Below are 230,686 nucleotides of genomic sequence, written 5' to 3'. Positions count from 1 at the left end.
CGGGCACTTCATCGTAAAGCCGCGCCACATCGCCTTTGGCAGGGAAACCGTCTCGGTCATTGTCGTCATCCTTGACCTGCTCTGACGATCCATACAATATGCCTCATAGAGCATACAATCAAAGACAAAGCGCTGGATTGCATGGATTGGATCCCTACAGTTTCGGAATGGCACGGCCCGATGTTCCTGCGCATCGTCGATGCGCTCGCCGCCGACATCGCAAGCGGCCGGCTGGTCCGTGGCCAGCGGCTGCCGACCCATCGTGCGCTGGCGTCGGCGCTCGATATCGATCTCACCACGGTGACGCGCGCCTATGGTGAGGCGCGGCGGCGCGGGCTGCTCGACGCCCGGGTCGGACAAGGCACCTTCGTCTCGGAGACCACCGCGCGCGCGGCGTCCGAGCTATCAGCCCCCGTCAACATCGACCTCTCGATGAACCTGCCGCCGCAGCCGGTGGAGGCCACTCTCGATCTGCGCATCGCGCAAGGGTTGGCGACCATTCGCTCCGAGGCCGGATTTTCAGCCTATCTCGGTTATACGCGTCCCGGCGGCACCGCCGACGAACGCGAAGCCGGCGCCGCGTGGCTGCAGCCGCGCGCGCCACAGGCATCGGCCGACCGGATCGTGATCTATCCGGGGTCGCAGGCGATCATCTTCAACGCGCTGCTGGCGCTGACCTCGCCCGGCGATGTCGTGGTGACGGAGGCGTTGACGTTTCCCGGCATCAAGGCGGCTGCGGCGCGGCTCGACGTCCGCCTCGTCGGCGTTGCGATGGACGCTGAGGGCGCCCGTCCCGACGCGCTCGACGAGGCCTGCCGCAAGCACAAGCCGAAGGCGGTGTATCTGGTGCCAACGCAACAGAACCCGACCACGGCGACGATGGGCGCGTCGCGGCGCAAGGCGATCGCCGACATCATCAGCAAGCGCGGCTGCGTCCTGATCGAGGACGATGTCTACGGCCCGCTCGAACCCCAGGTGGCGCCGATCGCAACCCTGATTCCTGAGCGCACCTACCTCGCCGCGAGCATTGCGAAATGCATCGCACCGGCCTTGCGCGTTGCCTATCTGCTGGCGCCCGATGCGAACGCCGAGCAACGGATGCGCGCCGGCATGCAGGCCACCATGCAGATGCCGCCCTCGCTGATGGTCGCGCTGGTCACGCAATGGCTGCGCTCCGGCGTCGCCGCCGACGTCATCCGCGCCATCCGCAACGAGGCGGCCGCGCGCCAGCAGCTCGCGGCCCGCTTCCTCAAAGGCGTCGCCTATGCGGCGCGGCCGGCGAGCCACCATCTCTGGATGCCGTTGCCGAAGCATTTCGACGGCACCGACCTGCTGTCGCATCTGATGCGCAACGGTCTCGCGGTGGTCGGCGAAGACGCCTTTGCGGCAGGCGATGCCGCGCCGCGCGGCCTCCGCGTCTCGCTCGGTGCCGCCCGCAACCGTGCCGAGCTGAGCCAGGCGCTGCAGGTGCTGTCGAATGCCGTGCGCACGCCGGTCGGCGCCACGCAAATTGTATAAATTTCGACCATCGTTAGGGAATAAACTCGCCCGAAAATGATTATGGTGCGGGGGCGCCTGCGCTAAAACTGCGGCGTTCATGGCATCAGGCAGGGGCGGGCTTTTCAATGTCGTGCAGATATGACCGGACAGCGCGGCGTGCCGTGCGGACGCTTCGCGGGGCTGCAACCGCGATCGGGTGTCTTGCACTTGTCACATCTAGCGCGGCCCACGCCACCGACGCCCCTGCCCCATCGCCGGAGAAGCTCGAACGCATCACCGCGTTCTTCGACAACGAGGTCGCGACAGGAAAAATTCCAGGCGCCGCCATCCTGATCCAGCAGCACGGCAAGCCGGTCTATCTGAAGACCTTCGGCTATCGCGACGTCACGACCAAGTCGCCGATGCGGCCGGACACGATGTTCGCGCTGCATTCGATGACCAAACCGATCACCAACACCGCCGCAATGATGCTGGTCGACGAAGGGAAGCTATCGCCGCAGGACCCGCTGTCGAAATACATTCCGGCCTTCGCCGACGTGAAGGTCGGTATCGAGCCGGATGGCGGCAACGATCTCGGCAAGCTCGAGCTGGTGCCGCCGATCCGCCCGGTCATGATCGAGGACCTGATGCGGCACACCTCGGGCATCACCTACGAATATATCGGCGCCGACTGGATCCAGAAGCTCTACCGCAACGGACATCTGTTCGACGGCAAGTTCGACAACAAGGAATTCGTGGCGCGGCTAGCCAAGCTGCCGCTGTCGCGGCAGCCCGGCACGATGTGGCGCTACGGTCATTCCACCGACGTGCTCGGCCGGGTGGTCGAGATCGTCGTGGGCAAGTCGCTCTATCAGTTCGAGAAGGAGCGCATCTTCGATCCCCTGAAGATGAACGACACCAGATATGTGCTCGATGCGGAAACCGAACGGACGCGGCTGGCCGAACCATTGCCCTCGGACACGATCCTGATCGCGGGGGAGAACGACCGGCGCGCGCATCCGGAGTGGGAATCCGGCGGCGGCGGCCTAGTGTCGACCATCCTCGATTATGCGCGCTTCGCGCAAATGCTGCTCAATGGCGGCGAGCTCGACGGCAAGCGCTATCTCAGCCCTGCCGCCTTCAAGACCATGACAACGGATCATATCGGACCGGGCTCCGGGGTCGGCCGCGACTATTGGTACTTCCCTGGCGACGGTTTCGGTTACGGTTACGGCATCGCTGTGCGCACTGATCCCGGCATTGCCAAGCCACCGCCGCCCGGCTCGATCGGCGAATTGAAATGGGACAGCGGCAGCGGCACCTATTTCGGCGTCGATCCGAAGCTCGACATGATCTACATTATGCTCGAGCAGACCCAGAACGAACGCCAGCGCATCACGCCGGCGTTCCGGAAACTGGTCTACGACGCGTTTAGCCCGGACTAGGTTCCGCAGCAACTTCGTCATTGCGAGGAGTGAAGCGACGAAGCAATCCATCTATCCGCGAGCAAACGGATGGACGGATTGCTTCGCTTCGCTCGCAATGACGCGATTGAGAGCCCCCGCCCTACGACTTCCGCCGAACCGGTTCCTGTCTGCGCCGTGCTGCTGCCGCGATCAGGCTCGTGGTGCATTCGTTGCAGACGAACGCACATTCATCCGTAAACAAGCCGATCCGTGGTTCGAATCCGATCGCACCATCGTCGGCGAGCCCGTCGATGACACCGCCGCAGCACACGCATTGGTGGCACGCCGCCAACTCCCGTTCCATGCCGAGCCCTCCGGTCATCGCTGCTTCCCTCACGCTATATACTATCGTATATATCGAGACGACAAGGCAGGCGGGTGAACAATCCGGTCGGGAACCCTGCAGACAACAACCATCGACCGGAGACGATCGCCTCACAATTCCTGCCTGGTCCAACCAGGTTCATCGAGGAAACGCGATCATGATAAAAATGAATGGCGACGCGGGACATCCGCGCGCAACGGGAGAACTGCTCAAGATCCGCCGCGCATCGCTAGCGGCCATTATCCTTGCGCTCGGCACGGCCGGCATAGCGCGCGCCGAAACCACTCCGGTCGGAGTTCCCGACAAGAGTTTCCCGGAGAGCGTGACCTCGACCTCCGACGGGACGCTTTACGTCGGCAGCTTCAACCTCGGCGGCGTAACGAAGATTTCCGGCGGCAAGGCCGAGCAACTCGTCAAGCCGGGTGCCGGCGACAGCCGCTCGACGCTCGGCGTACTCGCCGACGAGAAGAGCGGCACGCTCTATGTCTGCTCCAACGACATCTCTGGCTTCGGCGTCGCCGGGCCGAGCGACGTCAAGGGCGCCTGGCTGAAGACCTTCGATCTCAAGAGCGGCGCGCCGAAGGGCAGCTTTGCCCTGAGCGATCCGAAATCGCTTTGCAACGACATCGTGGTCGGCGCAGACGGCACCGCCTATGTCAGCGATTCCTTCACGCCGATCGTCTACAGCCTGAAGCCGGGCGGCACCGCGCTGGCGACGTTCGCTACCGACCCGCAGCTCGCGCCGGCCAAGGACGGCGTCGGGCTCGACGGCATCGCGATCGGCGCCGACGGCAACCTCTATGTCACGACCTTCGTTCCGGCAAAGCTGTTCAAGATCGAGATCAAGGACGGCAAGGCCGGCGCGGTGACGGAGCTGAAGCCGTCGCGGCCGCTCGATCATGCCGACGCGTTGCGCGCCCATGGCGGCGGTCTCCTGCTGATCGAGGGCAATGGCAAGCTCGACAAGGTCACGGTGAATGGCAGCGAGGCCACCATCGACACCATCAAGGATGGTCTCGCCGAGCCGGTCTCGGTGACGCAGATCGGAGATGTCGGCTGGGTCGCCGAGGGCAAGCTGTCCTACGTGATCGGCGACAACAAGGGCAAGGACCCCGGCCCGTTCAAGCTGACGCCGGTGGCATTGCCGAAGTAGGAAGCCAGGTTCGGCGATCGGCGCGCGGGATGGGCGAACAGCCTGCCCCGCGCGCTATTCGTCCTTTGCGAGCGCCTGCAGGAGCTTGACGAGGCCGCCCGCATCATCGGCAACCGCACGAAAGAAGGCGGCATCGGTTTGCTCGACGACCACCACCGCCCTCTGCGCCAGTGCGCGCCCGGCGCTGGTGACGACGATCATCTTCGCACGCGGATCGTCGGGGTGCGTCCGTCGCGTCAGATATTTCAGGGATTCGAGCGAGCGCACAATTTGCGATGTCGTCATCGGATCGACACCGGTGAGTTCGCCGATCCGCGTCTGCGTCAAGGTTTCCTTCTCGCCGAACCAGGTGGCGCAGGCCAGGATGACGAATTGGGAATGTGTCAGGCCGAGTGGCTGCAGCGCCGCACGTTGGCGGCGCTGCCAGGCGTTCGAGACGCGCCACAGCAGGAAGCCCGGGCTCTCGGCCGGACCGGAAAAGCGCGTCGGCAACGGCGGGTCGGTGGGTTTTCGGGTATTCATGCCGCCGCGGTACCTCTCACGTCCATGGCGCGCGCAATGGTGGCAAAATCACCTGCTGTCAGCAACAGATGTCCCCGACGCAGGGCCATGCCCCAGTTTGGGGAAGCACAGAGCGCGAGGCGGTCCTTGAGATCGTCCAGCATCACCTCGCGTGCGGCCTCGTAGCGCACGCGGCGGCGAAACGGCACGAAGCCGCCGCCCATATCGTATTTGTAAACCTCGTCATCGGCGATCCGGCCGATCGCCGTGAATGCGCGCAGCGCTTCTCCGCCCATTTCGATCGTCGGCGAATAATAGATCAACCAGTCGCCCGCGCGCATGCGCCGCAGCGCCTGCGCCTTGCCGTGGCACAATTGTGCAAAGCCGCCCGCAAGGCCGCGTTGCACGTGGCTGCGCGACACCACACCGAGCCAGCCGGTCATGACCGCTTGCCCTCCGCGGCGGCCACGAGCGCAGCCAGAACGGCGGGGAAGTCGGCCGAAATCATCGGGCCGATCTCGGCTGCGCCCTCGCCTTGTGCGTCGACCGCGTAGGTGATGCGCGTGCGCGACGAATCCAGCCGCTCGATCCGATGCGCGACCGCAATCACGAGATCGCCGACGCGGGTCTCGTCGACGAAGCACTCGTTCTCGCGCACCTCCGTGAGCACCGACCGAAGCGCCGCCTCGCCGGGCGGCTTCATGACAAAGCTGGTGCCGGCGGTAAATGGCCCCTCGAGCGCGATCGACTCGATCCCGGCGTTCCAGCGTGTCCACCCGGGAACATCCTGGAACAGCGCCCAGATCTCCTCCGGGCTCGCGGCCGTCTCGATGTCGAGTTGGGTCCGCCAGACAGGTCGTGCGTTCATGCGCTCTCTCCCTCTTTAATATGTACGCTTATTATAAGCACACTTAGTATTGAAATGCAAGTGCTTCCCGTCACCCCGGCTGGCCGACCAAATCTGCCGTTATCAGATCACATAAAACCCGTGCGTGCCGTCACGGCGCAGCTGGTCGACGAGGCCGTACTCCCAATCGAGATAGGCCTGCATCGCCTGCTCCGCGACGCCGGTGCCTTCATAGGGACGACGATAGCGGTGCGCGGGATCGGGCCTCGGCACGACATGCGGCGGACCGATTTCGAGCCGGCCCTCATAGCCGCCCTCGAGCACGTAGACCTCCCAGCCCATCTGCGCGAGCCAGGACGCCGTCATGTCGGCGCGGACGCTCTTGTCGTCGGTCAGCGCAATGCGCGCGCCGCGCACCGGCGCGGCCATATCGATTTCCTGCACCAGCTGGCCGCCCGCATAGTGGCCGAAGCCGGTCAGATGACCGGCGGCATATTCCTCGGCGTCGCGCACGTCGAAGCGATACAGCGTGCGGCGCGCATCATTTTCCAGCGCGGCGAGTTCAGCCGCGCCGATGTGGCGGACGCCGGCGCGATAGGCCACGTCGCGCGCATTGTCGGCGGCGCCCTCGAACGGCCCGACGTCGCCGCGCTTGCCGGCGCCGTGTTCGAGCTCGTGTTTCGCCAACGTCCAGCCGATCGTGCCGTTGCGCAGCGCCCGCACCTTGTTCGACAGTCCGGCATTGATCAGCGACTGCGTGCCGATGATCGAGCGGGTGCGGCCGGCGCAGTTGACGATGATGGTGGTGTCGGGATCGGGCGCCGCGCGGCCTGCGCGCAGCACCAGCTCCGCGCCGGGCACGCTGACCGAGCCCGGGATGTTCATGGTGGCATATTCGTCGAACCGACGCACATCGAGGATCGCGATGTTGGCCTTGTCCGATATCAGCGCGGCGACCTCGTCGGCGCTGAGTGAAGGCGTGTGCCTGCGCGACTCGACCAGTTCGCCGAACGCCTTGGCGTAGGAATTGACGTCCTCGAACACCTCGTAGCCGGCCGCCTTCCAGCCCTGCAGGCCGCCCCCGAGCGCCGCAACGTTTTCATAGCCCAGCGCCTGCAACTCGCCGGCCGCGGCAGCGACCAGTCCCTCGCCATTGTCATAGAGAACGATCGGCACGTCCTTGCGCGGCAGTCGCAGCTCGGCTTCGAGCACGATCCGGCCGGCCGCCATGTTGGCGGCAAACAGCGGATGGCCGGTGGCGAATTCCGCCTCATGCCTGACATCGAGCAGCGCTATCTCTTGGCGCAGCAACAGCGTTGCACGGATGTTCTGGGGTGTGACGGACAAAACTGTCATGAGATGCAGGCCTTGGGCGGGAAAATTCGCAGGCCTGCTCTAGGCCGAAATCGCGCGCCGTCAATAGCCTTAACCGGTCCGCAACCCCGATCTTCGCGAGCCACGGTTCGGGAACGAAAATCCGCCATCCCGCTTTGCCCAACCGGGGCGCGCTTGCTACGTTCCAAGCGGCCCCGTTGCGCCCGATCAGGCCTTCCGGACAAGAGAAGGTAGCGGGGCCAGCCTGAAGTCCTGGGAGGATGACCATGAGACCAGTCGGAAATGAACCATTGTCGCGTCACGCCCTCGCTTTCGTGCTGGCCGGCGGACGCGGCAGCAGACTTCAGGAGCTCACCGACAAGCGCGCCAAGCCAGCGGTGTATTTCGGCGGCAAATCCCGCATCATCGATTTCGCGCTCTCCAATGCAGTGAACTCCGGCATCCGCCGCATCGCGGTGGCGACCCAGTACAAGGCGCACAGCCTGATCCGGCATCTCCAAGGCGGCTGGAACTTCTTTCGCCCGGAGCGGAACGAGAGTTTCGACATCCTGCCTGCGAGCCAGCGCGTCTCCGAGACGATGTGGTATGTCGGCACGGCGGATGCGGTCTATCAGAACATCGACATCATCGAGGCACACGGCACCAAGTACATTTTGGTGCTGGCCGGTGATCACGTCTACAAGATGGACTACGAGATCATGCTGAAGCAGCATGTCGAAAGCGGCGCCGACGTCACGGTCGGCTGCCTCGAAATGCCGCGCACGGAGTCCTCTGGCTTCGGCGTCATGCATATCGACGAGAACGGCCTGATCCAGTCGTTCCTGGAGAAGCCGGCCGATCCGCCGCCGATGCCCGGCAAGCCCGACAAGTCGCTGGCCAGCATGGGTATCTATGTCTTCAATTCGGAATTCCTGTTCGACGAATTGCGCCGCGATGCGGCCGACCCGAACTCAGCCCACGACTTCGGCAAGGACATCATCCCCTATATCGTGAAGCACGGCCGGGCGATCGCGCATCAGTTCAACGATTCCTGCGTCCGTTCCGGCGACGATCCCCGCTCCTACTGGCGCGATGCCGGCACCGTCGACGCCTATTGGGGCGCCAACATCGATCTCACCGACGTGGTGCCCGAGCTCGACCTCTACGATCGGTCATGGCCAATCTGGACCTATGCCGAGATCACGCCGCCCGCCAAGTTCGTCCACGACGAGGACGGACGGCGCGGCCAGGCGGTGACCTCGCTGGTCTCGGGCGCCTGCATCATCTCGGGCGCGGCGCTGCGTCGGTCGCTGCTGTTCACCGGTGTCCACGTCAATTCCTACGCCAGTGTCGAGAACGCGGTGATCATGCCCTATGTGAATGTCGGCCGCGGCGCGCGGCTCCGAAACGTCGTGATCGATCGCGGCGTGCGGATTCCGGAAGGGCTCGTGGTCGGCGAGGATCCCGAATTCGACGGCAAGCGCTTCCGCACCACCGAGAACGGGATCACGCTGATCACGCAATCGATGATCGACAGGATCCCGACATGACGCCGATCCGCGTCCTCGCGGTCGCCTCCGAAATCTACCCGATCGTCAAGACCGGCGGCCTCGCCGACGTGGTCGGCGCGCTGCCGGCGGCGCTGAAGCAGCACGGCGTCGCCACGCGGACGCTGGTGCCCGGCTATCCCGATGTGCTGAAGGCGCTGGCCTCGGCGGAAACGCTGCTGCACTGGGGCGAATTCTACGGCGGGCCGATCCGCGTGCTCGGCGGCTCGCATGGCGGCCTCGACCTTCTCGCCCTCGACGCGCCGCATCTCTATGCGCGCCCCGGCAATCCCTATGTCGGCCCCGACGGACGCGACTGGCCCGACAACGGCATCCGCTTCGCGGCGCTGTCGCGGATGGCGGCCGAAATCGGCCGGGGTGCAATCGAGAGCTTCGTCCCCGACATCGTGCATGCGCATGACTGGCAGGCCGGGCTCGCGCCGGCCTATCTGCATTACGGTGGGCAGCCGCGGCCGGGCACGGTGATGACCGTGCACAACCTCGCCTATCAAGGGCAATTCTCGCCGGACATGCTGGCTGCATTCGGCCTGCCGGGCGAGGCCTATTCGCTTCACGGCGTCGAATATTACGGCACCATCAGCCTGTTGAAGGCCGGCCTGCAATTTGCCGACCGCATCACCACGGTGTCGCCGACCTATGCGCAGGAGATCCAGAGCGACGAAGGCGGCATGGGGCTCGGCGGCCTGCTCCGCGAACGCGCCGACGTGCTGAGCGGCATCCTCAACGGCATCGACATCGATGTGTGGAATCCGGCGACCGATCCCGCGATCGCGGCACGCTTCAGCGCCGCGCAAATCGCGGAGCGCGCAGCCAACAAGGCGGCGCTGCAGCGCCGCTTCGGGCTCGATCCGGCGCCGGATGCGATGCTGCTCGGCGTCATCAGCCGACTGTCATGGCAGAAGGGCCTCGACCTGCTGCTGGAGAACATTCCGACGTTGCTCGGCGAAGGCATTCAGCTCGCGCTGCTCGGAAGCGGCGATCGCGATCTGCAGGATCGCTACACCGTGCTGGCGCGCGACAATCCGGGGCGGATCGCGGTCGTGATCGGCTATGACGAGGCGCTGGCTCATCTGATCCAGGCAGGCTCCGATGCGCTCGCGGTGCCGTCGCGGTTCGAGCCGTGCGGCCTCACCCAGCTCTGCGCGCTGCGCTACGGCGCGGTCCCGGTCGTTGCCAATGTCGGCGGCCTTGCCGACACCGTGCTGGGCTTCGACGAAGCCGCGATCACCGGCAGTGCCGCAACCGGCGTCAAGTTCGCACCCGTGACCTCGGAGGCGCTCGCCCACGGCTTGCGCACGGCGAACCTGCTGTTCAACGACAAGGTGACCTGGCGCCGGCTGCAACAGGCCGGCATGGCCACCGATGTCTCCTGGCACAATCGCGCCGGCCGCTACGCCGCGCTCTATCGCGAGCTCGCCGCCGCGCGAGGATGACGCGCGATCAGTTCAACAGATCGCAGGACGCGATGCGGTTGATGTCGGCGAGGCGGCGGTCGGGATTGCCCTTGAGATCAAGGCTCGCGACGAGATCGAGCAGGCGGCCATAGGCGCGGTCGGCGATCGCGACCGGCAGCGGCTCCTCGTCGAAGATTTCGACGTAATTGCCGACGAGGCCGCTCAGAAGCCGGCAAACGCCGCGTTGCTCCGGGTCGTCCTTGCCTAGGGTCTCGATTTTTTGCTGGAAGGTCCTGAAGGTTCGCAAACCGTGCGGCTGTTGCGAAAGCCAAGTATGCAGATCAGGAGCGTGCAAATCAGAATTTTGTAAATCAGTCATATCAGCCTCTTCAAGTAGGAGAAGAAGCTACCGGTTTATATAGCCGATCACGGTTCTGCGCCACGACGATTTTTGCATGCATCCCCTGCCCGGCCGCGCAGGCCGTGTCATCCGATTGGCACGCCGCACCGCTAATGTATCTGGGTTTTGATGAGATCCGCGAGTGCCGGCAGGATCCTGTAGCGCGCGATCTCGTGCGGATAGTCGCCGCGATTGGCGAGCAGCACGATGCCGAACCTATGCGCCGGGACCAGGCCGATATAGGCCGAGGCATTGTTGAGGCCGCCAGGCTTGTCGATGACGGTGACACCGTCCAGCCGTACATGCTCCCACGCCATCGCCTGCCCGAACTTCGCATCGACACGAAAACTCTCGTGCATGGTCATCTGCAATGCGGCGCGCAGTTCGGGATCGATCACGGCGCCGTCGAGACAGGCGCGCAGTAAAATGCCGAGATCGCGCGCCGACGAGAACATCTGGCCGGTGCCGGGAAAATCGTAATAGCTCTGCTGATTGCCGGGCGGGCCGATCACCGCGCCGTCGTGGGAGTACCCCTGGACCATGCGCTGCATGATCTGCTGCGCCAGTGCCGCGCGATTGTCCTCGCCACGATCCGGAACGAAGGTCGAAGTCATCCCGAGCGGCTTGAGGATACGGCGCTCGATCAACGTCGCGATCGGCATGCGATAGCGCTGCTCCAACACCAGCTGCAGCAGGACATAGCCGGCATGGCTGTAGATGCGCTGCTTGCCCGGCTGCTCTCCTGCCGGGGGCGTCCAGGCATTGAGCATCGCGATGAACTGATCGCGGCTGTAGGTCTCGTTCGGCCATGGCGGATGATCGGTCGGCAGCAGCAGCCCCGATGTATGGTTGACGAGCTCGCCGATCGTGATGCGGCTGATATAGTTGCCTTGCAACTCGGGCAGATATTGGCCGACGGAATCGTCCAGCCGCAATTCACCGCGCTCGGTGCCGAGCGCGACCAGCGTCGCCTCGAACAGCTTGCGCAGCGAGGCGAGGTTGAACAGCGTGTCCGAGGTGACCGGCCGCTTGGCCGTAGTGTCGGCGAGACCGTAGTTGAAGAAGGCGAGCCGGCCCCCGGCATAGACCGCCGCGGCAAGGCCGCCCGGATCGGCCGCGGTCGCGGTTGGCCCCAGCTCCGTCGTGACGATGTCCCTGATCTGCGCATCCATGTCGGAATCAGCCCGCGCCGCCGTCAGCATGCTGGCGGCAAGGGCGAGCAGGACCGCCGCGATCCGGGCGAACAGCCGTTGTCTCAAGAGCCATTGTCTCATGCAGAACGAATTCTGGACGATGTTGCGATGTGACCCGCAGGACCTGTTCAGCCATCGCGAGATGGCGACATCGCGATCCTAGCGATGGAACCCACACGTCCGAATTCACGATCGCGCGTTTTGCACCGTTGCCGGTTCCGCTGGGGAACGGGCGGCCCGATCGCTGTTCCGGCGGTCACACCCGGAAATCACGATCGCGACCGCCCTCCCACTCCAGCCACGGCGCGGGAACTGCAATGGAACTAAAAAATGCTGCGCGTTTGAAAATACGGGGAGCGTGCTTCGACAGAGAGGAAATGCCGACGCTTGCCGGGCTCGCCGCCGATATGTCTGGCTTCGTCACAATCCGCTCCCAACCGGGGATGGTTTCTTTCTAGCAACAATTCGTCAATCAAGGGTTGCGTAGGCCCATGAGATTCGATTGACAAGATACTGCTGCCTGCGACGGATTGTCCTGTTCCCGATGCAGGACGCACGCGATGCCGTGGTTAAGCATGCCTTAACTATCGAACGCGCGGCGCGCGCGCCTATCTGGTCTTCGACCTGACGATCGACCCCGGCAACGACGCCAGCAGCAGCACCAGGCAGACGCAGAGCAGCACGATGTCCTTGAACAGGAACTCGCCGGCCAGGTTCCAGGCCATCGGGTCGGTCGACAGGCTCCATTTCACCACACCGGGTGTCGTGAAAAAGAACGACCAGGTCACCGCGAAGGTGATCACGCCCATCAATGCCCCGATTGCAGACAGGATCGGGCTGAACGCGCCGGCGGCGAGCAGCACGGCGATGCCGAACTCCGTGACGCCGAGCACATAGGCCTCGCCGCGAAGGCCGAACACCGACAGCCACGACACGAACGGGCTGTTGCTGATGAATTGCGCGATGCCTTGCGCCGATTGCAGCGTGAACTTCTGCATGCCGAACGACACGAAGATCACCACCATGACCCAGCGCAGGATCGCGAGCAGACGATAAGACCCCTCGCCCTGTTCGGCGATGTTGAACGATAGATTCATGCGGATGTTTCTTCCCTTGCTGCGATGCCGTCAGCCGCGGTTACGGCGTTCGTGGCAGGATTACGCAGCGCGCCCCGCGCGCGTTACGCGCGGGAGGGTGTCACGTCCTTCACAAGGATGTGCAGAAGAGGTGATCGGCAGGGACGGCGGACGGCCGTAGCCTCAAGCCGCGGTGAGCAACCCGCCGACCTTCTCGTAGGCCTCGCCCTTGAACCGCATCAGCTGAAACTGCTTGATCGGCACATAGTCGCTCGGCGTGGTGTTGAGGGTGATCCCAGGAATCAGCAGCGGGGCGGCGAACTTCTTCAGGTTGGTCGCCTGGTGCAGGATGTTGGCCCGCGTCAGCTGGTCGCCACATTGCCCGATGACGTGGGCGGCGGTTGCCCCGGCGGTGTAGCCGATGGCGTAGAGGTCGTCGGCGCGATCGGCGTTCGGGACGTAGCGGTCGAGGAACGCCATGTATTGCTTCATGTCCGACGTGTCGGCCCAGAGCGGATTGCCGGGGTCCATCCGTGTCGCAAACGCGAGAATGCCTTGCGCGGTCTCGAAACCCGCGGGCTGCAACGTCGCGCGCACCGAGGCGTTGCCGGCACCGAGGAAGATCCGCGGCCGCCACGCGAGCGCAGCCATCTTACGCAGCGCCTGGCTCGCCATCTTGGGGATCGTGATGAGGAACACCACGTCGGCGCCGGACAATTTCATCTGGACGATCTGGGAATCGATAGTCGGGTCGCCGACCGAGTAATTCAGCTCGGAGGTGATCTGCGCGGTCCTGGCGCCCAGACCGGACTTCAGCCCTGCCAGCGTTGCCTTGCCGGCATCGTCGTTCTGATACAGCAGGCCGATCTTCGCATCGGGCATGGTAGCGGCGATGTAGCGGCCGACGACGCCTCCCTCGATCTCGTAGGTCGATCCGCCGACCATGGTCCACGGATCGGCCGCCGGGTCCGACAGCTTGCTGGCGGCCGCTGCAAGGAACAGCTGCGGGACCTTGCGCGCATTCATGTATTTCTGCACGGCGATGTTGCCCGGCATTCCCATCGCGCCTGCGATGAACAGCACCTCGTCGCCTTCGACCAGGCGCCGCGCCGCCTCGACCGATTTCGGCGGGCTGTAGGCGTCGTCATAGTTGATGAACTTGATCTTGCGGCCGTTGATGCCGCCGGTCTCGTTCAGCATGCGGAAATAGGCATCCATGGCGTTGGCGAGGACGCCGAACGACGACACCGGGCCGCTGAGCGGTCCGAACTGCCCGATGCGGATCTCCTGATCGCTGGCGCCGGGATCATAGGAGGCGCCGGCAAATGCCTTGCCGCCAATGGATGCCGCGAGGCCAGAAGCTGCCGTCCCGAGCAGCGTTCGACGGCTGATCGTCTTCATCGGTTTCCTCCACTGGATTGGACGCCTTATGCGGCGCCTCGTTCGAATGCCACGCGATATTGCGCGGCGACCTCGTCGATGATGTCGGCGGCCCCCGTCACCGCCTGCACGCCCGAGACCGAATGACCCGCGCTCCAGACGTCCGCCCAGCGCCGCGGTCCTGCCGCGTCGTTCTTTCCGCCGAACTTTTCGCGCGCGCGCGCTTCCGACACCTGCTCGTCGAGATTTGCGGGATCGAGGCCCGCGGCGACGATCGACGGCCGCAGCATGCTGGTATCGAGGCCGGTGAAGGCCTTCGTCAGCATGATATCGTCGAGTGTGCTGTCGACCAGCATCCGCCGATAGGCCTCGCTGGCCATGCTCTCGCGCGCCGCAATGAAGCGCGTTCCCATATAAGTGAGATCGCAGCCGAGCAGCCGCGCCGCGGCGAGCGCGGTACCGTCCGTCACGCCGCCCGCGAGCACGACCGGGCCGTCGAACATGGCGCGCACCGCGCGCACGAAGGCGAACGGATTGGCCCAGCCGGTCTGCCCGCCGGCACCCGCCGTGAGCAGGATCAAACCATCGGCGCCCGCCTCGATCGCCTTCTCGGCATGACGGAGCGAGGCGATGTCTGCGAACACAAGACAGCCGACGTCATGCAGCGGCTGAACCGCCGCCGCCGGCGAACCGACGCTGGTGATGACCATCTCGACCTTGTGCCGGATGAGACAGGCGAGATCGTCCTTGAAGCGTGGCTGGCGGATGATGAGGTTCGGGCAATGCGGCGCGACCGGCCGGCCGAGATCGGCGACATTGCACTCGATCCGGGTAAGCCAGGCGTCGAGCTCCTCGACCGAGCGGGCGTTCGCGGTCGGAAATGCGCCGATCGCGCCTGAGCGGCAGACCGCCGTCACGAGATCAACGCCGGAGACGCGCAGCATGGGAGCTGCGATCAGCGGCAGACGAAGCCGATCTGCGATCGTAGCGGGAAGTGCGCTCCGGCGGGCAGCGGCCAGCATGATCAGCGTCCCTTCCAGACCGGCTTGCGCTTCTCGGCGAACGCCTTCAGTCCTTCGTTGCGATCCTCGGATTTGAGCGCGCGTTCGGCGATCGGCCCCTGCGCGGTCCACCCCTCTTCGTCGGTCCAATTCGCGGCCTGGAAGATAATCTCCTTTGATGCGGCGAGCGCCGTCGGGCCGTTGACGAGGAGCTCGTTGCCGAAGACAACCGCCGCCTCCAGCGCCTGTCCGGGTTCGACGAGCCGGTTCACGAGGCCGAGGCGTTCAAAGTACTCCGCGCCCTTGAACTGCCCGGTCAGCGCCAGCTCCATCGCGACGTGATAGGGGATCCGCTTCGGCAGCCGGAACAGGCCGCCGCCGATGGCAACGACATTGTGCCGCACTTCCGGCAGGCCCATCTTGGCGTCCCGCGCGGCGACGATGAGATCGCAGGACAGGCAGAGCTCGAGCCCGCCGCCAACGGCATAGCCCTCGACGGCCGCGATCAGCGGCTTGCGCGGCGGCCGGCGAAACAAGCCGAAGCCGCCGCGTTCGGTCACGCCGCGCTCGCCGCGCGCCACCGCCTTGAGATCGGCGCCGGCCGAGAAGTTGCCGCCCGCACCGGTGATGACACCAGCGAACAGCGCATCCTCGGCGTCGAGCAGATCCATCGCATCGGAGATGCCGCGCGCCAGCGCAGCGTTGCAGGCGTTGCGTGCCTCGGGACGATTCAGCGTGACGACCAGGATGTGGCCGCGCCGTTCGGTCAGAACGACCTGTTCATTCTCAGTGGTCATCGATGCGCCTCACAATGCGAAGGTAAAGCCGCCGTTGACCGGATAGGTCTGGCCGGTGATCCACGCGCTCGCATCGGAGGCGAGGAACAGCACCATGTTGGCGACGTCGGACGGCAGGCCCGGGCGGCGGATGACGTACTTCTCCATCATCTTCTTCTGCCGCTCCGGATCGGCCTTCAGCCGCGCCTCGATCGCCGGCGTCAAGGTGGCGGCAATCGCCACGCAGTTGGCCGTGATGTTGTGGCGGCCGAGCGAGCGCGCGACCGCGCGCGTGAAGCCCGCCGCGCCCGCCTTTGCGCCCGAATAGACCTCGAGGCCGGCCTCGCCGGCGCGGCCGGCATCGGAGATGATGGTGACGATGCGGCCGCCCTTGCGCTCGATCATCTGCGGGATGCAGGCCGAGGCGCAGTTGATGACGCCGTAGAGATTGACGCCGATGAAGCTGTTCCAGACCTCCGGACCGGTTTCCCAGAACGGCTTGCGCGCATCGGGATCGGGGGTCGCGCCGGCGTTGCCGGCATTGTTGACGAGCACGTCGATCGGGCCGAAGGCCTGCTCGGCCTTGCCGACCATCGCCTTCACCGAGGCGAGATCGGTGACGTCGGCCTGCACCGCGACCGCCTTGCCGCCGCCGGCGTTGATTTCGCGCGCGACCTGCTCGGCGCGATCGAGGAAGTAGTCGTTGACGACGATGCCGGCCGCGTTGTGCGCGGCGAAATGCAGCGCGATCTGGCGCCCGACGCCCTGGCCCGCACCGGTGATCAGCGTCACCTTGCCGTTCAGATCAAGAATATCACTCATACGTTTCTCTCCCGTCCCTTCCAGTAGGGCTCGCGCAATTCGCGCTTGAGCAGCTTGCCCATGGTGTTGCGTGGCAGTTCATCGACGATCGACAGCGTCTTCGGCCGCTTGTAGGAAGCAAGATGCTCGCGGCAGAAGGCGAGGATCGCGGCCTCGTCGGTGATGTGGCCCGGCTTCAGCTCGCAGAACGCCTTGACCTGCTCGCCGAACTCGTCGTCGGGGATGCCGATGACAGCGACGTCCTGCACGTCCGGATGCCTGAGGATCGCGGCCTCGATCTCGGCCGGATAGATGTTGACGCCGCCGGCGATGATCATGTCCTTGGCGCGATCGGTAATGAACAGATAGCCGTCGTCGTCCAGCATCCCGACATCGCCGACGCGGAAATATCCAGCGTCGTCGCGCGTGTCGGTTCCGAGCGGCTTGCCGTTCAGATAGGCGCGGATCGTCACCGGCGTCCTGATCCAGATCTCGCCGGACTGGTTGCGCGGCAACTCGCGCCCCTCGGCATCGCGAATCGAGATGTCGACGTGCTTGTGCGGGCGACCGCTGGAGCCGGGCTTGCGCTCCTGCATCTCGGGCGGCAGGAAGCTGATCATGCCGACCTCGGTCGCGCCGTAGCCTTCGCCGAGCACGCCGGAGCCGAAATAGCGGATGATCCAGCGCTTGAGCTCGTAGGGCACTGGCGCTGCGCCGACCGACAGCGCACGGATCGACGACACGTCGTAGGCGTCGAGTACATCCTTCGGCAGCGCCGCGAGGCGCTTGTACATGGTGGGCACGCCGGTCCAGTTGGTGACGCGATGCCTTGCGATCAGGCGAAGCGCGCCTTCCGGATCGAAGCGGCGCATCAGGATCACCGGATTGCCGAGATGGATCGCACCCCAGACCTGCGACGGGCCGGCGCCATGATGTAGCGGCAGCGTCAGCAGCGAGACGCCGCCCGGCTGACCGCGCCGGGTCTGCGCCACGTCGCTGAGATATTCGCTGGTGCGTTGATCCATCTGCACACCCGGCTGCACCGCCGAGACCACGCCCTTGGGCAGGCCCGTGGTGCCTGAGGTGTAGAGGATTAGCGGCGGCCGACCGGTGGAATGCAGCGGCGGCTCGGCAGGCGTGTCGAGCAGTTCGGAGAATGCGACGAAGCCGGGCGACACCGTCCCAATCGAGACCGCCAGCTTGATCGGCAAGCCCTCGAATGCGGGCTTCAGCGCCGTCGGATCATCATCGTCGCAGACCATGACCTGGGCGCCGCTGTTGGACAGCACGTACTGCGTCTCCGACGGCGTCAGCCGCCAGTTCAGGCCGAGCAGCGAGCAGCGCAGCTTGCCGATCGCCTCGCTCAGGATCGGCCACTCGATCCGGATCTGGGTCCGCAGCACCACGATGTCGCCGGCGACGACGCCGCGGGCCGCGAGGCCATGCGCAACGCGGTTCGCCGCATCGTTGAGCTGCGACCATGTCATCTGGTGATCGCCCTCGATGAAGGCGACATCGTCGGGGCGATTGGCGGCCCAGTATTCGACGCTGTTCGGCAGGATGCTCATTTCGTCAGCCTCCGTTCCAGCGTCGCGATGAAGTGCGCGCTGATGACCTCGAGATCCAGTCCCTCCGGATCGACCAGCCACTGCGCCACCGATCCGCGCAGCGTGGCGTGGATGAGCGCGCTTTCGATCTCCGGATCGATATCCGCGCGCAACCGACCCTCGGCCATTCCCGCCCGCAGCGCCGCGGCGATCTCGCCTCGCGTTTCGCGATTGAGTTTCGCCACGGTAGCCGTGATCGGCGGCACGGTGAGCGCGCCGGCCAGCACGGCGTGAAAGGCGCGCGCCATGGCAGGATTCCGCGCCGGCATCACGAAGTAGTATCGGCACGACGCAAGCAGGCTGTCGTAGCCGGTCAGTCCCGGTGCGGACGCGCGGCGCTCGGTGATGAAGGATTCGATGATGTAGGTGCCGAGCGCCGACAGCAGATCGGCCTTGGTCTTGAAATAGTGCGACGGCAGACCGCGGCTGTAGCCGGCGCGCTCGCCGGCCTCCGCCAACGTGATCGCCTCGAGCCCGTTTTCGGCCACGATCAGCGCGGCCGCTTCGAGGATCCGCCGCTCCGCTTCATCGCGCCGCTCGACCTGGGTCCGCCGCGACACCGACACGGGCGCGTCGTCTCGCTGCTCCTGCGCGCGTCGAACTGCTCGTGCCATTCAGCTTCGCTCCCTTTGCCGTGCGGCGACTTCTTGCTTGCATTCAAGTTAGAATAATGTTTGTTGGTCGGTCAACAAGTTTCTTGGAGGAAACGCATGCAGCCGAACAAACTATTGAAACCAAGCCTGTATTCCGCGGCGCCCGGCCACCAGAAGGAGGTGACGGCCCGCCTCAAGGGCGGCCGCTGCCGCTGCGGATACGTCTTCTTCCCGATGCAGACGTATGGCTGCGAGCGCTGCGGCAGCCATGGCGACGCGCTGACGCCTTGCGAGCTCTCGGCCGATGGAACGCTACTCGCCGAAGCAACCGTTCACCTGCACGCCGACAAGAACCGCCTGCCCCCCTTCACCATCGTCAAGGTCGCGCTCGACGACGGGCCTGTGATCCGCACCCTGCTGGCCGAGGACAGCGCGCCCGTCGCGCCGGGCCGGCGCGTGACCGGCAGGCTCATCGCAGTCGGACAGAGCGAGAGCGGCGAGACCGTGCTCGATCTCCGCTTCAGCATCGCATCCTGATTGGTCCGGAGGTCTGACATGACACGATCACTCAACGAGCTGCGCCCGGTCTATGTCGTCGGCATCGGCTGGCATCGCTATCAGAACCCGAGCGAGACGCCCTATGTGGAGCTCGGCCTCACCGCGATCCGCGCCGCGCTTGCAGATGCGCGCATCGAATGGCCTGTGGTGGAATCGACCTATGTCGCGACCGCGCTGCTCGGCATGGCGTCGGGACGGCCGATGCTGCGCCATCTCGGCGCGACCGGCGCGCCGCTGATGCATGTCGAAAATGCGTCGGCCTCCGGATCGACTGCGTTCCGCCACGCCTGCATCGAGGTCGCAAGCGGCATCTCCGACGTCGCGCTGGCAATTGGCGTCGACAAGCGCAATCCGGTGCGGCGTCCGGACACCGGCCTCGGTCACCTCGCCGAGGACGCCATCGTCCCCTTCACGCATTTCGCGCTGCTGACCAATGAATACGCGGTCCGCCACAACGCCTCGACCGAGGACATCGCACGGGTCGCGGTGAAGAACCACCGCAACGGCGCCAAGAATCCCAATGCGCAGCGGCAGCAGGAGCGCACGCTCGACGAGGTGCTCGGCGGCAAGCGGGTATCGGGCTCGCTGACGTCGTTGCAATGCACGCCGATTGGCGAAGGCGCCGCGGCCGTCATCGTCGCATCCGAGGACGGCATTCGCCGACTGGGCATCGACGCCGGCCGCGCCATTCGCGCCACGGCCTCGGTCGGCCGCAGCGAACGGGTCTATCCGCCCGGCGCCGGCTTCGACGCGGCGCTCACCAAGGAGACCGCCGACCTCGCATTGGCGCAAGCCAAGCTAACCCCGAAGGATCTCGACATCATCGAGCTGCACGACGCCTTCACGGTCGAGGAGCTGCATTACATCGAAAGCATCGGCCTCTGCCCCGAAGGACACGGCGTTCGCATGCTGAAGGACGGCGCGCTCGATATCGGCGGGCAATGCGCGATCAATCCCTCCGGCGGCCTGATCGCGATGGGGCACCCGATCGGTCCCACCGGCATCGGCCAGATCGGCGAGATCGTGATGCAGCTCCGCGGCGAGGCCGGCCCGCGCCAGCATCGCGGCGCGCGGATCGGGCTGGCGCATATGGTCGGCGTCGGCGCGGTCTGCTACGTGCACATCCTGCAACGGTGACGCCGCCGCTCGAGAACGCGCCAGCTCACGCGCGCTGGCGCAGCGGCCGCGCGGCGTCCTTTGCCGGCACCGGCATGGTGAAACCGTACAGGAACAGGTCCACCACCATGTCGGCGAACTCGCCGGGGTCGACGCCGCCCTTCGGGTCGTACCAGGTGTGGCTGAAGTTCAGGATGCCGAACAGCATCATGCTGTAGATCTTCTTGGTCCGCTTGACGATCTTGCCTTCCTTGTCGAGCGTGACCAAAAGATCGGCGATAGTATCGACCAACTGGCGCTCCAGCGCCTTGATCGCATCCTGTTCGGTCTCGCCGAGGAACGAGAGGTCGTTGAGGATCACGCGCTGCTCGTCGCTCGAGCGCGCATTGAGCGCGACGATGGCCTGGATCGCGGCGCGGAACTGCTCCAGCGTCGCCGCCTTGCCGGCCATCGCGGTCTCGACATCGGCGATCATCTCGCGGATATGCGCATCGAGGATCGCGAACAGGATCGCTTCCTTCGAGTCGAAATAGTGGTACAGCGCGCCGCGCGACAGCTTGCAGGCGTCCGCAAGGTCGGCGATCGAGGCACGCATGTAGCCCTGCCGCGCGAACAGGCCGCAGGCGGTGGTGAGAATGCCCCGCTGGATCTCGTCGTAATTTTCTGAGCGCGTCCGCGCCATTACATTCTCTCTCGTGCACCATCGGCGCCGCCGGAATCGGACGGCACCCGTCTCTCTATACTACTGCCGCTCCGCGCCCTCCTCCCCTTTACGGGCACCATCCACCAGAACTCTTCCATCGCTCACCATGACGCGCGACCTGCGTCAAAAAATAATTTGAACGACCGGTCGGATTATATTAAAGTGCCTGCCATCAAGCAAGCGGATTGCGCACGTCGGGACCAACCCGGCGGCATTGAGGGAGGCTGCGCGTGGATTCTCAGAAGGTCGATGCTGTCGTGATCGGAGCCGGCGCCGGCGGGCTGTGCGCCGCAGCGCGGCTTGCCCATGGCGGGCTGCATACGCTCGTCGTCGACGACAAGGACCGGCTCGGCGGGCGCGCCTCGACCGAGGAGATCGACGGCTTCAAGGTCAATATCGGCGCGATCGCGATCGAGTTCGGCGGCGTGTTCGAGGAGACCTTCCACACCGTCGGCGCGCCGCTCGATATCCGCGCGCCGGAGCCTGCGAGCTCGTTCTTCATCGACGGCAAGGTGATCGATGTCGGCCGCGGCGGCTGGTCGCTGTTGCTCGGGCAGCTCACGAAACAGGCCTCGCGCATCCTGGAGAAATTCGCCGACGCCCGTTCCGGCAACCTGCCCGACGGGCGGCAATCGACCGAGGATTGGCTGAAGGGTTACACCAGCAACGCCACGGTGCACGCGCTGTTCCGCAATCTCTGCGCGGCAATCTTCGCCTGCAACGCCGCCGAGCTGCCGGCCCGCGCCTTCCTCACCTATTTCACCAGCAAGGGCGCCTTCAAGAAGTTCGGCTTCTGCCCGCAGGGCACGATCGGCGTCTGGAACAGCCTCGGCAGCGCGATCAAGCGCAATGGCGACATCTGGCTCGAAACGCCGGCGACCACGATCCACACATCAAATGGCCGCGTCGAAGGCGTCACCGTGCTCCGGAACGGTGAGAAGGTGCGGATCGAGACCGATCTTGTCATCAGCAACGCCGGACCGAAGGCAACCGTCGCGCTCGCCGGCAGCGAGGCTTTCCCGGCGGATTATCTCGCCAAGGTGAAGAACGACCTGCGCCCATCCGCCAATATTGTCATCAATGTCGCAAGCCGCGAGCCGCTGATCAACCACCCCGGCATCATCACCTTCGGCAAGACGCGCCGGCTCTGCAACATGGCGAACCTTTCCGCCACGTGCCCCGAACTGGCCCCGCCCGGCTGGCATCTCTACGTCGCCTATGCCGTGCCGGTGCCCGCGCTCGGCGATTTCGACTCGGATACCGAGGTCGCGCTCGCACTCGAGGACCTTCGCGAGCAGTTCGCGAATTTCGACCAGGCAAAAATCCTCTCGATCCGGGTGATGCGCGACGACTGGCCGGCGCAACGCAGCTGCGCCGGTTACGACCTGCCGCGCGAGACCGGCATCGAAGGCCTGTGGTGCGTCGGCGACGCGGTGAAGCAGTATGGCAATGGCGGCACCCAGGCTTGCGCCGAGACCGCCAAGATCGTGACCGATGCGATCTTCGCCGCGCGCCCGCGCCGATCGGTCGGCCGGGTCTGAGCGCGATGCCGACGACGATCCCGCATCCGACGTCGCAAGCAAATCCCCAGGCCGCGCCGGCGCGGGAGTGCCTGCTCGAATTTCGCAACATCCGGATCGTCTACGACAACGCGATCGAGGCGATCCGCGATGTCTCGATCACGGTGCCCGAGGGCAACATCGTCGCCCTGCTCGGCTCCAACGGCGCCGGCAAGTCGACGCTGCTGAAGGCGATGTCTGGCATCCTCTACACCGAGGAAGGCGTGATCGAAAACGGTAGCATCCGCTTCCGCAATGACGAGGTGCATCGCCTCGCGCCGGACGAGCTGGTGCGCCGCGGCATCGTGCAGGTGCCGGAGGGCCGCCGCGTGTTCGCGGCGCTCACCATCGACGAGAATTTGCAGATGGGCGGCTACACCAGGACCGGCGCCGAGGCGCGCGAGCGCCGCGACAAGGTGTTTGCGCTGTTTCCGCGGCTCCATGAGCGGCGCGACCAGATCGCCGGCTACATGTCCGGCGGAGAGCAGCAAATGCTCGCGATCGGCCGCGCGCTGATGACCGATCCGGTGCTGCTGGCGCTCGACGAGCCGTCGCTCGGCCTCGCGCCCTTGATCATCGACCGCATCTATGAGGTGATTGTCCGGCTGCGCGATGAGCTGAAAATGACCGTGCTACTGGTCGAACAGAACGCGCAGCGCGCGCTCGACATCGCCGACTATGGCTACATCCTGGAGACCGGTCGCGTCGTGCTCGACGGCACAGCTGCGCGGCTCACCGCCAATGAAGACGTCCAGGAGTTCTACCTCGGCGTCTCTTCCACCGGCCGCAAGAGCCTGCGCGACGTCAAGCATTACAAGCGCCGCAAGCGGTGGCTGTCGTGACCGCGCTGCTCATGGTCGAGAACCTGTCAAAACGCTTCGGCGGCCTGCAGGCGGTCGCCGATGTCAGCCTTCAGGTAAGCCCCGGCGAGATCTGCAGCGTGATCGGCCCGAACGGCGCCGGCAAGACCACGCTGTTCAACATGATCTCGGGCGTGCTGCGGCCGAGCGGCGGCCGGATCGTCTTCGACGGCATCGACCTTGCGACCATTTCGCCATGGAAATTCGCCGCCGTCGGCATCGGCCGCACCTTTCAGAACCTCGCGCTGTTCAAGCACGGCACCGTGGTCGAGAACATCCTGACCGGCCGCCACACCCATCTGCGCTCGACCGTGCTGGACGCCGTGGTGTTCTTCGGCCGCACCCGCAAGGAGGAGATCGCGGCCCGGCAGCGCGTCGAGCACATCATCGAGTTCCTCGAGATCGAGCATATCAGGGACGCCGTGGTCGGCACGCTGTCTTACGGCCAGCAGAAGCGCGTCGAGCTCGCCCGCGCGCTCGCCTGCGAGCCGAAATTGCTGCTGCTCGACGAGATGGTCTCCGGTATGAACCAGGAGGAGACCGAGGATATCGCGCGCTTCGTGCTCGACATCCGCGACGAGCTCGGCATCACCGTCGTGATGATCGAGCACGAGATGCGCATCGTGATGGACATTTCCGACCGCATCCATGTGCTGAATTTCGGGCGCAAGATCGCAGAAGGCGCGCCCGACGAGATCAGGCGAGATCCTGCCGTCGCGGAGGCCTATCTCGGTGGCCAGCGCGCCGAAGCGATGAAGGCGGGCGCGTGATGTCGACGATGGACAGCCTGCGCAACGCTCATCCGCCGCTGCGGGCCAACGCCGCGCGCAGCGCACCCGCGGCAGGCGCCGACGCGCTGCAGGCGGCGCTTGCGGATGCCGCCATCACCATCCCGCAATTGCTGCGGCAACGCGCCGCCATACATGGCGATGCATTGGCGCTGCGGGAGAAGGATTACGGCATCTGGAATCCCTATTCGTGGCAGCATTACTACGGGACCGCGCGCGCGGTCGCGCTCGGCCTGCTGTCGCTCGGCATCAAGCCCGGCGACCGGGTCGCTATCGCCGGCGAGAATACGCCGGAATGGTTTTACGCAGATCTCGGTGCCCAGATGATCGGCGCGGTCGCGGTCGGCATCTATCCGACCAATCCCTGGGTCGAGCTGCAATATATCGTCAAGCATTCCGGAGCCCGAATCGTCGTCACCGGCGATCAGGAGCAGACCGACAAGGTGCTCGACGCGATGGCCAACAATGGCGGCCTGCCGGATCTGGAAGCCATCGTCTGCATCGACATGAAGGGCCTGCGGCATTATCGGCAGCCGGAGCTGACGTCGTTCGCCGCCTTGTGCGAACGCGGCAAGGGCTACGCCGAGGCGAACCCGGAGGCTGATGCTACCCTCGATCGCCTGATCGGCCAGGGCGCGCCCGACGATGTCTGCATCCTCGTCTACACCTCGGGCACGACGGGCCCGCCCAAAGGCGCGATGCTGACCCATCGCAATCTCGTCTACGCCGCCTATGCTTACGCCAAAACCGTCGGCATCGCTGACAAGCCGTTCGAAGCGGTGAGCTATCTGCCGCTGTGCCACGTCGCCGAGCGCTGCTACGGCACGGTAACGCATCTCGTGCTCGGCGGCACGGTCTCCTTTGCCGAATCGATCGACACCGTCGCGATCAACATCCGCGAGATCGCGCCGACGTTCTTTGTCGGCGTGCCCCGCATCTACGAAAAACTGCAACAGGGCTTTCTGTTCAGGCTCGGCGAGAGCGGCCGTCTGCGGCAGGGCTTCACCAATGCCTGCCTCGCCTGGGGCCGCACGCTGTCGGATCGCCGGCAGGCCGGCAAGGAGGGCTGGCTCGATCGTGCCACCTACGGGCTGCTCTATCTCCTGATGTTCCGCAATCTGCAGCGCCACCTCGGCTTCGCCTATAGCCGGCACAGGCTCTGCGCCGGCGCCTCGATCTCGCCGGAGACGCTGCGCTTCTTCGACATCATCGGCCGGCCGGTGTCGCAGGGCTATGGCCTCACCGAAAGCGGCGGCGTCGCCTTCATCCAGACGGAAAGCCACCACCGGATCGGCGGCTGCGGCGTACCGCTGCCGCAGACCGAATGGAAGTGCGACGGCGATGGCGAGATCCTGCTGCGTAACCCCGGCGTCTTCAAAGGCTACTTCCTCGACGAGAAGGCCTCCACCGCTTCGCTGGAGCAAGGCGGCTGGCTGCGCACCGGCGACATCATCGACATCCTCGACAACGGCGAGATCGCCGTGGTCGACCGCAAGAAGGCGATCATCATTACCGCCGGCGGCAAGAACATCGCCCCGTCGGAAATCGAGAACGCGCTGAAGGATTCCGAATTCATCAAGGAAGCGATCGTGGTCGGCGAGGCCAAAAAGTACCTCGGCGCCATCCTCCAGGTCGACTACGACAATGTCGGCCGCTGGGCGCGCGACCGGGCGCTGGCCTATACCAATTACAAGTCGTTGTCGCAGCTGCCTGAAGTGCACGAGCTGGTCGAGCGGATCGTGAGCGACACCAACAAGCGCTTCGCCCGGGTCGAGAATATCCGCCGCTTCGCCATCCTCGAGAAGGAGCTCGACCATGACGATGGCGAGCTCACCGCCACGCAGAAGGTGCGCCGCGCCATGATCGAGAAGAAGTTCGCGCGCGAGCTCGCCATCATCTACCAGGCGGAGGGCTGAATGCAGTATCTCATTCAGCTTTTGATCTCCGGGCTTGCGATCGGTGCGATCTACGGCCTGATCGCGATGGGCTTTGCGGTGATCTACAAGTCCACCGGCCTGGTCAATTTCGCGCAGGGCGAGATGACCATGATCACGGCCTACATCGCCTGGACCATCTCGACCACGGTCAGCGGCAATGTGTTCGTCGTAGCGCTGGGCGCGATCCTCGCCGCGGTCCTGCTCGGCCTCGTCATCGAGCGCCTGGTGATGCGGCCGATGCTGGGCGAGCCGGTGTTCGCGACCGTGATGGTCACGATCGGGCTTGCCGTGATCCTGCGCTCGGCGATCAACTTCATCTGGGACGCCTATCCGCACGGGCTCGATATCGGCATGGGGCGCGGTATCGTGCATCTCGGCGGCATCGGCGTGCGCACCGGGCAAATCGCCGTGATCGTCACGCTGCTGGCGTTGCTTGCCGCGATCTGGGCGTTCTTCCGCTACAGCAAGGTCGGCGTCGCGATGCGCGCGGTCGCAGCCGACGACCGCACCGCGCTGTTGATGGGCATCAGCGCCACCAGGGTCCACGCGCTGGCCTGGGCCGCATCCTCGGTGATCGCCGGCATCGGCGGCGTGTTCTTTGCACTGTCCTACGACTTGTCGCCGGCGATGTTCCAGCTCGGGCTGAAGGCGTTTCCGGCCACGATCCTGGGCGGTCTCGATGCGGTGCTGGGCTCCGGGCTCGGCGGCCTCCTGATCGGCATCACCGAAAACCTCGCCGGCGGCTATCTCGGCTCCGGCATGAAGGAAGTCGCGGGCTTTGCCATGATCATCGTGGTGCTGATGGTCCGCCCGTTCGGCATCTTCGGCGAACGCGATATCGAGAGGGTCTGATGCGCACCGGCGACTACAAGCAGAGCTACGGCGAACTGGTCGCGCTGGTCGATTCCCCGCCGGTGTGGCTATGGTCGGCCGTGCTGCTGCTGGCACTGATCGCGGCGCCTCATCTGCTGAACTCCTACGCGTTGTCGTTCCTGATGATCATCCTGATCACGGCGACCGGCGCGCTCGGGCTCAACATCCTGACCGGCTACACCGGTCTCATTTCGCTCGGCCATGTCGGCTTCCTCGTCACCGGCGCCTATGCCTATGCGGTGCTGGTCTCGAAGTACCACATGCCGCCGCTGGTCGGCTTCCTCGGCGCCGGCGTGGTGCCGGCGCTTGCCAGCCTGATCGTCGGCGCACCATCGCTGCGGCTCAAGGGGCTCTATCTCGCCATCACCACGCTCGCCTTCTCCTTCATCATCAACACGGTGATCCTGGAGATGCGCTGGCTGACCAACGGCGCCCGCGGCATCCAGGTGCAACGGCCGGAGATCCTCGGCATCAGCTTCGACAGCGATGCCGCCTTCACCTATCTCTGCCTCGCTTTCGCAGCCCTGACGCTGTTCGCCACCCTCAACATCCGCCGCAGCCGGGTCGGACGCGCCTTCGTCGCGATCCGCGACAACGACACCGCGGCACGCGTGATGGGGATCAACCTGCACGCCTACAAGCTGTTCGCCTTCGTCACCTCGGCCTTCATCACCGGAATCGCCGGCGCGCTTTACGGCATCTATCTCTCCTTTGTCAGCGTCGAAGGCTTTCCGTTCCTGCTCTCGATCGAGGCGCTGGCGATCCTGATCGTCGGTGGCCTCGGCTCGGCGCTCGGCGCGGTGCTCGGCACCGTCCTGATCGTGCTGCTGCCGGAAGTGACCAGGCTCGTCTTCAGCCTGTTCAGCGCTCAGATGGACGCGACCTTCACGACCGGCGCGCAGGAGCTGAAGAGCATGCTCTACGGCCTCGTCATCATCCTGTTCCTGCGCTTCCAGCCGAGGGGGCTGGTCGGCGCCTGGCACGACATCAAGCGGACCTGGGTGCACTGGCCGCTGCGGTACTAACAAGAAAAGACACGACACCATGAGGAGGAAACATTGATCAGACATTTGGCGGCAGCCTCGCTGCTGCTCACCACGGCCTGCCTTGCCATCGGTCCCGCTACCGCCGCCGACCCTGGTATCACCGACACCGAGATCCTGATCGGCGACGTCGAGCCCCTGACCGGCCCGCCGGCACTCCTCGGCGTCGCGGCCTCGATCGGCCACAAGATCGCGATCGCGGAGGCCAACGCCGCCGGCGGCATCAACGGCCGCAAGATCAAATACGTGCTGGAGGACGACGGCTACGTCACCGCGCGCACCATCCAGGGCGTCAAGAAGGTGATCGACGTCGACAAGGTATTCGCAATGATCGGCATCTCCGGCTCGGGCCAGTCGATCGCTGTCATGCCGGTGCTGGAGAAATCCGGCATCCCGACCGTGATCGACGTCGCGCCGGTGAAATTCCTGTGGGAGCCGCCGCGCAAGAACGTGTTCGTGGTCGGCCAGTCCTACGAGGAAGGCATCATCCACCTCGTCAACTTCCTGGCCGACAAGAATCCCGGCAAGAAATGGGGACTGATCACCCAGGACGACGATTACGGCATCACGGTGCGCGACGGCTTCGATACCGTCGTCAAGGCCAAGAAGCTGAACGTGGTCTACAGCGGCAACTACAAGAAAGGTCAGCAGGACTTCTCGTCCGACATGCTGCAGCTGAAGGACTCCGGCGCCGAGGTGTTCCTGGCCGGCGGCATCATCGGTGAGAACATCGCGATGATGAAGGAGCTGGAGAAGCTCGGCATCAAGCCGGTGACCGGCATCTTCTGGCCCGGTCGCATCGAACCGGTGCTGAAGCTGATGGGCCCGGCCGGTGACGGCATCTATGCGGTCGACTATGTCGAACCGTTCGCGGGGCCGGCCGGCAAGGCGTTCCTCGAGAAGGCCAAGCCGCTGGTGTCGGAAGCCGAGTTCAAGGGCATCAACCGCTACACCATGACCGGCTATGCCGCCGCGAAAGTCCTGATCGCGGCGATCGAGCGCTGCGGCAAGCAACCGACCTGGGCCTGCACCATCTCGGAACTGGAGAAGACCAGGAATGTCGAGACCGGCGTGATGGCGCCGATCAGCTTCGGCCCCGGCGTCCGCTTCTCCAACCAGAAGCTGCAGATCATGCAGGCTGATACGGCGACGCTCAGCTTCAAACCGGTGAACTAGAACGATGAAAGTCCTGATCGTCTTTGCCCATCAGGAGACGCAGTCGTTCAACGCTGCGCTGCTGGCGCGGTCGGTGGCGGAGCTGACCGCGCTCGGGCATACGGTCAGGATCTCCGATCTTTACGCCATGAGCTTCAACCCGGTGGCGACCGCCGAAGACTTTGGCGAGCGGCGGTTCCCCGACCGGCTGCAATATGATCGCGAGCAGAAATTCAATCTGCAACAGCAGTCGCTCAGCGGCGACATCGCCGCCGAGATCGAGAAGCTGCTGTGGTGCGACCTCCTGATCCTGCAGTTTCCGCTGTGGTGGTTTTCCGTTCCCGCCATCATGAAGGGCTGGATCGACCGGGTGTTCGTCAACGGCGCGGTCTATGGCAGCGGCCGCCGCTACGACACCGGCGGCCTCGCCGGCCGCCGCGCCATGGTCGTGACCTCGACCGCAGCCTATCCCGGAATGTGCGCGCCCGACGGGCTGGTCGGCGCGCTCGACGTGGTGCTGTGGCCGATCCAGAACGGCATGCTGGCCTATGCCGGCTGCAAGGTGCTGCCGCCCTTCGTGTCGTATTCGGTGAATTTCGTCGACGAGGCGACGCGGCATCGCTATCTCGACGACTACGCCGAACGGCTGCGGCAGCTCGAAACCGCCGAGCCGTTGTTCTTCCATCCGCTCGCGGATTTCGGCGAGGACTGGCGGCTGAAGCCGGGGATCACGGCGCAGACGGTTGGGCAGGGCGCGCGTGCCCACAAATGACATGACCCGGACGTAGGTCTGCTCCCTCGCCCCGTTCTTACGGGGAGAGGATTGGGGTGAGGGGCTGCTCCCGCACATATGGTGATAGAAGCACTCGCGGAGACTCCCCCTCACCCGGATCGCATCAGCGATGCGATCCGACCTCTCCCCGCGAGCGGAGCGAGGCAAGAAAGAATCACATCCGCTTCGCCACCTCTTCCAGCATCACCTCGGTGGCACCGCCGCCGATCGTCAGCACGCGGGCGTCGCGCACCATACGTTCGATCGGGGTGCCGCGCATGAAGCCTGAGCCGCCGTGCAATTGCAGGCAGCCATGCACGACCTCGTGCAGCACCTCCGGCGACAGCGCCTTCACCATCGACACTTCGCGCAAGCACTCCTGCCCGGCCGCGGCGAGCTCAGCGGCCTGATAGGCCAGCGCGCGCGCCGCTGCCGCCTTCGCGGCGAGCTGGGCGAGCTTCAACCGTACGCCCTGCTGGTTCCACAGCGGCCCGCCGAATGCCTGCCGCGTCTTCACATTGTTCGTCGTCAGCTCGATCGCCTTGGCGGACTCGCCGGCGCAGATGCCGCCGATGCAGATGCGCTCGTTCTGGAAGGTCTCCATGATGCCATAGAAACCCTTGTTCTCCTCGCCGAGCAGATTTTCCGCCGGCACGCGCACGTCCTGGAACGAAATCTCGGCGGTGTCCGAGCAGAGCCAGCCGTGCTTGTCGAGCTTGGTTGCCGTGATGCCCGGCGTGTTGCGCTCGACGATGAACAGCGAGATGCCGCGGCTGCCCTTGGCGTGCGGGTCGGTGCGCGCGGCGACGATCAGGAGATCGCCGTAGACTGCATTGGTGATGAACATCTTTGCCCCGTTGATCACCCAATGATCGCCGTCGCGCCGCGCGCGCGTCTTGAGGCCTGCGACATCGGATCCGGCATCGGGCTCGGTCACCGCGATCGAACAGACCGTCTCGCCGCGGATGATCGCAGGCAGATATTTCTGCTTCTGCTCCGGCGTACCGCGCAGGCTGATGTGCACCGCCGACATGTCGGTATGAACCAGGATCGACGAGGTGAAGCCGCCGAAGCTCGAGCGGCCGAGCTCCTCGGCAAACACCATCGAGGCCAGTGGCCCCATGTCGGTGCCGCCATATTCGGCGGCGTGGCGCATGCCGAGGAAGCCGAGCGCACCCATGCGGCGATAGATCTCGCGCGGGATCTTGCCGTCGCGCTCCCACGCCTCGGCATGTGGCACTACTTCCTTCTCGACGAAGCGACGCACCTGCTCGCGCAGCATGCGCAGTTCCTCAGGCAGATTGGGCGGCTCCGGAAAATGGAATGCGGTCTCAGAGAGCTGGCGCGGATCCGAGGTCATGACATTCATTGTGGCGCCCTCTCATGGCCGATGTGAAGATGGTTGCGCAGAAAAACTGCGAGCGATGCGATCGCCTCTCGCGCCTGCGGAATCTCGGGGAACATCTGGAAGACGTGGATCATGCCGTCCCAGACCTGGAGCTCGACTTCGGCGCCGGCCACTTTCGCCCTTGCGACCAGCTCCGTCGAGTCATCGCGCACGGTTTCGCGGTCGCCAACCTGAACCAGAAGCGGCGGCAGGCCGGTGAGATCGGCATAAAGCGGCGAGGCCAGCGGATCACGGGAATCACCGTCCTTGCCGAGATAGTTCTTGGCGAGCGCCAGGATCATCGCGCGCTGGTGGATCGGGTCCGCCTCGGCCCGGCTCTCATAGCTTGCGCCGCTCGCAGTGAGATCGGTCCAGGGCGACATCAGCGCGCCGGCCGCCGGAAGAGGCAAGCCGCGTTCCCTCGCTGCGAGCATCGCAGCGAGCACGAGATTGCCGCCGGCCGAGTCCCCGGCGAAGGCAATATCGGCCGGACGCAGTCCCAGATCGCGCAGATGCTGATAGGCCGTCAACGCATCATCGAGCGCCGCGGGAAACCGGTGCTCCGGCGCGAGCCGGTAATTGATCGAAAGCACGCGACAGCCGGATGCATCTGCGATCCGCGCGGCAAGGTCGCGATGCGAGACGACCGAGCCGATGCGAAAGCCGCCGCCGTGAAAATAGAGCACCGCTTTGTCGCGCGATGAGCCGGATGGCACGAGCCATTCGCCGTCGACACCACCGGCTGAGACCGGCTCAATCATTACTGGCACCGAGCAGCCGGCAAAGGCTGCATCCCAATCGCTGCGCATCTGCGCCACCGATGTGTCGCGGCTCCAGCCGCGATAGATCGCACGCAGGCGCTCGATGGCGCGATCGACCGGCGTGATAGCGATATCGTCGCCTGTGCTGGCCATCTCAGCCGCCGATGCCCATGCCGCCGGACACGCCGAGCGTCTCGCCGGTGATGTAGGCGGCCTGGTCGGAGGCCAGGAACAGCGCGGCGGCCGCAACCTCCTCCGGCTCGCCGAGCCGGCCGAGCAGCGTCGCGCCGGTCATCGCCTGCAGGATCTTGTCGCCGCCCTTTGCCACCGCCTGCTCCAGCATCGGCGTGCGGATCGGTCCCGGCGCGATCGCATTCGCAGTGATGCGAAAGCGTGCATTTTCGCGCGCGATGCTCCTGGTGAAGGAGATCACGCCGCCCTTGGCCGCGGAATAGACCGCGCCTCCCTTGGAGCCAAGCCGTGCGGCCTCCGACGTGACATTGATGATGCGGCCGAACCGCGCCGCCTGCATCGCCGGCAACGCGGCGTGCGTACAGGCGAGCACCGAGATGAGATTGACCGCGATCAGCCGGGCCCAATCCTCCGCATTGGTGTCGGTGAAGAAGGCGTGCTGATCGACGCCGGCATTGTTGACGACGACGTCGAACGGGCCGTCCTGCGCGATCACCGCCTGTACGGCGGTTGCATCGCAGACATCGAGCCCGGCGACGCCGGCACCGGTCTCCCGCGCAAGTTCGGAAGCTGCCGCCACGTCGAGATCGGCGATCACGACCCTTGCGCCCGCCCCAGCGAAGCCGCGCACGATCGCAGCCCCGATGCCGCGCGCGCCGCCGGAAACGAAGGCACGTCGGCCATCGAGACGTCCGAATGGCAAGGTCGCCACGTCAGCGCCCCGTGAAGACAGGCTTGCGCCGCTCGATCACGGCGGCGAGCCCTTCGCGCGCGTCGGCCATGCCGGAAAGTTCGGCAACGGTGCGCGCCTCCTCCGACAGGCACTGCTCGATGCTGGTGCCGGTGCCGGCCCAGACCAGCCGCTTGGTCGCCGCCAGCGCCTTCGGCGCACCAGCCGCGAGCTCCCGCGCCAGCGCGAGCGATGCATCGACGAGCTCGGCATCGGGCACGACCTTGGTGACGATGCCCATCTGCAAGGCTTCGGTTGCCGGGATCACCGGGTTGGTCAGCAGGATCGACATCGCCCGCCGCAGACCGACGAGCCGCGACAGCGTGACCGAGACGCCGGCATCCGGCGCCATCGCCACCCGCGTCGCACCGGCGAGGAATTTGGCCGATTCCGCCGCGATCACGATATCGGAGGCGCAGACCAGGCCAAAACCGCCGCCACCCGCCGCGAAGCCCTGCACCGAGGCGATGACCGGCGCCTCCAGCCGCAGCAATCCGGTCACCGCATTCTGCAGATACGCGGTGGCCTGGCGGATATAGTCGGGCAGCTTCTCGCCCTTGGAGGCAAAGGCGCGGACATCGCCGCCGGCGCAAAAGTTCGTGCCCTCGCCGCTCAGCAGCACGACGCGCAGATCCGGATGGCCGTGGCAGACCATGATGGCGTCGCATAGCGCGCTCAGGAGCTCGGCGCTCATGCCGTTAGCAGCATCGGGGCGGTTGAGCCGCAGCCGCGCGATGCCGTCGGTGATGTCGAGCAGAACGGGGCCCTTGTCGATCATGGCGAAACCTTCCCTAAACCAGGAATGACAGCGTGTAGATCGCCTTGTCGTTGTTGACGAGGATGACCTTCTTGCTGGCCATCCGCAATTCGCCATCGGCATGGCGCAGCCGGTATTCATTGCGCGCCGCCCACAGCGTGTCGTCGCGCAGGCTCGACTCGAAAATCAGGCTGTTGCTGGCGACCGCGATGTCGCCGTCGTCTGGCTGCTCGTCCATCAACTCGATGTTGGAGATCAGCCGGCGCAGGTTCGACTGCGGCGTCTGGGTAAAGTGCTTGCCGGTCATCAGCTGCCGGACCCGCAGCGCGATGCGCGAGCGGTTGTCGTAGATGATCGACATCTGCCGCTCCGGATCGATGTCGGCGCCGTTGGCCGGCACCCAATAGACGCCGTCATCGGTCCACAGCTTTTCCCAGGCCTCGTATTGATGCTCGTCCTGAAGCCGCGCCTCGCGATAGAGGAAGGCGGTGATGGCGCTCATCAACGTGGCGCTGCTCTCGCGCGACAGCATCAGGCCGGCTCCATCAGCTTGCGATAATGGGTCCAGATGCCGCGCGACGGCACCTCGTCGGTGACGTGGCCGACCGTAAAGCCGAGCTCATCCTGCCGCTGGCGCTTCTCGCCGCGGCCGAGGAAGATCCATTCCGGATTGCGCGCCAGCACGCCGCGGTGGCAGCGCTCATACATCTCGGAATCATCCGCGAGCAGGAAGCCGGCCGGGCCGACCGAACCCATGGTCTGCTGGCGCAGCCTTCGGTTCAGATCGGGCGCGCCCTTGAACTGCAGCGCGGTGACGTGCTGCACGCTGTCGTCGACGCCGAGCGGCTGGATCACGAACATCTGGATCTCGGCAATGAACAGGTTCGGAAAGATCATCACATGCGGCGTTCCGTCGATCATGATCTCGCGCGCCGCGGTGTCGCCATAGGCGGCCTTCATGCGCGCGGTGTAGTCGGGCAACCGTTCCTCGCTGGTGCCGAACCAGCTCATCGGCGCATCGCGCTCGCGGAACTCGGGCCGCAAATCGATCTCGGTGTGGCCGTTGCCATAGTCGCGCGTCAGCGCGGTCGAGGCGCCGCCATAGAGCTTGCCGATCATGCTGTCGGCGACGCCGAAGATCGAGGTGTGCACGAAAGCCGGGTGATAGCCATCGCACTCGTTCTCCAGGATGAACTTCCAGTTCGCCTTGACGCGGTGCTTGAGGAAGCCCGCCGTGATCTCGACCTCGCCCTCGGGCGAAGCGCGCACCAGCCGATCGATGGTCTCCGCGGCACCGCCGAGATGTTCCTTCAAGGTCGGGCCGTCGGCCGCGAACGAGCCGAACACGAAGCCGCGGTAGGACTCGACGCGCGTCACCCGCCCGAGCGCGAGCTGCGCCTTGTCCTGCCCCTCGTAACCGTCGGGGAAGGCGTAGCCGACCAGCCGGCCGTCATTGGCGAAGGTCCAGGAGTGGAACGGACAGGTGAACGAGCGCGCATTGCCGCGCTCAAAGGAGCAGACCTGGTTGCCTCGATGCGAGCAGCGGTTGAGCAGCAGATTGACCTTGCCCTGCTCGTCGCGCGTCATGATCACGGATTGCGGGCCGATCGACTTGACGACGTAGTCGTTGGCGTTCGGAACCTCGCTCTCGTGCCCGACATAGATCCAGGTCCGGTACCAGATGTTCTTGAGCTCGGCCTCGAAGATCTCAGGATCGGTATAGAGCGATCCGTGCACCCGGTCGGGCCGAATCAGCCGCTCCCATGGCGAGACGCCGGTCATCATGTTCATCGCTCCGTCTCCCTCGCCGGCCGCTTGCCGCGGATGCTTTCACCGGTGGCCAATAATAATCCGAACGACCGTTCGGTCAATGAATAGCACGTGCGCCGCGGGCGAGCAAGCTTCTTTACGAACCTTAGCGCCGATCGGCGGAACAGCGCGCAATGATGCAATCCCCGGTGGTTGGCGACGCAACCACATCAGCCCTGCGCCGCGCCGCCATCGCCGCCTGCGATCTGCTGCAGCATCGACTTCGGCGTCGTCGCGAGCTCGATCTTGAGCTGGTCGCAGATCGCCCGTCGCAGCAGCTGCTCGATCCCGATCGCGAGATCGCGATTGGCTGCGCGCGCGTCCGCACCGCTCGCCCAGAGCAGAAGCTGCCCCAGCCGCCGGTCGCCATCGTCGCGCAACGCCTCGATCGCGGCAGCGTCGGACAAGTCGCTCGGGAGGCGCGGCATCGCTGGAATCTCCGGATGCGTTATTCCATCGGCCAACCGTTTGACCGCCGCAAAAGTATCGTCCTGCAGGCGCACCTGCTCGAGCAGCGGCCCGACCTTCCAGTCGGCCGCGAGCTTCAGCCCGTTCAGTGCGTAGATCGCGGAGAACACCTGCCCGCGAACGAAATCGTCGTTGCTCTTGGGCACGACATGGCTTTGCAGGGCATCGATGATGCCGTCGACCAGCCGCTCGAAGGATGCACTCATGCCGCGGCCTCCAATGCGCGATCGAAGGCCCGCACGATCGAGGGCATCTGGCTTGCCATCACCGCAAGCCGCATGTCGCTGAAGCGATCGACCTCGAAGGCGCGCACCGCGCACATCTGGATCGCCGCCGCCTGATACAGCGCATAGGCCTCGTAGAAGGCGAGGCTCTTGTCCGAGACCGCAATGCCGGAGGCACGCTGATAGAGATCGATCACCTCGGCGCGTTCGAGCACGCCATAGAGCTTCCGGCTCCTCGCATTGAAGGTCGGCATCATCGCCCAGGCCAGATCCTCATGGGGATCGCCCAAATGAGTGAGCTCCCAATCGAGGATGGCGGTGATCCGCCCGTTGTGCTCGATGAAGTTCCCGATCCGGTAGTCGCCATGCACGATGGTGCGGCACGGCGGTTGCGGGCAGTTGTCCTCAAGCCAGCGTCCGCCCCAATCGAGCAGCGGATAATAACGCGCGGTCGGACGCGCCAGCGACGCGCGCCAGCCGGCGATCGCGCAGACTTCGGCGCGTTCTCCCCCCTGCTGCAGCGATGCGAATGCAGTTGCGCCTGGATCGGTCCGATGCAGCGACGCCAGGATCTCGACGAACTGCCGGGCGATCGCACGCTTGTGGTCCGGATCGATCTCGCTCGCCGCCCAGGGTGCGGGAACATCGCCCTCGACGTGCTCGCAGATGAAGAAAGGAAAGCCGATCTCGGCACCATGCTGTTCTGATGACACCAGCGCCGGAACCGGCACACCGCTACCGGCCAGCGACTGCAACGCATAGACCTGCGGCAGCACCGAGTAAGGCGCAAACAGCCCGTTCGGCGGACCGACGCGCAGGATCAGCCTGCGATCCCCTTCGGCCGCAGAGCGCGCCACGAAAGCATAGGTGATCCAGGAGAAACCCGACGATTTGCGGCCGAAGCTCTCGATCTCCGTCCGGTCCCCGGATATTCGCGACAAATGCTGCGCGAGCGCCGTCCGCACCGCGTCGTCATTGACCGCGACTGGACGAACAGGCTCCGGCGCGGCCGGCACATCATCGGGTCGTTTGGCAACGTCCTGCATCAATTGACCGACCTCGTATAGCCCTGCCATTTCTCCTCGCGTAGCGCCGACTTCATGATCTTGCCGGAGCCGGTCAGCGGCAGCGGCTCGAGGCGGATGTCGACCGAGCGCGGGCATTTGTAGCCGGCGATCAGGGTGCGGCAATGCGCGATCACCATGTCGGAATCGAGCCGCGCACCGTCCTTCGGCACGACGATCGCATGCACCGCCTCGCCCCATTGTGGATCGGGCACCGCAATGACGGCGCATTCCCTGACTTGCTCGTGCTGGAAGATGGCGTTCTCCACCTCGCCGGAATAGACGTTCTCGCCGCCGGAGACGATCATGTCCTTGAGTCGGTCGACGATATAGACGAAGCCGTCCTCGTCCATCCAAGCGCCGTCGCCGGTGTGCAGCCAGCCGTTGCGCAGCACGCGCGCACTCTCCTCCGGCTTGCGCCAATAGCCGAGCATGACGCCGGCGCCACGGATCGCAATCTCACCGACTGTGCCGCGCGGCACTTCGTTGCCCGCGGCATCGATGATGCGGATTTCGACGCCCGGCGCCGCCCGCCCTGCCGATTTGCGCTTGCCCGCCAGCGGTCCTTCCAGCGCGTGGTACTCCCACGGCAAGATCGTCGCCAGCGCCGCGCTCTCGGTCATGCCGTAGCCCTGGTGGAAGCGCCAGCTCGGCAGCACCCGCATCAGCTTGACCAGCAGCGCATCCGGCATCGGAGAGGCGCCATACTCGCAATCCCTGACGCTGCTCAGATCATACGTCCCGAAGGACGGATGATTGAGCATCATGTTGAGCATGGTCGGCACGAACAGGCAGTAATCGACCTTGTGCTCGGCGATGGTCCGCATCGCGAGCTCGGGCTCGAATTTCGGGATGGTGACGTGAGTGCCGCCCACCAGCGTCAGCGCGATCATCGGTGAGGTGCCGGCGAGATGGAACATGCCGGCCGAGTGCAGATACCTCGTGTCTTCGCGGAACCGGAGCGCATAGATCCAGACCAGCGATTCATAGATGATGTTGGCATGCGACAGCATCACGCCCTTGGGGAAGCCGGTGGTGCCGCCGGTGTAGAAGATGCCTGCGAGATCGTTGTAGGCGCCGGATGCATCCTCGATCGGCGCATGCGCGATGAGCGCGTCATAGCCCTGCATGCCGTCGGGAACCTGTCCCTCGTCCAGGTAGACCATCGCGGTCAGTGATTTCGCGCCGCGCAGGCCTGACGCGATCTCGGCAAAGGCCTCGTCGACCAGCAGCAGTTTTGGCGTGGAATCGTCGATCGCATAGGCGTTCTCGGCGACCGCCCAGCGGGTGTTGAGCGGCACCGCGACCGCACCGGCCCAGGCGATGGCATAGAGCGCTTCAATGTAAAGGTCGCTGTTGTGCGCAAGAATCGCAACGCGATCGCCGGCCTCGATGCCGAGCCGCCGCAGCCCGCCCGCGGCACAGGCGACGCGATGGCCGATCTCCTTCCAGCTTCGCGACCGTCCCGCATGGATGGTGCCGGGCGCATCCTTGCGCAACTGCACCGCCGAGATGAGTGCCTGCGTCAGCTTCATGTTTCCTCCTCGCCGCCATGCGGCCGCGCGCGCCTGCGGATGTTTCCGTCATGCGTGAAGCCGATACGCCGCCCGGATATTTTAGTTGATAATCCGGACAGACGGTCTATTATTGCACAGCCAACGCGACGGGTAAAGCCCTTGAAGGCACCGCCGCAGGGATCAACGAGCCTCGCAAAAGAGGACGTCATGGGAGGGGAAGATGCGGAAGCCAATCACAACGCTTGCCGCGTGGGCGCTCGCGCTCACCGGCGCGCTCGGAACAGCGAACGCGCAGAAGGCCTATGGTCCCGGGGTCAGCGACACCGAGATCCTGCTCGGCGCCAATGCGCCCTACAGCGGACCGGCGTCGATCTATGCGAGCTTCCCGAAGACCATGCTCGCCTACTTCACAATGCTGAACGAAAAAGGCGGCATCAACGGCCGCCACATCAATTTCGTAACCCGCGATGATGCCTATAGCCCGCCAAAGACCGTCGAGGTGACGCGCGCGCTGGTCGAGAACGACAAGGTGCTCGCGATCATGGCGCCGTTCGGCACGCCGACCAACGCCGCGATCCAGAAATACCTCAACAGCAATGCCGTCCCGCAACTTCTCGTGCAGAGCGGCGGCACCCGCTGGAACGATCCCAAGCAGTTTCCCTGGACGACGCCCTACTCGCCAACCTACGTCAACGAGTCCCGGATCATCGCCCGCTACGTGCTGCGCGAGAAGCCGGATGCCAAAATCGGCGTGCTCTTGCAGGCCGACGACATCGGTAAGGATTTTGTCCTTGGCCTGAAGGAAGGGCTCGGCGCCAAGGCCGACACAATGATCGTCAAGGAGGCGATGTATCAATCGACCGAGCCCACGATCGACTCGCAGATCGTGAATTTGAAGGCGTCCGGCGCCGACACCATCCTGATCGCCGCGCAGAACAAATTCGCCTCGATGGCGATCCGCAAGATTCATGAGCTCGGCTGGAAGCCGCTGATCTTCCTCGGCTCGACCGCGAATTCGATCGCCGGCGTGCTGGTGCCGGCGGGGATCGAGGCTTCGACCGGCATCCTGACCACGACCTCCTACAAGACGCCGAACGATCCAGCCTGGGCCAATGACAAGGGCATGACCGACTATCTCGCCTTCGCCGCGAAATACATGCCGGGGATGGACCCGAACGACGTGATCGCGGTGACCGGCTACACCACGGCCCAGCTCGGCGCGATCATCTTGCAGCGTTGCGGCGACAACCTCACGCGGGAGAACGTGCTCAAGCAGGCCACCAACCTCAGCGGCATCGAGCTGCCGATGCTGCTCCCGGGCATCACCATCCAGACCACGCCGCAGGACTACGCGGCCATCACCGAACGCCGCTTCGCCCGCTTCGACGGCAAGACGTGGGTGCTGTTCGGCGACATCGTGGGCGCGGGCCCGGCCAAGGACTGATCCCGCACCACCCATCCGACCGACCGAACCGGCTCAAACATAAGGACAAGAACAATGCTGACAGCCCAGGACGATCTCATCGGCCACCAGACGCCGCAGCCGTTCGCCAATGCCGCCGGCGGCGATGCAAGGTTCACCGAGCGCTACTGGTACACCGCGCATCCGATCGATGGCAGCGAACTGCTGATCGACATCGGGCTCGGCTATTACCCGAACCGCAAAGTGATGGACGGATTCGCCGGCATCACGATCGGCCGCCGCCAGCACAATTTCCGTGCCTCGCGCCGGCTCGGGACTCGTCCGCTCGAGACGGAGGTCGGCGGACTCAGGATCGAGATCGTCGAGGGCAACAGCCTGCACAGGGTCTCGCTCGCCGACAATCCGTCCGGCATCAGCTTTCAACTTGAATTCAAGGCAAGCTTTCCGGCGGCGCAGGAGAAGCAGAATTTTCGCGAGCGCAACGGCGTCGTCGAGGAGGACCTCGCGCGCGTCTCGCAATTCGGCCGTTGGCGCGGCTGGATCGTCGCCGACGGCAAGCGCTACGACATCGCGCCCGAACTATGGTGGGGACAGCGCGACCGCTCCTGGGGCCTGCGATCGGAGATGCGTACCGACGAGACCAGACCGCCGGTTGCAACCCATCGCAATTTCTTCTGGACCTGGTCGATGTTCCAGTTCGAGACGTCGGCGCTGTCGGTCTTCATCAAGGAGCGCACGCCCGGCAAGCCGCATTACCTCTCGGGCACCGAGTTCCGCCGCGAAGCCGACGGATCGGTTTCGCATCGCGAGGTGACCTCGGTCGAACACAATATCGAATGGGCCGACGATCCGCTCGGCCAGACCATCGCGGTGGCCGACTTCACCTTCAGCTTCGAGCGCGGCGAACCGCGCCATGTCAGAATGCGTGGGTTGCCGATCCGGTTTTATCTGAAGGCCGGCATGTATGGCGGCCTGCAAGGCTGGACCCATGGCGACGACCGCGGCGAGAACCACGCCGCGCACGACATCTGGAACCTCGACGACGCGGCGACGCGCGCCGTCGCGCGCACGCTGTCGGACCATGTCGTCCGACTCGAAAGCGGCAACGAGACCGGATTCGGCATCAGCGAATACGGCGTCGCCGCCGGCTATCCGCTCTATCCGGGACCGCAGAAATTCCCGGCGATGTGATGGACGGGCAAGGCAAGCGCGTCGCGGAAGGGTACGACGCCGCGTGCGATCCGTGGGACGACAAGGCGGCCGAGGCGCTGGTCTCGCTCGAGACCATCGCACCGCTGCGCTATCGCAGCCGCTTCGGTGACGGCAATCTCAACGGACGCTCTTACGGCGGCCAGATCCTCGGCCAGGCCATGATGGCCGCAACACTCAGCGCGCCGGAAGATCGCCCGGCGGCGATGCTGCAGCTGTTGTTCCTGCGCGGCGCCGATCCCAGCCGACGCATCACCTTTGATGCGGAGCTTCTGCAGGACGGCAAGCGGTTCTCCTCCCGCCATATCGTCGGCAGCCAGGGCGACGGACGCACAGTGCTGAGTGCGCAGGCCACGTTCTGCGCAGCCCAGCCGGGCCCGCGACACGCAGCGCCGTTCGCGCGATCGGAGGATCCCGAAAGCCTGCCCGATCTGACCATGATCGCCGACGGGCTGATGGCGCAGTTGCGGCCGCTTGGTCCCTATTCGCCGCACATCAAGCCCAGCATGGATTTCCGCATCCCCGAGATCGAACGTCAGCTCTCGGCCGCGACGGCGGGGCCGCGCCTGCGCTTCTGGATCAGATGCCGGCGGCCACTCGCCGCCGGTTCCCGCGCCCAAGCCGCGGTGTTCGCCTATCTCTCGGATTGGTGGCTCAACTTCTCCAGCGTCGGCGGCCATCTCCGCGACTTGCAGGCGCGCACGCCGCTCTATCTGTCGAGCCTCAACCATTGCATCTGGTTTCATCGTGCATTTTCGCCCGACGCCTGGATGCATGTCGAAACCGAGAGCCCCTGCGCCGATGGCGGCCGCGGGCTGTCGATCGCCCGCGTCCATGACCGCGATGGGTCGATGCTTGCGACCTCGATCCAGGAAACCCTGATGGTACATCCGGATGGCGATGCGTAGGTCACGCTGCAACAGTTGAGACGGCGCCGTGATCGCGGCTGAGTTGCAGCCGCTGTTGATCACCGGTTCCATGACCTGTTGAATCCCGGCAACACCGCCAGACAAAATGCGCAATCGTGCAGATTGCGCATTTTGAACCACGACTGTGCCGCATCTCGGTCCAATCCTGCCTGCGGATGGCGCAACAAAAACACGATTGGGGAAAACCACCATGCAGCAGGCACCGTCGGGCGCACGGAGCGCGGAACCGTCCGGATATGTTCTCTACTTCCAGCTTGCCAGCAATGGCGCGAGACGCGCGTGCAGTCTGACGATCCAGGCGGAAAGCGCCAACGAGGCGGCCCGAATCTTCCGCGAGAACTGGAACGCGATCGAAACGATGGCACGCGACGGCGTGAGCACGGGGATGGTCGGCACGGCGCCCGTCAGCCTGGCGATGTCGTGAGGCGCATCGCGCCCTACACGAGCGATCCTACGCTTGAGGCGTGACAGGATAACGACCGCTCACTTCAGACCAGGATCGCGCGACCATTTGACGCGCTAACGGCACATCAAGTCATGAGATGAGGGGCTCGCGCACACACGCGAGCCTCGTTGCGTCTTAGAACGATTCAAATCCAACCCGGTTAGAGGGATTCAAGTCTGCTCCGGTTCTTTTCGCGCGCGCCGACTGCTAGAGGCGCGGCGTGAATGAGTTCGCGTGAATCGGAAATGCAAGAGTGCCTGTGAATGCTGATGGCCGGATTGTCGGCGACCGTCGAAATGCTGCCGACAAGGGCCGCACCCATCTGCTGATCGGCGCAGCATTCCTCTTCGCCGACGTCTCCTCCGCGGTGAAGCCGGCAAGCGCCCAATCGAGCGTCCCCTTGCCGCCGGTCACGGTCGAGCGACCGACGCAGAAGCGCAAGCCCGCCGCTGCGGCGAAGCCGGCGCAGCGAACGCAATCGGCCGCCGCGGCACGGCTGCGCAGCCGGAATGCGCAACCGGAGCAACCGACACCATCGGAGCGCGCGGCCGCTGCCGCCGCCGTGTTGAACGAGGCCAAGCTGCACTATCGCGCGATGCCGAGCTCGACCACCCTGCGCAGCGGCGCCTCGCCGCTCGACACCGCGCAAACGGTCAACGTCGTGCCGGAGCAGGTGCTGAAGGACCAGTTGCCGCGCAATCTCGACGACGCGCTCGCCAACGTCAGCGGCGTCACCCAGGCCAACACGCTGGCCGGCACCCAGGATGCGGTGATGCGCCGCGGCTTCGGCGACAACCGCGACGGCTCGATCATGCGCAACGGCATGCCGCTGGTGCAGGGCCGTAGCCTCAACGCTGCGGTCGAGAGCGTCGAAGTGCTGAAAGGCCCGGCGTCGCTGCTCTACGGCATCATGGATCCCGGTGGCATCGTCAACACGATCAGCAAGCGCCCCGAGCTTTATCAACATGGCTCGGTGACCCTGCTCGGCTCGACCTACGCCAACAACAAGAGCGGCGCCGACGGCACCATCGACATCACCGGCCCGATCGGCAATGGCGGCCTCGCCTATCGCTTCATCGGTTACGGCGTGAGCGAGGACTATTGGCGCAATTTCGGGCGTCATCGCGAAATGCTGGTCGCGCCGTCGCTGGCCTGGTACGGCGACAACACCACCGTCCAGCTCAATTACGAGCACCGCGAGTTCATCACGCCGTTCGACCGCGGCACCGCGTTCGATTCCGTGACCAAGGCACCTCTGGCGATCCCCGCGACGCGCAGGCTCGACGAGCCCTTCAACAACATGTGGGGCAATTCGGACCTGATGCAGGCCTCGGTCGAGCATCGGCTGAACCAGGACTGGAAGCTGTTCGCGGCCTACAGCTACAACACCGAGACATTCAGCGCCAACCAGCTCCGCATCACCGGCATCAACACCAAGACCGGCGCAGAGACCCGTAGCAATGACGGCACGCAGGGTTCACTCAGCAATTCGAGCTACGGCACCTCCTATCTGCAGGGCAACGTCTGGCTCGGCGGTTTCCGCAACGAGGTGCTGTTCGGCGGTGACGGCCAGTACCGCACAATCTACCGCGACAATCTGATCCGGCAGGCGACCCCGACCTTCAACTTCTACAATCCAGTCTACGGGTTGATCACGCCGGGCACCACGGTGTCCGCCGCCGACAGCGCCCAGACCGACAAGCTCGGCCAGTGGTCGCTGTTCTTCCAGGACACGCTGCACCTGACCGAGCGCTTCGCGCTGGTCGGCGGCGTGCGCTACATGGAATACGACCAGATCGCGGGCAAGGGACGGCCCTTCATCACCAACACCAACGTCTCGGGCGACAAGGCACTGCCGCTGGGCGGCGCCATCCTCAAGCTCACCGACGAGGTCTCGCTCTATGCGAGCTACACCCAGTCGCTGAAGCCGACCTCGACCATTGCACCGCTCACCGGCGGCGTCGTGATCGGCTCCAACATCGCCCCGGAAGAGGGCACCCAGTGGGAGACCGGCGTCAAGTTCGACTTCAACAAGCGGATCTCCGGCACGCTTGCGCTTTACGACATCGACAAGAAGAACGTGCTGGTCTCGCAGCTCAACCCTGCGACAAGCATCGTCGAGTATCGCACCGCCGGCAAGGTGCGCTCGCGCGGCGTCGAACTCGACGTCACCGGCCGGCTGACCGACAATTGGAGCATGATCGGCAGCTATGGCTATACCGATGCGCGCGTCACCGAAGATCCGACGCTCGCCGGCAAGGCGCTGCAGAACGTCGCGCTCAACACCGCCTCGCTCTATTTGGTCTATGATTTCGGGACCACCCTGCCCGGCCGGCTCCGTCTCGGCGGCGGCGCGCGCTATGTCGGCGACCGGCCCGGCGACGCCGCGAACAGCTTCGTGCTCCCGGCCTACACCGTCGCTGATGTCTTTGCGACCTACGAGACCAAGGTCCACACGTTCCCGGTGATCTACCAGTTCAACGTCAAGAACCTGTTCGACACCGTTTATTATCCCTCGGCCGTCAGCAATCTGGCCGTGGCGATGGGCGACGCGCGGCGCTTCTCGCTCTCGGCGACGGTGAACTTCTAGCATGGCTACGGCACGGACAGCGATCGGACTGCTGGCCGTCCTGGCCGCGTGCGCCTGCACGCCGGTCCGCGCCGACGAGCTCACGCTCTACTCGACCCGTGAAGCCAATCTGGTCGAACCTGTCGTCGCGGCCTTCGCGGCGGCGACCGGCACCAAGGTCAACACCGTCTTCGTCGAGGACAGCCTGGTCAAGCGCCTGACATCCGAGGGCGACAATTCGCCCGCGGATGTCCTGCTCACCATCGGCCTCGACAAGACGACCCAGCTTGCCGCGCGCGGGCTGACGCAGGCGATTGCATCTCCTGCGCTTGACCAGGCGGTTCCGGCGAACCTGCGCGGCGGTGACGGCCAGTGGATCGCGCTCGCCATCCGTCCGCGTGTGGTGTTCGCACGCAAGGACGATCCTCTCGCCGCGATCACCTATGAAGAGCTCGCCGATCCCAGATGGCGCGGCAAATTGTGCATGCGACCAGCCGCGCACCAGAACAATGTCGCGCTGATCGCTGCCTATCTTGCGCATCACGGAACAGATGTGACGCAGTCCTGGCTCGTCGGGCTGAAGGCCAACCTCGCCCGCAAGCCGGCCGGCAAGGACAATGACGTGGTCCGCGAGATCGCGGAGGGGCGCTGCGGCATCGGGATCGGCAACACGGTCGCGCTCGCGCAACTCCGTGACGGCCGCGAGGGCAATGACTTTCGCATATGGGCAGACGCCGTGAAGGCGGTGCCGACTGCGTTCGCGGACGGCGGCAGTCACGTCAATCTGACGGGCGCGGCGATCGCCCGGCACGCACCGCACCCGGCCGCGGCACGCGCGTTCCTCGAATTCCTCGTCACACCCGAGGCCCAGACGATCTTCTCCACCGCCGAGCTGGAACACCCCGTGCTGGCGACCGCAAAGCGGGCGCCGATCGTGGAAGAAATCGGATCGTTCGCCGCCGATGCCCTCCCGATCGACGAGATCGCCGCACATCAAGCGGCCGCAATCGCACTGATCCGAAAGGCCGGATTCGATGAATGATATCCGCCGCCCGATCAAAGCCGCGCTGCTGCAGGTCCATTCCCTCGCCGGCCTGGCGCTGGCGCTGCTGTGGGCCGTGGTCGGCATCACCGGCGCGACGATGGCGTTCGAGGACGAGATAGAGGCGACCCTGAACAGCCGCATCATGCGCGTCGACGCCAGTGCGACGCGGCGGCTGACACCGGATGAATTGGTCACACGGCTGCAGTCGGCCGGTGACTTCGGCAGAGCCTCCGCCGTGACGATGGCAAGCGACCCGTCAGCGGCCGCTCGGATCCGCTTCGCCCGCAGTGAAGTCGGCACGCGGCCGTCCTCGGTCTATGTCGATCCCTATAACGGACATGTGCTCGGCTCGCCGCGCGGCGAGGACTTCTTCGCCACTGTTCGCAAGCTGCATCGCTGGCTGCTGTTGCCCGGCGACGGCAACGGCATGGGCCGCAAGATCACCGGGTCAGCCGCGATCTGCCTGATCGTGATGCTGATATCAGGCCTCGTGCTGCGCTGGCCGCATCGCGCGCGCAGCGTGAAGATGTGGCTGAAGCCAAATCTCGGCCTGCGCGGGCGCGGCCTGCACCGCTCGCTGCACGCCGTGATCGGCACCTGGGTGCTGCCGGTCTATCTGGTGATGACGCTGACCGGCCTGTGGTACTCGTTCGAGTGGTACAAGGCCGGCGCCAACTGGCTGCTGGCGCGGCCGCAAGCCACGGCGACCGCGATGCAGCCCAAGCCGCCGCGCGGCGCGGCTGCCGCAGCGGACAAGGGCGAAGCCGGGATCGAAGCGAAGAGCGGCGAGATAAAGCCGCTCGCCTTCGATCGGGTCTGGACCACGTTCCTGCAGCAAGAGAATAACGATTACGGACGGGTCCTGCTGACCCTACCCGCCGGCGCGGGCACGGTGGTGCGCGTGCGGTCATGGTCGCGGGATTCCTCGCTCGAGAGCGTGCGCGACGAATTCCGTATCGACGCCGTCACTGGACGCGTCATCTCGTCGGATCGCTACGCGGACAAGACGTTCGGCGAGCGCGTCCTTGCCGGCGTGCTCGACATCCATCGCGGCGCCATCCTGGGGTGGCCCGGCAAGCTTGCCTTCATGCTGGCCGCCGCCCTGATGCCGCTGTTCGCTGTGACCGGACTGCTGCTCTATCTGTCCCGCCGCAGGCACCGGCGCCTTGCGCGCCCACCGATGGGTCACCTCGTTCCGGGCGAATGAACCTCGCGATCAGCCGAGGCCGCACGCCGCGAGCCGGGCGCGCAACTCGGCGTCCGTTTCAGCCGCGAGCTCGAGCAGCCCGAGATAGGGATCGCCCGGTATCCCGAGCGCGGCGGCGAACGCCGGCTCGGTCTTGAGACCATCTGCCCGCAATTCGCTGACGGCTCGCCGCAGCCGTCCGTCATCAAGCGCGAGCAGCCGCCGCTCCACCTCGAAATGGATCCAGCCCCGCTGCTGGCGCACGGGAAGCTGATCGCCGAACAGTTCGAACGGCCAGCCATCCCACACAAAGCGGGCAATCGCCGGCCGCGTCCCCGAGGTCCATCGGTAGAGCACGAAATCATCGGCCGATTGATAGTGGGACCAAACGATGTCCGCGAACGCGTTCGGATCCAGCGCATGACAGACGATATCGACGTCGCTGCCCGACACGGCAAGGCCTAGCGGCAGCGTTCCGACGATATGGGGATCGAACGGCCTGAGCAGCTCCATCACGGCGGAGCTGGTGACGGCGGATGCATAGTGCCCGATAGTCATCGCGTGGCGTGCCCTCGAGATCGCGGCGAAGCAATACCACGCTCGCGCGGAATGAGGGAACCTCGACAAGCCGGGCGAAGCCTGACGGGAGCGGTCTTGTAAACGCTGCGGGGCGATTTCGACCGCGTCACCGCGGTCGAAATCGCCCCGCTAAACAAGCAGACAGGCGGGACTGCCTCGCAATCCCGCCTGTCCAGCCGATAGTCGCTTTGATCGTTCGATCGACTAGCCGAACTGGTTCATCGTGTTGTGGGCGCCGCCCGCCTTGAGGGCAGCTTCACCGGCGAAGTACTCCTTGTGATCGTCGCCGATGTCGGAGCCCGCCATGTTCTGATGCTTCGCACAGGCGATACCCTGACGGATCTCCGCGCGCTGCACGTTCTTGACGTAGCCAAGCATGCCTTGCTCGCCGAAATACTCCTTCGCGAGATTGTCGGTCGACAGCGCAGCCGTGTGATAGGTCGGCAGCGTGATCAGATGGTGGAAGATGCCGGCGCGCTTGGCCGAATCCGCCTGGAAGGTGCGGATACGCTCGTCGGCTTCGATCGCCAGCGGCGTGCCGTCGTATTCCACCTTCATGAGTTCGGCGCGGTTGTACTTGCTGACATCCTTGCCGGCTTCCTTCATCGCGTCGTAGACCTGCCAACGGAAGTTGAGCGTCCAGTTGAACGACGGCGAGTTGTTGTAGGCCAGCTTCGCGTTCGGAATGACCTTGCGGATACGATCGACCATCGAGGCGATCTGCTCGATATGCGGCTTCTCGGTCTCGATCCACAGCAGGTCAGCGCCGTTCTGCAGCGAGGTGATGCAGTCGAGCACGCAGCGATCCGCACCGGTGCCGGAACGGAACTGGTAGAGGTTGCTGGGCAGCCGCTTCGGACGCATCATCTTGCCGTTCTGGTTGATGATGACGTCGCCGTTGCGCGCATTGGCAGCCGTCACTTCCTCGCAGTCGAGGAAGCTGTTGTACTGATCGCCGAGGTCGCCGGGCTTGTGGCTCACGGCGATCTGCTGCGTCAGGCCGGCGCCGAGCGAGTCGGTACGGGTCACGATGATGCCGTCTTCGACGCCGAGCTCGAGGAACGCATGGCGGCAGGCGCGGATCTTCGCGATGAACACCTCGTGCGGCACGGTGACCTTGCCGTCCTGGTGGCCGCACTGCTTCTCGTCGGAGACCTGGTTCTCGATCTGCAGGGCGCAGGCGCCCGCCTCGATCATCTTCTTGGCGAGCAGGTAGGTCGCCTCGGCGTTGCCGAAGCCGGCGTCGATGTCGGCGATAACAGGCACGACGTGGGTCTGGAAGTTGTCGATCTTCTCGATCAGCGCCTTCTCCTTGGCCTTGTCGCCTTCCTTGCGCGCCGCATCGAGTGCGCGGAAGGTATCATTGAGCTCGCGGGAATCCGCCTGGCGCAGGAAGGTGTAGAGCTCTTCGATCAGCGCCGGCACCGAGGTCTTCTCGTGCATCGACTGGTCGGGCAGCGGACCGAACTCTGAACGCAGCGCCGCAATCATCCAGCCGGACAGATAGAGGTAGCGGCGATCGGTATTGCCGAAGTGCTTCTTGACCGAGATCAGCTTCTGCTGCGCGATGAAGCCGTGCCAGCAACCGAGCGACTGGGTGTACTTGGTGCTGTCGGCGTCATAGGCGGCCATGTCGGCGCGCATCAGCGCAGCCGTGTAGCGGGCGACATCCAGACCGGTCTTGAAGCGGTTCTGCAGGCGCATACGCGCCACGGCCTCGGCGGTGACGCCGTTCCAGGTGTCCTTGGTCTTGAGCAGCGCTTCGGCCGCCTCAAGCTCGCTCTGATACGAAGCCGGCCCCTGGATGCTGATCCCGCGCGGTTGGAAGTTCATGTCCGTGATCCCTTCGGTGACGAAATAACTGGTCTCTTTGTAAGCCCAGCCTCACCGGGAGCTAGACCTAGCGCGGAAAACTTGTCATAACTTACAAGAAACCGATGTATTATTGTAAGAATCTTACAAACCTTGGATGAGGCGATGGTAACCTCAAGCGCCCGTTCCGTTTTCATGGGTCCGCGGCTGCGGCGGCTGCGGCGCGATCTCGGGCTGACCCAGGCCGACATGGCGGCCGATCTCGAAATCTCCGCCCCCTATGTCGCGCTGCTGGAACGCAATCAGCGGCCGGTGACGGCGGACATGCTGCTTCGCCTGGCCCGCACCTACAAGATCAATCTGGCCGATCTCGCCGGCGACGGCGGCGCCGATCACACCGCGCGCATGCAGTCGGTCTTGAAGGAACCGATGTTCGCCGACATCGACATCCCCGCGCTCGAGGTCAGCGATCTCGCGGTCAGCTATCCCGGAATGACCGAAGCGTTCCTGCGCCTTTACACCGCCTATCGCGAGGAACAGCTGGCACTCGCGGAGCGGCGGGCGCCGGACCTGGTGGGTGGCGGGTCGCACTCGGGGCAGGAGAATTTTGACGCCAACGATCCCGTCGCGGAAGTCAGGCGATTTCTCGCCGCGCGCCGCAACAATTTCGCCAACCTCGACGATGCCGCCGAGCGTCTCGTCCATGAACCTGCGGGCCCAGCCGGATTTATCGAGCGGCTTCGCGAGCGTCACAAGCTCCAGGTCCGCTATCTGCCGCCGACCGTCATGCTCGGTTCGGTCCGGCGACTGGATCTGCATCGCAGGCAATTGCTGCTCGAGGATTCGCTCGATACCGCAGGTCTCAATTTCCAGCTGGCCAAGCAACTCGCCTATCTGGAGCTGGAAGGCGAGATCAGCGCGGCGGTGGAAGACGGCAAGTTCACCAGCAAGAGCGCCGAGTTGCTGGCCCGCCGCGCGCTCGCAGCCTATGCCGCGGCCGCGCTCATCATGCCTTACTCCGTGTTTGCGAAGGCGGTCGAGACGCGGCGTTACGATCTGGAGGCGCTGGCGCGCCAATTCGGCACCAGCTTCGAGCAGATCGCGCACCGCGTGACGACGTTGCAGCGGCCAGGCCTCGAGAAGGTGCCATTCTTCCTGATCCGCGTCGATCCGGCCGGTAACATTTCCAAGCTGCTCGATGGCGCCGGCTTCCCGTTTGCAAAGCACGGCGGCGCGTGTCCGCTATGGTCGGTGCACGATATCTTCAAGACGCCGCGCCAGATCGTCACGCAATGGCTGGAATTGCCCGACGGCCAGCGGTTCTTCTCGATCGCCCGCACCGTGACCGCCGGCGGCGGCGCGTTCGGCGCCATCCGCGTCGAGCGGGCGATTGCGATCGGCTGTGCCGCCGAGCATGCGGGCCAGCTGATCTACACCCGTGACGGACAGGGACCGAACGCGGATGAGCCGACCCCGATCGGCGTCGCCTGCCGGGTCTGCCATCGCCCGAGATGCGCGGCCCGGTCGGCACCGCCGATCGGACGCGAGATTCTTCCCGACGATTTCAGAACCTCGAGCGTCCCGTTCGGCTTCTCGGCCGATTGACGCGGCCGATCAACCCTGCGGCCGGTTCGCGTCATACAGCACCCGCACGCGGATCGTGCCGTCAATGTCTTTCAAATCGGCCAGCAGTCCCTCGCCCTCGCCGCCGACAACGTCGGTCTCGAGCACGACATAGCCGACTTCCGGATCGGTCTGCAGATATTGCGCCAGGATGTTGATCCCGTGCCGGGAAACCGCGTCGTTGACCTGACGCATGACGCCCGGAACATTGCGGTGAACATGGATGAAACGGGTGCCGGTCGGTCGCGCCGGCAATTGCACCTGCGGAAAATTCACCGCGCCGAAGGTCGACCCGACATCGGAATAATCGATCAGCTTGCGCGCAACTTCGCCGCCGATGCGATCCTGCGCCTCTTCCGTCGAACCGCCGACATGCGGCGTGAGGATGACGTTGGGGAGGCCCTGCAGCGGCGAGACAAAGCGCGCCTCGTTCGACACCGGTTCGACCGGGAACACGTCGACTGCGGCACCCGCCAGCCGCTCCTCACGCAGCGCGCCCGCCAGCGCGTCGAGATCGACCACGGTGCCGCGCGAATTGTTGATCAGATAGGCCTCGGGCTTCATCAGCTGGAGCTGGGCTGCGCCGATCATGTTGGCGGTGGTCGGCGTCTCCGGCACATGCAGCGAGACGACGTCGCTCGCTACGAGCAACGCGTCAAGCGATTCGGCGGGCTCGGTATTGCCGTGGCGGAGCTTGTCGGTCTGATCGAAATAGATCACGCGCATACCCATGGCTTCCGCGAGGTTCGACAGCTGCGAGCCGATGTTGCCGTAGCCGACGATGCCGAGCGTCTTGCCGCGCACTTCGCGGCTGCCTTCGGCGGACTTGTCCCAGCCGCCGGCATGTGCGGAGACCGAACGCGGAAAGATCCGCCGGAACAGCATGACGATCTCGGCGATGGTCAGCTCCGCCACGCTACGGGTGTTGGAGTATGGCGCGTTGAACACGGGGATTCCGAGCTTTCGCGCGGCGTCGAGATCCACCTGATTGGTGCCGACCGAAAAGCAGCCGACAACGAGCAATCGGTCGGCGACCTCGAGGATTTCCGCAGTCAGCTGGGTCCGCGACCGAATTCCCAGCATATGGATACCCGACAGCGCTTGCTTGAGCTCTTTGGGCCCCAGCGCCTTGGGCAGACGTTGCAACTCGGTATAGCCGTTCGCCTCGAACATCCGGACTGCGGAATCATTCACGCCCTCCAGCAGCAGCACGCGTATTTTGGTCTTGGGCAGCGACAGCATCATCAGGATCCGGGCTCGTGGGTTCGGGCAAGTCATGCACGAACGCAGTTTCGACGGATCAGGTGATAACATGGAAAACAATCGCATCAGAAGCCGCCATCGGTGGCACGTCCTGCGATTTCCGATGAAGCCCGCTCGATCGGCGCGCCCAGATGCAGGAGCAGGAACCGATTCAGCCAAATGTCCTGCCAATTCGCCGGCAAAGCCCCTGCAGCGGCTCCCAAGGCGTTCAAACGCCCGCTCCGGCTCACTCGTTGGAGGTCAGTCAAACTCGGCGCCGAGGGTCATATCCGGAGCGCTGGCCTCACTTCCCCGGTTCCGGCGCCCGCAAGCCTGCCACCGTCGCCGGAGCAGATCAGGAAATCGCCATCCCTGACGTCTTGTCGAACAAATGCGTTCGCTCAAGATCGAGCGCGACGTCGATGACGTGATCCGGCTCCGCGGCGACGCCAACCGGCATTTGCGCGGTGAACGCAAAGCCCGCGACCGTCCCGATCACCAGCGTGTGCGGCCCCAGCGGCTCCACGTCTTTCACGAGCAACCGGACGGAAGAACCCGCCGGCGCGCCTTGCCGCAACACATGATCGGGCCGCACGCCGAGCACCACGGGCTTGCCGACGCTTGCTGCGTAGGCCGCCTCGCGGGACTTCGGTATGCGCAAAGCCGTGCCGGATGGGGCGGTGAAGGTGAGCGCGCCGTCGCTGGCAATGATCTCACCATCGATGAAGTTCATGCTGGGCGCGCCCATGAAACCCGCGACGAAGAGATTAGAGGGCTTCTCGTAGATCGTGATCGGATCGGCCGCCTGCTCGATCCGGCCTTTGTTCATCACCACGACGCGATCGGCCATCGTCATGGCTTCGACCTGGTCGTGCGTGACATAGACGATCGTCTTGGCGAGACGGCGATGCAGCGCCTTGATCTCGGTCCGCATCTCGATGCGGAGCTTGGCGTCGAGATTGGACAACGGCTCGTCGAACAGAAACACATCCGGGCTGCGCACGATGGCGCGGCCGATCGCCACGCGCTGGCGCTGCCCACCGGAAAGCTGCTTGGGCCGGCGTTGCAGGTATTGCTCGAGGTCAAGGACGCGCGCCACGTCATTGACGGCCTTCTCGATGCTGGCGCGCGATTCACCGCGCACCTTCATGCCGTAACCGATGTTTTCGCCGACCGTCATGTGCGGATAGAGCGCGTAGTTCTGAAACACCATCGCGCAATTGCGCAAGCCGGGGCGCAACTGCGTGACGTCGCGATTGCCGATGCGGATGGTTCCGCCGGTGACGGCCTCCAGTCCCGCGATCATGCGCAATGTCGTGGTCTTGCCGCAGCCGGACGGTCCGACCAGCACGACAAACTCCTCGTCGGCCACGTTGAGGTCGAGCCCTTCGATGATCTTGTAGGGCCCGTATGCCTTGCTGACGTTCTCGATCTCGACGTGCGCCATGGAATCCTTTTCCGTCCCCTCGACGGCAGGTAAAGCCCCGGATAACGCTCGCGCATCATCCGGGACGCCTCACTGGAAAGCTAGTTCTTGGGCGGGAGGCCCATCGCCGCGCGATAGGCGGCGAGCTGCTTGGCCCGGCCGAACTCGTCGGTCAGGCGATTCCATTCCTTCGCCATCGCGTCGAGCGCCGCTTGCGGCGTGGTCTGGCCGGCGAGCGCCTTGCCGAGCTCTATCTCCACCACCTCGGTGTAGGAGAAATAGCCGGGCAGACGCATGTCGAGCGCGACGTTCTTGGCGTTGATGGAGTCCGATTGCGCGCCGAGATATTCCTTGGCCTCTTCCGGCGAGAAGATCTTGCTCCACAGTTGCAGATTGGCGGTGTGCGATTTGCGATAGGGATTGACGCCGCTGCCGCCGGTGATCGCCGCCTGGCCCGACACTTCGGGGCTCGTCAGCGTCTTGACGAAGTCCCACGCCGCCTGCTGGTTCTTGCCGGCCTTCGGCACCGCGATCTGCCAGCCGCCGAAGGCCATGAACGGGCCCGGAATGACGCTCGGGAACTTGTCCCATTTCTTGGTCTTGGCGTTCCAGATCTCATCCGAACCGGGCAGCATCGCCGAGCCGACCTTGCCCGAAATCTTGGACTGCTTCGGATCGGCGGCGATCACACCGGTGTCGCCCCAGCCGATCGATTCCGCCACCTGCCCACCGGCCACGGCTGCGTTCACCTCGCCGAACGAGAAGTTCAGCGCGTTGGGCGGCCCGAGCTTCGATGCGCGGATGTATTCCTCGAGCCCCTTCACCCAGCCCGGGTTGTTGATCTGCGCGTCCATCGTCTCGGGGTCGAAGAACATCGCACCCGGATAGTTCGGACTGTTCGCGTAGGCCGCCGCATGGCTGAAGAAGAACCAGAATTGCTGACCGCCGCGACGAAACGCTTCCGCCGTTCCCCACAGGCCCTTGTCGGGCCGCTGGAAGAACTCCGCGATGTCGAGATACTGCTTCCAGGTCTTCGGCGGCGCGAGATCGTAGCCGTATTTGGCCTTGAACGCGTCCTTCTCCTTGGGATCGCTGAACAGGTCGGTGCGGTAGGTATAGGTGTGGACGTCGCCGTCCATCGATTGCGAGTAGATCTTGCCTTCCCACACCATCAGGCGTTCGCGATAGGCCGGCTCGATATCGTCCCAATCCTTGCCGGACTGCATCTCCTTCGGCATCTCGCTGAGATAGGGGACGAAATCCGGCAGCCAGGCCGGCGCAAAGCTGACGAGATCGAACGTCGCGTCCGACGCCGTGAGCGATGTCGCGATCTTCGGATAGAGCTCGGACCATGGAAACTCGACGACATTGACCTTGCCGCAGGTCTTCTTGGCCCATTCGTCGGCGCCGAGCTTGAGCGCGGACGCGATATACGGTCCGGTCTGCGACGCCACCGTCAGGGTGACGCCGGTGTAATCCGGGCTACAGGCAGCATTCGCCTGACTCGCGGCGCAGGCCATCGCGAGCGAGGTGGTCAGCATCAGGAACGTCCGTCGCAACATCGTCTAGTCCTCCCTACAAGATTTTTTGCTATTTGATGGCCCCGAGCAGCAGGCCCGACCGCATCATCCGGCTGAGCAGGCCTGCCATGATCATCATGGGAACGATTGCGACGAGCGCCGCAGCCGAGATCGCCCACCATTCGTCGCCGCGCTGGCTGTTCTGTCCCGCCACCAGGATAGGCAGCGTCTGCCATCTGGAATTAGTCAGGAACAGCGCGAACAGAAACTCATTCCAGACGAAGGCCAGCGTGATCATGAACGTCGCCAGCAGCCCGTTCATCGACATCGGCACCACGATGCCGAAGAAGATGCGCCAGCTCGGCACGTTGTCGACCATCGCGGCCTCCTCGACCTCGATCGGCACCGCCTCGAAGAAGTCGCGCATCAGCCAGACCACTATCGGCAGCGAGAAGGCGACGTAGCACAGCGTCAGGCCGACGAAGCTGTCGATCAGCTGGAAACCCAGCCGGCCGATCTCGCTGTAGAGCAGATACAGCGCAAAGGCCGTCACGATCGGCGGGAACATGCGCTGGCTGACGAACCAGAACAGGATGTCCTCATTGCCGAGGACCGGCCCGGGCAACGGCAGGCGATTGGCGGCGACAGCAGCGATCAGCGCGATCGGAAACGCGAGCAACAGCGCCTGCGGGCGGGTCAATCCGAACGTCGCGTTGAAGAACAGATAGCCGCCGAGCGCGAGCAGGAAGAACACGAGCCCCGCACCAAGGCGGACTTTGAACTCGAACCGCACCAAGGCGTAGGCCGCCATTGCGCCGATCGCGGTGGCGATGGCTGCCGCCGACAGGCCGACGATGGTCGAATTCAGGAAGGTGTGGAAGAACTCGCCGCGGATTCCCTGATAGAGATCGATGAAGGGCTGCAAGGTCGGCGCGAAGTCGATGAACGGCAGATAGGTCGGCCCGCCGACCACGCCCGGCGGCGTCTTGAACGCCGTCACGACCACCCAATAGAGCGGAAACACCGTGATCAGACACCAGACGAGCACGCCGACCGTAACCAGGCGGCGGCTCCATGGCGACAGTCCGGTCAAGCCCTGCCCGCTCATCGGCGCTTCTCCAGATGAGGCCGCAGCAGTGCCAGATAGGTGACGCCGATGATCGTGATCGCGATCAGGAACAGGAAGCTGAGCGCCGATGTGTAGCCAAGATTGAACTTCTTGAAGCCTTCCTGATAGGCGAATAGCGTCAGCGTCTCGGTGTCCACGCCCGGCCCGCCGCCCGTCATCACGAACACCGTATCCATGATCTTGTAGCTCTCGATCAGGCGGATGAAGACGATCGCGGCCGAGATCGGCAGCAGCATCGGAAAGGTGATGCCCCAGAACTGCTGCCAAGCGCTCGCATTCTCGAGCTCGGCAGCCTCGTAGACGTCTTCGGGCAGCGTTTGCAGGCCGGCCAGCATCATCAGGATCACGAACGGGGTCCACTGCCAGACCTCGACCGCGATGATGCAGGCGAGCGCCCAATGTTCGTTGGTGAGGAACGGCAGGTTGACCAGGCCGAACTTCGACAGGAACTGGTTGAGGGGCCCCATCGTCGGGTTGAACATCATGCGCGCGACCAGCGCGACTGCGACGGGCGCGAGCAGCATCGGCAGCAGCAAGGCGACACGAAACAGCCGCTCGCCCGGCACGCGCGCGTTCAGTGCCAGCGCGACACCGAAACCAATCGCGTATTGCAGCCCGACGGCGATGAAGGCAATCAGCGTCGTGGTGTAGATCGCGTTCCAGAACCGCGGCTCCTGCAACAGCGTCGCATAGTTGCCAAGCCAGACCACCCGCGGCGGGATCGGCGGGATCAGGCGATAGCTCAGGAAGCTCGTGGTGAGCGAATAGATCAGCGGAAAGATCGAGATCGCCAGCACGACGAGCACCGCCGGCCAGATGAAGACATGCTTGATCGGATCGTTCCGCATCATCGCGCGATCATCCCTTCAGCAGCGCGTCGATCTCCGCGCGCCGCGGCATCGCAGGCGCGGTGCCCGGTCGCGTCACCGAGATTCCCGCGGTGGCCGAACCGAACCGCGCAGCCTCGAGCGGGTCGGCGCCATCTGCGAGCGCCGCCGCGAAACCGCCGACGAAGGCGTCGCCCGCGCCGGTGGTCTCGACCACCTTGCCGGCGGCGAAGGGCGGCACGTGCAGCGAGCGATCGCGCGCATGAAATAAAGCGCCGCGCTCGCCGAGCGTGATCAGCGCCGTGCCTGCGCCTTTCGCCAGCAAGGCATCGCCGGCGCGGCGGGCGCCGGCGAGATCGCTCACCGCGATCCCGGTCAGCGCTTCGGCCTCGGTCTCGTTGGGGACGACATAATCGCAGAACGCAAACAGGCCAGAGTCGAACTTGATCGCCGGCGCCGGATTGAACACCGTGATGCTGCCGGCGGCGCGCGCGATCTCGAGCCCGCGCCGCGCCGCATCGACGGGCTGCTCGAGCTGCGTCACGAACACGCTGGAGTCGCGAATCGCGTCCGCCACCGCATCGACATCGGCCGGGCCGATCCCGCCCGCTGCGCCCGGCACCACGATGATCGCGTTATCGCCGCGCGTCTCGTGGACGTAGATGAACGCTGCTCCGGTCGGCGCGTCCGCCGTCCTGGCGACGCGCGGCCGGATTCCTTCGGCCTCCCAGGTCTTGATTGCAAGCTCGCCGAAGGCGTCGTTGCCAATCCGCGAGATGAAACTCACGCTGGCGCCGGCCCGTGCGGCGGCGACGGCCTGGTTGGATCCCTTGCCGCCGGGCCCCATGGCGAATCCCGAGCCGGCGATGGTTTCGCCGATCGCCGGCATGTTGCCGGCGCGGAACGCCAGGTCGACGACGAAGACGCCGAGGACGGCGACGCCATTCTTGCTCATGTCGTCACTCCCCGTCCGGCGCGATGACGCCCTTGCTGAACAGGAAGCAGCCGTAGAAGCGCCGCTCGCCGGTCGCGATCACGCAATAGGCCGCCTTGGCCTTCTCGTAGAAGGCATGGCGCTCGACGCCGACCAGCGGCCAGGATCTTCCCTCGGCGCGGTCGATCGCGGCCTGCACCTCGCGCTGCACCGGCGGCACTTCCTGAGCCTGGCCGACGATCTCCATGCGGATCGCGGCATCGTCGACAAACGTATCGAGCGGCATCACCGAGAGAACGGCCTCGACCGCCTTGGCAGCACTCACATTGTCGATGCGCAGCAACTCGCCAAGCACGCTCTGGCGTGCGATCGAGTCGGCCGGAAAATTGGTGTCGCACACCACCAGGCGATCGCCGTGCCCCATCGCCCGCAGGGCGTAGAGCACGTCGGCATTGAGCAGTGGATTGATGCCCTTGAGCATGTTGCGTCCCTCCCTTGTCGTCAAACTAGCCGAACTCTGACGGTCCGGACCCCGATCGATATCACCGCAAGGTGACATCCCTAGTCGCCATAAGGAATCCAGATGTTCTTCACCTGCACGGCATGGCGGAGCAGGATCGGGCCCTCGCTCGCGGCCTTGTCGTACCAGTCGAGCGCCAGGCCATGATCGACCAGCGTCCGCTTGAGATTGCCGATCGAGTACCGTTCGGCCGCCGTCGAGGCGTCCTGCGACCCGAACGCCCAAAGCGCATCGACATCGTCATGCTCGGCAAGCACCTTGACCAGTTCGTCGCGATCGCCGGTGACGATGTTGACCACGCCGCCCGGCACGTCCGAGGTCTCGAGCACTTGGTAGAAGTCGGTCGCGGCGAGCGGATGCCGCTCGCTCGGCACCGCGACGACCCGGTTGCCCATCGCAACCAGCGGCGCGACCAGACTGATGAAGCCGAGCAGCGGCGCCTCGTCGGGACAGGCGACACCGACCACGCCGATCGGCTCGTGCATCGCCAGCGCCACGCCACGCAGCGGCGGCGCATGGATGGATCCCTCGAATTTGTCCGCCCAAGCGCCATAGCTGAACAGTCGCTCGACGCTGGCATCGACCTCGTTGCGCGCCTTTGCTGCCGAGACGCCGGTCATGTCGGCGATCCGCCGGGCGAACTCGTCGCCGCGCGCGGAAAGGTTTTCGGCAAGGTAGTAGAGGATCTGGGCGCGATTATGCGCCGTCGCCCGCGCCCAGCCCTCGGCGGAGCGCGCCGCCGCCACCGCATTGCGGATATCCTTGCGATTGCCCTCGCCGGCCTCGCCGAGACGGCGGCCCTTCGGCGAGAGCACTGCGCGTGAATAGTTGCCGTCCGGGCGCACCTGCTTGCCGCCGACGAACAGTTTTGCCGTTCGATCGATCGGCGGCACGTCGAAACCGGCGCTGGCGCCGGACGCCGTCGGCAGCGGCGCTGCCTTGGCCCTGGCCTTGCGCCCGCTCCAGGCCTTCGGCTTGAGATACTCATACATGCCTTCGCGGCCGCCCTCGCGGCCGAAGCCGGACTCGCGATAGCCGCCGAAGCCGACACTGGCGTCGAACAGATTGGTCGCATTGACCCAGACCACGCCGGCCAGGAGTTTCGGCGCGATGTCGAGCGCCAATCCGATCGTCTCACTCCACACGCTGGCGGCAAGGCCGTAGCGCGTGTTGTTGGCGAGCATCACGGCCTCGTCCGGCGTGCGGAATGTCGTCGCCACCAGGACCGGGCCGAATATCTCTTCGGTCGCAACCGTCGAGGACGGATGCACGTTCCAGAGCAGGGTCGGCGGATAGAAGCATCCTTCCGACGGCAGCGCACCGGACGCCTGATATTTCTCGGCGCCCTCCTTCACCCCGGTCTCGACCAGCGCCTTGATCCGCTCGAGCTGCACCGGCGCGACCACCGCGCCCATGTCGATCGCTTTGTCGAGCGGCATGCCGACGCGCAGCGTCTCCATGCGGCGGATCAACCGCCTGCGGAAGGTCTCCGCAACGCCCTCCTGCAGCAGCAGCCGCGAGCCGGCGCAGCAGACCTGGCCCTGATTGAACCAGATCGCATCGACCACGCCTTCCACCGCGCCATCGATGTCGGCATCGTCGAACACGATGAACGGCGACTTGCCGCCGAGCTCCAGCGTCAGCGACTTGCCGGTGCCTGCAGTCGTCTGGCGGATCAACCGTCCGACCTCGGTCGACCCAGTGAAGGCGATCTTGTCGACGCCGGGACTTTCGACCAGCAGTGCACCGGTTGCGCCATCGCCGGTGACGACGTTCAGCACGCCCGGCGGCAGGCCGGCCTCAGCCGACAGTTCGGCGAACAGCAGCGCGGTGAGCGAGGTGAACTCGGCCGGCTTCAGCACCACCGTATTGCCCGCGGCGAGCGCCGGCGCGATTTTCCAGGCCAGCATCAGCAGCGGGAAATTCCACGGAATGATCTGGCCGATCACGCCGATCGGCACCTGATCGGCGAATTCGCGGTCCCGCAACTGCGCCCAGCCCGCGTGATAGAGGAAATGGCGCGCGGCGAGCGGCACGTCGAGATCGCGGGTTTCCCGGATCGGCTTGCCGTTGTCGATCGCCTCCAGCACGGCGAACAGCCGGGCGTGACGCTGCAGCATGCGCGCCAACGCGTAGAGATGACGCGCGCGGCCGTGACCGCCGAGCTTTGCCCAGGCTGCCTGCGCGATGCGCGCGGCGCCGACCGCCGCCTCGACATCGGTAGCGTCGCCCTGCGCGATGCGCGCCAGCGTTTTACCGGTGGCGGGCTCGGACGTCGTGAGGTGCTTGCCCGCGTGCGGCGCTGTGAATTTGCCGGCGATGAAATGCCCGAACGTGGCGCCATGCCGCGCCAGCCAGGCGCGTGCCTCGCCGTCCGCCTCGGGCGCGGGGCCATACTCCATCGTCTCGAAATAGCTTGCGACGCTCATCGCTGGAGTCTCATCCCACGGGGTGGCGGTTGAAAGCCGAGTAGTGGCCAGTCACGTGATGCTCGAGCTGCCGCTCGATGTCGGCGAGCAGGCTGGAGGCGCCGATGCGGAACAGATCCGGCTCGAGCCAGTCGCGGCCGAGCTCCTCCTTCATCAGGAACTGATAGGTGAGCACGTCCTTTGCCGTCGAAATTCCACCGGCCGGCTTGAAGCCGATCTTGTAGCCGGTGCGCTCCTGATAGAGGCGGATCATCCGCAGCATCGCCAGCGTCACCGGCAGCGTCGCGTTCACGCCCTCCTTGCCGGTTGAGGTCTTGATGAAGTCGGCGCCGGCCATCATGCAGACCATCGATGCCTTGGCGACATTGCGCAGTGTCTTGAGATCACCCGTGGCCAGGATCGTCTTCAGATGCGCGTTGTCGCAGACCGCGCGGAAATCCTGGACCTCGGCGTAAAGCGCCCGCCAGTCGCCGGTCAGCACATGCTCGCGCGTGATGACGATGTCGATCTCCTGCGCGCCGTCGCGGACCGACGCCTCGATCTCCTTCAGCTTCAGCTCATGCGGCACGAGGCCAGCGGGAAACCCGGTCGAGACCGCGGCGACCGGGATGCCGGATCCGTCGAGCGCTTCGACAGCCGCACCGACGAACCGATGGTAGACACAGACAGCACCGGTATGCAGGGCGCGCCCGGCAAAGCCGAGCTTCTCCATGACATCGCCGCGCACGGGCGCCTTGGCCTTGGCGCAGAGACGCTTCACTCGTTCGGTCGTATCGTCGCCGTTGAGCGTCGTCAGGTCGATGCAGGTGACTGCCTTGAGCAGCCACGCCGCCTGCGCGTCCTTCTTCACGGTGCGCCGACCCGGCAGGCTCGCAACACGCCGTTCGGCGGCCGACAGATTGATCCTGATGTCGTCGACCCAATCCATCTCGAGCGCACGGCCGCTGTTGCGCGGCAGCGGATGCACATGCTCGCCGCCCGGAGAAGGCGATTGCACGGCCAACGGGGACGGATTCTGTATGAAGACGCTTTGCGTCATGGCGGCGCCGTGCGGTCCTAGCGAATCGACGAGGTGGCCAGATAGATTGGATGTGTCGATCGCAACATGTGACCCTCCCCTGACCTTGCCGCTGGGTCCGCCGACCGCCCGAGGAACGACGCCGTCCCCAACGCTCGATCAGCCCGCCGGACTGGATGTTATTATTGTAACAAAACGACGTTGGTAAACTCACAACATTGTAAGATCATTGTCAATCGGATAAGCAAGCTCGGCGATCAAAATGGCTGAAACTTCCAACGCACGACCAAGCGAGACACGCGTCCAGCGCCTGCAGAGGCTGCGCCGCGCCGTCGAATCGAGTGGCGCGCTGCATCTGAAGGACGCCGCCGAGCTCCTCAAGGTTTCCGAAATGACGGTGCGGCGCGACCTTGCCGGGCCGGAAGCCGCCCTCGCGCTGCTCGGCGGCTACGTCGTCAATGCGGCGTCTCCGACCGGCATCAAGTACACGTTCGAGCAGGAGATCGACCAGCACACCCAGGACAAGCGTCTCGCCTGTCGGGCTGCCGCCGCGTCCATCAAGGAAGGCGACACGATCTTCATCGACTGCGGCACCACGATGCAGTCGCTGGCGGATTGCCTGCCCGAGGATCTGCCGCTCTCGGTGATCTGCTATTCGATGAACGTGGCGTCGATCGTGACGCACCGGCCCAACACGCAGGTGATGGTGATGGGCGGGCTCTATCATCCCTCGTCGCAGTCCTTTGCGTCCGACGACGGCCTGTCCTATCTGCGCCGGCTCGGGATCAACAAGGCCTTCATCTCAGCCGGCGGCGTGCACTGGACCCGCGGCGCGAGCTGCTCGAATTTTCACGAGGTCGCCGTCAAGCAGGCCGTCATCGAAACCGCGATGGAGAGCATCCTGGTGATCGACGCGAGCAAGCTCGGCAGTCTCAAGTCGGCATTCTTCTCCGATATCGGCGCGTTCTCGCGGATCATCGTCGGCGGCGCGGCGTCATCGGACATGCGCAAGCACTTCCGCAGCCTTCCCGTCGAGTACGTCACCAGCGCAACCTGACCCGGGCGGGGGCTGGCACGCCCGGGTCAGCTTCGTCCACGATGCGCGGGCTCGCGAACCGCGCATCGCAGGCCAAAGTTCAGTTGCAGGCAGGCTTCGCCTTGTTGCACGCGTCGGTCAGTTCCTGCGGCGGCTCCTTCTTGAACACCGTCTTGTAGGATTCAAGCACGTTCGACTGCGTCACCGGCAGCGACTGCACGCCGATCCAGCCGGGCGTTTCCTTGCCGAGCAGCGCGTTCATCATCGCCATCGCTTCCGCGACGCCCTGATCATAGGGGCGCTGCGAGCCGGTCGCCTTCAACGGACCGCCCTTGGCGATCTCGATCGCAGATTGCAGGCCGAGGTCGACGGTCGTGACCGGAATGTCGATGCCCTGCGCGCGCATCGAGCTCAGCGTGTCGAGCGCCGGCTGATCCCAGACTGCGAACAGGCCCTTGATGTCCGGATTGCCGGTGAGGAAGTCACCCGCGATCTGCGACACCTTCGGCGGATCGGTGAAGTCGACCTGCTTCATCTTGAGGTCGGGACGGTTCTTCTGCATCCACTCGCGGACACCCTTGGTGCGCTCGTTGGTGCTGAAATAGTCGACGCCGAAATTGACGAGGCCGATGGTGCCGCCCTGCGGCATACAGGAGGCCAGGATCTGGGCCGCGATCTGGCCGTTGCCCTGGCTGTCCGCGGAGATCATCGAGGCATATTCCTCCGGATGCTTGAGGCCGGTCGGGATGCTGTCCATCAGCACCAGCTTGATGCCGGCCTTGGCAACCTTCTTGTAGGTCGGCGCGGTCGCTGTGAAATCGACCGGGATCGAGATGATGCCGTCCGGATGCTGCTGGATGGTGTTCTCGATGTCGGCGATCTGCTTGTCGACCTGATATTCGGCGGATGCGACGCCGGTCACCGTCACGCCATACTTCTTCAGCGTGTCGGTGATGCCCTGGATCTGCAGCTGCGCCCAATCGAGGTTGACGGTCTGCATAGAGATGCCGACCTTGAAATGCTTCTCCTTGACCTTGGCGGCGTCGGCGTCCGACAGCGCGAGCACCTCGGGCGAGGCGGCCTTCTCGCCGTGCGGTCCCTGGCCGACGATGGATTTCGGTCCAAGCGTCGCGAGGTCGACGCCCTTGACGCAGCTCGCTGGCACTTCGGCGCGCGCCGAGGGGGCAATCGAAATGGCCGTCGCCGCGATCAGCGCGGTCAGCGGCAGAGTTTGTCGCAAGATTGACTTCATTGTTTCCTCCCTTTTTTGGTCGCCGATTGACCGGAGGCCGGCGACCTTGCCCCTACATTTTCGAGGATCGTGCTCTAGCGTTTCGTGAAGGCGACCGCGGCGACGATGATCGCTCCCTTGATGACGAGCTGCATCGGCGAGCTGACGCCGAGCAGCACGAGGCCGTTGTTGAGTGTGCCGATGATAAGGCTGCCGAACAGCGTCCCCAGGATGTAGCCGCGGCCGCCGAACAGGCTGCAGCCACCGAGGATCACGGCGGCGATGACGTCGAGCTCCATCCCCTGCACGACGTCGGGCCGCGCGGCATGCGAGCGCGCGGACAGCACCAGCGCCGCAAGCCCGGCCAGCGCGCCGGTCAGCACAAAGGCCGCCGTCGTCACCCATTTGGTGTTGATGCCGGAATAGAGCGCCGCGGTCGGATTGCCGCCGACCGCATAGATGCGGCGGCCGAACACGTTGTAGTGCAGCAACAGGATGCCGACGATCATCGCCACCAGCGTCCAGGCAATAGGAACTGGAATGCCGAGGAACGTGCCTTCGCCGAAGATCGCAAAGTATGTCTCGTTGGTGATGATGACCGGCTTGGTGTTGGTCACCATCATCGCCAGCCCCCGCGCCATGCTCAGCGAGCCCAGCGTCACCAGGAACGACGGGATCGAAAGCTGCGTGGTCAGGATGCCGTTGAGCAGTCCGACCAATGCGCCGGTGCCGAGCCCGGCAATCGCGCCGACGATCCAGCTGTTGTTGATCTGGCTCATGGCGAGCGCAGCCGCCATGCCCGACAGCGCCAATGTCGATGCGACCGACAGATCGATCTGACGCGCGATAATCACGAAGGTCATGCCGACCGCGATGATCGACACCAGCGTCGTCTGGCGTCCGATATTCAGGAAATTGTCGACCGACAGGAACCAGGGCGAGGACAGGCTGAACACGACCAGCAACACCACGAAGGCGATGTACAGCATGTAGGGCCGCTCGCCGCGCAGCAGGTTCTGCAAGAGCTTGCGGCGGCGATCGGATCGGGTCGACGAGGCGACGACATTGGGCGCGGTGAGTTCAGTCATGCGGGCAGCTCTTGCAATACGCCTTGTCCAGAGGCCTGGTACATCTGCAGCAGATGATGGAGCTCTTCGGCGTCAACGATGTCGCCGCGCGCAAGCGTTCGCGCCACGCGTCCGTCGACGATCACGGAGATGCGGTCGCACAGCTCGATCAATTCGACGAGATCCGAGGAGACGATCAGGACGCCGCTGCCGTCGCGGGCGGCATCGCGGATCACGCCGTAGATTTCTTCGCGTGCGCCGACGTCGACGCCGACCGTCGGCTCGTCCAGCAGCAGCACGCGCGGTCGCGGATCATTCCATTTTCCGAACACGACCTTCTGCTGGTTGCCGCCGGACAGTGTCCTGACCAGGCTGGAAGCGCCTTGCGCCTTCACGGAAAGCCGCGCGACCGCTGCGTCCGCACGCCGGGCGGCGGCGCGTTGCTGCATGAAGCCCCAGCGCGAGAAATGCGGAATCCGCGGCAAGGTGATGTTGCGTTCGATCGAATGGTCGAGGACCAGGCCTTGCACGTGCCGATCCTCCGGCACCAGTGCGACGCCCTGATCGATTGCATCCGCCGCGCTCTTCGGCAGCCATGGCCGGCCCTCGATCTCGAGCGTGCCGCTTTCCGCCGGCCGAAGTCCGAAGATGGTCTCCAGAATCTCGGTACGCCCGCTGCCGATCAATCCGGCAAGGCCGTGGATCTCCCCCTTCATTACCGACAAGTCGACGGCCGACAGCCGGTCATTCGACACACCCGACAGCGACAGAACCGGCGATGAATCGAGCGAACGCGCCGCCGCGGGCGCGGCACGCGACGCTGCCGGCGCCAATCGATCGGTTCCGATGATGGCGTTCACCAGCCGCTTCATGTCGGTATCGGCGGTGACGAACGTGCCGGCATTGGCGCCATCGCGCAGCACCGTAACACGCTGCGAGATCTCGAACACCTCGTTGAGCCGATGGGTCACATAGATCACGCCGACACCGCGGCGCGTTGCCTTTCCGATCGCATCGAACAAGATGCGAACCTCGTCCGACGTCAGCGAGGATGTCGGCTCATCGAGGATCAGGAGCCGCACCTCGCCCATCAACGCCTTGGCGATCTCCGTCATCTGGCGGTAGGCGAACGGCAGCGAGCCGACCGTCGCTTTGGTATCGAGGGGAATGCCGAGCTCACCCAGGAACGCTTCGGCCCTGGCCATCAGTTCGCGCTTCCGGACGAAGCCGAATCTTGCGCGCGGCTCGCGGCCGAGCAACAGATTGTCGGCGACGCTCAGGGATTCGACGAGACTGAGGTCCTGATAGACGACGGCGATCCCGGCCTCGCGCGATCTTGCCGGGCTGTCGAACGTCGCTGATTTGCCGGCGATCTCGATGGTGCCGCTGTCAGCGGCATGAACGCCGCTGAGAATCTTGATCAGCGTGGATTTTCCGGCACCGTTCTCGCCCAGCAGCGCGTGCACCTCGCCGGACACGACCGCGAGGTTGACGTCGCGCAGCGCGCGCACGCCGCCAAAGCGCTTGCTGATGCCATCGACCATCAAAAGCGACGCCGACGGCTGAGGCACTGCCGCGATCGAACCGGACAATTCCCTTTTCCTCCCATCGCCGCGCGCAGCACTGATGCGATGATGACATCTTGTTATTTTTGCAACTTATTATGTTATAATTCTATCACATCAGGCGGCCTGTCAATGGGAGATCACGCCGTCAGGCGCTCCAATTGGGGACGGCCGGCCGCGATCAGGTTCGGCCCTGCCCGGCACACGCCGCCGGCCTCCCACGCGCGATGGAAGCCGGCAGGTTGTGCTAGGCTTCAGTCGCTCATCTCATCAAAGCCAACGCCGGTGAACCGCGATGAAACTGAGTGCTGCGATTGCCGTCGTCCTGATCTGGACGTGCCTTCCTGCGACTGCGCAGCAAGGCGGTGCCGCCCTCTACGCGCAGCGCTGTGCGCAGTGCCACGACAGCACCAACACCGATATTCGCGCGCCGAGCCGCACCGCACTGCAATCGAAGTCGTTCGATGAAGTTCTGGGTGCGATCACCACCGGCGCGATGTCGTCCTTCGCGCAGGGACTGACCAATGACGAGCGGGCGGCCATCGCCTCGCTCGTAAGCGGCAAGGCTGCCTCGCATGCGTCGACCGACAGTGCAGGCCAATGCGCGCAGAGCGAGGCCGGTTTCCCGCAGCCGATCGATGGACCACGGTGGAACGGCTGGGGCGCGGATCTCAACAACAGCCGGTTTCAGCCGGCGGCCATGGCCGGCCTCACGCCAGACCAGGTCCCGCGGCTACATCTGAAGTGGGCGTTCGGGTTTCCTGGCACCTCCGCTGCCTACGCTCAGCCGACGGTCATCGGCGGCGTGCTGTTCGTCGGCGGCGGCGACCGCAAGGTCCATGCCCTCGACGCCAGATCCGGATGCACCCGCTGGGTGTATCCGACCGAGGCGCCGGTCAGGGCGGCCATCAGTCTTGTCCCGATGGAAAATGGCCAATCCGCCATCGTCTTCGGCGATGTGCTCGCCAACGTCTACGCGGTGAATGCGACGACCGGCGCGTTGATCTGGAAAAGCAAGGTCGAAGATCATCCGGCCGCGCGGATTACCGGTGCGCCAACCTTCTATGCCGGCGTTGTCTATGTCGGGGTGTCATCGATCGAGGAGGCGACGGGGTCACGGCCGACCTACCAATGCTGCACGTTTCGCGGCAGCGTCGTGGCGCTGAAGGCCGAAACCGGTGCGCAGATCTGGAAGACCTACACCATCGCTGACGCGCCGCATCCCACGCGGACCAACGCGATCGGGACTCAACTGTTCGGTCCGGCCGGCGCGTCGGTCTGGTCCGCGCCGACGATCGATGCTCAGCGCCAGGCGCTCTATGTCGCGACGTCGAACAGCTATGCCGACCCGGCAACCGACACCAGCGATGCCATCCTCGCGTTCGATCTCGCGACCGGCAAAATGCTGTGGCATCAGCAGGCCACGCCGAAGGACAGCTTCGTCGTGGCGTGCTTCGGCACCGACCAGAGCAACTGTCCGCAGGACCGCGGTCCCGACCACGACTTCGGACAATCGCCGATCCTCGTGACCTTGCATGACGGACAACGCGAGCTGGTCATCGGCCAGAAATCCGGCGTGGTGCACGCACTCGATCCCGACCATGAGGGCAAGATCCTGTGGCAAACGCGGATCGGCCAAGGCGGCCCATTGGGCGGGACCGAGTGGGGCTCCGCCGCGGACCAGGACCGAATCTATGTCGCCAATTCCGACGTGCGGTTCCTGAGGGACGGTTCGAGGCGTCTCAATTCAAGCGAAGGCGGCGGCCTGTTCGGCCTCGATCTTGCGACCGGGAAAATCGCGATGCAGGTGGCGCCGGTTGCCTGTGGCGATCGTCCCCAGTGCAGTCCTGCGCTATCCGCCGCGGTCACCCTCATTCCGGGCGTCGTGTTCTCGGGCGGCGTGAGCGGCTTCCTGCGCGCCTACGCCACCGATGATGCACGCCTGCTTTGGGAGATCGACACCGCGCGCGACTACACCACGGTGAATGGCGTTCCGGCCCGCGGCGGCGCCATGGACGGCCCCGGCGCGGTCGTCGTCGACGGCATGCTGTATGTCAATTCCGGCTACGCGCAATGGGGCGGCCTGCCCGGCAACGTTCTGCTGGCCTTCGAGGTCGGCAACCCCTGAGAAGCGCAATGTCAGCATTTGCGACGGCACGTTGAGCACTACTCGCCGCAGGCTATTCGTGCTTTGATGTCGGCCAGGATCGGCTGAGAGATCCGGCGGGAGGCCTTCTGGTGCTTGGTGACGTGCTACGCAACATCACGTCAGGCGCCTTTACCCTCGCGCCCAACAAGCGTCGCGTGTCAGGTTCCGACCGGCGTCGAATCGAATCGACGGACATGGCTGCCGCGCCGCAAATCGATGCGCATTTCGTTGCGCACAAAAAACACAGAAACTATAAGTGCTTGGAAGAATGGTCGGAGTGGCAGGATTCGAACCTGCGACCCCTGCGTCCCGAACGCAGTGAGCATCTTCTAAGTTATTGATTTTTATCGAGATGATGAACGTTTCCGCCCCGTTTTGTTCACGTTCGTTTCACCCAATTCGTTGCGATTTCGTTGCGACGTTTCTCAGGAAGAACGCAAAAGCCCCGTTGGTCCAATAGGTGATTCTTGACCGACGAAAGCTCCGCGGGCCAGCTGGCGACACAGGTTCAAATCCCGGGGCGCAACCACCGATACCGACATTCGTTGATTGCAGCCATCTGAACGACATCCCACCGTTGCAGCGGATTGACTGTCCAGGCCAATTCCTTTTCTGGTACAGAAGAAATGACGACAACTGGCCGCCAAATCCGTGCAGTTGAATCAATTCCGCGGCCGGACCAATCCAAGCGAGTCACGCAGGGTCGAGCCGTCATACTCTGTTCGGAAGAGACCGCGGCGCTGCAGTTCCGGCACCAGTTGATGCACCACGTCCTCCACCCCGCCTGGGAGATAGGCGATCTGCAACATGAAGCCGTCGCAGGCACGGGCTTCGAACCATTCCTGCATACGGTCGGCGACCGCGCCAGGAGTACCGGTGAAGCCGCTGGTGGTCCGCCCCGCGCCGTACCGTTGGCCCAGTTCGGCCAGGCTGAGACCGGAGCGACGGGTCAGCTCGGAGACCTCGCGATAGTGCCCCTCGACGCCGGGGACATTGAGATTTTCCGGCAACACCTGATCCTGCGGGAACAGCGAGAGATCGACACCGAGGTGATAGGACAGGGTCGAGAGTCCGGCCTCCGGATGGGAGAGACCATAGAGCTCGTCGTGCAATGCCTTGGCGCGGCTCTCGGTGTCTGCGATCACCGGCACGATGCCGGGCAACACCTTAAGCGTATCCGGATCGCGCCCGAAGCGTACCGCTGGTGCGCGCAGGTCGTTGCGGAATTCGACGGCGACATCGATCAGCCCGGGGGTCACGAAGATGATCTCGGCCCAACGCGCCGCGAAGTCGCGGCCGCGTGCCGAGGCACCAGCCTGGATGAAGACCGGACGGCCCTGCGGTGGCCGGCTGACATTGAGGGGGCCGCGGACATTGAACCATTTGCCGGCATGGTTGATCGCCCGGACCCGGGCGGGATCGGCAAACAGCGGCGCATCGCGATCGCGCACCAGAGCGCCATCCTGCCAGGAATTCCACAGCCTGGTCGTGACATCGAGGAACTCGTCGGCACGGTCGTAACGTTCGTCACGCGAGAGCTGCTCGGTCAGCCCGAAGTTACGCGCCTCCGCTTCCTGGAATGACGTGACGATGTTCCATGCCGCACGCCCGCCGCTGATATGGTCGAGCGTCGCCAGCGCGCGTGCCAGACTGTACGGCTGCGTGTAGGTCGTGGAAATCGTCGCGCCGAGCCCGAGGTGCTTCGTCGCGCCCGCGATCACCGATAGCACCACCAGCGGATCGAGCCGCAAGGCTCCCAAGGCGCCATAGCGAAGCTGGCTGGCCAGGCTGCCGCCGAGCGTATCTGGAATCGCAACAATGTCGGCAATGAAGAGCAGGTCGAAGCGCCCCTCCTCCAGGAGCCGCCCAATGTTCTGGTAGTAACCAGCCGACAGCAGGTCGCCGCCCGCCTTCGGGTGCCGCCATCCGCCGTGATTGCCCGAGACCGGGCCGGCGGAAACGAAGGCGGCGAGATGCAGTTTCTTGGCAGTCATTGATCAGCTCACGGTCCAGGAAATTTCGAAGGGGCCGCCGCGCTTGAGCGTGTTGTAGATCGGACAGTTGGACGTGAAGCCGCCGACCAGCGTTTCGGCCTCGCTCGCGGTCACGCCGGTGAGCCGCACTGCGATGCGGATCGATTCATACCGTGTCGGATCGCTGGCATGACGCTGGAACGAGACTTTGGTCCCGGCTTCGCGCAGGGCGATGTCCTGCTCCTTCGCAATCTTCCGGATCAGGTCGAGCGCGCAACTGCCCAGCGACGACAGAAGCAGCTCGCCGGCGGTGATCGCCTCAGCCGGCCCACCTGCAGCGGCGCGCTGGTCCGAGACGAAATGGTTGCTGCCTGCGCTGAGCAGATAGCGGCCGAAAAGGCCGATGGTCGCCGACGTGATGGAGACCGTGTCACCGATTTGGGCACTCATGATGCTTTCTCTGTGTTGCGGGTTGTCTCGACCACGGTCTATGCGCCGAGCTCCACGACGACGGCCTTCTTTACCGCGTCGAATTGCGCACCAAGCAGGAACGATCGCACGTCGACCTTGTTCAGGAGGACACCCAAGGCATGGAAACTATCTGCGAGATCCTGCGTGGTTGCGGCAGCGGCTTCATCGATCGGCTTCAATGCGACGGCCGTCGACTCGGACAGCCTGGCCTCGCGGACCAGCTTCTCGTACACGGCCTGCTCGGCACCATTCGGCGGAAAGCCACCCTGGGACGCCCACAGTGAAACGGATTCCGCCGTGTGCGCGAAAATATGGGCCTGCGTCTCGCGAATGATCTTCACGAACTTCGCAAGGAATTGCGGATACTTCACCGCGGCCTCGCTACGCGCCACGTAGAAGGCATAGTCGTAGGTCTTGACGTCCGGCAGCAGGCGCGCCTTGTCACCGAGCTTCGTCAGCGCGAGAGCCGTCGCAGGCTGCCAGTGAATCCAACCATCGATGCTGCCTTGCGCAAACGCGGTGAACGCGTCTGCCCCACTCAGGCTCACGGCCTGCACGTCGGACAATCTGAGCCCGGCCGTCTCCAGATATTTGATCAAGCTATAGGTGCCGGTCGTGCCGTTCTGATGGGCGATCTTCTTGTCCTTCAGATCGGCCGCGGTCTTGATCGGCGAACTGGCCTGCACCAGAAAATCGACCTCGTCGACGGGCAGCGGATAAGCGGCAAGCGGTACGATCGGCACGCGCGCGGGCACGGCGTTCACAACAGCGGTCGCGGTTGCGAATGTCAAGTCGACCGAACCTGCTTTCAGCGCTTCCATCACGGGAAGCGAAGCCGTGAACCCCGGCTGCCAGACGATCCTGGTGCCGAGTTCCTGCTCCAGGTTTCGGCCGCCGGCGCCGGTGCGCAGCGAGGCCCAAACACCGGTACGGCCGTCACCGATGACAGCCACGGTCAGTTGTGTTGGAACTGCGCCGGCCGCATCCGCAAACGTCACACCACGTACGCCGGCCGTCGCGGCTGCAACCGTCACGCCAGCCGACGCCAGGAATATTCGCCGCGAAACGCTGCGACGGCGCATGCCAATTGAGCCGTTCGAGATCATTCAATTATCCTTCTTGATCTGTCACGCGACCGCCGGCAGATTGCCTTCCGCCGTCAACAGACCGTCGAGCAGTTCTTCCTTGAGGGCAGCCAGGGCCGGATCGCCACGATGCCGCGAGCGCGGCCGATCGAACACGAGATCCTGCGCGATGCCGCCGTCCTTGACCAGCAGCACGCGATCGGAAAGCAGAAGCGCCTCCTCGACATCGTGCGTGACCAGAACGACGGTGCGGGGACGCGCGGCGAGCAGTTGCTCCAGCAGCAATTGCATTGCCGCGCGGGTGATGGCGTCGAGCGCGCCGAAGGGCTCGTCTAGCAGCAAGAGGTCCGGTTCATGGATGAGCGCCCGCGCCAGCGCCACCCGCTGCCGCTGCCCGCCGGACAGCCCGATCGGAAACTCGCTCTCGCGTCCCTGCAAACCCACGGCGCGGAGGATGTCAAACGCCTCGCGGTCACGGCCCTTGAGGCCAAGTTGGACATTGCCGCGCACAGTCCGCCACGGCAGCAGACGATCCTCCTGGAACATCAGGCGTACATCCGCCGTGTGGCCGGTCGCACGCAGCTCGATACGGCCGCCGGAGGGTGTCTCGAGGCCCGCTATGAGGCGCAGCACCGTTGACTTGCCGGCGCCATTCGGCCCGATGATCGAGACGAACTGGCCGGCTGCGATGTCGAGGTCGACCCTTTGCAGGACCGAGCGGCCGGCAAATGACTTGCTGACGCCCTGCAGACTGACCGCCGCGCCCCTCATGCCTTCCCCCGCTCGGCATAGTTCGGATGCCAGCGCAGCAGGCGCCGCTCGACCAGGCGCGTGACTAAATCCGACAGCCAGCTTGCGATCGCATAGAGAATGATCGCCAACATGATGATGTCGATGCGCAGCAGCTCGCGGGCATTTTGCACGAGGTACCCGATGCCGTCCCGGGATGCGATCGTCTCGCCGACGACCAGGGTCAGCCAGGCGACGCCAAGCGCATAGCGGATGCCGACCAGGATCGGCTGCAGCGCCGCCGGCAGGATGATGGACCACACGAGCTCCACAGGTCCGAGACCATAGGACCTGCCGAGCTCGACCAACTTTGGATCGACATTGCGAATGCCGCCGACGGTATTGATATAGACCGGGAACAGTGATTCCATCGCGACCAGGATCGACCGCGGCTCTTCACCGATCCCGAACCACAGGATCATGAGCGGCACCAGCGCCAGATGCGGAATGGTTCGGATCATCTGCAGCGAGCGGTCGAACAGATCGCGTACCGCCTCGAACAACCCGACGAGCAAGCCGAAGAGAAGGCCGGTGGTGGCGCCAATCGCGAAGCCGATTGCGACGCGACGAAGGCTCACCAGGATGTCATGCTGCAATTCGCCGCGCTCGGCGAGCTGACGGGCGGCGTTCCAAATGTCCGCAGGAGCCGGCACGACCGCGGTCGATACGGCGCCGCTAACCGACAGGACTTGCCAGATGGCGAGCACCGCAAGCGGCGGCAGCCATGGCAGCAACAACGAGCGGCATGTCACGCCTCGCGACGCCGACGACGCCGATATGTCGGCGTTGGGCCTGACGTCCGCCACGATCGACACGACCGGTTCGCTCCCAAGGAGCGCGGGCTCCTTGCGAGCAGGTGTTCGCGTCGCCGCCGCATCGGCAGGAGCAGAAAGCAGTGACGCATCCGTCATGAAATCGAACTTATCCCGCCTCACCTGCCCCCGAGACACCTAGGCAAAGTCCGACGCCGAATTCGACGGCAATGAAATTCATTTTTCAGCGCTTTGCATTGAAGCTGTTCTACTTGCCATGCCATTTGCAGAATCTGTTTCCGGCGCCGGCCCGCTTGTTCCGCATCTGCGTTCAATCTGATAGTTACGAGACCGCGTGCGAGGCAATTGGACGCATAGCCGGCCCCCGCATTTCTCGGCGGCATCATCTCGGAGGCCGAGAACGGTTACCTCGAACGAGAGCCGGGCGGTTTGGGCGTCACGACCCGCAAGCCTGCTTCAACCCCGTCACTTGCTAGCGGCACAGCATCTCGAGAGTACAGCGTGACGACGGCTTCCTGTCTGCGACAACCGGATGGATGAACTGCGAGGAGCTGCGCCGGCAGAAGGGATTTCTCCGACTGACGCTTTATTCAAAACGCTGGCGACTTGCGTAGAATATTCTTACATCTAGCATCCACCACAGCCATTCATTTGAATTTCTCTGCACATGAGCGAGATCCAGACGCTGCCGGCCGTTACACCGCGCCGCCTCGATGCGATTGATCGCAAGATCCTGCGGGTTCTCCAGGAAGACGCATCGCTATCGGTCGCCGAGATCGGCGAGCGCGTTGGACTTTCCTCGACCCCTTGCTGGAAGCGCGTGCAGCGTCTGGAGAACGAGGGGGTCATCACCGGCAAGGTCGCCCTCGTCGACCAGAACAAGATCGGTCTGGGTCTGTCGGTCTTCGTGTCCGTCGAGAGCGACGACCACTCCGACAAGTGGCTGAGGAGATTTGCGTCGGTCGTCAGCGCGATGCCCGAGTGATCGAGTTCTACCGCATGGCCGGCGACATCGACTATGTCCTGCGTGTGGTCGTCGCTGATATGCAGAGCTATGATCTGTTCTACAAGAAGCTCATCGGCGCGATTGCGCTGAAGAATGTGACCTCACGCTTCGCAATGGAGAAGATCAAGTCGGTGACCGCCCTGCCTGTCCCGGCACTCGCACCAGTGTAGTCTCGAAGGCCACGACTTCCGGATAGGCAGCGGAACAATGCAGCGGCCGCATCGGTCGGCCGCCGGCTGCTCATTGTTATCCGAGGGGGCTCAGCCGCGGCAGCGGCGACGAGCCTTCGCGTTGCTTGAGAAGGCCGATGATGTGGCGCTTCAGTTGCACAAACCCGGGTTCAGTCACAAGCTCGGCCTGACGGGGCCGGCTGAACGGAAGGTCGATATCGTCGATGACACGCCCCGGGCGGGCGCTCATGACGATGGCACGATCGGCCAGGAACAGCGCCTCCTCGATATCGTGCGTCACGAACACTGTGGTGGTCGGAATCCTGGTCCAGATGTCGAGCAGAACCTCCTGCATCATGCTGCGCGTCTGTGCATCGAGAGCGCCGAACGGTTCGTCCATGAGCAGGATGCGCGGTCGGTTGATGAGGACACGCGCGATCTCCACGCGCTGCTGCATGCCACCCGAAAGCTGCGACGGATAAAATCGCTCGAAACCGGCGAGGCCGACGAGCCGCAGAATTTCATCCGCGGCACGATGCCGCTCGCCCCTGACGACGCCGCGCATTTTCGGGCCGAACGCGACATTGTCCCGGACCCGCTTCCATGGGAACAAGGTATGCTGCTGGAACACGATGCCCCGATCCGGGCTTGGCCCCACGACCGGTTGCTCGTCGACCGTCAGCCGTCCCTGCGTCACCGGCAGATGTCCCGCCAGGGCGCCCAGCAAGGTCGACTTCCCGCATCCGGATGGCCCAAGCACACAGACGAGCTCGCCGGGCGAGATCGAAAAATCGAGATCGCGGACGGCCTCGAACGCGTCCACCCCCTCTCCGAGCGAGATCGAGATTCGATCGATCTCGATCCGGCCGACCGCCCTGGCCGACGCATCTGACACCCGGATGTTCATCGCGTCACCGTTGAGCGCTGCCATGGCATCAGATAGTGGCCCAGCGTCATCAACAGCCAGCTGCTGCCCATTCCGAGCAGGCCGATGACCAGCATGCCGACAATGATGTCCGCATAGTTCTGCAAGGTGTAGGCTTCCCACGTATAGTAGCCGATGCCGAACTGACCGGAGATCATTTCGGCCGTGACCAGGCAGAACCACGATGTCCCCATGCCGATGGCAAGGCCGGTGACAATGCTGGGCGCCGCCCCCGGCAGGACGATCTCGCGGAGGATGGCGGCCGGCGTGCCGCCCAGACTGCGCGCAGATGCGATCAGCCGCCGGTCGATGTTCGCAACACCGTGCACGGTATTGAGAATGATCGGGAACAACGCGCCGATGAACGTGATGAAGATCATCGACATCTCCGACGACGGGAAGATCAGGATCGACAGCGGTATCCACGCCACCGCCGGGATCGGCCGCAGCAGCTCGAGCGGCGGCAGCAAGAGGTCGCTGGCGGCACGCGAGCGGCCGATCGCGAAGCCGAAGGCGATCCCGAACACGACTGCGGCACCATATCCCGCAAACACCCGCCACAGGCTGCTGCCGACATGCGCCAACAGCTTCGGCGACTTGAACAGAACGATGGCGGACTGCAGCACCTCGGTCGGCGGCGGTACGTTACGGAAAGTGACGACACCCAGGTTCAGATGCAGCGACGAGGCAAGTTGCCACAATGCGATGCAGCCGACGATCGACAGGGCGCGGACGAGCCAGCGCGCTCCCGGCACCCCGTCGACGGTGCGCCCGATTGCCATTGCTCATCGGCTCGCCAGGAGGGACTCGCGGGCACCGGTATAATCGACCACGGTGCCGCCGTGTTCCTTCGCCCATTTTTCCGCTCCATCCATGAGCAGGAAAGTACTGAGCTCACCCTTTGCCGAACGCACGAACCACGCCTGGTTCGCAAACAGCTTGATGCGGGTTTCACGATCCTGCGCATAGACGACGCGAATCGCCTTGCCTTCCTTCTCCAGTGCCGCGAGCGCCTTCAACGCATTCTCAGGCGAGCTGTAGTGACGAACGAACGGCTCATCCTTGACCCAAATCTGCGCGGTCCGACTGAAGTCCGTGATCTCGGCTCCGGTCGTCGCGTCTTTTGCCTTCAGGGCGAGCTGATCGTAATTCTTCAACTGCGCATCATAGTCGCGGCCGTTTTCCGCGGATGCGGCGCGGATGTATTTGTCGGTCACGAACTGATTGATATCGAGGTCACTGTCGGTGCGCTTCAGGAACTTCAGCGTCTTGATCGAAGTGGCCACCGCTTGACGATATTCCGGTTTCCACGTCACGTCGCGCGTCTGCAGGCCGAGCGGGCCGTGGAACAGATAGACCACCTCCGCCTCGATGCCAGTCACCTTGGCGATCAGTTCGCTGTACTTCTCGGGTTCGTTCGCGATCAGGCGATCGGCCTCGAGTGCGGCACGCAGATAGGCATTGACGATCTCCGGATATTTCTCGGCGTAGTCGGCATCCACGAGCGCACCGTGGAAGGTCGGCGCATTCGCTTGCGAGCCATCAAAGATCTTGCGCGCAAAGCCGCGCCAGGGGAACAGCTCGGCAAACGGAACGAAATCCGCATGGGCCTCGATCTTGTTCGCCTGCAGCGCAGGCCCGGCAACTTCGGGCGCCTGTGTAATGATATTGACGTCGGTTTCCGCGTTCCAGCCCTTGCCCTCGATCGCGCGCAGCAGCATGCCATGCGACGTCGACGCAAAGGGGACCGAGATCGTTTTGCCCTTCAGGTCGTCGATCGACTGCACCGGCGAATTCGAAGGCACGACAATGCCGTTGCCGCTGCCCTTGGTGCTGCCCGACAGAACGCTGATGAAGAGGCTACGACGGCCGGCCTTCTGGAACGCCACACCGTTGAGCGAGCCGGGGAAATCCGCCATCGCACCGAAATCGAGCTTGCCCGCGACCATCTCGTTGGTCAGTGGCGCGCCGCTGGTGAAATTCTTCCACTGGATGTCGTAGGTGACATCTTTGTACTTGCCATCATGCGGCAGGAATTTTTCCAGCAGCTTCAGTTCACGGATCAGAAGGCCGCCCGTCGCGCAATTGATGGTGGTGTCCTGCGTTCCAACCGCGACGCGGATCGTTTCGGCATGTGAGCCGCTGGTCAGTCCAAGCGCAGCCATCGCAGCAATGGCAGTCGTCTTCAGGAAACGGAACGAGATCATCAGCCCTGTCCTTGGCATCGATCGACGGCGCGCCGCCGCCCACAAATACTGCGGGACTATCGGGCCGATGCCGCGCAGGCTGAAGCAATTACTTGCATTGCGCTGCCCGATCGCTTGCCTCGCGATCCCGTCATGATGAGCGTCGGCTGCGTTGAATGATTTTCTCGCGGCGACCCAATCGACAGACGAATCATTTCGACGGGATGCCGTTCACGCACCGGCTTTGCTAAGTGCATTGAAGGTTGATCAAAGAAGTGGACTTTGCCCTCGTGTCACCCTTAGCTGTCGGCCTGGCAGCTCAAGGCAATCCGGCGGCAATGACGATACTGAAGGAAGCATCCGAACCCGATTCACGCAGTCTGTTGGCGCGGACGGGTGCTGCCGCCGACAGGACTTATCGGACACGGCAGGCATTCGCGGTCGTCACCGCCGCGTCGGCGCCTGGCGGCGATTCCGCATTGTTCATGAGCGAGAGCATCGACGGGCTCGACGTCGGCGCGCACTTTCTCGATCGTCTGTCGGCCGAACAGAAGGCAGAAGTCCAGGCAGCCGGGCGCACCATCCTGGTTCCGCAAGGCGACATGGTGTTCAGCCAGGGCGAGCACCACAGCGGCATCTTCATCATCAGGCGGGGACAGGTCCGGGTCTACTACACCGCGCCGTCGGGGCGGGAGATCACCCTCGCCTACTGGACGCCCGGCCATTTCATCGGTGGACCCGAAATTTCCGGTGGCGGGCCGCACATGTGGTCCGGCGTTGCGATGGAGAATTGCGAGATCACCTCATTGCCGAGCGCGGTCGTGCAAAGGCTTCTGGTGCAAATGCCGGCCTTTGCGCTGGCGCTGATCGACGGGCTGATCGCCAAGGGCAAGTGCTATTCGTCGATGGCGCAGATGCTCGGCACGCGTTCGGTGATCGAGCGGCTTGCGCAGTATCTCTTGAACCTTGCCGAGCTCTACGGAGTTGCTGACGGCGACATCGTGATCGTCAATCGGAAGGTGACGCACGACCAGATTGCCGCCATGGTGGGTTCCACCCGGCAGTGGGTCACGATGATGCTGAAGCGCTTCCAGACCAAGCACATCATCGCGATCGAGGACGGGGTCATCCGGATCAAGCGGGTCGATCTGCTCGAGAAAATCCTGTTCCGGGAATAGTCAGCTCTCCCCGATCTGGCCCAACGCCCAGGCCACGGTCTTTCGGACATCGGGGTCCTCATCGCCGGCATGCGCGGCGAGCGCGTCGCGGGCGCGCGGATCGGCGATATCGCCGAGCGCCGCAGCGGCATCCTTGCGCAAGGATGGCAACTCATCGTCGAGGAAGGTGACGATGGCGCCGACGGCGTCCCGGATACGAAGCCTGCCCAGGTTCTGAATCGCCTTCTGGCGCACCTGCCAATAGCTGTCGGTGAGCGAGGCAACCAGCGCCGTTGCCGCCGACACCTGGCCGATCCGCCCGATCGCGTCCGCCGCAGCGGCCCTGACCTGCCATTCCCGATCCGATAGCGCAGCGGCCGCGGCCTGGGCCGCGATGTCGTTTCGCGCAAACGACAACGCATTGACGGCGGCAAGCCTTACGTCGCCGGACTCATCCCGGGTCGCACGGATCAGCGACGGCAGGGTCTCAGTCTTCTTGAGATGGCCGATCACGCCGACCGCCTGCACGCGCACGGCGGGCTCACCGTCACCGAGCGCCACAATCGCAGGACCGAGCGATGCATCGACCTGGAGCGCCTTGAGCGCACGAAAGATCGCGGCGCGCACAAACGCCGAGGAATGTGTTGCCAGCGGCTGCAAGACATCACTGGCCGCCGGATCACGGAGTTCGGCAAGACTGTCGGCGGCCGCCCGGGCGACGTCTGCCTCGGGATCGAGGACGGCACCCGTCAGCGCCCTCGCCACATCGACACCGTCGAACTCACCCAGCGCCTGGACGGCCTGCTGCCTGACCGACGGCGCAACGTCGCGGGCCGCCTGTGCCAACAACGGAACCGCCTCCTCGCTTGACGTCTCCACGAGGTCAAGCACCGCGAGCCGGCGCACCGACGGGTCCTCACTCGCCATCCGCTCGGCGATCTCGCCGAGGTCTCCGAACGCTTCGAACGGCTCGAACACGGTCATGTCAACGCAGCAAATAGGGGATGTTGACGGTGACCGCGCCGGTCGGGCAATCGGTCTCGCAAGGCATGCAATACCAGCACTCGTCGTACTTCATATAGGCCTTGCCGGTGAGATCGCTGATCCGCAGCACGTCGAGTGGGCAGACGTCGACGCAGACCGTGCATCCCTTGTCGGCAATGCATTTGGCGTCATCCACGATGACTGGAACAGTGGTCGGCGTATGGGCAATCGGCATGAGGCATTCACCTGTTCAGGCATGCTGTCGGATGCGCTGGCGGTCATAGGCCGAGCGCTCGGATTCGTCGATCGGAACGATGTAGGGCGCGACCGGGCGCTTCTCCGCCGTCATTCGCCCGTCCCGCTTGCGCAGGATACTGTGACAGAACCAGTCATCGTCGTTCTTCTCCGGGTAGTCCACCCGATGATGATAGAGGCCCCAGCGGCTTTCGGTACGATACAGCGAGGCGAACGCCGCCATCTCGGCGCAGTCGACGATCGAGGAGACTTCCAGCGAACGCATCAACTCGTGCGCGTCGCGCACCACCATTGCGCTTGCGATATCGTCGCGGATCTCCGCGAAGCGCGCCTGACCAAGCTTCATCTTCGCCGTCACCTTGGGTGGCTGAAGATAGTCATTCACGAAGCGCCTTGTCTTGTATTCGAGCTGGTTCGGCGGGATGCCGTCATCGCGCCTGGTCGGCGCCAGCACGCGCTGCTGCTCGCGCACGACGTCGGCTGCGTCGTAGTCTGCCAGATCGATATTGCCGGCCAGTTCCGCCGCGTGCTCGCCCGCCACTGCACCGTTGGTGAAGGCGCCGAGCATGTAATTGTGCGGCACGCTTGCCATGTCGCCCGCAGCATAGAGCCCTGGCACGGTGGTGCGCGCAAATTCATCGACGTAGACACCGGAAGCGCTGTGGCCCGAGCAGAATCCGATCTCGGAAATATGCATCTCGATCATGCGCTCGCGGTAATTGGTGCCACGATTGTCGTGGAACCTGCCCCGCGACGGCCGCTCGACCTGATGCAGGATGGCCTCGATCTTCCCGATCGTGTCGCTATGCAGATGATTGAGCTTCAGGAATACCGGCCCGTTGCCCGATTGCAGCTCGTTGTAGAACTCCTGCATCATCTGCCCGGACCAATAGTCGCATTCGATGAAACGGTCACCCTCGCTGTTGGTGGTGTAGGCCCCGAACGGACCGGCCACATAGGCGCACGCAGGACCGTTGTAGTCCTTGATCAACGGATTGATCTGGTAGCATTCGAGATTCGCGAGCGCGGCACCGGCGTGATAGGCCATCGCATAGCCGTCGCCGGAATTGGTGGCATTCTCGTAGGTCCCCCAGAGATAGCCCGACTGCGGCAGGCCAAGCCGGCCCGCCGCGCCGGCGCAGAGGATGACGGTCTTCGCGCGCAACACCAGGAACTCGGCGCTACGCGTATTGACCGCGATCGCGCCGGCGATCTGCCCATCACGTCCGGTCAACAGGCGCGTCGCCATGTAGCGGTTGGAGATCAACACCTTCTCGCGGCGAAGCTGGCGATAAAGCGCCTTCTTGACGGTATCGCCGTTCGGCATCGGCAGCACGTAGGAGCCGAGGTGATGCACCTTCTTGACGTCGAAGTCGCCGTTTTCATTCTTCTGGAACTTGATGCCGAAGCGGTCGAGCTCCTGAATGACGTCGAAGCAGCGCGAGGCATATTTGTACACTGGCGCCTGATCGCAGATGCCGTCGTTGGCGATCGTGATCTCCTTGGTGTATTGCTCCGGCGTTTCGTAGCCGGGAACGACGGCGTTGTTCAACCCGTCCATGCCCATTGCGATCGCGCCTGACCGCTTGACGTTCGCCTTCTCCAGCAGCACGACGCGCGCGGCGGGACTGTGGCGCTTGGCCTTGTAGGCCGCCATCGGACCGGCCGTGCCGCCGCCGATCACCAGCACGTCGCAGACGATCTCCGTCAGGCCACTTTTGATCTCATCCATGTGCCGACCTCACGCTGACTGCTGCCCGGCAAGTTCGCGCAGGTAGGGCCACGGATAGATGCCGCGGTCATGACCGTCAGAGAACGAGAGCCGCAGGGCGTAATTCCCGACGGGCTCGATGGCAACGACGTGAAGCCCCGGCACAATCGGGAGTTCGATGCCATCAACCAGCCGCCGGATTTCGCTGGCCGCGCGGCTGGCCCGACGTAACGTTTCCGCCGCGACCAAACGGGTTCCGCAATCCGGCCAGGTCAATGCCAGCGTCGTGGAATTTTCGCGTAGCTCCACCTGGATTGGTTGCACCTTCACCTCGCATCATTAACGTCACGCCTTGTAAGCCGATCCCGGCACCTAGCACCCGCAATAAATTGCTTTCGCTCCTTCGCGGCTACGCGACCAGAGGCTCGCTCGATTTGGGTGCCCTTCCGTCCGGCCTGCTCGGCGCCGTACCATGGCAACAATCTTCGGACCGCGCGTTCGAACAGGAGATCAGCCGCAAAGCCCATCGGGCCGAGCACAAACAGCCCGACGAACATCTGATCGACCCGAAATACCTGTTGCGACATCTGGGTCAGATAGCCGACCCCGAACGCCGCTCCGGCCAATTCCGCCGCCACAGCACGACCAGCGCAACGGACAGGCTGACGCGCGGCCCGGCGATGATGAACGGCAGCGCGCCGGGATGACGACATAAGCGAAGTTGCGCCAGCCGCGTGCGCCGAGACTGGCCGCCGGCCGTCCGAGCAGCGGGCTCACGTCGCGCACGCCGACATAGGTACTGACCCAGACCGAGAAGAAGACGCCCCAGGCGATCAGGACAATCTTGGAGGTTTCACCAATGCCGAACCAGAAGATCGCCAGCGGAACGAAAGCGAGCGACGGAACGGCGCGAAACATCTGCACAAGAGGATTGATCGTCCCGTGCAACAGCGGCGATCGCGTCATCGCGACGCCAAGCGCCACACCGAGCACCGATCCGCTCAGAAAGCCGATCGCCGCCCGCAGCAGGCAGGCGCCGAGATGTCGCCGCAGTTCACCCGCCACGATCAGCGCCCATCCGGACTGTACGATCGTCCTCGGCGCGGGCAGCATCACGTTATTGACGAGGCCGCTCCGGCTGAGCGCCTCCCATGCGTCAAAGAAGGCGAGCGTGCCGATAGTCCGGCGACGGTATGGCGGCTGACGCCGAAGGTCATGTTCGCCGTTTCCAGGCCGATCGCCCGTGCGACGTGCTCGTAAAGTTCGTTGAAGCGCGGCGACGTGCGACGGCGAGGACGCGGCAGATCGACGTTGATGTCCTCCACGATCCGCCCCGGGTTCGCCGACATGACGATCAGCCGGCTCGCGAGCACCGGCGCTTCGGCAACGTTGTGAGTCACAAACAGGAAGGTTCGTCGCTCCTGCTGATGAATCTCGATCAGCTTGGCTTGGAGGGAACTACGCGTCATCGCATCAAGCGCCGCGAACGGCGCGTCCATCAGGAGCAGCGATGGACGCAGCGCAAGCGCGCGTGCGATGGCAACGCGCTGCTTCATTCCGCCCGACAATTCGAAAGGGTATTTCTCACCGACATCGGGCAATCCGACGAGCCCGAGCAGATCATGCGCGATCTTCGCTCGCTCGCGCGCGGCGCGTCCCGCCATTCGGAGCCCGAACTGGACATTGCCCTGCGCCGTCAGCCATGGAAACAAGGAGTAGTCCTGAAACACCACGCCACGTTCGGAACTCGGCCCGTCGATCGCGTAGCCGCTCACGCGAACGTCGCCGTCGGCCGCCGCGACAACGCCGGCCAGGATGTTGAGGAGCGTGGTCTTGCCGCATCCGCTCGGCCCGAGAACGCAAACGAATTCAGCACGGTCGATGGTGAGCGAGATGCTGCCCAGCGCGGTGGTACGGCCGCGGCCGGAATCGTAGACATGACCGAGCTCGATGCACGTGATCAGCGGTTCACTGACGGCGGTCCGCGAGGAAATTTCCACCCTGATCATCTTGTGATCGCGCTGCCGGCGCCCCCGGAGACCGTGCATCTGATCGCCAGCCGAAGCGAGCCAGGTTCCACTAGATCGCATCGGGCGCGGATCACGATGCGGTCAAGGTACGGTTTGCCTGCCCGCGCGGGTGGCCGGGTCTCGGTGACATTGGCCGCGGTGCGCGACTTCGAATGTTCAGTCGGTCGGATGCTTAGGCCGCTCGTACCGCACCGAGAAATCGTTCGACCTCAAGCTTCAGCCGGCTGCTTTCCATCGAAAGAGATTGCGCCGCGGTCAGCACTTGAGTGGAGGACGCTTCCGTCTCGCACGCACCACGCTGCACGTCGAGAATGTTGGCCGAAACTCGTTGAGTACCGTGCGCGGCTTGCTGCACGTTTCGCGAGATTTCGCGCGTTGCGGCGCCTTGTTCTTCAACGGCGGACGCGATGGCTGACGCGATCTCGGACATTGCCGTAATGGTCCCTCCGATCTCTTTAATAGCACCGACGGACTCATGTGTGGCAGACTGGATGCCGCCGATTTGCTGGCTGATTTCGTCCGTTGCCTTGGATGTCTGATCGGCCAGTGCCTTCACCTCAGCTGCTACCACCGCGAACCCGCGCCCGGCATCACCTGCCCGGGCAGCCTCGATGGTGGCGTTCAGTGCCAGCAGGTTCGTCTGCGCCGCAATGGAATTGATCAATTCGACAATGTCACCAATGCGCGCTGCCGCTGTTGCCAGCTCGCCGACGCGATCGTTGGTCTTCTGGGCTTGCTCCACGGCGGCCAACGCAATCCGGGCGGAGTCATGAACCTGTCGGCTGATTTCGTCGACGGACGAGGTCATCTCTTCCGTTGCGGCCGCCACCGATTGAACGTTGGCTGAGGCTTCTTTTGAGGCTGCCGCGACAGTCGCGGTCAGTTCCTCCGTGCGCTCAGCGGTCGCAAAGAGACTGCCTGCCGAGGCCTCCAGTTCCGTCGAGGCCGATGACACCACACTTACGACCTGACTGACCACCGCCTCGAACTCGCGAGTGATACTGTCGACGCGTTGCCCGCGCCGGATCTTTGCCTCAGCCTCCGACGCTGCCGCCTCGTTCGAAGCCCTCTGGGCGATCAGTGCGTCTTTGAACACCAGTAACGAGCTTGCCATTGCGCCGATTTCGTCGGACCGCCCGCCCGGCGCGATCGCAACATCGTGGCGGCCGGCAGCAAGCTGCACCACTGTTTCGGTTAGAGCCGCCAGCGGCACGATTACGCGACGACGTAGCATCACGGCGACGCCAGCGAGTACGCCAAGCAGCACCAATATAGCTGCGCTCGCCAAGAGAAGCATCACCAAGGCCTGATCCCGTGCTGTGCCGGCTCGTTCGGTCGCCTCCGTCAGAGCAGCGTCGCGCAGAGCGAGAAAGGTCTGAAGCGCTGGAACGATCTCAGCAGCCAGTTGATCGACGCCGATGCTATAGTTGCCGTCAGTGCGTCCAGCCGGCAACTCTTTCGCGATCGTACGCGCGGCACGCTCAAAGTAGGCTTCGGTGGCATCCTTCAATGCGCTGTTCAAACGAGCAGGCCAACCAAGTTGGTGGATAGCGGCGGTGATCCTCTCCTGATCCACATCGACCCTCCCCAGGGCACGGTCCATCGCAGTGAGGTCTGCTGCCGACAACGGACGGCGTGCGCCGAGCGCAGGCGTCAATGTGCCAACGCGACTGCCGGCCGACACACGAAGGTCCTGAGCTGTCCGAGCGATAGCCAAGAGGGCCGTGAGCGATCCGTCGGCCGTCGCCGCTCGATTTTCCAGGCGATTCAGGATCGGCTCCAAGATCGCGTTGATATCGGAAGTGCCAGAAAGAAAAGCTTTGACGACGTTCGAGCTGCGCTCGGACATCGGCTGATTCAAAGCGTGATCGGTCGTGGCGCGAACATCGGCAAGCTTCGCGGCGGCGCGCCTAAGCTCTTCCAAGATGCCGGCACCGTCGTTGAGACCACCTACCGCTGAGCGCGCGTCGGCGATCGATGATTCGGTTGATCGTACGGATTGCGCTATCGACTCGAGCTGGGTCGGCGTCGCGGCGCGATCTTGGATGAGGACGCTCATGTACGGCACGCGTAGAGCGGTCACCTGCTGACCAATTGTCAAAACCGCTCCGAAACCCTTAACAGCCTTGATCGCGTCCGTCTTGCCCAGGAATGTCTGCGCTTGCGGGACGAGGACTTCGGCACCAAGGGCGAGCGCCAGCACGCCAACCGATAGCATAGACGCGGCAAAGAGTTGGCCGATTCGCATGATCTGTTTCCACTGAAGTTCTGTCTCTAAACGGACCTAATTCAGACGTGCTAAGGTGAGATTAATCAAGTGGGGTTCAACAGACGAACCTCTGTCACATGACCATGTGACCGATAATTTCGGCCGAAGTGCATTAAGTGTCCTTCGAGCGGATCGGGCGCTGTACTTCGTTGCGGGCGTCGATTGAAAGCGTCGCTCGCATTTCGCCCTCAGCGTTGACAGATTTCACCGACCTCCCGGGTCCGCTCTCGAGACTGGACCTACTAAGAGGGCTTCTTGGAAGCCCTCTTTTTTGTGCGCCAGCATGGGTGCGCTCTTGTGCGGAAAGTGCCATCGTGAGTTGATCACAATGAGCGAAGTGAAGCGCAACTGCACGAGGGCGACCGAGTGTGGGAAGGAAGCGTGGAGCGAAGCTGCGGTCTGATGAGAGGAAGAACCGGATAGGAAGCGCTGCCGACCCGGGCGAGCGGGCTGGAACCCGCAAAGCTGCTCTCGTGATTCAAGGGAAAGCGGCGCAGATCCGGCGGTCGTGCAGTGAAGGAATGCGTTCTTACCTGGGGACATCTCGCCTTGCGTCTGAAAGGGCGACGGTGTCGAGCTGGAGCGAGAAGTCAGCAGAGGTCGTAGCAGTCGATGGGAAGGCTGCAAAGCCGTCCCGCAAGCGAAGGGCCGAACGAGAGGGAGTATTTTGACACCAAGCTTCGAAAGGGCGACTACACCCTATATTGCACTAATATAATTATTCGACTTCACATTGAGCTCCGATGTTGCCGCCGTCGTCGAAAAAGCAACTGGAGACAACGTTCGAAACATCGGCCTCACGCGTAATGGGGAGATCGCCATCAACGGGCACAAGGTCCTCGCGTCGAGGCAGGGAATGGCGGGAGAGCCCGGCTTCGAAGCCCAGCGTCCACGCCAAAGGGATCAATGACGCGATCCTCGACGCCGGACGTGAGTCCGGCATCCGCCAGCTCGGAGGTCGCGCGGTATTCACCAACCATTGCGAGGCCTGCTTTCTGACGATCCTTGAAGATTATCTGCCGGCAATATTTGGCGACGACACCAAGGAATATCTCACGGAATTCAAGGCGGCCATGCCGTCCTAGCCGCAATATCAATATAGCCGGCAGTTTCGAGCCCGATGACATACGCTCATACTACCGCAGCCCCGCCGAACTAGGGTGGAGCAAGAACATCAAGTTCAACCATGAGTTCATTGGAAGAGCGCACACAAATTGGAAGTCGCCCACCCTCGCCGCGTGATGCGGCCGCCCGTCTGGCACGAGGAGGACGTGATCGAAGTCTGCGCTTTCCTGGCCCGACAACAACCCTTTCACTTCATGGACATGCCCCGCGACCAATGAAGCTTCGTATATGCGGATAAGGTGTTGCATGGCGACCGCGACGTCGGCATTTCGACATCCCGCGGTTATAGCCAATACTTCCTGTGCTCTCATCATTCGTCATCGACGTCGACAACAGCGAGATCGGCACACGGGTTGTGCTGGTGTGGGTAATCCCGGCGAACGCCAGAAGGAAATCCGTGCCACGGTGGCTGACTATGAGAAGGACCGATTTGGATTCAGCGCTTCATTGAATCTAGACGGCGATCTGCTTGCGCAGTTTCCGGTGGGCTACCGCTAACCAGCCTATTTGCAGTCTCAAATTGGTTGTCCCGTCAAGAAGGACATGCCGGGCTTGAAAGGTTCGGAAGTCGAAGCGCTTTCGGACTTGGCCAGCGTTGGTTACGTGGAGACCAATTGCTCCCGGTTCCGCAATCGTCCGAGGCCCATTGATCTTTAATCAAAACGATATAGCGCCAATTGGCACTGCGCGCGCCCCCACATGCGCAAGTTCCTGACAGGTCCTTTGACACCGCGCGTTCGCCAAAATGATCGACGAATTGCTGACCGGTAACCTGAAGGACGCGTTATCCTCCGGGCGGTTACAAGATTCATTGGCGCGGAGGTCGTTCAGACCTGTCTAAACTTCCGCTCGAGCCCATCCCAACAGCCGGGATAGGCGCCATCAAGCAATTCGAGTTGTGAAGCATATGCAGTTGCGCTCAACGGGTAACGTGTCTCGAACATGAACGCCATCGTGCCCGTCAACCGCTCGGGAACTAGATCCTTATGCGTTGCCTTTTCGAAAGCCTCAGCATCCGGCCCATGCGGGACTAACGCGTTATGAAGACTCATGCCACCAGGTACGAAACCGCCAGGCTTAGCGTCGTAAACGCCGTAGATCAGTCCCATGAACTCGCTCATCACGTTCATATGGTACCACGGCGGTCGAAAGGACCCCTCCATCACGATCCAGCGCTCCGGGAAGATCACGAAGTCCACATTCGCCGTTCCAGCTGTCTCGGAGGCTGATGTCAGCACGGTATAGATCGAGGGATCTGGATGGTCGAATAGCACCGAGCCGACCGGCGAGAACCGGCGCAAATCGTACTTCACCGGCGCGAAATTGCCGTGCCAAGCGACTACGTCGAGCGGAGATTGCGTCACGTCCGTAACATAGAGGCGACCGAGCGATTTGACGTAAAGCTGACACGGCTTCTGCTTGTCCTCGTAAGCCGCGACCGGCGCGAAAAAATCGCGCGGATTGGCGAGACAGTTGGCACCGATCGGTCCCCGTTCGGGTAACGAGAGATAGTTGCCGTAGTTTTCACAGACATAGCCGCGGGCCGGTCCATTCGGCAAATCGACCTTGAACTTCATTCCTTTTGGGACGATCACGATCTCGCCCGGTCCGGCATCGATCATCCCGCACTCGGTAAAAACGCGAATTGCGTTTTCTTGCGGTACCAAGAGAAGTTCGCCATCGACGTTGTAGAAGTACCGGTCTTCCATCGACCGGTTAGCGACATAAACGTGGCTCGCCATACCGAGCTGAAGGTGAACGTCGCCGCCGGTCGCGATGGTCCTAAGTCCCGAAAGGAAGTCGCAGGGCTCAGCGGGAATGGCAATCGGCGACCAGCGCAACTGCGCGATCGGCAAGCGGGATTCGTCACGGCACGGAGCCGTTCGGATCAAGCCGGTGTCCACCGCGCGGAAGCCGCGCCCGTGCTGAACGGATGGACGTACGCGATAAAACCAGGTGCGCTTGTTGCTGTGGCGAGGTGCAGTGAATGCCGTACCCGACAGCTGCTCGGCGTAAAGGCCGAGCGGCGCCTTTTGCGGCGAATTTCGCATCACCGGCAGAGCGCCTGCCACGGCTTCAGTTGCGAAGGAGTTTTCGAACCCGGTCATGTACGCCGGTGAGCCATCTTGAGGCGAGAGTACCGCTTCGCCGAAGGCGTTGGTCTGGAATGTCATGCGCAAATAGGCTCTGAGCGAGTGGAGTTGAGGCTGCCTGATTCTGTCATTTGGGGCCGACCAGTCTGTCACATGAGTGGGTGACAAGAAGGAGGATTGGAGCGCATACAGCGATAGAGTCAGCCGGCAAGCGCCGGAAGAATTCGCCCGGCGCAACAGCCGAATCCAATCGGTACGAAGCCATCACGAACACATCGGCCGGTAATCGTCACCTCGTCGCCATCTTCGAGGAACGTCCGCCACTCGCCGCCTGGCAATTCTAATGCGGCCTCCCCCGCCCGTGTTATCTCGAGCAGGCTCCCGAGCGAATTCTTGTCGTCCCCGGAAACGGTGCCGCTGCCGTAGAGATCGCCAGCTTCTATGCTGCAGCCATTGCTGGTGTGATGCGCCACCAACTGGCCGACCGACCAGTATAGTTCACGCGTCGAGGCCCGGCCGAGCAGGATGGGCCTATTTTCCTCCCGCCGCATCCGCGCGGTCGCCAATTTCGTCTCAAGCATGATGTCGACGGCACCATTGGCTTGGTCTTCCTTGTCGGCAAGATAGGCAAGAGGCATCGGATCGCCTGCCGGGCGTAGCCGAACCGAAGTTCGAAAGGGCCGCAACGCATCAGCGGTCACCACCCAAGGCGAGACGGTAGTTGAAAAACTCTTGCCGAGGAACGGACCGAGCGGTTGGTATTCCCAGGCCTGGATATCGCGGGCAGACCAATCGTTGAGCAGGCAGAAGCCGAATACATGATCCCAGGCCTGCGCCAGCGATACGGGTGTGCCCTGAACGGAGTGACCGCCGAGGAATACGCCGAGTTCTGTTTCGAAGTCGAGGCGCCGACTCGGACCGAATAACGGCGTATCCTGGCCAGCCGCACGTGTTTGTCCGCACGGCCTGCGCACACCCCGGCTGACACTTATCGTAGAAACCCGACCGTTGTAGCCGATCGGGACATATTTGTAATTCGGCAGAAGGGGTGCATCCGGCCGGAAGATTCGGCCGGCATTGGTCGCGTGTTGGATCGACGCGAAGAAATCGACAAAACCGCCCGGCCTGGCCGGAAGAAACATCTCGGCCGTGGCGATTGGGTGAAGATGGCGTTCAACCTGCCCCTGCTCACCGCGGCCCGCTGCCAGCACATTGGAAAGGCTCAGTCGCAACGCGGTCCATGCACTTGGTGATTGCGACATCAGCGGCTGCAGCGTGGGTGCTGCTAGCAGGTGAGCGATGGATTGAGCCTCGCCGAGCAGCGATGCGACGGCCGACACGTCGAGAATGCAGTCACCGATCGCCACACCGCCGCGCGGCGCGCCGGCATGGGCGGGTGCGCGAAAGATACCGAACGGCAAATTCTGGATTGGAAAGTCAGTCCCAACGTGGTTGGCGCCTGTCACCCAACTGCGGCGTGAAACGTCATGGCTCGCATCGAGGTCAGGGTTAGGCACGTCTAATGTCTCCGCTCGCCGGACATAACACGTGCCGCGGTCTCCCTCTGTCACATGGTTGGGGGACCGTAGCGTCCGCAGTTACACCTGGTGGAGGTGAACCGGCTCCGACCGGCCGGTGACCCGCCAAAACAGGGAGAAGGTCCGCTGAATATGAACGCGCATTGCCTGCTCCGCGGCAGCTCCGTCGCGCTTCAGTATGGCCGCGACAATCAAAGCATGATCGGCGTTGCCAAGAGCGAGTTCATCACCGGTCGTGGCGCGCGCGATCGGTGCATTGAAGTAAAATTGCCCAGAGTGGTAGATTGCATCGGTAAGTCTGCCGTTGCCAGCCGCGCGCATGATGGCATCATGAAAGTTGCGGTTGCTACTCACCCTCATGTTCTCATCCGTGCTGCGCAGCGTCAGACGCAGTTCGTGGATGCCGGCAATCGTAGCGATATCTGCAGGTGAGCCGCGCGTTGCTGCCAGGTTCGCAGCATAGCCCTCGAGAGCCATGCGCAATTCGGCATTTTGACGAATCTCGTCAGGCGTGAATTCGCGCACAGCCCAGCCGCGCTTGCGCGGCACCACCAAGCCGGCATTGGCCAGCCGCTGCAAGCTTTCTCGCACCGGCGTTCGGCTGACCTGCAGCCTTTCCGCCAAGTCGAGCTCGATCAGAGGCTGGTTGGGTCGCAGCTCGCCAGTGACGATCTGACGTCGCAACACATCATATACGTCGTCCGACAATCGGGAGGGCGGTAGCGCCTTACTGAACATAAAAGGGACCAATTTTTTGCACGCAAATTTGCATACAAACTCGGTTTCGTCTATAAGAAAGTGCGTACGCAGAGGGGAAATCACGAGGAATATGCATGCGGACCCATCGGCTCATTAGACCGCGGTCGACGTCGCCTGAGATGCCGAGGCTTACGGACCTGATCGAGCATCTCGGCACGTCGGCTTTTTCCGCTACGTTGTTCCGCTCGACTTTTGATTGGGCAAAGGCCAGCCACCTCACCGCATTCGCGTTCGAGCCCGGTCAAAGACCACAGGTGATTTTCGCGGAGAATACCGGGACGGCGCCGGTAGCCCGCGAAGTCGCCGATCTGTACTGCCGCGATTACTGGCGGCACGATCTCGCGAATTCCATAGCGGCAAACTCCGCGGCAACAGCGGAGCCTCACGAGAGTTGGATCCTTCACACGCAAGCGTCGGAGATCGCACATTCCAACTATCGGCGCTGTTGCTACACCGCCGTATGTCTTGACCACCGCGTCAGCCTGATCGAAACCAAAGGCAACCGTACTCTGCGTATCAACCTCTACCGAACCAGGGGCGACATTTTCACGGACGAAGACGTGGATCGGATAGCCGACCGGGCCCTTTTGATACTGGCGCTGGCGCGCCGTCACGCCGACTACGGCGCGGCCAGTCGGCAGAATTCTCTCGCTTACTACCGTGACCGTCTTACCGACAAAGCCCCCCTGCTGACGCAGCGCGAGAAAGAGGTCTGCGCAGCAATCATTCTTGGCCTCACCTCTGAGGGGATTGCCCTCGAACTGGGCGTAGGTGTCAATACGGTACTCACCTACAAGAAGCGAGCCTATACCCGTTTGGGTATTTCTTCGCAGAACGAGTTGATGCACCTCGTCCTGAATTGATCGGGTGTCCGAAGACCATCCGAAGGCATGGCGGTTGTCCCCATATCTGGTGACAGACTTTCCTGTCCGATCATCTCAAGATCGCGTCCGGAAAGGAAACTTCAATGAACGATAACGATATGCTGACCGGTCGCCTGGCGGTCGTGACTGGCGGAAGCAGCGGTATTGGCGCCGCCGCCGTCAGGCAGTTTGCTGCAGCAGGAGCAGATGTGATCATCGGCTACCACAACAACGAGGAGGGCGCACAGAAATTGCTGCACTGCCTGCCGGCCGGTCGGCACGAGGTCGCGAAACTTGCGCTTGAAGATGCCTCAAGCTTCAAGGCACTCGCAGAGCGCATCGACGCGCGCGGTGGCAAAGTGGATATCCTCGTTAACTCGGCCGGTTTCACGTGCGCGATCCCGCATCATGATCTGGACACCCTTACCGACGAATTGTTCGAACGGATCTTGATTGCCAATGTCCGCGGCCCCTACTCCGCAATTCGCGCATTAAGCCGCCAACTTCGCGCCTCGGGCGAGGCTGTGATCATCAACGTATCCTCGATCTCCGGCTTCACGGCCTCAGGCAGCAACGTCGCCTATTGCGCATCGAAGGCAGCGCTGGACAGTATCAGCATGTCTCTCGGTCGTGCTCTTGGCCCACATATCCGCGTCCTCAGCGTGTCGCCCGGCGCAGTCGCCACTGATTTCGTGCCGGGACGTGACCGAGCGGTGCTTGAAGCGGGCGCTAAATCGACGCCGTTGAAGCGCGTGATAGAACCGGACGACGTCGCGGCAGCCATCCTTGTTTGCGTCACGCATCTTAAGGCCAGCACCGGAACGACGATCGTGGTCGATGGGGGACGCCATCTTTAGAATACGTCATCGCTCCTCCGATCGTAAAAAGCGATAAGCGGACCATGTACGTCCGCGTACCGCACGTTGCTGCGACGGTCATGTCCTGACGCTTGGAGGGCGCCGGCAGCAAGCCAGCCCCTTCCGATTGACACCGGCGACGACGATTGAGGCTTCCAAGCCAGCCGGCGCTCGGGACGTAAAGGCCGGTTCGTTTAAGCGAACGCGGACGGGTCCAACTGCTTGTTGTCTGCCTCGTTTAGATAAGGGTAGCGAGCCACGACCGCCCGCACCTGCCTTATTCGACCTCCAAAGTCTCCCCAATGCAGTTCGACCTCGTTGCCGATTTGAGCTTCGGCTCGGTCGATCACGCAATGAGAGATTACCTGGCGATAGTAATAGCTATAGGCAATTCCCGACGACACGCCAATCATATGTCCGTTCTTGGAAACGTGATCCGCGTGCGCAAGAACGTAGCGGTAGTTCGGCATCGCAGGAAGTTCGAGGTACTTGTATTCCTGTCCGGGACGGAACAAGGATGAATAAATGTCCACGACATCATCCGTATTCCACACCAACGTCACGATAGTCCTTTTCGGATCCGCATGTTCTCTTTCAAGTGCTGCGCGGCCAATGAAATCGTGATCAAAGCGGACGGATCGATCCCACCCGAGTTCGAACGGATTGCGGAACCGCGATTTAATATCGTTTGGATCGATGCTGCCGGAAAAGGCCGGCGGCATGAACCGCAGAGGCTTCGTCTTCTTCACATACTCGTTGAATCCCGGATCGGCGAAAGCTGCGACGATGAATGTCCAGGACTGTTGAGGAAATCCAGCTTCGATGTGATTGACCGTGTACGTTAGCCATCCGAGACGCTCGATTCCGAATTCGAGGCCGGCTTGGTAGACTTCTTCATAGATTGTAGCTCCGTCTTCCACCGGTCCATGGAGCTCGTAGGCGATCGTTCCGGCCATTCCCATCCGCATGATCTGCACCGAGCGGCCGGCGATCTTGGTCTGGCGGTAACGCAGATACTTGATATCGCGGAGGTCCTCCTTTGTGACTTTCTCGAGAATCCGCAAGCTATTTGGACCAGCCACCTGAAACAGAAAATTGTCCTCGACGGTCTCTTTAACATCCAAGTTGGTTTTACTGTATTGATAGCGTGACCAAGGTCCGGCCACAAACAGTCGAAACTGGTCTTGTGCGGGTCGTTGCAGCACACCGTGTCCGGCGATGTGTCCGCTGTCGGTGCACATGATCGCGTGTTTGGCCGTCCCTACCGCAAAGTTGGCGAAGCTGTTGACGCATATCTGCGATAGAAATTTTTCTGCATCCGGTCCCTCGTAAAGAAACTGCGCAGGACCCGAGAGCCCACCGTGAATATAGCTGCTCGTCTTCCACGACATGCTCTCCTGCTTCCAACCGTTGAATTCCCATTGGCGCGGAGCACCGCCGCCAAGGTTGAACAGGGGATACTCAGGATAGAACGGGACGGCGGTTGGCAATGCGAAAGGAGATGCGACAGACACGGTTGGTACCTCAGTTCTAGGCATTGATGGTTTCGATGGCAGCCATCAGCAACGACGCGCGCGCGACTCGCTGCCGGTGCGACCGGCCCAAAGATCGGAATCCGACTAGGGCGTCGCGCAAGCTTCGTTCATCGGAAGAAAAGCCTCCGATGCAGGTATCTCACGTATTGGCTCGAAGTAGTCCCAAGGACGCTTTGATTCGGCCGGCGTCTTGACCCGATAAAGCACCGGGTCATATATCAGACGGCCATCAGCCCTCAGCGTTACCGACTTACCGAAGAACTCAACTGGCATCGCGCGCATCGCTCTGTTAGCCACCAATGATTCGTCGGAATCGGTCGCATCAATCGCCCGGAGATAGTGCTTGACGGCCGTGTACGTGAGAGCCTGGATCTTGGTTGGCATCTTCCCGGTAATAGCGAAGAAGCGGAGGCTGAACTCGCGCGTACCGGCGCTCTGGTCCCAATAGAACGCGCTTGAGAATGTCAAATGCTGCGCGACGCTCAAGCCGAGCGCGTGAACATCGGTGATGAACACGAGAAAGCCCGCAATGATCCGCTTGCCATCCATCAAGCCGAATTCATTGGCCTGCTTCACGGCCGTCGAGAATTCATCGCCTACGGCCGCCAGCGCAATCACGTCTGCATTCGAGGACTGCGCTTGAACGAGATAGGAAGCAAAATCGGAGGTTCCGATCGGAAAGCGGGAGGCTCCAACCACCTTGCCGCCGCGCTTTGACAAGGCATCGGTGACTTGGCGCTGCAGTGCGTTTCCGAACGCATGGTCAACGGTCAAGAAATACCACGTCTTCCCGCCCTGCTCGAGAACCGCACGGGACGTCCCTGCGGTGAGAGTTTGTGTATCGTCGATCCAATGCGAACTCGTTGGATTGCAGAACTTTGACGTAATATCCGACGTCGCTCCGGACGTGATCATGATCGTCCGCTTCTTTTCCAGGCCGATCTGCTGCACCGCGAGCGCAATCGAGGTCACGGGCAGATCGACGATCGCATCGACTTTCTCTCGATCGAACCACCGCCGCGCGATCGCCGTCGCGATGTCAGGCTTGTTCTGGTGATCAGCCGAGACCAATTCGATTGGCGCGCCTCTCACCGTATTCCCGAAATCGCTAACGGCCATTTGTGCTGCAACAACAGACCCCTTGCCGGCGGCGTCGGCATACGGGCCGGACATATCGTTTAGGATCCCGATCTTGACGACGCCGTCGGAGATCTGCGCGGAGGCGCGTGCGGCGAAGAGTGCAACGCAAAGGATCTCCAGCAGGCACCGAATGCAGAGCCTACTCATCTGGCAGTTCCTGTCAGTTGCGCCGTCCGCGCCGCCGATGAGCTTGTTCCACCTCTGTGGTTGAAACGCGCGTTGTGATGGGACGCCAGCGGGCCAGCCGTCCCGAAACATGTAAAGGAATACCTCCCAACCGGGGCGGCTCCAGAAGGGACTGACCAGGGCCGAAGACAGTTCAGATACATCTGATGCGCTCTTTTTTGACTTGGTCCAGTCTAAGCGCCGCGACATCATTCGCGTGTCACATGGTCTTGTGACAGCGCCGATTTGATTTGGCTGCAAATGGTTCGACATCAAATCGCGTGTCGCGGTGCGAAGTCAGACCCTTCGACCGGGCTCCGATCAAGGTTCGGCTAGTCGAGCAACAGATCGGCATTCGCGATCGGGAAGCTCACCTGCACGTCTAGGCACCAGCAAAGAGATCTGAAACTCCATGACGTCTTCGCCTTGCTATATCCTGACGTTATCCTGCCAGAACAGGCCCGGCATCGTTGCCGGCGTGTCCGCATTCCTCTTTCACGCCGGCTACAACATCCTCGAGGCCAATCAGTTCGACGATGTTGAGACCGCCCGCTTCTTTATGCGCATCGTATTTAATCCGGCCGACCCCGGAGCGTCACCCGACGTGGCCGCGTTGCGGGAGCAATTCGCCGAGACGGCACAACAGTTCGGGATGTCCTGGGAACTTCATGATCGGGCGCAGCGTCGCAAGGTTCTGATCATGGTGTCACGCTCCGATCATTGCCTGGCCGACCTCCTCTATCGCTGGCGAATCGGAGAACTGGCGATCGACATCGTCGGCATCCTCTCAAATCACATGAAAGAGACCTACGCGCATCATGATCTCGAAGGCCTGCCGTTTCACTATCTGCCTGTGACCAAAGAGACCAAGCTCGAGCAGGAGGCGGAGGTTTGGCGGGTGATCCAGAACTCGGGCGCGGAACTTGTGGTTCTGGCGAGATACATGCAAGTTCTCTCCGACGGGTTGGCAGCAAAGCTCGCCGGCCGTTGCATCAACATCCACCACTCGTTTCTGCCCGGCTTCAAGGGAGCAAAGCCCTACCATCAGGCGCACGAGCGGGGAGTCAAGCTGATCGGTGCGACCTCGCACTTCGTCACCTCCGATCTCGACGAAGGCCCGATTATCGAGCAAGACGTCGAGCGCATTTCGCATCGGGACACGCCGGACGACCTGATCCGCAAGGGACGCGATATCGAGCGCCGAGTGCTGGCTCGCGCGGTTCGCTATGTCATCGAAAATAGGGTCATTCAGAATGGCCGCAAAACCGTTATTTTCACGGACTAGATGATGGACAGCATCCCGACTGAGGACAGACTGCGCGAGTCTTGGCGTCGAACACCGATCATGGGCACACTCAAGCTCTCATCGTTGGGATTCGGCCGCAGCCTGCCGACATGTACCCTGCACGCTTCCTTCACCTCAACGCTCCCGCGGCATCCCACCCTGCACAACAGGCACCGCGGCGCGCTTCAGGCACAGCGCGCATCATGAACGCGCGTATTCTAGACGGTCGGTCGCTCGGACGCACTATTCGGACGCAGATTAGAGCCGACGTCGAAGAGTTAACCCGAAATGCCGCTGTCGTACCGGGCCTTGCCGTGATTCTCATCGGAGAGGATGCTGCCTCTCGCGTCTACGTAACCAACAAGATTAAGGCGTGCGCCGATGTCGGCATACGTTCGACTTTGATCGAGTACCCCAATGATGTGCCGGCGGAAGCCCTGATCGACGCGATCAAACACCTGAATCAAGATCCCGCGATGCACGGTATCCTCGTCCAGCTCCCGCTGCCGCCGCATCATGATGTTCGGGCCGTTCTACACGCCATTTCGATCGAGAAGGACGTCGACGGATTCCATCTCTACAATGTTGGCGGGCTGGTCGTCGGCGACATGATCTTCTCTCCTTGCACGCCGTTTGGCGTGATGAAGATCCTCGATCATGCGGGCATTCCAGTCGAAGGCAAGAATGTCACGATCGTTGGCGCGAGCAACATCGTCGGCAAGCCGATGGCGCTCATGATGATGCAACGGGACGCTACGGTCGCTGTTTGCCACGAGAAGACCCGCGATCTTGCACAGTATACAATTCTGGCCGACATTCTTATCGTCGCCGCCGGAGTTCCGAATCTAATCCTGCCCCAGATGGTACGGACCGGCGCCGTCGTCATTGATGTCGGGATCAATAGATTGCCTGATGGCCGACTGGTGGGGGACGTCGATTTCGATGGTGTTTGCCGGAGGGCCTCTTGCATCACGCCAGTACCTGGCGGCGTCGGGCCCATGACCGTTACGATGCTGTTGGCCAACACCGTCTCGGCCGCTCGCCGCTTCGTCGATCGGACCCGCGGGCCGATCCTCGAGCCGAAGCGCTTAGAGGGCGCCGCGCCGCTAACGTAACTCACAGCATGCGTGCGAACCCCACCGAGTTCGCTCCGATGGTTGGCGCCGAAGCGAACCGGTCGGGCGCGCGCGACCAATTCTTAATGCTAGCGATCCAATCGATCGGCGGATCCTGAGGGGCACGGACGGGCAACCAAGCTTCTACGATGATAGCCGTATGTCCGGACTGCCTCCCGGATCGTTTCGCTCACCGAGCGCACGCTACCTCGCCTTTTTCGCCAGTTTCCGTTCATAGTCGATGGAATCGACTCGCCGCGCGGAAGGACGAGTAAATCGTTCCGCTCGTTCAGATAGACGTCGTACATACACGTCCCTGCTCTACCGATGCTGCGCCATCGAGTTGTGGCGATTGACCTGGATGTGTCAATGGCCTGTGGATCGCTATTCTGGAGGCGGGTTCGACGCTTGCTGCACGGAAGCTGCGAGCATCACCGTCTCATGACCTCTTCTTGAGCCGTCCAAAACCCGCGCTCATCCTACGCCACATTCCCCGAGAGTGAATATCATCCAGGAGCCGACCGATCCATAAGATGCACCGAGCTTGGTCCCAGCGCGGACACAAGTTAGTTGATCAGCACTTCTGGTGGCGGGTTTCGGACAGCAAAGTCCAGTAGCATATCGGCGACGTGCACATTGCCTTGATTTTCGACCTCGACCAGTTGGGTGACCGACGTCGTGTCGCCGCTCTCGCTGTCCATGACGCTGACGATTCTCGTTGTGAACGTGAGCACGTCGCCGACAGAAATCTGAGCGAAATAGGTGCATGTCTGCGCGCGTGGCTCCACTCGGTCATCCTCAATTCCCAACTGTAGCCAACACTCGTCGGGCTCCTTCGCGCTTAGTCGATGGAGAACAAATAGATATTCCGCGGGTATAGGAGCTCGCCTAAATCCGGCCGATTCGACCAAGTTCAGATCGTGAAAGATCGACTCATCGGCGCCGACAGAATTCAAGAACATCATCAATTGTGCCGCCTCTACTCGGATCCTGGTTACCGGACAAGAACGACCGACGATGCTGGCATCCAGTTTTCTCAAGCCCACGGCTCCTGGTAATCCTCGAACCGACGCAGGATCCATCGATCCGTGATGCTCGAGCGTAGCGGGACGACTTGGCGTTTCCGGCCCGATCAGAATAAAGATCCCGATGTGGGGGCACCCACACCGGGCGAGTCAGCGGAGGATCCTGACTTCGCCGAGCACGCACTCGGACAAAGCAACCTCGCGACAGGTTCCCTAGAACTTCGAAGTTATGCCCGCATAAACCGTCTGCTCGTTACAGCTGTTATTGCTGGTTCCGTTGGCAAATGAGCAAACGAAGTTGGCGGGATTGCCGGCATCGAAGCCGTACTTGTTATGCCAGTAGCGGTAAGCGACGAACGTCTCGAGATAGTGCGAGTACTTCGACCCCCATACGGCCTTGCTGACATCGAAGGTCAGCCGAACTGGCTCAGCCTTGATTTCAGTCTTGGTGTTCCAAGACGACGGAAGAGTGTATCCGCCATAGGCACCGTTGCCTTTGGCGCCATAGAAACCGGCGTTGCCACTCCAGGAGAAATACCGGAGGTTTTCCGGGAGGAAGCCGAGCTCCCCGCCATAGTTCAGCTCCAAGGCCCATGTCGGCCGATAATGCAAGTCACCATTGATTGTCCCGGTCACGCCCGCCGGAAGGATTCCCGTGTAGCGCGGCAGACCAAAGACAAAGCCCAAGGGCGGGTTCACATTGTTGGGGTAAGCGAAAGTCGAATGATTCCATTCCTGATAGTATAGCGGAGCAATGTTCAGATATCCCTTGTATGGCAGATCGAACGCAAACTGCAGACCAGCAACGATCGCTTTTTTGTTCGGCGACGAATAGAGCTCCGTAACCCGAGACTCGCCCCCGACTTCCAAGGAGATATTCTTCAACGGGCCGTATCGGAAGGCCGTCGTGTTGAAGATCTCATTGAAGCCGAACGTGCTTCGCAGTTTTGACTCGACCTCGAGGTTGCCTGAACAAGGCCCGTTCTCACCAAATACGGGCTTACCGTAGACCGTCGAGCACGGACCTGATGGATCGTGATGGTCGGACTTCGTGACATCCACATTGAGGAGATTCGTTCCGTAAGCCCAGGTATCGTTGTGCGTGAACGAATAGACGGCCTTTTGAGTACTTGCCGTCTCGCCCGGCGAGGTGGCGTTGGGCAAGATCCCGACCGTCAGCGAATTGTCGACGCTCTTGATGAACGGCACGCCAAATGGCGAGAGCGACGGCGTACCAGGCGCATCTACGCCGAGCTTCATGGTGATGCCGTAGTAGATCCCGCTGTCGTTGCAGCTGCCATTGTAGACGCCGTTTGTGAGGCAGAACGGGTCAGCAGACGGATTGAAACCGCTGTTGTTCTGATCCCATCGCCACGCCGTCCATAGGTCGATGTAGTGCGACCATTGCTTGCCCCAAAACAGCTTGCCGGCATCCAATGTCAATCGCACGGGCTCGGCTGCATAACCGACGATCCTGGCACTGGCTGGATTTCGGACATACGGGCCATAACCACCCGTTCCATCGGGCCCGCGGATTGAGGCACGACCGCTGATCGAGAAGTACCGCAGGGACTCCGGCAAGAAATCCAGATCCATATAGTAGTTTACGTCGAGACCCCAGGTCGGGGAAAAGTGAGCCACACCGTCCGGCCAGCCAGAATAGGGAGGCCTCGCCCCGAATACGGGACCGACGATGCTGAAGTCATCATAGGTGACGTTGTAGACGCGCCGCTGGTAGTAGAGCGGGCTGACATTGAAGTACCCCTTATACGGCAAAGCGAAACCAAACTGCAGACCGGCGCTGACCGCCTCCTGGTTGTTCGCCGATCCCATATTGCCTGCGACGAGATCAAAACCGCCGACAAACGAAATATTCGTCAGGGGGCCAACCGAAAAGGCCTTGGTGTCGAACAGTTCATTCCAACCCAAAGTGCTGCGCATGGACACCACGTTGTTGACGCTGCCGGGGCATTGGCCCAGCGCAGCAAATGCCGGCCCGAGGCAAGGCGTCATCGGAACGCCGCGGTCATTCTGCTGTCTCAGCAAGACGAAAGTGTTGGTGCCGTATGCCCAGGCGTCGAAATGGGTGAAAGCGGCCGTCCATTGCGACGATTTGGACGTCCAGCTGGGCACGGCCACCGTGGGAAATAGCGACAAGGTGACCCGATTGTCGTTGACGAAGAAGAACGGCTTCTCAGGTACGGGAGCAGCCTTTAGGACAGGCGCCTTCCGAGCCAACTCCACCGTATTATCTGCATTATCTGCGGCCTGCGCTGCACAAGTCATGCAAGTCAGCCCTACCACCGAGCTGAACAACTGATGTCCAAGTTTCATGTCGCCCCCCTTAAGCTTTCACATCAACGAGCTGATGCATGACGTCTCCCCACGATCCGCTGGCTAGAGCCGAGTCTTTTTGTTTGTTTTAATGATCAAAATCGTGTTACATTTAATGCGGTCGTTCGACGATGTCAACATGAGGCGGGGGCTGCCCCTCCTGTTTGCCCGAGAGTTGGCAACTCAGACGAGGCTTCTCAGGCCCGAATTCCCCGCTAGTTGTAGACGGCGATCACCGATGTTTATCCGTCGATAAGTTGGGAGAAATTGTATGGACTGGTTCGATTACGTCATCGTCGGCGCGGGATCAGCGGGATGCGTGATAGCCAATCGCCTTGTGAGGGCAGGCTACACTGTCTGCGTACTTGAAGCGGGGCCGGTCGACAGCAACTTCTTCATTCACTTGCCAGTTGGCTTCGTGAAAACGCTACTGAACCCAACTTTGACCTGGCAGTTTAAGACGGAGCCTTCTGCCGGTTCGGGCGGACGCTCGATCAACCTCCCGCAGGGCAAAACCCTCGGTGGATCGAGTTCGGTGAATGGCATGGTATTCGTGCGGGGTCAGCCGAACGACTACGATAACTGGGCACAGCGCGGGAATCTCGGCTGGTCCTACGATGATGTCCTTCCGCATTTTCGCAACATCGAGAACAGACTCGCACCGCACGACGTCAATTTCCGGGGAGCCAAGGGACTTCTCCCGGTGAGCGATCCAGACTGGCGGCATCCGTTGTGCGAAGCGTTCATCGAAGGCGCGGCAAGCGTCGGAATTCCTCGCAATCCTGACTATAACGGCGCAGTTCAAGAAGGCGCCGGCTATTATCAACGAACCATTCGCCGTGCGCGCCGCGTTAGTGCCGCGCGCGCCTACCTCTACCCGGTGATGAAGAACTCGCGCCTCAAAGTTCTGACGAACTGCCGCGCGACGTCGATATCCTTCGAAGGTAAGCGCGCCACCGGCGTAGCCTATCGGATAGGCGAAACGATTGGAGAGGCGAAAGCCAACCGAGAAGTGATCGTTTCTGCAGGCGCTATCAACTCGCCGCGTCTGTTGGAGCTTTCGGGCGTGGGCAACCCACAGGTTTTGTCGGCCGCTGGCGTATCCGTTACCCATGATTTGCCCGGCGTCGGCGAAAACCTGGCGGACCACTACAGTCCGCGCATGATCGCCAAGGCCAAAAATATCGAGACGATCAACGAGCTCGTTCGTGGGCCGCGCCTCGCCAAGCAGGCCGTCAACTGGCTGATCGGCAAACCAAGCATTCTTGGTTTGAGCGCGGTTGTTTGCCATGCGTTTGGCCGCTCAGACCCGGCTCTCGATACACCCGACTTCACCATCATCTTCACGCCGGGAAGTTCCACGGCCGGGCGTTTGGGCGTTATGGACGATCATCCGGGCATGACTATTGGTCCTTGGCAGATGCGGCCGCAGAGCACCGGCCATGTCCATATTCGGAGTGCGAACGTCAATGCCGATCCTGTCATACAGCCCAATTATCTGCAGCATCACAAAGACAAGCAGGCCCTTCTGGCGGCTATCAGGGTTGCGCGTTCGATCTTGCACAGCGCGCCGATGGCGCATTATTTCGATTCGGAGATGCTGCCGGGAGCGGATGCGGTGTCGGATGACGAGCTTCTAGCATTCGCGCGCGCCTATGGATCGACCTCGTATCACATGGCCGGGAGCTGCCGGATGGGGCCAGCGACCGACCCTAACACTGTAGTGGATGCAGATCTGAAGGTTCACGGTTTGCAGGCTCTGAGGGTCGCCGACGCGTCTATCTTTCCGACGATGGTTTCAGCGAACACTTACGCAACATCCCTGCTCGTTGGCGAGAAAGCCGCGGCTGCAATTCTCGCTTCCGAGAGACTGAAGCAGGCCGCCTGAGACAAAAGACGCGCTCGGCGAGGCGGCCGGCGCCCTGCTCAAGGGGTCAACCGATCCTGACGACTTCGGACAGCTGGGATGAAGCGCCGCACCTTACCCAGTCTTCGCGCAACGCGGCCCGCGATGGGTCCAATCGAAACGCGCTGAGTGCGCGCTCATCGGGGAAATACAGCAGTTGCATTTCTGCCGTCGAAGAAACCGCCCGCACACGTTCTTCCAATCGGCCGCCATATTTGCTCAGCAAAGCCAGAGCGCGCGCCTCGTAGCTTTCGAACAAAGCTATATCCGCGCCGCTCAGGTCGATTTGAACCAGTATCAACATACGATCGCCGTTTTTCCTATTGGTCAGCGGTCAAGGCATCGGCCCGTCTCGTCCCATTCATTGCGATGCATGGAAGCGCAATGCAAGGGATGCAAATCGCCCGGGATCGATCAAGCCAGGCGCGACTGCCCGGGCCTACGGGGATGCGAGATCACTTGGCAACTCGACCGGTCGAGGTGCTTGCGAAGCAATCGGCATTCGATTTGGCATACTCCCCTTTGCCGCGCCGCCCCTGCTTCGGCCAAAACGGGTCGCGTTGGAGATACGGGCCTCAAGTCACGTTCAGCCGCTGCACAAATGAATACGTATCCCCACGATATACGAGATCGCCAAAGTCAAGCAGTTGCTCGTTTTTGTCGAAAGTTCGTCCAATTATCCTGATGATGGGGCCAAGAGGCTCGATACCAAGGCTCGCTGCCATGGCAGGATCGGCCGATTCGGCGAGCAACTCTTGTTCGACATGCCCGATCTTGAACCTGGTGTGGTCGCGAATAATCTGCGTCATTGGCAGCTTATTCAGAAGGTCCAAGTCGATCTGTGATGCAACGTCCAGCCGGGTGTAATTGGTCGCCAAGCTCGCGATAGCACCGTGCGCATAGCGGCGCCTCACAAACTTCATCACGTTGCGATCACCACGAAAAGCGCCTTTCAGCTTGACCGGGACGGCCACGATCTCGCTCCCCAGCAACTCCGCCTTTTCCGACTTTTGCTCCTGAATGACGTCGCCGATGAGCCCGAGGTTGTATCGAATTCGCCTGCGAACTCCCTCGGCCCTGATAAAGGTCCCCAACTTGCGCTTGCGGACGACTAGATTGCGTGCCTCCAGACTGGAGAGCGCCTGTCGCACGGTGACAATCGAAACACCGAGCATCTGGCTGAGTTCAGCCTCGGTCGGAAGGCGCAACGCCCCCTCGTCAACCCGACGCTCGATCTCAGCTTCGAGCACACTGGCGACCTGAAGCCATTTGGGCAGAGATTCAGAGAGTTCGATCAATTGCAATCCGTTCACTAGGCAATCTGGCGTTGCGGCTCCGAAGTGCCCGGGCAATGGGAGCGATCAGCAATCCTATCAAATTTCAGTTGAATTACGGCTCCCTTCCCGACCCGGTCGGCACCTGAGCTGACAGCAAACAAACACAGACTGCTCGCTCTTTTGTTACGCTCCTTTTGGCTTATATTCAGGCGTATTCGGCCCCTTTCCTGCATTCGCACCGTCAACGCTGTGCGCGAGCCAATCTATTTCGTTACGGCGCGTCACTCAACCCGTTGACGCCTATTAATACTATCATTAGCATTATAACCGAAAAGACGCCGGAAGAGAGATGGAGCGCGTGTTCTTGTGAGGGCATGAGAACGGGGTGTTGATGGGGCGCCGTGCCCGGAGGACCATCGCCTCACATCGACGCAGCGACCACTCGATCCTCTCGATCGAAAAAGAGGTGAGGATGAATTTCGCTTATTCTGATCGCGAGTTGGCCTTTCGCGAGCGCATCAGACGCTTCATGAACGAGAAGATCAGGCCGCGTCACGCGGAGGTGCTCAAGCAGACGGCGTCGGCCACCCGCTGGCGTCCACTGGACGCGGTCGAGCGGTTGAAGACCGAGGCAAAGGCCGAAGGGCTCTGGAATCTCTTCATGCCGCCCGTGCCAGCGGGCCTGCAAGAAGATAGCCAATTCGTCTTCACGGGCGAGCGGCTGAGCAATGTCGAATATGCCCACTGTGCCGAGGAGATGGGACGTATCGAGTGGGCTTCCGAGGTATTCAATTGCTCGCCTCCAGACACCGGGAACATGGAGATTCTCAATCGCTATGGCAGCGCCGAGCAGAAGGCTCGCTGGTTGACGCCGCTGATGAACGGCGAGATCCGCTCCGCTTTTCTCATGACCGAACCCGATGTCGCGTCCTCCGATGCGAGCAACATACGGACTGCCATCGAACGCGACGGCGACAACTACGTCATTAACGGCCGCAAATGGTGGTCGTCCGGCGTCGGAAATCCGCACTGCAAGCTGGCGATCCTGATGGGCAAGACCGACTTCGATGCTGCGGTCCACCTTCAACAATCGATGATCCTGCTCGATCTGGACACCCCGGGCGTGAAGGTCGAGCGCATGCTCAACGTGTACGGCTACGACCATGCACCACATGGCCATGCCGAGATCAGCCTGACGAACGTTAGAGTCCCGGTCACGAACGTATTGCTGGGCGAAGGTCGCGGTTTCGAAATCGCGCAGGGAAGATTGGGGCCTGGCAGGGTTCATCACTGCATGAGAACAATTGGCGCGGCTGAGGAAGCGCTGGAAGCAATGGCCAAGCGTCTTTTGTCCCGCGTTGCTTTCGGCAAACGCCTCTCCGAACATTCATTGTGGGAGGAGCGGCTGGCGCAGGCGCGCATCGATATCGAGATGACTCGGCTGCTGTGTCTCAAAGCCGCGGATGAAATGGACCGGATCGGAAACAAGGCGGCTCGCAACGAAATCGCCATGATCAAGGTTCAGGCGCCGCGCATGGCGATCAAGATCATCGACGATGCGATTCAGGCGCATGGGGGCGGAGGCGTCTGCGATGATTTTGACCTAGCCGCCTCGTGGGCCAATACCAGAGCGTTGCGTGTGGCGGACGGTCCGGACGAAGTCCACATGCGCGGCATCGCCCGAGCCGAATTGAACCGGTATCGTGAGCCGCGGAAGTGAGCGATCTCGATGAATCACGGCTTTCGGCGTGGCTCGCGTCGGCGGTGCCCGACGCCGGAGCATTTTCGGTGCAGAAATTTTCCGGGGGCCAATCCAATCCCACCTACCGGCTCGTCGGCGCCAGTCGCGATCTCGTCCTCAGGCGCAAGCCGTTCGGAGCGCTCCTTCCATCGGCGCACGCGATCGAGCGAGAGTTCCGGTTGTTGACGGCGCTGGAGACGACCGATCTTCGCGTACCCCACCCGATTGCGCTCTGCGAAGATCCCGCCGTGATCGGGGTGCCATTCTACTTGATGGAGATGGTAACCGGGAGAAACTATTTCAATGCGACGCTTCCGGACGTCCCTAAGGCCGAGCGGCGTGGAATGTATGCTTCGATGGTCGACACGCTCGCTCGGCTGCACAATATCGAGCCCGCCAAGGTCGGGCTTGCGGACTACGGCCGTCCTGGCAACTATTTTGGCCGTCAGGTGGAACGATGGACGAAGCAGTATCGCGCCGCGCAAACGACCGTGATTCCCGAAATGGAGCGTCTGATCGCGTGGCTTCCGACGAACTTGCCGGCGCCCGACAGGGTATCAATTATTCACGGCGACTATCGCATCGACAATTTGATCTATCACGAGAGTTCACCTGCGGTCGCCGCAGTCCTCGACTGGGAGCTGTCGACACTTGGCGATCCACTCGCCGACTTCGGCAATCTCGCGATGAACTGGATATTGCCCAGTGATGGCCGGTCCGCCTTGGATGGCCTTGATCTGGCATCCGAGGGCCTGCCCACGCTTGACGAGACGATAGCGCGCTATTGTTTGGCGACGAAGCGCGACGGCATTGCCAGTTTACATTGGCTGTTCGCCTATAATCTGTTCCGAGGCGCAGGCATTCTGCAGGGCATCCGCAAGCGACTGCTTGATGGCAATGCATCGAGCGAAGACGCCGCGGAAATTGCCGCCAAGGTCGAGCCGTTCGCACGCGCGGGATGGCAAGAAGCACGAAAAGCGGGGGCGCCGGCATGAAGTCGCATTCGCTGTTCGATCTATCCGGGAAAGTCGCGATCATCACTGGATCGTCGCGTGGGATCGGTCGCGCGATCGCGGAAGCGTATGCGGCGCATGGCGCCAACGTGGTGATTTCGAGCCGCAGGCTCGACGCGTGCGAGAACGTCGCCGCGTCGATCAATGCGGAGCATGGCTCCGATCGCGCGATCGCCGTCGCGGCCAGCATATCCGACAAGCATTCGCTCGAGCAGCTGGTCTCTCGCGCACGCGCGGGATTCGGCCGCATCGATCTGCTCGTCTGCAACGCGGCCACCAACCCTTACTACGGTCCGATGTCGGGGATCAGCGACGAGCAGTTTCGCAAGATATTCGAGAACAATGTTCTTGCTAACCATTGGCTCGTTTGCATGGTGGCGCCGGAGATGAAAGAGCGCCACTCCGGCTCGATCATCATCACGTCCTCGATTGGCGGGTTTCTCGGCTCCGACCTTATCGGATCGTAAAACATCTCGAAAGCCGCCGATTTTCAGCTCGTCCGCAATCTCGCCGTTGAACTCGGAAAGCACGGAATCCGCGTCAATGCGATCGCGCCCGGCCTCATAAGGACCGATTTTGCTCGCGCTCTTTGGGAAAACCCCGAAGCCGAAGCTGCATTCAATCGCACGACTCCGTTGGGACGTATCGGCGAAGCGATCGATGTGGCCGGGACGGCCGTATTCCTCGCTTCTGATGCGAGCGCCTACGTCACGGGTCAAACGATCGTCGTCGACGGCGGATTGGTCGTTCGCGGCAACGCATGACGGAACGACGCCCCTGTCCGATCGTGTCCTGCGGGGTCGCCAGGACGGATTAGATCCCGTATCGCCCCCGTCGCCCATATGAAGCGAGAACTCAGATGTCCGAACAGTCAATCCAAGTCGTCGACTACGAACGCAGAGACGGAATTGCTTACCTGAAGCTGAACCGGCCACGCAAGTTGAACGCGTTCACCGACGATATGTCGATTCAATTGCTCGCCGCGATGGAGCGTTTCGACGGCGACCAAGATGCGCTCGCCGCAATCCTGCATGGTGAAGGACGAGCGTTCTGCAGCGGGGCCGATGTTCAACAACGCCAGCTGCGGAGCCGGGAAGAGTTTGAGGAACTGGGCGGAGCCGAAGGCCGCGGCGTACGAACGTTGGACATCTTCACCCGCTCGGTTCACTGGAAGCCGGTGGTCGCCCTCGTGCATGGCTACGCGCTCGGAGTCGGCCTCGCGCTCGCGCTCAGCGCAGATCTCGTCGTCGCGGAAGAAGGTTGCAGAATGCAGGTCACCGAAACGGCGCGAGGACTCGCATCCTCGCGAATATGGGCCATGCTGGCCGCTCGTGGTACCGGCGGCTTCGCTCTCGATGCGGCGCTTACAGGTCGCTATTTCTCGGCCGAGGAAGCCTTTGGTGCTGGCGTGGTCGACCGGCTTGCTCCAGCAGGTGAGGGTCTCGCCGTTGCTCTGGAACTAAGCCAGGCGATGGCCGCCAATCCGCCCCTTGCCGTCCGGGCGATCGTTCGATCGCGGCGTCGGAGACTTGATCTGCTCGAACGGGAGATGGCGTTCGAGACAGCGCCTCTCAACCTTCATCTGACCGAAGATTTCAAGCAGAGCGCGCTTGCCTTCGCACAGAAGCGCAAGCCGGAACCGTTCGTCGGACGCTAGGGCCGGTTCTGGAACCAGCACGCGCATCCGATGCCAAACAAGGAAATTCACGTTGTCCAAGCATGTCGTAGTTGCCCTGACAAACCCGATTCGGGGACGCGAAGCGGACTACAACCGCTGGTTTGAGCGCGCCCATATCCCGGAGATCCTCTCGGTGCCCGGCTTCCTGAGTGCCCGACGCTTCGAGGTGGCGGACAATCAGATCGGGCCGACTCCCGTACCCTACAAGTATCTGACCGTTTACGAGGTCGAAACCCCCGACCTGGGAGCAACCCTGGTTCAGCTGGGCAAGACCGTGCAATCCGGAACAAAGACCGACTCGAGCGATGTCGATCGCAGAGCAATCTGGGTGTATGCGCCGATGTCGGACAATTTCGTCGCCGGCGGCTGAGGGGCCGGAGGAGCGCAAGCCGTTCCACACACGTAACTCGCGGTGGATGGCCGGTCGACAACGATCACTTGAGGCCGGTCGAGACTGGCCGAGCTCGCTCCCTGCCCCGCCAGGCTATCCAAATCAAAGTCGACCGGCACCAACACGTCGGTCTCAAGCGGTACGCCGGCGTGAATCCTTTAGCTGTCGCCTTCGACTATGATCACGCGAGAATCCGCGGCAGCCTGGCGAAACTCTCTGGCTTTCCGATATTCTTCGCTGTTGTACCATCCGAGAGCGTCTGCCATCGTGGGAAAGCGCAGCATCACGGCGAACTCGGCCTCTGGATCGCCCTCTAGCACCTGGAATCGGCTGTTCCTTGACACGATCATCTCCAGACCGTGCCGCGCCGCGGGCGACGATTTTACCAGCTCGGCATAAGGTGCCATTCCGGCCGGATCGTGCGTCTTGTTGCGGATAAAAATGATGTAGGCTGACATGTTAGGGTCTCCGCGCGTGCTTACCTGCCCGCTCCATTGAAGCTGCGGGCCGGCCCGGAGCGCTCGGACCTGGACGCGCAGCGCTCTCGCCGGCTCTGCGGCACGAAACTCAGAAGAAGAACAATCCTATGCTCTCCATGATGAGAGCTGGCCGAGGAGCGTTCTCGAGTTCGAACGTGTTCTCGATCATGATCCGGACCCCGTTTTTCTCGATCCGTTCAACGCTCTTGATCACCTGCAGCAAGCGGACGCGAGAATCGACCGGCACCGGCGAGAGGAAACGCACCCGGTTGGCTCCATAGTTGATTGCCTGGCGCGCCCCCTCGACCTGATAGATACTGTCCTGAAGCTGCATCAAGAGCGACATGGTCAGATAGCCGTGCGCGATGGTCTTCCCGCCGGGGGCTTCCTTCGCGGCACGGGCGACATCGGTATGGATCCATTGTCGATCGCCTGTCACGGATGCAAACCGATCGATCATGTCTTGAGAGATCGTGATCCAGTCGCTCGGACCCAGGGACTTGTCGACGAACTCCGAGAAATCCTGCAAGCGCAAGGTTCTAGCCATGAGAGGATCCTTCCCCCACCACACCGAGCCTTCCGATCGAGCGCAACCGCTCTTCGACGTCACCCAGCGGACCGGGCTGCACGGCAACGGCCGCACTCAGATCGGAGATGCGGGGAAAGGCTTCATCGATCATGTCCACGGTGATTTCGAGCTCCGGATCAAACTGCACGGAGCGCGTTTCGAACGCGTGTACGCGAGAAAACCCGCCTGCGGACGCGGCGATGGTTTGGCCGGATATACGGCAGGCTTCGCTAGCGAGCCAGGCGACCGCCGGCGAGACGAGTTCGGGGCGCAAGTATCTCAACAGATGAGGCGGAGTAACGCGCTCTGTCATGCGCGTCACCGCGCCTGGAGATATCGCGTTGACGAGCACGTCGTGCTTGCTGCCCTCAAGGGCCAAGCAGTTCATCATGCCAATCAGCCCCAACTTTGCTGCCGCGTAACCACTCTGACCGAAATTGCCGTTGGTCGACGGGGACGTTGTCAAGATGATCCGCCCGTACTTCTGCTCAAGCATGTGGGGCCAGGCTGCCTTGCAGCAATGAAAGCCGCCATGCAGATGCACCGCGAGCACGGCCAGGAAGTCCTGGGTCTCCATTTTTGCGAAGCTTTTGTCGCGAAGGATACCGGCGTTGTTTACCAGGATGTCGATACGACCGAATTGCGTGATGGCGGATTGAACGATGCGTCGAGCGCCGGTTTCGTCGGCGACGCTGTCATGGTTCGCCACGGCGGTTCCGCCTTGGCTTTTGATCTCCTCAACAACGGCGTCCGCCGCGGATTGTGCCTCGCCGCGGCCATCGAGTGTCGCGCCGAGGTCATTCACGACGACTTTGGCTCCAAGACTGGCGAAGAGCAGCGCATGTGATCGCCCCAATCCAGCCCCGGCACCGGTTATCGCTGCGACCCGGCCATCCAAACGAATTGACATTCTATTTCCCCTTTTCCGCTGATCAACGCCCTTGGAACGCGGGCCCGCGCTTGTCCAGGAACGCGCTGAGCGCCTCCTTGTGATCTGCAGTGCTCTGAGCGATCGCCTGCATCGTGGCAGCCAACTCGGCGCTCTCGGACAACGTCAGGCGCATGGAATCGCGTATCAACCGCTTGGTGAGCCGCAACGCTTGAGGCGGTTTGTCGGCGATGCGCCCCGCAAGCGCACGAGCTTCGGCCAACAGCGTCTGGCGCGGCACGACCTTCGATACCAATCCCATCGCCGCCGCCTCTGAGGCGCGGATCATCTCACCCGTGAACATCATCTCATACGCGCGCGAGAGACCGACGATCCGAGGCAAAAACCAGGCTCCGCCGTCGGCCGGAACGAGCCCCAAGCGTAGAAAGCTCTCGGCGAACATCGCGTCGTCGGCTGCGATGCGGATATCGCACATGAGACTGAGATCGCAGCCGGCGCCGATCGCGTGGCCGTTGACGGCTGCTATGACGGGGACCTCCAACGCGTAGATCGCCGTCTGAAGGCGCTGGATCGTACCCCGGACCTGTTGTCTGAATTCGGCGGGCGATTGTCCGCTAAATGCCCCCGTTTGGGCATGCATATCCTTGATATTGCCGCCAGAGGAAAAGCTCGATCCCGTCGCAGCGAGCAACACGCACCTGACACCCATATCGGCATTGATGCGCTCACAGTGCTGTATGATCGCGTCGATCATGGAACTGGAGAGAGCATTCCGGGTCTTGGGCTCGTTGAGCGTCAGCGTGACAATGCCGCCGTCCCGCTCATGCAAGATCAGCGATGAGGCCTCGCCCGTCACCATGAGAACTCCTTCGTCTTTCTTGTTAGACATTGCTAAAATCTCAAGTAGACGGCTTTCGTCTGCAGGTACGCTTCGAGCGATTCGCGACCGGACTCGCGGCCATAGCCACTCATCTTGTACCCGCCAAACGGCATCTGAACGTCCATCGCGCCGTAGTTGTTGACCCAAACGTTTCCGGCACGAACCGCGCGAGCTACCGTGTGCGCCTTGGTCACGTCGCGGGTCCACACGCCGCAGCCGAGCCCGAAGATGCTCGAATTGGCTCGCTCAACCAGCTCTTCCATGCCTTCGAACGGCATCGCCGACAGCACCGGGCCAAAGATCTCTTCCTGCGCGATGCGCATGTTGTCTTTCACGTCGGCGAACAGGGTCGGCGGGACGAAATATCCCTTGGCGAAGTCGCCCTCCGTCAGACGCGCGCCTCCCATGATCGGCCTGGCGCCCTCGGACGCTCCAAGATCGAGATAGCTGGTTACACGTTCCAGCTGCGCGGAAGAAGCGAGTGGCCCGATTTGCGTGCTCGGGTCGAGCGGGTGACCGACGGGCAGCTTTCTGCCCAAGTCTGCCACCCTCTCGATGAACTCGGCGTAGATCTTGCGCTCGACGAAGAGACGCGTGCCGGCAGCGCAGACCTGACCTGAATTGACAAACACACCCATCGCTGCGCCCTGCGCGGCCTCGTCGAGGTTTGCGTCCGCGAAGACGATGTGCGGAGATTTTCCGCCGAGCTCCAGCGTTAGCCGCTTCAAGTTGCGCGCCGACGCTTGGACGATCTTCTGACCTGTGAAATGGGACCCGGTGAACGCGATCTTGTCGACGTCCGTGTGGGCTGCCAACGCGGCACCTGCTGTATCGCCAGGCCCGGTAACGACATTGACCACACCGGGGGGGATACCCGCCTCCATGGCGAGTTCAGCGAGCCTCAGCGAGGAGAGCGAGGCCTCCTCAGCTGGTTTCAGAACGATTGTGCAGCCGGTGGCGATCACCGGACCTAACTTCCAGATCGCGGCTGTAACGGGAGTATTCCAGGGAATGATCGCGCCGACTACGCCCACCGGCTCCTTCAGCGTATAAGTAAAGAAATCGCCGGGGAGCGAGTTACCCGTCGTGTCGCCGTTGATCATCATGACCGCGCTGGCGAAGTAGCGAAGCAGACCGACGGCCCGCGTCTTGCGGCCGCTCGTGAACGAGATCGGCGCTCCCATATCGAGCGTGTCGAGTGTCGCGAGATCGTGAAAATCCCGCTCCACGAGCTCGGCCAACCGGAGCAGCATGGCCTGCCGCTCGAACGGCTTCGTCTTGCTCCACGGCCCTTCGAAGGCTTTGCGAGCGGCAGAGACGGCAAGATTGATATCTCTGACGCCGCCCTGGGCTATGTCGGCCAGAGTAGAGCCGTCCACGGGTGAAATGCTGGGAAACGTCGTGCCCGTGATCGCGTCTGACCATTTGCCATCGATCAAGAGCTTCTTTGGCTTTCCATCCAGGAACGGATGTGGAGCTTGTGCGGCGATGTTCATGGGAAGCAATTCCATAAAGGTCTATTGGCCATTGAGGGAAGGACCAAAACGATGAGCGTCGGAGACGCTGACATGCGCGGCTGAAGCGGCAAAACCGTGGGCCATATACGCGTCCTTGCTCATCGCGGTGCTCGGTTGACCTGCGGACGGACAATCCTGCGCGAGGCTGTACGTCACGAGTGGCGATCGGAAGCGCGGAACATCGATACCGGAGCGCCCGAAGCGTCCTTTTCGAATACCAACTCCACCCGTTGATCGATCGCGACGCTGTCAGGTGGCGTGTCGACGATGTTAGTCATCATGATCGGCCCCTCTTCGAGCGCAACGTAAGCGATGATGTATGGATTGTTTCCCTGCCTATTCACGCTGAAGGAGTAGATGCGCCCAGTTCCCTTCGCCTCGACCCACTCCGTGTCGGCTCCGAAGCAGAACGGACAGATCGGCCGCGGATAGTAATGGACCTGACCGCAACTGCGGCACGAGCGCAGAAGAAGTCGCCCGCTGGCGGCAGCTTCTCCGGCAGCACGCGACTCGGGCGTGATGGAGAATATGTCAGTCATCAGAGTGCCCTTTCCAGAATGAGGGTCGCCCCCGCGTGGCGCGTGCCAAGCGATCCTCCCGTTCCGTGCACAAGCGCCAAGTCGCAGTTCGGCACCTGAACGGCCGGATGGGCCTCGCCTCTGAGTTGACGAACCGCTTCGATGACTTTCGTCATGCCACCGCGGTTGTTCGGGTGATTGTTGCAGAGGCCGCCGCCGTCCGTGTTGACGGGCATTCTCCCGACGCCGGAGATGAGGTTGCCGTCAGAAACAAACCGCCCGCCCTTGCCTTTCTCGCAAAAGCCGAGATCCTCGAGCTGGACGAGCACCGTGATCGTGAAGCTGTCGTAGATGGACGCGTACTTGATATCCGACGGCTTCACGCCGGCCTCAGCGAACGCCGCGGCGCCTGACCAGCGAGCGGCGGAGTAGGTCAGGTCGACGCGTCCCCCGTCGAGGTGCTTAATTCCCTCGCCGGTGCCCAACAAGCTGACCGATGCCCGACTGAGGCTTTTCGCGACCTCCGGACTAACAACGACGAGCGCCCCGCCTCCGTCAGTGATGACGCAACAGTCCAGGCGGTGCAGAGGATCCGCGATCATCGGTGAGGATAGAACATCCTCGACCGTGACGACCTGCTTCAGGAAGGCATTCGGATTGTGCTGAGCATGATGGGACGCGGCTACCTTGATCCAGGCAAGCTGCTCAGACGTGGTTCCGAATTCGTGCATATGCCGCCTGGCAGCCATCGCGTAAGTGTTGATGAACGTCGGCGAGAAGGGCAGTTCGTACGGAACCTCGGGTACGGTCGGACCCGCAAAGACCTGCGCTTCAACGTGCGGCGGGATTTTGTGGGATCGAGGGCGTCCTGCCAGCGTAATGAGCGCCACGGAGCACTTGCCGGCGGCTATCGCCTCGGCGGCATGCGCGACGGCGACGACGTACGAAGAACCGCCGACATCGGTGGAATCGAAATGACGCAGCTTTAGGCCCAGATACTCGACCATTGAAAGCGGCCCGAGACCGGGCGCATCGCCGGCGCAGAAGTAGCCGTCCACATCGGCCAACGAGAGACCTGCGTCGGCGACCGCCCCTCTTGCCACCTCAGCGTGGAGCAGGGCAAGCGATTGCGTCTCCGCTTTGCGCAGAGGATGCTCGAACGCTCCGACGATATAAGCCTTGCGACGGATACTCATGGCGCAGCTGCCCCGGTGACATAGATGTTTCGTCGTCTCAGCGACGAATGACGGTGCTCGATCACTCAATGCCCCCATTCAAAACATGCTTAAATCGCGACCGGCCGGCTAATCGACTTTACCCGCTCGTCGGCCCGCGACGGGATGAAACGATTATCAGCCGAGCCCTTCATTCTTGAGCGCTGCGAGCTCCGCGTCCGAGAACCCGAGGTCATGCGAGAGGATCGTGTCGCGATGGGCGTTCTGTCCGGGCGGTGCGGACGTCGCGGTGCCCCCGCCATCCGCCAGCTTGAACGGCGTGCCGATCAATGGCTGCTTGTTGCCGCTTTCGTCCTCGGCGAACACGATCATGTCATTCGCCAGCACTTGAGGATGGTTCAGCACCTCGTCGACCCGATTGATCGGCGCAACCGCCAAGCCGGCCTCCTCCATGGCAACCGACCAGTGCTCTCGCGTGTTCGCGAGAAATTTCTGCTCCAGTATGGGGATCAGAATGTCACGGTGCTTCACGCGACTTGGATTATCCTTGAAGCGTTCATCCTTGGCCAATTCGGGATCGTTGAACGCCTTGCATAGCCTCAGCCATGCCCCCTCATTGGGCGCGCCGAGCACGAGCAGTCCATCCTTGCACTGAAAAGCCTGGTACGGGACTATGTTGCTCGTCCCGGAGCCCGCGCGAACCGGAAGTTGCTTTGCCTGCAGCCACCCCACCGCATGGAAGCCGAGGCAGGAAACGGCAGTTTCGAGCAGCGAAGCGTGCACATGCGTGCCGGCGCCGGTCTTGTGACGCACGAGGAGCGCCGAGGCGATGCCGGCGTACGCGCTTATTCCAGTCGCGATATCGATGAAAGAAACACCGACCCGGACCGGTCCACCGTCGGGCTCGCCGGTGGTCGCCATAATTCCGCTGAAAGCCTGAAGCGTGGAGTCGTAGCCGGGCTTCTCGCGCAGCGGACCTTTTTCGCCATAACCGGAGATCGAGCAGAAAATCAGCCGAGGATTGATCTCGCGCATCCGCTCGTACGAGATGTTGAGCTTCGTGGCGGTCGCGGGCAGGAAATTATGGACGAGAACATCGGCCCACTTGACCAAGCGGAACATCACTTTCTGGGCCGCCTTCGACTTCAGATCGAGTGCGATACTGCGCTTGCCGCGATTGACGCTCGAAAAATTGGTGCTGCTGTCGGACAGAAGTGGAGGCCACTTGCGGTTTTCATCTCCGCCGGGGCCTTCAACTTTTATCACATCCGCTCCCATGTCCGCCAAAAGCTGGGCACAGTAAGGGCCAGCCAATACCCGGCTAAGATCAACCACGCGGATGCCGGTCAATGCTTTAGCTTGTGAAATTTGGTTCATGCGATGCTCCTCCGTCCAGCGACGCCTAGCGTCCCCTGAAAAGGGGCTTACGCCGCTCCCGCCATGCTTCGTGCGCTTCCGATTTGTCCTCGGTCATTTCGAGCAGCGCAAAGCGGTACATGTCGCCGAGTGCGGCGTAGGGCAACGGCAGGTTCACGCCATAATTCAACGACTCCTTCGTGAGCCTTGCAGAGAGCGGCGGAAGCGCGGCAATTTGCGCTGCTAGCTCGCCCGCATGTGTCATCAGCTCTTCCGGCGGGACCAGCCACTGCGCAAGTCCGGCACGTTGCGCGTCCTGGGCCGTGAAGGGAAAACCCAACGCCATCCGCATTGCGTTTCCCTTGCCTATCCATCGCGACAGCCGCGCGCTCGCGCCGGCCGCCGGCAAGATTCCGAGACTTGCCTGCGGGAGCCGCCATTCCGCCTGCTCTGAAGCAACGACCAAATCGCAGCAGAACGTGAGAATGGCGCCAATCCCGATGGCGTACCCGTTCACGGCTGCAATAGTCGGCTTGGCGAAATCACCGATCAGCTCGAACGGCGACAGGCGGCGGCTTTCGGCAAGGCTTTCCACGAATTCTCCCAAAGAGCTCAACGAGTGGGCTCGCTCGTCCTTTAGGTCGGCCCCCGCACAAAAGGCCCTTCCCTTTTCGTCGCCCGTGATCACAACACAACGCGTGTCGGCATCGCGCTCCAATTTCGGCATGATCTCCAACAAGGCGGACCAGTAGTCCTCGTGCCACGCGTTGCGCCGCTCGGGATTGCTGAAGGTCAGGATTGAGATTTGTCCGCGTTTTTCATGTAGAAGAGGCATAGTGACGCCCTCGAGTTCACTGGCTGAGCTAATTTGGTTTCCGCTAAGCGTGTCTGTTCACCCGACAGGCGCGCTCGTTCGCACTTCGGACCTTCCCGGCGCTCCGAAATGAGGTCACTTCTCGTCCACGACAAGATTGCACAGCGTACCAATCCGCTCGATTTCGATTTCGAACATATCGCCCGGCTTAAGGAGCTTCGGCGGCTTGAACGAAATTCCGACCCCCGAGGGCGTACCGGTGACGATTACGTCCCCTGGCTCCAACGTCATCGCTTCCGAGAGAAGCGAGATCAGAGTAGCCACATCGAAAATCATGTCCGAAAGATTTGTCTCCTGGACCACCTCTCCGTTGAGCCGGCCGACCATCCGCAAGCCCTTGCAGCCTGGCGGGAGTTCATCGGCTGTCACCAAGTATGGACCAAAGCCCCCGGTGCCATCGAAATTTTTGCCAATTGTCCATTGCGGCGTCCGCATCTGAACGTCGCGGATCGAGCCGTCATTAAAGATCGAATATCCTACGACGCATTCCAGGGCGCGTTCAGGGCTCACGTGACGGGCTTTTTTGCCAATGATTACGGCCAGCTCGGACTCGTAATCCAACTGCTCTGACGATGTCGGTCGAACCAAGGGCTGGTTATGGCCGATAAGGCCGGTGTTGAAACGCGCGAATACGGTCGGATACGTTGGCATGGGCATGCCACCTTCCTGAACATGCGCTTTATAGTTCAGACCGACGCATAGGATTTTTCCGGCTTCCGTTAGCGGCGGAAGGAACTTCAAATCGTCAGGATTGATCGCAGTCCCCGCCTCGATGGCGCTCATCGCCTCTTCGAAAGCACCCTCGCCCGAACGAACAATTTCATCCACCGTCCCCGGAAATCCCGGCTCACTTTCGAAAAGGACATGCCACGGTCCACCATCACGGCTGGCCGCAACGCCCCGCTTGCCCTTCGACTCCATCATACAAAAACGCATCGCGTCCTCCCGATCTCAAGCTGTCGTACCCACCAGGCGCACCGCTTCCCAGCGGTGCGCCTGCACATTCGTTGGATTTTCAAACCGGATGAAAGACTCCGAAGCCGCCACCGCCGGGCGTCTCGACGTAGATCACATCTTGCGGGTCCATCCGGATCTTGCCCTGCGTTTTCACGTCGCCTCCATTGATCCGAAATACGCCGGGCTGTCCCGCCGCTCCGCCGCCGACGCCGTCCGGTGGATAGCGAAGGGAGCTTGCAGCCGCGCTCAGGAGCCACGGCTTGTCGGTCGTGACGCGGAATTGCACGATTTGTCCGTCGCCGCCCCTCATGCGCCCATCTCCGCCGGACCCGCGACGGATTTCCGCACGGTCAAAAAGAACTGGGCATTCGGTCTCGATAATTTCGATTGGAATTGACCCCAGTCCCGCCGGGTAGAACGTCGCGGCGAGGCCTGGTTTGTCAGCACGCGCTCCCATCCCGCCAGTAAGGCCGCACGCGGTGACGAAGTTTTCGCCGGTCTTGAGCTGGCCAAAAACCTGCATCGAAAATGGCGACCCCGGGCTGGAGGCGACGACTCGGTCAGGCAGAACGTGGTGAAGTGCATTCATTATCGGCATCGGCACAAACATTCCCACGATATGCCGTGCGGCAACCGGCGCGGGATATCGGCAATTGACGATGCTGCCTTCAGGGGCTGTCACCTTGATTGGCGTGATGCTGCCAAGATTGTTTGGCAGGTCGGGATTCAAGATGCTCCTGATCGCGAAGGTCGCATAAGCTCGCGTATAGTTCAGCACGACATTCACACCGCGACTGCTCTGCGGCGAACTGCCATCGAAGTCGATGAGAAGGTCGCCCGCATCGTGGTCAATCGTTACCTTGGCGCGGAGCTTGACGACATCGCCTCCGGGGATGTCAAAAGTCGACTCGCCAGTCCATGATCCTGCAGGGCAGCGGCGGACGGCTTCACGCATCGCGCGTTCGGAATGGTCCAGGATCGCATCGCTGAGCGCTTCAATGTCCGACAGGCCGTAACGATCGCAAAGCTCGTTGAGGGCTGCACCACCACTTTCGCATGCGGCGACTTGCGCAGCGAGATCCCCCGAGATCAAGTTCGGCGTCCGCACATTGGCCCGGATGATGTCGAACAGGACAGCGTTTGGTTTTCCCCGCTCGTAGAGCTTTGCAGGAGGGATCCACAGGCCCTCCTCGTGGACGTCGTGCGCGCTGGCGTTCGGCCCAGTTCCGCCGATGTCGGTATGGTGATTGGTAGATCCGACGAAGCCAAGAAGTCGTCCGTTGCGGAACACGGGCGCAAACACCGTAATGTCAAAGGTGTGGCCGGCGCCGATCCAGGGATCGTTCGTGATCAGAACGTCGCCGGGCATGAGATTGCCTTCCGCATACTTGGCGAGATAGGTCCCGCAGGATGCCAGGCAATTGATGTGGCCGGGAGTTCCGGTATCTGCCTGAACAAGCATACGCGCTCGTGCATCGAACAGACCGTAAGCCAGATCTCCAGCTTCCCTAACCACAGGGCTGAAGGCTGTCCGCTGCATAGCCCGCGCCTGCTCCGTCACAACGCTTCTTAGGTTAGACCACATCAGCTCGAGTTCTATGGCGTTCATCAACGCACTCCTTCGTGTTCGTTTCTCGTTCCAGCAATGACGCCATCAGCACGGCTCGTTGCTGACACAATGCTGATCGGGAGTTTGCGCCGGGTCATTCGAGCGCCTCAAAGGCCGTTTCTTTGACCATCAAAATGGCGCCGAGGCTGATGATCGGACCGGCCATCAGGAGGTAGGCAGGAGCAACGCTGCTACCGGTGGCGGCGATCAGATACTGCGCGGCAAAGGGCGCAAACCCGCCGAAGATCGCTTGCGCCAGATTGTACGCCGTCGAAAATCCGGTAAACCGGACTCGCGTGGGAAGCAGCTCCATGACCAACGCTGTGTACGACCCGGTCACAAGCCCTGTGCACAGCAGCAGCACGATCTGAGCGATGAGCCCGTGAACATACGAGCCTTGTTGCATCAGGTGGAACATCGGCAAGGCCGCCACAATCAAGGTTGTGGAGCCCGCGATCAAGAATGGCTTGCGCCCGAACTTGTCGGAGAGCCATCCGCACAAGACCAGGAATGGAGTGCTAACAAGGAGGCCAATCGTTGAAATCTGGAGCGCAGATGCCGGTGGAAGGTGAACAATGGTGATCAGGTATGTCGGGATATAGATGGTCGTCAGCCACGTCGTCGTCGCGAAGTTGATCGAGACAAGAAATATCGTCAGAATGACCGACTTGTACTGTGTCAGAGCTTCGGTCAGAGGGCGCTCCGAGACGGCTTGTTTCGCCTTTAGCGCTTCAAAGCTCGGCGTTTCGGGAACCGCTCTGCGCAAATAGAGACCAACAAGCATGACGCTGATGCCGAGCAGGAACGGAATCCTCCATCCCCAGGCAGCCATTGCATCCTGACCGATCGCCCCGGTCAGAGCCGTCACAGTGCCCGAGCCCAGGATGAATCCGACACTGATGCCCGCAACGTGCAGGGCACCGTAAAGGCCCCGACGCTGTTGAGCATGTTCGACCACGAAAGTCGCCGCGCCGCCCCACTCTCCTCCCGACGAGAGGCCTTGGATTAGCCGCAGGACGACCAAGGCCAATGGCGCCCCCAACCCGATATCGTGATAAGTCGGGAGCAATCCGATAGCGAACGTCGTCAAACCCATCAAGCTCATGATCCAGGTCAACGCTGCCCGCCGACCGGCACGATCGCCGTAGATCGAGAACACGACCGCACCAAGCGGCCGCATCACGAACCCGGAGCCCAACACGGCAAGGGACACGAGCGTACCCGTCATCGGCTCGCTGGTTGGGAAGAAGGCTCGTGACAACACCGGTATCAAGAATGCGTAGACGGAAAAATCATACCATTCCAGAACGTTTCCGGCCGCTCCTGCCGCAACAGCCAATCCTCTGCGCGAGTACGCGGGTCGTCCGCCGGTTTCCGCACCGAAGGCCATGTCACTGCTCATTTCGTTTCCCCGCCTCTATCTTTTTGGAGGGCTTTTGAGCCCACTGTAGTCGAATAGATCGTTGATGAACTTTTCGCCGTCTGATCCCTAAGGCTCTGCAATGCCAGTCAGTTGGTGAGAACGATCGCTATCGCTCTCATGATAATGACGCCGCCGAATAGGTTCAGCTTCAGCTACGCCGTCTTCATCGACGCATTCCATTGCTCTGGTTGTTCGTTGCAGTAATGGCGCCGATTGCGCCAAGGCTGGCAGTCCAGCCGGGCGGAATGACGATGGTGGTCTCCGCCTCCTCGATAATTAAAGGACCATCGAGCTGATCTCCTGGACGTAACGATTCGCGAGCGACGACATGCACCTGCTGATCGGTCTGCCACAAATCGACGCGACGAAACTCTCGCTTCGCATTTTTGCCCGCGCCCAGGGGCAGGCCTAACGCGGGCGCTGCGCGGCCCGGCACAGTCGCGGTCACGCGCCAGGTAACGAGCTCGACCTCCAACTTGCTCTGAATGAGTTTGTATCGCTTGAGATATTCGCTCTCGAAGCACTCGCGTAGCGCTTTGCTGCCGCCGTCGCGAGCTGGGCGAGCAGGCAGTTCCACAGCAACTTCAAACTGCTGGCCGAGATAGCGCATATCTGCCGCATAGATGAACGTTACGTCTGCATCGCTACAGCCGGCCTCGATCAGGGCCTTGCGCCCTTCCGTCTCCAAATCCTCGAAGATTCCCTCGACATGATCCCAGTCCAGATCAGAAAGTCGCGATAGCGCGCTTCGCACGAGGTCAAGCCTAATAGGCGTAACGAGAGAGCCGAATGCCGAGTAGACGCTCGCAAGGGGCGGGAAAACCACGGCCGAGCTATTGAGGATTGCCGCGACGGTGCAAGCGTGGACGGGCCCCGCGCCACCAAAAGCCAGCATCGGAATGCCGCGATAGTCGACGCCGCGATCCGCCGCATGTGCGCGCACCGCCCCGGCCATAGCTTCACAGACCATCTGATAGATCCCACGGGCCGTGGCGATGGCATCGAGCTCCAGCCGCGATGCAAGCTCACCGACCACTCGCTTCGCTGCAGCAACGTCCAGGCGCATGGCACCGCCCAGGAACTTGTCGGGATCTAGCAGCCCGAGAACGAGATCAGCATCAGTTACGGTGGCTTCGGCACCGCCCTTGCCATAGCAAGCGGGTCCAGGTGCGGCACCCGCGCTACGCGGTCCAACCTTAAGCAGTCCGAAGTCGTCGACTCTGGCGATGCTGCCGCCCCCCGCGCCGATCTCGATGAGATCGGCTGTCGGGACCGTTACCGGAAGTCCGCTGCCTTCCTTGAAGCGATACATACGATCGATTTCAAACCACCCCGTCACAAGGGGGCGAAAGTCCTGTATCATGCATACCTTGGCCGTGGTCCCCCCCATGTCAAAAGCGAGCAGATTCTTCGTGTCCAAAGCTCGTGCTGCAAAGGCAGCGCCGAGCGCGCCCGCCGCAGGTCCGCTCTCGATCATCCTCACCGGCATGCGCGCAGCGGTCTTGGCGCCGACCACGCCGCCCGAACTCAGCATGATGAGTGGCTGCACAGAAAATCCTTCGCGGCGCAGGCGCGCTTCAATCTGGCCCAGATACGGCTCCGTGATCGGAACGGCATAGGCGTTGACCGAGGTGGTTGACGCCCGCCAGTATTCACGAATCTGCGGAGCGACTTCCGAGGAAAGTGAGACGTGGACACCGGGCAAGCGTCGTCGAATAGAGTCAGCCAACTGCCTTTCGTGCGCGTCGTTCTTGTACGCGTGCAGCAGGCAAATACCGACTGACCGTACGCCGAGTGCCGCGATCCGAGCACACACCCGAGCGATCTCGTCTTCATCGAGAGGCTGATGGACGATGCCGTCCGAACGCATCCTCTCCTTTACCGCAACAACGTGGTCACTCTCGACCAGCGGCTTCGGAAACTCAAGCTGGAGGTCGTACATATCGTAGCGACGGCAATCGCGCATCTCAAGGATGTCGGAGAACCCCTCGGTGAAGACCATGGCGATCTTTTCGCCGCAGCGCTCAATCAAGGCGTTAGTCACCACCGTCGTCGCATGCACGACAGAGCCAGAAATATCGCTGGGCGCAAGACCCGCCTTGTTCAGAACACCAGTGACCCCATTGAAAAAGCCGTTCAGCAATTCGACAGGCGTAGTCGGCGTCTTCTCAACAAAGACCTTGTCATCGACGGTTAGCACGACATCGGTGAAAGTTCCGCCTATGTCGATGGCGATGGAAGCGGCTTTTCTCACGACGTCTTGCTCTCCTTTACGAGCTTGTATGGATTTTGGCCCGCCGACCTGGGACGAGGTTGATCTAAGCTGGCCGGCAAGATTAAACTGATTGACGATCTCTTGGTGCTGGCACCTTACGCTGCACTCCAAGAAGCTCGCTCGATCTGGCTTCAGCCATTTCGATGAGGATCGGCGACGATCTCCACCCCGTAGTCGAATCGTTCGCCGCGCGCCGGCTCAGGGGTGATGATGGCGATGTGCTGTTCGTTTCCGGGGCCCGGATTGAAGTTCGCATGGACAGTCCCGGCAGGAAGCACGACCAGACTCTTCGGACCCGCCGTCATCTTCTTGTTTCCGATTTGGACTTCCAGCGATCCGTTCAACACGAAATAGAACTGATCGAAATCGTGAAAGTGCAGCTCAGGCCCTCCCGACGCAGGTGCCAGCTCCGCATAATAGAGCCGCGCCTCTTTTGAACCGGTGTCCCGCTGAACCAGAGGGTGAAGCTTAAAGCCCGGTGAAATATCGAGAAAGCCTTCGTCACTGATCTTGCGCACGAGCTTTTCTGCCCCGGGCACGTGACGGGGCTCCGCCGGCCTGACAATCACCGCCGGATCGGTTCCCGGAAACGGCGAGAAGAGTTCAAGATGCAGCTCGTCCTCATCTCCATCATTCCAATTACAATGCGGCGTCCCCGCAGGGATCAGCACCGTCGTGCCCGGTGTCACCGTGTAGACGTCGGTTCCCAGCTGCACCTTCATCGAGCCACTAACCGTATAGTACACCTGATCGACAGCGTGCGTGTGAAGCTTCGGCCCGTGATGGCCTGGGGGGACCCTTGAAAAGAGGACCATTGAGTCGCTGATCCCTGTCTTCAGCGTGAGAACCTCGCTGTGGAAGCCCTCCGGAAAGCGATCGAGATCGACTGGGATGATGTGCTGCATGAACCTCCCCATTTGTTTTAATCACCGAAACCGTGTTACATTTATTTCCACCGGAGGCAAGTGTCAAGTTTGCAGGACGGGCTGGGATGTCATGGCGGAAAGGACGAGGCCGCCGGCTAGTCCCGCGAATCCGAAGGCCGCGCTCCGGCGTCGCTGCCAGCCACCAATTGCGCTCTCATCGTCGATGAACGGCCTACGGACAGATTCGAAGCTCTGACGGGCTGTGATGAACGACAAACATTGCCCTTTGCGGTGCAAGCTTCGCGAGGCCTTGCAAATAGTCCCTTCAGAAAATTTGGGAGAACAGGCCGGAAATTGGGTGCGGCAACGGACGAACTGCGCAGCTTGTCACTTCCTGGCATTGTCAAATTGGCTTGCATGCGCGAAGTCGTGATGAAGCGCGCGCAGGCCTACTCATCGCCAGCCTTGGCAACAGATAAACCTGGAAGACCAACACCCCGATCAGAAGCGAGGCCGCCACGAGATGAAGCACCGCCGGCAGGCCCGCGAGTGTCGCCGTCGCGCCGGCGAGTGACTGCATTAAGGCCGCACCGAGCAACGGAGCCGGATCGACCACGCCGAGCGGTTGGCCCTCAGTTCGAGCATCAACCAATCGCCGATACCTACCGAACTGCAAGGGTTGCCCCGAGGTCCTCAATCAGATGAGCACCGGAAGTGGATCGTATTGCGGCAGCCTGTCGACGACACCGAACCGCATTGAAATCGCCGAGTTTGCCGTGCCGAACGCCATCGCAGCGAGGAGAAGCGCCCCGATCGAGTGTGACCGGTGTTGCTGTCAGGCGCTTCGACGGCCTCCGCCGTTGCTCTGCCAAGCGGACGCGGCGATGCTAGCATCCCGATGATGGGCGCATACCTGAATGGCCGCCTACAGCGTGGACCCTCCCAACGTCGACGGGGCCGCACCGCCATTTAGCTTAGAAACTTCTCAATCCTTGTGGCCAACGCAACCGGCGTCTCGTCCATGGGATAGTGGCCGGCATTCTCGATCACCTCGAGGATCGCATTTGGATACCAGTTCAGATAAGTCGCTTTCATCATGTCGGCGTTGAGAGAAGGATCGTTAGCGCCAACAATAACAAGCATCGGCACCTTGTTTCCAATGATGGCGTCAACAAAATTCGTTTTCGACCAAGCTTGGAAATAGGCGGCAAACGCTTCGGTCGTCGAACATTCGAAGGAATGGCTGACCATGTGGTCAATCCACGATCGAGACTGACGATTGCTCGTGGAAAAGTCGATAATGGCATGGCGCGCCTCAGGACTGTTTGCGGCTCCGGCAAACAACAGCTCCTGATCAGGAGGCAACGGCACACCAGAAGCCGGGACGGGAGTGATCGCGACGATCTTACGGACTCTCTCTGGCGCATCAGCAAGCACGCGTTGAACTGCCATGCCTCCCATGGAGTGGCCAATCAAGTCGAAATGCGGCCAGCCAAGCTTGTCCGCTATCTCGATTACGTCCGCAGAAATTTCACGGATCGAATATTCCCCAGTAATAGCCTTCGATAATCCGTAGCCGCGGTAGGCCGGAAGCGCGTAAGTAAAGGCTCCCGGAGTGAGGGCATTTCGCATCGCATCGAAGGTCGTGTGATCTCCAAACCAGCCGTGTAAAGCTATCACCTTCTTTGGACCGTTTCCGAAAGTCACGTAACCACCCATTGCATCCTCCATTTTGCTTGCAGAACTGAGTCAATAGTGTTCCTGCGGCCGGCGCTCCGGTTCTGTTGCCACGCAGGCTGGCTTCGATCTGCGGACCAAAAACTTTGCCCCTCAATATCGCTCTGATCGCGGATCAAGAATCGCGTTCAAGACCGGACTCGAGCTGAGCCTGCGAATGGGAAGCCAGCATCCATTTTCGGTTTGCCTCAATTGACTTGCCCGCGACAACGGGTCAGCGCTTCAAGGCCAAAGAGCGCGCGCCGGCGTCCAGACCAGCTCCAAATCGGCTGCTTCCGTTCCGCACGCACCACATTCGGCTTCCTTCGCGTCCTTCTAGTTACCCGATCAGCGGCTAAAGGACTTCCGCCCAGGCGAGAATCCTATCCGCCATTTCTGCGACCAGATGCGGCTGTCCAGACAGATAGTGGTTGCCCATTTTCAACGCGTGCAACACGCCACGGGCACCGGCAGCGTTAAGCCAGGCGTCTCGAGTGGATGGAAACGTGGACCCGTCGGCGGTGTGTTCGAAGAGAATGACCGGAACCCTCGTTCGTGCGAGGTTGGTTGGGCCATCAGCCTGGCTGCATGAAGCCCATTGGCTTAAGAAGGCCGACAACGTGGTGAACCGTCCCATTGCGTTAGCTGCAAAATTGACTTCGCGGGCTGGTCCCCAGATGCTGCCGATCGGACGGTCGTTGGGATCGAGCGACAAATCGACCAGACGTGGATCAGCGTGGGTGCGATGGACGACGAAAGCCATGTCGCGAGGCGCTCCCTCTGTACTACGAAGCTCTCGTAACTTCTCCCATACCCATGCCTCAATCCGATCACGCCGGACGCGTTGCGCTGCGCGGAAGCGGTCGAGCCACTCCGGCGCGAACGGCGGACCATTCGCCTCGTCATACACGTCAAGACAGCGATTTGTTGTGAGCGGGTAGGCCTCATTCGCGATGGCCGGGTCCAGCCATTCTTCAAACAACCGCGACCGTCCTAGGTGCGCCGCGGTGAGCACAATTCCCGCTGTCGGAGGAAGATCGGACGGTTCGAGCCCGAGCTTCGTTCCGTCCGGCGCCTGAGTAATCGTCAGCCCTTCGGCTTGTGCCTGATAAAATGCTGATAGTGCCGCGCCGCCCGAATTCCCGATCAAGAAGACCCGTTCGTAACCTAGCTGTTGCAGAAACTTGATGCCGGCACCGAGGTCCTGAATGACGCGCTCCATCAGCAGCACCGTGTCATTGCCGACATAGCGGCTGTTAAGCCCCATACAGCAGATCCCGCGCTCTGCAAGCGGCGAGATCAGATAATGCCCCATGAAGTTGCTGGTCGGGTGCATGACTATGCAAGCGAGCTTGCGATCCGAACTGGGTTCTTCATAGGCTCCGTAGATGCGCGGGCGCTGCATCTGGAGTCCGGATTGGCTTTCCAGCATCGAGCCCGCCTTGACGTCAATGATGGCGAGCTTTCGTTCAGACATGGGTGCGTTCAGCCTTTTCCCTCGTCCACGTAGCAAGCGCGCAGTGCGCATTCTTTTCGGCAGCGCTCATCTCCTCCTCTGAGGCGACCTTGGTCGTCAGCTCCAGCCGAATGCCATTTGGATCGAAAAAATAGATCGACTTGATGATGTGATGGTCGGTTACACCGAGCACCTCGACCCCCGCCTGCTCCAACCGGGTTTTGGCGGCTTTCAATTCGCTTTCGCTCGCGACCTCAAGCGCGATATGATTCACCCAGGCCGGCGTGTTAGCCGACGGTTCTGCCTTCACATTGTCGCCCAAATCGAAGAAAGCGATATATGATCCGTCCCTCATCTGAAAGAAGATGTGAACGTACGGGCAATACTCGCCCGTGCTGGGAACGTTATCCGCCCTGATGACGTGTACGAGAGGAAGCGCGAGTAGGTCCTCGTAGAAGTGGCGCGTTTCTTCCGCGTCCCGGCAGCGCCAAGCGAAGTGGTGAAGGCCGTTGATGGGCGGCATTGTCGTTTGATCTTTCATTCACGATGCTTCCTTCTCATAGATGCCGATTGACGGATTTTCTTTGTGGTTTGCGGAGGCGCTTTTGCCACGTGCGACATCCAGGATGTTGCCAGCGTCGGTCGAACTCCCGTCCCCGCGCCACGCCACGTGGCCGTCTGGTCTCACAAGCGCGAAGCGTGCGGCGTATGCGGAAGCCACCTCGGGCTCGTCGAGTCGAATTGCCTCGAGAGGGACTGCTCGTTGGGATGCAGCCGCAACAAATGAAGCCGCCACCTCGCTCTCCGAATTGGACATGTCGAGCAGCACGAAACCCTTGCCGAAAAGGTCGAGGGTCGAACGGCCATCGCGGAGCCAGACGTGAGGCGCCCTGTGTCCCGGACGTGCCGTCTGCGCGAATTCGACCACCGTGTCTACCGGCGAGTCGGTGCCATCCGGCACGCAGCACGGCGAATTTTCGTACCAATAGCCCAAGGCACCGCCGATCGGATTGAATTCGCGCCTAAAGGTCTTTACGAGGCGCTCGCCGATCGTCGAGCGCAGCCGCACGCCTTCGGTCGTCGCCGCGCCTAGTGTTGTGCCGACCTCCTTTAGAGTGGGTGCGATCGAGATCCAGTCCTGATAAATCGATCCCGCGATGCGAGCGGTACGAGCAACCGCGCCGCGACGTTCTTGGTCGTAAGCATCGAGAAGCAGATCTCCGCCCCACCCTTGCAGAACCGCCGCAAGCTTCCAACCGAGGTCTCCGGCGTCGACCAGCCCGGTGTTCATGCCGAAGCCGCCCGTCGGGGGCATTCCATGGGCCGCATCCCCCGCCAGAAGCACACGTCCAACACGATATTTCTCGGCATTACTTTCGCGATTCACCCAGCCTAGCACCGGCGTGGTTAGCTCATAGGAGAATTCCCGCCCGACCAAACTTCGGATCGCGCGGTGCATGTCGGCTTCCGTGACCTTTGCGGGCTCGACCATGAGCGTCAGGCGGTACAGGTCGTTTCCGTCATACGGCAACAAGGAGAGCGACATGCCGCCGGGGCGAACCATCGTATACCGGCCGGCCTTGCCCTTGTCGTGAAGCTTCGCCAGTTCGGAGCTGCGGAAGATCGCCTCGGCCGCATAGCCGTAGCGCGCAGTGTTTTCGCGATCGACTCCGAGCGCTTCACGAACCATGCTTTGGCCGCCATCGCAGCCAACGAGGTATTTCGCGCGCAGGGTGCGCTTAGTTCCGTCGTGCAAATCTGTAGCGTAAACCTCGACTTGCGCGTCCGATTGCGCGAAGCCTGTACACTTCCACTGGAAGCGGATATCGGCTTTCTGCGCCCGTGCGAAATCGAGCGTGATCGGATTGAACCAACTTTGAGGACACCGTTGCGCGAAGGTGGGACTTTGAGGCGGAGGATTGGAATCAGCGATCGCAGGCCATGGAATGCGACCGAGTTCGTAACCATCGAGATTGGTCACGAACAGCACGTCCTGGCTGTGATCCTTGGGCCAACCACAATTTCGCAGTCGCTCTTCGAGTCCCCAACGACGCATCAGCTCCATGGTGCGGATGTTGACCGCATGCATGCGCGGATCGGGGAAGACGCCGTCCGTCTGCTCAAGCAGGATGGTACGAATTCCTCGTGCAGCCAGGTCACCAGCAAGGCAGGTACCGACCGGACCACCGCCGACGACAATGACGTCGGCATCCAAAGATTGGGGGGCTGCCTCGGACATGTTTTCTCTTCCCTAAAGAAAATGACTGATGGCCATATTACGTTATAAGCAATCAATTACGCAATAAGCAATTTAACCCGTCAAGAGAGGTATTATGAAACCGACAAGGCAGACCGAAGACAGAGGTTCCGGCGTCAACTCGGTCGAGATCGGACTTTCATTATTGGAACCGCTGCTTGAGGCCGGGACGTCCCTCCCCTTGAAGGCCATCGCTGAAGCGAGCGGGTTAGCCCCACCGAAGGCTCACCGATATCTCGCCAGTTTGTCGAATGTCGGCCTATTGGAACGTGAGCCGAATTCGGCTCGCTATCGTCTCGGTCCGCTGGCATACAGACTGGGCTTCGCCGCACTTGGTATGCTCGATCGCGAAGCTCTTGGCCGAACAGCGATCGCGGATTTGTCGGCCGCTACACAGGTCACCGCATGCTTGGTCGTCTGGGCCGACACGGGCCCAATGGTGATTGCCGTTGAACCTGGCCCGGGCACAATCTTCACCGGAATACGAGTCGGCTCGCACCTTCCGCTGCTGAGATCGGCTACAGGCCGATTATTTCTGGCCCATCTTCCACCGAGCCATACGCGGAACCAACTTCTGGCCGAAGGAGACGTGTCTTCGAATTGGATCGAAGCTCATGGTGCGCAGCTGGCAGAAATTAGAGCTTCCGGCGTTAGCCGGATCAAGGATTCGGTCATGACAGGGATGAGCGGCCTGGCGGCGCCGGTATTCGACCATAGCGCGACAGTTAGCTGCGCTGTCACCTTGGTCTTCCAAACTGCACTGGTGGATGACAAACGCGCACATGCACTGGCTGAGGACCTAAAGGCCGCTACAGCCGACTTTTCTCGACGTTTGGGCTTCGTCCGCCGGATTCCTGATGCCCCTTAGAGCGGTTCGCGATCAGGTTGACTCGTACCCAGCGGCATCGAATTAGTTGGCACATTCGCGCGGCGTGAAGCGGTCGAGACAGCGTGCTAATTGCGCTCCACAAGCCTTGGACGGTGCGCTGAGCAGCAGTGCCATGACAACGATGTCGCCTTCTCGCAACTCTGGGACGGGGACCTGATCGACCTAAGCCTGGAACGCTCGACCGTTTTATCGGCCCATCGAGAGCCATTGGTGCGACCATGCCTGACGGGCGCAGGCCTGCGACGAAGGTCGTTGTTTTCCAGTGGCCATGAGGGATGAAGGCACGCAGTCGCTCGCCACGGGGCGCGCGCCGCGAGCACGCGCCATATTGGTCGATGCCCATGGGTGAGTCGGCCGGAGGATTTCCACCCCCGGCCTCTCGCAGAACGGTGCGTGAACCTCTCGATTCACACCGCTCCCGTCAGGTGAACGTAGTCGTTCCGAAGAATCGCCAGTGTACGAACAGCTCCGCATTATCCCGAGCCAGCTTTCGCAAGAAGAGCGAGGCACCGGTTTTGCGGAGCCGGAAGCGCTTGTACTTTCGCATGATCCACGCTTTCAGCTTCTGATTGACATAGTCGACCAGAGAGTACTGCGCGGCGGCGATCAGGGTGAGACTCCGTATTGCCTCATGGAGGAATGTTCCCGAAGGCGCGATTGTTGCCTCATTTATTTTGCTCCCCAGAGGACGGACGGTCGGTACGGGGGAGGCCGGTCGTGGAGCTGGTCGGGGTTGCGCAACGACCGGCCTCCCCCGTACCGGAGGGCGGGCGCGGTCACCGTACGACCTGTGTCGCGTCGATCTGCGCCGCATGATCCGCCGATCCAAACAGCAGCGCGCTTGCCTGCTCGCTGCGCCAGGATTTGAGGCGGCGCTGAAGCGTTCGCAGCAGCTTGTCCGGGTACGCGCCCGGATATTTCGCCTGTAACCTCGTCAGGAGCTCGGCGCCGGTTCGCCACGGCTCGGCCTTGAACCACTCCTGCAGCTGTGGGGTCGCCTGAACGAGCGGATCAGGGCGACGGCGACCTCGCTTCACTTTGAGGATCGGCCGGTCCGTCGGTCGAGAGCGGCCCTCTTTCCACGCCGTTCGCAAGCTGGCGAGGAACAGGTCGATCGGCGGTGCCGCAGCAGCAATCGAACCACCCGCCGGCTTCACATCGGCGAGGTCGGCCAGACGTTGCTGCGCGGCCCGGATGTCGCGCAGCAACGCGACCGGGTCCAAGTTGGCGCAGATTTCCTGCAGTCGGTCCCGAACCGCATCGGGGGTGCGTCGGTCGGTTGCCAGCCTTTGATGCGGTGTCGCTGGTGCGCTGTAAGATTTACGCACGCGTGCGCCATCGCGCTGTTTTCCGATCAGCTTGAACGACGGCTGGAAGAAGTTCACGAACAGGCGCACTGAGCGATAGAGTTCTGCGAGCAACGCAGCCGCCTCGAGCCCCTCAAACCGCCGATAACCGACCATCCGTCGGACCACGGCTCCGTTCTTCTGTTCGACAAACGCCTGGTCGTTCTTGCGGTAAGGCCGGCAACGGGTGAAGACAATGTTCGCCTGCTCGCAATACGCTTTCAGCGTCTCGTTTATGAACACGGAATCATTATCGGTATCGATGCCCTGGAGCAAAAACGGCAGCTGTCGCCGAAGTTCTGTCAACACGGTGCTCAGGAGCGTTTGCTCGCGCACCAGCAGCGGCGCACACTCCGTCCAACCGGTGGCAATATCCGTAAGCACCAGCGTCTGGATAAAACTGCCGCGCGCCGAGGGTCCGCTGTGGGCAACCAAATCGGCTTCGACAAAGCCCGGCGCCGGATCATCCCAGTCGGCCGACGTCCGTACCGGGATGCTCCGTCGCAACGTGCTTGCCACCGGCCGACAGCGCTGGCGCCCGTCCTCCTGTCGGATCTTGCCCAGCGCCCGGTCGATCGTGGACGCGCTCATCGTCAACAGTTTCGCGCGGATTTCAGGCGCCAGGCCCATGTGGCCGTTCCGTTCCATCGACTCGATCAGGAGCGGCAGCAGCGCTTTCAGTCTCTTGCCGCAAATCCGGTCCGAGGCCTCCCAAAGAACTACCAGCGCATTTCGTTCAGCTTCCTCGTAAATCCGGCGACGGGTGCGCCGAACCGAGGATTGCCCGATATCGCCTCGGAGCAGGCGCATCGCATGCTTTCGATGGAAGCCCGTCACAACCACAAACTCGTCGAGAATTCGCACCTTCTCCGCGCGGCTCGCCTCCCTGTAGCGCTGCCCCACAGCGGCCGTCAGTTCTCTTCGAGTCGCCATGCTCAGTTGCCTCATTATCGCCCCCGCAGTCCCATTCCACTGGGGAGCAAATTACGTGAGGCAACGGCCCAGCATTCAGGAACATTTCAGGCGGCGCAATGCGTACGCGTCCGCCATCGCAGAAGAAGGCGCCGAGGGGCCGGCGGCGATCCGATCCGCTCGCGCCCTATTGGGACGCCGAGATCGTTCCGATCCTGAAGGCTGCGCCCGGCATCCGCGTGATCGGCGTGCTGGACGAACTGCGCCGACGGCATCCCGGCTTCAACCCCAACATCCGGCGTACGCTGGAGCGGCGCATCAATGCCTGGCGGGCGCTCAACGGCCCCGAACAGGACGTGATCTTTCGCCAGCAGCACGAGCCCGGCCGCCTGGGTCTGTCCGACTTCACCGACGTGAGCGCGCTCGGCATTACCATCGCGGGTGAGCCGCTCGATCACCGGCTCTATCACTTCCGGTTGGCCTTCTCCGGCTTCGAGCATGCCCACGTCGTGCTCGGCGGTGAAAGCTTCGTCGCCCTGGCCGAGGGCTTGCAGAACGCCCTGTGGACGCTTGGCGGCGTGCCGCGAGAGCATCGCAGCGACAGCCTGTCGGCGGCGTTCCGTAATCTGGCGACCGACGCGCGGGAGGATCTGACACAGCGCTACGCCGCGCTGATGGGCCACTATGGCATGGCGCCAACTCGCAACAATGCGGGCATCGCGCATGAGAACGGCTCGATCGAGAGTGCGCACGGCCATCTCAAACGAGCCCTGGAGGATGCGCTGTTGCTGCGGGGTACGCGCGACTTCGCCAGTCTCGATGCGTACCGGGCTTTTGTCGACGAGATTGTCGGCCGGCGCAACGCCAACCTCGCCAAGCCGATCGCGCTCGAGAAGGAGGCATTGGCGCCGCTGCCAAAAGGCCGCACGACCGACTTCGAGGAGAAGGTGATCCCGGTGACGTCGTCAGGCGGCTTCATCCTGCGGCGCGTGTTCTACACCGTGCCTTCAAGATTGATCGGCCATCGCCTGCGTGTGCGCATCTTCGACGACCGGCTCGAATGCTTCCTTGGCGTCACGCCGGTCGTGACGCTGCGGCGCGGTCGGCCCGTGTCCGAGAGCCAGGGCGGCCATGTCGTGGATTACCGGCACATCATCCATGCCCTGCGGCGCAAGCCGATGGCGCTCCTCAATCTCGTCTATCGCGACCAACTCTTCCCGCGTGCAGCTTACAAACGTCTGTTCGAGACCTTGCGGGAGCATGGTGATGACCGGCGCGCCTGCAAGGTGATGGTCGAGCTTCTGGCGCTGGCTCACGAGCGGGCCTGCGAAGCAGAACTCGCCGAGGCGATCGCGATGAATCTGCCCATCAGCCGCGAGCGATACCTTCAACTCCTCCAATGTGCTGTCGGGCCTAGCCACAATCAGGCCGAGGATGGGTTCCGCCTGTGCTTCGATCGCTTGCGAGCGTCGACCGCCGCCCTGCCGCTTTGGCTTCCCCCGCCCGTTTCGCGGGCTTGTGTTACCCAGCGGATCGCGCTCGACGGGCCCACTTGAAAGTGCGCTGCAGCCTCTCGACGTGACATGCCGCCTTCAACGGCGGCGACCACGCGCCTACGAAGATCGACCGAAAGAGATGTTCCCATGCGCGCCGGCCCCTTCACCAGCAGGCAGTTTGAATCAGAACGGCCTGATTTGGGAATCCCAAACGATTCAGTCTGGTCGGGAACCGCTCTCGGGAAAGAGAGAGCCAAGTCCAATGATTTCGGTCGGTGTCGCGGCCAAATGCCTTTTACGTGATTGTCCCTGACGTTCGCGGCCCTAAAGCCGTGAGCAATGAATCGCGCTCGCCGGTGGCGAAAAGGCGCCTGGGGTCTCCCCTCAAGGTGACAAGCGTGCCATGCTAGGTTGCGCAGTCTGCTTTGCACCGGTTATGCGGGATGAGGGAATAAGCCCCCTTTAAATCGAAATTTTATTGCGGTATCAAAACTGGAACACTGTTACGGTGATCTGATGGCTGGTTTGATCTCGAAAATCGTCTGACGCCGGCCACGGAGAAGTGAATGCCTGCTCTAAAGCAGAAGACGAAATCAGAAAACGGGGTCCAAGCCGTTGCTCTTGCCCTCCAGATCATCGAGACGCTTGCCTTCAACAAGGGTCCACAGAGCGTAACAGAACTTGCCAAGTCGCTTGGCACGACCAAAACCCGCATTTTTAACTATTTGCGGACTTTGGTCGAGCACGGATATGCGGTGCAGGATCCAGAGACCGAGCGCTACCGTGTTGGAGCGCGCGTTTCCCAAATCGGCGGAGCCGTCGCCAACGAATTCAATCTGGTATCACTTAGCCGCGCGCCGATGAGAAAGGTTCAGGAAGCCTTCGGACACACGATCGTGCTATCCAAGTTCGACGGCGTGTCGCTGTACTCTGTCGACCAGCTTGAGGGAAACTCAATGCTGAAAGTCAGCATTCCCATCGGCAACGTCTTGGGCCTGCATTCGAGCGCTCAAGGCAAAGTTGTGCTGGCGTTTGGGCCCACACGCCTACTTGAAAGTACGATCGCAAAGGGCTTGAAGCCCGTGACAAAGGCGACCATCACGGACCCTGAACGCCTTAGAGGGGAAATCAAGACCACACGCATTCGGGGCTGGGCCACAGCTCCAAGCGAAACCATGATGGGTGTGAATGCAATAGCGGTTCCCATCCTTGACCGGACCGGTCAACTCGTAGGCACGATAGCGGTCACGGCCGTTTCTGAAGAATTTTCCAAATCGATGACGCGGGAGCTAAAAGTCTTGCAACAGGCTGCAGCTGAAATCTCTTCGGGACTGTCGCCTAGATATTGACGACGTGTCGTAGAGCGCAGTGCCACCCCGGTCAAATTGCCGGAGCAGCGCCCGCCCGGCCTGTCTTTAACGGGCAATCGCGGAAGAAGCGCCGGAGTAGCGATATTTTCCATTGAAGCCTCGATCACCAAGGAGCTTTCTCTCGCTTCCGATTCATCCTCATTTGCTTCGGCAAGAACTTCAAGCGACCGCCCTCGCACTTGCGGTCCCAGGACGCCGATTGAAACAGCGACCACTGCCATACAGGTTGCCACGAGAGCTAAAGCGGCCTGCACGCCTCCACGCGATGACGCAAACGCGATTAGGAACTCGCTGATGATCGCCGTTAGCGTCATCAGCGCAATGAACAATGTGAACTGGAGGCTCCCCACGTTTGAAGAGAGCATATTGCGGAACGCTACCAGCAATCCAAGGCGCAGATTGCCATGAGAGTCCGTACGGTATGGTCGTGGGACTCGACGTTATGATCGAGGCAGAGATGTGATCCTGAAGATTCTCTCCGACTTCGGGGGCGTGGTGAACTACCGGGATATCCAGTTCTTGGAGAGCGCGTCCATCTCCTACGCCAGAGCGAAGGAGGAGCGCCGGCGAGCCGAAAGCGCCGACACAGGCAATTACTTCTCGCCTTGCCGAATATGTACAACTTCGTCCGCTCCGGGCCGCCGTCACACCCCTCGCCCGCCAGCCATCTAAGGTTATGGCGTGAACGATGATGTCACTGAAGACCGCTAGATTGTGGCGGCCCCTCGCTGGTCTTAGAAAGGCCGTTGCGGCGGACTCCCGTCTCCCACAGCGTTGGGTCACCTGCCGTCGTCGGAAGCCGTCCTGCGAATACCCATTGAAATCATCGTTCTCTGGAAGCTGCAGCGAGCGTGCGGCCTGGATGAGGATATCGGTCAAGGGATTATAGCTGTCGAGATTCCGAACGTTCATCGGCCCGCCCCTTCCGTGGTATGGCTCGCCGAAGCGCTCGTTGTTTTCCGATCTTTTGAAAGACGGAAGGACCTCTCGATAAGACCAGCCGACATTGCCTCCTTTGGCCCAATCGTCATGATCCAGAGGATGACCTCTCACATAGACCATACCGTTTATCGAACTCGATCCTCCGAGCACGCGTCCACGTGGTAGATAGATTGATCGCCCTTCGGCATTCTGCTGTGGCACGGTCCGATAACCCCAATCCAATCGCGGATGCGTTACCACGCGCATTATCCCGAGCGGAATGTGAATGAGCGGATTGCGGTCCGGAGGTCCCGCCTCAAGCAAACAAACCATCACTCCGGTCTGCTCACTCAACCTGTTCGCGATCACGCATCCAGCCGAGCCGGCTCCCACAATCACGTTGTCGTATATTTGGTCTCAGCAATCGTCGCCGCTCCTTGGAATTGCTTTGGAGCCACTCAAGACAAGGAGATAGGCAACCTCAGGCGCCAGAGCAGCGGAACGGCTTGGACCGCGAAGATCGTAAACCCTGTGATGATGTGGGCGGGAGCTAGTGGATATGCTTGGATCAGGGTAGCCACCGCTATTGGCAGCGCGCCCCCGACAGCGCTCGCGACATTGTAGGGAACGGAAAGCCCGGTGATACGGACCTGAGGAGAGAAGGCCTGAATGATGAAGTAGTAGCCTAGCGCACTGATACCGCCGAAAAAGCCCACCAGAGCGTACCATACGCCCAGATATTGCGGCCCTGATTGAATACCAGTTACCAAAAGATATGCCGCGATGACCAGACCGACGGCATAGAGCACATAGGTTCTCACTGCCCCGAACCCGTCAGTCAGGTAGCCTCCGACGATGCTTCCGACCGCCAGCGCTATAGTGCCTATCGTTTGGGCATTCTGGACGACCGAGGCGTCAAAATGCAAAACGCTCCTCATATAGATCGGAGGATAAAGCAGAAGGACCGGCGGCACTGCCGCCGTCATGAAAGAAATGGCCAAGCCACCCAGCAGTTGCCCCCTCGATTCCACGAACAACTTCGTGAATGACACGCGCGAGGCGAGCCTTCCCTGCTGCCGCATAGCTTGAAAGACCGGCGTCTCTTCAACGTAGTGACGAACGTAGCCGGCAATCAGTCCTATCGCTCCTCCGATCACGAAGGCCACACGCCATAACCATGACGCCATCGTCTGCGGATCGCTTAACGAGGTGAGGATACCGATCGTGAAAGCGCCGAGAAATAAGCCTAACGCCGCACCTGCTCCGACGAGGCTACATGCAAAGCCCATTCGCTTAAAAGGAACGTGCTCGGCAACGAACACCACGGCGCCGGGTATCTCGCCGCCCAGGGAAAGGCCCTGCGCCATGCGGCAAACGAGCAGCAGCACCGGCGCAACAAGGCCGACCTGCTGATAAGTGGGGAGGATCCCGATTAGCAATGTTGGTATTGCCATCAAGACGATCGTCAAGGAGAACATTCGCTTGCGCCCCAGCGTGTCGCCGAGCATGGCAATGACGATGCCGCCGATGGGTCGAACGAAATAGCCAATCGCAAAGATCGCCAGAGTTTGGATCGTTCTCAGCCATTCTGGCGTACTCGCCGGGAAGAAGGCCTGGCTGAGATATGGCGTGAGCATCACGAAGATGATGAACTCGTATAGCTCGATCGCTCCCCCTACCCCGCATAATGCGAGAACCTTGATCTGCTCAAACGTAAATCCAGCCCGCTCATCATCAAAGATGATTCCGCGATCGTTGATCGGGTGAGCGCCATCGACCATAGATTTCCTCCGAATATTCTTTGATTGAACGTTGTCTTTGGCATAGTCCGGCGGCTCGGGCGTCAGCGTCTCAACCGGGTAAACGCCGCCGGCAGCATCGATATGCTCGTTCCAAAGCAGTTGTCGGATCGACCATACCCTTCCATCGCCGCACTTGTCCTTCCGGGAAGTGTCGTGTCCGGTTGAGCTCGTCCTTGCGGTGAAGAACAACAACGGAGCTTAATTCGGCCGATCTTCGGCGCCACTGTACGGAACTATCAACGAATCCGAGAGCCGATGCGCACGCATCGGATTACAGCGGCGGGTCTCAAACCGACAAGAAGTCAAATCGCCCCATCCAGCTTGGAGACAGGAAGACTATCAGGCACACGCGGCTCCGCTTGTTTGTGTCAAACTAGCGTGACCTCCTATAGCTGTCTGTCACATGGTCAGGGGACGATTCGCGGTCACTGGGTTGCAACCTTGGCCCATCGGGCTGAGGGAAGACCCACTTCGAATGATATCCGCGGCCTTCTCGGCCATCATCACGACACATGCCTTTATGTGGGCTGTCACGAGCCGGGGCATGGCCGACGCATCGACCGCACGTGGTCCTTCGGTACCCTTCACCCGCAACTCCGGACCGGCCACGGCATTTGAGCCGCTCCTCATTGCACACGTACCGCACGGATGATGGGCCGTCATGGTCGTTCGCCGAATGTACCCATCCAGATCCGCGTCAGCGTTGACGTGCGATCCCGGCGCCAATTCGTTACCGCGGAACGGATCCATCGGATTTTGAGCTGCCAGGTCGCCAGGACGTCGAAATCCTTCGCGCATCGTCAAGAGATGACGCGGATCGGTGTAGCAGTTGAAGGGGATACGAGGCGAATGCTGCGGACCGACGGAACGCAGCCGCACTTCTCCGCCACTCTTGGGATGCATGATTGCCACTCGAAGGCCGAATGCGTCCTTATATGCCGTTCTTAATCCGGAAAGCCAAGGATGAGCATAATGCACCGAATATGAATTCCATGTCCGGAACCGTCAACGCCGTGCGCCGTCTTGATAAAGCTGGAATTGTCGACGCCCTGTGCCGAGCGAGCAGGTTTGTAGCACGGCGTGACGATCCGATTAAACCGCATTAGCTCGTGGAACGGCCCTGGGCTTTTGCGGGCAAATTGAAACGGCGATGTGAGACCGTCTTGAAGGTTCGAGCCGACCGGCAGGTCGACGATCGGCGCGATGTTCATCTGGCGAATGTGCGGGCGGGACCGATCCCGGACAACATGCGCTACTGAGGTGAATTGAACGCGCCGGCTGATGTGATTATCGGCTATCACCACAACGAAGAACGGGCGCGAGAATTGATGACCAGCCTACCGGCAGGTGGGCACGCTGTCCCGCGGTTGGAACTCGAAAACCCGGACTGCTTCGAGGTGCTTGCCTCTCAGACCGACCTGCGCGAGGCGAAGCTAGACATCCTGGTAAACTCGGCCGGGTTCACACGCGCTATCCCGCATCACGATCTCGCCGCTCTCACTTGATCAATTGCTCGAGCAACTTCTATCGCGAACGTCCGCAGCCCCTATTCCCGATACGAAGATTACTACCCCATCTTCGCGCGTCCGGCGATCATCATCTACGTTTCGTCAATCTTCCGCTTAGGGCCGGCTCGCTGCGCCGTCCGGCTTGCGGCGGGGCGAGACAATCGCAAGGGAGGACACGGCCGAGGCCACGGCGTTGTCTTCACAATCCATCAAGCGCGCACGTGCGAACACCACGGTCTTTCCGCAACGCTCTATTTCGCCGAACGCCTTGTAGTGACCAGGCTTCGCAGACCTTAGGCAGGAAACATTCATGTTTATCGTCGCGACCGAGAGACCGTCTGGAACTGCCAACAATGCCACATAAGCCATGGCGAAATCCAACATCGTGGTCACCGCCCCGCCATGTACCACGTCTTCGGCCTGCACGAATTGCTCACCAACCTTGAAGGACAACTCGATGCGGGGCCCGTCGGCATCGATCTTTTCCACCTTGGCCTGCAGGGATAAGGCCAACGCACTCGTTTCGATCGCGACGGGCAATCGGTCTCCCAACTGGTGACCGCGCAGGAATTGTTGGTCTCGGTTCATCGTCATGAGGCTCTGCTCGTTGCTAAATGCCGCGAAGAGACTTAGGGTCCAACTCGTTCGAGTAATCCGGATAAGTCCCATCGAGTAGTTCAAGTTGGGAAGCGTAGGCCGCCCCGCTGAGTGAATATCGCGTTTCGAACATGAACGCCATCGTACCCGACAGTCGTTCCGGCTCGAGTTTTTTGTTCGTCGCCATTTCGAAGGCCTCAGCATCGGGGCCATGCACGATCAGAGCGTTATGAAGGCTCATCCCGCCAGGAATGAAGCCTCCCGGCTTGGCGTCATACACCCTATAGATCAATCTCATGAATTCGCTCAGATCGAAGCACTCCAAGAGCATTGCTTTCGGACGCGGGAGATTCGACAGCGTCCAACTGACGTGCAGGCACCTGCCCGCAGGTCCATCATTTCTTTTAGTTCGCCCTATGGAGAAAGATTATTTTCGCGCTGCCTTTTAATGAAGGGCGTGGATTGAACCGTCGCACGGATATTCGCCGTGGTCTCGTTGGCGAACGTGCTGCCCCATCTGACCGTCAATTCGGTGCCCGGCTCGGACAGAGCGCGGTCGATGCGCGCCAACGATATCATTCGGCGCAGCGTCGGGCTGTAGGTGTATCCCGACGCCCACCCGACCTGACGTTCGTTTTGCATGACCGGGATGAAGGTGACGCGCATCTGACCGTAGGGCAAATCGGGAGGTGGAGGCGACGGACCATCCCGGAAAAGACCCGCGAACAGTTCTGCCATGTCGTCGCTATCCCACGTCAGTCCGACGAATTTTCGTACCGGGCCCCCGCGTTCGGCCTCTTCGGCCAACGCTTTCTGTCCCTTGAAGGGAACGCGATCGAGTTCGACGGTGTATCCCCATCCCAGTTCGGCGGGACTACAAAAGTGTTCGCCGATCATACCTTCCATCAAGTTGTACTCCTCGCTGCTAGACCAGCGCCGTACCAGCTTGTCACCAACCAGCGAAGGCGAGCCCCGCGCCGGAAGATAGTCGCGCATAGAGGTCGCAATTCCCGTTTCGGTGTGGCCGATCAACTGCGCCTTGAGGCCGAGTTCGCGCAGTCCATGCGGAGTACCTATCTCTCTGATGGTTCTCCAGAGATCATGTCCACGGTTCGTGCTCGTTGGCATGTAAAACTCGTAGCCCACTTCGCCGGTAACTCCCTGACGAGCTACAATGACGTCCGTATCGAGGATCTTACATTTCTCCCATCGAGAGAAGCGAAGATGGGAGAAATCGGTGCCCGTCAGCTCGCGTATGATGTCCGGAGATTTCGGCCCTTGCAAAGCGTAGCAGGTGAAGTCCGGGGTGACGTCAATGACGTCGATGTCGAACGTCGTTTCGTTGGCCAAATTGGCGAGATACGTCTCGGCACCACCGGCCGTGTAGATATACTCGTCCTCGGCCAAACGGAGCGACAGTCCTTCGACCACCACTTTGCCCTCGTCGTTCACCATCGGAGCGAAGATGACTTGTCCGATGCGCTGCTTGGACAAATCTTTGACCGCTGCGAACGCCATAAACCTGGAAGCGTCCGGTCCCGTAACGCGCACTTTGTTGAGCCAGCTCCAATCGCCGAGAATGGCGGCGCCGCGTAGCGCATGCGATTCCTTCCACCATCGCGTATACTCGTAGCCGAAAAGAAAGCCGCCAAGCATATGTCCCCATATCCGGCTCGCGTTGGTTTCCGCCTGCGCTGCCCCGCCTGGAGACCCGATGTAGGGTCGATCGATGAATGCAAGACCGCGATGATTTTGGGCGCGAAGGTATTCGTCACGAAGAGTTTCATTCATTTTCGTGTGTCTGCCTCGATGTTCCAGTGAGTTTCAGTTGCTCCGCGCAACGATTCTTGGCGTCGGCGGCTGTCGGTTCTGGCGATCGGCTATCGGCGTTTTAGTTGAAGGTTCAGAGGAAAAAGCGTGCTCAGACCCGACATCTCATGGGGAATCTCGGGACGCGGCCTTGCTGCCGCTGGAAGCTCCGCGAAAAGCTCGCTGACGTCTGCGGCTTCGCCGTAAAGGCGCCTTAACTCCTCCATTGAAGTCGTAACCGCATCCAACCGACCCAGGAGGCCCAAGAACATTTGAAGCTCTTCGCGAGTGATTGCCGCCTGAATGAGGAGCGCCTGTTCTTGCATCTTGGCAGCGAGCTCCCGGTACAGCGCGTGGCCGCTCGCGGTGAGCGAGATCTCCAGGACGCGCTGATCTTGTCTGGATTTCTGGCGACTCACCAAATCGAGCCGCTCGAGGCTGGCCACAGCACGGCTGACGCCGACTTCGTCGATGAGACTCACGCGGCTGATCTCGCTGGCAAGCAAGGGTTGATGGTTGGCGACGATGCACACGACCATCCACTGCGGCGTTGTCAGCGGCGTGCTTGCCCTCTTGTAGATCAGCGAAGCCTCCCGCAGAAGTCTCTGCGAGAGGATACCCAGCCGAAAAGGCAGATAGGTCGAGAGATCCAACGTCGCGACCTCTGCTCTCGCGCGCGGCGACACGGAATGGCCCGAACGTGAGGTGGGCTGGCTGCGGCTTTCGTCGGACTTTTTCTTCTTGGCCATCTTCGGGCGCCAAACGCTAGTTTCCGTTGAACTTCGGACGGCGCTTCTCCTTGAACGCGCTCATTCCTTCCTTGTTGTCTTGCGTTCGGATGAGGACCGATTGTCCGAGTCGCTCCAGTAGTCGCCCCGTCTCCGTGTCGACGTTCTGGCACGTGTTTATGATGTGCTTTGCCATCCCAACCGCCTGAGGTGCCAAGGAGACCAAACTCCGAGCAAATGCGTAGGCCGCGTCCAACAACTGACCTGCCGGCACGACCTGGTTGACAAGCCCTATCCGCTCGGCCTTGACGCCGTCGACCGGCTGCACGGCCATGATCATCTCCTTCAATCGACCGATGCCGATCATTTGGATCATACGCGAACACGCGCCGGATGCGGGGATGACTCCCAACTGGTTTTCAGGCAGAAGAAATTCGGCCTTTTCGGACGCTATCCGGAAATCGCAGGCGATCGCGAGTTCGACTCCGCCGCCGGCGCAAATACCGTTGATCACGGCGATCACGGGCTTCTCAAGCGCCTCGATATCATCAAAGGCCTCGTGGTTTGCCCGGACGTAAGCCCTGTACCCGGCGGTGGACAGATTGTTCTCGTAGTCAAGCCCCATGATGTCGCGACCGGCGCAAAACGCCCGGCCGTCGCCAACGATCATCAGCACCTTGATCTTATCATTGAAGTTAGCCTGCCAAACAACCTGTCGGATCTCGCGCAGCATCAACTCGTCGAACGCATTGAGTTTGTCGGACCTCCGCAGGGTCAAGAGGCCGACCCCATCGGAATCCGCGGCGAAACTGATGCGCTTGAAATTCGGCAATTGCTCCAGAAAGCCTGCGGGAAGGCCTTCGCTCGTCATTTTGGTCATCTGCTTGTCCTCGGATGTTGGTCTCACGGTAAGGGCACGCCGCCTGAAAGGCGCCCAAAAGATCAGTCGCGCCGCCGAGCCCGCTCCTGGCCGCTGGGTTGCGCGCACCAAGGAACAGGCCGGCAACCAAGAAAGGGGCATCGCCACTTAACCCCTTGCGCAGCCGTTCAGCTTCTCTCCCTTCCACGAATATCCTTACATATGAAACTATCATGTTGCAAGGCTTCATCGTCTTCCTTCTGCCCGACTTCTTCCAAATGCAAACTTTCTCGCCCGCTTGCTCGTCACAAATCATCCATTTTTTGCTTCTCCTGGAGCCGGCAGCCCTTCGCCAACACCAGGGCCCGTCCATGCCCCACCCCGCAATTCCATGGCAAAAACTAATTTCATATGTAATGATGTTCTTGCAAATTCAATGCATATGAGCCTAGATTGCCTGCGCGGGGGTCGAAGAACTCGCTCGGACTAAAAAGTGCCGCGGCACGAATACGTGGGTCGTGGAGCTGCGAACAGAAAAGCAGGAGGGAGCCATGGCGGGACAGACAAACTCGGACGGCGTAAAAACAACTCGGCCAAGCGACCGCTTCCGCTTGCGCAGCTTTATTGAACAGCTGTCCGAAATCGGCGAAGTGGAGATCATCGAGAAGAATGTGGAGCTGATCGATATCGCTCCCCGTCTCGACGGAAACCCGAAGGCGGTTCTCTTCAGGTCCGTGGGCCCGGAAGGCGCCGAATTGGTTGGCAACGTCATGGGCAGTCGTCGACGCTTGGCTGCGGCGTTCGGCGTCGGCGAGCAGGAGTTGCTCGCCACGGTGATGAAGAGACTTGAGACGCCGATCGCCCCTATTGAAGTTCCTCAGACGGACGCGCCGGTGCAGGATTTGGTGCTGACCGGCGACGACGCTGATTTGACGCGTCTTCCGATACATCTCCAACATGCACTCGATGGTGGTCCTTACATTTCGGCGGGCATCGACATATCGCTGGACGTCACCGGCAGCCGACGGAACATCGGCTATCGCCGCTTGATGATGCGCGGCCGCAAGGAGGCGGGCATCGACCTGATCGCACCGAGCGACATGCGGGTCGGATACGCCAGCTTTGTAGAGAAGAAACAACCCATGCCGGTGGCGTTCGTTATTGGCTCACATCCGGCCGACGGAATCGCGTCCGTCGCCATGACGCCCGCACAGGATGAGATCGCACTCATGGGAGCGCTGCGAAGCGCTCCCGTGCCGTTGGTGAAATGCCGCACGAACGACCTGATGGTCCCGGCGGACGCGGAGATCGTCCTGGAAGGCTTTCTCGACGAGCATGGCTGGCGCGAGGCCGAAGGGCCATACGGAGAGTATCTCGGCTACTACGGGCACGTGAAGATGAATCCGGTTTTCCACCTGACCGCCATCACGATGCGTCGCGATGCCCTCTTCCAGACCGCCACGATAAGCGGACGTGCGCTCGGGCAGACCGATACGGCTCAGCTCGTTTCTCTGCGTACAGAGCTGACGATGTGGGGAGCCCTTCAAGGCGCGATCCGCGAGCCTTTGGCCGTATATTGCCCGGGGTCAACCGGCGGCATGCACAATGTTCGCGTTTCGATGAGACAGCGCTATCCCGGAGAAGTGAGGAACGCTATTGCCTCGATCTTCGCATCAAAGGCTGACGTTAAGCACGTTTTCATCGTCGATGAGGACGTGAACATCTTCTCGGATGAGCAGATGGACTGGGCGCTCGCGACCCGTTTTCAAGCCGATCGCGACCTTGTCATCGCATCTGGCTTTCGGACCATTCCCCTCGACCCATCCCTGCTGGGATCGAACATGGGTGCGAAGGCCGGTTTCGATCTTACATTCCCGATGGGATGGCAGAAGAACCCCGCATTCTCGGTGCCAGAAGCGCCCACTCTGGCCAACGTATCGAAGACCAGTGTCGTCGCGGCGCTTCAATCCGGCCCGAAACATTTCCGAGAACTGATGGAAGCCACTGGAAGCCGCGACGGTAGAGACACTGCCGTCGAGCTCGATGAGATCCGTAGCTCCGGTCGACTCTCGCGAACTCCCGAAGGACTCTACCAACTGAGAGAGGGGGCCTGAGGAGCTCTCCAACCCAGGGCGAATTGTTAGCCTCGGCTCGCCCGAGCTGCCCCAGGGACGTAATGCCATTCAGACAGCGGAAGCCCGCCTGAAGGCATAGAAATTACAGGAGGAATTTCGATGTTGCCGATCGGAGCGGTTTTATCGAGGGCGCGCCGCCTGTACGGAGGCCAGGAAGCAGTTGCTGATGAGGACGGGTGGATCACATACGAGCGACTTGGCTCTCGCGTAGATGCACTCTCATCCGCGTTCGCGCAATCGGGCCTCGGACGCGGCGATCGGGTCGCAATCCTCGACGTCAATTCCCGGCAGTATCTTGAGGTCTATTATGCCACGGCCCAGAGCGGTATCACTCTGGTTCCGCTGAATTCCCGTCTATCGCCGCCAGAAATCGAATTCATTCTGCGCGACTGCGAAGCTAGGGCCCTGGTCGTCTCCCACCCCTTCGTCGATCTCGCGACGTCAATCCGCGACCGCCTGCCGACGCTCGAACTCTTGTTCTGCTACGGAGCCCGCTCTCTACCGTCACGCGTTCTCGATTACGAAACAATCCTTGCCGCCGCCCCTCAACTCAACCCCTACCCGCCGATCGATCCATCGGACCTTGCTCAAATCTACTATACGAGCGGCACTACGGGACATCCTAAAGGCGTCTGCCTGACCTATGACAACATGGCCTACAGTATGGTGGATGCAATAGTCGGGCTCGGCCTCACGCATCGAGACAATTGGCTGCATACTGCACCATTATTTCACCTGGTCGATGCCTGGTCTGTCTGGGCTGTTCCTCTGATGGGGGCTCGCCAGTCGGTGGTCCATTTCGATCCCGACACGGTGCTCCGCTTCATTGAGCAGACCAAAGCGACAGCCTCGGGTCTACCCCCCACCTTGATCGGGATGATTGCCAATCATGGTCGGCTCGCGGATTTCGATATTTCAAGCATGCGCCTCGCGATCTACGGAGGCTCGCCGATGCCCGAAGCCGTGTTGAGACAGGCGCTGGATAAACTGCCGTTCGACCTCGTGCATGGCTACGGCATCACCGAAACGTCCGGCATCACTACGGTCCTTCGTCCGAGCTCGAGAGCGGAAGCTCTGCTGCGCGCGCGTTCGGCCGGGCAGCGAGTCCCGAGCATCAGGCTGGAGATTCGCGACGACAACGGGCGCGCGCTCGGCGTCGGCGATGTTGGAGAGATCGTCGTGAGGGGCCCGCGCGTGATGAAGGGCTACTGGTCGAACGAAGCAGAGACTCAGAGAGTGTTAGTGGATGGCACCTACTACACGGGAGACCTCGGATACCTCGATTCCGATGACAATCTGACCATTGTCGACAGGAAAAAGGATATGATCATTTCGGGCGGAGAAAACGTGTACTCGGCCGAAGTCGAAAGTCTACTTTCGTCCCACCCACAAGTGGCCGAAGTCGCCGTTATCGGCATACCAAGCGAAAAGTGGGGCGAGCAGGTTCACGCCATCATCCACGCTCGCAGAGGTACAGAATTGGACGCCCGGCAGATAGTGGAATGGTGTCGAGGCAAGCTCGCGGGGTACAAGATTCCGAAGTCGATATCGTTCACCCCGGAGCCGCTTCCGAGGACCGGTCCTGGTAAGATCGCCAAACGACGACTGCGGGAAACCTTCTGGGAGGGAAGATCCAACAAAATCTGAGGCCAACGAAGCCGCCTTGGCCCTTCGCGCCCCGTCGTCTCCTAACTGGCCGGCTCCTCCGGCCGCCGATGTGGCTCCTCTGCCAAGCAAGGTTCGGATGGAAGAAAAGTCACTTCAGCAGTTTGCGTTAGACCTGTACAGCCAGGAAGGTATCGCGCCGCTATGCCTCGCTTGGCAAGATCAACACAGCATCGATGTCACGGTGCTTCTCATGGCTGCATGGGCCGGAACTCGCGGTTATCGATTGTCCCCGGCAGACATAGCTGCTTCGTCGGATGCGGTGGCGCGCTGGCGATCGGAGATCATCGCGCCATTGCGTGCGGTCCGCAGACGCCTGAAGGAGCCATTCGGGCAAGTGAAGCCGGAGGAACGGACGCAATTGCGTGAAAAAGTGAGCGCCGCGGAACTCGATAGCGAATTTATCGCGCTCCGTATCTTGGGAGATTTTGGCACCGCGGAGAGTACCGAGATTGCCCCCGAAACCGCAGTTCCTGAAAACGTATCCGCCGTCTTCGCGCACTTCAGCGACGACGCTCCGCAGTCCGCCGGAGACGTCGAACTCATCGCTCGCACCGCCTTGCGTGTCGGAAACAATCCGTTATGAAAAATCGACTCATAGTCGCGATCACGGGAGCATCCGGATCCATATTCGGAATCAGGGCATTGGAGTTCCTCCGGGACCTGCCGGACTTCGAAACTCATCTTATCATGAGCCCTTCTGCCGCTCGCACCATCTCTGACGAGACCGATTTCTCGGTTGAGCAGATCAAGACTCTCGCTGACGTCTGCCACAATTACAAGGACATCGGAGCTTCCATTTCGTCTGGATCATTTCGCACGCTTGGCATGCTCATCGCTCCTTGCTCCGTCAAGACCCTGAGCGGGATCGCACATTCATACGATGACGGCCTCATCGTGCGGGCGGCGGACGTGTGCCTGAAGGAGCGTCGCCGGGTCGTACTACTGTTTCGCGAGACTCCCCTCCACGCCGGCCACGTCTCGCTCATCGAACAGGCCAACCGAAACGGAGCCATCGTTATGCCTCCCGTTCCCGCATTCTATCATCGCCCCAAGACTCTGGACGACGTCATTAACCAAACAGTGGGACGCGCGCTCGACCTATTCGACGTACACTTGCCGGTCGTCCATCGTTGGAAGGAGGAACGGTCGCCACAAACTCCTACCGCAGAGTCGCATCTATTGAGCACGTCGAGATCTGAAGCGAGTAAAGAATAGGCCTGCAATTCGAGATCGCCGCGCCACCTTCGGGCTTGTCGAGCCAGAATAGAACCGGCTCGAGAATACTGCGGGCAAGCGAATTGCGAAGGTACGTTCCGCTCCTGCCTATCGCGCCATGAACCGTCGACTTTCAACGATGGCTCCCCGGTTTGCTGTACGGTCCGCCGCCCACGACAAGGGCAGCGAAGAGCTGTGTGACCGGTCGGCAATTCCGGCAGCGACGCGAGGAGAGCGGCCGCTATCCACGCGTGCGCGATCTGGCCTGCTTACTGGACTGCAGCTGCGTCGAACGAAGACACTCTTCTCGTCACATCGACATGGGACAGAAGCGTCGGCCGCCTCCTGATACAGTTCTCTATTGCCGACCGATCAAACGATTGAATAAGGGGGAAACATGACGCGACCGAAGGCGCTACGTCCTACTTTTGCATTGAAGCGCTATGGCTTTGCGACGTCATCGCAGATCACAGTCGCTCTGCGTGAGAGGAGATTTCGTCAACAACTTGGTTGGAATGCCGCCGGGGCGCTGTTTGCTGCCGGATCACTCCTAGCCTCTTGTTTGCCTGGTCAAGCTTACGAAGCAGGATACGCCGGTGCAGCGACTATGCCTGGAATCACTATCGGCAACGCGTCGGCCGGAATACCGGGTCCGGGTCTGTACGGTTTCAGTCAAACCTTTACCTATCAGGCGAATGTTGTCGGTCCAGGAGCTCCGGTTATCAACGGAAACCAAACGACCGCCCGCATAACGTCGACCGCTCTCGGCATGTTGTGGGTTCCTGGCTGGGAATTTCTCGGTGCGAAGTACGACGCGGTGATCGTTCAGCCGGTAGTCGAGTCAGATTTCGGTGCGCCGATAAACGTTTCGAAGGCGGGCCTCAAGAATACGTACATCGTGCCGGGGGAGCTTAGCTGGAAGCTGGGCGACAGCGGATTCTTCGTTAAGACGGGTCTCGGCATGCATGTGCCGACCGGTGACACCCCCGGCCCCGCCGGTTTGAGCAGCGTGGGCAATCCCTGGTGGATATACCAACCCGAACTGCTTGTTTCGTATTTGAAAGATGGCTGGAACATCACCGCCGCCTTCTCGGACGAAATAAATACGAAGAATGAAATTACGCAATATCAGACAGGACAAATCCTGCACGCCGAATTTGCCGCCACCAAGCAGCTCGAAAAGTGGACGGTCGGCCCGGTTGGATACTATGTCGGTCAGATTACCGCTGACAAGTCGAGCGCCTTCTACGGCGGAACCATCAACACCAACCGATATAACGCTTGGGCCGCAGGCGGGCTCGTGGGCTACGACTTCGGCGGGGCCGTCCTGAAGGTGTGGGCCTTCCAGGAGTTCAACGTTGATGCGTCAGGCGGTACCCCGCGGGGAGGACGCGACTCAGCGACCTTCACTCAAGGATGGAAAGTATTCTGCAATCTCAGTTTCCGGCTGTGGGCACCGGATCCTCCGGCTACAGACCGGCGGCCAGCATTCTTCAAATAGGCTGCATCGCCTGCGAAGGCTGGGCCTTGTTGCGCGTAGCGTCGTCTGCGCCTCCGTCCAGTACCGACTGAGATTGTTGAAGTGATATCATCTCTGCGAACGAGAACGCCACGACGAAAAACGGAGGGCTTCCAAAGAAGCCCTCCGAGTAGGTCCAGCTCTCAAGAGAGGGCCCGGGAGGTTCTAGCAAAGAATGGGGGCATCCACTCGATCGACACTAGACCGTATCGGGCTCGGGTATCGATCACATGATCATGTGACTGTCCACAGTAAGCGACGACAGAGGTGAGTGCTGGCGCCCCAATACAGACAATTGCTACGGCAGCTAGGCCCCACGCGTTAAATCGCGCGGTTGGGCTCTGCGGCCGCGTCAATCTGACGGCTTCTTCATTGATGGTCCGGCAGAAGTCTCACCCCCGGACCTGGGCTGTCTAGAAACTCGATTCCGCCCGCTTCGAATGCTCGACGTATCTTCGTGAGAGTCTCGACATGTGCGCCCAACGGCGCATCCTTGAAGCCTTCGAGCCGGCGTATTGTCGAAATGGCCACTCCTGATCGCGCCGCGAGATCATGCTGCTCCCAATTCTGATTTGACGCGCGATCATCAACATCGGCTACGTCACCCTCGAAAACGAGCGCTTAGTGACGCTCATGCCATGCTATGCTTCGCAGACGTCCTGCTCCACGGTGACGAGGCGCACGAAATACGCGGACAGCAGCGGGCATGATCGGCTTCCACCGATCGCGAATGGGAGTGATCGATCAATGCCCGCGAGTTCATTCACCAACGCCCTACTTTGCTTCTGCCAGTTCTAGCCTGATGTCCCCACCGAACGGTGTCAGGCTGCAGACAAGAACGATGAGCGCGGCCGCGCCGGCGACCCATCCCAGTATGCCGACGGCAGCGTCGAGCCCACCTGCTCCCGTTGCAAGGATGCCAGCCATGATCGGGCTGAAGAACTGCCCGATATAGAACGCGCCTGCGAACCCGCCGGAACCCAACCCGCGCTGTTCGAAAGGAAGCCTGGACATGATCCAGGTCAGATGGAGCGGGATAATGAGGCCTCCGCCGACGCACGCGATGAACGCGCCAACAACTGTGACTTGCGGAGTCGCAGCCGCCGAAACGATCCCAAATCCGCCTGCGAGCAACACCCAGCCACAGGTCAGCATACGCATCACGGGTTGGCGCGCTAAAGCCTGGAAAAGGAAGGACCCGAGCGGAACGCCGAGGTTGGCGATTGCGCTCGCGAGACCGATACTTTCGGGAGTCGTAAGTCCACGAGAATTGAGCATGAAGCTGAGCTGGACCGGCACTACATAGAAGGCGATGGACGCGACCATGGTCATAAACCAAAGTGGCGCGATCTGCCTCCAAGGAAATGACTTCGAGCCCTGGGCCGCTTCGGTGAACTGATCGATCGGGTTAGCCGGCTCCCAGAGGAAAAAAATGAAAAGCGGCAGCAGCACAATCATGAAGCCATAGACAAGAAACGGCGTATGCCAGCCCCATGCCAACCCGCCCAAGGCGCCCCCCAAGCCGAACGCGACCACCGCGATCACCGATGCGGAGCCAAACTGGAGCGCCAGCCACCGCTCACGCGCCCGGCCGGAGAAGTAGTCCACCGTCAAGACAGTTGCGACCGCGGTCAATATTGCCTCTGAGGCACCGACGATCATACGGCTTGCGATGATCTGATAGATGTCGTCAAGCCATACAGGGGCAGACCCGGCGATCGCGTAGACGATGATAGCTGCCACCAGGGAGTTCTTGCGCCCGCATCGCCTCACCAGAACTCCAACGAAGGGGGAAAGGAGCGCGATTATCACCGCAGGCCCGGCAAGCACGGTCGTAACCAACACTTGCGCATTCGGGTGATGCGCGAAATCCTTCATCATGAACGGCAGAACTGGTGACAGTAGAACCACTCCAAATACGGTCATCCAGGGAGCAGAGGTCAAAATCCACCCCTGCAACGACCCCGCTCGTCTCATCATGCATTCCTCCTCTAATCATTTGTTGCTTGAGCAGGCTGGGGCGATCAGCTTTTGCCTTGGGCGACTGGCAGATGCATCCCGTCGTCCGGTCAAATTTCAGTATCGCCTCCAAGACGCACTTCGTGCGCTGATGCGAGTTCCACGGGGACTCCGCGACCAATCAAAGTGAGTTCTTTTCCGCAGCTTCTGTCGATTGCTTTCCCGCGTCGCCCGTCTTGGCCTCAAACAGGCGAAGCCAGAAACGCGTAGCCTTCGCGAAGAAGTCCCATCGCGTATTCCCGGCCATGCACCGGTTTGCGCTCTTCTTGGCAAATGGCGTAACCGGTATCGTAGACGCGCTTGACCCTTTGCTCGCGCCGGTGGCTATAGTCCGCGAGCGCCGTCTCCAAATCGTCATTCCGATCCAGTTCCTGGGAGAGAACCAGCGCGTCCTCAATCGCCATGCCGCCGCCGGATGTCATCTGCGGCGTCAGCGAATGAGCCGCATCGCCGAGCAGCACGACGCGGCCGCGGTGCCAGGGCGCAGGCATCATCAAGACATCAAACGGGCGGTAGCTGATGTGCTTGTCCTCGCCGATCATCTTGGCAGCCTCGACCAGTTCGGGCGCCGTAAACGGGGCGAGCAGGTTACGGAGATAGTCGCACACCTGATTTTGCCGGATGCGAAGCTTTTCGTCTGTGCTTTCCAAGGAGAAGAGATAGCACAATTCTTTCGATAGCGGCAGCGCGCCCACCATTCTGCCCGTCGGCGCGCGATATATGACGAAGCCATTGATCGCTTCGGTCCGAGGGACCGTGTAACGCCACACCCCTTGCCCAGCATAATGCGTCTTGAACTCTTCGCCGAAGATCTTCTGGCGGGTTTTGGAATAGACGCCATCTGCAGCGATCAGGAGGTCGGCCCGATCCGTCTCGCCGTTCGACAGTTGAACTGTCACCCCCTCGTTGTCCTGATCAATCCGGATGATCGTCGTATTGAAGTCGATCCTCGCGCCGCTCTTCGTCGCAAAATCTTCCAGCACCTGCCCGAGGCGCGGCCGCATGATCCCCATTGCGGCCGGACGATCGGGATCCCAGATCCTCGGTGAGGATTGCTCGCTCACGGTCGCTCCCGCGGCGTCGCGCACGGACACGACGTCCCAGCCGTGGCCGCCCTCAAGACAGGCTTCCACCAATCCCAATTCGGCGAGTGCCCGTAAGGCATTGCCAAGCAGCGTGATGCCGGTGCCAATCCGGTCGCGCTTGTCCCCCATCTCGATGACTCTGGCGGACACGCCTATCCGCTGAAGCGCATGGGCGACCGTCAAGCCGCCAATTCCGCCACCCACGACGATAACCTTCTTCACCGCGGCCATGTTTCTTCCTCCTTTTTTTACTTTCATCTTCAAGTGGCGGCCCGCGCCTTCGCGGACCGCCGACGCGATTCCACGGAAGGGCTGGTGTTCGGCGGGCAGTTGATCCTGCTCTTGGCCCGCACGATTCAGCGGGACACCGATCCACTTACGTCCATTTCAACGGCGTCGCCGAGCTCGACCCGACTCGCCCGCTGAACAGTCATCACCTCCTCATCGCTCGTTACAGCGAGACCGCGACGTACTTGGTTTCAAGATATTCCTTGATGCCTTCGGTCGAGCCTTCGCGACCCAGACCGCTTGCCTTGCTGCCACCGAAGGGCGCCGCAGGATCGGACGCCAGCCCCCTGTTGAGCGCGACCATGCCGCTCTGCATTTGTCCCGACAGGCGCAACCCCCGCTTCAGATCCTCGGTGTAGACGTAGGAAATCAGACCGAACTCGGTATCGTTGGCGAGCTTCACGGCGCGCGCCTCATCGACGAAGGGAACGATAGGTGCGACGGGGCCGAAGATTTCGATTTTCAGGATGTCGGCATCTTCCGGCACGTCGGCAAGTACCGTGGGTGCATAGAAGTGACCCGGCCGATTGAGCCGGTATCCACCGGTAATTACGCGCGCGCCGCGCGCGACCGCATCCCGCACAAGCTCATCGATCTTGACCACGGCTCCAGCGTTCACCATGGGGCCGAGCTGAGTGTCCTCGTCGACCCCATCGCCGATCTTGAGCGCGGCCATTCGTTTGGCCAACCCCTCCGTGAAATCCGAATAGAGATTGCGCGCCACGTAGAACCTGTTCGCGGCGGTGCAGGCTTCTCCCCCGTTGCGCATCTTCGCCACCATGGCGCCATCGAGCGCTGCGTTGAGGTTGGCGTCATGGCACACGAGAAACGGAGCATTGCCACCGAGCTCCATCGATGTGGTGAGCACCTGATCGGCTGCCTCCTTCAACAGAACGCGGCCGACTTCGGTCGAACCGGTGAACGACAGCGTGCGCACGCGCGGGTCGTGCAACATGGCACCGACCGACTTGCCCGATTGCGAGGTCACGATCACATTGATCGCGCCTTTCGGAACGCCCGCCTTGCGCATGATCTCGGCGATTGCCAGCGCCGTCAGCGGAGTTTCCGTTGCCGGCTTGAGGACGCAAGTGCAGCCGGCGGCGAGTGCCGGTGCCATCTTGCGCGTCGCCATGGCTGCCGGGAAATTCCACGGCGTCACCAGCACCGCGATGCCAACAGGTTCGTAGGACACAAGAATGTGGTTCTGCCCGGAAGGCGCGAGGCCCATCTCACCGATGACCCGCGGTGTTTCCTCGCCATACCAGCGGAAGAACTCCGCAGCGTAACGCACCTCGCTCAGAGCGTCGGGATAGGCTTTGCCGTTCTCTAGAGAGATCAGACGGGCCAGCTCCCGCTCATCTTGGACCATCAGTTCGAAGCATTTGCGCAGGATTTCGGCTCTTTGACGAGGCGACGTGCCCGCCCACGCCGCTGCAGCGGCCGCTGCAGCATCCACGGCGGCCAGCGCATCGGCCACACTGGCGTTTGCCACTTCCGCGATCACTGCCTCGTTCGAGGGGTTTCGGACCTCGATCGTGGTTCCGGTTTCACCGTCGCGCCAATCCCCGATCAGGATCTTGTGGCGTCCGGATTGATACTTCCTGGCAATCGTCGTCATCTTGCTTGCTCGGTCAAGCAATGTTGCGGCCGATGAAGAATTCGTGGAACGGATCCTCGCTCGGATTGAGGCCCGAGGCTTTTTGCGCGTTGCGAAGCGCCATCATGTGGTTCTCATGCAGCCGCGGCGTCGGCGCGCGCAAAGGGCCGCCATTGTAGCCTTGGAGCCAGCCCTGGAATTTCCACTGCATGCGGTTCAACATGAACGCGCCAGTCATAGCTTGAGTCATCTGATTCTTGACCTTGCGCGCCGGATGCATCCGCCAGTAGATTTCGGTGGCTTCGTCGAACTTGCCTTCGCGCAACAGCTTCATCACCTGCGGAATCAGCGGGCCCCAGAATTCATGGTCCGAGGTCGCCGAGAGCTGGATCGGGAAGAGTTGGGACAGGGGAATCAGGTCCCACTCCAGCGGCATCGAGATCACGACCTCTTCGCTGAAGAGCCGGTGGCATTCGATGATGCTCATGATCGAGGGATGCCCGCCCTCTGCCTTGATCGCACCGATATTCGGGCAACTATCCAACATGCGGCGAATGAGACTTGACGAGATGTCCGCCGGATGCAGCCGGGAAAATCCCCAGATCGCCATTGGAAACAAGAGAACGCCGAGGTTCGTCGAATCGCAAAACGCTTTCGTGTAGCGGTAAACTTCGTCTTCCGATTGCGGGTAGAAGTTCGCCGGATAGGTGAGGAGCACATAATCTGCCCCCGCCCGTTCAGCGAGTTGGGCTGCCTCGATGTTCTGCTCCAGCGTGTTCCAGCTCGCATGATGCATGACGTAGAAGTCCCTGCCGGCCTCCTCCTTCATGATGCGGACGAACTCGATGTATTCGGGCAGGGTGATATTCACTTCGCCAATGGCAAGCGAACCGACGAAGCCGTGCTTCTTGGCGAGTGCGACATCGTGACGGATCGCCTTTTCGTTGATGCCTTCCAGATCCTTGGTGAAGGAAGGGATGGTGCAGTTCACTGCGCCGACCATCTTCTTCCGCGTCCAGGCGCGCGTTTCGCTCTTCGTATAGATTCCCATTTGCTTCCTCCCTTTGCGTTGCGCGCCCGGAGCGTCGCGTTCTGACGGCGACGCGCTAGATCGTCTTTCTGTAGAATTCGATGGGCAACGGCACGAGCCGGTGGGCCTTGCTCGCAAGCTCATAAGCAAGTTCCGCGCACACGATGTCCTGAATGCCGGCGCCGACACTCTTGAACATCGGCAGGCGCGCACTCCCAACCTTGTCCTCGATCTTTCCGCACAGCAGATCGTTGAGCGATACGCATTTGTGTACGAAGCCGATACCAGCTTCTTTCGCTGCGAGCATGTCACCGGTTTCATGCATGACCTCGTCGAGCACGTCGCATACGATCAGGTCGCAACGCTCGACCACGCTAACATCGATCTCGCGCTGTTCGGGAACGGTTGATCCCACCGAGACTACGGCGCGGCAGTTCTCCAACCAGTCGCCGTAGAGAATTGGCGACTCATCGCGCGACCTCGCTGCCGCCACGACCACGGTCGCAGGCCTCACCGCACCCGCAGCCGTTTCCGTCGCCACACATTTGACTCCGGTAGCCGCCTCGAATGTCTTTGCAAAACGCGCCCTGCTTGCCGGCGTGGGGCTGAAGATACGTAGTTCACGGATTTTGCGGATGGCATGGATCGCGCGAGCATGAGCCGCGGCTTCCTGGCCGCTGCCAATGACGCCGACAACCAACTCCTCCTCAGGCGCAAGCACCTCAAGCGCCGCCGCCGAAGTCGATGCGGTCCGGAAACTGGTTATGAAGGCTCCATCAACGAGTGCACGGAGCTCGCCGGTGTCCTGCTCGAACAGAGGGATCAGATAATTGATCGCCGGTTTTGGCCCCATGCCGAACAGCTTGCCTCCCATGAACCGGGCGCCCGGCGGAATCGCCGTCAAGCTTCTCAACCAGGTCCGACCGTTTCGCGCCACCGTCCGAAGCGGACTGACCATCGGCCCGTGCGGAACCGAATAGGCCCGGGACAGGCTTTCGATGACCTGCTTCCAATCCAGGATTTCCGAAACCGCTGAAGCCGAGACGAAGCTCACCGCCGCATTCGAAGCTGTCACAGGCGCGCCCTTTATCACCCAATATCAACCAATATCCAATCAATATTCAACCAATAACTAAATGTCAATAACCCAATTCGCACCGACGACGACCCGCGCATGGCAGGCAATTGACCCGCAGCGTTTGCCGCGGGCCTAAAGACTGTCAGAGCTGAGGTTCGGGGTTAGATGGGCGCGAAAGGACCCAGCAGGGCCTTTCGTACTTCCTCGAGATGTCGGCGCATGAGAACGGCAGCTTCCTGCGCCTCGCGTGACTGGATGGCGCGAAAGATCGCGTCGTGCTCGTCCGTGATATGAGCGCGGCGCGCCATGGCGGAGGGCAGATCGGATAGCCGGCCCCAATTCCTCTGGGTCTGGCTGTCCTGGATCGTGATCAATAGCTTCAGCAGCAGTTGATTCCGGGAGGCCTCTCCAATGGCGAGATGAAACGCCTTGTCGAGCGCCCTCCACTCCTCCCAGGGCTCCTTTTCCGTCGATTTTGCCAGTATTTCTCCAATCCGTTCGACATCACTTCCCGTCGCGCGCTGTGCCGCCAGGAATGCGATCTGGGGCTCAAGCGCGAGCCTGGCCTCCAGAATCTCGGATGGATTGGTTTCCAGGACAGCGCCCGGCTCTTCGAACGGGGACGTCCGCTGCAATTCCGGCAGCGCGCTCATGAACGTGCCCTGACCCACGTGCCTCCAGATCACCCCCTCGCGCTCGAGCTTGGCCAAGGAGGTCCGAAGGCGGCTGCGGCTGAGGTTGAGATCTCCGGCCAGCTGACGTTCCGGCGGCAGCTGCGCGTTGGGGCCGAAGCCGCGTTCCCTCAGGTAGTTCCGAAGGATTTGGATGGGGGTTTGCCGGGTCTCAGATGCTTCGCTCATTCGCCCAATATCAACCAATTTGGCGCGAATGACAAGAATCCTATGGACGATGTCTGTGGGTAGGTCGCCGCAAGCCGACGAACGTCAGTTGGCCACAACAGGCTTGCTGATCAGATTGTCGTCCGGCCTCAGGACGAGCCGTATCTCTCCCTCGTCCGAAATCGCGACCTGCACCGAGGTCAGCGATTGGCCGAGACATGGCCCCAAGATGCAGGCGCCGGTTTCGATATCGAATATCGCGCCGTGCGCGCTGCAGAAGATGTGCTGGGCATCGCCGGTCAGGTAAGCATCCTTCTTCCAAGGCAGCGGCGTACGACCGTAATGGGGGCATATGTCCAGATAGGCATGGATCTCATTGCCCCGGCGCACAACGAAAACGGTGTCGCGCCCCTTCTTGAAGGGATCAAAGCCGTAACCCCGTCCATCGTTCAAATCCGACAGGCGGCACACCACGTCAGTCAGCGCCTTTGTTTTGTCCACGCTCAAATCGCTGGCCTCAAAAACCTGGAGCAAGGTCCTGAAAATGCGCGCCGCGGGTTGCAGTCAGGACAGAAGAACACGAGCGCGGGACCGGAAATCCAATCCGGCGCCACATCAGGACGACCGGGGCCTAGCCGCCGGGCGCCCACTTCTCGCGATGCTCCAGCAGGAATATCTGCGAATGCTCGGTCTTCATCGGCAGTTCGCGCGCTTCCCACTTCTCGTCGAAGACATCCATGTCCGCGTCGAATTCGGCGTGCGTTCCCATGGGGCTGTTGAAGTACCAAAACCAGTTGGAACCGAATTTGTGACGGCCCGGCCCCCAGAACGATTGATATCCCTTCTTCACCATGCGCGATCCGGCAAGCATCAATTCGGTCGGCCCCTGCATGTGGAATGCAAAATGCTCGAGCCCCTTCATGTATTCTGGAGTTTGGATCAGGAAGAGTGTGTGATGATCCGTATTGGATGCCGGGCGGAGAAATGGGCCGCCCCCGGTGAACCGATCCATCAAGGTAAAGCCCAGACGCTTGATGTAGAATGCCTCCATCTTCGCCGCATCGGGCACGAAGTAGACCACATGCGACAGGGTTCGCGGCAATGCTGCTGCGTCCTCGTTGGCACCAATTTCATTGAAGCCTCGCTGAGGAGCTGCGCCAGGAGAATTGATGCGCTCCGGAGGCAGGTTCAGCTCGCGCCGCCGCGTGATACGGAAACCGAGCGCAAAACCCAGGTCGTCCACCGCTTCGACGGTGCCATCTGTCTGGACCTGGACTTGCCGGTCCTTGCTCAATTCTTCCTTGATCTGATCCAGCGTTCCCTGATCCTCTACGCCGTAGATCGTTTTTCTGAGCATGTTGTTGGTAGGCAGCGGCGGTGGCAAGCTAGGTTCATCCTTGCGATAGATCGACAAGCCCGTTCCATCCAAGGCCTCATAAAAGCCGGAGCCGTCCTTCTCACCCAGGTGTTTCAATCCATAATCGGCGATGAACGTAGCGCACGCGTCCACGCTATCGACTCCGAACACGAGTTCATCGGGGCCAATAATTTTCACGGTTATCCTCCTCCATTGCTTTTTCGGGCGCTTCACCGAACCCGCAGATTCTTTCGAGCGAGATGTGCAACAAGCATACGATCTGGCAATCCATCATAAAAATGGATAGTTTCAATCAACTCTATTGATAAAATCCATAAATTCAGGAGGTCCAGTTGCGCTTCAACAATCTCGATCTCAACTTGCTCGTGGCGCTCGACCACTTGGTTGCGACCAGATCCATCAGCGAAGCGGCAGAGCGCATGAATCTGAGTCAATCCGCCATGAGCAATGCGCTCGGTCGGTTGCGGGAATATTTCGACGATCCGCTGCTCGTGCGGGTTGGCCAAAAAATGGAGTTGACGGTTCGCGCGGAAACGCTGCGGCCGGAAATCATCGACGTTCTCACGCGAATTGAAGTTGCCCTGGCTACCAAGCCGGCCTTCGACCCCAAAGTCGCGATTCGTGAATTCCGGCTGCTTGTGTCAGACTATTCGCTTCACACCATCATTCCACCGGTGCTTGAGCTCACTGCCCCCTTTTGCGACCACATCGGCTTCCATTTCTTGCGGCAGACCGAAAAGCCCAATGTCACGCTCGAGCGTGGCGAGGCCGATCTCTTGATCGCACCGCGTGTCGTCTGCTCACCTGATCACCCCTCGATCAAATTGTTTGAAGACGATTACTGCTGCGTGGCATGGCGCCGGGGGAAATATGGCAAAGGACCGCTCACACGGAAGGCCTTCGCCGCGGCGGGCCACGTGCGATATCTTTCTTCGACAACTGCGGGCGCTCTCGATTCCGTTCTTCTGGAGCAACTGGGGATCACACGACGCACAGAAGTTTCGACGTTCGCCTTCTCCTCAGTACCGCAGCTTGTGGTCGGAACCGATCGGATCGCGATCGTTCACCGCCGTACCGCGCAACTTGCGGCCGGCCACCTCCCTATCGCCATACTGGAACTTCCATTTCGAATGGAGCGCTTTGAACAGCAGATGCAATGGCATCACTATCGCAGCCGTGACCCAGGCATCATTTGGGTGCGGGAGGTCTTCCAAAAAGCCGCCGCCAAAATGCAAGGGAACTAACCGGAAGGAGCAACCAGCTTCGCCTCGCTCTTTACAAAACGATACGTATCGTTATTTAATACTCGAGGGAGGTAGGAATGCACTTGACCGTCCATTGGTTTGTCGAGCCCGCGATCTCGATGCTGGCGCGCATCGGTGCGGCAACGGCCCCAGTGCGCCTTTCGGTCGATGGCATTGCGACAAGATCCTCCGACGAGCAGTTCGAGGCACTCATGAGCGGCACGGCAGATGCAGCCGTCACAGCCATGGATAACGTCATGGACTGGAACCTGCGGCTTGACGCCGGGGACTTGCGCATCGTTGCGCAGGTGGAGCGGACAACTCACCTTTCTCTCATCGCCACCGCTGCTACAACCGACATCCATGGCTTGAACGGCAAGACGCTTCTTGTCGATGCGCCCGCCAACGGGTTCGTTGTGGCCGCCAGGGCCTTGCTGGATGAATTTGGACTAAACAGCGGATCGTACGCGCTCAAACCTGCCGGAGGCGTGCGCGAACGCTACGAGACGTTGCTGGCAGGAGGCGGTGACGCCACCCTGCTCGGCCCGCCATTCGACGGCATGGCCGTTGCACAGGGCGCGCGGGTATTGGCTCGCGTCAACGACCGTTATCCTGCATTTCCCGGCCAGGGACTTGTTGTGCGCCGGAGCTCATACGACCGCGTTCGCGCGCGTATGGTAGCGTGGCTGACCGCGATGGAATATGCGCGCGCGCAGGCGCAAGCCAATAATAGCGTCGCCGTTTCGCATCTCGCCGGAGCCGGCATTTCCCATCCCGTTGCGGAAACCATGGTCGACCTAGTCCCGGGCACGCTCGTGGCCGACCGGAAGGGAATTGCGCTCCTCATTGTCCAACGCCAACTTGCGGGTCTGCGCGGGGGCAACGTCGCCTACTCGGACATCGTCGATTCCGATCTTCTCGCCTCTTCCCGGGAGCCCACCCAATGACGCCCCAAGAATACGGCCTCGCAACGTTCCGCAGCGGCGCCGAACCTCCGCGGGCAGGCCTTGCGATTGGCGAGCGCATTGCGGCGCTGGACGATCTGGTCCGTACTTGTCCCTCCTCCAGCCACGAACGGCTCGCTGGCAAGAGCGTCCTCGATCTCCTTCAAGACTGGAACAGCGCTCTCGAGGCCGCCGACAACCTGCGCGCGGCACTTACCGAAACGGTTGTTCAAGACCACTTCCGGGCATTCTCGGACATTGCGATTTGTCCTCCGGTTGATCTCCCCCGCCAGGTCTTCTGCACGGGCGCCAACTACCGCAAGCATGTCGTCGACCTGACGCTCGATATGGGCGTTGGCCCCGAAGGGCTCGACGCGGCGGGTCTCAGACGCTGGGCCGAGAACATGATGGACGAGAGGGCTGCGACGGGTGAGCCCTATGCATTCACCAAGCCGGTCTCCACCATTGCCGGAGCCTATGACGCGCTGATCCTGCCGCCGTTAGACGAAAAACCCGATTGGGAGCTTGAACTCGGCGTGATCATCGGCCAAGGCGGCCGGAACATTTCGCGTGCCGATGCGATGTCGCACGTTGCGGGCTATGCCATCGTCAACGACGTAACGTCGCGAAGCCTGATAGGCCGCACCGATTACAGGCAGTTAGGAACAGACTGGTTGCGCGCGAAAGGGCAACCCGGTTTCCTTCCCTTCGGTCCGGTGCTCGTGCCAGCACAATTCGTTTCCAATCCGTACGATCTGCATCTGAAACTGAGCCTCAACGGCGACGTCATGCAGGATGAAGATGCGGCGGACATGATCTTCGATATCCGCCGGCAGATCGAATACATCTCACGGTATGCGCGTCTTATGCCGGGCGATCTCATTTGCACGGGATCACCCGCAGGAAACGGCACCCATTACAATCGCTTCTTGAAGCCGGGCGATCTGATGGTTGGCGAAATCACCGGCTTGGGCCGTCAGGCGATCCGATGTGTGGCGACAGGATCGGCACGTCCAGCAAACGGGTAACACGGTTCTGCGCCCGAAACGCCGTGCGTAAGACGCGAAGGAGTTCACATATGAAGGCTGCCCGGCTCAAATCCTATGGCGACGCCAGTCAATTCTCGATCGACGATGTGCCTACACCCGAGCCACAACCCGGCGAAGTCTTAATCAAGATCGAAGCGTCCGCGGTCAACCACTTCGACATCCTGATCCGTCAAGGCTATGTGGCCAAATTCATCCCTTTGGAGCTTCCCGCTGTGTTGGGCGGTGACGCTGCCGGTACGGTCGTTGAGGTCGGCCAGGACGTAACCGGAATCGCAATCGGTGATCGCGTGCTCGCCGACTTCGCTCCGAACGGGCGAGGCTCCCATGCCGAATTTGGAGTGGTTCCGGCCACGGCCGTTGCCAGACTTCCGGCAAATCTCTCGTTCGAGCAAGGCGCCGCTCTGCCGAAGGCCGGTCTCACCGGACGGCAGTCGGTCGATGCTCTCAACGTCAAGGCCGGAAATCGCGTCCTGATCTCCGGCGGCCTCGGCGCAGTCGGTCGCGCGGCAATTCAATATCTCCAGGAGATTTGGGCAAAGCCCGTGGCGGGCGTGCGACCGGAGCGGCTCGAGGAGGCACGCCGACTAGCGGGCGAGGCTCTCGACATCACCCAGCCGCCGGGCAACGCCACGTTCGACTACGCCATCAGTGCCGCAACGCCAGTTGCGAATAACCTCATCCGGCACGTGCGGGACGGCGGCTACGTTGCCAGTATCGTTCCCGTACCCGATGGCACGAATGTCGCCAATCGCGTGACCATCCACCAACTCTATCACCGCACTGACCCGGGCACGCTCGCGGCGGTGGCGGATGTGGCATCGCGCGGTGTGTTGACCATCCCGATCGCCAAGATCTTCTCACTAAGTGAGATCGGTGCGGCCCAGAATGCGGTCGCTGCCGGAATTCAGGGCAAGGTCGTGCTGAAACATTGAGTGCTTGCGGAGCGGCCCGACACAAGGCCGCAGCGCTTGGGTCTCTCCCAAGACTTAGCCGTGCTCTCGGTCGAGAGCACGGCATTTTTCTGATCGCGATACATTGCCGGCCACGCGGACGCCTTTAGCGCACCGGCCAGATTTCGTTCCGTAGACGGGCGTAACGAGACTGCGAGAAGACGCAACCTGCAAATGCGATCAATGCCACAGGCGTGAGCACCAGCAACAGCGAGTATCGGATCGCGTCGTCACTGCCGAAGACGAAATCGGTCACAAGGGCGATAGCGGTCGGCGCGACGCCCAGCCCCAATAGACCTGAAAGCATGAAGTAGACTGCCTGAACCTGCCCCCTGAGCTGGTTCGGAGTTACGTCTTGAAAGGTCGGCGGCCCCGCAACCAGGCCCAATCCGCTGCCAAAGAGCACGATCCCCTCGCCGGCGAGAGCGAGCGGAAGCTTTGGAGCCAGGCACAGGCAGATAACTCCCGCCAGCATGATTGGCCAGGAGATCAGCGGTATGCGAAAGCGCGTACCTCCATTCGCAACCAGCCAATCTCCAAGCGCTCCGCTCAAGAGTGAACCTGCGGTACCGCAAAAGATCCCGATGGGACCGAGGAGCAAACCGACTTCCGCCGGACCAAGGCTAAATTGCCGCGCGAAGAATGTCGGCCCCCAGGAGGCAAACGTTAAGCCGACAAAGGCGTTCAAGGTGAAGACGAGGTAGAGCGCAGAATAGACCGCGGCATGCCGACGAAGGTAGTCGCCAAGGCGCATGATCCCATCGCTCGAGGCCGGGTGCGCGACTTCCTTGCGGGACGTCTCTCTAACGGTCAGCAACAGAAGGGCGACAGCAAGACCCGGTGCAGCCGCAACAAAGAAGGCGACTTTCCAGGTCGGAACCACACCCAGCATCGGCAGAGCCATCGTCGCGGTGGCCGTCAGCCCCTTGAGGATGAGGCCTCCAATGAGCAGAGACGCGCCACCGCCAAGATAGTTGGAAAGGTTGTACACGCTCATCGCCCGGCCGCGTTGTTCCCGGCGGAAATAATCGGCAATCAAGGAAAAAGCTGCCGGACCAAGGCACGCCTCACCAATGCCGACACCCAGCCGAGCCACGAACATCTGCCAGAAGGTTTCCGCCAATCCACACCCGGCGGTGAATGCGCTCCACACGAGAACACCGACGATAATGACATTGCGTCGATTGGTTCGATCGATCAAACGGCCGAACGGAAGCCCCGCCGCAACATAGAAAAGTGCAAACGCGAGACCCTGAAGGAGGCTGACCTGCGTATCGCTGATCTTCAGGTACGTCCGGACAGGTCCAATCAGCAGGGCGAGCAGGTAGCGATCGAGATAGGAGGTTATGCCGGCCAGCAGTAGCACGAGAACGACATACCAAGCATAGGCCGCGTTGGGGTAGACTGCGGACGTCGAGCTGGCATTCTTCATTGTGCGGCTCTGAGATCGGTCTTGCTGTTTGCAACCTCACTGCCGATATGCGGACATCCGTGCTGCATTCTCGTTCCCCCGCGTCGAAATGTTCGGTCGCATCCGGCCAGACTGGCCGCCAATCTCTTCCGCTTGTGGCACTGAGTTCGATGGCGGCGCTATTGAGCACCGTTATTTACGTCGGTGAATACTCGAAATCCCGATAGGGGTCTGTCCCTATCTAGAGGGACAACGCCGAAGCGCAGGGAGCGTCGCCAGGACTGGTCCGCAGCGACACTGGCCAGATCAAGAAGCACTCACGCGTGGAGCGACTGCTTCAACCGCGGATCGCGCACGACGAAGTCAAGGAAGCTGCGCACCTTGGCTGTGAGGTATTTGCGCGTCGGATAGACCGCGAGCAGCCGTCCCGCAAAAAAAAGCCTGTCGGGGAACACACATTCCAGCCGCCCCGCGGCGAGATCGTCGGAAATCATCCAGGTCGGCAGAAAGGCGAAGCCCATGCCTTCGAGGCAGGCATGGTACATGAGCGTTTCGTTGCTGCTCAGCAGGACGGGCGTGAATTTGATCGTTCGACGTCCCTTCTCGGTCTCGTGCGCCACCACCCCGTCGCCATGCACAAGGCTGTAGGCAACCAGCGGGGCGCCCTGCAGTTCGTCAAGGGAGGTGGGAAGTCCGCGGTTGTCGAGAAACTTGCGCGAGGCAACCAGATAAAACGGCGCTTCGGCGATCGTCCGGGCGATGAGACCAGGATCGGGAGAGGCTGTCACGCGAAGCGCGAGATCAAAGCCATCCTCGACGAGATTGACCAGCCGGCCGCTCAGATCGACCTCCAGCGTCACGTCTGGATAACGCGCGCGATAGTCGGCCAGCAGGCTGGCAAACAGCGGGCCTGCCATCCACACCGGCGCCGTCAGACGTAACTGTCCCTTCGGAGCGACCGCCGTCTGACTGATACCTGCCTCCAGTTCGTCCAGGCCCTCCAGCATCCGCCGAGCCTGCTCGAAGTAGAGTGCGCCGTTCTCGGTCAAGCTGACATGCCGGCTTGTACGGTTGAGCAGCCGCACCGAGAGGCGCTCCTCTAGCTGCATGACATGCTTGCTTGCCATAGCAGGTGACACGCCGAGACGCTCGGCCGCCGCTGTGAAGCTCTTGAGCTCCGCGACAGCGCAGAACACCCGGACGGTCATCAGCGTATCCATCGGATTCCTCACAAATCCCGCTCGGCGGGGGTCCAACGATCATCAACTAGCAGGAAAAGATGTTTCAATAAAATCGCAGATGATCAATAGACGAGAAAAGCTCAGAACATCAGCTTTCAACCAGCTGGAGCGAAAGCCGATGATTGACTTCGAAACCTGGTCCCCGCGCGTGCTTGCCGCGGTGAGGATCATCACGGCTTTATTGTTCATCGAGCATGGGTTGATGAAGCTTCTTGCCTTTCCGGCCGCAATTCCGGGCGTACCGACGCCGCTGCCGAGCATCCTGCTCGTCGCGGCGGTCATTGAGCTCCTGGGCGGCGCGCTCATCGTTCTCGGACTGTTCACTCGTGCCGCGGCATTCATCTGCTCCGGCGAGATGGCGGTCGCCTACTTCATGTTCCACGCGCCTCAGGGTTTCTGGCCCGCAGTCAACCAGGGTGAACCGGCGATCCTATTCTGCCTTGTCTTCCTCTATCTCGCATTCGCAGGTGCCGGTGCTTGGAGCATCGACGACCTCCGATCGACGTCCCGGAGCAACCTTGCGAGGGCCTGACGTGACCATTCGACTTCCCACCTACTACCTCTCGCACGGCGGTGGTCCCTGGCCATACATGGAAGACGGCATGCGCCGCCGCTTCGACAAGCTCGAGGCGTCACTTCAGTCCATTCGGCGCGAATGGAGCGACGCCGTGCGGGCCGTCCTGGTGATCTCGGGACACTGGGAGACGGCGGATTTCGTCGTCTCATCCGGAGCCTCTCCCGGAATGGTGTTCGATTATTACGGCTTCCCCGAACACCTCTATCACATCAAGTATGACGCGCCCGGTTCACCCGAGCTTGCCATGCGGGTGCACGCCATGCTGCACGCCGGAGGTTTCGCGTGCGAAAGCGATGCGGAGCGCGGCTACGACCATGGCACGTTCAGCCTGATGAAGCCGGTCTACCCGAACGGCGAAATGCCGATCGTACAGCTCTCGGTCAAGCAAGACTTCGATCCACATGCGCACCTTTCGGTCGGACGGCTGCTGGCACCACTGCGTGACGAAGGCGTCGTCATCATCGGCAGCGGCTCCAGCTTTCACAATCTCGGACTGAGAGGGCCCGCTGCGATCGAGCCATCTCGTGTTTTCGACGATTGGCTGCAAGAGAGCTTGCTTCGGACATCGGCGACCGAACGGCATCAGCGAGTCGCCATGTGGACGCTTGCACCGAACGCGCGCCTCGCACACCCGCGCGAGGATCATCTGATCCCGCTGATGGTTGCGCTCGGTGCGGCCGAAGAGGAGCCTGCAACCCTCATCTATCACCAGCCGGATTTTCTGGGCAGCTGGGCTCTTTCGAGCTTTCGCTTCGGCCAGCCGGCGCTTGCGACAACACAATCGGCGTAAACCACAACAATCCCAGGGGACATTAATGACGACCACGGCTGCCGCATCCGGCCCGGTGCCCGGCGCACTGCTCAAGATCGGGCTTTGGGCCGCGCAAATCATCGTTTTTGTGCTCTTCATCTTGTTCGGAAGCATGAAGCTGTTCATGCCTGTCGACAAGCTGGCGGCGATGTGGGTCTGGCCGGGTCAAGTTCCGATCTGGTTCCTGCATCTGACTGGCATCCTGGATGTAGCCGGCGGCATCGGAGTGCTGCTGCCGGCGACGATGCGGATCCAGCCTCGCCTCACGGTATATGCCGCGCTTGGATGTACGTTGCTGCAAATCGTGGCAATTATCTTCCATTTCTCCCGCGGCGAAGCCGCGGCTGTGCCACTCAACATCGTCCTTCTTGCCCTGTCGGTGTTCATTTTGCGGGAGCGTAGCAAATACGCTCCGATTGCGCCCCGGCAATAAGGACCTTTGAGACAAGCACGCGGACCTCGTCGCGCCTTAGCGCAACGCGGCGTCAGTCGAGGCAGTTGCTTTCGGTTCGGCTGCGATGTTGCCGAACGAACGCCAAAGGGCATTCATGTCGATCGCGATCGATCTCGGATCCCCGACTGATGCGACATACCTGTCGGGACGTACCAGCATGAGCTGCCCACGATAGGCTGTGAAGATCTGTCGCGTCTCCTCATCAGCGATCTGTGCGACCTCAATGCCCGCTTTCGCGCGCGCCTCGCTGTCAAATCTGACCGCGATCGCGCGCCAACGCTGTTGCGCCATTGGATGGATCAATAGCTTCCGCAGCCATTCAACGTCGACGTCAAAGCCCAAAAGCACGAATTCACTTCCCGCAATATCATCGATCGAACGCGTCCCGCCGTCACTTGCCGTCAAGTTGAGGCGAGGAAGGATTCGACCCACGAGCCCGGTCTTGCTCTTGCCGTGCCGAACCAGGAAACCCGCCTCCAACCACGGTTTCGGCATGTATCGCATGCTCGAAAAGAACCGCCTGACCGTCGGGATCCAGTTCAGCGCCGAAAAGACGATGTCTCGGAGGAGAGCCAGCGGTCTGCTGCGAATGTTCGCGAGCCTGCCGATCGTGACTGAATAGCGAATGATCGCTTCGACTTGGGGGCGGCGCTCCGATTCATATGTTTCAAGGAGGCGTTCACCCGCTCTCCCTGACAGCACGGCTGCGATCTTCCAACAAATGTTGTTGGCATCCCGCGCCCCCGTGTTCATCGCCTGGGCCCCAAAGGGCGGCATCACATCGGCAGCATCTCCCAGGAGAAATATCCGCCCGTGTTGCAGAGGTCGTGCAACCCGCTCTGAAAATCCGTAGACAACCGACCGGATGATCTTCGCCTCGACCCCCTTGTATGGCGAGTGATGATCCAGCAAATGGCGGATACACTCGGGAGTCACGATGGCCTCCGGATCGTCGTCCGGGGCAAGCATGAACTCGAGGCGACGACCACCGTAGGGCGACGGTATGCTGTTCAGCGGGCGGACTGGATTGCAGAAGAAGCGCGAATAGGGTGATTGATCTGGAAATTCAGCGAGATCGATGACCAGGTGCGGCTGATCGATGCGCGTTCCCTCAAACGGGATGCCAAGTTGTGAACGGATGAAGCTTTTTGCTCCATCGCATGCCAGAACATATCGGCCTGTGATAGTTCGCGCTGTCCCGTCCGCCGTTCGCACATTCAGCCCTACTCCGTCCTGTCCCATCGACAGGCCGGAAACCGTCGTGCGGTACTGAACGTCAACGCAGGCAAACCGCTGGACGTGCGAAAGCAGGAACTTCTCGAAAACGGGTTGCACAACGCCGGTGCGTGTGCCGAAGCCGTTTGCCGTCAAGAAGGGATGGACCTTGACGATGGGTCGGCCCCGCCTTGAGTAGAAATAGATACCGAACGGCGCGGCTAGATCGTCGCGCATCTCGAAAAGGATGCCCAAATTATCCAGCAGGCGCATGTATTCATCGTCCACCACCAATGCACGCGGCAAATCCGAGGTGACGTCATTGCGCTCGACGAGAATCGTCTTGACTGCGCGGCGGCGATCAGGGTGAGACTCCGTATTGCCTCATGGAGGAATGTTCCCGAAGGCGCGATTGTTGCCTCATTTATTTTGCTCCCCAGAGGACGGACGGTCGGTACGGGGGAGGCCGGTCGTGGAGCTGGTCGGGGTTGCGCAACGACCGGCCTCCCCCGTACCGGAGGGCGGGCGCGGTCACCGTACGACCTGTGTCGCGTCGATCTGCGCCGCATGATCCGCCGATCCAAACAGCAGCGCGCTTGCCTGCTCGCTGCGCCAGGATTTGAGGCGGCGCTGAAGCGTTCGCAGCAGCTTGTCCGGGTACGCGCCCGGATATTTCGCCTGTAACCTCGTCAGGAGCTCGGCGCCGGTTCGCCACGGCTCGGCCTTGAACCACTCCTGCAGCTGTGGGGTCGCCTGAACGAGCGGATCAGGGCGACGGCGACCTCGCTTCACTTTGAGGATCGGCCGGTCCGTCGGTCGAGAGCGGCCCTCTTTCCACGCCGTTCGCAAGCTGGCGAGGAACAGGTCGATCGGCGGTGCCGCAGCAGCAATCGAACCACCCGCCGGCTTCACATCGGCGAGGTCGGCCAGACGTTGCTGCGCGGCCCGGATGTCGCGCAGCAACGCGACCGGGTCCAAGTTGGCGCAGATTTCCTGCAGTCGGTCCCGAACCGCATCGGGGGTGCGTCGGTCGGTTGCCAGCCTTTGATGCGGTGTCGCTGGTGCGCTGTAAGATTTACGCACGCGTGCGCCATCGCGCTGTTTTCCGATCAGCTTGAACGACGGCTGGAAGAAGTTCACGAACAGGCGCACTGAGCGATAGAGTTCTGCGAGCAACGCAGCCGCCTCGAGCCCCTCAAACCGCCGATAACCGACCATCCGTCGGACCACGGCTCCGTTCTTCTGTTCGACAAACGCCTGGTCGTTCTTGCGGTAAGGCCGGCAACGGGTGAAGACAATGTTCGCCTGCTCGCAATACGCTTTCAGCGTCTCGTTTATGAACACGGAATCATTATCGGTATCGATGCCCTGGAGCAAAAACGGCAGCTGTCGCCGAAGTTCTGTCAACACGGTGCTCAGGAGCGTTTGCTCGCGCACCAGCAGCGGCGCACACTCCGTCCAACCGGTGGCAATATCCGTAAGCACCAGCGTCTGGATAAAACTGCCGCGCGCCGAGGGTCCGCTGTGGGCAACCAAATCGGCTTCGACAAAGCCCGGCGCCGGATCATCCCAGTCGGCCGACGTCCGTACCGGGATGCTCCGTCGCAACGTGCTTGCCACCGGCCGACAGCGCTGGCGCCCGTCCTCCTGTCGGATCTTGCCCAGCGCCCGGTCGATCGTGGACGCGCTCATCGTCAACAGTTTCGCGCGGATTTCAGGCGCCAGGCCCATGTGGCCGTTCCGTTCCATCGACTCGATCAGGAGCGGCAGCAGCGCTTTCAGTCTCTTGCCGCAAATCCGGTCCGAGGCCTCCCAAAGAACTACCAGCGCATTTCGTTCAGCTTCCTCGTAAATCCGGCGACGGGTGCGCCGAACCGAGGATTGCCCGATATCGCCTCGGAGCAGGCGCATCGCATGCTTTCGATGGAAGCCCGTCACAACCACAAACTCGTCGAGAATTCGCACCTTCTCCGCGCGGCTCGCCTCCCTGTAGCGCTGCCCCACAGCGGCCGTCAGTTCTCTTCGAGTCGCCATGCTCAGTTGCCTCATTATCGCCCCCGCAGTCCCATTCCACTGGGGAGCAAATTACGTGAGGCAACGGCCCAGCATTCAGGAACATTTCAGGCGGCGCAATGCGCGCTCTCATCCTGATCGTCGCGCTATAGTCTTGACACCCAAAAAGCCCAGCATGTTGGCTGCCGTCAGCCCGATAGGCCCGGCTCCGACGATTACGACGTCGGCCTCGACCCAGCTACGCCCCTGCGGCCCGCGAACCGGCTTCATCGTGTTACGGAACTGTTCAAGGGTCTTCTGGCCGGCCGCCCCGATGGAGGTTTGCACTACCGTCATGGTATTTTGCCTGCGCCGCTACGAATGGCGAGCGCCGTCAACGACGATACGAAGACGCGTGCTCGCCCGCAAAATGCCCAACGCAGGCCAAGATTGCGGTAGAGATGTCTCCGGCCCGATGACCCGGCGCAACGGCGTCGATCTTGTTGCCGCTTCGACTACAGCGTCGCCCGTGAACAAGTCTCTAAGCGATTGAGCGGGATTCTGTTTTTAGGGTTTGGGAGCGTTTGAGATTTGCAGGGATTTGAAGCTTGAGCGCCGCAAACCTTGCAAATTCGTTTTGTGGATTCCCCTTCGCTGTGAACCGTGCTTGTGTGGCGCATCGAGGGGACGATGCGGCCGAAGAAGCACAAGACGACGGGATCGAACGATCTATTCCGGGCACGGCTGGACCAGATCATCAACATGAAGCGCGAGCTGGTTTTGCTCGCCGGCAAGATCGATTGGGACTGGATCGACGGGGAGATAGCCCCGCTCTACAGCGAGAACGGCAGGCCGGGGATCGAGACCCGCTTCATGATCGGGCTGTTGTTGCTCAAGCACATTTACGGGCTGTCCGATGAGGGCGTGTGCGAGCGCTGGGTCCACGACCCGTACTTCCAGTTCTTCGCTGGCGAAGAGTTTTTCCAGCACGTTTTCCCGCACGAGCGCTCAGACCTGAGCCATTGGCGCAAACCGCTCGGCGACAAGCTGGAGCGGTTGTTGGCCGAGAGCCTTCGGGTGGCGCACGCGGCCGGTGCGTTACGCAGCCAGGACCTCAAGCGGGTCACGGTCGACACGACCGTGCAGCCGAAGGCGATCAGCTTCCCGACCGACGCCAAACTGCTGCATGCGGCGATCCGCGGGTTGAACCGCCTGGCGAGGAAGCACGGGGTCAGACTGCGGCAATCCTATGCTCGCGTGGCCAAAAGCGCAGCGATAATGGCGGGCCGTTACGCGCATGCCAAACAGTTCAACCGGCATCAGCGGCAGCTGCGCATCCTGCGCAGCCGGCTGGGCCGGATCATCCGCGACATCCGCCGCAAGACCGAGGGCCAGCCCGCACTGGAGGAGGCATTCGCCCTCCCGCTTGGCCGGGCCAGGCAGATTCGCTCGCAGCAGCAGCGCCAGCGCGGCTTCAAGCTTTATTCCTTCCACACCCCGGAGGTGGAGTGCATCGGCAAGGGCAAGGCCAGCGCACCTTACGAGTTCGGCGTGAAGGCCTCCATCGTCACCAACAATCGCCGGGCCCCCGGTGGCCTGTTCGTGCTGCACGCCAGGTCGCTGCCCGACAACCCGTACGACGGTCACACCTTGCGGGACGTCCTTGACCGCACCGAGACACTCACCGGCTGTGCGATCGAGCGGGTCTATGTTGACAAGGGATACCGCGGTCACGACGCGCAAAATCCCCGTCGCGTCTTCATCTCTGGCCAGAAGCGCGGCGTCTTTGGTGTCATCAAGCGCGAGCTGCGCCGCCGCTCCGCCATCGAGCCCATCATCGGACACCTGAAGACCGAAGGCCACCTCGGCCGCTGCTATCTCAAAGGCCGCGCCGGAGACGCCGCCAACGTTCTCCTCTCAGCCGTCGGCCACAACCTCCGCCGTGTCCTGGCCTGGCTCAGAGAACTTTTGTGCCTGTTCCTGGTCCCACTCCGGCGGACACTCAACTCTCCAGCTCAGCTCAATCCGGCTTCTTAACGGCCGACTACAGCATGATCCCGACCGGATAGGAATTGAGTGGCCACTGCTCCGGGCGAGACGCTCAAGACCCTGATCAAAGGGGGGTGCCGATGCGGCTGCTCCCGCATGTGACAACCATGATCATGCCGGTGAGATCGCCTTCCCAACATCACCCGTCACAACCTCGCGCCTTCGCTGGTGCAAGACGCCTACCTGCCGAGCAGCAGCTTTCTGGCTTCCTTCGGGGAAGCCGGCCTTGATCCTTGTCTTGTTACGACCCGGGCCGCCTCCTCGACCAGTTCGGCGTTGCTCGAGGCAAGCTTCCCCTTGGCGATATAGAGATTGTCTTCGAGGCCGACCCGCACGTGGCCGCCGAGTTCGCACGCGGCGGCTGCGATCTTGAATTGGTCGTACGCAATGCCAAAGGCGCTCCAGAGCGAGCCAGGCGGAAGCATGTCGCGCATCAGCTGCAGCACATCCCTTTGAGCGGGAGCGCCCCAGGAGACCCCAAGACAGAACTGGAAGAAGGCGGGCGCCCTCAGCACGCCCGCTTCTATCAGATGTTTGGCCAGCCGGATGTGCCCGAGATCGAATACTTCGATCTCCGGCTTGATCCCGGCGTCCGATATCGTTCGCCCCATGAACTCGAGATCGCCCACGAGGTTGACCATTGCAATTCGACCGAAATTAAGCGTGGCGGCATCCAAGCTGCAGATCTCCGGTTTGAGCTTGAGGATGTGGTCGAGTCGCTGCTGCGGCGTCATGGGGGGATTCACCCCGGGGGCCGGCTGAAGCAGCAAGCCATCGGCAGCGTACAGAGAACCCGGCCCACTGGTCAGGTTGATGACCACGTCGGTCGACGATGCCCTGAGACGCTCCACGACCTCTGCATAGAGTGCCAATTCTACCGACGGCGCTCCCGTCGCTGGATCGCGGACATGAATGTGCACCACCGCGGCGCCCGCCTTTGCGGCCTCAATCCCCTGATCCGCAATTTGCTTTGGCGTTACGGGGACAGCAGGACTCTTGCCGACGGTATCTCCCGCACCCGTTAGCGCGCAGGTGATGATGGTGGGGTTGGACATCGCTTTTATCGCCCCCTATTCGTGCTCCGCATCGATCAGCACGAACGCAACCCTGCAGATTTTCTCGGACCGATTCGACCAAGCGTGGTTGGTGCCACGCTGAATTAAGATATCGCCCGGCCGCATCAGCGTCTCGCCTTCGTCCAGCAGGGCCCAGATCTCACCTTCCAGCACAATCGCGTAATCCAGCGTGTGCGTTTTGTGGAAGAAGAAGTGCCGCGCCTTCGTGTCGAATGCTTCGGGGCTGCCGATCCCATGCCTGAACTTTTCAAGCTCCTCACGGGAATAGAGGTGATCCGGCGGGAATTCAGCAATGCGCAGCACATTGCCGCCTGAGGGTGGCTCTATCGCCAGCTTTCGATCCGCAGGAGCCGTCTCCTCCTGCTGCACGATATCAGCCGGGGTTCGGTCTGCCACCCAAACAACGGTTCCCGCCAATCCGGGGGTGCCCGGCACCACATGGACATTGGGTGCCGCATCATCCGAGACAATGAGCGAACGGCCGTCAGCCCGGTGCCCGGTCACAATGCGGCGAACTGGTGTTGCCATGATCGATTCTCACCTGTATCCGAAATGGCGGGTAAAGTGGATTGTCGTGTGAAACCAGCCGAATTTGCTCACCAGAACTTTTTGCGTTTCTCGGGCCACCAGCGTTTTTCCTCCGGCGGACCTATCCTGTTCCGGAGCGTGCCGATCCGCGAGACTTCCAGTTCGAGGACGTCACCGACCTCGAGTTTTCGGTCGATCTCGAGGCCGGATCCGTTGCCGACGGTACCGGAAGCAATCAGATCACCAGGCTGCACGTATTCCGAGATCGACATGTAGGCCAGCAACTCAGCCGGACTCCAAACCGTCTCGGCGCTGTTCCCCCTCGAGCATTCCTTGCCGTTGATGCGGACTGTCATATCGAGGTCATCAAGGCGACCGATCTCGTCCATTGTCACGATCCACGGACCGATGCCGAAGGCGAAGTCCTTGCCCTTTCCCGGCCCCATTCCGATCTTGATCTCGAGTTTCTGAACGTCGCGGGCGCTCCAATCATTGAAGATTGTCACGCCAAAAAGCGCCTGCTGCGCCTCGTCGGGCGTCACATTGTGGCAGACGCGCCCAACGATATAGCCGAGCTCCAACTCGTAATCGAAGTAATCAGTATAGAACGGCTTCGGTACTTCGGCCTCGTGGCCGACGGCGGTGAACGGCGTGCCCTTGAAGTAGCCAGGAATTTCCAGCAACGCCTCGGTCGGCTCCGCTCCGACACGCTCGTGGAATTGCTTGATATGCTTCACGAAAGTGAGGCCGTCTCTGATGAGAGGCGGATCAACCGCACTCAGCCAGTTCACGCTGGATATGGGTGTCGCAGCATCGTCGCCGCGCGACGCAACCGCCTCATGCGCCGTTTCCAGGAAGATCTCGCCGAGAGCAATGCCAGCGGACATGCTTGCAGGAAAGATCGCTGACGAAAACCGCTGCGCAGCTTCTCGGGTGGCACCTTTGGCTTGGCGCCGCAGGAGTTCCGCAGTCGCGAGATCGACAACCCTGTTCTTTGCCGTCTCCACGGCCACGAGCCGATTTACCGCACCGAAGGGAGTATCGACCGAGATACGTCCGAGCTTCATGTGTATCCTCTCTGATTTTTTATACGATACGTTTCGTATCGTTTATTGGCACGTTTGTCAAGAAGCATCATCGCTCGGATGCTCTGGAATGGGGACGCGAGCCGGTTTGTCGAAAGACGTGATGCTATGCTACGGAAACGGACAGGTTCGATTCTCGTTTGAAATGCTCAGCACTGGCCATGGCATCAACCGTTCAAGCAAGACGCACGTCCAAGGCCGCCGTCGTGTGGATTCCAATGATCGCGCGCAGTTATTCCAATCTGATGCCGCGCAGCGTTCCAATCTGATCGCGCGCATGTGAGGGCCCCGATCGTTAAGGCAATTGGCACTATCGTTAGCCCGTGGTCAAGCGGCTGTCGAAGAGATCGCTTTTACGGAGCGAAGCTGACCGGGCGCGCACCCGCAACAGTGCCGTAGTGGCCGGTCAGCTTCGCGGGCAGCCGTCTCGGTCTTCATCGGCCGATCACGTAATCAAGGCCGAGGGGCCGGCGGGCGACGCATGGAGTCACCGTTCAGTTCGAGCCTGTGAGCGTTGTGAAGCAGGCGATCCAGGATGGCGTCGGCGATGGTGGGATCGCCGAACACGGCAGAGTACCCCTATTTTGGAACGGGTCGTATCTCACATCACGATCACCGACCCGCATCATTTTTTGTTCGGGCACCGGCTTGAGGTGCTGAAGGAGCGGTCGGGGCGCGGTCCCGCCTACGTCGTTGTCGCGCTGCCGGACGGACGGCGGCGGGGGGGGGCGGATCGCGTCAACGGACCTTGCCGAGACGTCGATCGCTTCCCGCCCGAACGCGGCCGATCTGCCGCGCATCAGTGTACGTACGCTGATCCCATTGATGCAACATTTGAGGGCGAGTCTGAGCCTTCTCGACGAGAAGGTGATTCGCGATGACCCACCGACCACTCCCAGGTCGCGTTGCGTATCGACCCCTGCCAACGTTGGCAAATCCACCCGGCCGTCCGACGGCCGACATTCCGCGCCTGTGGCCGAATCTGTCGACCGCGACGCAAACCCAGATTGCTCAAACGATCGCCGCGCTGATGCGGCACGCCCGGAAGGGGACTGGGTCGTGCTGATCAGTTCGACCGTCGCTGACGAGCGGCTCACGACCGCACACCGGGCCAAGTTGGCCTAGTCTACGTGCGGGCAGTCATCCGTGAACCTGGTGCGCCAGCATCAGGAGAGCACGGAGCTGCAGTACCGCCTCGTCGATCGCGCCATCGGTCTGGGCTGGCCGCCTGAGCGCGTCCAGGTGATTGACGAGGATCTGGGCAAATCCGATGCTGGCGGCGTGGATCGTCATGGTTTCCAGAAGCTCATTGCCGAGATCGGCCTTGGCAACGCCGGTCGGGTGGTGAGCCTCGACGCTTCTCGCCTGGCCCGCAATAACCGGGACTGGCATCAGCTTCTCGAACTGTGCTCGGTGTTCGGCGTGGTCATTGCGGATGGCGAACGGCTTTACGATCCACGCGCCTATCACGACCGCCTGCTGTTGGGCTTGTCTGACATCATGAGTGAGGCGCGGAGTTGCATCAGCTTCGGATGCGCCTGCACCAAGGCGAACGCCAAAAGGCGGCGCGGGGCGAACTGCGGCTGCCGCTGCCAGGCGGGCTCGCCTATGATCGAGCGGGCACAATTGTTCTCAATCCCGATGAGGAGGTGCAGGCCCGTCTTCATCTCGTGTTTGCCAAATTCCGGGAACTGCAAAGCGCTCGCCGTGTGATGCGGTACCTGGACCGGAACGGATTGTCCTTGCCGGTTCGACCGCTGCTTGACCATCTCCACACGAGATCGTCTGGCGTGCGCCAGATAGTGCACGCGTTCTTAATATCCTCCAGAATCCGGCCTATGCTGGGGCGTATGTTTATGGCCGCCGGCAAAAGGATCCGAGCCGATGCCGGCCGGGATCGCTGACGGGAACGGTCAAGGTAGCGATCGGCGATTGGGCGGTTTGCCTCCACGCCGCTCACCCAGGCTATATCAGCTGGGAGGAGTTCATGGCCAACCAGGGGCGACTGGCAGATAACGTCTGCCGCTATGAGGCAGGACATTCTGGCGTACCGCGCAAGGGGGCAGCCCTGTTACAGGGAATTGCTGCATGTTTCGCGGGATAGTGAGCACGGATTTCAGGGGATCGTGAGCAGAGATTTCAGACGATCGTGAGCACGGATTTCGCGGGATCGTGAGCAACTTTTCAACGGCTCAGCCCGCTTCGGTCGACAACTCAACCGGCTTAGGAACTGCCTCGTCAGTGAACGAGGAAGGCCGATGCCCACCCAGAGATTGTCGATGCGCCGGATCAAAGAGGTTCTCCGCTTAAAACATGTTCAAGGCTTGCCGGAGCGAGCCATCGCGCGCACCCTGGGCATCAGCAACGGTGCCGCGCAAGGCTATCTGCGCCGAGCCGGGGCTGCCGGGCTGAACTGGCCATTGCCGGCCGGAATGAGCGACGAGGACCTGGAGCTGCTTTTCCCTGCGCCGAGGCCTGCGTCGCAGAGCGCGCAGCGGCCCGTTCCCGACTGGGGCTATGTCGACAAGGAGCTGCGCCGCCGCAACGTGACCCGCCGGCTACTATGGGAGGAGTATCGCTATCGCGGCACCCATCCTGATGGATTCGGCTACACTTGGTTCTGCACGACCTACGAGGCCTGGAAGGGGCGAGCCCGGCCTTCGATGCGGCAGACCCATCTGGGTGGCGAGAAGGTTTTCGTGGATTTCGCCGGGGACACCATCGACGTCATCGATCCCTCAAGTGGGGACAAGCGGGGAAGTGCAGTCGATGAAGCTGTTCGTCGCGGCAATGGGCGCCTCCAACTATACCTACGCCGAGGCCTGCCCAAGCGAGGGGCTCGCCGACTGGATCCGGGTCCACATCAACCCTTTTCGCCTTCCTCGGTGGCGCGCCGACATTCGTGGTTTGCGACAATCTCAAGGCCGCCGTCACCAATGCCGACCGCCACGATCCTGGCCTTAATCGAACCTATGCCGAGATGGCGAGCCACTACGGCACGGCCATTCTCGCAGCCCGGCCACGGCGCCCAAAGGATAAGGCAAAGGTCGAAGTTGCGGTGCAAGTCGCCCAGAGATGGATTCTGGCGCGGCTGCGCAACGAGCGCTTCTTTTCGTTGGCGGAGCTGAACGCAGCCTAAAAATACTCGTCGTCGAACTCAATGCCGGGCAGATTCGCGACTTTGGCGCCAGCCGCGCCGAACTGTTTGCGGAGCTCGACAAGCCCAAGCTCACAAAGCTGCCGGACCAGGCTTACGCTTTCGCGCGCTGGAAGCGATGCCGGGTCGGCCCTGACTATCATATCGAGATCGACGGACACTGGTATTCCGCGCCGTATCGGCTCATCCGTGAGCTCGTCGATGCGCGCAAGGTCCAGTTCTTCGAACAACCGCGGCAGCCGGGTGTAAAGTACAGCGTGGTTGTCCCGGCAGGCTTTGTGACCAAGCGCACAGCCAAGCCAGCTTTTCCCGACGCCGGTCGGCCCGACAATGGCGCAATTCTCATGGTTTTTGATCCAGTCTCCCTTGAGCAGCATGTCGAACAAGCGGCGGTCGAGCCCACGGGGGGCGCGATACGCGCGTCGAGAGCCCAGCCTCAAGGCTCAACCTCACAATCTCGCGCACCTGGCGCATGATACCCCTCCTCGTCGGCATCCAATTCTCCAAGCTGTTCCAGCCGAAGAAATGGCCAACGATCAGGCTTCACACCATCCGAAACTGCGCGCGATCAAATCGGAATGCCGCGCGGACAATGCTCGGAATGCTGCGCGCGATCATTTCGGAACCCTGCGCGCCATCAAATCGGTACGGTGCGCACCATGATCTCGGAATCCGCATGCCGTCGCCGGCGGACACATGAATCCTGAAGATGCATCGGATTCACGACCCAATCGGACGCCCCCGCGACCTCGCATCTAAGCGGTCGATCTTGTCGGCGACGATGAGTCTGTTGCAGTCCACGTCGGTCTCCGGCCTGGTGATTGAAGCAGTCGCCCGCGAGGCCAAGGTTTCAAAGGCGACGATCTATCGCTGGTGGGACAGTAAGCTACCGAGCGGAGCGGCCACTTGTGGCAGTAAGACCAGGCGTTCTTCCACAACCGGATAAGCGCATTGGTTATCGATGCGTTCATGGAATCTCACTTCGGCAACACTCCGATGCCAACTGCAGTTGATCCGCGGACGGCGCCTAAGCGCCATCTTACGTCACTCGTGCAGTATTTCAGCGGTCGGGCAGGAAAACTCGTCATACAAATCTTCTGCGAAGGGCGCGACAACAACCCACTGTTGGCCGAGTTCAACGAACGATTTGCCAAGAACCGGCGGCGTCTGGTTCAGGAGACCTTCCAGCGAGGACAAGTGGAGGGGCTATTCAGGTCCGACATAGACGCCGCATGGACCGTCGAGATGCTGTATTCGCCGATCTATCGTCGTCTGATATTTGGCCAACCATTGGATGAGGAATTCATCCAGTTGCTTGGCGCGGGTGTCGACCTGTTTTCGGCCCCCGCAAAATCAAATATCTCGCGATCGATCCGGAAAAGTAAGTAAAGCCAACATCACTCGCTTGCAGCATTTGTCGCGCGGTCACGGGTTCGGCCGCGCCGAGGCGAGGTGTTACGATAGCAAGAGAGGAAGCCCCCGTGGCCACCGCCCCGTTCTCGCGATCCAGAAGCCTCGCACACGCGAATACGATGCTTTTTCCGCAGCGCTCGATTTCAGCAACTGCTCGGTACTGGCCCGGCCTTGCCGACCGAATAAAGTAACGTTCATGTTTATTGTCGCGACGGAGAGACCGTCGGGAATTGCCAATAATGCCGCATAGACCATACCAAAATCCAGCATCGTGGAGACGGCGCCCCCGTGAACCACATCCTCGGCTTGCAAGAATTGCCGGCCGACAACGAAGGACAATTCGATACGCGGCCCAGCGAGATCGATCTTCTCGAGCTTGGTCTCCAGGGACTCAGCAAGAGAGGTCGACTTGATTGCAGCCGGGAGCCTGGCGCCGGATTGATATTGACGAAAAAGCTGTTGATCGAGGTTCATCGCGTTCTTTCAAAAAGTACCAGCCAACGCCCGGCGGCTCTCGATCCGAGCAACCGCCGCACGGGCCGTCGCCGTCCCATGTCAAAGCCAGCGGCCGCTTTCGTCTTTCTTCAGCCACCGCCGCAGCTTTCGGTCATCATCGGCGCCTTGCGATCAATGCACCGGCGCTGCGTTCGCCGGACGGAGAGGCGGTGGCGGCCCACCCGAGCACGTCGATGGGTTGAGGGCAGGCTGCAAGAATCTGCATCAGCTTGGACTTGGCGCATTGCTGCGTGACATCGGTCTACCCAGCAACTTCTAGCCGGCCTGAAAGTCGGTGGGAGGTCATCATCGCCCTGATCCCCTCGTTCAGGTCACCGCGCAGAGTCTGATGGTGTCGGCGAGAGCCGCTCCAGCCAGCTCTAACAGCAGAACCGACATCAGCCCCCGAGTCGGTTTTGCAGTGCCTGCCGATCGACGACGAGCTCGTCGAGGTTCAGCAGGTCTGGCTGCTGTCCTTGCACCAATTGGTTAACCAGCTCCCGCGTGCCGTCCACCACGTAGACGCCGCAATCATAACCGTTCCGCTGCCGGGCCATGCCGGCTCGCTCCAGGGGGACGCCCAGCCTTGCTGCGAGCAGTGCTGCAGGCTCGTCGTTGTATCCCGAGGCGGAGTCGTAGTGATAGGCAACCGGACTTTCTCGGTTGCGGCGATCAACGAACAGCAGCGACCAATGGCTGCCGCGGAGATGAGGATCCGTACCGGCATCATTCACTGGCATGAACAGGAAGTCGGCTGTATCATTACCATTCTGATTATAGACGATGTGCTGGAAGGCCCTTAGCGCGTCGCTCGCGTCGCCCAAGCGCAGCTGCGTGGCTACGAGGGGATCCACCAACCGCGCCCGGGCGGCGAGATGCGGATTGTTCCCGTGCAACTCCTGCGCCAGGAGTTCGTAATCCCTCGCGATATGTTCGTCACCCAGCCATTCCGTGGTTCCGAGCACCCGTCCGCTGCGGTCGCCGGCAGAGGCACTCGCAGTCGAAGCACCGATCCGGGCATCAGGAACCGAGGACGGGCCAGGGTGATGGATCAGCTGCGCGTCGCGGCTTCCTCGCGGCCCCAATGCGATGGAGTAGGTCTCGCCGTTGATAGAGACCGGCTGGGGAGCCATTCGCGAACTCGGCAACAGCATTTTATTGTCCAATACATCGAGCAGCAAGTCCGGCACCGGCTGCGAGCCATGCTGCCAATCCTCGCCGACGAGATATCCGATATCCTCGAGCTCCTGCGGCATGCCTGATGGAGCGATGAAGAACGGCGGTCTGCCGGCAGGGCTGAGCACCGGCCTTGACTGGGCATCGTCACGCATTTCCAGCGGTGTGGACGGCAGATCAGCGATAGATCCAAGACCGCGGTAAATTTCTGACGACCGAGCTGGTTCGCTCCGGGCCGGCGGCGCATAATGAGCATCATCACGCACATCCTGCGGTGTGAACGGCAAATCAGCGATAGATCCAAGACCGCGGTAGATTTCTGACGACCGAGCAGGCGCGCCTTCCGGACCTGGCCACATACTCGGATCAAAGTCGGACGGTATCTGCGGCGACCAGGTTGATCCAGACCCGGCAGGTTGATCCGACTCCGACGACGGCCCCAACCAAGGGCCGGTCCACCCGACAGGTCCCTGCCCTCCGGCTTGAGCCGCATCGCGCCAAAGCTGTTGCTGATCGTAACTGTCAGTTTGCGACCCGGCAGGCTCCCGCCCACTTGCCCGCTCAGGGGACAACCCGAGCGCCGCGTTCGCCTCGACGACTTGTAGGTATTTCCGAAGCCTGTCGAAACTCACGCTGAACTTCTCTTGTCCAATGGCTTTCCTGAACTCCTGCAAATCGTTCGTCAACTTTTTTTGATTGCTGTTCAGTCGGCTCGCTAAACTCCCCTTGCCCTCTCTTTGGAGCCACTCGCTAAACCTGCGTTGGCGGCTAGCCAGGCGATGCAGAGGTCCTTTCTGTTCCCTGGTTGCCCCGGGTCCAAGATTGCGTAAGGATTGGTTGAATAAACCGTCGATGAGACGGGCGTCGACGGAATGGGGATCTAGGAGACGGCGCCCCATGACGTCAGGCCCGGGTCCGATTGTGGCGAATTCTTTACCCTCAGGCCCGAGCCTGCGGAGATTGAACAGCGCCGACTGGAGGCGGTCATGAGGGTCCCCACCCTCGCTCCTGTACTCCAGAATGTCCTTGGCTAGTGAGTCGGCTTGTGAAGGGTCTTGATACCGAGAAACCAGGGACGACCTATTGTTTCCTCGAAGCCACCGAGCAAGCTCGCTAAGAAAGGCTAGATTTCGATCGATGGTCGCTGGGAGAACGTGGCGCCGCCCGGCCTCGGCGAACTGCTTGAAGAGATTTTCGTCCTCGGGATAAGGACGACGTCCGATGACCTTCCCGGTGCAGACATCGAGCGCCGTCAATGTCCTATGGACACGTTTGTTGCCACCACCCTCCACAAACTCGTCCGCACGGGCATTCAGTTGATCTGGATCCTCAAGCAGGCTGGCCAATGTCAAGTTCCTGGGTTGAAGCTGGAGCCAGCGGCTGAACGAGCGCAGAATGCCCGCCAAATCTTTAACGGTGGGGGCGGCATATTTGCCGGAGGCTCTGCCAATGAACTCGGAAATAAGGCGCTCGTCCTCCTGGGACGGTTGCCGCAGCATGTTCCCGGCGCGGACATCTTGGAGCGCTGTCAATGCGCTATGGACACGGTTGTTGCCACGAGCCTCCGCAAACTCGTTCGCAAGGGCATTCAATTGATCAGGGGCGTGAAGTAGGCTGGCCAAGGTCAGGTTCTTGTCCGGATGCTGAAGCCAGGCGCTGAACCGGCGCAGAACGGATACCAAATCATTAACGGTGGTGTTGGCATAATTGTTGTAACGGACCTGGAGGGCCGTGTTCCTGAATCCGGAAATGAGCTGCTCGTCCTCGTCGGAGGCGCGGCTGCGCTTGGCGAAATCCATTCGAAGCTCTGAATGGACCACGATCGACGTCCAGCCGCCGGACGAGTTTTCGCTGCGACTTCCCCCAAACGCTTTCCCAACCCCTGACTTAATGCGCGACCACAGGCCACGGTTTTTGCCATCCTTCGTCTGCATTGTGGGCCACGCCTCGGGCGGCGAGATCGAGATGTAGTCCGCACTGCTGTCATGCAAGTCTGACTGCGACGCCCCCCCGGTCGAGCCCCCGAGGGGAGCGTGAGGGAGGTCTGCACTGTAGCACGCGCTGCTGAACCGGTTATCCCGCAGGCTGGACTGCGGCGGCATCTGCATCGAACCGCCGATCTCAGTGCGCCGGATCGTTCCATGCGCCGCTACGGGGCGAGTATCGGGCGGGCTAGCCTCTGCGGAGCTCTCATCGGAGGAATTGAGTTGCAACTCGCTCAGTTGCTGTTCAAAGCCCGCTTGCCCCGCAGGCATGCTGTCCGACTGTTGCCTCGCCCGCTGCTGTTCTAGCAAAGCGGGGTACTCCTGCATCCAAGCCGCCGTGTTGAATGGGTCGATTGAATTGTCGGGTTTCATAGCGCTTTCCCTTGAAGAGACAGACAGACTCTTCGCAATCTCCGGAGCTAAGCCCGGATCTGGAGGACGGTCCGCAGAGGTTTCAGCTTGAGACTGAGATCGTCGAGATCGAAAACCGGAAAAGAAAAACAAGCCATCATACGGCAGTTGCCGTACGGCCCATTCCGACTTCGCGCATGACTCACACCGGCGAGGACAGGCAAGGCGGGACGATAAAGTCGCCCCGCCCTCAGCATTACTGAACGCGCTCGTTGGTTGCGTTCTTGTGGACCCGCGAGCCGGGTCGAAACCACGCGCGTCAGGTCAGACACCCCTGTCTGTCTCTTCCACGCGCCGTCGAAATCAGTCATCTACCCCTTGCAATTTGCATTGCGACCGAGCCGAGAGCGCTTCGAAGGCCTTGCGCTGGTCAACCGTCCGGATATCTGCGTCTCATGCTAGGAGCGTTAGCTTTCGAGAAGCTGACGAGCCTCAGAAGGATACACAACGAGCCAACGGTGACCGCATTGACTTCTGCCGAAAGCTGCGACGTCGGTGGCCGCCGAAGAAATGCTGGCAGAGGACGATCGACGAAGCTCCTTCGGCAACTTCAACCGGACGACAGTCAGGATTTCGTCGAGGCCTTCGAGGATGCTGGCCGCTACGCCGGGCCATTACTGGACGAGTCGACGCGCGAGATTGCGGATCAATCGGCCTTGTCGGCGTCATCGAGCTCCCAAGCCTAGCGTAGCACCCGACGGATGGCCGCATGATGCTCTTTCGGCAGGCGTTCCATGACGTTGCGTACCTTGTGGATCTGGCAGCGCTGGATCGCAGCGGCCGAACCGAAGGTGCGGTGGATCGCTTTGGACAACACTTTCCCGCCGTCGACGATGACCAGTCTTGGCACCGTCGGCTCGTGCCCGCGCGAGACCAGGTGTTGTCCAGCAGGGCCTGAACCGTTGCGGCGTTCTCGGTCGCCCCTTCCACCAGCGCCAACGGATGCTGGTTGCCTTCGCCGTCAACCCCGATCGCGGCGACCAGGCACGAGATCGTCGCTGGGGTGCAGTCCATCGATCTGGACAACCAAAAGGTCGAGCGCGGACAGGTCGCAGCCATCCCTCCCTCCTCGGTTATCCATCCCGTTTTCCGTTCTTGTATTTTATTTACTAACCGTATCGTCTCGAATTGGACGGTCAAGCGACGCCTTTGCGCCTCCCCACCTGTCGTCGACGGTAGGGTGCCTGGCGCTTCGCCTGACGCCCAACGAGAGACCGCCCGGCAATCGATACTGATACCGCAAGCCGCTGGTAAGCTTGCGAGAAAAGTCAGATCAATGGAGGAAACCATGGAAGCTTCCCAGGCTCCGAAGAGCGCTGGCGACGGTGATATCACCCCCGCGGTGCTCGCGATCGGCCGCCCGTCCTTCTCGCACGTGCTGATCGGGATGCTTGAGCGCGTAGCCGGCGTCGGGCACGTACGGGCGCCGTCGAAATCGAGAATTGTCCGAACACTTTTTGCAGCCGACAGATTAGCGACCATTTCCCGGAAGGTGCCGTCGACGATCAGCATGCGCGCGCCCGAGTGCTTGAGAAGGAAGTCGATTTCCGGCGCGGTCAGCCTCGTGTTGATCGGTACCACCACCCCGCCGGCCCACGGGACCGCGAACAGCGCCTCGAAGTATCGATCGTTGTTGAGCGACAGGAATGCGACACGTTCGCCGCCTCCAATCCTCTGGCTCGCAGGAAACCGCCAGCCGCGAGATCCTGTCGATCGTTTCGCACCAAGTTCGCCGCCGACCGCCATCGATCGTAGATGGATCGCTCGGACGAATTTGGTGCGCTCTTCGGAGCAGCTGCGTGAGATACATGACTAGTTCTCAGGGAAGGCCGCCGATCGACACGGAAGGGCTGGACGTTAGGAGCTCACATGAGCGCGGAGCGGAGTTCATAGAGCCTGAGCCTGAGCCTGGGCTCTCGCTGTCTTGAGTTCTGTGCGTCGAAGGTCTTTCTTGTATGGAGACGGCGCCACCGTCGCGCGAATACGTTTCTGGCGCTTGTCGGGATTGCCCCAGATCACCTCGACCTTCGTACCAACCTCGCTCTTGTCGAGGTCGATCACGCAATGGGACATCATCTGCCGGAACGTAAAACTGAAGCTGCGCGACGTCGCGACGCCCACTTCCTTGCCATCCGCAAGCACCGAATGTGCGTCCATGCAGAATCGCTGTTGACGCGGCATGTCCATGAAATCGTAAGGCTCGGCATCGCCTGCGAAGAGCGAGTTCTGAACGTCCTGGCAGTCCTCGGCGCTCCAAATCAAGGTCATGATCTTACGGCGAGGATTGGCGACCTCTCGTTCCAGAGCCTCTCGACCATAGAAATCGTGATCGAACTTCACGTTTCTTGCCCATCCGAGTTCGACCGGGCTTCGGTACCAGGCAGACACGTCTTGTGCCTGGAAACTTCCCTTCGCTTTCAGGCAACCATCGAGCGTCCACCTTCTGAATTTCATGATCCCGAGCCTCTCGCGTTTCGACAGGTCCTCAAGGAACTCTCGTTCGCTTGGCTCGCACACCGCAGGAAGGTAATCGTGCGTAACGGTCGGAAAACACGCTTCAAGATGGTTGATCATCGCCGTGCGGGAACCCAACCGACGGATGCCTGAGGCTTTCCCGGCCGAGAGGATCGCTTTTCGCACGTCGTCCGCGTGGACAAGGGGACCCTGCAGCTCAAACCCGATCTCGCCAGCCATCCCTTGCCGCAGAAAGAGCGTGGCATGCCCTGCAACCGAGAACGAGTGCTGGTGCATGAAGCGGACGTCGCGCAGACGAGGCCCGACAAGTTGCTCCAGCACTTCGACCGAAGAAGGTCCCTGGACCTGGAATTTGAACTTGCTGACGCGGTACTCTGATTGCACGTCGTAACCGCCAGCTCGAAGTTGGTAGTCGAGCCAAGCGGTAACCGGTCCGAGCGCCTGAAATTCGAACTCATCGATGCCAAAGCGCATCAGGATGCCCTCACCGATGATCTTGCCATCTCGGTTGCAGCAAATGATGTGCTTGGCCTGCCCGATATGAAACTTTGCAAAGCTGTTCACGGCGAAGTCAGAGAATAATTTCAAGGCGTCGGGACCCGAGACATGAAGCTCGTCCAGAAAGGACCACTCGCCGAGATAGCACCCCTTTTTCCATGACTCGCTCTCATCGATCCAATCCGTATATTCGAGCTTGCCCCATCCGGCGACCGACGGAATACCGCTCCGAAGCTGCTCAATCGTCACGCTCATCCCATCTCTCTCCCGATTATACCCTCAACGTCACTGGATCAGGCGGAGCTTCCCGCCTTCGACCTTGACCAGGGACGCGGAACGTTCGTCGTATCGTTGTGGTCGACCTTGCTCATGTTCGATAGCCAGTTGTTGAGGTACACGGTCCGACCGCACTCCAGGTCATCTCGTAGGGTGGAGCGGAATTCAGGGTTATCCGGCTTCGCCGTCTTCAACGTATTCGGCACAACTCTCTTGATGCGGGCAAGCACATCTCGGGATCACAATCCCGTCCCTGACGTCTGCACGCGCGAAGTTTGCGCTGAGGGCACGCCGCGAGAAGGCAAGCACCTGGAAACTTCTCCATTTCCAGTGCCTCCCTGTTCGCGTCGACTTGCACCGATTGCATCCATGGCCGCGGCACCATTGACCTGCTATCTGTTCCGCGATCGGACCGAGCGCCATGGCTCACGAGCTAGTCGAAAGGTATTGGTATTGAACTTGCTAATCTTTTATCGCTCTATCGAATGATCGTTAGAAAATCACAGGACCCCTATGCCTGTCAAACCTCTTCCTCCAAATCCAAAGACCACCCCGCGATGGACCCACATGTATCAGAAGGCGCTCGACGCCGCCGCGACCGCATTCGCCGAGAAGGGCTATGAGGGCTCGAGCATCCGCGATGTCGCCGACCTTCTCCAGGTGAGAAGCGCAAGCCTCTATTATTATTTGCCGTCCAAGGAGGCGGCTCTGGCCGCCGTGTGCGAAGCCGGAGTGACGAACTTCATCGCAACCCTAAGCAAGGCTGTCGAAGAGAGCGCCAGTGCTGCGGATAAAGTGCGAGCAGCGATCCACGTTCAACTATCCCCTCTCAGGGAGCGGCCGTACGCGGATTATATCCGGGTCTTCTTGAGGCATCGTCACGAGCTTCCGGACAACGAACGTCGGCGGATTGTCGCGCTTTCGCGTCAGTATCAGAAGCTAGTCCAGGACATCTTTGCCGCAGGCGTGGCGAGTGGCGAGTTTCGTTCCACACTCAACGCCGAATACTCTGCGTTCGCCCTGCTCGGCCTTTGCAATTCGGTGATTAGCGCGCATGTGTGGCCACGCTCTGCCGATATCGACACATTGATTGATGAATATACCGAAATATTCCTGGTGGGTGTCAGCACCCCTCCCCTCGCGTAGCTGTATCAGACTGTGCATGCGCCAGGCCTGGTCGATGTTCAGCCGATGCGATTACGAGCGAAGCCCCACTCCGACGTAGCGCTCTATCAGCCCGTCTTTAGTTCTTAGTTCGCTAGCTGAACCCGCCCAGGCAATCGTTCCACGCTCGAGCAGCACCACGGTGTCCACGAAGTCGAACACCCGCTCGATCTGCTGCTCGACGATGATAATGATCGGAGACGGCGTCCGCCGCAAGACCGTTGAATGCCTCCATCAATTCGTCGCAAATGACGGGGGCCAAGCCTTCGAGCGGCTCGTCCAGCAAGAGCACGTTCGGCCGTCCGAGCAAAGTTCTTGCGGTCGACAGCATTTGCTGCTCCCCGCCCGACAATCGCCCGGCCGGATTGTGGCGCCGCTCCTTCAGACGAGCAAACATCGCATATGCTTCGTCAATGGCAGAGCGCGAACGCTGCTTCAACCCTGTTCTCAAATTCTCTTCCACCGATAAGGACGGAAACACGTCGCGTGTCTGCGGGACATACCCCATGCCGGCCCAGGCCCGATCGGCCGGGTCGAGATCCATCAACTGAAGATCACCAAGGGCGATGGTCCCGGCATGTCGCCGCGTCAAACCCATCAGAGTCGCGAGAAGCGTCGTCGTCCCGACACCGTTGCGGCCGAGTACCCCGACTTTCTGCCCAGAGGAAAAATCCAGATTGATGTCTTCAATGATCCGCGTCTCCCCGTAACCAGCAGTGAGGTTCGAAATCGTGAGACCGACGTTCTGCCTGGTCATGGCGTGCGTCCATGACTGTCCTCGCCTGTCCTGTAGCTGCCGAGATAGGCCGACCGGACCTGGGGGTCTTTCGCAAGTTCGTCAGGCGCGCCCTCAAAGATCAATTCCCCTGCGGCGAGCACCAGGGCCCGCGACGCGAAACGAAACACCAGGTCCATGTCATGTTCGACCATCAGGATGGCAATCCCGGCCGGCAAGCGCTCCAGCGCGTTCAAAATAAGCCCAGTCTCCGACTGAGGAACTCCGGCCGCAGGTTCGTCCAACAGCAGAACGCCGGGGTTGAGCGCGAGAGCCAGCGCAAGCGCGGTCAACCGTTGCTGCCCATAGGCGCTATGGTGGACCACATCGTCGGCGACGGTTGACAGGCCGAGTTGGTCAAGGATTGAAGCAGCCTCGTGCTCAACGGCCTGATACTGATCGGCCGCGCGCCAGCAGCGCACGGTCAGCCTCTGCAGTTGAAGAACAGCCAGTCGCGGTTCTGGCGAACGGTCATTTTCTGAAACAAACGGCTGATCTGGAATGACCGGACCAATCCCGCTCGTACGCGCGCGGTCGCTGACGTGCGCGTAACATCCCGCCCGTCGAGCCGAATTTCACCGCCGTCAGTGGCCAGCATGCCAGTCACGAGGTTGATAAGAGTGGATTTCCCCGCGCCGTTCGGTCCGATCAAAGCGACCCGCTCGCCTGACTGGAGGCCGAATGAGACGTCGCTCGTCACGGCTAGGCGGCCAAACCCTTGCGTAGACCGTTAATTCGAAGCCGCTCAGACATCGCGACGAGCTTCCCCGCGCATCGGCTTGATCCTTTGGGCGATCTGCGCCCCAATGCTCTGGATGCCGCTCGGCAGTGTCAGGATGACCACCGCCAGCAAAACGCCCATCGACGTCAACCAGTGAAACGGGTTCAAAGCTGACAACACGTGCTCTGCGATCTGGAACAATGCGACGCCCAGCACACCGCCGATCGGCGTGCCGGTCCCGCCCAGGATCAGCATTACAAGCCCCTCCGCCGACCTCTCGAAACTGACGCTGTCGAGCGCCACGACGCCCGCCGTGATCGCGGCCAGGGCGCCGGCCAGTCCCGCAACCGCTCCGGAGATAGCTTACATCGCAATCAGGGTGGGCCGAACCCTCGCTCCCATTGCTTCGGGAAGGACAGCATCGCTCTCGATAGCCCGGCAAAGCAGCCCGAAAGGAGAGAACCAGGCGCTTCAACAGGAAAAAGACGACGAGCAGGATCGCGACCGCGAACAGCCGCCGAGTAGAAATAGGTCGTCTCGAGCCCGAGCGAGGCGTCACCCTGCTCCTGGAGGTCGCTTTCCTGGGTTTCTGATGTTCCGAGGAACCGGACGCGCCCGCGCGCACCGCCCTATCGGCATAAGACCTCACGAAGCTGTAGGTCGGCGGATCGTAGGGTAGGAAAACGAAGAGGGCGTCGGGCTTGGCGATCTTGATCCGTTGCATGTACGGACCAAAATCCGTGGTGCTCAGCGGCATCCGGATCGATTCCATGATTGCGCCTCCGCCCGCCTCGAAGGCCTTCTTGAATGCGGTCTCGGCATCGATACCCGGGCTGTAATCGGCAACCGCGGTGGTGACGTTTCGTATTCCCCGCTTCAGCGCATTGCGCGCAATCGGTACCGTCACCTGCGGCAAGGTGTTCGATGTACGGACGAAGTAGTCCGACTTGCTCACGACAATGGACGTTGAAGAGTTGAACAGGACGGTCGGGATTTTGGCCGATTGAGCCAATGGGGCGATGGCGAGCGCCTCGGGTGTCGTCATGATGCCGGTGAGATATTGCACCTATCCTTGACGACGAGCTCCTGCGCCAACGCCTTGGCGCGTTGTGGGTCGACCTGTGCGTTGTCGCGATAGATCCACTCGATGCTCACCTCGGATGTCGGCTGCCCGTGCTGCGCCAAATAGGCCTCGATCCCTTGCCGAAACGGCAGGCCGAAGGAGCCGGAGAAATTGCCAGAGAATGGCGCAATGACACCGACCTTGGCGACCTCGGCCGGAAGCTGGGCGTTGCCCACAAGAGCGCGGCAGCGGCGATCCAAGCTCCTAAGGCGCCCTATTCCTGATCGAATTTCTCATAGACCCCTCCCGGAACACGACCTCTTGCGCGGGCCGTATGTTAATCGTATACGATATACTGGCATATCACCCCTGATGGTCAAGTTTTGGACCATATATCGGACAAGCGTATACGTATAGTATTCTTTTTAGGTCGCGATGGCAGATGATGCAAATTCCCAAACGCTGAAGGCCGTGCTCGGACTTCGCGGGCTCATCTTGGAAGGCGAGTTAAGGCCGGGCACTCGCGTCTCTGAACCCCTTCTGGTCGAGCGTTTTGGGGTCTCACGGACCCCCGCGCGCACAGCCCTTGTTCGCATGAACGAGGAAGGATTGCTGGAGCAACTTCCAAGCGGCGGATTTGCAGTGAAGGGATTCACCGAACAGGACCTGGCCGACGCCATCGAAATCAGGGGAACGCTTGAAGGAATGGCGGCTCGCTTCGCGGCGGAAAGAGGAGCGCCTTCCGAGCTTTTGACGCGGATGGACCGCTGCGTCTTGGAGCTGGACCAGGCGGTAGCTGCCTTGTCGACGCACTTCGACCTGGGCGATTTCGTCCGACTTAACGATGAATTTCACGCGTTGCTGGTCGAAGCATCCGGCAGCGAAATGATTGCTCATTCGCTTCAAAGGGTCATGTCCTTGCCCTTCGCGGCACCGAACGCATTCATAGAGTCGCAGCGCGCCGATGTGCAGGGCGTCGTGCAGATCCTCGTCACTGCCCAGGACCAACATCGCACCATCGTCGAGGCGATCCGAAATCGACAGGGCGCGAGAGCGCAGGCGCTCACCATCGAACATTCGTTCGCAGCCACTCGCTATCTGCGATTGGTCCTGGCTTCGGACCAACCATCGCGCCGCATTCCCGCTCTCACGCTGATCAAGGCCTCACGCTTTAGATAGGGTCACCATGAGTGCGCGTATCCTCGACGGTCGGATGATCGGACGAGCAATTCGGAATCGCATTAAAGTACATGTCGACGAGCTTTTCCGGGTTGCTGGCGTCATTCCGGGACTTGCGGTCATCCTGATCGGGGAAGACCCCGCCTCCCGCGTCAACGTTACCAACAAGATGAAGGCCTGCCCCGACGTCGGTATCCGTTCCACTCTCATCGAGCACGCGAAAGACGTGCCTGCCGAGTTCCTGGTCGAGAACATAAGACGACTGAACGACGACCCGGCGACGCATGGCATCCTCGTTCAGCTTCCGCTGCCGCCACACCACGACGTCAGGGCCGTGTTGCACGCAATTTCCGTCGAGAGGGACGTCGACGGTTTCCACCTCTACAACGTTGGGGGGCTGGTCGTCGGCGACACGATCTTTTCACCTTGCACGCCCTTTGGCGTGATGAGGATTCTCGACCATGCCGGCCTCCCCATCGAGGGCAGGAACGTCACAATGGTCGGTGCGAGCGCCATCGTCGGCAAGCCGATGGCGCTGATGATGATGCAGCGCGACGCCACCGTGGCGGTTTGCCATGCGAAGACCAGAGATCTCGCAGAATACACCATCCTTGCCGACGTCCTCGTCGTCGCGGCGGGTGTCCTCAATTTGATCCTGCCGCAGATGGTGCGGACCGGTGCGGTCGTCATCGACGTCGGAATCAACCGGTCGCCGGATGGGCGCCTGGTCGGCGATGTCAACTTCGAAGGCATTAGTCAGAAGGCCTCCTACATCACTCCGGTCCCCGGCGGCGTCGGGCCGATGACGGTCACCATGCTGCTGGCCAACACCGTGTCGGCTGCTCGCCGGTACGTCGAGCGGACCCGCGGGCCATCAATTTTTTTACAAGACGTCACGCAGTTGGCCTTGCAAGGGAGGTAATCATGAAACCGAATGACATGCGCACGACCCCGGCTGGATACTTCACGAGCCGCTGGGGCCTCCCCGAATATTCCGATTGGATCGACGAAAGCATGTCCTGGAAAGAGACCTGCTACATCGGCGACTGGTCCTTTCTTTGGGAACGCCGCTTCAAGGGGCCGGACGCACTCAAGCTGCTGTCCGACACGTCCGTGAACAGCTTCGCGAAATTCGACCTGCGTCAGTCCAAGCACGTCATTCACTGCAACGACGATGGCAAGGTCATCCATGAAGGCATCCTGACCCGGCTGGGCGAAGATGAGTTCATGTTGTTCGGACGCGGCACTTTCTGGGTCGACTACAAGCTCCGGCACGGCAATTACAACGCCGTCTCGCAACCCGACGACTGGTTCAACTTCCAGGTTTCGGGACCGAATGCGGCTGCTGTCGTCGAGAAGGTATCTGGCCAGAACGTTCGCGATATCGGTTTCATGCGCAACGGTGAAATTACCATCAGGGGACACAAGGTCCTCGCGCTCCGGCAAGGAATGGCCGGCGAACCCGGCTTTGAGCTGCAAGGTCCGACCGCTCACTCGAAGGAAATCTACGACGCGATCCTCGAGGCTGGGCGCGACTTCGGTATCCGGCAGCTTGGAGGCCGCGCCGTGTTCATCAACCACCTCGAGGCCTGTTTTCCGACCATCCTGGTCGATTATCTGCCGGCCATGTTCGGCGACGACACCGAAGAATATCTCGCCGAGTTCAAGGCCGCCATGCCGTCCTTCGCAGTCACATTTAACATCGCAGGCAGCTTCCAGTCGGACGATATTCGCTCCTACTACCGCAGTCCTGTCGAACTGGGTTGGGGCAAGAACATCAAGTTCGATCATGAATTCATCGGTCGGGAAGCGCTTGAAAAGGAAGTAGCTAACCCGCGCCGCGTGATCCGAACGCTGGTCTGGAACGCAGACGATGTGATCGAGGTCTACGCCTCGCTGTTCCGCAAGGAACAACCCTTCCACTTCATGGACATGCCCCGCGACCAGCGCGGCTTCGTCTACGCGGACAAGGTTTTGCGCGGCGGCCGCGAAATCGGCATTTCAACCTCTCGCGGATATAGCTACTATTTCCGCCAGATGCTCTCGCTATGCGTCATCGACGTCGCTGACAGCAACGTAGGCAACGAGGTCGTGCTGGTATGGGGCAACCCAGGCGAACCCCAGAAGGAAATTCGTGCCACCGTCGCTCCGGCTCCCTACAAGAAGGACAACCGGCGCGTGGAGATGGCCAAGCTCGCCTGAGGAGCGCACGGCTATAGTACGGAAGAAGGATATGACAACGACACGCAAGGACACCTCGAACCTGCATGACGAGAGTGATCGACGTGCAATTCGCGAGTTGATCGAGAACTGGGCGATATGGCGCGACGCGGGGGACTGGGAGCGTTTTCGAACCGTGTGGCACGATGACGGGCAGATGAATTCAACAGGGGCCGGCTACCGAGTTCATTGAGGCGTCCATCGAAGGCTGGAATCGAGGTCTCAGCATTCTTCATTTTCTTGGAGGCACCTCGATTGATCTTTCGGGTGAACGTGCGATCGCACAGACGAAGATCCTTGGAAACATCCAACCGTGAATGGACGCTTCGAGATTGACGGTCGCGCGATGTGCGCGCGTGCCTGCAACAGCAAGCCGATGGGTATTGCCTACTATCAACTCTTGCTCGCCCTGCCTTCAGCGTGAAGATTTGGAAGGACCGCTGTTTATCGCGTTTTCGTCGACCTCTTTCTTCATCGTGGTGTCGGTATTGTTCTGCCTGTCTGGGTCGTTTTCCACATTGGTGGTTCTGGACTGGTCGGACTGGTGCTGCTCTCATCGAGCGCTGCCGGCTTGCCGCTCGCGCCGATGGCTGGCCACCAGGCCGATCGTCATGATCGGGCGCAGGTCATCGTGCTGGGGCACACGATCCGAGCCTTGGGTCTGGCCCTTCTTGCTCCCATCGGATTTGTCGCAGAATCTCTATCGCCAGTTCTTCGCATCACCTCCGGAGTATTGGGAGTCCTCGGCTTCGTACTCCTGTCGGGATTACTCAGCGGCATTTTGCAGGCAATCGCTCCCGAAGCACAGCGCATGGGGTTCGCCGTTCGACTTTCCTTTTTTTAATCAGCTCGGCACAGCGATCGGTACGGGTGCCACTGGGCTTGCCATTGAACCTGTTTGGCACCCTGAGCGATGATCTGGCGGACGAAGACATGCTCGAAACCGAGGTCATTGCCGACGTCGGAAATCATGGCGAGGTCGGCGACAAGATTGGTTGCGGCCAGTGCCGGCCTGCCCGCCGTGATTGGATGGACGAACTCGACGGCCACATGCGACGCGTCGCAGCTCAAGCCCCCGTTTCCCATCGAGGAACAGCCGCCCTCCATTGCGGTAGACATCGGGCCTTCGCCGCCGCAACCAGCACTTCTCCGTTTTCTGCAAAGAAACGCGCATTGGTCTCGCGCGAATCGCGCGCCTTCTCCTCGACCGAGAGCATCAGGACGGCATCCAGCCGGGCCGAATCCTGCTGCTCGCCATCCAAGAACGGATAGAGTGCCTTGAGATCACTATTGCCTGACATGGCACTACCCTCCCGGTTGGATTGCCGAACGCTTCATGGTTTCGATTTCGGCCTGGGCTTCGCCCAGTTCGGTGAGAATCTTCAGGATTTGCGCGGCTTCTTCCTCGTCGATGCGGCTCATCGAAAAATCGACATGAACGAGCACCCATCGCCGACACAGGCCGCGGGAGGGTGCAGGCCCAGAATTTTGGCAACGTGGCCTTGTGATAGGCCCGCGAGCTTACGTGCCTGCTTGAGACGCTCCGCAATTTGGCCGCGCTTGATTGAATCAGCTTCTCCCCGTGTCATTCGGCCTGCAATATTGACCCCCTAAGCCGGGGGATCGGCGTCCAAAATTGACCCCCTACAGATTGATCTGTTGCGCTGCCTGCTTTGGAACGAAGCAGGTGGTGGGAGATGCTGATCGTGGAGACGATCGCCCGGATCCGGCGCGAGCACTTCATCAAAGGCAAGACGATCAAGGAGATCGCCCGTGACCTGAAGGTGTCGCGGAACACGGTTCGGAAGGTGCTGAGGTCGGGAGAGACCTCCTTCGAGTACGAGCGGCAGGTGCAGCCGCGGCCAAAGCTGGGACGATGGGCAGTAGAGCTTGACGGGTTGCTGGCGGCGAACGCGGCTAAATCGGCTCGTGAACAGCTGACGTTGATCCGGATCTTCGAGGAGCTGCGCGGCCGCGGGTACGACGGCGGTTACGATGCGGTGCGGCGTTACGCCAGGCGCTGGAGCAAGGAACGCGGACAATCGACCGCAGCCGCTTATGTCCCGCTGAGTTTTGCCCCAGGCGAAGCCTATCAGTTCGACTGGAGCCACGAGGTCGTCCTGCTGAGCGGCACCACGGTGATGGTGAAGGCTGCCCATGTCCTGCTCTGTCACAGCCGCATGCTGTTCGTGCGGGCCTATCCGCGGGAGACGCAGGAGATGGTGTTCGACGCCCACGACCGGGCGTTCGCCCTGTTCAAAGGCACCTGCACCCGCGGCATCTACGACAACATGAAGACCGCCGTAGAGACGATCTTCGTCGGTAAAGGCCGTCTCTACAATCGCCGCTTCCTGCAGATGTGCAGCCACTATCTGGTCGATCCGGTCGCCTGTACGCCAGCGTCGGGCTGGGAGAAGGGGCAGGTCGAGAACCAGGTCGGGCTGGTCCGGGAACGCTTCTTCACGCCGCGGCTGCGGTTCAAAAACCTCGACGAGTTAAACGCCTGGCTGCTCGACAAATGCATCGCCTACGCCAAGGCTCATCGCCATCCGGAGCTGGCCGATCAGACGATCTGGGAAGTGTTCGAAGCCGAACGCCCCAAACTCGTTCCCTATGCCGGCCGCTTCGACGGCTTCCATGCGGTGACGGCATCGGTCTCGAAGACCTGCCTGGTGCGCTTCGACAACAACAAGTACTCGGTCGCAGCCAGCGCGGTAGGACGACCGGTCGAGGTTCAAGCCTATGCCGATCGCATCGTGATCCGTCAGGATGGACGCATCGTTGCCGAGCACCCGCGATCCTTTGGCCGCGGCGATACCGTCTACGACCCCTGGCATTATGTGCCGGTGCTCGCCCGCAAACCCGGCGCCTTGCGCAACGGTGCTCCCTTCAAAGACTGGGTGCTGCCGGCCGCGATCGAGCGGATCCGGCGCAAGCTTGCCAGCACCGACGATGGCAATCGGCAGATGGTCGACATCCTCAACGCGGTGCTGACTGACGGTCTGTCCGCGGTGGAAGCGGCCTGTGCCGAAGCGCTCAGTCACAGCGTCCATTCCGCCGATGTCGTTCTCAATATCCTGGCCCGTCAACGTGAACCCGCCCCTCCGGCCAACATCATGACGCCGGCCGCACTGACGCTCCGTCATGCACCGATCGCCGATTGTGCCCGCTACGACAACCTCCGGAGGACCATCTGATGGAACGAACCCAAATCTTCGACCTCATGGGCGAACTCAAGCTCTACGGCATGAAGGCTGCCTTCGACGAGATCATGGCAACTGCCGTCAAGCGCCAGCACGAACCTCAGCGCATTGTCGGCGACCTGCTCAACGCCGAGATCAACGAGAAGCAAGCCAGGTCGATCAAATACCAGCTCACCATTGCCAAGCTGCCGCTTGCCAAGGACATCGCCGACTTCCAGTTCGACGGCACGCCGATCAATCAGACTCTCGTCAATGATCTCGCTGGCGGCGGCTTCATCGCCCAACAACGCAACGTCGTGCTGGTTGGCGGCACCGGCACAGGCAAAACCCACCTGGCCATTGCCATCGCCAGAAGCTGCATCCGATCCGGTGCCCGCGGCCGCTTCTTCAACGTAGTCGATCTCGTCAATCGCCTCGAGACCGAGACCCGCAATGGACGGCAAGGTCGGCTCGCCGAGCATCTGACCCGGATGGACTTCATCGTGCTGGATGAACTCGGCTATTTGCCCTTCGCCCAGTCCGGTGGCCAGCTTCTCTTCCACCTCGTCAGCCGGCTCTATGAGCGCGCCTCCGTCATCGTGACCACCAATCTCGCATTCGGCGAATGGCCGACCGTGTTCGGCGACGCCAAGATGACCACCGCGCTGCTCGACCGGTTGACCCATCACTGCGACATCGTCGAGACCGGCAACGATAGCTGGCGGTTCAAAAGCCGAGACGACGATCACGCCACCCGCGCTCGTCTCGCCTCCGCTATCCCGGCCAGCTCCGACGAGACGAGCGCTACCAGCAAACCCCGCCGCGCAAAGGGGTCAAAATTGGACGCCGATGAGGGGTCAAATTTGCAAGCCGATTGACAAGAGAATCAAGGCAACCAGTCTAGAGCCCGAATTGCAGCAGCGGGCGGTTGGCTTCATCACCCATCTTACAAAGTAGCCGCATGCAACGCTACCGGCCTCGAACGGATAGCTGCTCTACGCCATCCCCGCAGCCGCGCAAAATTTCGCCGACGCGGAGACCGCACTGGCTGCGATCAGGAGATCCGTCGATCTGGATGAAGGACCGCGTTGTGAAGCAGCAGACACCGCTTCACAGACCTAGGCCACGTCTGTTAAGCACCGCGTCCCTCAGAGCCCCCTTGATCTCGCGAGCGATGTCCTTGCTGACCTGGGGTCCGAACTCCCGCTCGGCATCCGCAACGACATCGGCTTCAGCGCCGATCAGTCCCGCTTCAACGAGCTTTTGCTTCAGTCGGCCCGCGAACTCCTCCTCCAATGCATCGGCGAGCTGTTTCTCCATCGTGGCATGGTGTTCGGGTTCAATGCGGAGCACCACATCGTCCCAAGGTTTCCAGTCCGTCGCCAAATAGTCGGCGAACCCCGTCGCCTCCTTGCTCCGCACAGACGTCTCAGCCCTGTCAATGTCTTCCTCCGTGACGTAAGAGACGTTGAAGTAGTTCATGTCCGGGGCGATGTGCTGCAGCCCCAACCGCTCGCGCAGCTTGGCCTGATAGGCAAGGTAGACCTCGATTTCGTCGACATCGTTGATTGTGTCGTCCGTGACGAGCGATTGGACCTTCTCGCGCGCGATCGCCCCCAGTGCGTCCAAGCGGAACATGACACGGCCTAGATCAACGAGGGCCGCGACCCCCTCGTTATTGTCATAGAGCCCGCTCTCGACATTGGCGATCAGGCGTGCGGTTTGCATGCCGTTCCAGGTCAAAGTTCTGCGATCCTCGCAGCTCTCGTTGGCGTCAAGAGCAAGCTGGAAGTACTGCGCGCGCAATTGCGGGTTGGCCGCCGCCTGCCGCAGATCATTGGCCACCCCCTGCTGGAATCCTTCGTTCCCAGAGTTCACGGTACCCCGCAGCCCGTTGAGGAAGTCTGCGTATTCCTGGGCGCCGGGCTCTTCTGCAAAGCTCTGCCACTTGGCCAGCACCTCCGGATCGCCCTCCTTCGGATCCCGGTTGAGCCAGTCCGCTACTGTCTCGGGAAGAGACTGCGCAGCAGCGTCCTCCTCCGACGGACCTTCGTCCGTCTCGGACAATTCACTTCCTTCGTCGGCCAGAAAGAAGACCCTCGGGCCGGCATACCCATCGGTACTTTGGATTGTGTCCAGGTTCGTTAGCACCTGCTCGGGCAACGGATTGCCAGACAAAACCATCTCGGCATCAGCACCCAATTGCGTCAGCAAGCCCGTGGGTAGGCTGGTTAGCTGGTTTTCGCTAAGGTCAAGTCTTTCGAGCCTGACCGGGAGAGTCTCGGGCAGACGCGTCAACTGGTTTTCACTAACGTCAAGTATTTCGAGCCTAGCCGGGAGGGTCTCGGGCAGGCTCGTCAATTGGTTGTGGCCAACGTCGAGACCCTCGAGCGCGGCCGGGAGGGCGTCAGGCAGGCTGGTGAGCCGATTGTGGTGCACGTCCAGCAAGGCGAGCTCGGCCGGAAGCGCGGGCAGGCTGGCCAGCTGATTCCCCCTAACATTGAGCGAAAAGAGCGCGGCAGGGAGAGTCTCGGGCAGACTGGTCAGCCGATTGAAGGACGCGTCGAGCAAGTGGAGCCCGGCCGGAAGTGGAGGCAGGCTGGTGAGGCGCAGCATTCCAAGATCCAGGAGGCGTAGCATTCCAAGATCCCGCTCGCCCTGATTCCAAGCATTCACTCGCCTTACAGCCTCTTGCCGATCCTCGAGCGGGTTCTGCCCCTCTTCGACAGCCCATTCCTCCAGCATCTGATCGTGGGCCCCCTCCGCAGGAGCAGAATCCTCGAGGTTTGCCGGATCGTCAGCGGCGAGCACCGCGTGGGTCAAGACTCCAACCCACTGCGCCTCCTCACCGTCCCGGTCCTCGCGTGCGGAAGATTCGGTAGTGCTGCCATCACCGCGCTGAACCTGCCCTGCGTCGAAGGGATCCATTTCCTACTCCTTGTCGGACTGAGCAAATCAAGGCGACCTCTCAGCCCAATCGAACGGTTGCAGCAGCTAAGACATTTAGCTTTCGACAAGCTGACGAGCGTTGAACTATGTTGAGAGAACAGTCAGAGTGCCTTGCAGCATTCTCAGTCGCCGAAGCGACACGGAACAGATCTCCCGGGGTCGGCTCGCCATTCGCCGCGAACTGCTTCACCACGTCATACCCAAAGCAGAGCCCACCACCGGACTTGCCATCCGCGACGCGGCCGCGCAGCCCGCGGCGCGTCTTGTCGGCGAGATCCTTCAGGGAGAGGGCGTTCATCGTGACGGAACGAGCCGAATAGAGCGAACGCCCACCATCAAGTCAGGTTAGACAAGCCTTGAGAGAACGACCCTCCAGCCTCGTTGCCGCCGCCTACTCCTTGGCCGTGGCGTTCGCCATCCTCGACTTTGGGGTTTTGGTTATCAATAGATCTACCGTCTCGCACAACCGACCGATGAACTCAGCGTCAAGCGGGCTCGCGAACATGAGGCGCCGGTAGATCGGGGCATAGAGAAGTTCGACGACCCAACTTGCCTCGAGGTCCGTTCGGAATTGTCCTTCCTTTTGACCGCGCTCGATCGTCTCTTGGACGAGACGCCGACGGTTCTCGGTGAAGAGCCTATTGAACTCTGCGAACAACTCATGGTCATCACGTCCTTCACATAGGATCTGGACGACCAAGGTGCCGGCACGCCCGTTGAAGTATTTCGCTAGCGACGTCAGATGCCGTTTGATGGCCGAAGGGGGATCCATCGCCGTCGGCATCGGCGTGTTGCTGAAGTGGGAATCCAGGAACGCCTCGATCACGAGTGCGCCTTTGCTCGTCCACCAGCGATAGATCGTTGCTTTGGATACCCTCGCTTCGCGAGCGACCGTTTCGATTGCGAGATCGGCAACCGAGACCGTTTGCAGCAGGCTCATCGTCGCCGAAAGGATCGCGCGCCTCGAAGCTTGGTCTCGAGGCCGACCTGTTCGGCGAGAATCGGAAACCTCATCCTCGAGAGGTCCCCTCTGCAACCGTCGGGACGCCGGCTTGAGCGATCGGCGCGCTTGAGAGGTTGATGCCATTGTCCTCGATGCACTCATGGGTGGGCCCGATACCATATGGGACGGATCGTTTCTGAGTAGCACAGCGTAACCTGTTCCGACAGGCGCGCCGTCGGTGCGATTACATCAAATAGAGCGCACTTGACAAAGCGGAGATGCGATATTACGAAACGTATTGTATCCTAACTAAGGGCAGGTTCGGATGAAGGTCGGGCGTGTCGCGGTTGAAACTCCGTCCGGTCGCTCGCTCGCCTTGCCGCGGTTGACGTCAGCAAGAAGGCGGTCATCGACCTCGCCTCAGCGGAAGTCCTGCCTCGCCTGGCGAAAAGGGGCGACCCGCGAGGCGGCCCAGCGTTACGCGGCAGCAGTTTTCCCGGGCAGCATGCCGGCAGCGATCGCGCTGCGCGATGCGTTCCTGGACAATGCACATGACGGGCTCGCGTTGCGTGCCGACGATGTCGCCGCGCCGCTAGCCGATGCCAGATGGCTCAGCGCAACGGATCCGTCCGTGATCCGGGATGGCCTGACCTTCCTGAAGCACGTCAAGCAATCTCACGAGCGTGTAGGGGCTGAGCCGGCGGTCGCCCTCCTGGAGATTCCCGGATACTTCAAGGGAACTCCTCACACGGCGGTTGGGCATGACGTCGAGATTCCCAAGCCGCGAGATTGCGCGGCGGCGGTGGGCGTTGAACAGCCACCGCAGAGAAGGAGCGGCCGCCATGGAAGTTAGCACGATCGGGCTGGATTTGGCGAAGAATGTATTTCAGGTGCATGGGGCGGACGCTGCAGGTGCCACTGTCTTGCGCGAACGCCTGCGTCGTCACAAGGTAGTTGGAGTTCTTCGCCAAGCAGCCAGGGTGCCTGGTCGCCATGGAAGCCGTGCCAGCGTGCATCATTGGTCGCGCGAGATCGGCGAGCTCGGCCACACAGTTCGCCTCATCCCGCCCGCTTATGTGAAGCCTTTCGTGAAACGGGGGAAGAACGACGCCGCTGATGCCGAGGCGATCTGTGAGGCCGCTCAACGACCGACGATGCGGTTTGTTGCCGTCAAGAGTAAGGAGCAGCAGGCCGCCGCGGTGGTGTTTCGGGCGCGCGACCTCCAGATGCGACAGCGCACCCAGGTGGTCAAAGCTCTGCGTGCCCACCTCCACGCGCTTGGCCTTCATGGCATGGACAAGGCTTTCGCCGACATCGAAGCCGGCGGCGAGGCCGCCCCCTGCGCCGACGCTGTCCTCGACCGCTTGGTCCATAACGCCCACCGGATCGATCCCTCAGGGGAGAGCATGCGGCGAAGCCGCAAATCCAGCCGAAAGGCCTGAGCCAGGTGGCCCTGTGGACATGCGGCTGCGCTTGGACAACGCAACAGCGTTGCCCACATGCCCACAGTAGGAGCAGCAAAAAACAGTCCTTCGAGCCGCGATACAAGTTTGACCTCGCGGCTTCGCCGATGCCCGAAACCAAAGAGCCAGAACGCCTCCCGCCCCGGGCGACATCAAATCGGAACGGTGGGCGAGATCGTCTCGGAATACTGGAGGGTTCAAATAGGTCCCGCGTCACAGATCTCGCCGCAAGTCCAGCGCGGGACCTATTTGAAGCCGGATTGAACGAAGCCGCGTCTTGTGAGCGCGGACCTATGGGGGTTCGATCTAGGCGCCAGTAGGTGCAATTGACCCGATATCGGGCCCGCGAGCCAGTGTGGCCACAGATTGTCGCTGGTGTTGGCAGCACAGGATGCCGCCGTCGATAGCGTTGAACGGGGCGTCAAGCCCGGGCGGCTGACTATCGCCCGTTCGCCGGGCGTTGTGAGCGTGCTTGATCGTTCCGATGGAGAACGTCGGTATGGCGATGCGTGCAATGGGAGCGAACGAGTCGAGGTCGTCGGTCATGATGTATCGCAGTGAGGTGCTGCGCGTCGCTGCGTTGGCGCATGCGGCACAGGCCGAATCTCGACCATGCGGCCTCCGCAGATGGGGCACAAGTCGAGGCGGTGACCAAAGAGGATGGCGCAGAGCTCACGATAGTCGACAGCTTCGGCAGGCGGAGGTGGCTGCGGCGCCTCAAGCGCCGCTCGGATGCGCGTGAGTTTAGCGGCGCGGCAGGCGTTCGCCAGGAAGCCGAAATGACGGATGCGGCGGAACCCCTTCGGCAATATGTGGAGCAGAAAGCGACGAATGAACTCCTCGGTCTCGTCATCACTTTGGATTTGTTGCCGGCGCGATAATCTCCTTCCACCGGAAGCGGACGTGGCCGTGCTCACAGGTAAGAAGGCGGCCGTTGGCGATCGCAACGCGATGGATGTAGCGCCCGAGATAAGCCAGAACCTGTTCTGGTCCGCCGAAGGGACGCTTGGCGTAGACGACCCACTCGATCTTGCGGAGGGCGTTCAGATGGCGGCCGAATGCTGCCGGTTCGACGAGGTGCGCGAGGTGACCGAAGAACCGGAGCTTGGCGCTATCGAACGCCGCCTGCAGGCGCTCCAGGAATAGCCGACGATACAGCCGTGACAGGACGCGAACGGGAAGGAAGAAGCCTGGGCGACAATGAACCCAGCTTCCATCAGGGGCGATCCCGCCGCCCGGCACGAAGCAATGGGCATGCGGATGATGCGTCAGGGTCTGACCCCATATGTGGAACGGTCCGCGTGGCAAGAGCTTTTTCAGTCGATTTCACACATTGGAACGGTGCAGTCATATGTCCGGCCTTTACGCGCGGCACATGGCCGCTGGCCTCGATCAGATCCGCGGAACGAGGAGCTAAATCAGCTATGCGCGCTTGAGTGCATTGGGGCCAGCAGCTTCATTCGTCTCGGGATTTCGTCCCATGGGTTCATCGTCTGTTGTTGCACCTTGCCCTCTGCCGGCCCTGCCGGTCAGATTGTTTTGTCGGTCATTGCGTCGATCAGACGGCGATGGTGGTAGTCATCACCGATAGGTCGGGACGTCGATAAATCCCGCCCTTGTTCAGAAGCGCCCAGATGATCCGCGCCGTTTTGTTGGCCTGCGCGACCGCTGCAACCTTGAAAGGCCGTCCGGCGAGAAGCGCCTTCCGCCACGGCCGCGTCTGAGCGTCGTTTCGGGCAACCCGATTTCCCATCTTCGATATTCGTCCGAGCCGCTCCTTGCCTCCGCTTGAATGAGGCCGCGGCGTCAATCCCAGCCAGGCGGCAAAGTGGCGAGCCGACTTGAACCCGCCAGGATCCGGCACCAGCGCCTTGATGGTCGCCGCCGTAATGGCGCCGACCCCAGGGATGGTGGTCAACCGACGCATGTCCTCGTCGCGCTTGGCCTCCACGACGATTGCGCGCTCGAGCCTATCGATTTGGTCGGCTGAAGCTTCGATCCCATCGGCAATAGCCATCAGGGCGAAGCGTGCTGCTGCGGGCAGGCGAGCATCGGTTTCGTCCCGTACGATCGCGACCGCGCCTCAACCTTTGCCAGGCCGGCGCTGGCGATGATGGCTAATTCGGCCAGATGCGCGCGCAGGGCATTGACCGCCTGCGTTCGCTGCCGCACCAGAAGAGCGCGGCTCTTCAGCACCATCGCGGCATCCTGCTGCTCGGCCGTCTTGATCGGGACGAAGCGCATGGTCTTTCGGGTCACCGCTTCGCTGATGGCCTCCGCGTCCGTTCTACCTCGCTTGACGAACGGCTTGACATAAGCCGGCGGAATGAGCCGCACCTCATGACCGAGAGCCGCGATCTCGCGCGCCCAATAATGGGCGCTACCGCAGGCTTCCATCCCCACCAGGCAGGGTGACAGCTTCTCGAAGAAACGCAGAACTTCGCTGCGCCGCAACTTTTGGTTGAACACGGGCTCGTCCTCCGCATCCGCCCCGTGAACCTGGAAAACGTGCTTGGCCAAATCCAACCCGATGGAGATAACCTGTTTCACGGAACGGTCCCTCCTTTGTGGCGTTCGAACAACGACCACGTTCTAGCACTTTGATGCTGTTGGAGCGGGCCGTTCCACCACATCAGGTATGGAGAATGGCAATCATCCCGGTCGTGGCACCGAGATGCGTCGGGTTGGCGCTGATGAGACGGATCGTCTCGGCTGCCGTCTTGAGCAGAATGTCGTAGACCACGGCCTTGTTCTGCAGCGCGACCGCGGCCACAGGCGCCGGCACGGTGAAGACGACATGGAAATAGGGAACCGGCAGTAGGTCGGCCTGGCGATCGGCGAGCCATTGGGCGCGCGCGAGCGCTTGGCACTTCGGACAGTGCCGATCGCGACAGCTGTTGTAGGCGACGCGAACCAGGCCGCAGTCGTCGCAGCGCTCGACGTGGCCACCGAGCGTCGCTGTGCGGCACGCCTCGATGGCCGCCATGACACGGCGCTGGTCGGACGACGGAACGCGCCGCCGTGGCGGCAGAACATGTCCGCCATCTCAAGCACGGCGCATATGCGCGGCTCAGTCGGGTGGGATCACCCTATGGAGAGCCCATCGAATGGGCTGGTCGTGCGGGCGAGCAGATTGGTCGCAACCTGTGCGTCGCGCGCGGTCGATCCGAGGCCGGCATGTCCGAGCAAGACCTGAATGATGCGGATGTCAATCCCGCTTTCCAGGAGATGGGTCGCAAACGAGTGCCGGAGAGTGTGGACAGTAATCGGCTTGGCAATCCGAGCGCGGCGGCGGGCGGCGCGGCAGGCCGCCTGGACGCAGCGGACGCCGACATGTTCACTTGGGTCTTGGCCTGGAAATAGCCACAGCCCCCGGTCGGGCTCGCATCCTCTACCTACGAAGAATATCCAGCAGTCGAGGAGAAAGCATCGCGTAACGATCTCTGTCGCCCTTTCCATTCTCGATGTGGATCAACATTCGTTTGCTGTCGATCGAGCTCACCTTCAGGCTTACGACTTCACTAACCCGTAAACCAGCCGCATAAGCCGTCGCCAGCACGACGCGGTTGCGCAACCCTGTAACCGCGTCCAGGAAGCGCTCGATCTCTTCGGCACTAAGCACGAGCGGGAGCTTGTCGGGCTTCTGGCCACCGATGATCCGCTCGAATGCCTCCGTCTGCCCGAGTGTGACGCCGTAGAAGAACCGCAGCGCGCAGGCCACATGGTTGATGTGGGACCACGAACGCCTTTGGCCGATGAGATGCAGTTGGTAGGCGCGGACCTGCTCGAAACTCAACCGGTCCGGAGCGTAGCCGAAATGGCGGCTAAACTTTGCGATCGCATAGATATAGAATTGTTGAGTCGACGGCGACAGATTGCGGACCGTCATGTCCTGGATCATGCGCTGCCGAAGAGGGCTCATCGTAGCCATCTGGGTCTCCTGTCTTGAGAGCGGCGGCGCGAAGACCAACATCCACTCAGACAGGACACCTCAGTTCAGCAGGCTTGCCCCCACTCCCGCGTAGCGGGTTCGTTCAATACTGCGCGAGATCAAATCGGTACACCCAGGCGAGATCATCGGAATCCGCAAAGTTCAACGACCACCGCCGCGCTGACCGTTTTTATCGGTTGGGTTTGGAGAAATCTGACAAGCCAACGCGCCGGCTCGTCAAGGCTGAGCGACTGATGGAAGCTCTTCGCACTGAGTCGGGAATGCCGTTCTCCGTATGCCGGAGAGGGTCGCAGCGCTCTAGCTTCTGCCCCGCGGTTGGATAGGGCGCCACGTGCGTGACATCAGCGGATCACTGCGATCATCGTATATGGCCACGAGCTCGCCGGCCTTTAGGCCGAGGCCCTTCAAATCGGTTTCGCGAAGTTCGGATTTGTCGATCGTTGCTTCACCGGCGCTGGCTGCCAACGAAGCTTTTACGGCTTCAGCCTGATCAGCCAGTGCGACAGCATAAGTCACATATCGGAGCTTGTCGTTTTTGACGACGCCGACCGTAACCATCCACCCTGCTGCCATCTCAGTTTCACGGGGCATGCCATGATCTCCACGACGTGTTGCTGTTTCCGATGCTACGAAAAAGGCGCGCGGGCGGCTGGAGGAACCACCCGCGCGAAGTTTGGTACGCCAAGCTTGGCTGTCTGGGGGTGCGTGAAGATAGGCAGCCAAGCCGATAAGCATCTGAGCAACTCGTGTGCCAGACGGTCACTACGCAAGGGTAGAGGCCGACACGACGAAAAAAGCGTGCGGGCAGCCGCTTACCACCGCCCGCACGAGTTGCGATGCGAGGACTTGGCCCTCACGATGGTCAATCGATAAGCGACCAAGCCATACCTGGCTCAGCAATCAGCGTGCCAGACGGTCATATTGCGCAGACAGGCAATCGGCGCGCTTTCATACCTCGTGCAGACTGAATACTCGCGCGAGCGGCGGCTTCCGGACCACAACGTCATGAACCGCACGCGACTGACGAGATCAGACGTGACGCCGCGATACTGCGCTTGACGGTGCACCTTGCGTTCGCGAGTTCGGTAGCGCCGCACTCCGCCATCAGCCGCTCGGTGATGCCGACGAGCCGGCGGACGCGCTTCGACTGCCTGCGGTCCTGCTAGCGCCTTCTCTCAGCCCCGTTTGACCGTGTCCGCGTTTTCATCGCATGTATCTCCTCTCGTCCAGCGACGTAGTCCGAGCCGGTGACAGCCGCAAGAGAACAGAAGGCCCGCGTGACGGCGACGGGCGGCCGTTAACCACACTTCTTTTAGAAACCATTGTTCGCGCTCGATCCCGTAGCATTCCGGGAACCTCTTCCCTCCGCGCCGCAAGTTGGTCTAGGCTCGCAACCTCAAGAGGAGCGACCGGAGTGACGAGGGAGAAGCGGATCAGCATCGAAGAGCGGCCGTCTGTGCTGGCGCGGCTCCGCCGGGTGCAGGCATGGCGCCGGAAACGGCTCCAGCGGCTTTTAGCTGATCCCAACATCGCGGAAAACGATCCGGGGCAGTATAGGTCCATCAAGGCCGCACAGCACTACACGGCCGTCTCTATGCGTGCGGAAGCCATCCTGCGAGGACTGATCGAGCGATAAGCGTTATCGAAGTGCAGATCGGCGAAATTGGCCTTTCGGTTTTGGAGGCGGCCAAGCCGCCTGAAGCTTCTCAATCGCCGCAAGTACGGCGCGCTTTGTGATCTTTCCTTGAAAGTATTGTTTGGCCGACTTCATGGCTGCCGATCTGTCCGCGCTCAACCTTCTGGTGGTCCAAATCGACGGGCTGCATCTCGGCGACGATCTCGTGCTGGTCGCCGCGATCGGGGTTGACGGCTAAGGCAACGAGCATCCGCTGGCGCTGGTGGAAGGGGCGACCGAGAATACCTCCACGGTTCAGTCCCTGCTGGACAACCTGGTCTCGCGCGCGCTCGACCCGACGGTGCCAAGACTGTATCGCCGACGGCGCGAAGGCGTTGTCGAAGGCGATCCGCCGCAGCTTCGATTCGGCCGCTGCGATCCAGCGCTGCCAGATCCGCAAGGCGCGCAACATCACGGAACGCCTGCCGAAAGAGCATCATGCGGCCACCCGTCGGGCGCCGCGCCAGGCCTGGGAGCTCGATGACGCTCCGACAAGGCTGAAAAATTGATCCGCAATCTCGCGCGTCGACTCTACCAGCAATGGCCCGGTGTAGCGGGCAGCATCCTCGAAGGCCTCGACGGCATCCTGACTGTCATCCGGTTGAAGTTGCCGAAGGAGCTTCGTCGATCGCTCGCCTGTACCAACATCGCCGAGAACATGATGGGCACCATTCGCCGCGTCATGCGCAACATCAAGCGCTGGCGGGATCCCGTTATGGCCTTGCGATGGGTCGAGGCCGGCATGATCGAGGCCAACAAGGCCTTCCGACGATTGAAGGCGCATAAGCAAATTGTCGGTTCTGCGTGCGGCCCTTCAAGCTCGCCACAATCGCATGACGATCAACCCCGTTGCCCACGTCTCGAGGGCCGCGTAACATTCATTCCGGCAACGTTGGCCCGACCTAGTTCAACAGCGATCGGGACATCCCCAGCCGACACGGCGGCCCTCATTGGAGGGAAACGTCATGGGCCTCAACCAGCGTAAGCATCCGGTCTGGCTTTCAGTTAACATAATTGGCTCGATCGCGGCACATGTCGATCGGTAACGATAGTCCCCACCAGATCACGGTATCTCACAGCGTGCAAGGCGTTGCCCGCGTGGGCTGCTCACGGCGTGGCGATACGAGATTGCGGCGGCGGAACATACCGGTTACGGAAGAGGCGAATGTCCCGTGGTCCTCCCGGACCCCGCACAACTGTATAGGGCACGCCATAGATGTCGATGCTCCTGTGTCGCTCGCTCGGACTCGGTAGTAAGCCGTGCCGATCTAACTGAAGAATCAGGGGAGCGGGGGCGGGTTGATCACGATGGACCCAGTTCGGGCCGACAACAGGCCCGAAATCCCGTTGCCCGGAGTTATTCATTGCTCCTGTTGCTGCGCGATCCAGTCGCTGGCGATGGCGTAAAGGCTCGGCGGAAGACGAGGGCCCGGCGGCTTCCTGATTCCGAAAGCCGGGCTCGCGGGCCGGACCCACGAGAGACGGCCCAGCTCTCTGGCCGCGCTGAAGCGCGAATGCATGGGCCAATTCGCGCAGCGCTCGGTCGTCGCTGCGTACTCTTTCACGGCGGGGCTCCAGTCGAGCCAACTCGAGGAGGGTGCGCTGGCGATGCAGGTTCTCCTCTGAAGCAGTGAAACTCAAGCTATCGCTAGTGTCGTCTTGGCTCTCGATGTAGTTGTTGAAAGAGTCGACGGTGTCGCTTCGACGCCCCAAGGCCTGGGCTTGGTGATGAACAGGCCCGATGGAAGGCGATGAAACGGTTTGCTCACCCGGGGTGGTCGGTTCACGGGCCCCATCATGCGGCACAAGGCGAGCATCGTTAGGCAACGCAAGCGGCAACCGCTCCGCCGAAGCAACGGACAAGGCCAGAGGATTGGCTCCCGGCCTACTGCTGGCCAACCGCTCAAAACACCACTGTCGATAATCGTTAATATCAGCCTCGGAGGCAAAACCACCCGAGGGGTCTAAAATGGCGCCGCGGTCGAGAATACCCTCAGAGCTGTCGCTAGCGCGGCCCGGCGACGGGTTGCGCACAAAGCGAGGACCGTCACGCAACGCGGACTCACGATAGGGGCGATTCACGCGAGAATACGGGAGACCTTCCTGCACCCCGGCCAGCACTGCGCGGAACTCGCGGGACATACTGCCCAGCGAATTGTCTCCCCCGTTGGATGATTCGACCATCCTCAGCGCGCCTAGCTGCTGGCGAGAGTCCGTTGGACCGGCTGGTGGGAAAGCTTCCGTACTCGAACTCCGGTTTTCTTCCTCTTCGATGCCTGTAAACAAAGTGCGGGCAGCCAAAGCTCGCTCGATAGAATCCACGCTTCGTCACCCGTTGAGAACCGCCACAGCCAGCCTTCTGACTACGGTAGATTGCAGGGCTTAGCTTACAAGAAGCTGACAACCTCGATAACAAAAGCGGTGGCGGCCTTGAGGCGGCAGATGTGGGTAATTCAAAGTGCGGCTAAGCGCTTACTATCGGCCGCACGAAAGGCGGGTTGAACTCCAAGCTCCTCGTCGTCTGCGACGACATTGGCAAACCGCTCGTCATGCTGCTCCCGGAAGGCCAGATGAGCGACCATAAGGGCGCCGGCCTGATGCTCGACGCCCTGCCGCCCGGCTCGGCGCTGATCGCAGACCGCGGCTACGACTCCAACTGCTTCCCCACCGCGCTGAAAGCCAAAGGCGCGGAAGTCTGCATTCCACCGACCAGAACCCGCAAGCAGCCGCTCGCCTACGACAAAGGCGTCTACCGCTCCCGTCACAAGATCGAAAACCTGTTCGCCAAACTCAAGGATTCCGTTCATCTCGTCGACCGCGCAAGTACCGGATGGAGTTGGAGTTCCGGATTTTGTTGACGGCGGCTATTTCGAGAATTCGGGTCTGACGGCGGCCGTGATGCTGCTCTATCTTTGAGGTGAGCTTTTTCGCGGAAACGCCTGCATCTGAGACGGGGGCAGTTAGAATCACCCGCTGAAATGGCGTTACGTCGGCGGCCGCCCACTCTATCGTGTCGATGCCGTGCGTGACTATCTGGCCGGGTGCGATAAGACCACTAGGCGCCCTCAGCCGCATAATGTTCGCGGAGACGGCCGAGCAGCTCGGCCTTGATGGGATCGAGCGGATTGGTCCGCTGCAGACGCACGACCTTGCCAACTCGTTCTGCGCCGACCAACTCCGCAATGTAATCATCAGCTGCTTCGAACGCCATCTTGCGGATGATCCACTGCTCGTCGTGATTGTCGACCTGATCGATTCCGCGTGGCTTTTGCCCGACACACAGCCGCTGGATTTCATTGTCGTAGCCGCAGCGCGACATGATGGTGCGCAGACTGCGCCTCAGGTCATGCATGGTAAATTTTGCGACACCCGCCTCGTTGACCAAGCGGTTGACCATCTTGGTGAAGCCGGACATCTGGCCACCGGTCTTCGGTTACGGGAAGACAAAGCCGGACGTCGCACGTTGGAAATGTTTTGCGGCAGCGAGCACGGCATCAACGAGGCGCGTGCGCGGCACGTCATGATGCAGACCCATCTTTGTCCAAGCCGCATCAAAAGTGATGCGGTCGTCCATAACGTCCTTTTGCCACTTGATCATGGTGGTTCGCTGCGGCGCGGACCACCAAGCAGGCACATTCGAGTCAAAAGCCCGAAAGCTCCGAGCTTGCCAGCTGCATGCCAGACCTTGATGGTCTCCTCATCGGTGAGCGCCCGCCCCTTTGTCCGGCGCCCGACCCGCTGCGCACGAGTTTCCTTTGGCGCGCGATAACCGGCGAGCACGTTGTGTTCGACGTACCCTTCCCCGACGCACCGCTCGACAAAGGTTTGCGTGTGTTTGCGAAGGTCCCTGGCCCTGCAAAATCGAATACTTTATCGAGACAACTTCTGCCTATCTCTCAGGCCGATCTGATTCTTCACGGAGACTGTGCAGACGTTCGATTCACGCGGCGGTGGAACGGCCTTACTATGGGAACTCCAGTCAATCGCGAACAAATTCTAGCACTCGGAGGGCTGCATAAATGAGGATTGCCCAAGTCCCAGCGCAAAACAACACGACAGCACGCCACGTGTTGGCCCTGAATCGATTTCGCCATTTGATGAGCTCGGATGCGCAACCACTGAAGCAACGACCGCGGACGACACCGATCATCTGGCCGTAGCTGTCAAACCGGAATTGGGAACGATGTTTGCGGATGTAGTTGATCCTTTCTTGAGGCGAGAGAGACCAGGTCCATATGTCAAGAGCTGCAGCTGCCTGCTGCTCGAGATTCGGCATCCTACGCAGTCTACCGTGATGACAACTTACTCCCGAGGCCTTGCTATATGCTCTGTTGGCGGTGCGCACGTCATCGAAGTCTGTAGATCTAAATTGCATTATCGGATCGAGCTCGCTTTTGGTCATGTTTCGCGGGCGACGCTACAATATGACCTTACGTCAGCTTCAAGCCAAAGTTGACTTACCAGACCTATGAGGCTCCCGTCGACGCCTTGATGAGCCATGAGCTACGCGGGGGATGGTGAGCGATCACCGCTGTCACGATCGCCGATCGATGTTCGTCGTGAGCTCGTCTCTCTGACAAGTTTGCGACAAGCAAGCATCCGCAGCCTGTTCGGTGCATTCGTCATCTTCGCAGATAGGCGCGATAGGAAAATGTGAGACAGTTGCTGGCCAAGGCCAGGGCAACGCCCAGGGCCACGATGAGAGCGGCTTCCTCTTGCCTAGAGAAGATGATTCCAATGACCGCGATCGCTGAGGCAGATCCCACTACGATCCACTTGCGTTCGATTCGCTCGGCGAAGGACATCGACAGCAACGGACCGATGGGGTTGGCAATCGCGATGACGAAGGAATAGAGCAGACTGTGCGTAACGTTAATGCCCTTGGCAATGAGGAGCGTCGGAACCCAGCTTGCAAACCCGTAGTAACCGATCGACTGAAAGAAGTTGAACACTAGCATCATGATGGTTCGCCCCCGATATCGGGATTGCCACAGCTCGGCAAAACTCGCGTTCTGCTCTTGGGCCACGGGAGGGTGAGGCTGCGGCTCGGGTAAAGGCGCGCCGGTCCGCGCCACGATCTCGTACTCAAGGCGGGAACGATCGCATCCGCCTCGGCAAGGCAGCCCCTCTGCGCCAGCCATCGCGGACTTTCCGGCAAGCCGAGCCGGATGAACCAGACGGCCGTCGCGCCCAGGCACCCGATCCAGATCACCCAGCGCCATCCGTCAAGGCCAAGGGGAGCCGTCGGCACGAAATACCAAGCAACGAGCGCGACGGTCGGGACCGCGGAGAACTGTATCGCCTGGAGGAATGCAAACGACTTTCCGCGCGAATTCGCCGGCACGAGCTCGGTGGTATAGGAGTCGATCGTCACGATCTCCGCGCCTGCACCAATGCCGGTTAGAAACCGAAAGAAGATGATCCACTCCGCGCTGTGTTGACAGGCCAACAAGGCGGCTGCGGCCGTATACCAGAGCAGCGCGCCAGTGAAGACGACCCGCCGCCCGAAGCGATCGGCCAATTGGCCGAACACGAGCGTTCCGACGAACAGGCCGGCAAACATGGCAGCCACGAAAGCCCCCAGTCCGGCAAAGCCGAAGAAATTCACGGTCGAGGTCGTGAAAGTTCCGCTTCTGACGAGCCCCGGTCCGATGTAGGCGGTGAAGAAGACGTCGTAGATCTCGAACCAGGCGCCAAGGGCGACCATCAAGACGAGCTTCCAGATCGGCCAGCTCATCGGAAGGCGGTCAAGGCGCGCATTGATCACGGCCGCAGCCGATGCGTTATCGGTGTCCACCGCTCCCGCTCCGCTGCATTCCGCGAGTGCGACGGTCGTTCGTGTCGCCGGCCGATGCATGGCTTGATTTCCCCTCTGCTTCAATTTGCTTTTCTATGTTCGGCACGCTCGACCTACGGCGTGGCGGCGATGACCCGTTCGCGTGCCAGCCGCTCGACCTCGCGCCGGTCGAAGCCGGCGCCGACCAAAATCTCGTCTGTGTGCTCGCCCAGACGCGGCGGTTGGCGCGTCAGCCTTGGCCGTTCGCGGTCCGCGCCGAATTCGACGGGCATGGCGGGAAGCCGCGCCATCTCGATTGCGCCTTCGGCGGTGCGGATCGCAACGTCAATCAAGCCACCATGACTGGCGAGATGCGGATCGTCGAACAGGTCCGTCGGCTTGCCAACCGCCGCCCATGAGACGGCCGCGCGTTCGCAACGTTCGGCAATCACCGCCTTCGAAAACGGGGCAAGCGCTTCCTGCACGGCGGGGATGAGCCAGCTTCGATGGCTCGCCCGCATGACATTGGTGGCGAGATCCGGATTGCCGCCGAGGGCGGCGAGCCCAAATTCCTCGGTGAACCGGATCCATTGCTTGTCGCTGGTGACGCCAATGAATACCTGATCGTCGCTCGTGTTGAAGACGTCGTAGATCGCCCAGGCATGCCGGCGCTCCGGCATGGGCCTTGGCGGGTGTCCACTCGCGACCGCGCCCGCCATGTGTGTGACCATGAAGAACGCCGCGCTCTCGAACAATGCGCTGCTGATCCGCTGGCCTCGCCCGGTAGCGTCGCGCTCGCGGAGCGCTGCGAGTGCGGCCGTGACGCCGAAGATTGCGCCTGTGATATCGTTGACAGAAGCGCCCGCGCGCAATGGCCGCCCCGCGGGGCCTGTCATATAGGCAAGCCCCGCCTGAAACTGCACGACTTCATCGAGCGCTGTCCTGTGTTCGTAGGGACCTGCGAGGAAGCCTTTGAGCGCCAGATAGATCAGACGTGGATTAATCGCTTCCAGATCAGCATAGCCGCACCCCAGCCGCTCCATCGTGCCGGGCGCGTAGTTCTCAAGAACGATATCGACGTCCTTCACCAGCCGATGGACAGTCGCGCGTCCCTCGGCATGCTTCAGGTTAATCGCGATGCTGCGCTTGTTGCGATTGAAGCCGGCGAAGAAACCTGCGCCGAAGCCAGGCAAGTGGCGCGTGTGGTCGCCGTCGGGCGCGGGCTCGACCTTGATCACGTCGGCCCCGAGATCGGCCAGTATCAAGCCGGCACAGGGCCCCATGATCGTGTGGCTGAACTCGAGGACCTTCAGTCCCGTCAATGGTTTAGTGGACACCCGCCGCCTTCCTCCGAAATGAATTGAGGCTTCCGGCGTGGAGAAGCTCGCTCGGCAGCTGGTGGCCGACGACCTCTTCCGCCATCCGCCCGACTTCGATCAGCGCATCGAGGTCGACGCCCGTACTGATCCCCATCTCCTCGCACAGCAGCACAAGCTCTTCCGTGCAGATGTTGCCGGCAGCGCCCTTGTGTGCGGCGAATGGACAACCGCCCAGTCCGCCGACAGTCGAGTCGAATTTCGTCACTCCCATGCGCAGGCCCGCCATCGCGTTGGCGATCGCGAGGCCCCGGGTGTCGTGCAGATGCAACGTGATCCGCTGATGCGGCCACTTGCTTCGCACCTCCCCGAGCAGCCTTTCGACGCGCAGCGGCGTCGCCCAGCCCATCGTGTCCGACAGGGAAATGTTGTCGATTGCCACACCGCATTCGTCCGCAATGTCGAAGCCGTCGCGAAGGGTGGAGATGACCTGCACCGGCGTGATATCGCCCTGGAAATTGCAGCCGAACGCCGCCATGACCCCGATCCGCCGAACCAAAACGTCTTTCGACAGATGGAGGCGCGTCTGCTTGCGCATCGCTCCTAAGTTTTCCGTGTGGCTGCGATGCAGGTTCTTGCGGGTGAACGCATCGGACGCCGACAGCGCGATCGAGCCGGAAAGCGTCAGCTTGTCCGAATGCTCGAGGGCCCGATCGAGCCCCTTGTCGTTGAACCAGAGTCCGACATAGTGAACGCCGGGCGCCGGCCGAAAGCCCGCGACAACGTCATCGGCATCTGCCCATCCGGGCACGAGGCGAGGATTGACGAAGGAACAAACCTGGATGTGGCGCAGCCCGGTTTGCGCCAAAGCCTCGATGAGGCGGATCTTGTCCGCGGAGGCGATCGGTCCCGGTTCGATCTGGAAGCCTTCGCGTGGCCCCTCCTCCTGGATCTCCACTTCGTTTGGCAGGTCTGCCATCCATCCTCCCCCGGTGAAGCCGCGGCCGCGACTGCCTGTCAATTTCTGTGCCAGGCTTAGGATGGCGGCAGCGCTGTCATTTCGTCCAATACCGATTTGACGGCACCTGCCATATGATTTCTAAATAGCAGGATGGACATCCGACAGCTTCGCTATTTCATCGCAGTCGCCGAGGAGCTGAATTTCAGCAAGGCTGCACGCCGTCTCAACCTCAGTCAGCCTCCGCTCAGCCTGCAGATCAAGGCCCTCGAGCATGAGGTGGGGGCGCCGCTGTTTCTGCGTCAACGCCGCGGCGTCGAGCTGACCCAGGCCGGACAGATCCTGCTTGAACAGGTGCGCAAGGCGATTGCGCAGCTCGATCAAGCGATGGGAACGGCGCAGCGGGCTGCGCGCGGAGAAGCGGGCCTGCTGCGCATCGGCTACACGGGGTCAACCCCGATCCATGCGTCGTTCTCCAAGATCCTGCGCCGCTTTTCGCAAGCCTATCCGGAGATACGTCTCGAGCTGCTTCACGCCTCCACCAGCCAATAGGCCGAGATGCTGACCGACCGTCGGCTCGATCTCGGATTCCTGCGACCGTCCCCGATATTTCCGCCCCCCAATTGTGGCACTCGGATCAGGTTCGGCCACAGCGGACTAACGGCATCCAAATATCAGATAGACCGTATCTTGAGGTTAGGCTTGTTCTACTGACGGCCCTACGTTTCCCTGATCCAGACCCCAACGCGGCGGGGTGGTCGCCAGCGCATCAATCTACGGAAGCGGCAGTAAAGCCTGGCACTCAATTCCTTGCAGTCCCGCGACACTTGGCTCTTTGCTCTTGTTATCTCCGCCCTTACGCGTCGTGCAATTCTCAAAGCGTGGGTCCAACGTAATCGCCTCTCATCAGGGACACTTCAGCGACATTGTCACGGTCCCGGGGCGGAGTCGGGACGATTTTTGTGTGGGGTATGGCGCTGAAGACGAGGACAGCACCACACAGTATGCACCTCAAGTCCGCTTTCGGGGCGAATTCGACAAGCAGTGCGATTATGCTCTCGCCAAGATTGGCCGCATGCTCGCGATTCGAAATGCGGGGCTGGCTGACATCGCCACGCTCAGAATCTATCTGACCGGCGTCCGCAACGTTGGCGACCTCTACAAATGCACCGATCGGCGATTCGCCGGCCACGCTCGGCCAGTCCGAGCAGTTGGGCCGCCAATGGAAGATGCTTCTGTTCGCAATAAGTCCGGAGGTGATCCGGATCATTCGGCTGGCCATAACGCACGATCTTGCACATTTCCGTGTCTTCTCTTCGTCCGCATGCTGAGACGCGCTTCACCACAATCGACTCACACGTCCGTTGCCGGCGCGAGTTTGCGGCCCCGGATCATGTCCGAAGCTTTTTCGCCGATCATGATCGGTCGGCACTTTGGCGTTGCCGCCCGGCAATTCCGGCATGACCGAAGCGTCAACGACCCGCAGACCGTCGATGCCGTGAACCCGCAGTTCGGGACGACGAGGGCCAGCCGACCGGTACCCATTCCGCAGGTGCCGACTGGATGCGAGCGATGCTCATCATCGATAAATTCGCGCAATTCATTGGCGCCCCAATCCGGTCAACCTCCACGGCTGCATCGACTCCTGTCCACATTCTGACAGCGGCACCATGTCGTGTCAGGTCCAGCACATCGCTTATAGGCACACCGAGATGCTTCCCAACGTTTGGCCGGCCTTATTGTATGCAAGCGGCGGCTGGCATGCTCATTGCTTAGATAAAATCAATCGAAGAATAGAGGCACGAAAGCAGCAATACTCCCCTCTCTGACCCTTCCGTCCGGGCGAAGAACGGTCCGCCCGTTCGGCTCACTGAGGCGCGCTGCACCTACGATAGGGGACATACCCAGCATGACCGCCCCCGGCAAGCAGATCTGAAATCGCCCGGTTTCGGACTCATTTTGTCGCGCCATCACTTACTTAAGGTTCACCGATGAAATCCGCGATTGTCTTCGACTGGAATGGTACGCTGCTCGATGACGCTAGCGCGGTGTTGGAAGCGATCAATGCAGTTCTGAGCCGCTTCAGTCGCGCCGCTATCGATATGCATAGGTTTCGCGAAGAGTTCGAGCTTCCGCTCTCCGCAATTTTCCGCAAGCTGGACGTGTCAGAAGACGAAGTCGACGCGGTGCTTGGCAATGACAACGCCATCTTTCACGACACATACGAACCGCTGGCGAGTAGGACTGTTTTGCGCAAGGGCGCAAAACATCTCTTGCTTGCCGCACGTCGACAATCCATTCCAACCGTCATTCTTAGCAATCACATTGTCGAACCAATTCGCGTACAAGTACGAAGACTCGGTATCGAGACTTACGTCCCTACAATTTTGGCATTTGAGAGCCGCACAAGTCAGTTTAGAAGCATGAGCAAGGAGGACAGGTTGCGCCAATATATGCAGGTCAATGATCTACCCCCCGGAAGAACCGTCATCGTCGGCGACATGGAAGTCGAGACGGAGATTGCGCGCAATCTCGGACTTCTCAGCGTGTCGATGACGGGCGGATTTGTTTCCGAAGCGCGCTTGCGGGCAGCGCAGCCGGATTACATCGTTCATGACCACCATGAGCTGGTGCCAATTTTGCAGAACCACGACCTTCTTTTGAAGGAAATAGCTGATCGCGAAGAGCTGCACTGAAGATCTTTCGCTCGCCCGTCATTGCTGTCGACCTCGATGATGTTGAAGGAAGACGTCGGCGCCGACTGCTTTGAGCACCCGATGGAATCCTGAGCTCAGTCCCTTGACCGGCTCGCGCCGCACTTCCCGATCCTTGACTGCTCATGTCGTAGATGGCCGTTGCAGGGCGTGACCCCTTCGCCTGGCACGATGCTTGCTGAGGACTATTCACCGGCTGGGACGAGCAAGCAACCACGAGACTTGGAAAATAAGCCACGATGAGTGCAACGGCTTTGATCGATCATGCTATTCCGCGCAGCAACGTTGTGAAACGCGCAGCGCGCATCGGTGCGGAAATCAGAGATCTCAGGCTCACGGGCGATTTGCCGACGCAGACCATCGCTGCGATCACTAGCTTGTTACTCGAGCACAAGGTGATCTTCTTCCGGAACCAGGGCCATCTTGATGACGCCGAGCACGAGCGCTTTGCAGCTCGTTTCGGAAAGCTGGTCCCCCATCCGATGCTCGGTGCCAGCAAAGGAACGGCGTCGCTCCTCGAGCTTGACTCCAGTCGCGGTGGCGGTCGCGCCGACATATGGCATGCGGATGGGACCTTCGCCGATGCCTATCCGAAGATCTTGGTTCTGCGAGCAGTCGTAATCCCACCGTTCGGTGGCGATACGCTGTGGTCGAATACAGCGGCCGCCTATCTGGATCTGCCGCCCCCCCTACAACGGCTTGCCGACGAGCTTTGGGCCGTGCACAGCAACGTTTTCGACTACGCCGGAATGGCCCGCGTCCGTGAGGTGGATAAGAAACACTATGACGCGGTTTTCACGAGAACAATTTTTGAAACTGAGCATCCCGTTGTGCGCATCCACCCCGAGACAGACGAGCGGACGCTCGTGCTCGGTGCCTTGGTGCAGCGCTTTGTTGGCGTCCCCAAGTACGACGGCCACAAGCTGTTCGACCTGTTCCAGTCTCACATCACCGCGCCCGAAAACACCGTGCGGTGGAACTGGATGGAGGGCGATATAGCGATATGGGACAACCGTACGACGCAGCATTATGCGGTCAACGACTACGGCGACGAGCATCGCGTCGTGCGTCGTGCCACTATCGATGGTGATGTGCCCGTCAGCGTCGACGGCCGCCGCAGTGTAACGCGCCTCAAGGTCGCCAAACAGCCGCTGATCAACGCTGGCTAGCTAACGCTCTCGAAATCGAACAAATCGAGACCGGCGAGATATCTCTTTGGGTGACACCTTCAGGACTGCAATCACGCCGCAGGCGCGCCACGCGATGGTCGCGCCGAACGTCACAGAAATCGGGACGCGGAGAAAGGCGTAAGGTCGATCGCACTTCGGCCGTTGGTGATCATTTCAGCCACGACGTTCCCAATGCCGGCCGAGTGCTTGAAGCCGTGACCGGAGCATGCTGAGACCACAAAAACCCTGTCCTGGTCGGGATGCCGGTCGATGATGAAATCCCGATCGGGCGTCACTGTGTAGAGACAGGCGGCCGCCTGTGCGACGCGGGGCGTGGCGCCCGCAAGCCGGCTCTCGACGTGCTCGCGATACATCCTGGCCGACTCAGCCGGATCGACGGTGCGATCGACGGCGTCGGCCGTCGTGCTGGTCCCGTATTGCTCGGTCGCCACCTTGAGGCGATGATCACCCGGCGGCGGCGGGAAACCGTAGAGATAATCGACGTCAGTCGCGCCGTGCATCCAGATGAACACCGGCGCGTTTGCGCGGTAGGCGCTCGTGTCCTTGAGCTCGTACCAATGGAGCACCTGGCGGTTTGCTGTCAGTACACGGACGAACGGCGCCCCCAGCAGGTGAGCATTCCAGGCCCCCGCCGACACGACCACTTGGCTCGCTTCGAATGTTCCGGAAGAGGTCTCGACCCGAACAACCGAACCAACCTGCGCGATCGAGAGAACCTCAACACCCGTGCGGATCACCGCCCCCAGCTGCTCCGCGCGTGTCAGCTGCGCTTTGATGCAACGCTCCGGAAGAACGTATCCGCCACCGGGCTCGTAATACGCTTTCTCGTCGCCCCGAAGATTCAAGAACTGCGGGAAGCGATAGGCAACCTCTTCCCGTTGAGCACTTCGTGCGTGATGCCGAAATCATGGGCTGTCTCAATCGAGCGCGCGACGAAATTCGACTTGCCGTGGTGCGACGCCTCACCGACGCCGGGTGCCATGACGAGGACACCACAAGCGTTCAGGAGCTGGCCATCCGTCTCGGCTTCGAGCTCATGCCAGATCCGATGCGTATCCAGAACCAGGGGCACGTAGTCGCGGCCTTCACCGACGGCCTGCCGTGTGATGCGGGTTTCGCCATGACTGGCCCCCATGATGTGGGGAGGGGCAAATCGGTCGAGGCCGACCACCTTCACCCTGCGCTTGGCCATCTGATAGAGCACCGCGCTGCCCATGGCACCGAGGCCGATCACCAGAATATCCGCTTTCTCGCTCATGGCTGCAACTGCTCAATTTTTAGGATTGATCCGCGAAAGCGGTGAGTTAGCTTTCCGGATCAAGCTTCTAGAGCGCGATGAGGATTCGTCCGCTACATCGCGAGACCCACTATTCCGGAAGAGTGGGACTCTAGCTTCGCAATCGCGGCAAGTACGATGCTGGTTGCGATCTTTCCCTGGGACCATCGACTGAGTGCAGCTATGGCATTCTCCGAAGCCTTTGCGCGCGTCATGGCATGATCTCCACCGGCCGGCTTCGAAAAACGCGCGGGCGGCTGGAGGACCACCCGCGCGAGTTGCGCCGACAATAGAGGCTTTGCTGTCTCAGGGGGGTTGCGTGAAGATATGAGCAGCCAAGCCAGACGTCTCTCAGCAACCCGCGTGCCAGACGGTCACGGTGCAAGAGGGCAAAACGGTGCACTTTCACACCTCGTGTGGCTGACTACTCGCACTACGGCGGCGGCTTCCGGACATGCATGCCATCAACCGGACACAGCTGGATGTTCAGCGCTTAGTGAGGTCGAGGGCGTGAGATGATCGGATCGATCTCGTCATCGTGAACAACGATCAGCTCACCAGGTTCCACACCGAGCCTTTGCAATTGCTGCTCTTCGATCGGGCCGTTTAGCATTGCGGCCTTGGCACCGGAGTCTTTCAGAGTGAGCTTCACGGCTTCCTTCGGGTTGGCGACCGCAACCGCGTAAGTTACGTGCCTGAATTCTTCGTCGTCGCTGTCTTCCTTGAAGATGGCGACCGTCACTATCCAACCACCCATCTGCTGCGCCTCGGGAGGAGTCCTCGCCATGTGATGTCGGCTCGCCTGCAATTTCGGAGCCGTAGGCTCCGCGGCGCGCGTGCAAAAGCCGTTCTGATGAGGCCGATAGAGCACCAGTTCACTTTCGGCCAGCCGTCCCGCAACAGGTGTCGGTACCGCCTTTGGCGGCACCGGCGATCTATGCGCAGCCGACTCTATCCTCAACGAGGTTGCCGCGATTCTCAGCCTCTCAGCCGGGGACGGGTGAGCATCCGGGCAAATGGCACGCAGAACGCGCAATATGCAGTGCGATCACGCCGTACCAAATGAGGTAGGTATGGCACGTTGGAGATTGTGGTACATTCTGAAGGTTGATGATCGGAACTGAGCAGCGAACAACTCAGCACGTTACAATCCACTTTCAGGCCAGGAGATGTCGAATGCCCGCGAATACAATCGAAGACGAAAAACGCGAACGGCGGGCACGTCCAGAGCCCGAACTGGCCCGGGTAGCGGGCGGCGTCGCCGATGGCGTTGAAGAACCGGCGGCATCGCGCATTCCATTTACGTTTCCGGAATGGCAAAAATCGATCGAAGCGGCAAGGAACCTGTTCGCTACGGCACTAAAGGACGGATTAAGCTTGACTGCTTCCTCTCTGCACGATCAGGCCACCTTTCTGAAAACTCTTGCCGACTCCAAGAATCTCTCTGAGCTATTGAAGTGCCACTTGGACTTCGCCGAGAAATGCTGGTCGAAGTCGTTCAGCGAGGGATCGAAGATGTTGGATCGTCTCAAAACACAGCCGCCTCTGCGGTGAGATAAGCAATCCGCCAAGCGTGAAGCAAGGGCCGACCGCGCTCTACTCCCTCCGACCGCAGCCAGCCGTACGGCGGCGACCGGCGACGTTATGGATACCGAACTTCGGCGCTACCTGAGAACAACTCCTTCCGCCACCTGGTCGATATAGAACTCAGATGGCACATCGAACGCGACTACAGGAAGGTGAAGCAGATGGTCGACCGCGGCATCACGTAAGGGCGCGATTGATGCGGCTACCATCACCAGCCATGTTATGCATCAAGGGGAACGATTCCGCCCTCCCGACCTCGTCGGCCCGCGTCCGTCAAAAAACTGGGGCTTCTCAGAATTCAAAGGCCCCGCTGCTGGCCCGCTCAGAACCGAGCGTCATGCCGAATTCGGTCGCTGCGATACAGCGGCGCCTCAGGAGCGTATTGGTTGTGCCCTAGCTAGGGCGTGTACTCATGACGCGGTGGTGACGTCCGCTCTGCCCCAAACGCAGTTGGCGAGCTATTCGAACTCGCTAGGCGCTGGAGGCGTAGCGCTGCCAACAACGCCGTAAAGACCATCGTGAACAACAGGATCGCGACAGTCGCTTCCCCGATGTCGTGGACCTGCCAGCCATATCCCCTGGCATCAACGGCCTCTCCTGCTTGTCCCATTATCCAGGGCACGATCTGTGTAAGACCGGCACCTATATAGAAAAGGATGCCGGTTACCGATAGCTCGAAGCTCATCCTTGCAGGCATCGGGAGCTCACTTCGGCGCAGGTAGAGCGCGAAGGACTCAAAAATCAACCATGAATTGAGAAGCCAGCCGAGATAGTTGGAGAGACGAACACCAAACACTCCACCGCCGTCGTGCCATATCCAAACCTTGGCGATAGTCGCATTCGGGGCATCCACCACTAGATCCCATTGGGTCATTACGAACGCAGCGACGACTGGCAGAGCGATCAAGTTGAAAGGCCGATCGAGCTGCCGATCGGCGCCGTCAAGTAGGATAGACGCCACTGTCCACGAAAAATAGCCAGCCCCGAACCACGACGGTCCGATTATCAGCGGGACAAGGCCGATATGAGGTAGATCTGCGCCGACCTCGAAATGATAGCTGCCGAATGGAAAGCCCGTAGCGGTGCCGAGGTTTTCCGTCGTAAAGGCAATTGCGCTGCACATAGCGAACAGGATTGACGCTCGCCGCGTACCATACGCAAGAGCGGCGTGGATCAGCGCGCAGGCAATGAAAATCGCCGCGAGCGCTTGCGCGAGCGGGGTTGGATTCCAGGAAAAGCCGATTGCGGCTGCAAGAATGGCGGCGATGGAAAGCCAAAGTACAATCTTCTGCCAAGTCCACAGCCTGTTGCCAGAAATATTGTCTCGTCTCATTGTGCTTGCCCCGTCGTAGGGAGCGTCGTGGTAACGCTTACTCGGCCTAATCCAGAAATAACTGCCATCGTCACCCATTGGGCAAGTGATTTCGGCCGGCCTTCACGCATAGCGCCAACATCCCGCCAAAAACGTGATCGCAACAGTCCGATCTGCTTCAGCCTTGTCTCTACCGCTCGCAACCAAGTCGAGCGGTTCTTCAACCCGATTAACAGGCAAGCTGTCTCGTCTGAATTCTGGATCAATGGTTATGAATCAACGTCCTAGCTAGTAGATGTCCGTGCTGCGCAATCCAAATCGAGGCCCATACGTCCGATCTGCGATCGCACCAGGGTGCTCAATTTGGACTACCTAACCTCTAGACCCGGTTCTCATGTCTGATTTGACAGGTTGGCAGCTTCGTGTGCGCCAATGTTGCGGTTGTAATACCTTTGACCCTCGACGAAGGACTTACCCCTTACAATTCACGCCCGTGCGAGCAGTAGAGAACAGAGCCCTCCAGTTGCACAAGACAGGCGAACCGCACAAAGCCCCGCTCACTCGGAGATCGATGATATTCATTGAGCAGTTTTGCCGGGCTCTGTGGCGTCGATATTCTTCAGCATTAGCTCGCGCAAGAACGCCGCTCCGGGGATTTTGACTTCCTTGCCGTCGCGCAGTCTGCCGATTGCCGCAAGCAGCTTGCGGATATCATAGGTCGAGTTGAACACCTCCGGCACAGCGCGTTCGACGTTGAGGAGCGTGTAGACGGCCTCCATCGCCGTGCGAACTGAGTATTCGGTCGTGAAGATGCAATCGCGCTCCGCCGACTCAGCAAACTGGCCGATGAAGGCAAAATTGACGGCGCCTTTGGGCACAACATCTGGTCGATCACCCGCCTGCCGCGGCATGAAGAAAGAGGTGACGTAGGGCATCATCACCGGCACTGTCTTTGCTGCCGTCGCCGCGAGTCCCGGTATGTCTTCGACCGGCACGCCGAGGTGATACAGCCATTCCTGCGTGATTTCCTCGCCCGTGCAATCTTGCATCGGTCTGTTCACGTAATCGCCAGGCTTGTCGACGAACAGTGAATAGACCCAGACGACGATCTGATTACTGGGCTGGTGCTTGAAATGCGGCTGGCGGTTTACGGTCCAACTGAGCAGCCAGTTCGAATCCTTCGCCGTGACGATCCCTCCCGTGACGACCCTGCCGCTGAACGGATCGCGTTTGGCGATCTTGCGGATATATGCCGGAATGCGCGCGTCTAGCGTCGTGATCGTCGCCGATTCCCATTTGGTTGCAGGGATATTGCCGCCGAAGACGTCCGGGCGGCCGAAAGCCGCGTCCTTGGCCGCAATACGCCGCCACAGATCCCAAGCAGGCGCCGGGCCTTCGTCGAGCTTGGAGGGCGTGTGATGGTCGCCCTTGTCCGAGTTTTCGGTGAGCGACCCGATCGTGATGAATACAAGATCGTCAGCCCCAAGGCCGATACTGCCGGCGACGCCATCCTCCAGCCAGTGGATGGCCGTGGCCTGCTTGCATCCAGTCTTTATGTCGAAATCGACATCAATGACTTCGACGTCGTAGCGGAAGTTGACGCCCTGTTCCAACAGCCATTTGCACAACGGTAGAACCAGCGAATCATACTGATTGTACCTGGTGAACTTCAGCGCGCTGAAATCCGGCAGGCCCCCAATATGGTGGATGAACCGATGCAGATAGAGCTTCATCTCCAGGGCGGAATGCCATTCCTCAAAGGCGAACATCGTCCGCCAGTAGAGCCAAAAATTGCTGTAAAAAAAATCCTTCCCGAACACTTCGTCGATGCGCTTGTTCTCCATCTCCTCACGGGAGGCAAGAAAGACGGCAATCATTTCCTTCTGCGCCTTTTCGTTCAGAGTAAAGAGGCCGTCGGTGCGCGCGTCCTGTCCCTGGTTCACCGTCGCCCGCTGTAGCGAGTAGTTCGGATCATCCTTGTTCAACCAGTAGAACTCGTCGAGCACACTGGCACCTTCTATTTCCAGCGAGGGGATTGATCGGAACAAATCCCATAGGCACTCGAAATGATCCTCCATCTCGCGGCCCCCCCGGACCACGAAGCCCCTTTCCAGGTCTTGGTTACCGTCGAGAGCCCCACCGGGTATCTTCAGCCGTTCGAGGATGGTGATC

196 protein-coding genes and 23 pseudogenes (2 of these 219 cut by a window edge) are annotated in these 230,686 nt (G+C 61.4%); 78 read left to right on the top strand and 141 right to left on the bottom strand.

What is annotated here, in order from left to right:
* On the bottom strand, positions 1-69 hold the beginning of the coding sequence (locus tag ACE103_RS11555) for a DUF983 domain-containing protein (RefSeq protein WP_375779514.1). It extends 366 nt beyond the left edge of the window; the window shows 69 of its 435 coding nt (coding positions 1-69); the start codon lies at positions 67-69; the stop codon falls past the left edge of the window.
* 72 nt (positions 70-141) lie between these two features.
* Here ACE103_RS11555 and ACE103_RS11550 point away from each other — a divergent pair, with 72 nt between their 5' ends.
* Both ACE103_RS11550 and ACE103_RS11545 read left to right on the top strand, forming a co-directional pair.
* Positions 142-1,518, top strand: coding sequence for a PLP-dependent aminotransferase family protein (locus tag ACE103_RS11550; protein ID WP_375779513.1), 1,377 nt, complete (start codon positions 142-144; stop codon positions 1,516-1,518).
* Positions 1,519-1,625: 107 nt separating this feature from the next.
* Positions 1,626-2,924, top strand: coding sequence for a serine hydrolase domain-containing protein (locus ACE103_RS11545; RefSeq protein ID WP_375779512.1), 1,299 nt, complete (start codon positions 1,626-1,628; stop codon positions 2,922-2,924).
* A gap of 121 nt (positions 2,925-3,045) precedes the next feature.
* On the opposite strand, the gene ACE103_RS11540 is transcribed toward ACE103_RS11545, so the two are convergent.
* Entirely contained in the window at positions 3,046-3,267 is a 222-nt protein-coding gene (locus ACE103_RS11540) for a hypothetical protein (protein WP_375779511.1), read from the bottom strand.
* 160 nt (positions 3,268-3,427) lie between these two features.
* Between ACE103_RS11540 and ACE103_RS11535 the strand changes: the two genes are divergently transcribed.
* Positions 3,428-4,423: a hypothetical protein gene (locus ACE103_RS11535; RefSeq protein WP_375779510.1), complete on the top strand. Its 996-nt coding sequence runs from the start codon at positions 3,428-3,430 to the stop codon at positions 4,421-4,423.
* Between the two features lie 54 nt (positions 4,424-4,477).
* Here the strand turns inward: ACE103_RS11535 and ACE103_RS11530 are convergent, their stop codons facing one another.
* The 4 genes from ACE103_RS11530 to ACE103_RS11515 all read right to left on the bottom strand — a co-directional run bounded on the left by ACE103_RS11530 (position 4,478) and on the right by ACE103_RS11515 (position 7,127).
* Positions 4,478-4,945: a MarR family winged helix-turn-helix transcriptional regulator gene (locus ACE103_RS11530; protein WP_375779509.1), complete on the bottom strand. Its 468-nt coding sequence runs from the start codon at positions 4,943-4,945 to the stop codon at positions 4,478-4,480.
* Positions 4,942-5,367 (bottom strand): EVE domain-containing protein, encoded by a 426-nt coding sequence (locus ACE103_RS11525; protein WP_375779508.1) that lies wholly within the window; start codon positions 5,365-5,367, stop codon positions 4,942-4,944. Before ACE103_RS11525 ends, ACE103_RS11530 begins: the two co-directional genes overlap by 4 nt.
* On the bottom strand, positions 5,364-5,792 hold the full coding sequence (locus ACE103_RS11520; RefSeq protein WP_375779507.1) for an SRPBCC family protein: 429 nt from the start codon (positions 5,790-5,792) through the stop codon (positions 5,364-5,366). The genes ACE103_RS11525 and ACE103_RS11520 overlap by 4 nt, the downstream gene beginning before the upstream one ends.
* A 102-nt stretch (positions 5,793-5,894) precedes the next feature.
* Complete coding sequence (locus ACE103_RS11515; protein WP_375779506.1) at positions 5,895-7,127, bottom strand: rhodanese-like domain-containing protein; 1,233 nt, start codon at positions 7,125-7,127, stop codon at positions 5,895-5,897.
* A 245-nt stretch (positions 7,128-7,372) separates the two neighbouring features.
* Between ACE103_RS11515 and glgC the strand changes: the two genes are divergently transcribed.
* Positions 7,373-8,635, top strand: coding sequence for a glucose-1-phosphate adenylyltransferase (glgC, locus tag ACE103_RS11510; RefSeq protein ID WP_375779505.1), 1,263 nt, complete (start codon positions 7,373-7,375; stop codon positions 8,633-8,635).
* On the top strand, positions 8,632-10,086 hold the full coding sequence (gene glgA, locus ACE103_RS11505) for a glycogen synthase GlgA (RefSeq protein WP_375779504.1): 1,455 nt from the start codon (positions 8,632-8,634) through the stop codon (positions 10,084-10,086). The genes glgC and glgA overlap by 4 nt, the downstream gene beginning before the upstream one ends.
* Before the next feature lie 7 nt (positions 10,087-10,093).
* Here the strand turns inward: glgA and ACE103_RS11500 are convergent, their stop codons facing one another.
* The 9 genes from ACE103_RS11500 to ACE103_RS11460 form a co-directional block, all read right to left on the bottom strand.
* Positions 10,094-10,426 (bottom strand): hypothetical protein, encoded by a 333-nt coding sequence (locus ACE103_RS11500; RefSeq protein ID WP_375779503.1) that lies wholly within the window; start codon positions 10,424-10,426, stop codon positions 10,094-10,096.
* Positions 10,427-10,557: 131 nt separating this feature from the next.
* A complete protein-coding gene (locus ACE103_RS11495) occupies positions 10,558-11,721 on the bottom strand; it encodes a serine hydrolase (RefSeq protein ID WP_375779502.1) in 1,164 nt (387 codons plus the stop codon).
* Between the two features lie 527 nt (positions 11,722-12,248).
* Positions 12,249-12,737 carry a DUF417 family protein gene (locus tag ACE103_RS11490; protein ID WP_375779501.1) on the bottom strand — a complete coding sequence of 163 codons (489 nt, stop codon included), beginning with the start codon at positions 12,735-12,737 and terminating at the stop codon, positions 12,249-12,251.
* 162 nt (positions 12,738-12,899) lie between these two features.
* Positions 12,900-14,117, bottom strand: a complete 1,218-nt coding sequence (locus ACE103_RS11485) for an ABC transporter substrate-binding protein (protein WP_375779500.1) — start codon at positions 14,115-14,117, stop codon at positions 12,900-12,902.
* 26 nt (positions 14,118-14,143) lie between these two features.
* Positions 14,144-15,118 (bottom strand): NAD(P)H-dependent flavin oxidoreductase, encoded by a 975-nt coding sequence (locus ACE103_RS11480; RefSeq protein WP_375779499.1) that lies wholly within the window; start codon positions 15,116-15,118, stop codon positions 14,144-14,146.
* A gap of 2 nt (positions 15,119-15,120) precedes the next feature.
* Positions 15,121-15,894, bottom strand: a complete 774-nt coding sequence (locus ACE103_RS11475; protein ID WP_375779498.1) for a crotonase/enoyl-CoA hydratase family protein — start codon at positions 15,892-15,894, stop codon at positions 15,121-15,123.
* Positions 15,895-15,903: 9 nt separating this feature from the next.
* A complete protein-coding gene (locus ACE103_RS11470) occupies positions 15,904-16,695 on the bottom strand; it encodes an SDR family NAD(P)-dependent oxidoreductase (protein WP_375779497.1) in 792 nt (263 codons plus the stop codon).
* Entirely contained in the window at positions 16,692-18,242 is a 1,551-nt protein-coding gene (locus tag ACE103_RS11465) for a class I adenylate-forming enzyme family protein (RefSeq protein ID WP_375779496.1), read from the bottom strand. The genes ACE103_RS11470 and ACE103_RS11465 overlap by 4 nt, the downstream gene beginning before the upstream one ends.
* Positions 18,239-18,895, bottom strand: coding sequence for a TetR/AcrR family transcriptional regulator (locus ACE103_RS11460; protein WP_223969939.1), 657 nt, complete (start codon positions 18,893-18,895; stop codon positions 18,239-18,241). Before ACE103_RS11460 ends, ACE103_RS11465 begins: the two co-directional genes overlap by 4 nt.
* Positions 18,896-18,991: 96 nt before the next feature.
* Between ACE103_RS11460 and ACE103_RS11455 the strand changes: the two genes are divergently transcribed.
* A complete protein-coding gene (locus ACE103_RS11455; RefSeq protein WP_375779495.1) occupies positions 18,992-19,411 on the top strand; it encodes a Zn-ribbon domain-containing OB-fold protein in 420 nt (139 codons plus the stop codon).
* 18 nt (positions 19,412-19,429) lie between these two features.
* Positions 19,430-20,569 (top strand): thiolase family protein, encoded by a 1,140-nt coding sequence (locus ACE103_RS11450; protein ID WP_375779494.1) that lies wholly within the window; start codon positions 19,430-19,432, stop codon positions 20,567-20,569.
* 25 nt (positions 20,570-20,594) lie between these two features.
* On the opposite strand, the gene ACE103_RS11445 is transcribed toward ACE103_RS11450, so the two are convergent.
* Positions 20,595-21,230, bottom strand: coding sequence for a TetR/AcrR family transcriptional regulator (locus tag ACE103_RS11445; RefSeq protein ID WP_375779493.1), 636 nt, complete (start codon positions 21,228-21,230; stop codon positions 20,595-20,597).
* A gap of 251 nt (positions 21,231-21,481) precedes the next feature.
* Here ACE103_RS11445 and ACE103_RS11440 point away from each other — a divergent pair, with 251 nt between their 5' ends.
* From ACE103_RS11440 to ACE103_RS11405, 8 genes are read left to right on the top strand one after another with little or no spacing between them, the layout of a single operon-like run.
* Positions 21,482-22,792, top strand: coding sequence for a phytoene desaturase family protein (locus ACE103_RS11440; protein ID WP_375779492.1), 1,311 nt, complete (start codon positions 21,482-21,484; stop codon positions 22,790-22,792).
* Between the two features lie 5 nt (positions 22,793-22,797).
* A complete protein-coding gene (locus ACE103_RS11435) occupies positions 22,798-23,652 on the top strand; it encodes an ABC transporter ATP-binding protein (protein ID WP_375779491.1) in 855 nt (284 codons plus the stop codon).
* Positions 23,649-24,440, top strand: coding sequence for an ABC transporter ATP-binding protein (locus ACE103_RS11430; RefSeq protein WP_375779490.1), 792 nt, complete (start codon positions 23,649-23,651; stop codon positions 24,438-24,440). The genes ACE103_RS11435 and ACE103_RS11430 overlap by 4 nt, the downstream gene beginning before the upstream one ends.
* Complete coding sequence (locus ACE103_RS11425) at positions 24,440-26,374, top strand: AMP-dependent synthetase/ligase (RefSeq protein WP_375779489.1); 1,935 nt, start codon at positions 24,440-24,442, stop codon at positions 26,372-26,374. The genes ACE103_RS11430 and ACE103_RS11425 overlap by 1 nt, the downstream gene beginning before the upstream one ends.
* The gene (locus ACE103_RS11420) at positions 26,375-27,247 is read left to right on the top strand and encodes a branched-chain amino acid ABC transporter permease (protein WP_375779488.1); all 873 of its coding nucleotides are present in this window, start codon (positions 26,375-26,377) and stop codon (positions 27,245-27,247) included.
* Complete coding sequence (locus tag ACE103_RS11415; RefSeq protein ID WP_375779487.1) at positions 27,247-28,293, top strand: branched-chain amino acid ABC transporter permease; 1,047 nt, start codon at positions 27,247-27,249, stop codon at positions 28,291-28,293. Before ACE103_RS11420 ends, ACE103_RS11415 begins: the two co-directional genes overlap by 1 nt.
* Before the next feature lie 33 nt (positions 28,294-28,326).
* A complete protein-coding gene (locus tag ACE103_RS11410) occupies positions 28,327-29,487 on the top strand; it encodes an ABC transporter substrate-binding protein (RefSeq protein WP_375779486.1) in 1,161 nt (386 codons plus the stop codon).
* A 4-nt stretch (positions 29,488-29,491) separates the two neighbouring features.
* On the top strand, positions 29,492-30,238 hold the full coding sequence (locus ACE103_RS11405; RefSeq protein WP_375779485.1) for an NAD(P)H-dependent oxidoreductase: 747 nt from the start codon (positions 29,492-29,494) through the stop codon (positions 30,236-30,238).
* A 175-nt stretch (positions 30,239-30,413) separates the two neighbouring features.
* Here the strand turns inward: ACE103_RS11405 and ACE103_RS11400 are convergent, their stop codons facing one another.
* The 9 genes from ACE103_RS11400 to ACE103_RS11360 form a co-directional block, all read right to left on the bottom strand.
* The gene (locus ACE103_RS11400) at positions 30,414-31,607 is read right to left on the bottom strand and encodes an acyl-CoA dehydrogenase family protein (RefSeq protein ID WP_375779484.1); all 1,194 of its coding nucleotides are present in this window, start codon (positions 31,605-31,607) and stop codon (positions 30,414-30,416) included.
* Positions 31,604-32,539: an alpha/beta hydrolase gene (locus tag ACE103_RS11395; RefSeq protein ID WP_375779483.1), complete on the bottom strand. Its 936-nt coding sequence runs from the start codon at positions 32,537-32,539 to the stop codon at positions 31,604-31,606. The genes ACE103_RS11400 and ACE103_RS11395 overlap by 4 nt, the downstream gene beginning before the upstream one ends.
* Position 32,540: 1 nt before the next feature.
* Positions 32,541-33,290 carry an SDR family NAD(P)-dependent oxidoreductase gene (locus ACE103_RS11390; protein WP_223969959.1) on the bottom strand — a complete coding sequence of 250 codons (750 nt, stop codon included), beginning with the start codon at positions 33,288-33,290 and terminating at the stop codon, positions 32,541-32,543.
* 1 nt (position 33,291) lies between these two features.
* Positions 33,292-34,086, bottom strand: a complete 795-nt coding sequence (locus ACE103_RS11385; RefSeq protein ID WP_375779482.1) for an enoyl-CoA hydratase/isomerase family protein — start codon at positions 34,084-34,086, stop codon at positions 33,292-33,294.
* A gap of 13 nt (positions 34,087-34,099) precedes the next feature.
* Positions 34,100-34,597 carry an aromatic-ring-hydroxylating dioxygenase subunit beta gene (locus ACE103_RS11380; protein WP_375779481.1) on the bottom strand — a complete coding sequence of 166 codons (498 nt, stop codon included), beginning with the start codon at positions 34,595-34,597 and terminating at the stop codon, positions 34,100-34,102.
* Positions 34,597-35,856, bottom strand: coding sequence for a Rieske 2Fe-2S domain-containing protein (locus ACE103_RS11375; protein ID WP_375779480.1), 1,260 nt, complete (start codon positions 35,854-35,856; stop codon positions 34,597-34,599). The genes ACE103_RS11380 and ACE103_RS11375 overlap by 1 nt, the downstream gene beginning before the upstream one ends.
* A 188-nt stretch (positions 35,857-36,044) precedes the next feature.
* Positions 36,045-36,548, bottom strand: a complete 504-nt coding sequence (locus ACE103_RS11370; RefSeq protein WP_375779479.1) for a hypothetical protein — start codon at positions 36,546-36,548, stop codon at positions 36,045-36,047.
* On the bottom strand, positions 36,545-37,642 hold the full coding sequence (locus tag ACE103_RS11365) for a phosphotransferase family protein (RefSeq protein ID WP_375779478.1): 1,098 nt from the start codon (positions 37,640-37,642) through the stop codon (positions 36,545-36,547). The genes ACE103_RS11370 and ACE103_RS11365 overlap by 4 nt, the downstream gene beginning before the upstream one ends.
* Entirely contained in the window at positions 37,612-39,165 is a 1,554-nt protein-coding gene (locus ACE103_RS11360) for a long-chain fatty acid--CoA ligase (RefSeq protein ID WP_375779477.1), read from the bottom strand. Before ACE103_RS11360 ends, ACE103_RS11365 begins: the two co-directional genes overlap by 31 nt.
* Before the next feature lie 202 nt (positions 39,166-39,367).
* Here ACE103_RS11360 and ACE103_RS11355 point away from each other — a divergent pair, with 202 nt between their 5' ends.
* The 7 genes from ACE103_RS11355 (at position 39,368) to ACE103_RS11325 (ending at position 47,974) form a co-directional block, all read left to right on the top strand.
* The gene (locus tag ACE103_RS11355; protein ID WP_375779476.1) at positions 39,368-40,591 is read left to right on the top strand and encodes an ABC transporter substrate-binding protein; all 1,224 of its coding nucleotides are present in this window, start codon (positions 39,368-39,370) and stop codon (positions 40,589-40,591) included.
* A gap of 54 nt (positions 40,592-40,645) precedes the next feature.
* Complete coding sequence (locus ACE103_RS11350) at positions 40,646-41,761, top strand: hypothetical protein (protein WP_375779475.1); 1,116 nt, start codon at positions 40,646-40,648, stop codon at positions 41,759-41,761.
* Positions 41,761-42,687 (top strand): acyl-CoA thioesterase, encoded by a 927-nt coding sequence (locus tag ACE103_RS11345; RefSeq protein WP_375779474.1) that lies wholly within the window; start codon positions 41,761-41,763, stop codon positions 42,685-42,687. Before ACE103_RS11350 ends, ACE103_RS11345 begins: the two co-directional genes overlap by 1 nt.
* Before the next feature lie 211 nt (positions 42,688-42,898).
* Positions 42,899-43,132: a hypothetical protein gene (locus ACE103_RS11340; RefSeq protein WP_223969971.1), complete on the top strand. Its 234-nt coding sequence runs from the start codon at positions 42,899-42,901 to the stop codon at positions 43,130-43,132.
* A 280-nt stretch (positions 43,133-43,412) separates the two neighbouring features.
* Positions 43,413-45,743 carry a TonB-dependent siderophore receptor gene (locus ACE103_RS11335; RefSeq protein ID WP_375781091.1) on the top strand — a complete coding sequence of 777 codons (2,331 nt, stop codon included), beginning with the start codon at positions 43,413-43,415 and terminating at the stop codon, positions 45,741-45,743.
* A 1-nt stretch (position 45,744) separates the two neighbouring features.
* Entirely contained in the window at positions 45,745-46,764 is a 1,020-nt protein-coding gene (locus ACE103_RS11330; protein WP_375779473.1) for an extracellular solute-binding protein, read from the top strand.
* Positions 46,757-47,974, top strand: coding sequence for a PepSY-associated TM helix domain-containing protein (locus ACE103_RS11325; protein ID WP_375779472.1), 1,218 nt, complete (start codon positions 46,757-46,759; stop codon positions 47,972-47,974). The genes ACE103_RS11330 and ACE103_RS11325 overlap by 8 nt, the downstream gene beginning before the upstream one ends.
* A gap of 9 nt (positions 47,975-47,983) precedes the next feature.
* On the opposite strand, the gene ACE103_RS11320 is transcribed toward ACE103_RS11325, so the two are convergent.
* Positions 47,984-48,511, bottom strand: a complete 528-nt coding sequence (locus tag ACE103_RS11320; RefSeq protein ID WP_375779471.1) for a DUF4269 domain-containing protein — start codon at positions 48,509-48,511, stop codon at positions 47,984-47,986.
* A 225-nt stretch (positions 48,512-48,736) separates the two neighbouring features.
* Positions 48,737-50,365: an isocitrate lyase gene (locus ACE103_RS11315; RefSeq protein ID WP_375779470.1), complete on the bottom strand. Its 1,629-nt coding sequence runs from the start codon at positions 50,363-50,365 to the stop codon at positions 48,737-48,739.
* A 144-nt stretch (positions 50,366-50,509) separates the two neighbouring features.
* Here ACE103_RS11315 and ACE103_RS11310 point away from each other — a divergent pair, with 144 nt between their 5' ends.
* Complete coding sequence (locus ACE103_RS11310) at positions 50,510-51,949, top strand: short-chain fatty acyl-CoA regulator family protein (protein ID WP_375779469.1); 1,440 nt, start codon at positions 50,510-50,512, stop codon at positions 51,947-51,949.
* A 9-nt stretch (positions 51,950-51,958) separates the two neighbouring features.
* On the opposite strand, the gene serA is transcribed toward ACE103_RS11310, so the two are convergent.
* The 9 genes from serA to deoC all read right to left on the bottom strand — a co-directional run bounded on the left by serA (position 51,959) and on the right by deoC (position 62,922).
* Positions 51,959-53,212: a phosphoglycerate dehydrogenase gene (gene serA, locus ACE103_RS11305; protein ID WP_375779468.1), complete on the bottom strand. Its 1,254-nt coding sequence runs from the start codon at positions 53,210-53,212 to the stop codon at positions 51,959-51,961.
* Between the two features lie 352 nt (positions 53,213-53,564).
* On the bottom strand, positions 53,565-54,656 hold the full coding sequence (locus ACE103_RS11300; protein ID WP_223969984.1) for an ABC transporter ATP-binding protein: 1,092 nt from the start codon (positions 54,654-54,656) through the stop codon (positions 53,565-53,567).
* Between the two features lie 80 nt (positions 54,657-54,736).
* On the bottom strand, positions 54,737-56,176 hold the full coding sequence (locus tag ACE103_RS11295; protein ID WP_375781090.1) for an extracellular solute-binding protein: 1,440 nt from the start codon (positions 56,174-56,176) through the stop codon (positions 54,737-54,739).
* Between the two features lie 49 nt (positions 56,177-56,225).
* A complete protein-coding gene (locus ACE103_RS11290; protein WP_375779467.1) occupies positions 56,226-57,263 on the bottom strand; it encodes a carbohydrate ABC transporter permease in 1,038 nt (345 codons plus the stop codon).
* Positions 57,260-58,135: a carbohydrate ABC transporter permease gene (locus ACE103_RS11285; RefSeq protein WP_375779466.1), complete on the bottom strand. Its 876-nt coding sequence runs from the start codon at positions 58,133-58,135 to the stop codon at positions 57,260-57,262. The genes ACE103_RS11290 and ACE103_RS11285 overlap by 4 nt, the downstream gene beginning before the upstream one ends.
* A gap of 7 nt (positions 58,136-58,142) precedes the next feature.
* Positions 58,143-59,066: a ribokinase gene (gene rbsK, locus ACE103_RS11280; protein ID WP_375779465.1), complete on the bottom strand. Its 924-nt coding sequence runs from the start codon at positions 59,064-59,066 to the stop codon at positions 58,143-58,145.
* A 4-nt stretch (positions 59,067-59,070) separates the two neighbouring features.
* The gene (locus tag ACE103_RS11275; RefSeq protein ID WP_223969988.1) at positions 59,071-59,526 is read right to left on the bottom strand and encodes an RbsD/FucU family protein; all 456 of its coding nucleotides are present in this window, start codon (positions 59,524-59,526) and stop codon (positions 59,071-59,073) included.
* A gap of 80 nt (positions 59,527-59,606) precedes the next feature.
* Positions 59,607-61,994, bottom strand: a complete 2,388-nt coding sequence (locus ACE103_RS11270) for an aldehyde dehydrogenase family protein (RefSeq protein WP_375779464.1) — start codon at positions 61,992-61,994, stop codon at positions 59,607-59,609.
* Positions 61,995-62,004: 10 nt separating this feature from the next.
* A complete protein-coding gene (deoC, locus tag ACE103_RS11265; RefSeq protein WP_375781089.1) occupies positions 62,005-62,922 on the bottom strand; it encodes a deoxyribose-phosphate aldolase in 918 nt (305 codons plus the stop codon).
* Between the two features lie 352 nt (positions 62,923-63,274).
* Here deoC and ACE103_RS11260 point away from each other — a divergent pair, with 352 nt between their 5' ends.
* On the top strand, positions 63,275-64,069 hold the full coding sequence (locus ACE103_RS11260; protein WP_375779463.1) for a DeoR/GlpR family DNA-binding transcription regulator: 795 nt from the start codon (positions 63,275-63,277) through the stop codon (positions 64,067-64,069).
* A 79-nt stretch (positions 64,070-64,148) separates the two neighbouring features.
* Here ACE103_RS11260 and ACE103_RS11255 read toward each other — a convergent pair whose 3' ends face one another.
* The 3 genes from ACE103_RS11255 to ACE103_RS11245 form a co-directional block, all read right to left on the bottom strand.
* Positions 64,149-65,300 carry a substrate-binding domain-containing protein gene (locus tag ACE103_RS11255; RefSeq protein WP_375779462.1) on the bottom strand — a complete coding sequence of 384 codons (1,152 nt, stop codon included), beginning with the start codon at positions 65,298-65,300 and terminating at the stop codon, positions 64,149-64,151.
* 74 nt (positions 65,301-65,374) lie between these two features.
* Positions 65,375-66,367: an ABC transporter permease gene (locus ACE103_RS11250; RefSeq protein ID WP_375779461.1), complete on the bottom strand. Its 993-nt coding sequence runs from the start codon at positions 66,365-66,367 to the stop codon at positions 65,375-65,377.
* Entirely contained in the window at positions 66,364-67,938 is a 1,575-nt protein-coding gene (locus tag ACE103_RS11245) for a sugar ABC transporter ATP-binding protein (protein WP_375779460.1), read from the bottom strand. Before ACE103_RS11245 ends, ACE103_RS11250 begins: the two co-directional genes overlap by 4 nt.
* Before the next feature lie 268 nt (positions 67,939-68,206).
* Here ACE103_RS11245 and ACE103_RS11240 point away from each other — a divergent pair, with 268 nt between their 5' ends.
* Positions 68,207-70,039, top strand: coding sequence for a PQQ-binding-like beta-propeller repeat protein (locus tag ACE103_RS11240; protein ID WP_375779459.1), 1,833 nt, complete (start codon positions 68,207-68,209; stop codon positions 70,037-70,039).
* Between the two features lie 683 nt (positions 70,040-70,722).
* On the opposite strand, the gene ACE103_RS11235 is transcribed toward ACE103_RS11240, so the two are convergent.
* The 5 genes from ACE103_RS11235 to ACE103_RS11215 form a co-directional block, all read right to left on the bottom strand.
* On the bottom strand, positions 70,723-72,054 hold the full coding sequence (locus tag ACE103_RS11235) for an LLM class flavin-dependent oxidoreductase (protein ID WP_375779458.1): 1,332 nt from the start codon (positions 72,052-72,054) through the stop codon (positions 70,723-70,725).
* Positions 72,055-72,057: 3 nt separating this feature from the next.
* Positions 72,058-72,483 carry an OsmC family protein gene (locus tag ACE103_RS11230; protein WP_375779457.1) on the bottom strand — a complete coding sequence of 142 codons (426 nt, stop codon included), beginning with the start codon at positions 72,481-72,483 and terminating at the stop codon, positions 72,058-72,060.
* A gap of 38 nt (positions 72,484-72,521) precedes the next feature.
* The gene (locus ACE103_RS11225) at positions 72,522-73,538 is read right to left on the bottom strand and encodes an ABC transporter substrate-binding protein (RefSeq protein ID WP_375779456.1); all 1,017 of its coding nucleotides are present in this window, start codon (positions 73,536-73,538) and stop codon (positions 72,522-72,524) included.
* A gap of 93 nt (positions 73,539-73,631) precedes the next feature.
* The gene (locus ACE103_RS11220) at positions 73,632-74,360 is read right to left on the bottom strand and encodes an ABC transporter ATP-binding protein (RefSeq protein WP_375779455.1); all 729 of its coding nucleotides are present in this window, start codon (positions 74,358-74,360) and stop codon (positions 73,632-73,634) included.
* Complete coding sequence (locus ACE103_RS11215; protein ID WP_375779454.1) at positions 74,357-75,193, bottom strand: ABC transporter permease subunit; 837 nt, start codon at positions 75,191-75,193, stop codon at positions 74,357-74,359. Before ACE103_RS11215 ends, ACE103_RS11220 begins: the two co-directional genes overlap by 4 nt.
* Positions 75,194-75,818: 625 nt before the next feature.
* Between ACE103_RS11215 and ACE103_RS11210 the strand changes: the two are divergent.
* Positions 75,819-76,327 (top strand): annotated as a pseudogene (locus tag ACE103_RS11210) (Lrp/AsnC family transcriptional regulator).
* 76 nt (positions 76,328-76,403) lie between these two features.
* On the opposite strand, the gene ACE103_RS11205 reads toward ACE103_RS11210, so the two are convergent.
* Genes ACE103_RS11205 through ACE103_RS11195 form a run of 3 tightly spaced genes read right to left on the bottom strand, consistent with a single transcriptional unit; the run spans position 76,404 to position 79,459 of the window.
* On the bottom strand, positions 76,404-77,234 hold the full coding sequence (locus ACE103_RS11205; RefSeq protein ID WP_375781088.1) for an ABC transporter ATP-binding protein: 831 nt from the start codon (positions 77,232-77,234) through the stop codon (positions 76,404-76,406).
* Positions 77,231-78,034, bottom strand: a complete 804-nt coding sequence (locus ACE103_RS11200; protein WP_375779453.1) for an ABC transporter permease — start codon at positions 78,032-78,034, stop codon at positions 77,231-77,233. Before ACE103_RS11200 ends, ACE103_RS11205 begins: the two co-directional genes overlap by 4 nt.
* Before the next feature lie 3 nt (positions 78,035-78,037).
* Complete coding sequence (locus tag ACE103_RS11195; protein WP_375779452.1) at positions 78,038-79,459, bottom strand: ABC transporter substrate-binding protein; 1,422 nt, start codon at positions 79,457-79,459, stop codon at positions 78,038-78,040.
* 464 nt (positions 79,460-79,923) lie between these two features.
* Between ACE103_RS11195 and ACE103_RS11190 the strand changes: the two genes are divergently transcribed.
* The gene (locus ACE103_RS11190) at positions 79,924-80,616 is read left to right on the top strand and encodes a Crp/Fnr family transcriptional regulator (RefSeq protein WP_375781087.1); all 693 of its coding nucleotides are present in this window, start codon (positions 79,924-79,926) and stop codon (positions 80,614-80,616) included.
* On the opposite strand, the gene ACE103_RS11185 is transcribed toward ACE103_RS11190, so the two are convergent.
* The 7 genes from ACE103_RS11185 to ACE103_RS11155 all read right to left on the bottom strand — a co-directional run bounded on the left by ACE103_RS11185 (position 80,617) and on the right by ACE103_RS11155 (position 87,823).
* Entirely contained in the window at positions 80,617-81,579 is a 963-nt protein-coding gene (locus ACE103_RS11185) for a HEAT repeat domain-containing protein (protein ID WP_375779451.1), read from the bottom strand.
* Between the two features lies 1 nt (position 81,580).
* A complete protein-coding gene (locus tag ACE103_RS11180; RefSeq protein ID WP_028340042.1) occupies positions 81,581-81,814 on the bottom strand; it encodes a ferredoxin family protein in 234 nt (77 codons plus the stop codon).
* A gap of 15 nt (positions 81,815-81,829) precedes the next feature.
* Complete coding sequence (locus ACE103_RS11175; protein ID WP_375779450.1) at positions 81,830-83,566, bottom strand: fumarate reductase/succinate dehydrogenase flavoprotein subunit; 1,737 nt, start codon at positions 83,564-83,566, stop codon at positions 81,830-81,832.
* 9 nt (positions 83,567-83,575) lie between these two features.
* Complete coding sequence (locus ACE103_RS11170) at positions 83,576-83,875, bottom strand: gamma-butyrobetaine hydroxylase-like domain-containing protein (protein WP_375779449.1); 300 nt, start codon at positions 83,873-83,875, stop codon at positions 83,576-83,578.
* 180 nt (positions 83,876-84,055) lie between these two features.
* The gene (locus tag ACE103_RS11165; RefSeq protein WP_375779448.1) at positions 84,056-84,658 is read right to left on the bottom strand and encodes an ABC transporter permease; all 603 of its coding nucleotides are present in this window, start codon (positions 84,656-84,658) and stop codon (positions 84,056-84,058) included.
* Positions 84,658-85,554, bottom strand: coding sequence for an ABC transporter ATP-binding protein (locus tag ACE103_RS11160; protein WP_375779447.1), 897 nt, complete (start codon positions 85,552-85,554; stop codon positions 84,658-84,660). Before ACE103_RS11160 ends, ACE103_RS11165 begins: the two co-directional genes overlap by 1 nt.
* 193 nt (positions 85,555-85,747) lie before the next feature.
* Complete coding sequence (locus ACE103_RS11155; RefSeq protein WP_375779446.1) at positions 85,748-87,823, bottom strand: methyl-accepting chemotaxis protein; 2,076 nt, start codon at positions 87,821-87,823, stop codon at positions 85,748-85,750.
* A gap of 764 nt (positions 87,824-88,587) precedes the next feature.
* Between ACE103_RS11155 and ACE103_RS11150 the strand changes: the two genes are divergently transcribed.
* Entirely contained in the window at positions 88,588-88,929 is a 342-nt protein-coding gene (locus ACE103_RS11150; RefSeq protein WP_375779445.1) for a hypothetical protein, read from the top strand.
* A gap of 867 nt (positions 88,930-89,796) precedes the next feature.
* On the opposite strand, the gene hmgA is transcribed toward ACE103_RS11150, so the two are convergent.
* The 3 genes from hmgA to ACE103_RS11135 all read right to left on the bottom strand — a co-directional run bounded on the left by hmgA (position 89,797) and on the right by ACE103_RS11135 (position 93,422).
* On the bottom strand, positions 89,797-91,143 hold the full coding sequence (gene hmgA, locus ACE103_RS11145) for a homogentisate 1,2-dioxygenase (protein ID WP_375779444.1): 1,347 nt from the start codon (positions 91,141-91,143) through the stop codon (positions 89,797-89,799).
* A 119-nt stretch (positions 91,144-91,262) separates the two neighbouring features.
* On the bottom strand, positions 91,263-92,579 hold the full coding sequence (gene fahA / locus ACE103_RS11140) for a fumarylacetoacetase (protein WP_375779443.1): 1,317 nt from the start codon (positions 92,577-92,579) through the stop codon (positions 91,263-91,265).
* A gap of 81 nt (positions 92,580-92,660) precedes the next feature.
* A complete protein-coding gene (locus tag ACE103_RS11135; protein ID WP_375779442.1) occupies positions 92,661-93,422 on the bottom strand; it encodes a GntR family transcriptional regulator in 762 nt (253 codons plus the stop codon).
* Positions 93,423-93,478: 56 nt separating this feature from the next.
* On the opposite strand from ACE103_RS11135, the gene ACE103_RS11130 reads away from it, so the two are divergent.
* Both ACE103_RS11130 and ACE103_RS11125 read left to right on the top strand, forming a co-directional pair.
* A complete protein-coding gene (locus tag ACE103_RS11130) occupies positions 93,479-94,222 on the top strand; it encodes a helix-turn-helix transcriptional regulator (protein WP_375779441.1) in 744 nt (247 codons plus the stop codon).
* A gap of 104 nt (positions 94,223-94,326) precedes the next feature.
* Positions 94,327-95,079, top strand: a complete 753-nt coding sequence (locus ACE103_RS11125) for an SDR family NAD(P)-dependent oxidoreductase (protein ID WP_375779440.1) — start codon at positions 94,327-94,329, stop codon at positions 95,077-95,079.
* 194 nt (positions 95,080-95,273) lie between these two features.
* Here ACE103_RS11125 and ACE103_RS11120 read toward each other — a convergent pair whose 3' ends face one another.
* Together ACE103_RS11120 and ACE103_RS11115 are read right to left on the bottom strand one after the other, a co-directional pair.
* Entirely contained in the window at positions 95,274-96,593 is a 1,320-nt protein-coding gene (locus tag ACE103_RS11120; protein ID WP_375779439.1) for an aminomethyl transferase family protein, read from the bottom strand.
* A gap of 105 nt (positions 96,594-96,698) precedes the next feature.
* Positions 96,699-97,901 carry an ABC transporter substrate-binding protein gene (locus ACE103_RS11115; protein WP_375779438.1) on the bottom strand — a complete coding sequence of 401 codons (1,203 nt, stop codon included), beginning with the start codon at positions 97,899-97,901 and terminating at the stop codon, positions 96,699-96,701.
* Positions 97,902-98,331: 430 nt separating this feature from the next.
* On the opposite strand from ACE103_RS11115, the gene purU reads away from it, so the two are divergent.
* Both purU and folD read left to right on the top strand, forming a co-directional pair.
* Entirely contained in the window at positions 98,332-99,204 is an 873-nt protein-coding gene (gene purU, locus ACE103_RS11110) for a formyltetrahydrofolate deformylase (protein WP_375779437.1), read from the top strand.
* A 203-nt stretch (positions 99,205-99,407) separates the two neighbouring features.
* Positions 99,408-100,319, top strand: a complete 912-nt coding sequence (gene folD / locus ACE103_RS11105) for a bifunctional methylenetetrahydrofolate dehydrogenase/methenyltetrahydrofolate cyclohydrolase FolD (protein ID WP_375779436.1) — start codon at positions 99,408-99,410, stop codon at positions 100,317-100,319.
* Positions 100,320-100,885: 566 nt separating this feature from the next.
* On the opposite strand, the gene ACE103_RS11100 is transcribed toward folD, so the two are convergent.
* Both ACE103_RS11100 and ACE103_RS11095 read right to left on the bottom strand, forming a co-directional pair.
* Complete coding sequence (locus ACE103_RS11100) at positions 100,886-101,359, bottom strand: MaoC family dehydratase N-terminal domain-containing protein (RefSeq protein ID WP_375779435.1); 474 nt, start codon at positions 101,357-101,359, stop codon at positions 100,886-100,888.
* A 198-nt stretch (positions 101,360-101,557) separates the two neighbouring features.
* Positions 101,558-103,678: a hypothetical protein gene (locus tag ACE103_RS11095; protein WP_375779434.1), complete on the bottom strand. Its 2,121-nt coding sequence runs from the start codon at positions 103,676-103,678 to the stop codon at positions 101,558-101,560.
* 271 nt (positions 103,679-103,949) lie between these two features.
* Here ACE103_RS11095 and ACE103_RS11090 point away from each other — a divergent pair, with 271 nt between their 5' ends.
* Positions 103,950-105,566 (top strand): GMC family oxidoreductase, encoded by a 1,617-nt coding sequence (locus tag ACE103_RS11090; RefSeq protein WP_375779433.1) that lies wholly within the window; start codon positions 103,950-103,952, stop codon positions 105,564-105,566.
* Positions 105,567-105,612: 46 nt separating this feature from the next.
* On the opposite strand, the gene ACE103_RS11085 is transcribed toward ACE103_RS11090, so the two are convergent.
* Entirely contained in the window at positions 105,613-105,888 is a 276-nt protein-coding gene (locus tag ACE103_RS11085) for a hypothetical protein (RefSeq protein ID WP_375779432.1), read from the bottom strand.
* 271 nt (positions 105,889-106,159) lie between these two features.
* Positions 106,160-106,882, bottom strand: a complete 723-nt coding sequence (locus ACE103_RS11080; RefSeq protein WP_375779431.1) for a GntR family transcriptional regulator — start codon at positions 106,880-106,882, stop codon at positions 106,160-106,162.
* Between the two features lie 451 nt (positions 106,883-107,333).
* Between ACE103_RS11080 and ACE103_RS11075 the strand changes: the two genes are divergently transcribed.
* From ACE103_RS11075 to ACE103_RS11055, 5 genes and pseudogenes are all read left to right on the top strand, one after another.
* Entirely contained in the window at positions 107,334-108,581 is a 1,248-nt protein-coding gene (locus tag ACE103_RS11075) for an acyl-CoA dehydrogenase family protein (RefSeq protein ID WP_375779430.1), read from the top strand.
* Positions 108,578-109,597 (top strand): phosphotransferase family protein, encoded by a 1,020-nt coding sequence (locus tag ACE103_RS11070; RefSeq protein WP_375779429.1) that lies wholly within the window; start codon positions 108,578-108,580, stop codon positions 109,595-109,597. The genes ACE103_RS11075 and ACE103_RS11070 overlap by 4 nt, the downstream gene beginning before the upstream one ends.
* Positions 109,594-110,379 (top strand): annotated as a pseudogene (locus ACE103_RS11065) (SDR family oxidoreductase). Before ACE103_RS11070 ends, ACE103_RS11065 begins: the two are co-directional and overlap by 4 nt.
* A 95-nt stretch (positions 110,380-110,474) precedes the next feature.
* Entirely contained in the window at positions 110,475-111,272 is a 798-nt protein-coding gene (locus ACE103_RS11060; RefSeq protein WP_375779428.1) for an enoyl-CoA hydratase/isomerase family protein, read from the top strand.
* Positions 111,273-111,324: 52 nt separating this feature from the next.
* Positions 111,325-111,663, top strand: coding sequence for a hypothetical protein (locus ACE103_RS11055; RefSeq protein ID WP_375779427.1), 339 nt, complete (start codon positions 111,325-111,327; stop codon positions 111,661-111,663).
* Between the two features lie 179 nt (positions 111,664-111,842).
* Here the strand turns inward: ACE103_RS11055 and ACE103_RS11050 are convergent, their stop codons facing one another.
* The 18 genes from ACE103_RS11050 to ACE103_RS10965 all read right to left on the bottom strand — a co-directional run bounded on the left by ACE103_RS11050 (position 111,843) and on the right by ACE103_RS10965 (position 132,481).
* Positions 111,843-112,142 carry a DUF1330 domain-containing protein gene (locus ACE103_RS11050; RefSeq protein ID WP_375779426.1) on the bottom strand — a complete coding sequence of 100 codons (300 nt, stop codon included), beginning with the start codon at positions 112,140-112,142 and terminating at the stop codon, positions 111,843-111,845.
* 109 nt (positions 112,143-112,251) lie between these two features.
* The gene (locus tag ACE103_RS11045; RefSeq protein WP_375779425.1) at positions 112,252-112,692 is read right to left on the bottom strand and encodes a MaoC family dehydratase; all 441 of its coding nucleotides are present in this window, start codon (positions 112,690-112,692) and stop codon (positions 112,252-112,254) included.
* Positions 112,693-112,702: 10 nt separating this feature from the next.
* Positions 112,703-113,641 carry an SDR family NAD(P)-dependent oxidoreductase gene (locus ACE103_RS11040; RefSeq protein WP_375779424.1) on the bottom strand — a complete coding sequence of 313 codons (939 nt, stop codon included), beginning with the start codon at positions 113,639-113,641 and terminating at the stop codon, positions 112,703-112,705.
* A gap of 22 nt (positions 113,642-113,663) precedes the next feature.
* Complete coding sequence (locus tag ACE103_RS11035; RefSeq protein ID WP_375779423.1) at positions 113,664-114,509, bottom strand: crotonase/enoyl-CoA hydratase family protein; 846 nt, start codon at positions 114,507-114,509, stop codon at positions 113,664-113,666.
* Positions 114,510-114,511: 2 nt separating this feature from the next.
* Positions 114,512-115,996 (bottom strand): aldehyde dehydrogenase family protein, encoded by a 1,485-nt coding sequence (locus ACE103_RS11030; RefSeq protein WP_375779422.1) that lies wholly within the window; start codon positions 115,994-115,996, stop codon positions 114,512-114,514.
* A 173-nt stretch (positions 115,997-116,169) separates the two neighbouring features.
* A complete protein-coding gene (locus ACE103_RS11025) occupies positions 116,170-116,556 on the bottom strand; it encodes a Zn-ribbon domain-containing OB-fold protein (RefSeq protein WP_375779421.1) in 387 nt (128 codons plus the stop codon).
* A complete protein-coding gene (locus ACE103_RS11020; protein WP_375779420.1) occupies positions 116,556-117,731 on the bottom strand; it encodes a thiolase domain-containing protein in 1,176 nt (391 codons plus the stop codon). Before ACE103_RS11020 ends, ACE103_RS11025 begins: the two co-directional genes overlap by 1 nt.
* A gap of 156 nt (positions 117,732-117,887) precedes the next feature.
* Positions 117,888-119,087 (bottom strand): CaiB/BaiF CoA transferase family protein, encoded by a 1,200-nt coding sequence (locus ACE103_RS11015; RefSeq protein WP_375779419.1) that lies wholly within the window; start codon positions 119,085-119,087, stop codon positions 117,888-117,890.
* A gap of 25 nt (positions 119,088-119,112) precedes the next feature.
* Positions 119,113-119,901: an enoyl-CoA hydratase/isomerase family protein gene (locus tag ACE103_RS11010; protein ID WP_375779418.1), complete on the bottom strand. Its 789-nt coding sequence runs from the start codon at positions 119,899-119,901 to the stop codon at positions 119,113-119,115.
* Positions 119,902-120,015: 114 nt separating this feature from the next.
* Entirely contained in the window at positions 120,016-120,876 is an 861-nt protein-coding gene (locus ACE103_RS11005; protein WP_375779417.1) for a fumarylacetoacetate hydrolase family protein, read from the bottom strand.
* Between the two features lie 79 nt (positions 120,877-120,955).
* Entirely contained in the window at positions 120,956-122,506 is a 1,551-nt protein-coding gene (locus ACE103_RS11000; protein WP_375779416.1) for a hydantoinase B/oxoprolinase family protein, read from the bottom strand.
* A gap of 94 nt (positions 122,507-122,600) precedes the next feature.
* Positions 122,601-123,908, bottom strand: a complete 1,308-nt coding sequence (locus ACE103_RS10995; RefSeq protein WP_375779415.1) for an MFS transporter — start codon at positions 123,906-123,908, stop codon at positions 122,601-122,603.
* Between the two features lie 184 nt (positions 123,909-124,092).
* Positions 124,093-126,183, bottom strand: coding sequence for a hydantoinase/oxoprolinase family protein (locus ACE103_RS10990; RefSeq protein ID WP_375779414.1), 2,091 nt, complete (start codon positions 126,181-126,183; stop codon positions 124,093-124,095).
* 152 nt (positions 126,184-126,335) lie between these two features.
* Complete coding sequence (locus ACE103_RS10985; protein ID WP_375779413.1) at positions 126,336-127,109, bottom strand: cupin domain-containing protein; 774 nt, start codon at positions 127,107-127,109, stop codon at positions 126,336-126,338.
* Positions 127,110-128,039: 930 nt separating this feature from the next.
* Positions 128,040-128,789 carry an alpha/beta fold hydrolase gene (locus ACE103_RS10980; RefSeq protein WP_375779412.1) on the bottom strand — a complete coding sequence of 250 codons (750 nt, stop codon included), beginning with the start codon at positions 128,787-128,789 and terminating at the stop codon, positions 128,040-128,042.
* 352 nt (positions 128,790-129,141) lie between these two features.
* Positions 129,142-130,263, bottom strand: coding sequence for an alpha/beta hydrolase family protein (locus tag ACE103_RS10975; protein ID WP_375779411.1), 1,122 nt, complete (start codon positions 130,261-130,263; stop codon positions 129,142-129,144).
* Positions 130,256-130,783, bottom strand: a complete 528-nt coding sequence (locus ACE103_RS10970) for a VOC family protein (protein WP_375779410.1) — start codon at positions 130,781-130,783, stop codon at positions 130,256-130,258. Before ACE103_RS10970 ends, ACE103_RS10975 begins: the two co-directional genes overlap by 8 nt.
* The gene (locus ACE103_RS10965; protein WP_375779409.1) at positions 130,784-132,481 is read right to left on the bottom strand and encodes an FAD-dependent monooxygenase; all 1,698 of its coding nucleotides are present in this window, start codon (positions 132,479-132,481) and stop codon (positions 130,784-130,786) included.
* Positions 132,482-132,575: 94 nt separating this feature from the next.
* Here ACE103_RS10965 and ACE103_RS10960 point away from each other — a divergent pair, with 94 nt between their 5' ends.
* Complete coding sequence (locus ACE103_RS10960) at positions 132,576-133,367, top strand: IclR family transcriptional regulator (protein WP_375779408.1); 792 nt, start codon at positions 132,576-132,578, stop codon at positions 133,365-133,367.
* Positions 133,368-133,553: 186 nt separating this feature from the next.
* On the opposite strand, the pseudogene ACE103_RS10955 reads toward ACE103_RS10960, so the two are convergent.
* Both ACE103_RS10955 and ACE103_RS10950 read right to left on the bottom strand, forming a co-directional pair.
* Positions 133,554-133,724, bottom strand: a pseudogene (locus ACE103_RS10955) (IS630 family transposase); the annotation flags it as partial.
* 440 nt (positions 133,725-134,164) lie between these two features.
* Positions 134,165-135,682 carry an ISNCY family transposase gene (locus ACE103_RS10950; protein ID WP_375779029.1) on the bottom strand — a complete coding sequence of 506 codons (1,518 nt, stop codon included), beginning with the start codon at positions 135,680-135,682 and terminating at the stop codon, positions 134,165-134,167.
* A gap of 92 nt (positions 135,683-135,774) precedes the next feature.
* Here ACE103_RS10950 and istA (ACE103_RS10945) point away from each other — a divergent pair.
* Positions 135,775-136,993 (top strand): annotated as a pseudogene (istA, locus tag ACE103_RS10945) (IS21 family transposase); the annotation flags it as partial.
* A gap of 715 nt (positions 136,994-137,708) precedes the next feature.
* The gene (locus tag ACE103_RS10940) at positions 137,709-138,491 is read left to right on the top strand and encodes an IclR family transcriptional regulator (RefSeq protein WP_375779407.1); all 783 of its coding nucleotides are present in this window, start codon (positions 137,709-137,711) and stop codon (positions 138,489-138,491) included.
* Between the two features lie 180 nt (positions 138,492-138,671).
* Here ACE103_RS10940 and ACE103_RS10935 read toward each other — a convergent pair whose 3' ends face one another.
* From ACE103_RS10935 to ACE103_RS10920, 4 genes are all read right to left on the bottom strand, one after another.
* Positions 138,672-139,802 carry a GMC family oxidoreductase gene (locus ACE103_RS10935; RefSeq protein ID WP_375779406.1) on the bottom strand — a complete coding sequence of 377 codons (1,131 nt, stop codon included), beginning with the start codon at positions 139,800-139,802 and terminating at the stop codon, positions 138,672-138,674.
* An 89-nt stretch (positions 139,803-139,891) separates the two neighbouring features.
* Positions 139,892-141,427, bottom strand: coding sequence for an MFS transporter (locus tag ACE103_RS10930; protein ID WP_375779405.1), 1,536 nt, complete (start codon positions 141,425-141,427; stop codon positions 139,892-139,894).
* A gap of 207 nt (positions 141,428-141,634) precedes the next feature.
* The gene (locus tag ACE103_RS10925) at positions 141,635-142,138 is read right to left on the bottom strand and encodes a GMC oxidoreductase (protein ID WP_375779404.1); all 504 of its coding nucleotides are present in this window, start codon (positions 142,136-142,138) and stop codon (positions 141,635-141,637) included.
* Positions 142,139-142,179: 41 nt separating this feature from the next.
* Positions 142,180-142,446 (bottom strand): hypothetical protein, encoded by a 267-nt coding sequence (locus tag ACE103_RS10920; RefSeq protein ID WP_375779403.1) that lies wholly within the window; start codon positions 142,444-142,446, stop codon positions 142,180-142,182.
* 54 nt (positions 142,447-142,500) lie between these two features.
* Here ACE103_RS10920 and ACE103_RS10915 point away from each other — a divergent pair, with 54 nt between their 5' ends.
* Positions 142,501-142,740, top strand: coding sequence for a hypothetical protein (locus tag ACE103_RS10915; RefSeq protein WP_375779402.1), 240 nt, complete (start codon positions 142,501-142,503; stop codon positions 142,738-142,740).
* A 117-nt stretch (positions 142,741-142,857) separates the two neighbouring features.
* Here ACE103_RS10915 and ACE103_RS10910 read toward each other — a convergent pair whose 3' ends face one another.
* From ACE103_RS10910 to ACE103_RS10890, 5 genes are all read right to left on the bottom strand, one after another.
* Positions 142,858-143,337, bottom strand: a complete 480-nt coding sequence (locus tag ACE103_RS10910) for a PaaI family thioesterase (protein WP_375779401.1) — start codon at positions 143,335-143,337, stop codon at positions 142,858-142,860.
* 16 nt (positions 143,338-143,353) lie between these two features.
* A complete protein-coding gene (locus ACE103_RS10905) occupies positions 143,354-143,638 on the bottom strand; it encodes a homogentisate 1,2-dioxygenase domain-containing protein (protein WP_375779400.1) in 285 nt (94 codons plus the stop codon).
* A 116-nt stretch (positions 143,639-143,754) separates the two neighbouring features.
* The gene (locus ACE103_RS10900) at positions 143,755-145,131 is read right to left on the bottom strand and encodes a glycine cleavage T C-terminal barrel domain-containing protein (protein WP_375779399.1); all 1,377 of its coding nucleotides are present in this window, start codon (positions 145,129-145,131) and stop codon (positions 143,755-143,757) included.
* A gap of 89 nt (positions 145,132-145,220) precedes the next feature.
* Positions 145,221-145,898 (bottom strand): MarR family winged helix-turn-helix transcriptional regulator, encoded by a 678-nt coding sequence (locus tag ACE103_RS10895; RefSeq protein ID WP_375779398.1) that lies wholly within the window; start codon positions 145,896-145,898, stop codon positions 145,221-145,223.
* Between the two features lie 16 nt (positions 145,899-145,914).
* Positions 145,915-146,757 carry an enoyl-CoA hydratase/isomerase family protein gene (locus ACE103_RS10890; RefSeq protein ID WP_375779397.1) on the bottom strand — a complete coding sequence of 281 codons (843 nt, stop codon included), beginning with the start codon at positions 146,755-146,757 and terminating at the stop codon, positions 145,915-145,917.
* Between the two features lie 530 nt (positions 146,758-147,287).
* Here ACE103_RS10890 and ACE103_RS10885 point away from each other — a divergent pair.
* The 5 genes from ACE103_RS10885 to ACE103_RS10865 all read left to right on the top strand — a co-directional run bounded on the left by ACE103_RS10885 (position 147,288) and on the right by ACE103_RS10865 (position 153,255).
* Positions 147,288-148,850: a UbiD family decarboxylase gene (locus ACE103_RS10885; protein ID WP_375779396.1), complete on the top strand. Its 1,563-nt coding sequence runs from the start codon at positions 147,288-147,290 to the stop codon at positions 148,848-148,850.
* A 120-nt stretch (positions 148,851-148,970) separates the two neighbouring features.
* Positions 148,971-150,518, top strand: coding sequence for a long-chain-fatty-acid--CoA ligase (locus tag ACE103_RS10880; RefSeq protein ID WP_375779395.1), 1,548 nt, complete (start codon positions 148,971-148,973; stop codon positions 150,516-150,518).
* A 97-nt stretch (positions 150,519-150,615) separates the two neighbouring features.
* Positions 150,616-151,122, top strand: coding sequence for a TIGR02444 family protein (locus tag ACE103_RS10875; protein ID WP_375779394.1), 507 nt, complete (start codon positions 150,616-150,618; stop codon positions 151,120-151,122).
* On the top strand, positions 151,119-151,754 hold the full coding sequence (locus ACE103_RS10870; RefSeq protein ID WP_375779393.1) for a UbiX family flavin prenyltransferase: 636 nt from the start codon (positions 151,119-151,121) through the stop codon (positions 151,752-151,754). The genes ACE103_RS10875 and ACE103_RS10870 overlap by 4 nt, the downstream gene beginning before the upstream one ends.
* A gap of 397 nt (positions 151,755-152,151) precedes the next feature.
* Entirely contained in the window at positions 152,152-153,255 is a 1,104-nt protein-coding gene (locus ACE103_RS10865) for a transporter (RefSeq protein ID WP_375779392.1), read from the top strand.
* 792 nt (positions 153,256-154,047) lie between these two features.
* On the opposite strand, the gene ACE103_RS10860 is transcribed toward ACE103_RS10865, so the two are convergent.
* From ACE103_RS10860 to ACE103_RS10825, 8 genes are all read right to left on the bottom strand, one after another.
* Entirely contained in the window at positions 154,048-155,253 is a 1,206-nt protein-coding gene (locus ACE103_RS10860) for an MFS transporter (RefSeq protein WP_375779391.1), read from the bottom strand.
* A 221-nt stretch (positions 155,254-155,474) separates the two neighbouring features.
* A complete protein-coding gene (locus tag ACE103_RS10855; protein WP_375779390.1) occupies positions 155,475-156,608 on the bottom strand; it encodes an FAD-dependent oxidoreductase in 1,134 nt (377 codons plus the stop codon).
* 220 nt (positions 156,609-156,828) lie between these two features.
* On the bottom strand, positions 156,829-158,283 hold the full coding sequence (locus ACE103_RS10850; protein WP_375779389.1) for an NAD-dependent succinate-semialdehyde dehydrogenase: 1,455 nt from the start codon (positions 158,281-158,283) through the stop codon (positions 156,829-156,831).
* 13 nt (positions 158,284-158,296) lie between these two features.
* A complete protein-coding gene (locus ACE103_RS10845) occupies positions 158,297-159,265 on the bottom strand; it encodes a dihydrodipicolinate synthase family protein (RefSeq protein ID WP_375779388.1) in 969 nt (322 codons plus the stop codon).
* A 103-nt stretch (positions 159,266-159,368) separates the two neighbouring features.
* A complete protein-coding gene (locus ACE103_RS10840; protein WP_375779387.1) occupies positions 159,369-160,346 on the bottom strand; it encodes an ornithine cyclodeaminase family protein in 978 nt (325 codons plus the stop codon).
* Between the two features lie 185 nt (positions 160,347-160,531).
* Positions 160,532-161,230 (bottom strand): FadR/GntR family transcriptional regulator, encoded by a 699-nt coding sequence (locus tag ACE103_RS10835; protein ID WP_375779386.1) that lies wholly within the window; start codon positions 161,228-161,230, stop codon positions 160,532-160,534.
* An 84-nt stretch (positions 161,231-161,314) separates the two neighbouring features.
* On the bottom strand, positions 161,315-161,710 hold the full coding sequence (locus tag ACE103_RS10830; protein WP_375779385.1) for a Rieske (2Fe-2S) protein: 396 nt from the start codon (positions 161,708-161,710) through the stop codon (positions 161,315-161,317).
* Positions 161,711-161,840: 130 nt separating this feature from the next.
* Positions 161,841-162,764, bottom strand: coding sequence for a VOC family protein (locus tag ACE103_RS10825; protein ID WP_375779384.1), 924 nt, complete (start codon positions 162,762-162,764; stop codon positions 161,841-161,843).
* Between the two features lie 155 nt (positions 162,765-162,919).
* Between ACE103_RS10825 and ACE103_RS10820 the strand changes: the two genes are divergently transcribed.
* The 4 genes from ACE103_RS10820 to ACE103_RS10805 all read left to right on the top strand — a co-directional run bounded on the left by ACE103_RS10820 (position 162,920) and on the right by ACE103_RS10805 (position 166,756).
* Positions 162,920-163,831 carry a LysR family transcriptional regulator gene (locus ACE103_RS10820; protein WP_375779383.1) on the top strand — a complete coding sequence of 304 codons (912 nt, stop codon included), beginning with the start codon at positions 162,920-162,922 and terminating at the stop codon, positions 163,829-163,831.
* Positions 163,832-163,908: 77 nt separating this feature from the next.
* Entirely contained in the window at positions 163,909-164,778 is an 870-nt protein-coding gene (locus tag ACE103_RS10815; RefSeq protein ID WP_375779382.1) for an ABC transporter substrate-binding protein, read from the top strand.
* Positions 164,775-165,803 (top strand): fumarylacetoacetate hydrolase family protein, encoded by a 1,029-nt coding sequence (locus ACE103_RS10810; protein ID WP_375779381.1) that lies wholly within the window; start codon positions 164,775-164,777, stop codon positions 165,801-165,803. Before ACE103_RS10815 ends, ACE103_RS10810 begins: the two co-directional genes overlap by 4 nt.
* Before the next feature lie 50 nt (positions 165,804-165,853).
* On the top strand, positions 165,854-166,756 hold the full coding sequence (locus tag ACE103_RS10805; protein WP_375779380.1) for an NADP-dependent oxidoreductase: 903 nt from the start codon (positions 165,854-165,856) through the stop codon (positions 166,754-166,756).
* A gap of 124 nt (positions 166,757-166,880) precedes the next feature.
* Here ACE103_RS10805 and ACE103_RS10800 read toward each other — a convergent pair whose 3' ends face one another.
* Positions 166,881-168,206 (bottom strand): spinster family MFS transporter, encoded by a 1,326-nt coding sequence (locus tag ACE103_RS10800; RefSeq protein WP_375779379.1) that lies wholly within the window; start codon positions 168,204-168,206, stop codon positions 166,881-166,883.
* A gap of 296 nt (positions 168,207-168,502) precedes the next feature.
* Complete coding sequence (locus ACE103_RS10795) at positions 168,503-169,405, bottom strand: LysR family transcriptional regulator (protein WP_375779378.1); 903 nt, start codon at positions 169,403-169,405, stop codon at positions 168,503-168,505.
* 139 nt (positions 169,406-169,544) lie between these two features.
* Here ACE103_RS10795 and ACE103_RS10790 point away from each other — a divergent pair, with 139 nt between their 5' ends.
* The 3 genes from ACE103_RS10790 to ACE103_RS10780 are packed head-to-tail and all read left to right on the top strand — an operon-like array spanning position 169,545 to position 171,247.
* The gene (locus tag ACE103_RS10790) at positions 169,545-169,958 is read left to right on the top strand and encodes a DoxX family protein (RefSeq protein WP_375779377.1); all 414 of its coding nucleotides are present in this window, start codon (positions 169,545-169,547) and stop codon (positions 169,956-169,958) included.
* A 58-nt stretch (positions 169,959-170,016) separates the two neighbouring features.
* Positions 170,017-170,793, top strand: coding sequence for a DODA-type extradiol aromatic ring-opening family dioxygenase (locus tag ACE103_RS10785; protein WP_375781086.1), 777 nt, complete (start codon positions 170,017-170,019; stop codon positions 170,791-170,793).
* Positions 170,794-170,818: 25 nt separating this feature from the next.
* Positions 170,819-171,247 carry a DoxX family protein gene (locus ACE103_RS10780; RefSeq protein ID WP_375779376.1) on the top strand — a complete coding sequence of 143 codons (429 nt, stop codon included), beginning with the start codon at positions 170,819-170,821 and terminating at the stop codon, positions 171,245-171,247.
* Positions 171,248-171,283: 36 nt separating this feature from the next.
* On the opposite strand, the gene ACE103_RS10775 is transcribed toward ACE103_RS10780, so the two are convergent.
* The 3 genes from ACE103_RS10775 to ACE103_RS10765 form a co-directional block, all read right to left on the bottom strand.
* Positions 171,284-172,774, bottom strand: coding sequence for an FAD-dependent monooxygenase (locus ACE103_RS10775; protein WP_375781085.1), 1,491 nt, complete (start codon positions 172,772-172,774; stop codon positions 171,284-171,286).
* A 240-nt stretch (positions 172,775-173,014) separates the two neighbouring features.
* The gene (locus ACE103_RS10770; RefSeq protein ID WP_375779029.1) at positions 173,015-174,532 is read right to left on the bottom strand and encodes an ISNCY family transposase; all 1,518 of its coding nucleotides are present in this window, start codon (positions 174,530-174,532) and stop codon (positions 173,015-173,017) included.
* Between the two features lie 93 nt (positions 174,533-174,625).
* The gene (locus ACE103_RS10765; RefSeq protein ID WP_375781084.1) at positions 174,626-174,766 is read right to left on the bottom strand and encodes an FAD-dependent monooxygenase; all 141 of its coding nucleotides are present in this window, start codon (positions 174,764-174,766) and stop codon (positions 174,626-174,628) included.
* A 399-nt stretch (positions 174,767-175,165) separates the two neighbouring features.
* On the opposite strand from ACE103_RS10765, the gene ACE103_RS10760 reads away from it, so the two are divergent.
* Positions 175,166-176,512 (top strand): IS5 family transposase, encoded by a 1,347-nt coding sequence (locus tag ACE103_RS10760; protein ID WP_375779375.1) that lies wholly within the window; start codon positions 175,166-175,168, stop codon positions 176,510-176,512.
* A 191-nt stretch (positions 176,513-176,703) separates the two neighbouring features.
* Here the strand turns inward: ACE103_RS10760 and ACE103_RS10755 are convergent, their stop codons facing one another.
* The 4 genes and pseudogenes from ACE103_RS10755 to ACE103_RS10740 all read right to left on the bottom strand — a co-directional run.
* Complete coding sequence (locus ACE103_RS10755) at positions 176,704-177,579, bottom strand: 3-keto-5-aminohexanoate cleavage protein (protein ID WP_375779374.1); 876 nt, start codon at positions 177,577-177,579, stop codon at positions 176,704-176,706.
* Positions 177,580-177,594: 15 nt separating this feature from the next.
* On the bottom strand, positions 177,595-178,128 hold the full coding sequence (locus ACE103_RS10750; RefSeq protein ID WP_375779373.1) for a cupin domain-containing protein: 534 nt from the start codon (positions 178,126-178,128) through the stop codon (positions 177,595-177,597).
* Positions 178,129-178,196: 68 nt separating this feature from the next.
* The gene (locus tag ACE103_RS10745; protein ID WP_375779372.1) at positions 178,197-179,195 is read right to left on the bottom strand and encodes a fumarylacetoacetate hydrolase family protein; all 999 of its coding nucleotides are present in this window, start codon (positions 179,193-179,195) and stop codon (positions 178,197-178,199) included.
* Positions 179,196-179,666: 471 nt separating this feature from the next.
* Positions 179,667-179,789, bottom strand: a pseudogene (locus ACE103_RS10740) (ATP-binding protein); the annotation flags it as partial.
* A gap of 570 nt (positions 179,790-180,359) precedes the next feature.
* On the opposite strand from ACE103_RS10740, the gene ACE103_RS10735 reads away from it, so the two are divergent.
* From ACE103_RS10735 to istA (ACE103_RS10725), 3 genes and pseudogenes are all read left to right on the top strand, one after another.
* Positions 180,360-180,926, top strand: a complete 567-nt coding sequence (locus tag ACE103_RS10735; protein ID WP_375779371.1) for a recombinase family protein — start codon at positions 180,360-180,362, stop codon at positions 180,924-180,926.
* 67 nt (positions 180,927-180,993) lie between these two features.
* A complete protein-coding gene (locus tag ACE103_RS10730; protein WP_375781083.1) occupies positions 180,994-181,317 on the top strand; it encodes a recombinase family protein in 324 nt (107 codons plus the stop codon).
* A gap of 154 nt (positions 181,318-181,471) precedes the next feature.
* Positions 181,472-182,579 (top strand): annotated as a pseudogene (istA, locus tag ACE103_RS10725) (IS21 family transposase); the annotation flags it as partial.
* Here the strand turns inward: istA (ACE103_RS10725) and ACE103_RS10720 are convergent.
* A pseudogene (locus ACE103_RS10720) lies at positions 182,568-182,786 on the bottom strand (ATP-binding protein); the annotation flags it as partial. The pseudogenes istA (ACE103_RS10725) and ACE103_RS10720 sit on opposite strands and share 12 nt — an antisense overlap.
* Positions 182,787-183,079: 293 nt before the next feature.
* Between ACE103_RS10720 and ACE103_RS10715 the strand changes: the two are divergent.
* Positions 183,080-183,316: a TetR/AcrR family transcriptional regulator gene (locus ACE103_RS10715; protein WP_375779370.1), complete on the top strand. Its 237-nt coding sequence runs from the start codon at positions 183,080-183,082 to the stop codon at positions 183,314-183,316.
* Positions 183,317-183,321: 5 nt separating this feature from the next.
* The gene (locus tag ACE103_RS10710) at positions 183,322-183,759 is read left to right on the top strand and encodes a TetR-like C-terminal domain-containing protein (RefSeq protein ID WP_375779369.1); all 438 of its coding nucleotides are present in this window, start codon (positions 183,322-183,324) and stop codon (positions 183,757-183,759) included.
* A gap of 66 nt (positions 183,760-183,825) precedes the next feature.
* Here the strand turns inward: ACE103_RS10710 and ACE103_RS10705 are convergent, their stop codons facing one another.
* The 5 genes and pseudogenes from ACE103_RS10705 to ACE103_RS10685 all read right to left on the bottom strand — a co-directional run bounded on the left by ACE103_RS10705 (position 183,826) and on the right by ACE103_RS10685 (position 191,078).
* On the bottom strand, positions 183,826-184,257 hold the full coding sequence (locus ACE103_RS10705; RefSeq protein WP_375779368.1) for a PaaI family thioesterase: 432 nt from the start codon (positions 184,255-184,257) through the stop codon (positions 183,826-183,828).
* Positions 184,258-184,676: 419 nt separating this feature from the next.
* Positions 184,677-187,811, bottom strand: coding sequence for a Ulp1 family isopeptidase (locus ACE103_RS10700; protein WP_375779367.1), 3,135 nt, complete (start codon positions 187,809-187,811; stop codon positions 184,677-184,679).
* A gap of 563 nt (positions 187,812-188,374) precedes the next feature.
* A pseudogene (locus tag ACE103_RS10695) lies at positions 188,375-188,901 on the bottom strand (transposase); the annotation flags it as partial.
* Positions 188,902-189,332: 431 nt separating this feature from the next.
* A pseudogene (locus ACE103_RS10690) lies at positions 189,333-189,596 on the bottom strand (AMP-binding protein); the annotation flags it as partial.
* A gap of 141 nt (positions 189,597-189,737) precedes the next feature.
* On the bottom strand, positions 189,738-191,078 hold the full coding sequence (locus tag ACE103_RS10685) for a glycine cleavage T C-terminal barrel domain-containing protein (RefSeq protein ID WP_375779366.1): 1,341 nt from the start codon (positions 191,076-191,078) through the stop codon (positions 189,738-189,740).
* A 588-nt stretch (positions 191,079-191,666) separates the two neighbouring features.
* On the opposite strand from ACE103_RS10685, the gene ACE103_RS10680 reads away from it, so the two are divergent.
* The gene (locus tag ACE103_RS10680; protein WP_375779365.1) at positions 191,667-192,245 is read left to right on the top strand and encodes a TetR/AcrR family transcriptional regulator; all 579 of its coding nucleotides are present in this window, start codon (positions 191,667-191,669) and stop codon (positions 192,243-192,245) included.
* Positions 192,246-192,296: 51 nt separating this feature from the next.
* Here ACE103_RS10680 and ACE103_RS10675 read toward each other — a convergent pair.
* The 4 genes and pseudogenes from ACE103_RS10675 to ACE103_RS10660 form a co-directional block, all read right to left on the bottom strand.
* Positions 192,297-193,020: pseudogene (locus ACE103_RS10675) on the bottom strand (ABC transporter ATP-binding protein).
* Positions 193,017-193,791 (bottom strand): annotated as a pseudogene (locus ACE103_RS10670) (ABC transporter ATP-binding protein). Before ACE103_RS10670 ends, ACE103_RS10675 begins: the two co-directional pseudogenes overlap by 4 nt.
* On the bottom strand, positions 193,784-194,062 hold the full coding sequence (locus tag ACE103_RS10665; protein ID WP_375781082.1) for a hypothetical protein: 279 nt from the start codon (positions 194,060-194,062) through the stop codon (positions 193,784-193,786). The pseudogene ACE103_RS10670 and the gene ACE103_RS10665 overlap by 8 nt, the downstream one beginning before the upstream one ends.
* Positions 194,063-194,453: 391 nt before the next feature.
* Positions 194,454-195,058, bottom strand: a pseudogene (locus ACE103_RS10660) (ABC transporter substrate-binding protein); the annotation flags it as partial.
* A 199-nt stretch (positions 195,059-195,257) separates the two neighbouring features.
* Between ACE103_RS10660 and ACE103_RS10655 the strand changes: the two are divergent.
* The 6 genes and pseudogenes from ACE103_RS10655 to ACE103_RS10630 form a co-directional block, all read left to right on the top strand.
* Positions 195,258-195,407 (top strand): annotated as a pseudogene (locus tag ACE103_RS10655) (GntR family transcriptional regulator); the annotation flags it as partial.
* Between the two features lie 24 nt (positions 195,408-195,431).
* On the top strand, positions 195,432-196,001 hold the full coding sequence (locus tag ACE103_RS10650; protein WP_375781081.1) for a GntR family transcriptional regulator: 570 nt from the start codon (positions 195,432-195,434) through the stop codon (positions 195,999-196,001).
* Positions 196,002-196,008: 7 nt separating this feature from the next.
* Entirely contained in the window at positions 196,009-196,923 is a 915-nt protein-coding gene (locus ACE103_RS10645; protein WP_375779364.1) for a bifunctional 5,10-methylenetetrahydrofolate dehydrogenase/5,10-methenyltetrahydrofolate cyclohydrolase, read from the top strand.
* A 2-nt stretch (positions 196,924-196,925) separates the two neighbouring features.
* Positions 196,926-198,203 (top strand): aminomethyl transferase family protein, encoded by a 1,278-nt coding sequence (locus tag ACE103_RS10640; RefSeq protein WP_375779363.1) that lies wholly within the window; start codon positions 196,926-196,928, stop codon positions 198,201-198,203.
* 31 nt (positions 198,204-198,234) lie between these two features.
* Positions 198,235-198,517: pseudogene (locus tag ACE103_RS10635) on the top strand (nuclear transport factor 2 family protein); the annotation flags it as partial.
* A gap of 248 nt (positions 198,518-198,765) precedes the next feature.
* Complete coding sequence (locus ACE103_RS10630) at positions 198,766-199,065, top strand: hypothetical protein (RefSeq protein ID WP_375779362.1); 300 nt, start codon at positions 198,766-198,768, stop codon at positions 199,063-199,065.
* Here the strand turns inward: ACE103_RS10630 and ACE103_RS10625 are convergent.
* From ACE103_RS10625 to ACE103_RS10615, 3 genes are read right to left on the bottom strand one after another with little or no spacing between them, the layout of a single operon-like run.
* A complete protein-coding gene (locus ACE103_RS10625; RefSeq protein WP_375779361.1) occupies positions 199,062-199,292 on the bottom strand; it encodes a hypothetical protein in 231 nt (76 codons plus the stop codon). The two genes, ACE103_RS10630 and ACE103_RS10625, sit on opposite strands and share 4 nt — an antisense overlap.
* On the bottom strand, positions 199,289-199,522 hold the full coding sequence (locus ACE103_RS10620) for a hypothetical protein (RefSeq protein ID WP_375779360.1): 234 nt from the start codon (positions 199,520-199,522) through the stop codon (positions 199,289-199,291). The genes ACE103_RS10625 and ACE103_RS10620 overlap by 4 nt, the downstream gene beginning before the upstream one ends.
* A 4-nt stretch (positions 199,523-199,526) precedes the next feature.
* Complete coding sequence (locus tag ACE103_RS10615; protein WP_375779359.1) at positions 199,527-199,643, bottom strand: hypothetical protein; 117 nt, start codon at positions 199,641-199,643, stop codon at positions 199,527-199,529.
* 275 nt (positions 199,644-199,918) lie between these two features.
* On the opposite strand from ACE103_RS10615, the pseudogene istA (ACE103_RS10610) reads away from it, so the two are divergent.
* A pseudogene (gene istA, locus ACE103_RS10610) lies at positions 199,919-201,409 on the top strand (IS21 family transposase); the annotation flags it as partial.
* Positions 201,410-201,417: 8 nt separating this feature from the next.
* The gene (gene istB / locus ACE103_RS10605) at positions 201,418-202,281 is read left to right on the top strand and encodes an IS21-like element helper ATPase IstB (RefSeq protein WP_375779358.1); all 864 of its coding nucleotides are present in this window, start codon (positions 201,418-201,420) and stop codon (positions 202,279-202,281) included.
* A 232-nt stretch (positions 202,282-202,513) separates the two neighbouring features.
* On the opposite strand, the gene ACE103_RS10600 is transcribed toward istB, so the two are convergent.
* Both ACE103_RS10600 and ACE103_RS10595 read right to left on the bottom strand, forming a co-directional pair.
* On the bottom strand, positions 202,514-204,331 hold the full coding sequence (locus ACE103_RS10600; protein ID WP_375779357.1) for an NEL-type E3 ubiquitin ligase domain-containing protein: 1,818 nt from the start codon (positions 204,329-204,331) through the stop codon (positions 202,514-202,516).
* 412 nt (positions 204,332-204,743) lie between these two features.
* On the bottom strand, positions 204,744-205,292 hold the full coding sequence (locus tag ACE103_RS10595; RefSeq protein ID WP_375779356.1) for a TetR/AcrR family transcriptional regulator C-terminal ligand-binding domain-containing protein: 549 nt from the start codon (positions 205,290-205,292) through the stop codon (positions 204,744-204,746).
* A 508-nt stretch (positions 205,293-205,800) separates the two neighbouring features.
* Between ACE103_RS10595 and ACE103_RS10590 the strand changes: the two genes are divergently transcribed.
* A complete protein-coding gene (locus tag ACE103_RS10590; RefSeq protein ID WP_375779355.1) occupies positions 205,801-206,148 on the top strand; it encodes a hypothetical protein in 348 nt (115 codons plus the stop codon).
* Positions 206,138-206,737 carry a transposase gene (locus tag ACE103_RS10585; protein ID WP_375779354.1) on the top strand — a complete coding sequence of 200 codons (600 nt, stop codon included), beginning with the start codon at positions 206,138-206,140 and terminating at the stop codon, positions 206,735-206,737. Before ACE103_RS10590 ends, ACE103_RS10585 begins: the two co-directional genes overlap by 11 nt.
* A 327-nt stretch (positions 206,738-207,064) precedes the next feature.
* On the opposite strand, the gene ACE103_RS10580 is transcribed toward ACE103_RS10585, so the two are convergent.
* From ACE103_RS10580 to ACE103_RS10550, 7 genes and pseudogenes are all read right to left on the bottom strand, one after another.
* On the bottom strand, positions 207,065-207,304 hold the full coding sequence (locus ACE103_RS10580) for a hypothetical protein (protein WP_375779353.1): 240 nt from the start codon (positions 207,302-207,304) through the stop codon (positions 207,065-207,067).
* Positions 207,301-208,048: pseudogene (locus tag ACE103_RS10575) on the bottom strand (transposase); the annotation flags it as partial. The pseudogene ACE103_RS10575 and the gene ACE103_RS10580, both read right to left, overlap by 4 nt.
* A 268-nt stretch (positions 208,049-208,316) precedes the next feature.
* Positions 208,317-209,308 (bottom strand): annotated as a pseudogene (locus tag ACE103_RS10570) (IS110 family transposase).
* Positions 209,309-209,393: 85 nt separating this feature from the next.
* Positions 209,394-209,777 (bottom strand): annotated as a pseudogene (locus tag ACE103_RS10565) (transposase zinc-binding domain-containing protein); the annotation flags it as partial.
* A 65-nt stretch (positions 209,778-209,842) separates the two neighbouring features.
* On the bottom strand, positions 209,843-210,217 hold the full coding sequence (locus tag ACE103_RS10560; RefSeq protein WP_375779352.1) for a tyrosine-type recombinase/integrase: 375 nt from the start codon (positions 210,215-210,217) through the stop codon (positions 209,843-209,845).
* Entirely contained in the window at positions 210,150-210,689 is a 540-nt protein-coding gene (locus ACE103_RS10555) for a tyrosine-type recombinase/integrase (protein ID WP_375779351.1), read from the bottom strand. Before ACE103_RS10555 ends, ACE103_RS10560 begins: the two co-directional genes overlap by 68 nt.
* Before the next feature lie 318 nt (positions 210,690-211,007).
* Positions 211,008-211,301 (bottom strand): hypothetical protein, encoded by a 294-nt coding sequence (locus tag ACE103_RS10550; RefSeq protein ID WP_375779350.1) that lies wholly within the window; start codon positions 211,299-211,301, stop codon positions 211,008-211,010.
* Positions 211,302-212,124: 823 nt separating this feature from the next.
* Here ACE103_RS10550 and ACE103_RS10545 point away from each other — a divergent pair.
* From ACE103_RS10545 to ACE103_RS10535, 3 genes and pseudogenes are all read left to right on the top strand, one after another.
* On the top strand, positions 212,125-212,346 hold the full coding sequence (locus tag ACE103_RS10545; protein ID WP_375779349.1) for a hypothetical protein: 222 nt from the start codon (positions 212,125-212,127) through the stop codon (positions 212,344-212,346).
* Positions 212,347-212,467: 121 nt separating this feature from the next.
* Positions 212,468-213,260 (top strand): annotated as a pseudogene (locus tag ACE103_RS10540) (transposase); the annotation flags it as partial.
* Between the two features lie 1,623 nt (positions 213,261-214,883).
* Entirely contained in the window at positions 214,884-215,243 is a 360-nt protein-coding gene (locus ACE103_RS10535; RefSeq protein WP_375779348.1) for a transposase, read from the top strand.
* 197 nt (positions 215,244-215,440) lie between these two features.
* On the opposite strand, the pseudogene ACE103_RS10530 reads toward ACE103_RS10535, so the two are convergent.
* The 5 genes and pseudogenes from ACE103_RS10530 to ACE103_RS10510 all read right to left on the bottom strand — a co-directional run.
* A pseudogene (locus tag ACE103_RS10530) lies at positions 215,441-216,237 on the bottom strand (tyrosine-type recombinase/integrase); the annotation flags it as partial.
* Between the two features lie 770 nt (positions 216,238-217,007).
* Positions 217,008-217,412, bottom strand: a complete 405-nt coding sequence (locus ACE103_RS10525; RefSeq protein ID WP_375779347.1) for an MFS transporter — start codon at positions 217,410-217,412, stop codon at positions 217,008-217,010.
* Positions 217,343-218,182, bottom strand: coding sequence for an MFS transporter (locus tag ACE103_RS10520; RefSeq protein WP_375779346.1), 840 nt, complete (start codon positions 218,180-218,182; stop codon positions 217,343-217,345). Before ACE103_RS10520 ends, ACE103_RS10525 begins: the two co-directional genes overlap by 70 nt.
* Before the next feature lie 113 nt (positions 218,183-218,295).
* A complete protein-coding gene (locus ACE103_RS10515) occupies positions 218,296-219,483 on the bottom strand; it encodes a CaiB/BaiF CoA transferase family protein (RefSeq protein WP_375779345.1) in 1,188 nt (395 codons plus the stop codon).
* Between the two features lie 4 nt (positions 219,484-219,487).
* The gene (locus tag ACE103_RS10510; protein WP_375779344.1) at positions 219,488-220,498 is read right to left on the bottom strand and encodes a hydroxymethylglutaryl-CoA lyase; all 1,011 of its coding nucleotides are present in this window, start codon (positions 220,496-220,498) and stop codon (positions 219,488-219,490) included.
* Between the two features lie 90 nt (positions 220,499-220,588).
* Between ACE103_RS10510 and ACE103_RS10505 the strand changes: the two genes are divergently transcribed.
* Positions 220,589-220,987, top strand: coding sequence for a LysR family transcriptional regulator (locus ACE103_RS10505; protein ID WP_375779343.1), 399 nt, complete (start codon positions 220,589-220,591; stop codon positions 220,985-220,987).
* Between the two features lie 801 nt (positions 220,988-221,788).
* Here the strand turns inward: ACE103_RS10505 and ACE103_RS10500 are convergent.
* Positions 221,789-222,001, bottom strand: a pseudogene (locus ACE103_RS10500) (GMC oxidoreductase); the annotation flags it as partial.
* A gap of 425 nt (positions 222,002-222,426) precedes the next feature.
* Between ACE103_RS10500 and ACE103_RS10495 the strand changes: the two are divergent.
* Both ACE103_RS10495 and ACE103_RS10490 read left to right on the top strand, forming a co-directional pair.
* Complete coding sequence (locus ACE103_RS10495; RefSeq protein WP_375779342.1) at positions 222,427-223,131, top strand: HAD family hydrolase; 705 nt, start codon at positions 222,427-222,429, stop codon at positions 223,129-223,131.
* A gap of 257 nt (positions 223,132-223,388) precedes the next feature.
* Positions 223,389-224,318 (top strand): TauD/TfdA dioxygenase family protein, encoded by a 930-nt coding sequence (locus ACE103_RS10490; RefSeq protein WP_375779341.1) that lies wholly within the window; start codon positions 223,389-223,391, stop codon positions 224,316-224,318.
* Positions 224,319-224,428: 110 nt separating this feature from the next.
* Here ACE103_RS10490 and solA read toward each other — a convergent pair.
* Together solA and ACE103_RS10480 are read right to left on the bottom strand one after the other, a co-directional pair.
* Positions 224,429-225,597 (bottom strand): annotated as a pseudogene (gene solA / locus ACE103_RS10485) (N-methyl-L-tryptophan oxidase).
* A 511-nt stretch (positions 225,598-226,108) separates the two neighbouring features.
* Positions 226,109-226,402 (bottom strand): hypothetical protein, encoded by a 294-nt coding sequence (locus ACE103_RS10480; RefSeq protein ID WP_375779340.1) that lies wholly within the window; start codon positions 226,400-226,402, stop codon positions 226,109-226,111.
* Positions 226,403-226,791: 389 nt separating this feature from the next.
* On the opposite strand from ACE103_RS10480, the gene ACE103_RS10475 reads away from it, so the two are divergent.
* Complete coding sequence (locus tag ACE103_RS10475) at positions 226,792-227,169, top strand: hypothetical protein (protein WP_375779339.1); 378 nt, start codon at positions 226,792-226,794, stop codon at positions 227,167-227,169.
* 430 nt (positions 227,170-227,599) lie between these two features.
* On the opposite strand, the gene ACE103_RS10470 is transcribed toward ACE103_RS10475, so the two are convergent.
* Together ACE103_RS10470 and ACE103_RS10465 are read right to left on the bottom strand one after the other, a co-directional pair.
* Complete coding sequence (locus tag ACE103_RS10470) at positions 227,600-228,535, bottom strand: carotenoid biosynthesis protein (protein ID WP_375779338.1); 936 nt, start codon at positions 228,533-228,535, stop codon at positions 227,600-227,602.
* A 550-nt stretch (positions 228,536-229,085) separates the two neighbouring features.
* Positions 229,086-230,686 (bottom strand): annotated as a pseudogene (locus tag ACE103_RS10465) (oleate hydratase) (its annotated part continues 152 nt past the right edge of the window); the annotation flags it as partial.

The organism is Bradyrhizobium sp. ma5, from assembly GCF_042258955.1.
Taxonomy (GTDB): Bacteria; Pseudomonadota; Alphaproteobacteria; order Rhizobiales; family Xanthobacteraceae; genus Bradyrhizobium.
This window is presented reverse-complemented; position numbering and strand designations above follow the sequence as displayed.

Excerpts from the sequence above, each read along its gene's own strand:
- ACE103_RS10680 (WP_375779365.1), top strand. The coding sequence starts at position 191,667 with ATGTATCAGAAGGCGCTCGACGCCGCCGCGACCGCATTCGCCGAGAAG.
- ACE103_RS11125 (WP_375779440.1), top strand. The coding sequence starts at position 94,327 with ATGAACGATAACGATATGCTGACCGGTCGCCTGGCGGTCGTGACTGGC.
- ACE103_RS11275 (WP_223969988.1), bottom strand. The coding sequence starts at position 59,526 with ATGCTCAAGGGCATCAATCCACTGCTCAATGCCGACGTGCTCTACGCC.
- rbsK (WP_375779465.1), bottom strand. The coding sequence starts at position 59,066 with ATGAGCAAGAATGGCGTCGCCGTCCTCGGCGTCTTCGTCGTCGACCTG.
- ACE103_RS10755 (WP_375779374.1), bottom strand. The coding sequence starts at position 177,579 with ATGTCCAACCCCACCATCATCACCTGCGCGCTAACGGGTGCGGGAGAT.
- ACE103_RS11445 (WP_375779493.1), bottom strand. The coding sequence starts at position 21,230 with ATGGCGCGGACGCGCTCAGAAAATTACGACGAGATCCAGCGGGGCATT.
- ACE103_RS10475 (WP_375779339.1), top strand. The coding sequence starts at position 226,792 with ATGCCCGCGAATACAATCGAAGACGAAAAACGCGAACGGCGGGCACGT.
- ACE103_RS10760 (WP_375779375.1), top strand. The coding sequence starts at position 175,166 with ATGCGGCCGAAGAAGCACAAGACGACGGGATCGAACGATCTATTCCGG.
- ACE103_RS10495 (WP_375779342.1), top strand. The coding sequence starts at position 222,427 with ATGAAATCCGCGATTGTCTTCGACTGGAATGGTACGCTGCTCGATGAC.
- ACE103_RS11185 (WP_375779451.1), bottom strand. The coding sequence starts at position 81,579 with ATGACCGTGTTCGAGCCGTTCGAAGCGTTCGGAGACCTCGGCGAGATC.
- ACE103_RS10770 (WP_375779029.1), bottom strand. The coding sequence starts at position 174,532 with ATGAGGCAACTGAGCATGGCGACTCGAAGAGAACTGACGGCCGCTGTG.
- ACE103_RS10590 (WP_375779355.1), top strand. The coding sequence starts at position 205,801 with ATGCCGGCAGCGATCGCGCTGCGCGATGCGTTCCTGGACAATGCACAT.
- ACE103_RS10595 (WP_375779356.1), bottom strand. The coding sequence starts at position 205,292 with ATGAGCCTGCTGCAAACGGTCTCGGTTGCCGATCTCGCAATCGAAACG.
- ACE103_RS10600 (WP_375779357.1), bottom strand. The coding sequence starts at position 204,331 with ATGGATCCCTTCGACGCAGGGCAGGTTCAGCGCGGTGATGGCAGCACT.
- ACE103_RS11010 (WP_375779418.1), bottom strand. The coding sequence starts at position 119,901 with ATGCCTCTTCTACATGAAAAACGCGGACAAATCTCAATCCTGACCTTC.
- ACE103_RS11050 (WP_375779426.1), bottom strand. The coding sequence starts at position 112,142 with ATGTCAGCCTACATCATTTTTATCCGCAACAAGACGCACGATCCGGCC.
- ACE103_RS10470 (WP_375779338.1), bottom strand. The coding sequence starts at position 228,535 with ATGAGACGAGACAATATTTCTGGCAACAGGCTGTGGACTTGGCAGAAG.
- ACE103_RS10960 (WP_375779408.1), top strand. The coding sequence starts at position 132,576 with ATGAAACCGACAAGGCAGACCGAAGACAGAGGTTCCGGCGTCAACTCG.
- ACE103_RS11475 (WP_375779498.1), bottom strand. The coding sequence starts at position 15,894 with ATGACCACTGAGAATGAACAGGTCGTTCTGACCGAACGGCGCGGCCAC.
- ACE103_RS10685 (WP_375779366.1), bottom strand. The coding sequence starts at position 191,078 with ATGAGCGTGACGATTGAGCAGCTTCGGAGCGGTATTCCGTCGGTCGCC.
- ACE103_RS10750 (WP_375779373.1), bottom strand. The coding sequence starts at position 178,128 with ATGGCAACACCAGTTCGCCGCATTGTGACCGGGCACCGGGCTGACGGC.
- ACE103_RS10800 (WP_375779379.1), bottom strand. The coding sequence starts at position 168,206 with ATGAAGAATGCCAGCTCGACGTCCGCAGTCTACCCCAACGCGGCCTAT.
- ACE103_RS11460 (WP_223969939.1), bottom strand. The coding sequence starts at position 18,895 with ATGGCACGAGCAGTTCGACGCGCGCAGGAGCAGCGAGACGACGCGCCC.
- ACE103_RS10975 (WP_375779411.1), bottom strand. The coding sequence starts at position 130,263 with ATGTCTGAACGAAAGCTCGCCATCATTGACGTCAAGGCGGGCTCGATG.
- ACE103_RS10870 (WP_375779393.1), top strand. The coding sequence starts at position 151,119 with ATGAAAAATCGACTCATAGTCGCGATCACGGGAGCATCCGGATCCATA.
- ACE103_RS11095 (WP_375779434.1), bottom strand. The coding sequence starts at position 103,678 with ATGAAACTTGGACATCAGTTGTTCAGCTCGGTGGTAGGGCTGACTTGC.
- ACE103_RS11535 (WP_375779510.1), top strand. The coding sequence starts at position 3,428 with ATGATAAAAATGAATGGCGACGCGGGACATCCGCGCGCAACGGGAGAA.
- serA (WP_375779468.1), bottom strand. The coding sequence starts at position 53,212 with ATGATGCTGTCGCTGCCCAAGACCAAAATACGCGTGCTGCTGCTGGAG.
- ACE103_RS11255 (WP_375779462.1), bottom strand. The coding sequence starts at position 65,300 with ATGAAGTCAATCTTGCGACAAACTCTGCCGCTGACCGCGCTGATCGCG.
- ACE103_RS10805 (WP_375779380.1), top strand. The coding sequence starts at position 165,854 with ATGAAGGCTGCCCGGCTCAAATCCTATGGCGACGCCAGTCAATTCTCG.
- ACE103_RS10890 (WP_375779397.1), bottom strand. The coding sequence starts at position 146,757 with ATGACCAAAATGACGAGCGAAGGCCTTCCCGCAGGCTTTCTGGAGCAA.
- ACE103_RS11350 (WP_375779475.1), top strand. The coding sequence starts at position 40,646 with ATGCTGACAGCCCAGGACGATCTCATCGGCCACCAGACGCCGCAGCCG.
- ACE103_RS11550 (WP_375779513.1), top strand. The coding sequence starts at position 142 with ATGGATTGGATCCCTACAGTTTCGGAATGGCACGGCCCGATGTTCCTG.
- ACE103_RS10835 (WP_375779386.1), bottom strand. The coding sequence starts at position 161,230 with ATGAGCGAAGCATCTGAGACCCGGCAAACCCCCATCCAAATCCTTCGG.
- ACE103_RS11340 (WP_223969971.1), top strand. The coding sequence starts at position 42,899 with ATGCAGCAGGCACCGTCGGGCGCACGGAGCGCGGAACCGTCCGGATAT.
- ACE103_RS11195 (WP_375779452.1), bottom strand. The coding sequence starts at position 79,459 with ATGATCTCGTTCCGTTTCCTGAAGACGACTGCCATTGCTGCGATGGCT.
- ACE103_RS11450 (WP_375779494.1), top strand. The coding sequence starts at position 19,430 with ATGACACGATCACTCAACGAGCTGCGCCCGGTCTATGTCGTCGGCATC.
- ACE103_RS11420 (WP_375779488.1), top strand. The coding sequence starts at position 26,375 with ATGCAGTATCTCATTCAGCTTTTGATCTCCGGGCTTGCGATCGGTGCG.
- ACE103_RS11175 (WP_375779450.1), bottom strand. The coding sequence starts at position 83,566 with ATGGATGAGATCAAAAGTGGCCTGACGGAGATCGTCTGCGACGTGCTG.
- ACE103_RS11465 (WP_375779496.1), bottom strand. The coding sequence starts at position 18,242 with ATGAGCATCCTGCCGAACAGCGTCGAATACTGGGCCGCCAATCGCCCC.
- ACE103_RS10970 (WP_375779410.1), bottom strand. The coding sequence starts at position 130,783 with ATGAAAGATCAAACGACAATGCCGCCCATCAACGGCCTTCACCACTTC.
- ACE103_RS10940 (WP_375779407.1), top strand. The coding sequence starts at position 137,709 with ATGCCTGCTCTAAAGCAGAAGACGAAATCAGAAAACGGGGTCCAAGCC.
- ACE103_RS11545 (WP_375779512.1), top strand. The coding sequence starts at position 1,626 with ATGTCGTGCAGATATGACCGGACAGCGCGGCGTGCCGTGCGGACGCTT.
- ACE103_RS10850 (WP_375779389.1), bottom strand. The coding sequence starts at position 158,283 with ATGACGACGATTGCCAGGAAGTATCAATCCGGACGCCACAAGATCCTG.
- ACE103_RS10765 (WP_375781084.1), bottom strand. The coding sequence starts at position 174,766 with ATGAAGCCGGTTCGCGGGCCGCAGGGGCGTAGCTGGGTCGAGGCCGAC.
- ACE103_RS11495 (WP_375779502.1), bottom strand. The coding sequence starts at position 11,721 with ATGAGACAATGGCTCTTGAGACAACGGCTGTTCGCCCGGATCGCGGCG.
- ACE103_RS10620 (WP_375779360.1), bottom strand. The coding sequence starts at position 199,522 with ATGTCAGGCAATAGTGATCTCAAGGCACTCTATCCGTTCTTGGATGGC.
- istB (WP_375779358.1), top strand. The coding sequence starts at position 201,418 with ATGGAACGAACCCAAATCTTCGACCTCATGGGCGAACTCAAGCTCTAC.
- ACE103_RS11200 (WP_375779453.1), bottom strand. The coding sequence starts at position 78,034 with ATGGCAATCGGGCGCACCGTCGACGGGGTGCCGGGAGCGCGCTGGCTC.
- ACE103_RS11165 (WP_375779448.1), bottom strand. The coding sequence starts at position 84,658 with ATGCTGCCCGCGCCGAGGACGATCGTACAGTCCGGATGGGCGCTGATC.
- ACE103_RS11415 (WP_375779487.1), top strand. The coding sequence starts at position 27,247 with ATGCGCACCGGCGACTACAAGCAGAGCTACGGCGAACTGGTCGCGCTG.
- ACE103_RS11025 (WP_375779421.1), bottom strand. The coding sequence starts at position 116,556 with ATGACTGACATATTCTCCATCACGCCCGAGTCGCGTGCTGCCGGAGAA.
- ACE103_RS11180 (WP_028340042.1), bottom strand. The coding sequence starts at position 81,814 with ATGCCGATTGCCCATACGCCGACCACTGTTCCAGTCATCGTGGATGAC.
- ACE103_RS11270 (WP_375779464.1), bottom strand. The coding sequence starts at position 61,994 with ATGAGCGTCGCAAGCTATTTCGAGACGATGGAGTATGGCCCCGCGCCC.
- ACE103_RS10980 (WP_375779412.1), bottom strand. The coding sequence starts at position 128,789 with ATGGGTGGTTACGTGACTTTCGGAAACGGTCCAAAGAAGGTGATAGCT.
- ACE103_RS10995 (WP_375779415.1), bottom strand. The coding sequence starts at position 123,908 with ATGAGCAGTGACATGGCCTTCGGTGCGGAAACCGGCGGACGACCCGCG.
- ACE103_RS10615 (WP_375779359.1), bottom strand. The coding sequence starts at position 199,643 with ATGAGCCGCATCGACGAGGAAGAAGCCGCGCAAATCCTGAAGATTCTC.
- ACE103_RS10860 (WP_375779391.1), bottom strand. The coding sequence starts at position 155,253 with ATGATGAGACGAGCGGGGTCGTTGCAGGGGTGGATTTTGACCTCTGCT.
- ACE103_RS10985 (WP_375779413.1), bottom strand. The coding sequence starts at position 127,109 with ATGCAGCACATCATCCCAGTCGATCTCGATCGCTTTCCGGAGGGCTTC.
- ACE103_RS10705 (WP_375779368.1), bottom strand. The coding sequence starts at position 184,257 with ATGAACCTCGATCAACAGCTTTTTCGTCAATATCAATCCGGCGCCAGG.
- ACE103_RS11365 (WP_375779478.1), bottom strand. The coding sequence starts at position 37,642 with ATGGCAGGGCTATACGAGGTCGGTCAATTGATGCAGGACGTTGCCAAA.
- ACE103_RS11500 (WP_375779503.1), bottom strand. The coding sequence starts at position 10,426 with ATGACTGATTTACAAAATTCTGATTTGCACGCTCCTGATCTGCATACT.
- ACE103_RS11470 (WP_375779497.1), bottom strand. The coding sequence starts at position 16,695 with ATGAGTGATATTCTTGATCTGAACGGCAAGGTGACGCTGATCACCGGT.
- ACE103_RS10810 (WP_375779381.1), top strand. The coding sequence starts at position 164,775 with ATGACGCCCCAAGAATACGGCCTCGCAACGTTCCGCAGCGGCGCCGAA.
- ACE103_RS10880 (WP_375779395.1), top strand. The coding sequence starts at position 148,971 with ATGTTGCCGATCGGAGCGGTTTTATCGAGGGCGCGCCGCCTGTACGGA.
- ACE103_RS10925 (WP_375779404.1), bottom strand. The coding sequence starts at position 142,138 with ATGCATCCCAAGAGTGGCGGAGAAGTGCGGCTGCGTTCCGTCGGTCCG.
- ACE103_RS11360 (WP_375779477.1), bottom strand. The coding sequence starts at position 39,165 with ATGAAGCTGACGCAGGCACTCATCTCGGCGGTGCAGTTGCGCAAGGAT.
- ACE103_RS11020 (WP_375779420.1), bottom strand. The coding sequence starts at position 117,731 with ATGAGTATCCGTCGCAAGGCTTATATCGTCGGAGCGTTCGAGCATCCT.
- ACE103_RS11435 (WP_375779491.1), top strand. The coding sequence starts at position 22,798 with ATGCCGACGACGATCCCGCATCCGACGTCGCAAGCAAATCCCCAGGCC.
- ACE103_RS11380 (WP_375779481.1), bottom strand. The coding sequence starts at position 34,597 with ATGCTGTCGCGCGAGAGCAGCGCCACGTTGATGAGCGCCATCACCGCC.
- ACE103_RS11060 (WP_375779428.1), top strand. The coding sequence starts at position 110,475 with ATGTCCGAACAGTCAATCCAAGTCGTCGACTACGAACGCAGAGACGGA.
- ACE103_RS10580 (WP_375779353.1), bottom strand. The coding sequence starts at position 207,304 with ATGACCGACGACCTCGACTCGTTCGCTCCCATTGCACGCATCGCCATA.
- ACE103_RS10920 (WP_375779403.1), bottom strand. The coding sequence starts at position 142,446 with ATGAACATCGCGCCGATCGTCGACCTGCCGGTCGGCTCGAACCTTCAA.
- ACE103_RS11530 (WP_375779509.1), bottom strand. The coding sequence starts at position 4,945 with ATGAATACCCGAAAACCCACCGACCCGCCGTTGCCGACGCGCTTTTCC.
- ACE103_RS11425 (WP_375779489.1), top strand. The coding sequence starts at position 24,440 with ATGTCGACGATGGACAGCCTGCGCAACGCTCATCCGCCGCTGCGGGCC.
- folD (WP_375779436.1), top strand. The coding sequence starts at position 99,408 with ATGAACGCGCGTATTCTAGACGGTCGGTCGCTCGGACGCACTATTCGG.
- ACE103_RS11160 (WP_375779447.1), bottom strand. The coding sequence starts at position 85,554 with ATGATCAGGGTGGAAATTTCCTCGCGGACCGCCGTCAGTGAACCGCTG.
- ACE103_RS11190 (WP_375781087.1), top strand. The coding sequence starts at position 79,924 with ATGAGCGAGAGCATCGACGGGCTCGACGTCGGCGCGCACTTTCTCGAT.
- ACE103_RS11130 (WP_375779441.1), top strand. The coding sequence starts at position 93,479 with ATGCCGAGGCTTACGGACCTGATCGAGCATCTCGGCACGTCGGCTTTT.
- ACE103_RS10815 (WP_375779382.1), top strand. The coding sequence starts at position 163,909 with ATGCACTTGACCGTCCATTGGTTTGTCGAGCCCGCGATCTCGATGCTG.
- ACE103_RS11395 (WP_375779483.1), bottom strand. The coding sequence starts at position 32,539 with ATGGCCAGCACAGGCGACGATATCGCTATCACGCCGGTCGATCGCGCC.
- ACE103_RS11515 (WP_375779506.1), bottom strand. The coding sequence starts at position 7,127 with ATGACAGTTTTGTCCGTCACACCCCAGAACATCCGTGCAACGCTGTTG.
- ACE103_RS10795 (WP_375779378.1), bottom strand. The coding sequence starts at position 169,405 with ATGGATACGCTGATGACCGTCCGGGTGTTCTGCGCTGTCGCGGAGCTC.
- ACE103_RS11040 (WP_375779424.1), bottom strand. The coding sequence starts at position 113,641 with ATGTCAATTCGTTTGGATGGCCGGGTCGCAGCGATAACCGGTGCCGGG.
- ACE103_RS11400 (WP_375779484.1), bottom strand. The coding sequence starts at position 31,607 with ATGAATGTCATGACCTCGGATCCGCGCCAGCTCTCTGAGACCGCATTC.
- ACE103_RS11240 (WP_375779459.1), top strand. The coding sequence starts at position 68,207 with ATGAAACTGAGTGCTGCGATTGCCGTCGTCCTGATCTGGACGTGCCTT.
- ACE103_RS11000 (WP_375779416.1), bottom strand. The coding sequence starts at position 122,506 with ATGAACGCCATAGAACTCGAGCTGATGTGGTCTAACCTAAGAAGCGTT.
- ACE103_RS10950 (WP_375779029.1), bottom strand. The coding sequence starts at position 135,682 with ATGAGGCAACTGAGCATGGCGACTCGAAGAGAACTGACGGCCGCTGTG.
- ACE103_RS11520 (WP_375779507.1), bottom strand. The coding sequence starts at position 5,792 with ATGAACGCACGACCTGTCTGGCGGACCCAACTCGACATCGAGACGGCC.
- ACE103_RS10645 (WP_375779364.1), top strand. The coding sequence starts at position 196,009 with ATGAGTGCGCGTATCCTCGACGGTCGGATGATCGGACGAGCAATTCGG.
- ACE103_RS10845 (WP_375779388.1), bottom strand. The coding sequence starts at position 159,265 with ATGGTCGGCGCAGTGAACTGCACCATCCCTTCCTTCACCAAGGATCTG.
- ACE103_RS11085 (WP_375779432.1), bottom strand. The coding sequence starts at position 105,888 with ATGTTGATACTGGTTCAAATCGACCTGAGCGGCGCGGATATAGCTTTG.
- ACE103_RS10505 (WP_375779343.1), top strand. The coding sequence starts at position 220,589 with ATGGACATCCGACAGCTTCGCTATTTCATCGCAGTCGCCGAGGAGCTG.
- ACE103_RS11385 (WP_375779482.1), bottom strand. The coding sequence starts at position 34,086 with ATGATCGACAAGGGCCCCGTTCTGCTCGACATCACCGACGGCATCGCG.
- ACE103_RS11405 (WP_375779485.1), top strand. The coding sequence starts at position 29,492 with ATGAAAGTCCTGATCGTCTTTGCCCATCAGGAGACGCAGTCGTTCAAC.
- ACE103_RS11220 (WP_375779455.1), bottom strand. The coding sequence starts at position 74,360 with ATGAGGGGCGCGGCGGTCAGTCTGCAGGGCGTCAGCAAGTCATTTGCC.
- ACE103_RS10745 (WP_375779372.1), bottom strand. The coding sequence starts at position 179,195 with ATGAAGCTCGGACGTATCTCGGTCGATACTCCCTTCGGTGCGGTAAAT.
- ACE103_RS10905 (WP_375779400.1), bottom strand. The coding sequence starts at position 143,638 with ATGAGATTGATCTATAGGGTGTATGACGCCAAGCCGGGAGGCTTCATT.
- ACE103_RS11485 (WP_375779500.1), bottom strand. The coding sequence starts at position 14,117 with ATGAAGACGATCAGCCGTCGAACGCTGCTCGGGACGGCAGCTTCTGGC.
- ACE103_RS11310 (WP_375779469.1), top strand. The coding sequence starts at position 50,510 with ATGGTAACCTCAAGCGCCCGTTCCGTTTTCATGGGTCCGCGGCTGCGG.
- ACE103_RS11525 (WP_375779508.1), bottom strand. The coding sequence starts at position 5,367 with ATGACCGGCTGGCTCGGTGTGGTGTCGCGCAGCCACGTGCAACGCGGC.
- ACE103_RS10780 (WP_375779376.1), top strand. The coding sequence starts at position 170,819 with ATGACGACCACGGCTGCCGCATCCGGCCCGGTGCCCGGCGCACTGCTC.
- ACE103_RS10910 (WP_375779401.1), bottom strand. The coding sequence starts at position 143,337 with ATGACGATGAACCGAGACCAACAATTCCTGCGCGGTCACCAGTTGGGA.
- glgC (WP_375779505.1), top strand. The coding sequence starts at position 7,373 with ATGAGACCAGTCGGAAATGAACCATTGTCGCGTCACGCCCTCGCTTTC.
- ACE103_RS11290 (WP_375779467.1), bottom strand. The coding sequence starts at position 57,263 with ATGAGCGGGCAGGGCTTGACCGGACTGTCGCCATGGAGCCGCCGCCTG.
- ACE103_RS10965 (WP_375779409.1), bottom strand. The coding sequence starts at position 132,481 with ATGTCCGAGGCAGCCCCCCAATCTTTGGATGCCGACGTCATTGTCGTC.
- ACE103_RS10640 (WP_375779363.1), top strand. The coding sequence starts at position 196,926 with ATGAAACCGAATGACATGCGCACGACCCCGGCTGGATACTTCACGAGC.
- ACE103_RS11320 (WP_375779471.1), bottom strand. The coding sequence starts at position 48,511 with ATGACTATCGGGCACTATGCATCCGCCGTCACCAGCTCCGCCGTGATG.
- glgA (WP_375779504.1), top strand. The coding sequence starts at position 8,632 with ATGACGCCGATCCGCGTCCTCGCGGTCGCCTCCGAAATCTACCCGATC.
- ACE103_RS11330 (WP_375779473.1), top strand. The coding sequence starts at position 45,745 with ATGGCTACGGCACGGACAGCGATCGGACTGCTGGCCGTCCTGGCCGCG.
- ACE103_RS11035 (WP_375779423.1), bottom strand. The coding sequence starts at position 114,509 with ATGTCTAACAAGAAAGACGAAGGAGTTCTCATGGTGACGGGCGAGGCC.
- ACE103_RS11155 (WP_375779446.1), bottom strand. The coding sequence starts at position 87,823 with ATGCGAATCGGCCAACTCTTTGCCGCGTCTATGCTATCGGTTGGCGTG.
- ACE103_RS11005 (WP_375779417.1), bottom strand. The coding sequence starts at position 120,876 with ATGCGTTTTTGTATGATGGAGTCGAAGGGCAAGCGGGGCGTTGCGGCC.
- ACE103_RS10585 (WP_375779354.1), top strand. The coding sequence starts at position 206,138 with ATGGAAGTTAGCACGATCGGGCTGGATTTGGCGAAGAATGTATTTCAG.
- ACE103_RS11260 (WP_375779463.1), top strand. The coding sequence starts at position 63,275 with ATGGCTGAAACTTCCAACGCACGACCAAGCGAGACACGCGTCCAGCGC.
- ACE103_RS11230 (WP_375779457.1), bottom strand. The coding sequence starts at position 72,483 with ATGAGTGCCCAAATCGGTGACACGGTCTCCATCACGTCGGCGACCATC.
- ACE103_RS11250 (WP_375779461.1), bottom strand. The coding sequence starts at position 66,367 with ATGACTGAACTCACCGCGCCCAATGTCGTCGCCTCGTCGACCCGATCC.
- ACE103_RS11030 (WP_375779422.1), bottom strand. The coding sequence starts at position 115,996 with ATGAACATCGCCGCACAAGCTCCACATCCGTTCCTGGATGGAAAGCCA.
- purU (WP_375779437.1), top strand. The coding sequence starts at position 98,332 with ATGACGTCTTCGCCTTGCTATATCCTGACGTTATCCTGCCAGAACAGG.
- ACE103_RS11370 (WP_375779479.1), bottom strand. The coding sequence starts at position 36,548 with ATGAGTGCATCCTTCGAGCGGCTGGTCGACGGCATCATCGATGCCCTG.
- ACE103_RS10900 (WP_375779399.1), bottom strand. The coding sequence starts at position 145,131 with ATGAATGAAACTCTTCGTGACGAATACCTTCGCGCCCAAAATCATCGC.
- deoC (WP_375781089.1), bottom strand. The coding sequence starts at position 62,922 with ATGGATTGGGTCGACGACATCAGGATCAATCTGTCGGCCGCCGAACGG.
- ACE103_RS10785 (WP_375781086.1), top strand. The coding sequence starts at position 170,017 with ATGGAAGACGGCATGCGCCGCCGCTTCGACAAGCTCGAGGCGTCACTT.
- ACE103_RS10715 (WP_375779370.1), top strand. The coding sequence starts at position 183,080 with ATGCATCGGATTCACGACCCAATCGGACGCCCCCGCGACCTCGCATCT.
- ACE103_RS11355 (WP_375779476.1), top strand. The coding sequence starts at position 39,368 with ATGCGGAAGCCAATCACAACGCTTGCCGCGTGGGCGCTCGCGCTCACC.
- ACE103_RS11375 (WP_375779480.1), bottom strand. The coding sequence starts at position 35,856 with ATGAACATGATGACCGGCGTCTCGCCATGGGAGCGGCTGATTCGGCCC.
- ACE103_RS10865 (WP_375779392.1), top strand. The coding sequence starts at position 152,152 with ATGACGCGACCGAAGGCGCTACGTCCTACTTTTGCATTGAAGCGCTAT.
- ACE103_RS10875 (WP_375779394.1), top strand. The coding sequence starts at position 150,616 with ATGGAAGAAAAGTCACTTCAGCAGTTTGCGTTAGACCTGTACAGCCAG.
- ACE103_RS11285 (WP_375779466.1), bottom strand. The coding sequence starts at position 58,135 with ATGATGCGGAACGATCCGATCAAGCATGTCTTCATCTGGCCGGCGGTG.
- ACE103_RS11075 (WP_375779430.1), top strand. The coding sequence starts at position 107,334 with ATGAATTTCGCTTATTCTGATCGCGAGTTGGCCTTTCGCGAGCGCATC.
- ACE103_RS11490 (WP_375779501.1), bottom strand. The coding sequence starts at position 12,737 with ATGAATCTATCGTTCAACATCGCCGAACAGGGCGAGGGGTCTTATCGT.
- ACE103_RS11325 (WP_375779472.1), top strand. The coding sequence starts at position 46,757 with ATGAATGATATCCGCCGCCCGATCAAAGCCGCGCTGCTGCAGGTCCAT.
- ACE103_RS10560 (WP_375779352.1), bottom strand. The coding sequence starts at position 210,217 with ATGGAAAGGGCGACAGAGATCGTTACGCGATGCTTTCTCCTCGACTGC.
- ACE103_RS11235 (WP_375779458.1), bottom strand. The coding sequence starts at position 72,054 with ATGACTGCCAAGAAACTGCATCTCGCCGCCTTCGTTTCCGCCGGCCCG.
- ACE103_RS11315 (WP_375779470.1), bottom strand. The coding sequence starts at position 50,365 with ATGAACTTCCAACCGCGCGGGATCAGCATCCAGGGGCCGGCTTCGTAT.
- ACE103_RS11150 (WP_375779445.1), top strand. The coding sequence starts at position 88,588 with ATGTTGCCGCCGTCGTCGAAAAAGCAACTGGAGACAACGTTCGAAACA.
- ACE103_RS11295 (WP_375781090.1), bottom strand. The coding sequence starts at position 56,176 with ATGCTGACCACCTCGCTCGCGATGGCCTGCGCCGCGAGTCAGGCGAAT.
- ACE103_RS11455 (WP_375779495.1), top strand. The coding sequence starts at position 18,992 with ATGCAGCCGAACAAACTATTGAAACCAAGCCTGTATTCCGCGGCGCCC.
- ACE103_RS10555 (WP_375779351.1), bottom strand. The coding sequence starts at position 210,689 with ATGGCTACGATGAGCCCTCTTCGGCAGCGCATGATCCAGGACATGACG.
- ACE103_RS10855 (WP_375779390.1), bottom strand. The coding sequence starts at position 156,608 with ATGGCCGCGGTGAAGAAGGTTATCGTCGTGGGTGGCGGAATTGGCGGC.
- ACE103_RS11540 (WP_375779511.1), bottom strand. The coding sequence starts at position 3,267 with ATGACCGGAGGGCTCGGCATGGAACGGGAGTTGGCGGCGTGCCACCAA.
- ACE103_RS10490 (WP_375779341.1), top strand. The coding sequence starts at position 223,389 with ATGAGTGCAACGGCTTTGATCGATCATGCTATTCCGCGCAGCAACGTT.
- ACE103_RS11090 (WP_375779433.1), top strand. The coding sequence starts at position 103,950 with ATGGACTGGTTCGATTACGTCATCGTCGGCGCGGGATCAGCGGGATGC.
- ACE103_RS11300 (WP_223969984.1), bottom strand. The coding sequence starts at position 54,656 with ATGGCGCACGTCGAGATCGAGAACGTCAGCAAGGCATACGGGCCCTAC.
- ACE103_RS11015 (WP_375779419.1), bottom strand. The coding sequence starts at position 119,087 with ATGAACCAAATTTCACAAGCTAAAGCATTGACCGGCATCCGCGTGGTT.
- ACE103_RS11115 (WP_375779438.1), bottom strand. The coding sequence starts at position 97,901 with ATGAGTAGGCTCTGCATTCGGTGCCTGCTGGAGATCCTTTGCGTTGCA.
- ACE103_RS10550 (WP_375779350.1), bottom strand. The coding sequence starts at position 211,301 with ATGCCCCGTGAAACTGAGATGGCAGCAGGGTGGATGGTTACGGTCGGC.
- ACE103_RS10895 (WP_375779398.1), bottom strand. The coding sequence starts at position 145,898 with ATGGCCAAGAAGAAAAAGTCCGACGAAAGCCGCAGCCAGCCCACCTCA.
- ACE103_RS10790 (WP_375779377.1), top strand. The coding sequence starts at position 169,545 with ATGATTGACTTCGAAACCTGGTCCCCGCGCGTGCTTGCCGCGGTGAGG.
- ACE103_RS11205 (WP_375781088.1), bottom strand. The coding sequence starts at position 77,234 with ATGAACATCCGGGTGTCAGATGCGTCGGCCAGGGCGGTCGGCCGGATC.
- ACE103_RS10700 (WP_375779367.1), bottom strand. The coding sequence starts at position 187,811 with ATGAAACCCGACAATTCAATCGACCCATTCAACACGGCGGCTTGGATG.
- hmgA (WP_375779444.1), bottom strand. The coding sequence starts at position 91,143 with ATGACATTCCAGACCAACGCCTTCGGCGAAGCGGTACTCTCGCCTCAA.
- ACE103_RS11345 (WP_375779474.1), top strand. The coding sequence starts at position 41,761 with ATGGACGGGCAAGGCAAGCGCGTCGCGGAAGGGTACGACGCCGCGTGC.
- ACE103_RS10885 (WP_375779396.1), top strand. The coding sequence starts at position 147,288 with ATGGCGGGACAGACAAACTCGGACGGCGTAAAAACAACTCGGCCAAGC.
- ACE103_RS11480 (WP_375779499.1), bottom strand. The coding sequence starts at position 15,118 with ATGCTGGCCGCTGCCCGCCGGAGCGCACTTCCCGCTACGATCGCAGAT.
- ACE103_RS10480 (WP_375779340.1), bottom strand. The coding sequence starts at position 226,402 with ATGGCGAGGACTCCTCCCGAGGCGCAGCAGATGGGTGGTTGGATAGTG.